The organism is Prauserella sediminis, from assembly GCF_014195435.1.
GTDB classification, from domain to species: domain Bacteria; phylum Actinomycetota; class Actinomycetes; order Mycobacteriales; family Pseudonocardiaceae; genus Prauserella; species Prauserella salsuginis.
The window spans coordinates 1350617-1581302 of sequence record NZ_JACIBS010000001.1 but is presented as its reverse complement, the minus strand read 5'-3'; the positions used below and the strand labels follow the sequence as shown (position 1 = coordinate 1581302).

General features: G+C 69.5%; 214 protein-coding genes, 3 tRNA genes, 2 pseudogenes and 1 riboswitch (2 of these 220 cut by a window edge). Of the genes and pseudogenes, 117 read left to right on the top strand and 102 right to left on the bottom strand.

The genetic code is table 11. The features are described from left to right. Positions 1-74: the end of a hypothetical protein gene (locus tag FB384_RS07125; protein ID WP_183780522.1), read on the top strand. It extends 1603 nt beyond the left edge of the window; only the last 74 of its 1677 coding nucleotides appear in the window; the start codon falls outside the window, past its left edge; its stop codon occupies positions 72-74. Between the two features lie 25 nt (positions 75-99). Here the strand turns inward: FB384_RS07125 and FB384_RS07120 are convergent, their stop codons facing one another. Beyond that, positions 100-915, bottom strand: a complete 816-nt coding sequence (locus tag FB384_RS07120; RefSeq protein ID WP_183780519.1) for an HAD family hydrolase — start codon at positions 913-915, stop codon at positions 100-102. A 398-nt stretch (positions 916-1313) separates the two neighbouring features. Between FB384_RS07120 and FB384_RS07115 the strand changes: the two genes are divergently transcribed. The 6 genes from FB384_RS07115 to FB384_RS07090 all read left to right on the top strand — a co-directional run bounded on the left by FB384_RS07115 (position 1314) and on the right by FB384_RS07090 (position 9199). Beyond that, positions 1314-2207: an LLM class flavin-dependent oxidoreductase gene (locus FB384_RS07115; protein WP_258936489.1), complete on the top strand. Its 894-nt coding sequence runs from the start codon at positions 1314-1316 to the stop codon at positions 2205-2207. A 270-nt stretch (positions 2208-2477) separates the two neighbouring features. After that, complete coding sequence (gene glf, locus FB384_RS07110) at positions 2478-3707, top strand: UDP-galactopyranose mutase (RefSeq protein ID WP_183780516.1); 1230 nt, start codon at positions 2478-2480, stop codon at positions 3705-3707. Beyond that, positions 3700-4320 (top strand): phosphatase PAP2 family protein, encoded by a 621-nt coding sequence (locus tag FB384_RS07105; RefSeq protein ID WP_183780513.1) that lies wholly within the window; start codon positions 3700-3702, stop codon positions 4318-4320. Before glf ends, FB384_RS07105 begins: the two co-directional genes overlap by 8 nt. Further along, positions 4317-5276: a decaprenyl-phosphate phosphoribosyltransferase gene (locus FB384_RS07100; protein WP_183780494.1), complete on the top strand. Its 960-nt coding sequence runs from the start codon at positions 4317-4319 to the stop codon at positions 5274-5276. Before FB384_RS07105 ends, FB384_RS07100 begins: the two co-directional genes overlap by 4 nt. 126 nt (positions 5277-5402) lie before the next feature. After that, positions 5403-7295 carry an arabinofuranosyltransferase gene (locus tag FB384_RS27275; RefSeq protein ID WP_183780490.1) on the top strand — a complete coding sequence of 631 codons (1893 nt, stop codon included), beginning with the start codon at positions 5403-5405 and terminating at the stop codon, positions 7293-7295. 590 nt (positions 7296-7885) lie between these two features. Further along, entirely contained in the window at positions 7886-9199 is a 1314-nt protein-coding gene (locus tag FB384_RS07090) for an HNH endonuclease signature motif containing protein (protein WP_183780486.1), read from the top strand. Here FB384_RS07090 and FB384_RS07085 read toward each other — a convergent pair. Beyond that, entirely contained in the window at positions 9132-11960 is a 2829-nt protein-coding gene (locus FB384_RS07085; RefSeq protein WP_183780483.1) for an arabinosyltransferase domain-containing protein, read from the bottom strand. The two genes, FB384_RS07090 and FB384_RS07085, sit on opposite strands and share 68 nt — an antisense overlap. A gap of 130 nt (positions 11961-12090) precedes the next feature. Here FB384_RS07085 and FB384_RS07080 point away from each other — a divergent pair, with 130 nt between their 5' ends. Continuing rightward, positions 12091-13578: a hypothetical protein gene (locus FB384_RS07080; RefSeq protein ID WP_228725979.1), complete on the top strand. Its 1488-nt coding sequence runs from the start codon at positions 12091-12093 to the stop codon at positions 13576-13578. Positions 13579-13639: 61 nt separating this feature from the next. Beyond that, a complete protein-coding gene (locus FB384_RS07075; RefSeq protein ID WP_228725978.1) occupies positions 13640-15886 on the top strand; it encodes an ArnT family glycosyltransferase in 2247 nt (748 codons plus the stop codon). Positions 15887-15983: 97 nt separating this feature from the next. On the opposite strand, the gene FB384_RS07070 is transcribed toward FB384_RS07075, so the two are convergent. Continuing rightward, positions 15984-16739, bottom strand: coding sequence for a decaprenylphospho-beta-D-erythro-pentofuranosid-2-ulose 2-reductase (locus FB384_RS07070; RefSeq protein WP_183780479.1), 756 nt, complete (start codon positions 16737-16739; stop codon positions 15984-15986). Next, a complete protein-coding gene (locus FB384_RS07065) occupies positions 16736-18133 on the bottom strand; it encodes an FAD-binding oxidoreductase (RefSeq protein ID WP_183780476.1) in 1398 nt (465 codons plus the stop codon). The genes FB384_RS07070 and FB384_RS07065 overlap by 4 nt, the downstream gene beginning before the upstream one ends. 187 nt (positions 18134-18320) lie before the next feature. Between FB384_RS07065 and FB384_RS07060 the strand changes: the two genes are divergently transcribed. Continuing rightward, entirely contained in the window at positions 18321-18758 is a 438-nt protein-coding gene (locus FB384_RS07060; RefSeq protein WP_183785095.1) for a GtrA family protein, read from the top strand. A gap of 145 nt (positions 18759-18903) precedes the next feature. Continuing rightward, complete coding sequence (locus FB384_RS07055) at positions 18904-20808, top strand: glycosyltransferase (RefSeq protein ID WP_183780473.1); 1905 nt, start codon at positions 18904-18906, stop codon at positions 20806-20808. Positions 20809-20983: 175 nt separating this feature from the next. On the opposite strand, the gene FB384_RS07050 is transcribed toward FB384_RS07055, so the two are convergent. Further along, positions 20984-21226, bottom strand: a complete 243-nt coding sequence (locus tag FB384_RS07050; protein ID WP_183780470.1) for a hypothetical protein — start codon at positions 21224-21226, stop codon at positions 20984-20986. Positions 21227-21376: 150 nt separating this feature from the next. On the opposite strand from FB384_RS07050, the gene FB384_RS07045 reads away from it, so the two are divergent. Beyond that, positions 21377-22150 (top strand): ESX secretion-associated protein EspG, encoded by a 774-nt coding sequence (locus FB384_RS07045; RefSeq protein WP_183780467.1) that lies wholly within the window; start codon positions 21377-21379, stop codon positions 22148-22150. A gap of 66 nt (positions 22151-22216) precedes the next feature. On the opposite strand, the gene FB384_RS07040 is transcribed toward FB384_RS07045, so the two are convergent. The 3 genes from FB384_RS07040 to FB384_RS07030 all read right to left on the bottom strand — a co-directional run bounded on the left by FB384_RS07040 (position 22217) and on the right by FB384_RS07030 (position 25434). Continuing rightward, positions 22217-23665 carry a GntP family permease gene (locus FB384_RS07040; protein WP_183780464.1) on the bottom strand — a complete coding sequence of 483 codons (1449 nt, stop codon included), beginning with the start codon at positions 23663-23665 and terminating at the stop codon, positions 22217-22219. A gap of 132 nt (positions 23666-23797) precedes the next feature. Then, complete coding sequence (locus FB384_RS07035; RefSeq protein ID WP_183780461.1) at positions 23798-24736, bottom strand: PfkB family carbohydrate kinase; 939 nt, start codon at positions 24734-24736, stop codon at positions 23798-23800. Beyond that, complete coding sequence (locus FB384_RS07030; RefSeq protein ID WP_183780458.1) at positions 24733-25434, bottom strand: bifunctional 4-hydroxy-2-oxoglutarate aldolase/2-dehydro-3-deoxy-phosphogluconate aldolase; 702 nt, start codon at positions 25432-25434, stop codon at positions 24733-24735. Before FB384_RS07030 ends, FB384_RS07035 begins: the two co-directional genes overlap by 4 nt. Positions 25435-25546: 112 nt before the next feature. On the opposite strand from FB384_RS07030, the gene FB384_RS07025 reads away from it, so the two are divergent. Further along, entirely contained in the window at positions 25547-26287 is a 741-nt protein-coding gene (locus tag FB384_RS07025) for an IclR family transcriptional regulator (protein WP_183780455.1), read from the top strand. Positions 26288-26328: 41 nt separating this feature from the next. Further along, complete coding sequence (dgoD, locus tag FB384_RS07020) at positions 26329-27474, top strand: galactonate dehydratase (RefSeq protein ID WP_183780452.1); 1146 nt, start codon at positions 26329-26331, stop codon at positions 27472-27474. Between the two features lie 150 nt (positions 27475-27624). On the opposite strand, the gene glfT1 is transcribed toward dgoD, so the two are convergent. The 3 genes from glfT1 to wzm are packed head-to-tail and all read right to left on the bottom strand — an operon-like array spanning position 27625 to position 30340. Further along, positions 27625-28524 (bottom strand): galactofuranosyltransferase GlfT1, encoded by a 900-nt coding sequence (gene glfT1, locus FB384_RS07015; RefSeq protein WP_183780449.1) that lies wholly within the window; start codon positions 28522-28524, stop codon positions 27625-27627. A 1-nt stretch (position 28525) separates the two neighbouring features. Beyond that, complete coding sequence (gene wzt, locus FB384_RS07010; RefSeq protein ID WP_183780445.1) at positions 28526-29413, bottom strand: galactan export ABC transporter ATP-binding subunit Wzt/RfbE; 888 nt, start codon at positions 29411-29413, stop codon at positions 28526-28528. Between the two features lie 6 nt (positions 29414-29419). Next, positions 29420-30340, bottom strand: a complete 921-nt coding sequence (wzm, locus tag FB384_RS07005) for a galactan export ABC transporter permease subunit Wzm/RfbD (protein WP_183780442.1) — start codon at positions 30338-30340, stop codon at positions 29420-29422. A 258-nt stretch (positions 30341-30598) separates the two neighbouring features. Between wzm and FB384_RS07000 the strand changes: the two genes are divergently transcribed. Beyond that, complete coding sequence (locus tag FB384_RS07000; RefSeq protein ID WP_183780439.1) at positions 30599-32098, top strand: hypothetical protein; 1500 nt, start codon at positions 30599-30601, stop codon at positions 32096-32098. A gap of 38 nt (positions 32099-32136) precedes the next feature. Here the strand turns inward: FB384_RS07000 and FB384_RS06995 are convergent, their stop codons facing one another. Then, the gene (locus tag FB384_RS06995) at positions 32137-32694 is read right to left on the bottom strand and encodes a bacterial proteasome activator family protein (RefSeq protein WP_183780436.1); all 558 of its coding nucleotides are present in this window, start codon (positions 32692-32694) and stop codon (positions 32137-32139) included. 297 nt (positions 32695-32991) lie between these two features. Here FB384_RS06995 and FB384_RS06990 point away from each other — a divergent pair, with 297 nt between their 5' ends. Next, complete coding sequence (locus FB384_RS06990; protein WP_183780433.1) at positions 32992-34191, top strand: cysteine desulfurase-like protein; 1200 nt, start codon at positions 32992-32994, stop codon at positions 34189-34191. Between the two features lie 151 nt (positions 34192-34342). Here the strand turns inward: FB384_RS06990 and FB384_RS06985 are convergent, their stop codons facing one another. Beyond that, on the bottom strand, positions 34343-35317 hold the full coding sequence (locus FB384_RS06985; RefSeq protein WP_183780430.1) for an NAD(P)H-quinone oxidoreductase: 975 nt from the start codon (positions 35315-35317) through the stop codon (positions 34343-34345). A 173-nt stretch (positions 35318-35490) separates the two neighbouring features. Between FB384_RS06985 and FB384_RS06980 the strand changes: the two genes are divergently transcribed. The 3 genes from FB384_RS06980 (at position 35491) to FB384_RS06970 (ending at position 38305) form a co-directional block, all read left to right on the top strand. Then, on the top strand, positions 35491-37011 hold the full coding sequence (locus FB384_RS06980; protein ID WP_183780427.1) for a M28 family metallopeptidase: 1521 nt from the start codon (positions 35491-35493) through the stop codon (positions 37009-37011). A gap of 516 nt (positions 37012-37527) precedes the next feature. Continuing rightward, positions 37528-38010: a MarR family winged helix-turn-helix transcriptional regulator gene (locus tag FB384_RS06975; RefSeq protein WP_183780423.1), complete on the top strand. Its 483-nt coding sequence runs from the start codon at positions 37528-37530 to the stop codon at positions 38008-38010. Between the two features lie 210 nt (positions 38011-38220). Next, positions 38221-38305 (top strand) — tRNA-Ser (locus tag FB384_RS06970). 181 nt (positions 38306-38486) lie between these two features. Here FB384_RS06970 and FB384_RS06965 read toward each other — a convergent pair. From FB384_RS06965 to FB384_RS06955, 3 genes are read right to left on the bottom strand one after another with little or no spacing between them, the layout of a single operon-like run. Next, on the bottom strand, positions 38487-39020 hold the full coding sequence (locus FB384_RS06965) for a DinB family protein (protein WP_228725977.1): 534 nt from the start codon (positions 39018-39020) through the stop codon (positions 38487-38489). A 13-nt stretch (positions 39021-39033) separates the two neighbouring features. Then, a complete protein-coding gene (locus FB384_RS06960; RefSeq protein ID WP_183780420.1) occupies positions 39034-39666 on the bottom strand; it encodes an ImmA/IrrE family metallo-endopeptidase in 633 nt (210 codons plus the stop codon). A 5-nt stretch (positions 39667-39671) separates the two neighbouring features. Further along, positions 39672-40118, bottom strand: coding sequence for a helix-turn-helix domain-containing protein (locus FB384_RS06955; RefSeq protein ID WP_183780417.1), 447 nt, complete (start codon positions 40116-40118; stop codon positions 39672-39674). 800 nt (positions 40119-40918) lie between these two features. On the opposite strand from FB384_RS06955, the gene FB384_RS06950 reads away from it, so the two are divergent. Beyond that, positions 40919-42079 (top strand): glycoside hydrolase family 3 N-terminal domain-containing protein, encoded by a 1161-nt coding sequence (locus FB384_RS06950; RefSeq protein ID WP_183780414.1) that lies wholly within the window; start codon positions 40919-40921, stop codon positions 42077-42079. 15 nt (positions 42080-42094) lie between these two features. Here FB384_RS06950 and FB384_RS06945 read toward each other — a convergent pair whose 3' ends face one another. Further along, positions 42095-42505 carry an SsgA family sporulation/cell division regulator gene (locus FB384_RS06945; protein WP_183780411.1) on the bottom strand — a complete coding sequence of 137 codons (411 nt, stop codon included), beginning with the start codon at positions 42503-42505 and terminating at the stop codon, positions 42095-42097. A gap of 297 nt (positions 42506-42802) precedes the next feature. Here FB384_RS06945 and FB384_RS06940 point away from each other — a divergent pair, with 297 nt between their 5' ends. The 4 genes from FB384_RS06940 to FB384_RS06925 all read left to right on the top strand — a co-directional run bounded on the left by FB384_RS06940 (position 42803) and on the right by FB384_RS06925 (position 49353). Then, entirely contained in the window at positions 42803-44032 is a 1230-nt protein-coding gene (locus tag FB384_RS06940) for a hypothetical protein (protein WP_183780408.1), read from the top strand. 775 nt (positions 44033-44807) lie between these two features. Further along, positions 44808-47093: a beta-glucosidase family protein gene (locus FB384_RS06935; RefSeq protein WP_323985286.1), complete on the top strand. Its 2286-nt coding sequence runs from the start codon at positions 44808-44810 to the stop codon at positions 47091-47093. 215 nt (positions 47094-47308) lie between these two features. Then, positions 47309-48316: a beta-ketoacyl-ACP synthase III gene (locus FB384_RS06930; protein WP_372497718.1), complete on the top strand. Its 1008-nt coding sequence runs from the start codon at positions 47309-47311 to the stop codon at positions 48314-48316. Between the two features lie 80 nt (positions 48317-48396). Further along, positions 48397-49353, top strand: coding sequence for an erythromycin esterase family protein (locus FB384_RS06925; protein ID WP_183780399.1), 957 nt, complete (start codon positions 48397-48399; stop codon positions 49351-49353). A 101-nt stretch (positions 49354-49454) separates the two neighbouring features. Here the strand turns inward: FB384_RS06925 and FB384_RS06920 are convergent, their stop codons facing one another. The 4 genes from FB384_RS06920 to FB384_RS06905 all read right to left on the bottom strand — a co-directional run bounded on the left by FB384_RS06920 (position 49455) and on the right by FB384_RS06905 (position 53249). After that, positions 49455-49925: an NUDIX hydrolase gene (locus FB384_RS06920; protein WP_183780396.1), complete on the bottom strand. Its 471-nt coding sequence runs from the start codon at positions 49923-49925 to the stop codon at positions 49455-49457. Positions 49926-50225: 300 nt separating this feature from the next. Next, the gene (locus FB384_RS06915; RefSeq protein WP_323985147.1) at positions 50226-51815 is read right to left on the bottom strand and encodes an adenylate/guanylate cyclase domain-containing protein; all 1590 of its coding nucleotides are present in this window, start codon (positions 51813-51815) and stop codon (positions 50226-50228) included. A gap of 145 nt (positions 51816-51960) precedes the next feature. Further along, positions 51961-52755: a SigB/SigF/SigG family RNA polymerase sigma factor gene (locus FB384_RS06910; protein WP_183780393.1), complete on the bottom strand. Its 795-nt coding sequence runs from the start codon at positions 52753-52755 to the stop codon at positions 51961-51963. Next, on the bottom strand, positions 52752-53249 hold the full coding sequence (locus FB384_RS06905; protein WP_258936508.1) for an ATP-binding protein: 498 nt from the start codon (positions 53247-53249) through the stop codon (positions 52752-52754). Before FB384_RS06905 ends, FB384_RS06910 begins: the two co-directional genes overlap by 4 nt. 250 nt (positions 53250-53499) lie before the next feature. On the opposite strand from FB384_RS06905, the gene FB384_RS06900 reads away from it, so the two are divergent. Continuing rightward, positions 53500-54291 carry a sulfite exporter TauE/SafE family protein gene (locus FB384_RS06900; RefSeq protein ID WP_183780387.1) on the top strand — a complete coding sequence of 264 codons (792 nt, stop codon included), beginning with the start codon at positions 53500-53502 and terminating at the stop codon, positions 54289-54291. Continuing rightward, on the top strand, positions 54288-55253 hold the full coding sequence (locus FB384_RS06895; protein ID WP_221212658.1) for a ketopantoate reductase family protein: 966 nt from the start codon (positions 54288-54290) through the stop codon (positions 55251-55253). Before FB384_RS06900 ends, FB384_RS06895 begins: the two co-directional genes overlap by 4 nt. Here the strand turns inward: FB384_RS06895 and hisC are convergent. After that, on the bottom strand, positions 55250-56344 hold the full coding sequence (gene hisC, locus FB384_RS06890; protein ID WP_183780383.1) for a histidinol-phosphate transaminase: 1095 nt from the start codon (positions 56342-56344) through the stop codon (positions 55250-55252). The two genes, FB384_RS06895 and hisC, sit on opposite strands and share 4 nt — an antisense overlap. Before the next feature lie 216 nt (positions 56345-56560). On the opposite strand from hisC, the gene FB384_RS06885 reads away from it, so the two are divergent. The 6 genes from FB384_RS06885 to FB384_RS06860 all read left to right on the top strand — a co-directional run bounded on the left by FB384_RS06885 (position 56561) and on the right by FB384_RS06860 (position 61898). Then, entirely contained in the window at positions 56561-57070 is a 510-nt protein-coding gene (locus FB384_RS06885) for a hypothetical protein (RefSeq protein ID WP_183780380.1), read from the top strand. Beyond that, positions 57067-58422, top strand: a complete 1356-nt coding sequence (locus FB384_RS27070; RefSeq protein WP_183780377.1) for a PPE domain-containing protein — start codon at positions 57067-57069, stop codon at positions 58420-58422. The genes FB384_RS06885 and FB384_RS27070 overlap by 4 nt, the downstream gene beginning before the upstream one ends. A 6-nt stretch (positions 58423-58428) precedes the next feature. Next, the gene (locus tag FB384_RS06875; protein ID WP_183780374.1) at positions 58429-59187 is read left to right on the top strand and encodes an ESX secretion-associated protein EspG; all 759 of its coding nucleotides are present in this window, start codon (positions 58429-58431) and stop codon (positions 59185-59187) included. Positions 59188-59197: 10 nt separating this feature from the next. After that, entirely contained in the window at positions 59198-61249 is a 2052-nt protein-coding gene (locus tag FB384_RS06870; protein WP_183780371.1) for an acetoacetate--CoA ligase, read from the top strand. Between the two features lie 424 nt (positions 61250-61673). Next, positions 61674-61763, top strand: a tRNA-Ser gene (locus tag FB384_RS06865). Between the two features lie 62 nt (positions 61764-61825). Then, positions 61826-61898 (top strand) — tRNA-Arg (locus tag FB384_RS06860). Between the two features lie 92 nt (positions 61899-61990). Here FB384_RS06860 and FB384_RS06855 read toward each other — a convergent pair. The 15 genes from FB384_RS06855 to FB384_RS06790 all read right to left on the bottom strand — a co-directional run bounded on the left by FB384_RS06855 (position 61991) and on the right by FB384_RS06790 (position 70284). Further along, positions 61991-63202 carry a tyrosine-type recombinase/integrase gene (locus tag FB384_RS06855; RefSeq protein ID WP_183780368.1) on the bottom strand — a complete coding sequence of 404 codons (1212 nt, stop codon included), beginning with the start codon at positions 63200-63202 and terminating at the stop codon, positions 61991-61993. Continuing rightward, a complete protein-coding gene (locus tag FB384_RS06850; protein WP_183780366.1) occupies positions 63202-63378 on the bottom strand; it encodes a helix-turn-helix transcriptional regulator in 177 nt (58 codons plus the stop codon). Before FB384_RS06850 ends, FB384_RS06855 begins: the two co-directional genes overlap by 1 nt. Continuing rightward, a complete protein-coding gene (locus FB384_RS06845; protein ID WP_183780364.1) occupies positions 63350-64714 on the bottom strand; it encodes a replication initiator in 1365 nt (454 codons plus the stop codon). Before FB384_RS06845 ends, FB384_RS06850 begins: the two co-directional genes overlap by 29 nt. Before the next feature lie 92 nt (positions 64715-64806). Continuing rightward, a complete protein-coding gene (locus tag FB384_RS06840) occupies positions 64807-65490 on the bottom strand; it encodes a DUF2637 domain-containing protein (RefSeq protein ID WP_323985146.1) in 684 nt (227 codons plus the stop codon). Between the two features lie 59 nt (positions 65491-65549). After that, positions 65550-65807, bottom strand: a complete 258-nt coding sequence (locus FB384_RS26760; RefSeq protein ID WP_228725975.1) for a hypothetical protein — start codon at positions 65805-65807, stop codon at positions 65550-65552. Beyond that, positions 65804-66055 (bottom strand): hypothetical protein, encoded by a 252-nt coding sequence (locus tag FB384_RS06835; protein ID WP_183780362.1) that lies wholly within the window; start codon positions 66053-66055, stop codon positions 65804-65806. Before FB384_RS06835 ends, FB384_RS26760 begins: the two co-directional genes overlap by 4 nt. Beyond that, entirely contained in the window at positions 66052-66474 is a 423-nt protein-coding gene (locus FB384_RS06830; RefSeq protein WP_183780360.1) for a hypothetical protein, read from the bottom strand. Before FB384_RS06830 ends, FB384_RS06835 begins: the two co-directional genes overlap by 4 nt. Next, a complete protein-coding gene (locus FB384_RS06825) occupies positions 66471-66692 on the bottom strand; it encodes a hypothetical protein (RefSeq protein WP_183780358.1) in 222 nt (73 codons plus the stop codon). Before FB384_RS06825 ends, FB384_RS06830 begins: the two co-directional genes overlap by 4 nt. Before the next feature lie 55 nt (positions 66693-66747). Further along, entirely contained in the window at positions 66748-66948 is a 201-nt protein-coding gene (locus tag FB384_RS06820; protein WP_183780356.1) for a hypothetical protein, read from the bottom strand. Further along, positions 66948-68315, bottom strand: coding sequence for an FtsK/SpoIIIE domain-containing protein (locus FB384_RS06815; protein WP_183780354.1), 1368 nt, complete (start codon positions 68313-68315; stop codon positions 66948-66950). The genes FB384_RS06820 and FB384_RS06815 overlap by 1 nt, the downstream gene beginning before the upstream one ends. 144 nt (positions 68316-68459) lie before the next feature. Further along, positions 68460-68642, bottom strand: coding sequence for a hypothetical protein (locus tag FB384_RS06810; protein WP_183780351.1), 183 nt, complete (start codon positions 68640-68642; stop codon positions 68460-68462). Positions 68643-68649: 7 nt separating this feature from the next. After that, positions 68650-68919 carry a hypothetical protein gene (locus FB384_RS06805; RefSeq protein ID WP_228725974.1) on the bottom strand — a complete coding sequence of 90 codons (270 nt, stop codon included), beginning with the start codon at positions 68917-68919 and terminating at the stop codon, positions 68650-68652. Then, positions 68916-69086 carry a hypothetical protein gene (locus FB384_RS06800; protein ID WP_183780348.1) on the bottom strand — a complete coding sequence of 57 codons (171 nt, stop codon included), beginning with the start codon at positions 69084-69086 and terminating at the stop codon, positions 68916-68918. The genes FB384_RS06805 and FB384_RS06800 overlap by 4 nt, the downstream gene beginning before the upstream one ends. Position 69087: 1 nt before the next feature. Then, complete coding sequence (locus tag FB384_RS06795; protein WP_183780345.1) at positions 69088-69255, bottom strand: hypothetical protein; 168 nt, start codon at positions 69253-69255, stop codon at positions 69088-69090. 645 nt (positions 69256-69900) lie between these two features. Continuing rightward, positions 69901-70284 carry a hypothetical protein gene (locus FB384_RS06790; protein ID WP_183780342.1) on the bottom strand — a complete coding sequence of 128 codons (384 nt, stop codon included), beginning with the start codon at positions 70282-70284 and terminating at the stop codon, positions 69901-69903. A gap of 119 nt (positions 70285-70403) precedes the next feature. Between FB384_RS06790 and FB384_RS06785 the strand changes: the two genes are divergently transcribed. The 3 genes from FB384_RS06785 to FB384_RS06775 all read left to right on the top strand — a co-directional run bounded on the left by FB384_RS06785 (position 70404) and on the right by FB384_RS06775 (position 72162). Continuing rightward, positions 70404-71177 carry a GntR family transcriptional regulator gene (locus FB384_RS06785; RefSeq protein WP_183780337.1) on the top strand — a complete coding sequence of 258 codons (774 nt, stop codon included), beginning with the start codon at positions 70404-70406 and terminating at the stop codon, positions 71175-71177. Between the two features lie 8 nt (positions 71178-71185). After that, positions 71186-71368, top strand: coding sequence for a hypothetical protein (locus FB384_RS06780; protein WP_183780334.1), 183 nt, complete (start codon positions 71186-71188; stop codon positions 71366-71368). A gap of 527 nt (positions 71369-71895) precedes the next feature. Beyond that, on the top strand, positions 71896-72162 hold the full coding sequence (locus FB384_RS06775; protein WP_183780331.1) for a hypothetical protein: 267 nt from the start codon (positions 71896-71898) through the stop codon (positions 72160-72162). A 496-nt stretch (positions 72163-72658) separates the two neighbouring features. Here the strand turns inward: FB384_RS06775 and FB384_RS06770 are convergent, their stop codons facing one another. From FB384_RS06770 to glyA, 8 genes are all read right to left on the bottom strand, one after another. After that, a complete protein-coding gene (locus FB384_RS06770) occupies positions 72659-73483 on the bottom strand; it encodes an SAM-dependent methyltransferase (protein WP_183780328.1) in 825 nt (274 codons plus the stop codon). A gap of 692 nt (positions 73484-74175) precedes the next feature. Next, on the bottom strand, positions 74176-75066 hold the full coding sequence (locus tag FB384_RS06765; RefSeq protein WP_183780325.1) for a methylenetetrahydrofolate reductase: 891 nt from the start codon (positions 75064-75066) through the stop codon (positions 74176-74178). A gap of 65 nt (positions 75067-75131) precedes the next feature. Then, on the bottom strand, positions 75132-76214 hold the full coding sequence (locus tag FB384_RS06760; protein ID WP_183780322.1) for an S-(hydroxymethyl)mycothiol dehydrogenase: 1083 nt from the start codon (positions 76212-76214) through the stop codon (positions 75132-75134). Positions 76215-76260: 46 nt separating this feature from the next. After that, positions 76261-76848, bottom strand: coding sequence for a sarcosine oxidase subunit gamma (locus FB384_RS06755; RefSeq protein WP_183780319.1), 588 nt, complete (start codon positions 76846-76848; stop codon positions 76261-76263). After that, on the bottom strand, positions 76841-79681 hold the full coding sequence (locus FB384_RS06750) for a 2Fe-2S iron-sulfur cluster-binding protein (RefSeq protein ID WP_183780316.1): 2841 nt from the start codon (positions 79679-79681) through the stop codon (positions 76841-76843). Before FB384_RS06750 ends, FB384_RS06755 begins: the two co-directional genes overlap by 8 nt. After that, entirely contained in the window at positions 79678-79947 is a 270-nt protein-coding gene (locus FB384_RS06745; RefSeq protein ID WP_183780313.1) for a sarcosine oxidase subunit delta, read from the bottom strand. The genes FB384_RS06750 and FB384_RS06745 overlap by 4 nt, the downstream gene beginning before the upstream one ends. 10 nt (positions 79948-79957) lie before the next feature. Beyond that, positions 79958-81187: a sarcosine oxidase subunit beta family protein gene (locus FB384_RS06740; protein ID WP_221212657.1), complete on the bottom strand. Its 1230-nt coding sequence runs from the start codon at positions 81185-81187 to the stop codon at positions 79958-79960. Beyond that, positions 81187-82485: a serine hydroxymethyltransferase gene (gene glyA / locus FB384_RS06735; RefSeq protein WP_183780310.1), complete on the bottom strand. Its 1299-nt coding sequence runs from the start codon at positions 82483-82485 to the stop codon at positions 81187-81189. Before glyA ends, FB384_RS06740 begins: the two co-directional genes overlap by 1 nt. A gap of 443 nt (positions 82486-82928) precedes the next feature. Between glyA and FB384_RS06730 the strand changes: the two genes are divergently transcribed. From FB384_RS06730 to FB384_RS06700, 7 genes are all read left to right on the top strand, one after another. Next, on the top strand, positions 82929-85394 hold the full coding sequence (locus FB384_RS06730) for a GcvT family protein (RefSeq protein ID WP_183780307.1): 2466 nt from the start codon (positions 82929-82931) through the stop codon (positions 85392-85394). A gap of 41 nt (positions 85395-85435) precedes the next feature. Then, entirely contained in the window at positions 85436-86056 is a 621-nt protein-coding gene (locus tag FB384_RS06725) for a cyclodeaminase/cyclohydrolase family protein (protein WP_183780304.1), read from the top strand. Next, positions 86053-86979, top strand: coding sequence for a bifunctional 5,10-methylenetetrahydrofolate dehydrogenase/5,10-methenyltetrahydrofolate cyclohydrolase (locus FB384_RS06720; RefSeq protein WP_183780301.1), 927 nt, complete (start codon positions 86053-86055; stop codon positions 86977-86979). Before FB384_RS06725 ends, FB384_RS06720 begins: the two co-directional genes overlap by 4 nt. Further along, positions 86979-88352, top strand: a complete 1374-nt coding sequence (locus FB384_RS06715; RefSeq protein ID WP_183780299.1) for an L-serine ammonia-lyase — start codon at positions 86979-86981, stop codon at positions 88350-88352. Before FB384_RS06720 ends, FB384_RS06715 begins: the two co-directional genes overlap by 1 nt. Before the next feature lie 10 nt (positions 88353-88362). Beyond that, positions 88363-89232 (top strand): formyltetrahydrofolate deformylase, encoded by an 870-nt coding sequence (gene purU, locus FB384_RS06710; RefSeq protein WP_258936536.1) that lies wholly within the window; start codon positions 88363-88365, stop codon positions 89230-89232. Between the two features lie 266 nt (positions 89233-89498). Further along, positions 89499-90647, top strand: a complete 1149-nt coding sequence (locus FB384_RS06705; protein ID WP_183780296.1) for an aromatic ring-hydroxylating oxygenase subunit alpha — start codon at positions 89499-89501, stop codon at positions 90645-90647. Positions 90648-91126: 479 nt separating this feature from the next. After that, positions 91127-91534 (top strand): RidA family protein, encoded by a 408-nt coding sequence (locus FB384_RS06700; protein ID WP_183780293.1) that lies wholly within the window; start codon positions 91127-91129, stop codon positions 91532-91534. An 82-nt stretch (positions 91535-91616) separates the two neighbouring features. On the opposite strand, the gene FB384_RS06695 is transcribed toward FB384_RS06700, so the two are convergent. Beyond that, complete coding sequence (locus FB384_RS06695) at positions 91617-93047, bottom strand: MFS transporter (RefSeq protein WP_183780290.1); 1431 nt, start codon at positions 93045-93047, stop codon at positions 91617-91619. Between the two features lie 349 nt (positions 93048-93396). Here FB384_RS06695 and FB384_RS06690 point away from each other — a divergent pair, with 349 nt between their 5' ends. Both FB384_RS06690 and FB384_RS06685 read left to right on the top strand, forming a co-directional pair. Further along, positions 93397-93738 carry a bifunctional 3-phenylpropionate/cinnamic acid dioxygenase ferredoxin subunit gene (locus FB384_RS06690; protein WP_183780287.1) on the top strand — a complete coding sequence of 114 codons (342 nt, stop codon included), beginning with the start codon at positions 93397-93399 and terminating at the stop codon, positions 93736-93738. After that, positions 93738-94901, top strand: coding sequence for an NAD(P)/FAD-dependent oxidoreductase (locus FB384_RS06685; RefSeq protein ID WP_183780284.1), 1164 nt, complete (start codon positions 93738-93740; stop codon positions 94899-94901). The genes FB384_RS06690 and FB384_RS06685 overlap by 1 nt, the downstream gene beginning before the upstream one ends. Positions 94902-94952: 51 nt before the next feature. Here the strand turns inward: FB384_RS06685 and FB384_RS06680 are convergent, their stop codons facing one another. Both FB384_RS06680 and FB384_RS06675 read right to left on the bottom strand, forming a co-directional pair. After that, entirely contained in the window at positions 94953-95576 is a 624-nt protein-coding gene (locus tag FB384_RS06680; RefSeq protein ID WP_228725973.1) for a GntR family transcriptional regulator, read from the bottom strand. Positions 95577-96118: 542 nt separating this feature from the next. Next, positions 96119-97348 carry a PucR family transcriptional regulator gene (locus tag FB384_RS06675; protein ID WP_183780278.1) on the bottom strand — a complete coding sequence of 410 codons (1230 nt, stop codon included), beginning with the start codon at positions 97346-97348 and terminating at the stop codon, positions 96119-96121. Positions 97349-97596: 248 nt separating this feature from the next. On the opposite strand from FB384_RS06675, the gene FB384_RS06670 reads away from it, so the two are divergent. The 6 genes from FB384_RS06670 to FB384_RS06645 all read left to right on the top strand — a co-directional run bounded on the left by FB384_RS06670 (position 97597) and on the right by FB384_RS06645 (position 106583). Next, complete coding sequence (locus FB384_RS06670) at positions 97597-100023, top strand: FdhF/YdeP family oxidoreductase (RefSeq protein WP_221212656.1); 2427 nt, start codon at positions 97597-97599, stop codon at positions 100021-100023. 603 nt (positions 100024-100626) lie between these two features. Next, positions 100627-101577, top strand: coding sequence for an NADPH:quinone oxidoreductase family protein (locus FB384_RS06665; protein WP_183780275.1), 951 nt, complete (start codon positions 100627-100629; stop codon positions 101575-101577). 130 nt (positions 101578-101707) lie between these two features. Further along, on the top strand, positions 101708-102379 hold the full coding sequence (locus tag FB384_RS06660) for a TetR/AcrR family transcriptional regulator (protein WP_183780272.1): 672 nt from the start codon (positions 101708-101710) through the stop codon (positions 102377-102379). 520 nt (positions 102380-102899) lie between these two features. Beyond that, positions 102900-103529, top strand: a complete 630-nt coding sequence (locus tag FB384_RS06655; protein WP_183780269.1) for an HAD family hydrolase — start codon at positions 102900-102902, stop codon at positions 103527-103529. Positions 103530-103696: 167 nt separating this feature from the next. After that, positions 103697-104920 carry an acyl-CoA dehydrogenase family protein gene (locus FB384_RS06650; RefSeq protein ID WP_183780266.1) on the top strand — a complete coding sequence of 408 codons (1224 nt, stop codon included), beginning with the start codon at positions 103697-103699 and terminating at the stop codon, positions 104918-104920. A 139-nt stretch (positions 104921-105059) separates the two neighbouring features. Next, complete coding sequence (locus FB384_RS06645; RefSeq protein ID WP_183780263.1) at positions 105060-106583, top strand: class I adenylate-forming enzyme family protein; 1524 nt, start codon at positions 105060-105062, stop codon at positions 106581-106583. Positions 106584-106784: 201 nt separating this feature from the next. Here the strand turns inward: FB384_RS06645 and FB384_RS06640 are convergent, their stop codons facing one another. The 7 genes from FB384_RS06640 to FB384_RS06610 form a co-directional block, all read right to left on the bottom strand. Beyond that, on the bottom strand, positions 106785-108059 hold the full coding sequence (locus FB384_RS06640) for a benzoate/H(+) symporter BenE family transporter (RefSeq protein WP_183780260.1): 1275 nt from the start codon (positions 108057-108059) through the stop codon (positions 106785-106787). 161 nt (positions 108060-108220) lie between these two features. Next, positions 108221-108733, bottom strand: coding sequence for a flavin reductase family protein (locus tag FB384_RS06635; protein WP_228725972.1), 513 nt, complete (start codon positions 108731-108733; stop codon positions 108221-108223). A gap of 10 nt (positions 108734-108743) precedes the next feature. Further along, the gene (locus FB384_RS06630; RefSeq protein ID WP_183780254.1) at positions 108744-109100 is read right to left on the bottom strand and encodes a cupin domain-containing protein; all 357 of its coding nucleotides are present in this window, start codon (positions 109098-109100) and stop codon (positions 108744-108746) included. Next, complete coding sequence (locus FB384_RS06625; RefSeq protein ID WP_183780251.1) at positions 109097-110569, bottom strand: 4-hydroxyphenylacetate 3-hydroxylase family protein; 1473 nt, start codon at positions 110567-110569, stop codon at positions 109097-109099. Before FB384_RS06625 ends, FB384_RS06630 begins: the two co-directional genes overlap by 4 nt. Next, positions 110569-111246 (bottom strand): DUF2848 family protein, encoded by a 678-nt coding sequence (locus tag FB384_RS06620; RefSeq protein ID WP_183780248.1) that lies wholly within the window; start codon positions 111244-111246, stop codon positions 110569-110571. The genes FB384_RS06625 and FB384_RS06620 overlap by 1 nt, the downstream gene beginning before the upstream one ends. A gap of 57 nt (positions 111247-111303) precedes the next feature. Continuing rightward, complete coding sequence (locus tag FB384_RS06615) at positions 111304-112113, bottom strand: nitrilase-related carbon-nitrogen hydrolase (protein WP_183780245.1); 810 nt, start codon at positions 112111-112113, stop codon at positions 111304-111306. 106 nt (positions 112114-112219) lie between these two features. Then, positions 112220-113203 (bottom strand): AraC family transcriptional regulator, encoded by a 984-nt coding sequence (locus FB384_RS06610; protein ID WP_183780242.1) that lies wholly within the window; start codon positions 113201-113203, stop codon positions 112220-112222. Between the two features lie 289 nt (positions 113204-113492). On the opposite strand from FB384_RS06610, the gene FB384_RS06605 reads away from it, so the two are divergent. Beyond that, the gene (locus FB384_RS06605) at positions 113493-113645 is read left to right on the top strand and encodes a V-type proton ATPase subunit F family protein (protein ID WP_183780239.1); all 153 of its coding nucleotides are present in this window, start codon (positions 113493-113495) and stop codon (positions 113643-113645) included. Between the two features lie 127 nt (positions 113646-113772). Here FB384_RS06605 and FB384_RS06600 read toward each other — a convergent pair whose 3' ends face one another. After that, positions 113773-114834: a LacI family DNA-binding transcriptional regulator gene (locus FB384_RS06600; protein ID WP_183780236.1), complete on the bottom strand. Its 1062-nt coding sequence runs from the start codon at positions 114832-114834 to the stop codon at positions 113773-113775. Positions 114835-114966: 132 nt separating this feature from the next. Here FB384_RS06600 and FB384_RS06595 point away from each other — a divergent pair, with 132 nt between their 5' ends. From FB384_RS06595 to FB384_RS06560, 8 genes are all read left to right on the top strand, one after another. Next, positions 114967-117033: a hydantoinase/oxoprolinase family protein gene (locus FB384_RS06595; RefSeq protein WP_183780234.1), complete on the top strand. Its 2067-nt coding sequence runs from the start codon at positions 114967-114969 to the stop codon at positions 117031-117033. Next, positions 117030-118661, top strand: coding sequence for a hydantoinase B/oxoprolinase family protein (locus FB384_RS06590; RefSeq protein ID WP_258936556.1), 1632 nt, complete (start codon positions 117030-117032; stop codon positions 118659-118661). Before FB384_RS06595 ends, FB384_RS06590 begins: the two co-directional genes overlap by 4 nt. Next, positions 118658-119686, top strand: a complete 1029-nt coding sequence (locus FB384_RS27270; protein ID WP_183780232.1) for a Gfo/Idh/MocA family protein — start codon at positions 118658-118660, stop codon at positions 119684-119686. Before FB384_RS06590 ends, FB384_RS27270 begins: the two co-directional genes overlap by 4 nt. A 33-nt stretch (positions 119687-119719) precedes the next feature. Next, a complete protein-coding gene (locus FB384_RS06580) occupies positions 119720-120841 on the top strand; it encodes an NAD(P)/FAD-dependent oxidoreductase (RefSeq protein WP_183780230.1) in 1122 nt (373 codons plus the stop codon). Positions 120842-120898: 57 nt separating this feature from the next. After that, on the top strand, positions 120899-122242 hold the full coding sequence (locus FB384_RS06575; protein ID WP_258937853.1) for an MFS transporter: 1344 nt from the start codon (positions 120899-120901) through the stop codon (positions 122240-122242). Further along, complete coding sequence (locus FB384_RS06570; protein ID WP_183780228.1) at positions 122242-123789, top strand: gamma-glutamyltransferase; 1548 nt, start codon at positions 122242-122244, stop codon at positions 123787-123789. The genes FB384_RS06575 and FB384_RS06570 overlap by 1 nt, the downstream gene beginning before the upstream one ends. Before the next feature lie 88 nt (positions 123790-123877). Next, positions 123878-124495 (top strand): class I SAM-dependent methyltransferase, encoded by a 618-nt coding sequence (locus FB384_RS06565; RefSeq protein WP_183780226.1) that lies wholly within the window; start codon positions 123878-123880, stop codon positions 124493-124495. A 200-nt stretch (positions 124496-124695) separates the two neighbouring features. Beyond that, a complete protein-coding gene (locus FB384_RS06560; protein WP_323985145.1) occupies positions 124696-125652 on the top strand; it encodes a peptidoglycan-binding protein in 957 nt (318 codons plus the stop codon). A 257-nt stretch (positions 125653-125909) separates the two neighbouring features. Here FB384_RS06560 and FB384_RS06555 read toward each other — a convergent pair whose 3' ends face one another. Beyond that, a complete protein-coding gene (locus FB384_RS06555) occupies positions 125910-127409 on the bottom strand; it encodes an SLC13 family permease (RefSeq protein WP_183780222.1) in 1500 nt (499 codons plus the stop codon). 208 nt (positions 127410-127617) lie between these two features. On the opposite strand from FB384_RS06555, the gene FB384_RS06550 reads away from it, so the two are divergent. After that, a complete protein-coding gene (locus FB384_RS06550) occupies positions 127618-128784 on the top strand; it encodes a GDSL-type esterase/lipase family protein (protein WP_183780220.1) in 1167 nt (388 codons plus the stop codon). A 25-nt stretch (positions 128785-128809) separates the two neighbouring features. Here the strand turns inward: FB384_RS06550 and FB384_RS06545 are convergent, their stop codons facing one another. Next, a complete protein-coding gene (locus tag FB384_RS06545) occupies positions 128810-129289 on the bottom strand; it encodes a GNAT family N-acetyltransferase (RefSeq protein WP_183780217.1) in 480 nt (159 codons plus the stop codon). Between the two features lie 146 nt (positions 129290-129435). Here FB384_RS06545 and FB384_RS27265 point away from each other — a divergent pair, with 146 nt between their 5' ends. Both FB384_RS27265 and FB384_RS06535 read left to right on the top strand, forming a co-directional pair. After that, positions 129436-131178, top strand: coding sequence for an MSCRAMM family protein (locus tag FB384_RS27265; RefSeq protein WP_183780214.1), 1743 nt, complete (start codon positions 129436-129438; stop codon positions 131176-131178). A 99-nt stretch (positions 131179-131277) separates the two neighbouring features. Next, positions 131278-131727 (top strand): SRPBCC family protein, encoded by a 450-nt coding sequence (locus FB384_RS06535; protein ID WP_183780211.1) that lies wholly within the window; start codon positions 131278-131280, stop codon positions 131725-131727. 91 nt (positions 131728-131818) lie between these two features. On the opposite strand, the gene FB384_RS06530 is transcribed toward FB384_RS06535, so the two are convergent. Next, positions 131819-132241, bottom strand: coding sequence for a PPOX class F420-dependent oxidoreductase (locus FB384_RS06530; protein WP_183780208.1), 423 nt, complete (start codon positions 132239-132241; stop codon positions 131819-131821). A 153-nt stretch (positions 132242-132394) separates the two neighbouring features. Here FB384_RS06530 and FB384_RS06525 point away from each other — a divergent pair, with 153 nt between their 5' ends. Further along, complete coding sequence (locus FB384_RS06525) at positions 132395-133303, top strand: NAD(P)-dependent oxidoreductase (protein WP_323985144.1); 909 nt, start codon at positions 132395-132397, stop codon at positions 133301-133303. A 129-nt stretch (positions 133304-133432) separates the two neighbouring features. Here FB384_RS06525 and FB384_RS06520 read toward each other — a convergent pair whose 3' ends face one another. The 8 genes from FB384_RS06520 to FB384_RS06485 all read right to left on the bottom strand — a co-directional run bounded on the left by FB384_RS06520 (position 133433) and on the right by FB384_RS06485 (position 141530). Further along, the gene (locus FB384_RS06520) at positions 133433-133996 is read right to left on the bottom strand and encodes a GrpB family protein (protein WP_228725971.1); all 564 of its coding nucleotides are present in this window, start codon (positions 133994-133996) and stop codon (positions 133433-133435) included. Between the two features lie 139 nt (positions 133997-134135). Beyond that, on the bottom strand, positions 134136-134540 hold the full coding sequence (locus FB384_RS06515; RefSeq protein ID WP_258937863.1) for a GlcG/HbpS family heme-binding protein: 405 nt from the start codon (positions 134538-134540) through the stop codon (positions 134136-134138). Further along, positions 134525-134923 (bottom strand): glycerol dehydratase reactivase beta/small subunit family protein, encoded by a 399-nt coding sequence (locus FB384_RS06510; RefSeq protein ID WP_183780199.1) that lies wholly within the window; start codon positions 134921-134923, stop codon positions 134525-134527. The genes FB384_RS06515 and FB384_RS06510 overlap by 16 nt, the downstream gene beginning before the upstream one ends. Next, a complete protein-coding gene (locus FB384_RS06505) occupies positions 134920-136746 on the bottom strand; it encodes a diol dehydratase reactivase subunit alpha (protein WP_183780196.1) in 1827 nt (608 codons plus the stop codon). The genes FB384_RS06510 and FB384_RS06505 overlap by 4 nt, the downstream gene beginning before the upstream one ends. Before the next feature lie 4 nt (positions 136747-136750). Then, on the bottom strand, positions 136751-137341 hold the full coding sequence (locus FB384_RS06500; RefSeq protein ID WP_183780193.1) for a propanediol/glycerol family dehydratase medium subunit: 591 nt from the start codon (positions 137339-137341) through the stop codon (positions 136751-136753). Positions 137342-137357: 16 nt separating this feature from the next. Further along, on the bottom strand, positions 137358-139064 hold the full coding sequence (locus FB384_RS06495) for a propanediol/glycerol family dehydratase large subunit (protein ID WP_183780190.1): 1707 nt from the start codon (positions 139062-139064) through the stop codon (positions 137358-137360). A gap of 295 nt (positions 139065-139359) precedes the next feature. Next, positions 139360-139788, bottom strand: coding sequence for a diol dehydratase small subunit (locus FB384_RS06490; RefSeq protein WP_258937864.1), 429 nt, complete (start codon positions 139786-139788; stop codon positions 139360-139362). 215 nt (positions 139789-140003) lie between these two features. Further along, positions 140004-141530: a helix-turn-helix domain-containing protein gene (locus FB384_RS06485; protein ID WP_183780184.1), complete on the bottom strand. Its 1527-nt coding sequence runs from the start codon at positions 141528-141530 to the stop codon at positions 140004-140006. A gap of 216 nt (positions 141531-141746) precedes the next feature. Here FB384_RS06485 and exaC point away from each other — a divergent pair, with 216 nt between their 5' ends. Together exaC and FB384_RS06475 are read left to right on the top strand one after the other, a co-directional pair. Beyond that, on the top strand, positions 141747-143270 hold the full coding sequence (gene exaC / locus FB384_RS06480; protein ID WP_183780181.1) for an acetaldehyde dehydrogenase ExaC: 1524 nt from the start codon (positions 141747-141749) through the stop codon (positions 143268-143270). Positions 143271-143275: 5 nt separating this feature from the next. Next, positions 143276-143650 (top strand): DUF779 domain-containing protein, encoded by a 375-nt coding sequence (locus FB384_RS06475; protein ID WP_183780178.1) that lies wholly within the window; start codon positions 143276-143278, stop codon positions 143648-143650. A gap of 305 nt (positions 143651-143955) precedes the next feature. On the opposite strand, the gene FB384_RS06470 is transcribed toward FB384_RS06475, so the two are convergent. Beyond that, positions 143956-145407: an AAA-type ATPase lid domain-containing protein gene (locus FB384_RS06470; RefSeq protein ID WP_183780175.1), complete on the bottom strand. Its 1452-nt coding sequence runs from the start codon at positions 145405-145407 to the stop codon at positions 143956-143958. Between the two features lie 174 nt (positions 145408-145581). Here FB384_RS06470 and FB384_RS06465 point away from each other — a divergent pair, with 174 nt between their 5' ends. From FB384_RS06465 to FB384_RS06450, 4 genes are read left to right on the top strand one after another with little or no spacing between them, the layout of a single operon-like run. Further along, on the top strand, positions 145582-146613 hold the full coding sequence (locus tag FB384_RS06465; RefSeq protein WP_183780172.1) for an amidohydrolase family protein: 1032 nt from the start codon (positions 145582-145584) through the stop codon (positions 146611-146613). Then, positions 146613-147392: an iron-sulfur cluster assembly protein gene (locus tag FB384_RS06460; RefSeq protein WP_183780169.1), complete on the top strand. Its 780-nt coding sequence runs from the start codon at positions 146613-146615 to the stop codon at positions 147390-147392. The genes FB384_RS06465 and FB384_RS06460 overlap by 1 nt, the downstream gene beginning before the upstream one ends. Beyond that, a complete protein-coding gene (locus FB384_RS06455; protein ID WP_183780166.1) occupies positions 147389-148414 on the top strand; it encodes an NAD(P)-dependent alcohol dehydrogenase in 1026 nt (341 codons plus the stop codon). The genes FB384_RS06460 and FB384_RS06455 overlap by 4 nt, the downstream gene beginning before the upstream one ends. Before the next feature lie 24 nt (positions 148415-148438). After that, complete coding sequence (locus FB384_RS06450; protein ID WP_183780163.1) at positions 148439-148762, top strand: putative quinol monooxygenase; 324 nt, start codon at positions 148439-148441, stop codon at positions 148760-148762. 240 nt (positions 148763-149002) lie between these two features. Here FB384_RS06450 and FB384_RS06445 read toward each other — a convergent pair whose 3' ends face one another. Continuing rightward, positions 149003-149845, bottom strand: coding sequence for an LLM class F420-dependent oxidoreductase (locus tag FB384_RS06445; protein WP_183780160.1), 843 nt, complete (start codon positions 149843-149845; stop codon positions 149003-149005). 157 nt (positions 149846-150002) lie between these two features. Here FB384_RS06445 and FB384_RS06440 point away from each other — a divergent pair, with 157 nt between their 5' ends. After that, entirely contained in the window at positions 150003-151598 is a 1596-nt protein-coding gene (locus FB384_RS06440) for a peptide chain release factor 3 (RefSeq protein WP_183780158.1), read from the top strand. A gap of 16 nt (positions 151599-151614) precedes the next feature. Here FB384_RS06440 and FB384_RS06435 read toward each other — a convergent pair whose 3' ends face one another. The 3 genes from FB384_RS06435 to FB384_RS06425 form a co-directional block, all read right to left on the bottom strand. Continuing rightward, a complete protein-coding gene (locus tag FB384_RS06435) occupies positions 151615-152772 on the bottom strand; it encodes a DUF1015 family protein (protein ID WP_183780156.1) in 1158 nt (385 codons plus the stop codon). Continuing rightward, positions 152769-153803, bottom strand: coding sequence for an NAD(P)-dependent oxidoreductase (locus FB384_RS06430; protein ID WP_183780154.1), 1035 nt, complete (start codon positions 153801-153803; stop codon positions 152769-152771). The genes FB384_RS06435 and FB384_RS06430 overlap by 4 nt, the downstream gene beginning before the upstream one ends. A gap of 462 nt (positions 153804-154265) precedes the next feature. Continuing rightward, a complete protein-coding gene (locus FB384_RS06425; protein WP_183780152.1) occupies positions 154266-154481 on the bottom strand; it encodes a hypothetical protein in 216 nt (71 codons plus the stop codon). A gap of 444 nt (positions 154482-154925) precedes the next feature. Here FB384_RS06425 and FB384_RS06420 point away from each other — a divergent pair, with 444 nt between their 5' ends. From FB384_RS06420 to FB384_RS06410, 3 genes are all read left to right on the top strand, one after another. Next, complete coding sequence (locus FB384_RS06420; RefSeq protein WP_323985143.1) at positions 154926-158333, top strand: sensor histidine kinase; 3408 nt, start codon at positions 154926-154928, stop codon at positions 158331-158333. Further along, the gene (locus tag FB384_RS06415) at positions 158330-158719 is read left to right on the top strand and encodes a roadblock/LC7 domain-containing protein (RefSeq protein WP_183780148.1); all 390 of its coding nucleotides are present in this window, start codon (positions 158330-158332) and stop codon (positions 158717-158719) included. The genes FB384_RS06420 and FB384_RS06415 overlap by 4 nt, the downstream gene beginning before the upstream one ends. A gap of 117 nt (positions 158720-158836) precedes the next feature. Further along, positions 158837-159433, top strand: a complete 597-nt coding sequence (locus FB384_RS06410) for a GTP-binding protein (protein ID WP_183780146.1) — start codon at positions 158837-158839, stop codon at positions 159431-159433. Positions 159434-159445: 12 nt separating this feature from the next. Here FB384_RS06410 and FB384_RS06405 read toward each other — a convergent pair whose 3' ends face one another. The 3 genes from FB384_RS06405 to FB384_RS06395 are packed head-to-tail and all read right to left on the bottom strand — an operon-like array spanning position 159446 to position 163499. Then, complete coding sequence (locus FB384_RS06405) at positions 159446-160738, bottom strand: (Fe-S)-binding protein (protein ID WP_183780143.1); 1293 nt, start codon at positions 160736-160738, stop codon at positions 159446-159448. Then, positions 160735-162051 carry an FAD-binding oxidoreductase gene (locus tag FB384_RS06400; RefSeq protein WP_183780140.1) on the bottom strand — a complete coding sequence of 439 codons (1317 nt, stop codon included), beginning with the start codon at positions 162049-162051 and terminating at the stop codon, positions 160735-160737. Before FB384_RS06400 ends, FB384_RS06405 begins: the two co-directional genes overlap by 4 nt. After that, positions 162048-163499, bottom strand: coding sequence for an FAD-binding oxidoreductase (locus FB384_RS06395; protein WP_183780137.1), 1452 nt, complete (start codon positions 163497-163499; stop codon positions 162048-162050). The genes FB384_RS06400 and FB384_RS06395 overlap by 4 nt, the downstream gene beginning before the upstream one ends. Positions 163500-163910: 411 nt before the next feature. Between FB384_RS06395 and FB384_RS06390 the strand changes: the two genes are divergently transcribed. From FB384_RS06390 to FB384_RS06380, 3 genes and pseudogenes are all read left to right on the top strand, one after another. Next, positions 163911-164504 carry an HSP18 transcriptional regulator gene (locus FB384_RS06390; RefSeq protein WP_183780134.1) on the top strand — a complete coding sequence of 198 codons (594 nt, stop codon included), beginning with the start codon at positions 163911-163913 and terminating at the stop codon, positions 164502-164504. 40 nt (positions 164505-164544) lie between these two features. Beyond that, positions 164545-165357 (top strand): annotated as a pseudogene (gene ku, locus FB384_RS26750) (non-homologous end joining protein Ku); the annotation flags it as partial. Positions 165358-166053: 696 nt separating this feature from the next. Further along, a complete protein-coding gene (locus FB384_RS06380) occupies positions 166054-166305 on the top strand; it encodes a hypothetical protein (RefSeq protein WP_183785753.1) in 252 nt (83 codons plus the stop codon). Between the two features lie 464 nt (positions 166306-166769). On the opposite strand, the gene FB384_RS06375 is transcribed toward FB384_RS06380, so the two are convergent. The 3 genes from FB384_RS06375 to FB384_RS06365 form a co-directional block, all read right to left on the bottom strand. Beyond that, the gene (locus FB384_RS06375) at positions 166770-166979 is read right to left on the bottom strand and encodes a hypothetical protein (RefSeq protein ID WP_183780126.1); all 210 of its coding nucleotides are present in this window, start codon (positions 166977-166979) and stop codon (positions 166770-166772) included. A 173-nt stretch (positions 166980-167152) separates the two neighbouring features. Next, the gene (locus tag FB384_RS06370) at positions 167153-168247 is read right to left on the bottom strand and encodes a DUF998 domain-containing protein (protein WP_183780121.1); all 1095 of its coding nucleotides are present in this window, start codon (positions 168245-168247) and stop codon (positions 167153-167155) included. A gap of 54 nt (positions 168248-168301) precedes the next feature. Then, complete coding sequence (locus FB384_RS06365) at positions 168302-169090, bottom strand: protein phosphatase 2C domain-containing protein (RefSeq protein WP_323985142.1); 789 nt, start codon at positions 169088-169090, stop codon at positions 168302-168304. Between the two features lie 62 nt (positions 169091-169152). On the opposite strand from FB384_RS06365, the gene FB384_RS06360 reads away from it, so the two are divergent. Together FB384_RS06360 and FB384_RS06355 are read left to right on the top strand one after the other, a co-directional pair. Beyond that, on the top strand, positions 169153-169362 hold the full coding sequence (locus tag FB384_RS06360; protein ID WP_183780114.1) for a helix-turn-helix domain-containing protein: 210 nt from the start codon (positions 169153-169155) through the stop codon (positions 169360-169362). After that, positions 169359-169943, top strand: a complete 585-nt coding sequence (locus tag FB384_RS06355; protein ID WP_221212655.1) for a Clp protease N-terminal domain-containing protein — start codon at positions 169359-169361, stop codon at positions 169941-169943. Before FB384_RS06360 ends, FB384_RS06355 begins: the two co-directional genes overlap by 4 nt. 4 nt (positions 169944-169947) lie before the next feature. Here the strand turns inward: FB384_RS06355 and yczE are convergent, their stop codons facing one another. The 3 genes from yczE to FB384_RS06340 all read right to left on the bottom strand — a co-directional run bounded on the left by yczE (position 169948) and on the right by FB384_RS06340 (position 173514). Beyond that, entirely contained in the window at positions 169948-170547 is a 600-nt protein-coding gene (yczE, locus tag FB384_RS06350; protein WP_258945841.1) for a membrane protein YczE, read from the bottom strand. 541 nt (positions 170548-171088) lie between these two features. Then, a complete protein-coding gene (locus tag FB384_RS06345) occupies positions 171089-172216 on the bottom strand; it encodes a hypothetical protein (RefSeq protein WP_183780108.1) in 1128 nt (375 codons plus the stop codon). Between the two features lie 131 nt (positions 172217-172347). Beyond that, positions 172348-173514 carry a pyridoxal phosphate-dependent aminotransferase gene (locus tag FB384_RS06340; RefSeq protein WP_183780105.1) on the bottom strand — a complete coding sequence of 389 codons (1167 nt, stop codon included), beginning with the start codon at positions 173512-173514 and terminating at the stop codon, positions 172348-172350. An 83-nt stretch (positions 173515-173597) separates the two neighbouring features. Here FB384_RS06340 and FB384_RS06335 point away from each other — a divergent pair, with 83 nt between their 5' ends. Continuing rightward, the gene (locus tag FB384_RS06335) at positions 173598-174887 is read left to right on the top strand and encodes a DUF445 domain-containing protein (protein ID WP_323985285.1); all 1290 of its coding nucleotides are present in this window, start codon (positions 173598-173600) and stop codon (positions 174885-174887) included. A gap of 328 nt (positions 174888-175215) precedes the next feature. Here FB384_RS06335 and FB384_RS06330 read toward each other — a convergent pair whose 3' ends face one another. After that, positions 175216-175740 carry a CGNR zinc finger domain-containing protein gene (locus FB384_RS06330; RefSeq protein WP_323985141.1) on the bottom strand — a complete coding sequence of 175 codons (525 nt, stop codon included), beginning with the start codon at positions 175738-175740 and terminating at the stop codon, positions 175216-175218. Positions 175741-175933: 193 nt separating this feature from the next. Between FB384_RS06330 and FB384_RS06325 the strand changes: the two genes are divergently transcribed. Then, positions 175934-176299 (top strand): VOC family protein, encoded by a 366-nt coding sequence (locus FB384_RS06325; RefSeq protein WP_183780100.1) that lies wholly within the window; start codon positions 175934-175936, stop codon positions 176297-176299. A 58-nt stretch (positions 176300-176357) separates the two neighbouring features. Here the strand turns inward: FB384_RS06325 and FB384_RS06320 are convergent, their stop codons facing one another. Together FB384_RS06320 and FB384_RS06315 are read right to left on the bottom strand one after the other, a co-directional pair. Then, positions 176358-176840 carry a YbaB/EbfC family nucleoid-associated protein gene (locus FB384_RS06320; RefSeq protein ID WP_183780097.1) on the bottom strand — a complete coding sequence of 161 codons (483 nt, stop codon included), beginning with the start codon at positions 176838-176840 and terminating at the stop codon, positions 176358-176360. Between the two features lie 61 nt (positions 176841-176901). Then, positions 176902-177588, bottom strand: coding sequence for a hypothetical protein (locus tag FB384_RS06315; protein WP_183780094.1), 687 nt, complete (start codon positions 177586-177588; stop codon positions 176902-176904). A gap of 542 nt (positions 177589-178130) precedes the next feature. Here FB384_RS06315 and FB384_RS06310 point away from each other — a divergent pair. The 8 genes from FB384_RS06310 to FB384_RS06275 all read left to right on the top strand — a co-directional run bounded on the left by FB384_RS06310 (position 178131) and on the right by FB384_RS06275 (position 182578). Then, on the top strand, positions 178131-178526 hold the full coding sequence (locus FB384_RS06310) for a helix-turn-helix domain-containing protein (protein ID WP_183785068.1): 396 nt from the start codon (positions 178131-178133) through the stop codon (positions 178524-178526). Positions 178527-178532: 6 nt separating this feature from the next. Further along, complete coding sequence (locus FB384_RS06305) at positions 178533-179279, top strand: hypothetical protein (RefSeq protein WP_183780091.1); 747 nt, start codon at positions 178533-178535, stop codon at positions 179277-179279. An 83-nt stretch (positions 179280-179362) separates the two neighbouring features. After that, entirely contained in the window at positions 179363-179659 is a 297-nt protein-coding gene (locus FB384_RS06300; protein ID WP_183780088.1) for a DUF2516 family protein, read from the top strand. 169 nt (positions 179660-179828) lie between these two features. Continuing rightward, entirely contained in the window at positions 179829-180368 is a 540-nt protein-coding gene (locus FB384_RS06295; protein ID WP_183780085.1) for a YbaK/EbsC family protein, read from the top strand. Positions 180369-180424: 56 nt separating this feature from the next. Continuing rightward, positions 180425-180865: an SRPBCC family protein gene (locus tag FB384_RS06290; protein ID WP_183780082.1), complete on the top strand. Its 441-nt coding sequence runs from the start codon at positions 180425-180427 to the stop codon at positions 180863-180865. Then, positions 180862-181875, top strand: a complete 1014-nt coding sequence (locus FB384_RS06285) for an NADP-dependent oxidoreductase (protein WP_183780079.1) — start codon at positions 180862-180864, stop codon at positions 181873-181875. The genes FB384_RS06290 and FB384_RS06285 overlap by 4 nt, the downstream gene beginning before the upstream one ends. Positions 181876-181937: 62 nt before the next feature. Then, positions 181938-182177, top strand: coding sequence for a FitA-like ribbon-helix-helix domain-containing protein (locus tag FB384_RS06280; protein WP_183780076.1), 240 nt, complete (start codon positions 181938-181940; stop codon positions 182175-182177). Further along, the gene (locus FB384_RS06275) at positions 182174-182578 is read left to right on the top strand and encodes a type II toxin-antitoxin system VapC family toxin (protein ID WP_183780073.1); all 405 of its coding nucleotides are present in this window, start codon (positions 182174-182176) and stop codon (positions 182576-182578) included. Before FB384_RS06280 ends, FB384_RS06275 begins: the two co-directional genes overlap by 4 nt. Before the next feature lie 195 nt (positions 182579-182773). Here the strand turns inward: FB384_RS06275 and FB384_RS06270 are convergent, their stop codons facing one another. Beyond that, positions 182774-183721 carry a methionyl-tRNA formyltransferase gene (locus tag FB384_RS06270; protein ID WP_183780070.1) on the bottom strand — a complete coding sequence of 316 codons (948 nt, stop codon included), beginning with the start codon at positions 183719-183721 and terminating at the stop codon, positions 182774-182776. A gap of 167 nt (positions 183722-183888) precedes the next feature. On the opposite strand from FB384_RS06270, the gene FB384_RS06265 reads away from it, so the two are divergent. Together FB384_RS06265 and FB384_RS06260 are read left to right on the top strand one after the other, a co-directional pair. Beyond that, on the top strand, positions 183889-185205 hold the full coding sequence (locus tag FB384_RS06265) for a lysine N(6)-hydroxylase/L-ornithine N(5)-oxygenase family protein (protein ID WP_183780067.1): 1317 nt from the start codon (positions 183889-183891) through the stop codon (positions 185203-185205). A gap of 88 nt (positions 185206-185293) precedes the next feature. Then, positions 185294-185485, top strand: coding sequence for an MbtH family protein (locus tag FB384_RS06260; RefSeq protein WP_183780064.1), 192 nt, complete (start codon positions 185294-185296; stop codon positions 185483-185485). On the opposite strand, the gene FB384_RS06255 is transcribed toward FB384_RS06260, so the two are convergent. The 3 genes from FB384_RS06255 to FB384_RS06245 all read right to left on the bottom strand — a co-directional run bounded on the left by FB384_RS06255 (position 185482) and on the right by FB384_RS06245 (position 186668). Beyond that, positions 185482-185796 (bottom strand): DMT family transporter, encoded by a 315-nt coding sequence (locus FB384_RS06255; protein ID WP_183780061.1) that lies wholly within the window; start codon positions 185794-185796, stop codon positions 185482-185484. The two genes, FB384_RS06260 and FB384_RS06255, sit on opposite strands and share 4 nt — an antisense overlap. 14 nt (positions 185797-185810) lie before the next feature. Continuing rightward, positions 185811-185875: riboswitch (guanidine-III (ykkC-III) riboswitch) on the bottom strand. A gap of 8 nt (positions 185876-185883) precedes the next feature. Continuing rightward, positions 185884-186534 carry a LysE family transporter gene (locus tag FB384_RS06250; protein WP_183780058.1) on the bottom strand — a complete coding sequence of 217 codons (651 nt, stop codon included), beginning with the start codon at positions 186532-186534 and terminating at the stop codon, positions 185884-185886. Beyond that, positions 186531-186668, bottom strand: coding sequence for a hypothetical protein (locus FB384_RS06245; RefSeq protein ID WP_183780054.1), 138 nt, complete (start codon positions 186666-186668; stop codon positions 186531-186533). The genes FB384_RS06250 and FB384_RS06245 overlap by 4 nt, the downstream gene beginning before the upstream one ends. 304 nt (positions 186669-186972) lie before the next feature. Between FB384_RS06245 and FB384_RS06240 the strand changes: the two genes are divergently transcribed. The 3 genes from FB384_RS06240 to FB384_RS06230 are packed head-to-tail and all read left to right on the top strand — an operon-like array spanning position 186973 to position 190144. Beyond that, positions 186973-188088: a FecCD family ABC transporter permease gene (locus FB384_RS06240; RefSeq protein ID WP_183780051.1), complete on the top strand. Its 1116-nt coding sequence runs from the start codon at positions 186973-186975 to the stop codon at positions 188086-188088. Beyond that, the gene (locus FB384_RS06235; protein WP_183780048.1) at positions 188085-189233 is read left to right on the top strand and encodes a FecCD family ABC transporter permease; all 1149 of its coding nucleotides are present in this window, start codon (positions 188085-188087) and stop codon (positions 189231-189233) included. The genes FB384_RS06240 and FB384_RS06235 overlap by 4 nt, the downstream gene beginning before the upstream one ends. Continuing rightward, on the top strand, positions 189230-190144 hold the full coding sequence (locus tag FB384_RS06230; protein WP_183780045.1) for an ABC transporter ATP-binding protein: 915 nt from the start codon (positions 189230-189232) through the stop codon (positions 190142-190144). Before FB384_RS06235 ends, FB384_RS06230 begins: the two co-directional genes overlap by 4 nt. On the opposite strand, the gene purU (FB384_RS06225) is transcribed toward FB384_RS06230, so the two are convergent. The 8 genes from purU (FB384_RS06225) to FB384_RS06190 form a co-directional block, all read right to left on the bottom strand. After that, on the bottom strand, positions 190097-190972 hold the full coding sequence (gene purU / locus FB384_RS06225) for a formyltetrahydrofolate deformylase (RefSeq protein ID WP_183780042.1): 876 nt from the start codon (positions 190970-190972) through the stop codon (positions 190097-190099). The two genes, FB384_RS06230 and purU (FB384_RS06225), sit on opposite strands and share 48 nt — an antisense overlap. A gap of 29 nt (positions 190973-191001) precedes the next feature. Then, positions 191002-191670: a maleylpyruvate isomerase family mycothiol-dependent enzyme gene (locus FB384_RS06220; RefSeq protein WP_267459311.1), complete on the bottom strand. Its 669-nt coding sequence runs from the start codon at positions 191668-191670 to the stop codon at positions 191002-191004. Further along, a complete protein-coding gene (locus FB384_RS06215; RefSeq protein WP_183780039.1) occupies positions 191591-192418 on the bottom strand; it encodes a DedA family protein in 828 nt (275 codons plus the stop codon). The genes FB384_RS06220 and FB384_RS06215 overlap by 80 nt, the downstream gene beginning before the upstream one ends. Then, positions 192411-193352, bottom strand: a complete 942-nt coding sequence (locus tag FB384_RS06210; RefSeq protein ID WP_323985140.1) for a lysophospholipid acyltransferase family protein — start codon at positions 193350-193352, stop codon at positions 192411-192413. Before FB384_RS06210 ends, FB384_RS06215 begins: the two co-directional genes overlap by 8 nt. An 89-nt stretch (positions 193353-193441) precedes the next feature. Beyond that, on the bottom strand, positions 193442-194284 hold the full coding sequence (locus FB384_RS06205) for a GNAT family N-acetyltransferase (RefSeq protein WP_183780037.1): 843 nt from the start codon (positions 194282-194284) through the stop codon (positions 193442-193444). A gap of 468 nt (positions 194285-194752) precedes the next feature. Then, positions 194753-195388, bottom strand: a complete 636-nt coding sequence (locus tag FB384_RS06200; RefSeq protein ID WP_183780034.1) for a maleylpyruvate isomerase N-terminal domain-containing protein — start codon at positions 195386-195388, stop codon at positions 194753-194755. Between the two features lie 156 nt (positions 195389-195544). Next, positions 195545-196351, bottom strand: coding sequence for a methyltransferase domain-containing protein (locus FB384_RS06195; RefSeq protein ID WP_323985139.1), 807 nt, complete (start codon positions 196349-196351; stop codon positions 195545-195547). Further along, positions 196333-196821 (bottom strand): DUF2505 domain-containing protein, encoded by a 489-nt coding sequence (locus tag FB384_RS06190; RefSeq protein WP_183780031.1) that lies wholly within the window; start codon positions 196819-196821, stop codon positions 196333-196335. Before FB384_RS06190 ends, FB384_RS06195 begins: the two co-directional genes overlap by 19 nt. A gap of 25 nt (positions 196822-196846) precedes the next feature. On the opposite strand from FB384_RS06190, the gene FB384_RS06185 reads away from it, so the two are divergent. Then, entirely contained in the window at positions 196847-197896 is a 1050-nt protein-coding gene (locus FB384_RS06185) for a UDP-N-acetylmuramate dehydrogenase (RefSeq protein ID WP_258937893.1), read from the top strand. Between the two features lie 241 nt (positions 197897-198137). Here the strand turns inward: FB384_RS06185 and FB384_RS06180 are convergent, their stop codons facing one another. Further along, on the bottom strand, positions 198138-198869 hold the full coding sequence (locus FB384_RS06180; protein ID WP_183780024.1) for an SDR family oxidoreductase: 732 nt from the start codon (positions 198867-198869) through the stop codon (positions 198138-198140). A 70-nt stretch (positions 198870-198939) separates the two neighbouring features. Between FB384_RS06180 and FB384_RS06175 the strand changes: the two genes are divergently transcribed. Beyond that, positions 198940-200145, top strand: a complete 1206-nt coding sequence (locus tag FB384_RS06175; RefSeq protein WP_323985138.1) for a L,D-transpeptidase — start codon at positions 198940-198942, stop codon at positions 200143-200145. 363 nt (positions 200146-200508) lie between these two features. Here FB384_RS06175 and FB384_RS06170 read toward each other — a convergent pair whose 3' ends face one another. Continuing rightward, positions 200509-201480, bottom strand: a complete 972-nt coding sequence (locus FB384_RS06170) for a TerC/Alx family metal homeostasis membrane protein (protein WP_183785058.1) — start codon at positions 201478-201480, stop codon at positions 200509-200511. A 372-nt stretch (positions 201481-201852) separates the two neighbouring features. Here FB384_RS06170 and FB384_RS06165 point away from each other — a divergent pair, with 372 nt between their 5' ends. The 15 genes from FB384_RS06165 (at position 201853) to FB384_RS06095 (ending at position 217637) form a co-directional block, all read left to right on the top strand. After that, positions 201853-202707 (top strand): alpha/beta fold hydrolase, encoded by an 855-nt coding sequence (locus FB384_RS06165; protein WP_183780022.1) that lies wholly within the window; start codon positions 201853-201855, stop codon positions 202705-202707. Then, a complete protein-coding gene (gene mshA / locus FB384_RS06160; RefSeq protein WP_407676068.1) occupies positions 202704-204020 on the top strand; it encodes a D-inositol-3-phosphate glycosyltransferase in 1317 nt (438 codons plus the stop codon). The genes FB384_RS06165 and mshA overlap by 4 nt, the downstream gene beginning before the upstream one ends. Before the next feature lie 29 nt (positions 204021-204049). Then, positions 204050-204550 carry a type III secretion system chaperone family protein gene (locus FB384_RS06155; protein WP_407676090.1) on the top strand — a complete coding sequence of 167 codons (501 nt, stop codon included), beginning with the start codon at positions 204050-204052 and terminating at the stop codon, positions 204548-204550. A gap of 906 nt (positions 204551-205456) precedes the next feature. Further along, positions 205457-206206 carry a phosphoglyceromutase gene (locus FB384_RS06150; RefSeq protein WP_183780017.1) on the top strand — a complete coding sequence of 250 codons (750 nt, stop codon included), beginning with the start codon at positions 205457-205459 and terminating at the stop codon, positions 206204-206206. Positions 206207-206600: 394 nt separating this feature from the next. Further along, positions 206601-207887 (top strand): sensor histidine kinase, encoded by a 1287-nt coding sequence (locus FB384_RS06145; protein WP_323985137.1) that lies wholly within the window; start codon positions 206601-206603, stop codon positions 207885-207887. Continuing rightward, on the top strand, positions 207884-208576 hold the full coding sequence (locus FB384_RS06140) for a response regulator (RefSeq protein WP_183780013.1): 693 nt from the start codon (positions 207884-207886) through the stop codon (positions 208574-208576). The genes FB384_RS06145 and FB384_RS06140 overlap by 4 nt, the downstream gene beginning before the upstream one ends. A gap of 27 nt (positions 208577-208603) precedes the next feature. Beyond that, positions 208604-209572 (top strand): Ppx/GppA phosphatase family protein, encoded by a 969-nt coding sequence (locus tag FB384_RS06135; RefSeq protein ID WP_183780011.1) that lies wholly within the window; start codon positions 208604-208606, stop codon positions 209570-209572. A 55-nt stretch (positions 209573-209627) separates the two neighbouring features. Beyond that, a complete protein-coding gene (locus tag FB384_RS06130) occupies positions 209628-211538 on the top strand; it encodes a hypothetical protein (RefSeq protein WP_183780009.1) in 1911 nt (636 codons plus the stop codon). A gap of 12 nt (positions 211539-211550) precedes the next feature. Next, positions 211551-212327 (top strand): sugar phosphate isomerase/epimerase family protein, encoded by a 777-nt coding sequence (locus FB384_RS06125; RefSeq protein ID WP_183785046.1) that lies wholly within the window; start codon positions 211551-211553, stop codon positions 212325-212327. Positions 212328-212846: 519 nt separating this feature from the next. Continuing rightward, positions 212847-213668 (top strand): thioesterase family protein, encoded by an 822-nt coding sequence (locus tag FB384_RS06120; protein ID WP_183780007.1) that lies wholly within the window; start codon positions 212847-212849, stop codon positions 213666-213668. 185 nt (positions 213669-213853) lie between these two features. Continuing rightward, entirely contained in the window at positions 213854-214660 is an 807-nt protein-coding gene (gene proC, locus FB384_RS06115) for a pyrroline-5-carboxylate reductase (protein ID WP_183780005.1), read from the top strand. 145 nt (positions 214661-214805) lie between these two features. After that, complete coding sequence (locus FB384_RS06110; protein ID WP_183646522.1) at positions 214806-215021, top strand: helix-turn-helix domain-containing protein; 216 nt, start codon at positions 214806-214808, stop codon at positions 215019-215021. 203 nt (positions 215022-215224) lie between these two features. Then, positions 215225-215326 carry a 30S ribosomal protein bS22 gene (locus FB384_RS06105; protein ID WP_005453035.1) on the top strand — a complete coding sequence of 34 codons (102 nt, stop codon included), beginning with the start codon at positions 215225-215227 and terminating at the stop codon, positions 215324-215326. Positions 215327-215609: 283 nt separating this feature from the next. After that, a complete protein-coding gene (locus FB384_RS06100) occupies positions 215610-216632 on the top strand; it encodes an NAD-dependent epimerase/dehydratase family protein (protein WP_183780003.1) in 1023 nt (340 codons plus the stop codon). Between the two features lie 12 nt (positions 216633-216644). Continuing rightward, on the top strand, positions 216645-217637 hold the full coding sequence (locus FB384_RS06095; RefSeq protein ID WP_183780001.1) for a lysophospholipid acyltransferase family protein: 993 nt from the start codon (positions 216645-216647) through the stop codon (positions 217635-217637). 140 nt (positions 217638-217777) lie between these two features. Here FB384_RS06095 and FB384_RS06090 read toward each other — a convergent pair whose 3' ends face one another. The 3 genes from FB384_RS06090 to FB384_RS06075 all read right to left on the bottom strand — a co-directional run bounded on the left by FB384_RS06090 (position 217778) and on the right by FB384_RS06075 (position 221181). Next, positions 217778-218872 carry an HAD family hydrolase gene (locus FB384_RS06090; protein WP_407676067.1) on the bottom strand — a complete coding sequence of 365 codons (1095 nt, stop codon included), beginning with the start codon at positions 218870-218872 and terminating at the stop codon, positions 217778-217780. 140 nt (positions 218873-219012) lie between these two features. Next, entirely contained in the window at positions 219013-220347 is a 1335-nt protein-coding gene (locus FB384_RS06080; RefSeq protein ID WP_183779999.1) for a DUF5667 domain-containing protein, read from the bottom strand. A gap of 174 nt (positions 220348-220521) precedes the next feature. Then, positions 220522-221181: a sigma-70 family RNA polymerase sigma factor gene (locus FB384_RS06075; protein ID WP_183779997.1), complete on the bottom strand. Its 660-nt coding sequence runs from the start codon at positions 221179-221181 to the stop codon at positions 220522-220524. A gap of 203 nt (positions 221182-221384) precedes the next feature. Here FB384_RS06075 and FB384_RS06070 point away from each other — a divergent pair, with 203 nt between their 5' ends. Continuing rightward, entirely contained in the window at positions 221385-223010 is a 1626-nt protein-coding gene (locus FB384_RS06070) for an AMP-binding protein (RefSeq protein WP_183779995.1), read from the top strand. A gap of 134 nt (positions 223011-223144) precedes the next feature. On the opposite strand, the gene FB384_RS06065 is transcribed toward FB384_RS06070, so the two are convergent. Then, the gene (locus FB384_RS06065; RefSeq protein ID WP_183779992.1) at positions 223145-223378 is read right to left on the bottom strand and encodes a glutaredoxin family protein; all 234 of its coding nucleotides are present in this window, start codon (positions 223376-223378) and stop codon (positions 223145-223147) included. A gap of 120 nt (positions 223379-223498) precedes the next feature. On the opposite strand from FB384_RS06065, the gene FB384_RS06060 reads away from it, so the two are divergent. The 6 genes and pseudogenes from FB384_RS06060 to hemC all read left to right on the top strand — a co-directional run. Then, a complete protein-coding gene (locus FB384_RS06060) occupies positions 223499-224197 on the top strand; it encodes a YqeB family protein (RefSeq protein ID WP_183779989.1) in 699 nt (232 codons plus the stop codon). A gap of 85 nt (positions 224198-224282) precedes the next feature. After that, the gene (locus FB384_RS06055; RefSeq protein WP_183779986.1) at positions 224283-224654 is read left to right on the top strand and encodes an ArsC/Spx/MgsR family protein; all 372 of its coding nucleotides are present in this window, start codon (positions 224283-224285) and stop codon (positions 224652-224654) included. 297 nt (positions 224655-224951) lie between these two features. Further along, complete coding sequence (locus tag FB384_RS06050) at positions 224952-226697, top strand: molybdopterin-dependent oxidoreductase (RefSeq protein WP_323985135.1); 1746 nt, start codon at positions 224952-224954, stop codon at positions 226695-226697. A gap of 1103 nt (positions 226698-227800) precedes the next feature. After that, positions 227801-228625 (top strand): annotated as a pseudogene (locus tag FB384_RS06045) (redox-sensing transcriptional repressor Rex); the annotation flags it as partial. Then, on the top strand, positions 228622-229962 hold the full coding sequence (locus tag FB384_RS06040; RefSeq protein WP_183779983.1) for a glutamyl-tRNA reductase: 1341 nt from the start codon (positions 228622-228624) through the stop codon (positions 229960-229962). The pseudogene FB384_RS06045 and the gene FB384_RS06040, both read left to right, overlap by 4 nt. Further along, a protein-coding gene (hemC, locus tag FB384_RS06035; RefSeq protein ID WP_183779980.1) for a hydroxymethylbilane synthase crosses the window boundary here: on the top strand, positions 229959-230686 show its 5' portion. 214 nt of this gene lie beyond the right edge of the window; 728 of the gene's 942 nt are visible here — the first part of the coding sequence; its start codon is at positions 229959-229961; its stop codon lies off the right edge, out of view. Before FB384_RS06040 ends, hemC begins: the two co-directional genes overlap by 4 nt.

The window sequence follows — 230686 nt, the reverse complement described above, 5'->3', positions numbered from 1 at the left end:
TGCACCGGCCGCAGGCCGATCTCCTGACCGAACGGCTCACCGCCGACCCGCGGTTCACCGCCAAACCCTGCTGATGCGGGCGTGCGGCCGAGCGCGGGGTCAGAACCAGCGTTCGAGGACCTGAGCGACACCGTCCTCGTAGTGCGGCGCCGTGACCTCGTCGGCGACGTCGAGCACGGCCGGGTGTGCGTTCGCCACCGCGACACCGTGTCCCGCCCACCGCAACATCTCGACGTCGTTGGGCATGTCGCCGAACGCGATCGTGGCGTCCGCGTCGAGTCCGTTGCGTCGGGCGACCGCGGCGATCCCGGTGGCCTTCGTGACGCCGTGTGCGGCCAGCTCGATGAGCCCGGCACCGGACGAGAACGTGACGTCGACGTGCGAATCGAGGACCTCGCGCGCGGCCTTCGCCATGGCGTCCGACGTCATCTTGGGGTGGCTGACCAGCAGCTTCACCGCCGCGTGGCCGAGCACTTCGGCGCGGGAGGCCTGCGAGCCCTCGCCGTCGCCCCACGGATTGTGGTAGCCGGACTCGATCACGAAGTTGCGCATGTCATCGTCCACGGCGTGGGTGCCGATCCGCTCCGCGCCGAGCGTGCATCCGGGCAGCGCGTGCTCGAGGGCGTCGGCGACGGTCGCCAGCTGTGCGGGGTCCATCAGCCCGTGGACGTCGACCACGCGGTCGGCGCCGATGTCGTACAGCACGGCGCCGTTGGCGCACACGGCGTATCCGTCGAGGCCCGCCTGTTCGGCGACCTCCGGGATCCACCGCGGCGGACGTCCAGACACGAGCACCACCGGCACGCCCGCAGCGACTGCGCTGTCGACCACGTCGACCGTGCGAGGGCTCAGGTGCGTGGCCGTCGACAGCAGCGTGCCGTCGACATCGGATGCGATGAGGCTCGGTCTCTCCACGATTCCAGTGTTCCAGAGCCCCGTGACAGGTCCGCCGTGTTCCATACGACATCCCCTCGGACGACGCCGGTCGATCGTGCGCACGTAGCGCACTGCCTCGTAGCACACCGCCCCGTAGCACACCGCCCCGTAGCGCGGTGTCCGTACCGCGCGTTGCGCGAGGCACAGCGCGGCGATCGGGGACGACAGAGCGCCGTGGAGTGGACAGGGTAGAGCGCGGCACGGTAGTGCGCTGCCCGGGAACGGCGTGGGGACGACGGAACGGCGTGGGGGCGACGGAGCGCCGGCGGGCGGCACTGGGCTGTGCGCGGTGCTGTGCGCGGGGACGACACGCCCGGAACGTCGCCCGGAGTGGGCACCCACGACAGCGAGGCCGTTGGCCGATAGCGTGTGGCGCCGTGCGCGTTGGCATTGTGATCCTTCCCGAGGACCGCTGGTGGGCGGCTGAGCCGAAGTGGCGGGCCGCGGAGGAGTACGGCTTCGACCACGCCTGGACCTACGACCACCTCGGGTGGCGAAACCTGGTCGACGGGCCGTGGTTCGGCGCCGTTCCGACGTTGACCGCCGCCGCGACGGTGACGTCGCACATCCGGCTGGGCACGTTCGTGACCTCGCCGAACTTCCGGCACCCGCTGCCACTGATGCGCGAAGTGATCACGCTCGACGACCTGTCGGACGGCCGGTTCGTCCTCGGTGTCGGCGCGGGAGGCCTCGGCTACGACGCGACCGTGTTCGGTGAGCAGGAGCTCACGGCCGGGCAGCGTGCAGACCGGTTCATCGAGTTCACGACCGTGCTCGACGGTCTGCTGCGGGTCGACGGGTTCGACCACTCCGGCGAGTACTACACGGTGCAGGGTGCGCGGAACCTGCCCGGCGCGGTGCAGCATCCGCGTCCGCCGCTCGTGATCGCCGCCAACGGGCCGCGCACGATCCGCTTCGCCGCCGCGACCGGTGACGCCTGGTTGACCACGGGGCGAAACTCCGACGAACTCGAATCGTGGTGGAAGGGCGTGGCCGAGCTGTCCGCGCGCCTGGACGACGAGCTCGCGGCGGCGGAACGCGACCCGGCGACGCTGGAACGGCACCTCAGCCTCGACGCCGCACCGGTGTACTCGCTGACCAGCAAGGAAGCGTTCGTCGACGCCGCAGGACGAGCCGCCGAGCTGGGGTTCACCGACGTCGTGGCGCACTGGCCGCGTAGCTCCAGCCCGTATCAGGGACGCGAGGTCGTGCTCGAGGAGGTCGCCGACGACGTGCTGCCCGGCCTGCAGGAACGTCCCGCTTCCGAGTGAGCCGTCTGGTTCCCACGACTCGTAGCTCGGCCGGGTGAAAGCACGTGGGGAATGTCGAGCCGGTGGAACCGGAAACGACGACGTTCCGTCGGAACTGACGTACGGCGCTGACCACACACGCATCACACGTGGTCATCCCGGGGGTGTTGGAGCGCGGACCCTCGTGCGGCGGGTAGGCGGCCAGGTGAGAGCCGCTAATGGGAAGTCCCGAACGGGGACGGGGGAGCCTCGCCGCACGAGGGTCGTGGCGCGTCGGTAGCCTTTTGCACCGTGAGCGCGTTTACGGAAACTCCCAGCAACGGAAATGCCGGTTTCGACGGGTATGACCTGGTCGTTGTCGGCTCCGGATTCTTCGGCCTCACAGTGGCCGAACGAGTGGCCAGCCAGCTCGGCAAGCGAGTCCTCGTGCTCGAGCGCAGGCACCACATCGGCGGCAACGCCTACTCCGAACCCGAGCCGGAGACCGGTATCGAGGTGCACACCTACGGCGCCCACCTGTTCCACACGTCCAACAAGCGGGTCTGGGACTACGTCAACCAGTTCACCGACTTCACGGATTACCAACACCGGGTCTTCGCGAAGTATCAGGGACAGGTCTACAGCTTCCCGATGAATCTGGGCTTGATCAACCAGTTCTTCGGAAAGTCCCATTCCCCGGACGAGGCGCGCGAACTCATCGCCGAGCAGGCGAGCGAAATCGAAACCTCCGACGCGCAGAACCTCGAAGAGAAGGCCATTTCCCTGATCGGCCGGCCGCTCTACGAGGCATTCGTGCGCGGGTACACCGCTAAGCAGTGGCAGACCGACCCCAAGGAACTGCCCGCCGGCAACATCGCGCGGCTTCCGGTGCGCTACACGTTCAACAACCGGTACTTCAACGACACCTTCGAGGGCCTGCCTGTCGACGGCTACACCGCTTGGCTCGAGAAGATGGCCGAGCACCCGAACATCGAGGTGCGGCTGAACGTCGACTACTTCGACGTGCGCGACCAGATCCCCGCGGACACGCCGACCGTCTACACCGGGCCGCTCGACCTGTACTTCGGCTACTCGGAGGGGCGCCTCGGCTGGCGCACGCTCGACTTCGAGCAGGAGGTCGTGCCGACGGGCGATTACCAGGGCACGCCGGTGATGAACTACAACGACCAGGAAGTGCCCTACACCCGGATCCACGAGTTCCGGCACTTCCACCCCGAGCGCGAGGACCGATACCCGAAGGACAAGACGGTCATCGTGCGGGAGTACTCACGCTTCGCCAACGAGGACGACGAGCCGTACTACCCGATCAACACCCCCGACGACCGGGAGAAGCTCGAGCGCTACCGCGAGCTCGCCAAGGCCGAGGCCAACCAGCGCAACGTGCTCTTCGGCGGCCGTCTCGGTACTTACAAGTACCTCGACATGCACATGGCGATCGGGTCGGCGCTGTCGATGTTCGACAACAAGATCGCTCCGCATCTGACCGACGGCGCCCCTCTGGACGGTTCCATCGATGCTTGAGAAGGACCCCGCTCTAGCAGGCACCACCACCGCCGACACCGATCTTGACACCGGCGCCACCGTCGGCGATGCCGACGCCGTCGGTGCGACGCCCGGGTCGCCGGCTGCCGGTGAGGTCGCCGTCCTCGCCGCCGTACAGGACAGGATCGTCAACCCGACGACGGTGAAGATCGCACGCGGCATGTCCCACTTCGGCGAGCACAGTGCCGGGTGGTTCGCGTTGGCGCTGGTGGGCGCGGGGGTCGACAAGCGGCGCCGGAAGGACTGGGTCACCGCGGCAGCGGGGATCGTCGGTGCTCACGCGGCCTCCATCGCCGTCAAGCGGGTGGTGCGTCGTCCGCGGCCCGATCATCCGAGCGTGCGGGTGGGCGTGGGCACGCCCAGCAAGCTCAGTTTCCCGTCGTCGCATGCCACGTCGACCACGGCCGCGGCTGTCCTCTACTCGGGACTCACCGGGCGCAACGTCGTGCCCGCGCTCGTGCCGCCGATGCTCGCGTCGCGGCTCGTGCTCGGCGTCCATTACCCGACCGACGTTCTCGCCGGCGCTGCGCTCGGTGGCGTCGTCGGCGGGTTCGTGCGTCGCAAGCTGAATCGCAACCGGAGCTCACGATGAGTGAGACGACCCGACAGGCCGAGGCAGGCCAGGCGGAGGCGACCGTGTCGAGCGAACAGACCACCGGCCAGGAAGCCGGCGCTTCCGGGAACATCGTCACCGGGCTGCTGAAGACCGCGCGGCCACGGCAGTGGGTCAAGAACGTGCTCGTTCTGGCCGCGCCGTTCACGGCCGGTGAGATCGCCACCGGTGGCGTCCTGCTGGACGCGCTGATTGCCTTCGTCGCGTTCTCCTTCGTCGCATCGGCGGTGTACCTGGTCAACGACGCGATCGACGTCGAGGCGGACCGGGCACACCCGACGAAATGCAAACGGCCCATTGCTGCCGGCATCGTTCCGGTCCCTGCGGCGTACATCGCCTCGGTGGTGTTCTTCGCTGCCGGGTGCGCGCTGAGCCTGCTCGCCTCGTGGCAGCTGCTCGTGGTGTTGGCCGTCTACATGGCCGTGCAGCTGGGTTACTGCTTTGGACTCAAGCACCAGCCGGTCGTGGACCTCGCGATCGTCGGCTCGGGCTTCCTCATGCGCGTGATCGCGGGCGGCGTTGGCACGGGCATCGCGCTGTCGCAGTGGTTCCTGCTGGTGACGGCGTTCGGTTCGCTGTTCATGGTCGCGGGCAAGCGCTACGCCGAGATCAAACTCTACGAGCGTACCGGGGCCAAGATCCGTTCCTCGCTGAAGAAGTACTCGGCGAGCTATCTGCGGTTCGTGTGGGCGACGTCGGCAGCGATCCTGATCATGTCGTACTCGCTGTGGGCGTTCGAACAGCAGCAGGTCGATCCGGGCTCGATCTGGAGCGTCATCTCGCTGGTGCCGTTCGTCGTCGCCGTGCTGCGCTACGCCGTGGATGTCGACAGCGGCAACGCCGGCGAACCCGAGGAGATCGCACTTCACGACCGCGTGCTTCAGATCCTCGGCGGTACGTGGGTGGTCATGCTCATCCTCTGGTACTACCTGTAATTCCGGGCCACCCCGATTTCCGCGACGGATGACGCCACCGTGACGTACCCAGAGCCCGCCGCTTCGAACGCGGACCCCCAGGTTGCCGGTGACGATTCCGGTCGTCGTTGGAGCCACGTACCGCCGGTGCCACTCCCCGGTCTCGGCCGTGCGGCCGCCGAACTCGTGACCGCCATCGTCGGGGCCACGGCGATCAGCCTGTTCCTGCAGTTCGCCGTGAACAGCGCGCCCAACCTGGTTCCCGACACGTACGTTCCCAACGCTCTGTTGTCGTTGATCGGCGCCGGGCTCATCGTGTGTCTCGTCGGCGGACTCGCCGTGCGGCGGGTGGTCACAGCGCCGTGGTGGGTCAAGTTCGCGGGTGTTACCGGCGGCCTGGCTACGTTGGCGACGTTGACGCTCGCGCTGCCGTTGCTGTCGACCCGCTACTACCTGGGAGGTACGACCGGGGACAACGAGTTCCGTCTCCGGTACATGGAGCGGATGGCCTCCGGGTGGGGGCTCGCCGACTTCAACTACGAGGGGCTTCCGCCGTTCTACCCGGCGGGCTGGTTCTGGCTCGGTGGGCGCTTCGCCAACCTTTTCGATCTGCAGGGTTGGGAGGCGTACAAGCCGTTCTCCATCACGACGATCGCTGTCGTCGCGACCGTGACGTTCGTGCTGTGGCGGTTCGTGGTGCGTCGGCGGATGGCGGTGCTGGCGAGCCTGGGCACATTGCTGATGGGCCTGTACGTGCCGGGCGTCGGCGAACCGTACGCGTGGCCGACCACGGCATGGCTGCTCCCGGTATTGGTCCTGACGTGGAACGCGCTGCGAAACCGGGAGAAACCGCGTTGGCCACTCGTACTGACCGGGATCTATCTGGGTGTGTGCGCGATGACGTACACCCTGCACCTGGCGTTCGGCGCGATGTTGGTAGTTCTGCTCGCGATCATCGCGGGTGTGTTGCGAGTGCGGGCGGGCGCGTCTCGCGGCGAGGTCGTCCGGGGTCTGGTCGTCCGAGTAGCGCTCGTGGCCGTCGTGTCGGTCGCTCTGATGCTCGTCGTGTGGGCGCCCTACCTGTTCGGCGGAGGCTTGGGGGCTGAGAACGTCGCTGCGCGCTATCTCCCGGAGACGAGTGCGTACTTCCCCATGCCGTTCAAACCCAATGGCCCGATTGGCCTGTTGTGCTTGGCAGGGCTGGCATGGTCGGTCGTGCGGGTGCGTGCTCATCGGGTCGCTCTCGTTGCGTTGGTGACGGCCGGTGCGGTCTATCTGTGGTACGTGCTCTCCACATTGGTATTGGCGTTCGACACGACGTTGCTGGCGTTCAGGTTCAACGTGACGCTGAACGTCACGCTGGCAGTTGCGGGTGTGTTCGCGACGACGGACATGCTGGGCTGGGGTCTGCGCCGGTGGCATGAATGGCGAACCCAGATCACGGCCGCCGTCGCCGTCGTGGCGATCGCTTTGAGCGTGGGGGTTCTGCAGGACAGTCTTCGAGGCCCGATGAGCGATGGCTTCGAATCCGCGCTCTCGGATTACTACCCGAACGGCAGGACCCCCGAGAGTCGACACCACATTCCCGGCGAGGAAGAAGACGAGGGAATCTGGAGCGGCAAGTTGCTGGCCGCAGTCGACGAACTCGGTACGGGCACTGCGGAACGCGAGACGGTTCTCTCGGAACAACATCACATGCTTGTGTTCCGGCCGTTCTGGTTGTTCCACGACCATCGGCCGCACTACACGAATCCCTTGTCGCGGCACGACGAACGTGCGGCAGAGATCGACACGTGGGCTGCGTCCGGCAGCCCGCAGGAGCTGTACCGGCGGATGCATGACGGCCCGTTCGGTGCGCCGACCATGGTCGTGCTCAAGAAGGGCGAGGACGACAACTACTTCTATACCGTCAAATACGACACCTTCCCGAGGAAGACGGCTGCTCTCGGCCGCAAGGTCACGTTCGAACCGTCGGTGTTCGAGTCATCGCGGTTCGAGAAGCGCGATGTCGGCCCGTACGTGGTGATCGCCGTACGTTGACCGCCTGGTGCGGGTCCGCGCCCGGTGGTCTTTCCTTCTTGGGGTGACCGGGTAGGCGAACCAACATCGGTCTGCGGATCTTCATGAGACCGGAGGCGAGCTGCTTCGACGACCGAAAGTCGGACGGCTGCCGAGCGGCACTGAGGTGGGTTGCGCTTGGGCCGCCAGTGCCGGCGGCCTTGCCTCCGTTGGAGCACCGCTCCATCCGCTGCGAGGGTTGTCGGCCCGAGTCGGTTCTCAGTGCTTCCATGGTCACTCCTGTTCGTGGCGATTGATCTGCACTGCTGTTGGTGGGTCAGCCGTTGCCGGGTCAGCGCCGTGGACGAGCGGCGTTCGGGTCTTTGTCAGCAGGTCGCCGACATGTCCGGTGCCCGCTGTGGTTCGGTTCTGTCGGTGGCGCGTTGTATACGTGGTCGATCAGCCCGGCGAGCCGGCCTACGAGGCTCGAGTTGCCGAACTCGGCCCTGCTCGCGATTCAACCGGTGTCAGTCTTGCTTGGCCATAGCACGATCGTGTGTATCGAACTTATGTTTGACATATTTCCGGATATCTGAGTACTGTCGCAAACAGCTTTGAACGAAGGGGGACGCATGAATCTCGACAGTGTTGTTCGCGCACGAAGACGGATCGCGCAAGTTCAAGCCGAGTACGTACGCGAGCTCGCGGCCGTCGCCGCCGATTCGGGGGTTGGTGACGGTGAACAGGTCACGGCTGAGTTGGCCGTTGCCGTAGCAGAGTCCGAGCACGTTGTGCGTCGGGAACTCGCATGGGCGCGGCAACTCGCCACACGGTTGCCATATACGTTGCGAGCACTGTCCGGTGGTGACATTGATTTGCCGAAGGCCACGAAGGTCGTCGATCAGACCACCGTGCTGGACGGAGATTCGGCCGGCAGGGTCGACGAGATGATTGCCGGCAAACTCGAAGGTCGTGACGCCGGTTCAATCAGACGCATCGCGTACCGGGCAGTACACAAAGTTGACCCGGATGGCGCAGCCGTACGGGCGGCTCGACGACGTGAGGACCGGAAGGTCCAGATCCTCCACCGCGAGGACGCGATGGCTACCGTTACTGCAAGTCTGCCCGCAGAGGTGGCATCGGCGACGTATGCAAGTCTCGATCGGATGGCCAGGTCGGCGCGGAACCGTGGCGACCCGCGGACCATGGATCAGCTGCGCGCCGACACGCTCGCCGAGTGTGTGATCGGGCGTTCGGGCGATCATGCCGGATCCGGTAGGGCGGAGATCTACGTGCACGTCGACCTGCCGACACTGATGGGGCTAGCCGACAATCCCGCAGAGCTTGCAGGGCACGGCCCGATACCGGCGCCCGTTGCTCGCCAGATCGCCGAAGACCCCACGTCCACGTGGCGTAGGATTGTGACCGATCCTCTCACCGGAACGCCGCTCGACGTCGGGCGGAAGCGATATCGGCCGAGCAAGGCGGTGGCGGACTACGTGAAGGTGCGTGACCGGGAATGCCGTTTCCCCGGTTGTCATCGGCCGGCTGAGTATGTCGATCTGGACCACGTCACTCCGCACGGCTGTGACGGGCCGACGTGCGCGGCGAATCTCATCGGGTTGTGCCGACACCACCACGTCGTCAAACACACGGCTGGTTGGCAGTTCAAGCTCGAGCCTGACGGCACCCTTCACATCACGACACCGCGCGGGGCGCGGCATACCAGTCGCCCTCCCGTAGAGCTGTGCGGCGGCGTTTCGAGTGGAGAACGTCGTCATGCCGTGCTCGACGGGAACGGCCCGAACGGCGGCGTCGGTGGCCGACGTGCACGGAAGCGCAGGCGGCGCGCGAGCCGATGCCGTTCTGAACAGGGTTCTAGCGCGGCGTTCGGAGCATCCGGAGGCTCCGGTTCGAAGCAGGGTAGTCGAGCCGGAACACACTGATCGGTTCGGAAAGCTTGTCACCGCGGAGGTATGTCGGTACGGCTGTCTCCGTCGCCAATTGCATCAGTGGTGCGTACGGCCCACCTTGGCTTGCCATATAGGACACGCTGCCGATGTCGCGGATTGATGGGCCGGATGCGAAACGATAGCGAACCGGATCGACGGTCCCGTCGGCCACGGAGGGCGGGCGTCGGCACGGCATCGTGAATGCGCCCACCCAGTCCAGGATGACGGGTTCCGATGCGGGCACGAGTTCAGTCGAAGGAACGGTTTTTGGTAGACGTGGCGCGCCTGCTGCGATCCAGCCGTTGGCCGAACGTTCGTCGACCAGTTTCAGTCGCACCATCGCGGCGGTTGCCGGGTCGAAACGTTCCTCAGTCCAAATCGGAGTGATAGGAACTTCCTGGGAGGAAAGGATTCGTCCGGCCTCGTCGGCGAACTCCACGGTTGCCGAGACGGCACCAGCGCCGCGAGCGGGTACCACCACCGGAGGTGCAGCGGGACCCTCGCTTCCTGTGGGTAGGTGATACCAGGGCGTCGTGACCTTTCCCCGTCGGCCACCGCTGTGCCATACGGGCGCTTCCGCGCTCCCGTACGGTTCGAGCAGGCCGTTTCGTGGAAAGAAGCCGTTCGTGGTGAATCCGTCCACATCGGCGGAACCGGAAGTGGGCAGCATGCCTGCGGCCACATCCGGTTCGACCTCGAGCCATCTTTCGATGCCGCATGGTGCGCCCGCCAGTGCGGCCATGTTCGCGGCACCCGTGGTGTAAGTCTCCGAACGCGGAACCAGGGCATACGCCATCGTGCCGACCTCGACGATCACCACACCGAAAGCAACGACAGGGACGAACAAAGCCGGCGTTCGGAGCCATCGCCATGCTCCCGCGAGCCCGGCCACCGCCACCACGATCCCGGCTGTCAACGCCAGGTCTGCGGCATCGATTCCTGCTACTCCTGGTGGCACCTCCGACCATTTCACGTTCAGCCCACCGAGAAACCACCACCGCAACGGAGCGTCGATGCCCACCCACACGGCCACCGCCAACGCGACGCACATCAGCGACAACTGCCAGCTGCGCCGCAACGCGCCTCGCGCGATCGCGTGCACCACCACGGCGACCAGCAGCGTCGCCACGCCTGCGAGAGCACCGAAATGATGGGTGTACTTCGTCGGAGTCAGTGCGAGCGCCGCGAAATACAGCAGCGATGCGATCAGGAGACGTCGGGTCGGTGCCTTCGCCAGTTTCGGCGTACGTCTCAGCACGAGCAGCACCGCCAGGACGGCCATGGCGAACCACAACAGCAGTACCGGGAGCCGTCGGTTCAATCCTCCCTGCAGCGGATCGAACAGCCACTCGTAGCGTCGTCCTTCGCCGGTGATGCCGTAACTCGGGCCGATCTCGGTGCGCACCTCAATGGCATGCAGGACCGTGTCGAGCGGCTGGCCGTAGAACATCAGCAGCAATACCGACGTACCTGCGCCGAGCAGGACAGCGATTGCCCGCGGACCGTGCGCGCGCAACGTCGGCCAAGCCGCTGGCAGTGCTACGAGCAGCTGCAGGAAAACGGCGATGCCGGTCGGTGTGAGGGCGGTTGTCGCGCCTGCGGCGATGACGGCACATGCGAGGAGCGACAGCCGGCGGGTCGTCACGCCCCGTTCCACGAGAGCCAACGTGGCCAGCGAACCGAGCATGACCCAGGGCTCCGGCCGCAGGCCGATGCCGAACTGGATGGTCCAGAGCAGGAAAACCGCTGCCGCGGCCCAGCGCGCCAACACCGGTCGTCCCTTGGCGAACCGTGGGAGCAGGACACGATCGATCAGGAGCCACGACACGAGGCACACCACCAGCGATGGCAGGCGCAGCCACAACGTGGTCGTGCTGATCTCCACCCATGGCCGGTACAGCTCGTAGAACCAGCTGAACGGCGCTTCCGGGGCGTTGAACCAGCGCATGTAGTTGCCTACGAAGCCGGTATCGGCCGACGACAAGATCATCGTCACGATGTAGCCGTCGTCGACAGTGGCGGCGCCGATGACAGCCCACACGACGAGCGTTGCCGCAACGATGCCGTCCGCCGGTCGAGGACGCGCCCACCCCGGTGGCAGCAGCCTCGGGCGGCACGGCTCCCGTTTCCGGAGCGCGAGCAGCATCGCGACGAGCGACGTCACCGAGACGACGCCGGCCGCGATCTTCACGGCGCTCGGGTCCGAGGCGTATCGCGTATCCGGGGTGACACTCACTTGCAGCTCGGCTGCCTCCGAGACATCGGTGAACAGGCCGTTGACTGCGGGTCGTTCCGTTGTGCGTCCCTGTTCGCGTCCGTCGGCGAACGCCGTGGTTCCCGACGCATCCGAGACGATTCGCCACCGACAGGTGTCGGTAATGGGCGCGGTCGCCAGCTGTGTCTGCCCGAGGGTGGCCGTGATCCGCCCGTCCGATACCCGCACTGAAAGGCCGTTCGGTGAGGCCTGGTCGCCACCGGGCCCTGTCGTCGACAGGAGAGTGCCGCTACCGAGGGCGAGCGCGTCGGCGCAGGAGAGGGTGACGTCCATCTGCTGCGGGCTGTACGGCAGCAGGGGGAGTGTCGTGTCTTCGGGGGTGTCGGACGGCCACTCGTACGTGGTCGTGACCTGGTCCACGGGCGCCAGAACGAAGACGACCGATGCGAGCGCGGACAGCAGTCCGAGCACCGTCGCGGAGAGACGACGTGCGAAACCCCTCGGGACGGTTCGGCGGGGTGCCGTCGCGGATGCGGTCACAACCCGGCACTGTAAAGAGTCATGTCACTCCGCGGAGTAACGCCCATGACCTGCAAACATGGGACTTGGTTACGGCGAACAGTGGAAGTAAGTCATGGCAGGTCGCAGGCGCACAGCGATGATCGTCGGGATGTCCGCGGTTGGCGGGCTGCTGGTCTTCCTGTTCACGAGGGCGAGTCTGACCGACGACGCGTACATCACGCTCACCTATGCCAGGAACCTCGCTGAACACGGCACATGGGGCATCATCCCGGGCGTCGTGAGCAACTCGGCCACGTCGCCGTTGAACGTCATCCTGTTGGCGCTCGGTACCGCGATCACCGGGCTGTTCGGAGATGCGCAGCCGATCGTGGCGCTCGGACTTGTCACGGTGGGCGCGACGGCGGCGCTCGGGTGGGCGTGGGCACGGTTGGCGGCCCAGTTGCGGTTCCCGGCGCCGGTGGCTCTCCTGGGGGTGGCCGTTGTCGTGGTCAATCCATTCGTGCTGTCGGCGATCGGCCTCGAGGTACTGCTGATCCCGGCGGCGTTGGCGGGCCTCGCGGCAGCCACGGTCGAGCGGCGTGCGGTGTGGTTCGGTGTCTTCGCGGGGCTGGCGGTGCTCGTGCGGCTCGACCTGGCCGTGTTCGTGGTCGTCATGTTCGCGGTCGCGACAGCTCGCGCGGTCGGGCGCCGCTGGTGGCAGGCGTTCGCGACGATGGTCGCGGTAGCGCTGCCCTGGCATGTGCTGAGTTGGGTGGCGTTCGGCTCGGCCGTGCCCGACACGTTGGTGATCAAACAGTCGCAGGACGGTCTGTTCGACCCGTGGACGTACCCCACCGGCATCGGCATGTACCTCGAAGGTGTGGGCGTCCCTGTCCTGCTGGCCGTTGTGCCGGCGGGCCTGGGCGTGGTCGCGCTGCTCGCTGCGGTGATCGTCCGGCTCGTGGCGGCCGACCGCCCCGCACTGGGAGTGGTCGCCGGACTCGGTGCTGGGGGAGTGGCGTACTACGGCGCCTACGTGCTGCTCGGCGTCGGGCCGTACCACTGGTACTACGTGGCGCCGTTGACGGCGTTGGCGATGTGCGGCGTCCTCGCGCTCGGCGCCTGGTGGGGTCATCGGCGTGGAGAACCGGACGGTGACCGTGGCGTCGATGGTCGGCCGCGACCGGTCGTCGCGCTCGGACTGCTGGGCGCGGTCGCCGGGCTCGTCGTCGCCACCGCGATGGTCGAGGTGCAGCGGGGTGTGCCGTGGCGCTCGCCGGTGATATTCGGCAACTGGGCGAGCGCCCAGGACTACGCCCGCGTCGGTACCGAACTGGGCCGTCGGGTGGGAACCGCCGCGGTTCGGTCACCGGGTGAGATCGGCTCACTCGCGTACTTCTGCGAATGCCGAATCGTCGACGCGTTCTCCGACCGCGGCCGTGTCGCAGAACTGCTCGAGGAGCGGTTGTCCGCATCCGGCCCGGTGGGGTCGGCCCTGCTCGAAGTCAACTACCTGTGGTTCGACCGTGACCGCGAACCGCTCTCGCCGGTGTATCGACTGCTGTACGACTCCGGACCGGGCGACGGTCCGGACACCTGGACCGTCCATTCGGACGCGACCGGCATCGGCCACTTCACGCTGGTCCGCATCCGTTGACGCAGACGTTTCGTTTTCGCGCATACCCGGTAGCTTGTTCCTGGCCGAACGGGTAGGAGCGATGACGACACACGAGGCGGACGCATCCATGACCGCGCAGAGTGACGGCGGCCCGACCAGTGACGGCCCGGACTCCGGGGCCGCTGGTTCGACGGACGGGGTCTCCCCGGATACGGCGGCCTCGTCCGACAGGGCGACCTCGTCGGACACGACGCCGTCGGGCGCAGCGGGACGACTCCGGCATGTGCTGTCGGGGCGGGATCCGATCGCCTGGCTGCTCGGTTCCGCCGCGGCGCTCGTCGCGGTCGTGTTCGTCGTCGTCGACATGGTGTGGAACCAGGGCACGTTCATCGCACCGCTCGACGACGTCTACATCCACCTGCAGTACGGCAAGCAGCTCGGCAGTGGTGAGCTGTTCCGATTCAACCCCGGCGACCCGATCAGCACGGGGGCCAGCAGCATCCTGTACTCGTTCGTGCTGGCCGTCGGCTGGTTGCTCGGGTTCAGCGGCAACGGCCTGCTGGGCTACGCCGTAGCGACGGGAATCGTCTGCACCGCGTTCGCGACGGGCCTGACGTACCACTTGGGCCGGTTGCTCGTGGGTCGTGTGGTCGGAATCTGGTCAGGAGTGCTGACGGCGGTGTCGGGCCCGCTGATGTGGGGCGCGGCGAGCGGCATGGAGGTCGGCCTCACCGCCCTGCTCGCCGTCGGGACGGTGTACCTGTTCGTGCGGGAATGCCCCAACGGCCGGTTCCGCTGGACGCCTGTCTTGGGCGTGCTGCTCGCGCTGGTGCGGCCGGAAGGCATGGTGCTGGCGATCGCGTTGATCGGCGCGATGCTGTGGACGACGCTGGGAGGCAGGCGCGCAGGGCACACGCGGCGCCCGCGCGCGGCATCGTGGGCCTTGCTGCCGTTGCTCGCCCCGGTCGGCCAGTACCTGTTCTACTGGATCGCCACCGGCACGTTCTCCGCCAACGGCGTGCAGTCCAAGTCGCTGATGTCGGACCGGCCCACGTTCTACATCGGGGACTTCGTCCAGCGCGCCACGGAGAACCTTCGGGGTGCCGTCGGCTTCTTCAACGGCCTGTCCGGGCAGAACTACGCCTTCCCCGGCATGCTGATCGTCTTCGTGCTCGGTTTGGCGTATCTGCTGGTCAAGCACCGCCGGTGGCGGTCGTTGGCGATCGCCCTGGCCGTGGCGTTCGCCGGCATCGTGCTGTCGGTGTCGACGTTGTCGACGGCGCTGATTCACGAACTGCGGTACTTCCAGCCGTTCCTGCCGCTGTACATCGTCGTCACGGTCATCGGCCTGTACGCCGTGTCGCGGCTCGTTGCGCGCGGCCGGTTCCGCCAAGCGGCGCTGCACCTACTGCCGGCCGTCGCGTTGCTGTTCTCGCTGATGGCGTTGCCGCAGTGGGCGTGGCGGTTCGGCTGGGAGGCGGCGACGATCCGGGACACGAACGTCTCGGTCGCCGCGTGGCTGCGTGGCAACCTGCCGCCGGACGCCGTCGTCGGTGTCAAGGACGTCGGCGCGGTGGCGTACTACAGCGAGCGCAAGGTCGTAGACACGATCGGTCTGACCACGAACGGGTTCGCCGAGGCCAGCAACCACGGCCCGGGCGCGCTGTACGAGAAGCTGCGCGCCATGCCCGAGGGCGAGCGGCCCGACTACTTCGCCGTGTACGAGCAGTGGCCCGGCGCGGCGATGCACTCGTTCGTCGACACCGGCGTGTTCGAACCGCAGCCGGAAATGACGTTCGAACTGAACGTGCCGCGCGACAGCACAGGGTGGAGCATCGTCCCGTTCGACGAGCTGACGGTACGCAAGGCCAACTGGAGCCTCGCCGGCACGGGTGACGCCGCGCCGGTTCCCGGGGATGTACGCGACCACGTGGACGTCGGTTCGCTCGACTCCGAAACCGGCCACGGTTACACACCGCAGATGGAACAGCCCGGGGTGCAGCCCTACACGGACCTGCGCCGGCAGGACGGTGTCATCGACAGCAGCCGGTACATCCTGGGTGGTGAGACGTTCCGCGTCGGCAACCTGAAGCCCGGTCAGGACGCGAAACTGACCAGCAGGGTGATGGTCAACGGCGTCGAACAGTTCGTGCGCGTGCGCGTCGACGGGCGCGAGGTCGGCGTCTGGGACCTCGGCCCGAACCGCGACGCCTGGCGCACGCGCTCGTTCGACATCCCCGGCGAATTCGTGACGTCGAAGGACGCCGAGGTCACCCTCGAACCGGTCCGGCCGCTGCTCAGCCCGTACCCGGAGTACACCAGCTACGGCTACTGGGTCACGCAGTAGCCGCCGCACTCGAAACGGAATCGCCGCGCACGAAACAGCGGCTCCGCCACCGCGGTCGGGTGGCGGAGCCGCTGTCGTCAGCGTCGCGATCGGGTCGTCAGATGGGCAGCTTGCGGAAGATGGGGCGCGGCACGTGCCGCAGTGCCGACATCACCCAGCGGAACGTGCCGGGTGCCCACACGAGGTCCTTGCCGCGGCGTGCGGCGTCGACGGCGATGTCGGCCACCGACTCGGCGGTCTGCTCCAGCGGGGCCTTGTCCATGCCTTCGGTCATCTTCGTCCGCACCTGGCCGGGGCGCACGACCGTGACCCGGACGCCGTACGGCGCGAGTGCCTCGCCGAGGCCGAGGTAGAAGCCGTCGAAGCCGGCCTTCGTGGAACCGTAGACGAAGTTCGACCTGCGTACGCGCTCGCCCGCGACCGACGACAGGGCGATCACCGAGCCGTGGCCCTGCTGCTTGAGCCGTTCGGCCAGCGCCACGCCCACCGACACGGGTGCCGTGTAGTTCACGGTCGCCATTTCGACAGCCTGCGCGTGGTCCTGCCACGCCTCTTCGGCGTCGCCGAGCAGGCCGAACGCCACGACGGTCACGTCGATGTCGCCGCCCGAGAACGCCTTGTCGATCACCAGCGGGTGCGAATCGGTGTCGGTGGCGTCGAAGTCGACCGTTTCCACCTCGGCGCCGGCGGTGCGCAGGCGCTGGGCGGCCTCGTCGAGGCGCGGTGACTGCCGGGCCGCCAGCACGACCCGCAGCGGGCGCTGGGCGAGGTACTTCTCGGCGATCGCCAGCGCGATGTCCGAGGTGCCGCCGAGCAGCAGCAGCGACTGGGGGTTGCCCACCGCGTCGATCACAGTTCCAGCCTCCTGGCCATGTCGGAGATGAAGATGCCGTAGGGGTCGACGGAGTGGCGGATCTTCTTCCACTCGTCGATGCGCGGGTACATGCGGTGGAACGTCTCCGCGGTCGTGCGCGAGTCCTTCGCCGTGTACAGGCGTCCGCCGAGCTCGAGGACCATCGCGTCGAGCTCGTTGCAGAGCTGCGCGAGGCCGGGCTTGATGGGGAAGTCGAGGCAGACCATCCAGCCCGGGTGCGGGAACGACAGCGGCGCCGGATTGCTCTCGCCCATGCGCTTGAACACGTTCAGCGCCGAGTAGTGCCCGGAATGGGCGACCCTCTCTACGATCCGCCGCAGGCCGTCGTTCGCGCCGAGCGGCGTGCTGAACTGGTACTGGAGGAAGCCGTTGCTGCCGTAGCCGCGGTTCCACTCTCCGACCAGGTCGAGCATGTGGTAGAAGGCCGTGATGTTCTGGATCGCGCCGCGGCCCTGCTTCGGGGTGGAGCGGTAGTAGAACTCGCCGATCGCGCTCAGCGACAGCTTGTTCATCAGCCCGTTCGGGAAGACGTCCGGCACGGTCAGCAGCTGCGGCGCCGAGAACTTCAACGGTTCGCTGCGCAGCTTCGGCGGAAGGTCGTCCAGCTTGGCCAGCGATCCGCGGGCGAACGCGCCCCGGCCGAGTTTGCGGCCCTTCGAGATGGTGTCGAACCAGACCGACGAGTAGGTGTAGTTCTCGTCGGAACCGTCGCTGATCAGCTCGAGCGTGCCGTCGAGGTCGTCGGTGCGGTCGTTGTCGACGATGAAGTACGCCGTCTCCGTCCGCGTCATCCTGATCCGGGCCCGCACGATGATGCCGGTCAGGCCGATGCCGGCGACGGTGGCCCAGAACAGGTCGGACTCCGGGCCGTCCGGGCTCAGGGTGCGCACGCGGCCGTCGGCCGTCACCAGGTCGAGCGATACGACGTGGTTGCCGAAGCTGCCCGCGCTGTGGTGGTTCTTGCCGTGGATGTCGTTGGCGATCGCGCCGCCGATCGTCACCTGGCGCGTGCCGGGCAGGACCGGCACCCACAGGCCGTACGGCAGGGCGGCCTTCATCAGCGAGTCGAGGCTGACGCCCGCGTCGACGTCGACGATCGCCTCGTCCGGGTCGATCGAGTGAATGCGGTCGAGCGCGGTCATGTCGACGACGAGGCCGCCGGCGTTCTGCGCCGGGTCGCCGTAGGACCGGCCGAGGCCACGCGCGATGACGCCGCGTTCGCCCGCCTGCGCGACCGCGCGCGCGATCATTTCGACGTCCGGGGTGGCGAGCACGTTCGCCGTGGTCGGGGCCGTCCTGCCCCACCCGGCCAGGGTGCGCCGCTCGATGTGCCGTTCGGGAGTGGGTGTGCTCACTCGAGTCAGGGTAACCATCTCGAGATATGGCCTGTCTCCGGTGCCACAATGTCCGATCCCTACACTCGATAAGCACGGACCCGGAATCGACGCGGCGCCTTCGGGAGCAGTCGGCCGGAAAAACGCAGGTCGGAACCGGGTTCGCGGGAACACGACACGCAGAACACGCACGGTCGGCAGAACATAAGGTGCAGCGGTGACAACGATGGAATCTCCTGCCGGCGAGGCGGCGAGGCCCGCATCGCCCGGTCTGGTGGCACAGATCGCCCGGTTCGTTCTCATCGGTGGGTTCTGCGCACTGGTCGACTCCGGCCTGTACTGGTTGTTGCTGCAGGCCGGTACGTGGGTGCATTTGGCGAAGGCGCTCAGTTTCATCGCCGGCACCACCACCGCCTATTTCCTTAACCGTCGCTTCACATTTACGGCAGCCCAAAAGGGTGGTGCCGGGCAGATCGGCGGGTTCGCGGCGCTTTACACGACGACGTTCTTCGTCAACGTCGGAACGAACGCTCTGATGCTCGCGATGTTGTCCGACGACTTCCGGTGGCGGGTCGCGGCTGCGTGGGTCATCGCGCAGGGAACGGCCACCGTGATCAATTTCGTGATGTTGAAATGGGTTGTGTTCCGGGAATCACGTGGGTGATGAAGCCTGGTGCGAACCGCTGAGGGGCGGCCTGTACCTTACTGGCGTTCGCGCGTTGGAGTGACGCCGACGAGGTGCCGATTCCGCGATGTGAACACGTCGAACCTCAAATCCGGTGCCCTGTACTACTTGGAGGACGCCTCTCATGTCCGGTGAAGCAACAGTGACGACCGAGGCGACGGCCGGCTCGCTGCTGCAGGCCCACACCCCGGCGTCGGGGCGTCTGCTCGCGCAGCGAGGCCTGTTCGAGGGGCCGTCCGCGGTCGTCAGCAAGGACCTGTACCTCGAGGTCGTCGCGGGTGTCGCGTCGCGTGACCGTGAGACGGTGACGCTCGAGCCGTCGGCGAAGGCCACGGGAAACACCTACTTCGGCAGGTTCCCCGCGTCGTACTGGCAGCGCTGGACGGCTGTCCGGTCGGTGACGGTCGAGGCGATCGTGAGCGGTTCCGGCAAGCTGATGGTGCGGGCATCCGACGTCGCGGGTGAGGCACGCACGGTCGCCGCCGAGGCCATGACCGACGTCGTACAGCGCACCGTGACGCTCGAGGCGAAGCTGGACAAGTTCGTCGACGGCGGTGGGCTGTGGCTCGACCTGGAGACCGACGCCATGGAGCGGCTCACGGTCTCCCAGGTGCGCTGGACCGTCGACGCGCCCGAGGAGATCCGTCCGACCGCGGTGACGATCTGCACGATGAACCGCGCCGACGACTGCCTGTCGAACCTGCGCACGCTCGCCGATTCGCTGCCAGCCCTGGAGACGCTGGACGCGATCTACGTCGCGGACCAGGGAAACGACACGGTCGACTCGCGCGACGGATTCGCCGATGTGGCCGCGGCGCTGGGCGACAAGCTCAAGTACATCAAGCAGCCGAACCTCGGCGGCGCGGGCGGCTTCACCCGCGGCCTGTACGAGGTGGCGGGCCAGGCTGCGGCCGAGCACGCCAACGTGCTGTTCATGGACGACGACGTGCTGCTGGAGCCGGACATCGTGATCCGGCTGACCGCGTTCTCCAACAAGGCGGCCAACCCGATGATCGTCGGCGGCCAGATGCTGAACCTGCTGCACCCGAACCAGCTGCACGTCGGCGCCGAGTACGCGCAGCTGAACGCGTTGCAGCCCGGCGTGCCGGTGCCGCACAGCCCGGAGACCGCCGACCTGCTCGGGGTGGACCGGCGCGGCAAGAAGGTCCGCCAGGAGCGCCGGCTCGACGCGGGGTACAACGGCTGGTGGTCGTGCCTGATCCCGTCCGAGGTCGTGCAGAAGGTCGGCTACCCGATGCCGTTCTTCTTCCAGTGGGACGACGCGGAGTACAGCTACCGCGCCCGCGCCGCAGGGTTCCCGACGGTGACGCTGCCCGGCGCCGGCGTGTGGCACGCCGACTTCCACTGGAAGGACTGGGACGAGTGGCACCGCTACTTCAACCTGCGTAACTCGATCATCACCGCGGCGCTGCACAGCCCGTTCGACCTGAACCTGCTCTCGCGGGTGCTGATGGCGCAGGTGGTGCGCTACCTGCTCGGCATGCAGTACGGCCTTACGGCGACGCTGATCAAGGCCGTCGAGGACTTCCTCGAGGGTCCGGAGATCCTGCACGACGGCGGTGTCGCGGCGATGAAGGAGATCCGCGAGATCCGCGGGCAGTACCCGGAGACGAAGCGGCACGACCCGACCAACGTGCCGGGCATCCCGTCGAACAACATCATCATCAACAACACGGCGCCGCGGCCGAGCATGCAGCGCGCCGTGCTGCTCAAGCGCATCGTGAACCGTGCGCTCGGCAAGCACCGGTTCAACCTGGGCGCCGTCCCCGCCGACGAGGCGCACTGGTGGCACATCGCGCTGTTCAAGACGGCCGTCGTCACCGACGCCTCGCAGGAGGGAGTGCGCGTGCGGTCCTACGACAAGGAGCGCATGGTCGACCTCGGCAAGCGTGCGGTCCAGGTGGTCAGCCGTCTCCGCAAGGAGGGGCAGGCGGTGCAGGCGCAGTACAAGCGCGCCATGCCGGAGCTGACCAGCCGCGAGAACTGGAAGCGCCTCTACGAACTCTGATCCGTGCGGGTGTTCGGCCTGCGTCACGCACCACGGCACCGCAGCACGGCGGAGCACTGGAGTCGTAGCGCCGGAGAACCGCGTAGCACCGGAGAACCGCGTAGCACCGGAGTCGTAGCGCCACGGCATTGCGGCTCCGGTGTTGCGGCACCGCGGTGTCTCGGCGGGCTCGCGGTCACGGCATGCCGAACACCTTGCCGGATCGCTGCAGATCGTCGACGTACGCCGCGGCGACGTGCGCGAAGTTGACGTGCACGGTGCGGTCGTCGGCGTCGCGAATGCTCTGCACCGACCCGTGGTCGAGATGCAGGTTCAGCTGGCTGGTCACCTCGTCGACGGCGTCGGCGTGCAGTGGGAACACCAGTGGTTCGCCGCCGCTGACGAGGTGCAGCACGAGCGCGGGCTTGGTTTCGGTCATACCTCAGCCTGGTCACCGCCGACGGGTGTGGGCAAGGCGGTTCGCCGACAGCGGATTGTCGGGAGGCCGCCGCATTTCCGGGAGCGGAACCGTCGGATGAGGCGGGGCTGCTAACGTGCTGCCCGCAGGCGGAGCAGAACCGGGGGAGAGATGGCGCAAACGTTCTCACTGTCGCTGGTGGCAGTGGACATCCTGCTCGAGCAGTACAAGCTCGGGAGGTCGCCGTTTCCGTTCGAGATCCCGCACATGGGCACGACCCACACCCAACGCAACCAGGTGCGCGAGGCCGTGTTCCGCGACCTCGAGACACGCGGCCTGGCTCGCGGCGGCCGGCTCGAGCCGGCCGCCGAAACCGCCTTGGAGACCTTCGTTCGTGCGCCACTGATCGTGGCCCTGGCCGGTCAGCTCGCCGACGAGGAGGAGATCTACGCGCGGTCGGTCTCCGACGGCCAGTTCGCCCTCCTCGTGCGCCAGGACGCCAACATGCTGACGTTCACCGAGGTGCGGCCCACGAACTTCGTCGCAGAGCTGGTGGACCTACTGCCGCTGACGAAACCCGCCCCCGGCCAATCGATCACCGTGCCGGTGCCCGCCGCGCGCAAGTCGCGGCAGGCGGAAGGCGGCTACGACCCGTTCGGCGGCGTCAAAGCCCCGCGGTCGTCACAGACGACGTCGCAGGAACGGGCTGTTGCCCGGCTGTTCGAGAAGAAGATGGAGCGCATCGGATTCATCACCGCGTTCGTGCCCGGCGACGGCGGTAGGCCCGCCAAGTTGGATCCCGTGATGTGGTTCGACAACGAGGACGGCCGGCACCTGGGCACCCAGCGAGCCGCCGAAGACGGCCAGAAGTGGGCCACCTACGCGCCGGCCGACAACGCCCGCATCGTCTCCCAGCTCTACACCCAACTCGAACCGTACTTGTAGCGGCGTGGCCCGGCGGTGCGGGTCGCACCGCCGAGCCACGCGTCGCGATCTGACTACGTGGCGGTGCTAAGCGAAAATGCTCAGCACCAGCACGAGGCCGAATCCGATGACGCCGATCAATGTCTCCAGCACCGTCCACGTCTTGAGTGTGGTCTTGACGTCCATGCCCAGGTAGCGGCCGACAAGCCAGAACCCGGAGTCGTTGACGTGCGAGAGCACGGTGGCGCCACAGGCGAGCGTGATCACCAGCAGGGCGCGGTACAACGGTGTCACGCCTTCGGTCGCGGCGAGGGTCGGCGCGATGAGGCCGGCTGTGGTGGTGAGTGCGACTGTGGCCGAACCCTGGGCCACGCGCAGACCGGTGGAGATCAGGAACGCCGCGAGGATGAGCGGGATGCCGAGGTCCTTGAGCGTTTCGGCCAGGGCCTGGCCGATGCCGCTGACGTAGAGCACCTCACCGAACATGCCGCCCGCGCCGGTGATCAGGATGATCGCGCAGACAGGCGCCAGCGCTCCGTTGACGATGTTCTCCACCGAGGCGCGGGAACGGCCGCGGCCGAGCACCACGAGGCTGACGAGCGCCGTGACGAGCAGTGCGATCGGGGTTGCGCCGAGTACCCGCAGTGCCTGCACCCAGGTTGCGTCGGCGTCGACGACGCCTGCGGTGCCGAGGGTGTTCAGACCGGTGTCGAGGAAGATCAACACCATCGGCAGCAGGAGGATCGCGATGACGGTGCGGAACCTCGGGTAGGGCAAATCCCCGGTTGCCGTGTCTCCACCAGCCGTGTCTCCGTCAGCCGTGTCTCCGTCAGCCGAGTCACCGGTGCCGTGGTTGGTTCCTGACGTACCGGCGAGGGAGAGGGCCGGCACGGCCAGGTCCACGCGGCGTCCGATCATCTTGCCGCCGACGTAGCCTGCGAGGTACCAGGTAGGCACCGCGATCACCAGGCCGACGAGCAGTACGAGGCCCATGTCGGCGTCGAGGAACTCGGCTGCCGAGACCGGGCCGGGATGTGGCGGGACGAAGGCGTGCATCACGGCGAACGCGCCGAGCGGCGGCAGCGCGTAGAACAGCACCGAACCGCCGAAACGGGTGGCGACGCTGAAGATGATCGGGACGAACACCACGAACGCGGCATCGAGGAAGATCGGGAACCCGAAGAACAGGGCGGCGACGCCGAGGGCCAGCGGGGCCCGTTTCGCGCCGAACCGGTTGACCAGCGAATTGGCCAGGACGTCCGCGCCTCCGGTGACTTCCAGTAGGCGGCCGATCATCGCGCCGAGGCCGACGAGCAGGCCGACTTCGGCAAGGGTGGTACCGAAACCGCCCATCAACGTGTCGACGAGCTCGTCGAGTGGGATCCGCGTGGCCACCGCGGTCAGCACGCTGATCAGTACGAGTGCGATGAGCGCGTGCACCCGGAACTTGATGATCAGCAACAGCAGCAGCGCGACGGCACCGGCTGCGATCGCCAGCAGTGGGCCCACTCCGTAGGCCGGCGTTATCTCTTCCATCGGTTTCCTTTTCTCAACACTGAGTGAATTCGTGTGCCCGGGGTTCGGCGATTGCGCTGTTGGTGGCAACGGGTTCGGTCGTTGCGATCGGCTGCGCTGCTCGGACTCGAGCGCTCAGGTCGGCGCGGTCTGTCAGCGGGTGACGTCGCTGGCGCCGGCGGCGAGCTCACTGCGGTCGGGGAGGCCTTCCCAGTCGCCTCTGACCGCGACGGTCAGTGCTCCGGCCGCGGCCGCGTCGTCCAGTTGCTGCCGTACGGGATCGCCGCGGAGTCGGGCGGCCAGGTATGCGGCGGCGAAGGAATCGCCCGCGCCCACCGGGTCGACGACGGTGGTGGGCCGCGGCGGAACCGTGACGATCTCCCCATCGGTCAGGGCCACCGCGCCGTCCCCGCCGAGTTTGATCACGACCTCGCGCGGTCCGAGTGCGGCCAGGGCATGGGCTAGCTGTGCCGGGTCGGAGCCGTCCACGAGCAGTCGCGCCTCGTCCTCGGTGGCGAACACTACGGTGGCTGCCGATGCCAGAGGGTGCAGTGCCGCGGTGGCCTCGTCGGGAGTCCACAGCGCGCGGCGGTAGTTGAGGTCGAGGGAGATCGTCACGCCGGCGGCGCGGGCCGTCTCGGCCGCGGCGAACGCGGCGTCGCGGGCGGACTCGCTCAGTGCGGGTGTGATGCCGGTCAGGTGGAGTGCGCCGGCCCGCCGGACCGCGGTCTCGTCGACGTCGGCCGGTCGCAGCCGGGATCCTGCGGAGCCGGTGCGGTAGTAGGAGACGCGAGTCCGCGTTCCGGTCCGCCGCTCCTTGACCATGAGCGCGGTCGGCGCGTGTTCGTCGGTCAGCACGTGCTCGGCGGGCAGCTGCTGACCGGCGAGGGTCATCCGGATGAGCCTGCCGAACTCGTCGTCGCCGACGCGCCCGATCCAGGTGGCCTGGCCCCCGAGGCGGGCCACGCCGATCGCGACGGTCGCTTCGGCACCGGCGACGCCGAGGGTCAGGTTCGGCGCATGCCGCAGCGGTCCGACGATGGGCGAGGTGAGCACGGCCATCGCCTCGCCGAGGGTGACGAGCCCGCTCATGCGGCGGCCCCGGTTTCGGCCAGGAATGCGTGGGCGCGCCTGCGTAGCTCGCCCAGGTCGCCGCCGTCGAGGGCGTCGCCCAGCAGTGGACTGCCGATGCCGAGTCCGCACGCCCCGGCGTCGAGGTAGGGGCGCACGAGATCCAGCGTCACCCCGCCGGTGGGCAGCAGCTCGATGTCGTCGAGTGGGGCACGGAGTTCGCGGATGTAGCCGGGACCGGTCAGGCTCGCGGGGAAGATCTTGACGGCCGTCGCGCCGAGTTTCGCGGCGGTGGTGACCTCGGTGGCGGTGAGCGCGCCGGGAAAGTAGCCGAGGCCGTGTGTGTGCACGCGGGCCGCCACGTCGGAGTCGGTGTCGGGTGCGACGACGAACTCCGCGCCTGCCTCGGCGGCACGATTCACGTGTTCCGGCGTGCGCACCGTGCCCACGCCCACCTTTGCGGACGTGCCGTGCCGCTCCGCGGCGCCGCGGACGGCGTCGAGTGCGCCGGGGGTGTTCATCGTGATCTCCAGACAGCGCACGCCGGCGTCGACGAGCGTGTCCACGACCGCGTCGACGTGCTCACCGGAGCGTCCGCGCAGGATCGCGACGATCCGCGTACTCCGCAGGGCGTCGCCGAGCAGCGCCCCGCTTTCGGGAGTGGTGCCGGCGGCACTGCTTTCGGAGGCCCCGCTCTGCGGGGGCTTCGTCGAGCTCATCGCCATACCTCCGGTGAGTCCGTGGCGTGTTCGCATAGGTTGCAATATCTGCAAATGACTTGTAAATTCTGCATCAGTCTGTACGCTGCGCGGTCGAAGGTCAAGGAGTGAGATGTCGACAACGGTTGCCAAGGCGGTGCTCGTGCTGCGCCAGCTGGCCGACGGTCCGCGGTCGCTGTCAGTGCTCGCGGAGGCCGTGGGCGTGCACTCCTCCACGGCGTTGCGCATGATTCAGCCGCTGCTCGCCGACGGGCTGATCGCACGCGGCGGTGACGGGAAGTACCGCCTTGGCCTGCGGCTCGCCGAGCTCGGCCAGCAGGCGCTCGACAACGTGGATCTGCACGGCGCGGCGCACGGCCACCTGCTGGAACTGGCCGAGGAAGTCGGCGCGACGGTGCACCTGGCGCAGCTCATCGACGATGCGATCGTCTACGTCGACAAGATCGAACACCCGGCGACGATGCGGATGTGGTCGCGCGTCGGCCGTGCCGTGCCGCTGCACACGTCGTCGGTGAGCAAGGCGATCCTCGCCGGCCTCGAGCCCGAGTCGCGGGACCGGCTGATGGCCCGGTGCGGGTTCGAACAGCACACCGACGAGACCATCACGACCCCCGAGGCGTTCCTCGCCGAGCTGCGTGTGACCGCCGACCGCGGCTACGCCACCGACCTGGGCGAGTTCGAACCGCTCGTGCACTGCATCGGTATCCCCGTGCCCCAGTCGTCCGGCGTCGATGCGGCCGTCTCGATCACCACGATCCAGGCGTCCCCCGACGTCGACGCGCTCCGCGGGCTGGTTCCGCGGCTCGCCACCGCGGCGAAGGCCATCGCCGCTGACCTCGGCCACCGCGGTTGACCCGGCCGCCCCTACCCGGCACCGAACAGGAGACATCGCCCGTGAAGATCACCAGCATCAAGACGTACCTGATCGAGCCTCGCTGGCTGTTCCTGCGAGTGGAGACCGATGACGGCATCGTCGGCTGGGGAGAACCGGTCGTCGAGGGCCGCGCGCATACTGTCGCGGCAGCGGTCGACGAGATGTCGGACTACCTGATCGGCGCCGACCCCACGCGCATCGAGGATCACTGGCAGGTGCTGACGAAGGGCGGCTTCTACCGGGGCGGTCCGATCCTGTCCAGCGCGGTGGCCGGCATCGACCAGGCGTTGTGGGACATCCGCGGCAAGTCGCTCGGTGTGCCGGTGCACGAGCTGCTGGGCGGGGCGGTGCGGGACACGATGCGGATCTACTGCTGGATCGGCGGCGACGAACCCACCGAGGTCGGCGAGGAGGCCGCCAGGCAGGTCGAGGCCGGTCTGACCGCGGTGAAGATGAACGCCACCGGGCGGATGCGGCCGCTGGAGACGACCGCCCAGATCCGGGCAGCCGTCGACCGCGTCGCGGCGGTGCGCGAGGTCATGGGCCCGGACCGCGACGTCGCCGTCGACTTCCACGGCCGGATCTCGCCGGCCGTGGCGCGGGTACTGTGCCGTGAACTGGAACCGTTGCAGCCGATGTTCGTCGAGGAACCGGTGGTGCCGGAGCTGTCGGCGGACATCGGAAAGATCTGCGCGTCGACGACCATCCCCATCGCCACGGGTGAGCGGCTGTTCTCGCGGTGGGACTTCCGTGACGTTCTGCCGCAGGGCGTTGCCGTGGTTCAGCCGGACCTGTCGCACGCGGGCGGTATCTCCGAATGCCGGCGGATCGCCGCGTTCGCCGAGGCCTACGGCGTCGCGCTGGCACCGCATTGCCCGCTCGGCCCGGTGGCACTTGCGGCCAGCCTGCAAGTCGACTTCGCCAGCCCGAACGCGCTCATCCAGGAGACGAGCCTGGGTATCCACTACAACCAAGGCTCGGACCTGTTGGACTACCTGGCCGACCCAGCGGTGTTCGCGTTCGCCGACGGCTACGTCCAGCGACCGACCGCGCCGGGCCTGGGCGTCGAGATCGACGAGGCCGCCGTCGCGAAGGCCGCGGAGACTGGGCATCGGTGGCGCTCCCCGATCTGGCGCCACGAGGACGGCGGCTTCGCCGAGTGGTGACGGAGGGTGCCACGCGCGAGGGGAAGATTGGGGCGCCCGCCCGCCGGCCCGACCACCACCCCTCAACGGCACGCTGGCGCGTGGCTGTGTTCGATGCCACCAAGGTGCCCTTGGGGGCGTTCGATGCCACCAAGGTGTCCCTCGGGGAGCTCAGTAGCGGTAGAAGTGTTCCTTGCGGCCTTGGCGGACGAGCCGCAACCACTCGACGAACGCCTTCGGGTCACGTTTGACGCCCACGAAGTACAGGCCGAACCGGGCGATCTCGAGTGCGCCGATCTTGCGCATCCCCGGCTGTGACAGCAGGAATCCGCGGTTGCGGTACGTGTAGTAGCGCTTGACCTCGTTCTCCGGATCCTGCGCGTGGAACCGGCCGCCGAGCATGGGCTTGAACTCGTCCGAGCCGTTCGGGTGCAGGTATGCGGTGCGCAGCGAGGTGCCGAACGGCAAGCCGGAGCGGGCGAGCCGCCGGTGCAGCTCCACCTCGTCACCGCGGAAGAACAGCCGCAGGTCGGGCACGCCCGTCACTTCGAGGGTCGACGCGCGGAACAGTGCACCGTTCATCAGCGAGGCGATGCCGGGCAGGAAGTCCTCCCCGAGCTCGGAGGAGGTGCGTTTCCACGTCAGACCACGCCGTAGCGGGAACGCCAACTTCTCGGGCTCGTCGATGTTGACGACCATCGGCGACACCTCGGCGAGCCCGCGCCGTTCGGCCTCGGTGAGCAGCGTTTCGAGGACGTGTTCGTCGGCCGGCCTGCCGTCGTCGTCGGCGAGCCACACCCATTCGGCGCCGAGCGCCAGGGCGTGCAGCATGCCCAGTGCGAACCCGCCTGCACCGCCGAGGTTGCGATACGACGGCAGGTACGTGACCGGCCGCGAGTACGCCTCCACGACGTCGCGCGCCGACTCCTCCTCTGGGCCGTTGTCGACGACGATCAGGTGGTCGACGGGCCGGGTCTGCGATTCGACGACCTTCAACGACTCCGCGAGCAGCTCACGGCGGTTGCGGGTGACGACGACGGCGGCGATCGCGCCTTCGGGGAGGGCGCCCATGTCAGCCACCGTTCGCCGGAGCCGTGGCGGCGGACTTGTCCGCGGCCTGCCCGTCGCTGCCGTCCACCTTGCCGTCGGAGGGCTTGGCGACGTCGTCGGGGTTGGCCTGGCCGAGGCGTTCGAGGACCTCGCGGCTGACGTTCTGGAACGGGTCCTTGCCCTTGTACGAGGTGAGGACCTCGCGCAGCCTGCCGTGCTGGCGCACCCGGCCCTCGTCCATCCACATGGCCTGGTCGCACAGCTCGAGCAGCAGCTCGTCGGAGTGGCTGGCGAACACGAGGATTCCCGAGCGTTTGACGAGGTCCTTGAGTCGGTCGCGGGCCTTGTTCATGAAGGACGCGTCGACCGCGCCGAGGCCTTCGTCCAGGATGAGGATCTCGGGGTCGATGGAGGTGACGACGCCCAGGGCGAGGCGCACGCGCATACCGGTGGAGTAGGTGCGCAGCGGCATCGCGAGGTAGTCGCCGAGCTCGGTGAACTCGGCGATGTCGTCGAGGCGCTTCTCCATCTCCTTACGGCTCTTCCCGAGGAAGAGACCGCGGACGATGATGTTCTCGAAACCGGAGGTCTCCGGGTCCATGCCGACGCCGAGGTCGAACACCGGCGCGACCTTGCCCGTGACCTTCGCCGACCCGCGGGTGGGCTCGTAGATGCCCGACAGCAGCCGCAGCAGCGTGGACTTGCCCGCGCCGTTGTGGCCGACGAGGGCGAGCCGGTCGCCGTCGGAGAGCTGCAGGTTCACGTCCTGCAACGCTTCGATGATGGGGACCTTCGAGTCCGAACCGATCTTGCCGCCGACCTTGCCGAGGACCCGCTTCTTCATCGACCGCGTCTTGGCGTCGAAGATCGGGAAGTCCACGTAGGCGTTGCGCACGTCAATGCTGACCATCTGGTGTCACACCCAATACGAGACACGGGCACGGTAGTTGCGCATCACCACGAACGCGAGCGCCCATCCGACGATCGTGATGGCGATGGCGACGATCCAGCTCTTGCCGTCGATGTGCTGGCCGATCAGCGGCGCACGCACGATCTGGACGAAATGGTAGAGCGGGTTGAGCTCGATGATGGGCAGTGCCCAGGACACGCCCTCGCGGCCGTTGCCCGCGTACAGCTGGTCGATCGGCCACACGATCGGCGTCAGGTAGAACAGCAGCTGGATCAGCGAGTTGATGAGCTGCGGGATGTCGCGGTAGCGCGTCGAGATGACGCCGAGCATCAGCGTGACCCAGCCCGCGTTCAGCGCCAGGATCATGAAACCGGGCACGGCCGACAGGATCGACCAGTCGATACCGGGGTGGCACAGGCCGTTGCCGGTGGTGCACGCGTCGTCCTGGACGCCGTACTGCTGCGACAGCGCGGGGAAGAAGATCGCCACGATGATCACGTAGACGATCACGTTGTGCGCTGCCATCAACGTCTGCCGCCACACCGTCCGTAGCGCGTAGATCGTCAGCGGCGCCGGCATCTGTTTGATCAGGCCCTCATTCGAGATGAAGGTCTGCATGCCCTCCGTGATGCAGCCGCTGACGAAGCCCCAGACGATGAAGCCCGTGACGATGTAGGGCAGGAAAGTCTCGATGGGAAGGCCGAACAGCTGGGAGTACAGCAGGCCGAGGCCGAGCGCGATGACACCCTGGGTGATCGTCAGCCAGAACGGGCCGATCACCGAACGGCGGTAGCGCTGCTTGATGTCCTGCCACCCGAGGTGGCCCCACAGTTCCGTCTGCCGCAGGCCCGAACGGATGTCGTCGAAGGCGCGTTTGAAGGACCGGCTGCCGGGAACGGGCGCGGTGTCGGTCGTGTCGGCGTTCATCGGTGACTTCGTCCCTGGGCTGTCGCCTGATTCGCTGCCCGGCGAATCAGTGGCCGTCGAAGTGCTTGTGGCATGCACGAGATACGAGGGTACTGCTGCCGCGAAAGCGCGAACGCGCGCGTCGGGTTCTGCGGTCACCATATCGCCCATGTGGGTGTAAACGGGCCCGAAATGCCAGGTCAACGCCGTTTGTCGGTCCCCATTTCGGAGGAGGCGGGAGGTCTCGGAGGCCGGTGGCGCCGCTGATAGTTTGCGGCCGTGAATCGATTGGCCGTGACCGCGGCGGGCCTGCTGGTGTTGTTCGCATTCGGCACCTGGATGGCGTGGTCGTATGTCACCGACGCGACCTTCGTCGACGCCCGCTATGCCCAGAACCTCGCCGAAGGGCACGGTCTCGTCTACAACGTCGGCGACCACAACCCGGTCGAAGGGTTCACCAGCCTCCTGTGGACGTTGTGGCAGTCGCTCTTCGCGTTGTTCGGTGCCGACCCGGTGCTCGTCGCGCAGGTGACGGGTGTGGCGGCCGGGGTGGCGACCCTGGTGCTGCTGATGCGCGCGGTCGACGGTGCCGCTGCGGTCGTGGCCGGGTGCGCCTACGTGCTGTTCCTTCCGGCGTACTTCCACCTCGCGGGCGGGCTCGAGACCGGCCTGGTGGCGCTGGTCGTACTGCGCATGGCCGTGCTGGGGATGCGTGTCGTCGAGGAGCGTCACGTCGTCGACCTCGAACCCCCGCTGCTGCTGGTGCTCGCCGCGACCCTGCGGCCCGAGGCGCTGATCGCGGTGCTGCCCGGGTTCATCGTCTGGTTCCGGTCGCGCCGGCTGTCCGGCCAGGCGCGCGTGGGCTTGACGATCGCCGCGGTGCTCGCTGCGGGCTGCGTGGTGTGGACGATCGTGCAGTACAGCCACCTCGTGCCGAAGCCGTGGAGCGACGCTGTCGGCTCTATCGGGTTCGACGGGGCGTGGCTGTGGTCGACGGTCGTGGTGTTCGCCCCGTTGCTGCTGCTGACGGTGGCGCTGCTGACGTGGCCGGAGCTGCGCCGCGTCGGCGTGTTCTTCTGCGTGACGGTGCTCGCCGCCGGGGTGCCGCTCGTACTGTTCGGCCCGCCCGAGGCCGACGCACTCCACCGCTACGCCTTCACCGTGTTCCCCGTGCTGTGCCTGGCGTCGGGCGTGGCCGTGGCCGCGATGGCAGGCGTGCGGTTCGTGCAGGCGGGTGTCGGCATCCTCGCGGTCGGCTGGGTGGCGGTCGCGGGCGTCATGTCGCCCGGGCTGCCCGCCGTGGCGAACACCGGCGTCGATCTCGAACGCACGCACGCCGCCATCGGCAGGGCGCTCGCCGACGCGGACGTGCCCGCGGGCGCGCGCACCGTCGCGGTCGCCGATCCGGGCGTCATCCCGTATTACAGCGGCTGGAACGCCGTCGACTACAGCGGCCGCAACGACGGCCTCATCGCCGACGGCGCCAGGCCCGACTCGGTGGTGCGGACCCACGATCCGGCGGTGATCGTCGTGCCGTCGCCCGGCGAGAACATCCCCGACACGGTGCACGACCTCGACATTCCGATCGCGGTGGCGGGATATTCACAGATCGGGCCGTTCCAGGCGCGCAGCGGCAGCTGGCAGTTCGTGTTCGCCAAGCCGGAGTGGGCGCAGCAGGTCGAGGTGAAGGTCCGCGCCGCCGTCGCCCGCGGGGAGCAGCAGTACGGCAACGACTACTCGGTCACCGTCAACCGCTGGCTGAACAGCCTCAAGGACTGACGGCCTTCCGGTCGACGGAACTCGGGGTTCGGCCTCGGTTACAGGTACTGGCCCGGGTTGCCGATGCCGGTGGGAGCGCCCTCGGCGGAGCCCTGCGGCAGGCCGCGGCGCATCTGCTCGAGCTGGGCGCGGGCGGCCATCTGCTGGGCGAACAGGGCCGTCTGGATGCCGTGGAACAGGCCTTCGAGCCAGCCGACGAGCTGTGCCTGCGCGATCCGCAGTTCGGCGTCGGACGGCGTGCTGTCCTCGGTGAACGGTTCGACGAGGCGCTCCAGCTCCTTGCGCAGGTCCGGGGCGAGCGCTTCCTCGAGCTCCTTCATCGACGTCTGGTGGATCTCGCGCAGGCGCTGCCTGCTCGCGTCGTCGAGCGGCGCAGCCTTCACCTCTTCGAGGAGCTGCTTGATCATCGTGCCGATGCGCATGACCTTCGCGGGCTCTTCGACCATGTCGCCGACGGACTCGCCCGGGTTCTCGGCCTCGCCGTCGGCGGCCTCCGGATTGACGCGCGCTGCGCCGACCGGGGAACCGTCCGGCCCGACCACCATGACGTGCTGGTCCTCGGAGGGTGTGGCGTACGGGGTGTTCGGCTCCGTCATAGCTCCATCCTGGCTCGCTGCGGGAGGGTGTCGCAGCTTTCGAGGGTACTCACCCCGGCGGTACTTCCGGTGCGCACCGGCCTGTCGACCCGGGGGCAGGGGGAGGTCGACGCGCCGGCGGCGGGTGGCCGCGTCGGTGGGGCGGCCGCACCGCGTGCCCGGCCGGGCAGTACGGGCAGTACGGGCGGCCAGGCCGGGCAAATCGGCCACCGCCGGATTCAGCCGTCGATCCGGACGGTCGATCCGGAGGTCGGGCCCCGGGTGCGCGGCGAAAACCCGCCTCCGTACCTTGTTCCCATGGCGTTTGACGTCGCTCGGATTCGTGGGTTGTTCCCCGCTCTGGGTGACGGCTGGATTCACTTCGACGGTGGAACCGGAATGCTCGTCCCCGAACAGGTCGCGTCGGCCGTCTCGACGGCGATGCGGGCTCCGGTCTCCGGTCCGGGCGGAGCGTTTCCGGCCTCACAGCGGGCGGAAAGCATCGTGGCCGCGGCCCGGCGCGCCGTGGCGGACCTCGTGGGAGGCGAGCCCGACGGCGTGGTCCTCGGGCCGAGCGCTTCGGTGCTCATCGCCCGCCTCGCGGACACGTTGTCCACGCGGTGGACGATCGGGGACGAAGTCGTGGTGTCGCGGCTCGACGAGGAGGCCAACATCGCGCCGTGGCTGCGCGCGATGAACCGCGTCGGCGGCAAGGCCCGCTGGGGCGAGATCGACATCGAGAACTGCGAACTGCCGGAATGGCAGTACCGCGATCTCGTGGGCGGGCGCACCAAGGCCGTCGCCGTGACCGCGGCTTCCGGCGCCGTCGGCACCCGTCCCGACCTGGAGCCGATCACCTCGGCGGCGCAGCAGGCGGGCGCGCTGATGGTCGTCGACGCGACGTACGCCGCGCCGTTCGTCCCGCTCGACATGTCGACCCTCGGCGCCGACGTCGTCGTGCTGTCGGCGCAGGCATGGGGCGGTCCGGCCATCGGTGCGCTCGTGTTTCGTGACCCCGACCTCCTGTCGCAGCTGCCGCCCGCGGCGCTGTCACCGGAGGCGACCGGTCCCGAGCGGCTCGAGCTGGGCCCGCATCCGTATCCGCTGCTCGCGGGGCTGATCGCCTCGGTCGACTACCTCGCAGGACTCGACGACTCGGCGACCGGCACGCGCCGCGAGCGGCTGCTCACCTCGCTCGGTTCGGCGAAGTCCTATCAGGAAGGGCTGCTCGACCAGCTCTCTGCCGACCTCCGGTCGCTGCCGCACGTGACCGTGCTGGGCGCACCGGTGCGGCGGATCCCGGCGCTGGCGTTCTACGCCGACGGCCGCAAGGCCTCCGACGTCGCCGACTACCTCGCGCGGCAGGGGCTCTGCGCGTTCGCCGACCCCGGCAGCTGTGGTCTGTTCGAGGCGCTCGGCATCGGCGAGGTCGGCGGAGCCGTCCGTATCGGTCTGGCCCACTACTCGAACGGCTTCGAGATCGGCCAGCTGACGCGCGTCCTCGCCGAACTTCCCTGAGTTGACGAACCACGCGCCGGAGTCCGCGACCGTGTGGCCGGGAACCGCCCGGTCGCGGCGGCCACCCAGCACCGCGTGATAGCAGGCGAACCGCACCGCGGGGTGCCCGTCACCCGGGTGCGTACGGGACGCCCCGGGAGACGGGCGGCGGTCACTTCACCGTCAAGACGACCTTGCCGAACACTCCGCCCTCGTCGAGTGCGCGGTGCGCCTCGGCGGCGTTGCCCAGTGGCAGCACCTGGTCGATGACGGGCAGTACCGTGCCCTGGTCCAGCAGCGGCCACAGGTGCGTGCGCACGTCGGCCACGATCGCGGCCTTGCTCTCGAGTGGCCGCGAGCGCAATGCCGTCGCCGACACGGTCCCGCGCTTGCGCAGCAGCTTGCCGATGTTCAGCTCGCCCTTCATGCCGCCCTGCATGCCGATGATCACCAGGTGGCCGCTGTCGCGCAGCACGTCGATGTTGCGGTCGAGGTACTTCGCGCCGATGTTGTCGAACACGACGTCGGCGCCGCCCGTCGCGGTCTTCAGTTCCTCGACGAAGTCCTGCTCGTGGTAGTTGAGGGTGATGTCGGCACCGAGTTGTCTGCACCGCTCGAGGCGGTCGGCCGAACCGGCCGTGACGGCGACCGTCGCGCCGAGTGCCTTCGCCACTTGGATGGCGTGGGTGCCGATGCCGCCCGCGCCGCCGTGCACCAGCAGAACGTCCCCTTCGGACAGACCCGCGTGCATCACGAGGTTGGACCACACGGTGCAGGCCACCTCGGGCAGTCCCGCGGCCGAGTGCAGCTCCACCTCGGTCGGCAGCGGCAGCAGCTGGCCCGCGGGTACGGCGACCTTCTCGGCGTACCCGCCGCCAGCCAGCAGTGCGCACACCTCGTCGCCGACCTCCCAGCCGGTGACGCCCTCGCCGAGCGCCGCGACGGTGCCCGAGCATTCGAGGCCGAGGATCTCACTGGCGCCGGGCGGTGGCGGATAGTTTCCCTGGCGCTGCAGCAGATCGGCGCGGTTCACGGCCGTGGCCGCGACGTCGAGGAGCACCTCGCCGGGTGCGGGCTCGGGGTCGGGCACCTCGGTCAGCTCGAGGTTCTCGGGAGGGCCGGGTTCTCGGAGCATGATCGCGCGCATACCGCGACTGTATGTCACTCCGCGGAGCGTGTCCCAGCGGCGACGGTTCATACCTTCGCGGTGGCGGGCCGTGATTGCCATTCCCTTGTGACCACGTGGTTTTCCTACGAACGGACCTTGACGTTTCGGAGAACTCGCACAAAAGTGACGCCGCAAAGTCAGAAGGGGATCAGATGTCATTCAGTAGAGGGAAGTTGCGGTCTGTCACGGCCGTAGCGGCGTGCGCGGGCCTGGTGCTCACCGGCACCGCAACGGCGCAGGCCGCACCGAAATCGCTGCCGGACGAGCTGCCCGAGAAGGTCGAACTCGGCGCCATGCAGCGGCACCTGATCGCAATGCAGCGCATCGCCGACGCTCACGACGGCCACCGGGCCGCCGGTTCGGCAGGACACGAGACGTCCGCCGAATACATGGCGCAGCGCCTCGCCGGCGCCGGCTTCGACATCACGCGGCAGCAGTTCCCGTTCACCTACACGGAGACACTCGCCGAGAAACTCACGGTCGGCGGCGAGGACGTGCCGGTCGTCGTCATGGAGTACAGCAAGAACACCGACGAGGGTGGGATGACCGCCCCGGTCGCCGCCATCGAGCCGGACGACACCCCGGGCTGCGAGGCCGCCGACTACGGTGACGTCACCGACCAGATCGCGCTCGTGCAGCGCGGTGCCTGCTCGTTCGCCGACAAACAGGCCGCCGCCGCCGAGGCGGGTGCGGCCGCCGCGATCATCTACAACAACGAGCCCGGCCCGCTCAACGGCACGCTCGGTGACGCCGACAGCGCCGTGATCCCGACCGGTGGCATCAGCCAGGAGGACGCGCAGACGCTGATCGACGCCGACGGGCAGGACATCACGCTCGAGCTGCGGCAGCTGCAGGAGGAGCGCACCACCTACAACGTGATCGCCGAGACCACCACCGGCCGCGACGACAACGTCGTGATGGCGGGCGCCCACCTCGACGGTGTCACCGGCGGTCCCGGTATCAACGACAACGGCACCGGTTCGGCGGCCCTGCTCGAGACCGCGCTGCAGCTGGGCGGTTCCCCGGACGTCAACAACAAGGTCCGGTTCGCCTGGTGGAGCGCCGAGGAGTTCGGCCTGGTCGGCTCGACGCACTACGTCAATTCGCTGAGCCAGGAGCAGCAGCTCGACATCGCGATGTACCTCAACTTCGACATGATCGGGTCGCCGAACGCCGCCTACTTCACCCTCGACGGCGACGACTCCGAAGGCGAGGGTGCGGGCGCGGGCCCGTACGGCTCGGCGCAGATCGAGAAGGCGTTCGAGGAGTCGCTCGCCGAGCGCGGCATCGAGGCCGAGGGCAGTGACTTCACCGGCCGCTCCGACTATGGCGAGTTCATCGCCTACGGCATCCCGGCCGGTGGCCTGTTCACCGGTGCCGAGGACGTCAAGACGGAGGAGCAGGCGGCCAAGTGGGGCGGAACCGCCGGTGAGGCGTTCGACCCCTGCTATCACACGCCCTGCGACAACCTGGGCAACGTCGACTACGACGCCCTGGACGTCAACGCCGACGCGATGGCTCAGGTGACCGCGCAATACGCGCTCAGCACCGAGGACGTCAACCACATCGCCCCGGCCGAGAAGAAGAACAAGGCCGAGGTCGCCAAGCAGCGGGCGGCGAACAAGAAGGTCGCCGCCGTGGCCGCGGACCGCGCACACGAGGTCACTTCCTGACCCGTTGCGGCCGACACGCTGACGAACGCAGTGCCCGTTCCCTGCCCATGGGGGACGGGCACTGCTGCATCTCACGGAGGATTCTCTGCTTGCTGTTCGCAGCTTCGGTTACCGGGCCTGACCGGGCATGGCCCGACCCGGGTTGGCCTGGGCGCGGCGCGTGGCCACGCCCAGGCTGTTACCGAGGTTGCGATGGGCGAATCGCCGGCGGCTGAGGTGCATGCGCCCCACTGCCGCGCGACCGGGCCGCCGTCGCTGCCCCGGTCGCGGGGAACGTGGTCTCCGGCGCGGGCGGGCCTTGCGCCCCGGTATCGCGCGCCGGGTCCGGCGCCATGGGCCGCCGGCTATGCCTTGATCTTCTTGCCACGGCACCACCTGACCCTTCCCGGGGCGGAGTCGGCGAGCTGCCCGGTGAGCGGAGGCATTCGGCTCGGCCGGCTCCCTCCGTGACTCCAGCGTGCTCCCGTCGGCGGAGGTGCACAAGCCTGACAGGCGGAGAGGTTCTAGTCTCCGGGCATGGCTGTTGACGCTGACCCGGGCGAGACGCGGTGGCTCACCGAGAAGGAGATGACCGCGTGGCGGCCGTACATCGTCTCGACGTTGCGCCTGCGACAGCGGTTGCACCGTGAACTGGTCGAGGCGCACGACGTCTCGTTGATCGACTACGAGGTGCTGGCAGCGCTGTCGGCGACATCGACCGGCAGCATGCGCATGACCGAGCTCGCGGCCCTCCTCGGCTCCACGAAGAGTCGGCTGTCCCACCAGATCGGCCGGATGGAACGTGCCGGGCACATCCGGCGGGGCAAGGATCCCGACGACAAACGTGGCGTGACGGCCGAACTCACCGACGCCGGCGTAGCGCTGCTGCGCACGGCCGCGCCGAAGCACGTCGCGGGGGTCCGTGCCCACATGATCGACCTGCTCACCGAGGACGAACAGGCCGCGCTGGGATCAGCGTTCACCCGAGTGCTCGGCCACCTGGAGCAGCTCGACGAGTAGGCCCGGGGTCATGGGCGGTCGCCGCGCGGTGCCGGCGCGCTCGTGCTGACGACGGCGGTGCTGGTGCTGGGGCTGGTGCTGGGGCTGCGGCGTAGGTGCGGGTGCCGCGGCGTGGGTGCTCGGTGGGTGCCCGGGTGTGTGCGATGCGGGTGGGCGGAACCTCGCCCGCCGGGCCCGTCGCTGATCGTGGCGCGCTACCCTGAGCGCCGGGGAAGCGTGGCAGAGCGGCCGAATGCACTCGACTTGAAATCGAGCGTGGGGCAACCCACCGGGGGTTCAAATCCCCCCGCTTCCGCAGCTGTGAACAGCGCAAACGCCGGGTCGGACATCACGTCCGGCTCGGCGTTTCGGCTGAGGTGAGCAGTTCGGGTTGCAGTCGTCCGTGTCCGCGGGGCACGTACCCGGACGGGTTCGCCGTGTGGTGGACGGTGTCGGACTGCTGAGCAGCGCGCACCGGACGGTACTCGCGGGCGCGATCACACGCCGGTTTCGCCGTCGATGCGTTCGCGGAGCAGGTCGGCGTGGCCGTCGTGGCGGGCGTACTCGGCGATCATGTGGGTGTAGATCCAGCGCAGGCTGACTTCCTGGTCGTGGAGCGTCGTCGTCGAGTCGGGTACGTGGTTCGCGCAGTTGCGTTTCGCCACAGCGATCTCGTCGCGCCACGTCGTCATCGCCTGCTCGGCGGACACCTCGTCGAGCAGGGTGAAGCCCGCGGAGTGCTGGCCACCCGTCGTCGGGTACACCGACGACACGTTCTCGCCGGTGAGGGTGCGGCGGAACCAGGAGCGTTCCACTTCGGTCATGTGCTGCACGAGCCCGAGCAGTGTCAACTCCGACGGCGGCGCCGACGCGGTGCGCAGTTGCTGCTCGTCGAGTCCTTCGCACTTGAGCGCGAGCGTGTCGCGGTAGAAGTCGAGCCACGCCTCGAGGGTCGTCGCTTCGTCCGCGGTCATCGGCGGTCGCTGTCGTTCGACGGGAGTGGATCCGCCGGGCATGTCTTCGGTGGCCATGACGGCGAGTCTCTCAGCGCGTACCGACATTTCCCGGTGCGGCGCCGGCGCCCCCGGGTGCGTGGTCGGCAGTGAACCGGGGACGTTTCGCACGATGGCGCCAGGCGATCGTCCGCGCACCCGTGGCGTTCAACCGCCAGCGCGCCATCCGCCTGCTGACGCCGAACCGGCGCGCCACGGCCGTGTCGGTCCACCCGCGCAGTGCCGCCGCGCGTGCCGCGTCCCGGGGCAGGAGCAACTCGCCCGCGAGCTCGTCGGCCTCCCGTTCGACGGAGGTGGCCGACGCGCCGCACAGCTGCGCACTGGTCACCAGCAGGCCGAATTCGTGCTCGAGCAGGACGTGCGCCATCTCGTGGGCGATCGTCGCGCGCCTGCGCCGCGTGTCGTGGACGTGGTTCTCGACGATCACGCGCGCGCTGCCGACGGCGACGAGCGCACCCGAGAACGAGTCCGCCGCCGGCCCGGTGAAGTGCCGGACGGCTTCGCGTGGCATCGCCGGATCGCGCAGGTCGAGTACCGGAATGCCGTACAGCTCGGCGAGGGTGTACGGGTCGAGCGGGTCGGAGGTTTGCAGACCCAGCTCTGCCCTGACGGCCAGCGCGAGGCGTCCGGCCTGTGCCTTGAAACCCCGTCGGAGCGGCGTCACGGCGGTCACCTTCCCGAACCCGCGTCGCCGGAACCCGCCGGGTCGGCGGCGTCGTTCGAACCGGCGGATCCGCCTGCGCCGGCGTGGTGCTTGATGCGGCGCATGGTCGCGCCGACGATCTCGAGCAGGTATTCCTTGTCCGCCTCGGGGAGGTCGTCGCGGGCGCGCAGCAACATGGCGAGTTGGGTCTCCAGTTCCGGCGTCGGTCCGTGGGCCGGAGGCGTGGCGCGGTCGTCGCCGGGGTGGCTCATGAACTCCTCCGCGGGCGTGCCGAGCCACTGGACGAGTGCGATGAATCCGTCGAGGTCGGGGCGCTGACCGTTGCCCATGCGGCTGAGCAGGGACGGGCTGACCCCGGCTTCCTCCGCGAGCTGGCGCCAGGACAGATCACGCGCGCGGCGCTGCGCATCGAGGGCGTCGTGCAGGCGGGGCAGGTCCATGCGACCTGACATGTGACCTCCTTCGGCGGGTCGGCGCGGCACAGCTTGGCAGGTGGCCGGTCGGAAGACCAGGACGGAATTGCAGTATAGCAACAGAGTTGCACAAACGATACAATCGAGGGATGCTCGACGCGGCACCGCGATCCGGTACGGAAGACGGCCGGTTGGCCGCGCCGGGTCGCCTCGCGACCGCCGCACACACCGACAGGGGGGCCGGACATGACCATCGATCACTCCGCCGACCACGCATCCGGTCACAGTTGCGAAAGCGGGCCCGTGCAGCACACGGAGTTCGCGATCCGATTCCGGTTGTCACCTGATTCGCTGACCTGGCTCGTCGTCCGTGACGGGGCAGTGCTGTCCCGTCACGTCCGGAAGCGGGACGCCGAACGGCTGGCTGCCGCCCACGCGCGCGGACACCGCCCGAGCACACTGGTGATCGAGCGGATGGACGGCACCGAGCAGGCTAGGCGGTACTACCGACACTCCCGGTCCCGCGGCGACGGTGCCGCCACGGTGGAGGTGGCTGCCACGGTCCCCCGGGGCGGTGAGAATTCGACACTCGTGACAGCGCCGGAAGGCGCTTCGGAGACGGCGACCGGCGCCGCAACGGGCGGTGCGACACGCGCGCTGTACCGGCTCGCCGAGCCTGCCCGGCGACCGGTTTCCGCTCGTGCCGAGGCCCGAACCTGGGTGTGGGGTGGTCGGTACGGCCGCGCTTCACGACCGTGCACCCGGGGCATCCGGGTCGCGAGCACGCGGGTCGCCACCGCGACGCACCTGCCCTGCCGAAGCCGTACTGTGGAGACACGATGAGGAAGCGTTTGTTGTTCGCGGCCATGACAGGGCTGCTCGTCGCCGGTTGCGGTTCGTCCGAGGCTCCGACGACCCAGAGTGCGCCGAGTCCGGGTTCGGCCGCCTCGGAGACACCGTCGGAAGCGTCGTCGGCCCCGGCTTCGTCGCCGTCGGCGAAACCCGACTCCGCGTCCGCCTGCCCTGCGGCGGCCGACATGTCGACCCGCGAGAAGGTCGCGCAGCTCGTGGTCGTCGGTGTCGAATCGGGCGCGCAGCAGACCACGCAGATCGTGCGTGAGCACCAGGTGGGCGGTCTGTTCATCGGGGGCAACGCCACGGATCTGTTCACCGGCGGTGCGCTGAACTCGGTGCAGGAGGCGGCGGACGTGCCGGTGTCCGTCGCGATCGACGACGAGGGTGGCCGGGTCCAGCGGATCGACGAACTCGTCGGCGACATGCCGAGTGCCCGCGAGATGGCGCAGACGATGACGCCGCAGGAAGTGCGGCAGCTGGCCGTCGAACGCGGCAAGGAGATGGCGAAGCGGGGTGTGACGGTCGACTACGCGCCCGATCTCGATCTCACCGACGAACCGGCAAGCGAGGCCATCGGCGACCGTTCGTTCAGTACCGACCCCGCGACGGCCCGCCGGTACGCGAAGGCGTTCGGCAACGGTCTCCGAGAAGCGGGCGTGCAGCCGGTCATCAAGCACTTTCCGGGACACGGCAACGCGAGCGGCGACTCCCATGTGGGCGACGTGACCACGCCGCCGTTGCCCGAACTGCGCAAACACGACCTCAAGACGTACGAACGCGTCGGCGAGTACGGCGACGTCGGTGTCATGGTCGGTCATCTGACGGTGCCGCAGCTGACCGACGGGCAGCCCGCGTCGATCGCCCCCGCGGCGTATCGATTGCTGCGCGAGGACTACAACTTCGACGGCCCCGTCGTCACCGACGACCTCGGTGCGATGAAGGCGATCACCGACCGGCATCCGCTGCCCGAGGCCGTGCTGCTCGCGCTGAAGGCCGGTGCGGACAAGGCACTGTGGTCGTCCGGCGGCAACGTCGGGCCGGTGCTCGACCGGCTGGAGCAGGCCGCGGACAGCGGCGAACTGTCGGCCGAGCGGATCAACGCGTCGTTGAGCCGCGTGCTGCGAGCCAAGGGCGCGTGCGGCTGACAGTTCGCCGCCGTCTCAGGGGCGGGCAGTGGTGAGCTCGTCGATCAGCCGGTCCAGGTCAAGGCGCTCGGCCTCGGTGCCGGGCGGCACGATCGCCGTAGTGGCGTCGGCGAACCGTCGCACATCGGCGATCTCGAGTTCGACCACGGCGTAGCCGTCGGGCGACTCGAGTTCGAGCACGAGGAACTTCTCGTCAGTGGCCAGGTCGGGGCGCAGGCGGATGTCGCCGATGCCCGCAGGCTCGGTCAGGCCGGCGAGCAGCAGTTCGCGGGAGAAGTCCCACGCCACCCAATCGCGCGCATCGATGCGGAACGCGAGCGACACGGTGAACGGGTCGTCCGCGCGGTACATCAGGCGAGCGAGTACCGGCGTGCTGCAGCCGTTGAGATACACGAACTGACTCTGGTGTACGGCGTCGCTTCGCACTGCACACTCCCGTCTCTCCGGTGCCGCCCCCTCGGCGGCTGTCGTGGGTGAGACTCTCGACGCGGCACACTCTGATGCGCCACTACGATGAAAACTTCCCCACTTCGCCCAATTGGGGCAGTTGATGACCGCCCGTATGCGGCCTTTCACCCCATCGAGCCCTTCTGGTTGTGAATTCGGGACGTTGCCGTGACATGGCGGTCTGTCGGCGAGTTAATGGGACACTCCCGCAAGCTGTCTCACCGCGGTGAAGTGTGTACCCGGTGATCGACCGACCGACACGTTCCTGGAGGGCTGATGGCGCCGACGGCCCCACGTCCGACGCCGCACAAGGACGCGCTGCTCGACCGCACCGGAATCATCGGTGCCTCGGGCCACCGTCCGCCGCCGACGCCGGGGATGAATCGCTCCGGTGCCGCCGGTTTCATGGCGTTCGTCGTCATGGTCTTCGCAGCCGTCACCGGCGTGTCGGAGCTGGAGCGCGGAGGTGACGGGTCCCGGCTGATCGCCGGAGACAAGGTGGCAGAAGAAGCGGTGCCTCGGCTGCCCGAAGGCGCCGGCCTTGCCGAGCAGCGCCGGGACAACCTCATCATGGGGGTCGCCGGGGACACATCCGCCGAGCCCGCTGCCGATGCCGAGTCCACTGCCGATGCTGGGCCCACTGCCGAAGAACGGGCCGGCGCCCGGCCTGCCACGGATGTCGAACCTGCGACGCCCGGTACCGACGTCGTACCGGCCGAGACCCCGGACGTCGACGTTCCTGCGAACGGGGCGCAGGCCGACGGTCTGGGAGAACGGGTCCCGGAGGTGGCGCAGGCGGACACGGCGAGGCAGTCACCGCGGATCGCGCGAACGAGGACGAGCGATAGGGAACAGGCGTCGCTGCACCGGCGGATCCAGCTGTTCGGAGAGGAACTTCGCCACAGCGTCCGGAACCACAGCGTCCGGAACCACAGCATCCGGAACCACACCGTCGACCACGGCGCCGACAGCCGTGTCGAGGACGGCGCCGTCGAAGGGCACGGGTTCGAAGGGCACGGGTTCGAAGGGCGCGGGTTCGAAGGGCGCGGGTTCGAGGGGCGCGGGTTCGAGGGGCGCGGGTTCGAGGGGCGCGGGTTCGAGGGGCACGGGTTCGAGGGACACAGTGCCGAAGGACACGGGGCCGGGGAGCGTCGGGGCGACGACAGCCGAGTCAAACCGGGTCTGACCGAGCCGGGCGGTGTCGAGGGGTTGTACGACCGGGTCCTGGGTGGCGTGCCGGTGCACGAATCGGCGCTGCGTGCCCCGGCGGACGCGCGAATCCCGGAGCGGGAGGCGCAGCGCGAGCAGGCGGACGGCGAACGGGACGAGCGTGAGCAGGTCGAGGTCCGGCCCGGTGCCGGCGACCCCGACGGCGGAGAAGCTTCCCCCGCCGCTCCCGACCATGAGGCCCCGGCCCCCGACACGACTGAGCGCGGTGACGCGGATCGTGTGGCCGGTGTGTCGCCTTCCGGCGCAGCTGAATCCTTGACGCACGACGGCAGCTGATCCGGCGACCACGCGTACGAGTACGGGTTCGGCCGGGCAGCTGCCGGCCAAGCCGAGGGTGACCGGACAGACGGCGGCACGGGCAACGGCGGTACGGATGACGGCGGGCTGCGCGACCGGGCCGGTGTCGACGAGTTCGGCACGTACGGGGCCGGCTGGTAGGTCGCCCCACGAGGACTCCTGCCCCACGAGGACCCCTGCCTCACAAGAACCCCGCCTCCCGAGGCTCCGCCGTACAAGACCCCCGCCTCACAAGAACCCCGCGTCGCGAGGACCCCGGGTCCCACGCAGCTCCACTGCGCATGGCCTCCACCGCAGGCCCACCGCGCACGGGGAACCACGCCCGCGTCCAGTGCGCTCCACCCCGCGAGTTTCGGCGAGGCGGCGGCCCCTCGCGCCGTCGGCGCTACAGCACTGGGGCAGCGCCGTCGGTGCTGCAGTGTTGGGACAGCGGCGACGCCGCTACAGCGTTGAGGCGGCGCCGTCGGGCGGCGGTGTGACGGTGTGGCGGTGTCGTGGTGTGGCGGTGTCGTGGTGCGGTGGCGGGACGATTGCGTGACCACGTGGTCGTCCCGCGTGCGGCCGTCGTTCTCGTCTGCGTTGACCCTGGGTGACGGTGGTGGTCCGAGCGGGGGAAGTCTGTCGGACGGCCATGATCGCCTCTGGTTTCACGCGCCGCCATATGTGAAACTGCTTCGCGTTCGTGCGTCGAACGGAAGGCGGCATCTTGCGTCCCCAGCGTCGTGGTCAGCGTGCGTGGTCGGCCTCCGCTCTCGTGTCGTTGATCGCGGCGTCTGTGCTCGTCACCGTTCCGGCGGCACACGCAGCCGAGACGGCCGACGCCGCCGCGGAGGCCGATTCCCAGTGCCCCTGGGTCGGTTCGGACGCGCCGGTCGAACAGCGCATCGACCAGTTGCTGTCGCGGATGCGGCTCGACGAGAAGCTCGACCTCGTGCACGGCTCGGCCATGCCGTTCCAGTTCGTCGGTCCCACGTACGCCGGCATGATCTCGGAGAATCCGCGTCTGTGCATTCCGCAGCTCGGGCTGTCCGACGGTCCCGCGGGGGTGGGCAATGGACACACGGGAGTCACGCAGCTGCCGTCGCCGATGGCGCTCGCCGCGTCGTGGGACGCCGAACTCGCGAGTCGCTACGGGGCGACCATCGCCCGCGAGGCGCGGGGCAAGGGCGCCGACGTGGTGCTCGGGCCGACGATCGATCTGCTGCGTGACCCGAGGGCCGGCCGGTCGTTCGAAACGCTCGGTGAGGATCCGCATCTGACCGGTGAACTCGCCGCCGCGCAGGTCGGCGGCATCCAAGGGGAGGGTGCGCTCGCGCAGTCGAAGCACATCGCCGCTTACAACCAGGAGACGCTGCGCAATCTTCCCGCGAACGATTCCATTGTGGACGAGCGGACGTTGCAGGAGGTGTACCTCTCGCCGGTGCGGGACGTCGTCGATGCGGGTACGGCGTCGGTGATGTGCGGCTACAACCGGCTGAACGGGGTGCACGCCTGCAACAACACGTACCTGCTGAGCCAGGTCCTCAAAGGACAGTTCGGATTCGACGGCTTCGTGACATCTGACTGGTTCGCCACGCAGGCCAGCCATGCCGCGGCCAACGCGGGTATGGACCTGCAGATGCCCGGCGGTTGCCACTACGGACCTCGGCTGCGTCACGGCATCAACAGCGGCGCCGTCACCACCGCGAGGCTGGACGACATGGTGTCGCGAATCCTGCGGCCGATGTTCCGGTTCGGGCTGTTCGAGCGGGACGGCAACGGGTCGCCGGACGACGCCGTGACCGGCCCGGAGCATGCAGCCGTGGCGCGTGAGGTCGCCGAGAAGGGTATGACGTTGCTGAAGAACGGCGACGGGATGTTGCCGTTGGGTGGCGAAACCGGGTCGATCGCCGTGATCGGCGAAGCGGCGGGCGAACGTGTCATCGGTTCCGGCGGCGGCAGTCCGCACGTGATCGCGCCGGAGATCGTCACGCCGTTCGAGGGAATCGCCGAGCGGGCGCGGGAAGCCGGCGCCGAGGTGAGCTTCGACGACGGTTCGCAGGCGGGCGAGGCCGCGGGAGCGGCGGATGTCGCCGTGGTCGTCGCGCGGCAATGGTCTACCGAATCGAAGGACAACAAGGACATCCGATTGTCCGAAAAGGACAACGAGATGATCGCCAAGGCGGCGGCCGCGAACGAGAACACCGTCGTCGTGCTCAACACCGCGGGTCCGGTCGAGATGCCGTGGCTCGACGAGGTGGCCGGTGTCGTGGCCGCGTGGTACCCGGGGCAGGAGTACGGCGACGCGCTCGCCTCGGTGCTGTACGGCGATGCGGATCCCGGTGGCAGGCTGCCCGCGACGTTCCCGGTTTCGCAGGCCGATCTGCCCGCCGCGTCCCCGGATCGTTTCCCCGGTGGCGCCTACGACGAGGGGCTCGCCGTCGGCTACCGGTGGTACGACCGTGAGGACATCGAACCGCTGTTCCCATTCGGTCACGGTCTCTCGTACACGACGTTCGAGTACTCGGGCCTGGAGGTACGCGGCGACGGCGGGCCGGACACGACCGTGACCGCGCGGGTGACCAACACCGGTTCGCGTGCGGGGTCGGAGGTCGCCCAGCTGTACGTCACGCATCCCGAGTCGGCCGGGGAGCCGCCGAAGCGGCTCGAAGGGTTCCAGCGCGTGGAGTTGGAGCCGGGCGAGAGCGCGCGGGTGCGGTTCGCGCTGGACGAGCGGTCGCTGGCCCACTGGGATGCCGACGCCGACCGGTGGGTGCGCGGCGAGGGGGACTACACCCTGTCGGTGGGCGGTTCGTCCCGGGACCTGCCGTTGACGGGTGACGTCGCCGTGGCCGAGACGGCGCCGGTGTCGGAGCCGACGCCGGCACCGCCGCCCGGCGCGCCCGAGGGGGACGACCCGGCGTGGACGAAGATCGGCAACGTGGCGCGGTGTCCGGCCGAGAGCCTGTACGCGGGCATGATCGGCGCGATCTCGCTGTTCGGCCTCCCACCGGGGGAGCAGGCCACGCGGCCGCCGCGCAGCCCTGCCGACGACGGCTGACGCCTTTCCGCTGGTCGGCCGCGGCGTGCCCGGTTCCGGAAGGTCGGGGTGACGGGTCCGTTCGGGGCATCCTTTCGGCGGGCCTTCCGAACAGAACGGAGACATGGGTCACAACCGGTGCCTCTACCGAAAAGTAGGCCATACATAGGTTCCTCGGGGGCGTTTCGCGACGTCCCGGTAAGGGATCTATGGGCGCCTTCATTGGGGGACCGCAAGTGGCCACACGATCAACGGCGGTACTGGCCGGCCTCGGCGGCTGGTTGCCACCGCGCGTGGTCGACAACGTCGAGCTGACGAACCGGCTCGACACCACCGACGAGTGGATCCGTTCGCGCACGGGTATCGCGGAGCGCCGCGTCGTCGACGACGGCATGTCCACAGTGGACATGGCGGTCGAGGCGGGTGCGCGCGCACTGCGGTCGGCGGGAACGGAGCACGTGGACGCTGTCGTGCTCGCCACCGCCACCCCCGATCAGCCCTGCCCGGCCAGTGCGCCGCAGGTCGCGACCCGGCTGGGCCAGCGTGACGTGGCGGCGTTCGACGTCGGTGCGGTGTGCAGCGGTTTCCTCTACGCACTCGCGACGGCGGCAGGTCTCATCGCCGGGCGGGTCGCCAGGGATGTTCTCGTCGTCGGGTCGGACGCCTTCACGACGCTCGTCGACCCCTCCGACCGCGGCACCGTGCCCATCTTCGGAGACGGCGCGGGTGCGGTCGTGCTGCGCGCGGGCGAACCGGACGACGTCGGCGCGCTCGGCCCGTTCGACCTGCACAGTGACGGTTCGGGCACGGATCTGCTCGTCGTCCCCGCCGGCGGTTCGCGGCAGCGGACGCCACAGCAGCCCGGTGACGCGTACCTGCGGATGGAGGGGCCCGCCGTGTTCCGGCACGCCACGGCGCGGATGGCCGAGTCGTCGCGCGCCGTACTCGCCGAGCTCGGCTGGACGGTCGGCGACGTCGACCGGTTCGTCGGCCACCAAGCCAACATCCGCATCCTGAACACCGTGGCCAAGCAGCTGGGCCTGCCCGCCGACAGTCTCGTCGTGAACATCGGCCACACCGGCAACACCAGCGCCGCCTCGATCCCGCTCGCGCTCGCCGACGGTGTCCGCGACGGCAGCCTCCAAACAGGTGACCGAGTGCTGCTCGCAGCCTTCGGCGCGGGCCTCACCTGGGGTGCCACGGCGCTGTGCTGGCCGGACCTGGCGGTCGAACCGGTGGAATGAACCCGGCGTCGACGTAGAGCCGAGCGGCGCGGGGCGATCGATCTTGACCTCGATCGTGGTCGAGGTAGCACTGTCGGGTCATGACCACCGACGCGAACGATCGCGACATGAGCCGGCCGACCGAACGGATCACCGGCGCGGCGCACCCGCTGGACACCACGGACCCCGCCGCGCCCCTCACCGACCTCGAGCCGCTGCGCGAGGTGGTCGGTGACGCCTCGGTGGTCGGCCTCGCGCGGGGCGCCCACGGTGCCCGCGAGTTCGGTCGAATGACCCACCGCGTACTGCGGCTGCTCGTCGAGCGGCTCGGGTTCCGCTCGCTCGCGATCGAAGCCGATGCGCGGACCGCTGCGGCGGTCGACTCGTGGTTACGGACCGGCCGCGGTGACGTCGCGTCCCTGCTGAGCAACGACCACTCGTGGTGGCGAACGTCGGAGTTCCTCGAGGTGCTGCACTGGATGCGCGCCCACAACGGGCACCGTCCCGACGATCCCGTGCGCCTCGTCGGCCTGGTCGGCGTCGATGCGGTCGACATGAGCGTCCACGAACAGGACTTCGCTGCGACCATCCTCCGTTGGCGCGATGAGACCGGCCACCGGATCCTCTACTGGAGCGGGAGTCACAGCGCGGTCGGGCACGCCCGCAGCGTGGCCTGGACGCCGGGCGAGGGCGGGGACGCCGACCGGAACGCCGGCAGTTACCTGCGGGAGCAACTCGGCGCCGAGTACCTGTCGGCGGGCCTGACGTTCCACCACGGGACGGTCGACCTGGACGGGGAGCCGGTGCGCGTGCCCGCGCCTCCGAGCGATTTCACCGACGCCGTCCTCGGGGACGCGGGTCTCGAGCGCTATCTGCTCGACCTCCGAGCCGGCGGGGTCGCCACCGAGCACCTCGCCGACGCTCCGGCGAAGCTGCGGTTGATCGGACCACGGTACGACCCCACACGGCCGGCCAGCATGTCCGGTGGACCACTGTCCGAGTTCTTCGACGTCGTGCTGCACACCCGTGCGGTCACGCCGACAACTCCCGCGCGGTGACCGCGCGCTCCGACTCCGACTCCGGCTCCGGCGCAGTGACATCGGGCTGAACGCCAGTGGCACGGGCTGCACGCCGCTGACATCGGCTGAACGCCGCTGACTTACCCGAGGTGGACGTTCGTCGGCTCGTTGATGCCGTGGTCGACGCGCAGGCGCATCGCGCGGTCCATGGGGAGCCTGTCGATCTCGTCAGGGGACACCCAGTGAACGCGGCGCGATTCCGCACTCGCTCGCAGGCTTCCTCCGGTCGGCCGAGCGTGGAAGCACAGCGAGAACTCCTGGCGCACCTCGCCGTCGTCGTAGGCGATAACGTGCTTCGGGTCCGAGTAGATGCCGCTGATCGCGGTCACGTCGACGGTGATGCCCGTTTCCTCCGCGACCTCGCGGCGGACGGCGTCGGGCACGGACTCGCCGAGGTCCTGCGCGCCACCGGGAAGGGCCCACAGCCCGTTGTCGGTGCGCTCGATCAGCAGCAGCTCGCCCGCCGCGTTGCGCACGACGGCCGTGACGGCGGGGACGATCCTGTTCGGTGCGGGCGCGTCGGGGTCGTCGTAGTGGTCCGTCTTCGGCATACCGCCAGCCTTCCGGACGGCGGGCCTGTCGACCAGGACGCCGCCCGGCCGGCGCCGTCGGGAGTGAAGGCCTGTGCTGTACGCCGATCAGGGCGCTGTCCTGACCTCGGCCGGGGTGGCGGCGGGCATCGATCTGTGTCTGCACCTGATCCGCACCGACCACGGCGCAGGAGCCACGTGCGAGGGCGGTTTGGGAACAGGTACCAACCTGCGCCGCACTTCCAGCGCTGCACAGGTCAGACCCCGCAGGCTTACCGGCGACTCTTCGCGGCGACGTCGAGCAACTGACGTCCCCGGTCACTACGTCCGGCCGTGGTCGGCAGGCGCCACGTGTGGCTCCGCTCCCGCGGCCGGGCGCGGTTCGGTCTCCGACAGGGAGCGCGGAGCGGCCGGTGACGCTGCCTCACCGGGCGGGGTCGACCAGGTCTCCGTCGGTTCGCTGCGGCCGCGCAGTTGGTACGTCTCGTACGTGTGCCACAGGCCGCGTTCGGCGTCGCACGCGGCGTCGAGCGCCGCCCGGCTGGCGAGGATGCGCCCGTCTGCGTGCTTGGCGTGCTCGGTGAGCCGGGCCGCCTCGTTCACGGCGTCGCCGATCACGGTGTATTCGAACCGGGTCGCGGTGCCGAGTTGGCCCGCGAACGCGGGGCCGGTCGCGACGCCGATGCCCAGGTCGAGTTCGCCGGACGCGGTGACGGCGTCGCGGATCGCCCGTGCCGTGCGCAGTGCCGACGTCGCCGGGTCGGCGTGGCGGGTGGGCGCGCCGAAGACGCACATCGCCGCGTCACCCTGGAACTTGTTGACCAGGCCGCCGTGGGTGCTGACCGCTTCGACGACCGCGGCGAACAGGCCGTTCAGCTTGCGTGCCACCTCGTCGGGCGCGAGTTCCGCGGCGAGGCTGGTCGAGTCGACCACGTCGACGAACAGGGCCGTCACCACGCGCACGTCGCCGGACATGGACACGCCGTGTTCGAGGGCGTGCCGCGCCACCTCGTCGCCGACGTGCCTGCCGAACAGGTCGCGCATGCGTTCCTGTTCGCGCAGGCCCGTGGTCAGGTCGTTGACCGACGCCTGCAGCATGCCGATCTCGCTCGCGTCGTCCACGCCGACGGCCACGTCGCGGCGGCCGCGGGCGATCTCGCCGAGCGCGTCGCGCAGCCGGTGCAGCGGCGACGCGACCGAACGCGCCAGCAGGAACGTCGCGGCCGCCCCGAGCAGCAGCCCGAGAATGGACAGCGTGATGAGGCTGTACTGGGGATCACCGCCGAGGTCCGGTGGCAGCACCAGGATCAGCACCCCGATCATGGGCGCGCCGCTCGCGAGCAGCCACGTCACGACGAGCCGTGCGAGCACCGTCGTCGCGAGCGACTCGCCGGGCGGCACCGAGCGCAGCGCCGTCGCCAGCAGCGGCCTGGCCACCCACTCGGTCGCCAGGTAGTTGAGCCCGACGGTCGCGATCCCGCCCAGCCCGATCGCCAACGCGACACCCATCGCGTCGAACCACGTGCCGAACACCGCGGTCAGCGTGCCCAGCACCACGATCCCGCCCAGCCACAGCGTTCCGCTGACCTTGGCCAGGTGAAGCGGCAGTCGCAGCGCACGGCGCGCCTCGTCACGGGTGGGTGTGTTGCCGAGGACGAACCACACCACGGTGCGCCGCTGCAGGAACACCGCCCACGTCGTGCCGACCAGCACCGAGAGCAGTACGTACCCGGCCGCGACGACCGCGATGATCCACTCGGTGCCCTGCGCGCCCTCGGGAACTCCCTGGAGCAGCAGGACGAGGAACACCACGCCCGCGCCGAAGAAGCTCGAGCAGAAGCCGAGCGCGGCGAGGCCGAGGCTGGTGCGCAGTACGGGGCGCAGCCGCTGCGGGAGCCGGGGTCGGGGCACGGGCCGATGGTAAGGCGCAGAGGCGGGCGGCGGGAAAGTGAGCGGCGCGAAAGCGAGCGACGAGAGCGGCGCTAGAACGGGCGGTGGACCGGTGGCAGGCGGGTGGTCGGGGCCGATCACGGCAGCCGGGCCTGCGGATGCGCGGTCAGGTCTCGTCGGCGAGGCCCTGCCGGAGTTTGGCGAGGGTGCGGGCCAGCAGGCGGGAGACGTGCATCTGCGAAATGCCGACCTGCTCGGCGATCTGGGTCTGCGTGAGGTTGTGGACGAAGCGCAGGGCGAGGATCTTGCGTTCCCGTTCGGGAAGCTGCCTCACGAGGGGCTGCAGGGTCTCGTGGTTCTCGACGCCGGTCAGCGCGGCGTCCTCCTCGCCCAGGGTGTCGCCGAGTGCGAGGTTCTCGACCTCGCCGGAGAGCACCTCGTCGAGCGACATCGAGTGGTAGGCGTTACCGGCGTCGAGTCCTTCGAACACGGCGTCCTGCGAGATGCCCAGATGTTCGGCGATCTCGCTCGGCGTCGGTGCCCTGCCGAGCCGCTGCGACAGCTGCGTGCTCGCGCTGTTGATCGACAGGTGCAGCTCTTTGAGCCGGCGCGGCACCCGGATCACCCAGCCGGTGTCGCGGAAGTGGCGGCGCACCTCGCCCATCACGGTCGGCACGGCGAACGACAGGAAGTCCGAGCCGCGACGGGGGTCGAACCGGTCGACCGCGTTGATCAGGCCGACGCGCGCCACCTGCACGAGGTCTTCCTTGGCCACGCCGCGTCCTGAGAATCGCTGGGCGATGTGCTCGGCCAGCGGTAGGTGCCCGCGTACGAGTGCCTCCCGCAGCTCGGCGCGCCGGGGGTCGTTCTCCTCCAGCGTCACCAGCTCGTCGAACAGCGGGATCAGGTGCTCGTAGTCTTCGGAGGAACCACGCGATCCGCGTTTGGTGGATTCGGTCACGTAAGCGTCGGCTTTCGTTTGGTCACTTCGACGTGCACCCGGCCGTGGGTTCCGTCGGGCGCGTCGCCGGGTGCCGCGCCGTCGGGCGAGATGTCGGCTGCCGGTTCGAGCCACGTGGTCGCCGAGTCGGCGAGCGTGGTCAGGACCTTCCAGCCGAACGAGGCCGTGCTGGGCGGTTCCCGGTCCGAGGAGGGGACCGTGCCGTGGAAGCGGAGCTCGTCGGATTCGATCGTGAAGCGGCATTGCATGGCGGAGCCGTTCTCGGCGCTGGTGATCAACGTGGAGCAGGCCTCGTCGACGGCTAGCCGCAGGTCGGAGATGGCATCGATGTCGAAGTCGGCGCGGACGGCGAGGTTGGCCGCGATCGACCGGACGATGGGCAGGTGCGTCAGGCTCGCACCGAGGCGCACCTCGATGTCGTTCTCGGCGGCGAGGACGTCCTGCTGCTCGCCGCCGGCCGGTTGCGCGCGCCCTGTCGACTCTGTCTCTGTCACTTTCACCTCAGTGGGGACGGGCCTCGTTCGGGCCATGGGTGTCTTGCCTCGATGATGACCGGTGACCGTGACCGTCTGTCACCCACTTGTACCTCCTCGTCACTCAGTCCGCACGACGCGTTCACTCCGCCTGCGGCCCGCGGCAGGATTACCCGTGGCCGTGAGTGGGAAACGTCGTAGGCGGTGAGTCCCGCCACGCCTGCGTGCCCGCGGGGGACGGCGGCCCACCGGGGCGGCCTATCGTCGCCGGGTGATCTGGTGGCATGCCGTTCTCATCGCGATAGCCGGCGTCTGGGCCGGGATGATCAACACCGTCGTCGGCTCCGGGACGCTGGTGACGTTCCCGGTGCTCGTGGCGCTCGGCTATCCGCCCGTCACCGCGACGACCTCGAACGCGATCGGGCTCGCGCCCGGGAGTGTCAGCGGCGCGATCGGGTACCGCCACGAACTGCGCGGCCACGGGCGTGTGCTGCTGTCGTTCCTGCCTGCATCGGTGCTCGGCGCCGTGGTCGGGACCATCCTGTTGCTGTCGCTGCCCCCCGATGCCTTCGAGACGATCGTTCCGGTGCTCATCGTGCTGGCGCTGGTGCTGGTGCTGGTGCAGCCGAAGGTGTCGGCGTGGGTGACGCGCAGACGGCAGCGTGCGGGTGTCGACGACGCCGACGGCGGATCGACGTCCGCGAAGGGCGCCGTGGGGCTCGTGACGCTGATCTTCCTGATCGGCATCTACGGCGGGTACTTCACCGCTGCGCAGGGCGTGATGCTGATGGCGGTCATGGGCATCCTCATGACCCTGCCGTTGCAGACGCTCAACGGCATCAAGAACGTGCTGTCCGCGGCCGTCAACATCGTCGCGGGCACGGTGTACGCCTTCGTCGCGCCGATCAGCTGGCCGGTTGTGGCGCTGCTGGCCGTTGGGTCGGTCATCGGCGGGCAGCTGGGCGCGAAGATCGGCAGGAAGTTGCCGCCCCGCGTGCTGCGCGGCGTGATCGTCGTCGTCGGCGCGGCAGCGGCCGTCCAACTGGTGGTGCAGCAGCTGTGAACCCGGGAGTGACCGGCGGCGTGACGGTCGCGGTCGTCGGGATGGGAGCCGTCGGGACGGCCCTCGCCGGGGCGTTGGCCGCGGCCGGGCACGACGTCGTGGCGTGCGGCAGGAGGCCGCTGTCGAGCATCGAGGTCGTCGGCGCCGGCGGCACGGCGACGTATCCCGTGCGCTGGGCGGCCGAGCCCGCCGACGTCGGTCCGGTGGCACTGACGATCCTCGCCACGAAGATCCACGACACCGGCGGTGCCGCGGGCTGGCTCGCGGCGCTCACCTCGACCGGCGGCGACGTCCTCGTGGCGCAGAACGGCGTCGACCAGGCCGAACGGGTCGGCCCGCTCATCGGCGGAGCCGGCGGGAGTCACCGCGGGGCCGGTTCGGTGGGGGTTGGTTCGGTGGGGGTTGTCGTGCCCGCGCTGGTCTACGTCAACGCCGAACGGGTCGCGCCGGGTGTCGTGCGCACGCGCCGCAGCGACTGCGATCTCGTCGTCCCCGGAACCGACGAGGCGGCGCCGGTGGCCGATCTGCTGGCCGGCGCGGGCCTGGTTGTCGAACGGTCGGCGGACTTCGCCACGGCGGCGTGGCGGAAGATGCTCACCAACGTCTCGGCGAACCCGATCACCGCCTTGACGGGGCGGCGGGTCGAGGTGCTCGCGGAGCAGCAGGTCGCGGAGCTGGCGATGCGGGTGCTGACCGAGGCGGTGGCCGTCGCGAACGCCGAGGGTGCCCGCCTGACCGACGCCGACGCCCGGGACGTCCTCACCTGGTTGCAAACGCTTGCGCCCGGCAGCACCACGTCGATGCTGCAGGACCGCGACGCCGGCAGGCCACTCGAACACGACGGGCTGACGGGCACCGTCGTCCGTCTCGGCGATCGGCACGGCATCGACGTCGGCGCCAACCGCACGCTGCTGTCCCTGCTGTCCGCCGTGTCGCCAGCCGCAGGTTCCGCGTCCCGCTAGCCGAGCGGGAACGCGCGGGCGGCGGCCAGCAGCATGTCGTTCTCCTCGGGCTGGCCGATGGTCACGCGCACGCCGTCCGGGGCGTAGCCGCGCACGACGACCTTGTGTTCCAGGGCGTGCTCGGTGAACTCCCCGGTGCGTTCGCGCAGCGGCAGCCACAGGAAGTTGGCCTGCGTCTCCGGCACCTCGAACCCGGTGTCCCGCAAGGCGGCCACGACCCGCGTCCGCTCCGCGATGATCGCCCGGCAGCGCTCCATCAGTTCGCCGGCCGCGTCGAGCGAGGCGATCGCCGCGCGCTGGGCCAGTGCGTTGGTGCTGAACGGCACGTAGACCTTGCGCAGTGCCGTGATCACCTCGGCGGGGCCGACGCCGTATCCGACGCGCAGGCCCGCGAGCCCGTATGCCTTGGAGAACGTCCGCAGCACGAGCACGTTCGGGTAGTGGCGGGCCAGTTCGACGCCGTCGGGCACGTCGTCGTCGGTCACGAACTCGCGGTACGCCTCGTCGAGGACCACCAGCACGTGCGACGGCACGGCGTCGAGGAAACGGGTGAGCGCCTCCCTTCCGACGACCGTGCCCGTCGGGTTGTTCGGGTTGCACACGAACACCAGGCGCGTGGCGGGGGTGATCGCGGCGAGCATGGCGTCGAGGTCGTGGACGTGCCCCTCGTCCAGCGGCACCGGGGCGGCCGCGGCGTTGGCGATCTGCGTGGCGATCGGATAGGCCTCGAACGAGCGCCACGCGTAGACCACTTCCTCACCGGGCGCGCACATCGCCTGCACGAGCTGTTGGCACAGCGCCACGGATCCGCATCCGACGGTGATCCGCTCGGTGGGCACGTCGAGTTCGCGGGAGAGCCGCTCGGTCAGGGCCGTCGACACCATGTCCGGGTAGCGGTTCACCTCGGCGGCGGCGTCGGCGATGGCGCGGGCGACGCTCGGCAGCGGTCCCAGCGGCGTCTCGTTGCTGGCCAGCTTCACCGCTCCCGGCACGGTCCGTCCCGCGACGTAGGCGGGCAGGCTCTCCAGGTCGGGCCTGGTGCGGAGCTGCGGCGCGGACGGGTCCGCCGGGGACTGGGATGCGCTGGACACGGTGAGGGCTCCCTGCTCTCGATCCGGTTGTGCGGGCGGGTCCGGTCTGCGGGATCGCTCCGCAGGCCGGTTCCACGCGGTCGGCCGCGTGGTGTCACCTCAACTTAACGCGGCCCGAGTCCTGCTGGTCGAGGGATGCGAAATCGTGCGAACCGGTCGGCAGCCGAGTGCGTCACAGTTACAGTGACGGACATCTAGTCGACCGGGGGTGTGATCGTGACCGAACCCAGCACGGCGCGCGACGACGGCGCGGCGGGCCAGCCGGTCGGCCTTGGGGACGGCGCCGGCCCTGTCGGCGCGCCGCCGACCGCGCCTGCGTTGGACTTCGCCGGTGGTGCGGCGGACAGGCTCGTCCCGGTGGCCGAGGAGCTGAACCAGGTCCGCGAGCAGATCGACAGCGGCGAGTTGCGCCTCGACGAGGGCGCCGCCCACAACCTGCTCGCGACGCTCATGCAGCTGCAGGGGCACGTCCACCGGCTCATCGCCGACGCGGGCGAGAACATCGCCGCGCCGCTGCGGTTCGGTGACAACTTCGTCGGCGAAACGCTTGCCGAACGGCTCCGGGGAGCCGCGGAGGGCGACGCCAACGCCGCGCTGCCCGTACTCAAGGCCTACGCCGCGCAGTTGGAGAAGCTCGAGGGCATCGTGCGCGCCGCGGCCGGCATGATCACCACGGCCGACGAGGAGGCCGGCGAAGACCTGCAGCGCATCGGGAGGTTCGAGTGATCGCGAAATGCCTGCCGCTGCCGTGGCCGCCGCGGGAGCCGGAGGGTCCGCCGCCCGGCAAGGACGCGTTGGAATCGGAGTTCGACTGGCAGGCCCTGCCGCACCGGGAACTGCACCGCATGGCCACGATGGGGGTCGACGCGGAAACGGCCGAGCAGGTGGCGAACAAGTGGGCCAAGCTCGGCGCCGAACTGCAGGACATCGGCGACAGCCTCCGCACCGCGTTGCGCGATGCCGCGGAAGGCTGGCAGGGCGGCGGCGTCGACCAGGCCCGCCAGCGCGTCGAACAGCTGTCGACGTGGACCGATCAGACCGCGCGGGACAGTCACGGCGTCGGCACGGCGATCCAGGCGCAGGCGCACCTGGCGCAGTGGGCGAAGAACAACATGCCGGAGCCTCCGCTGTTGTCGTATCCGTGGCCGTGGCGGCCGCCGATGCTGCCGGCCGAGCCGATCGCGCCGCACGAGTTCGCGCCCTACGACGACGGGGACGACGTCGTGGCCCTCGGCGGCCCGGATGCGGACACCGGCCGGCGTGCCGGGCTGCCCGGGGAGATCGACGTGCTGGGTGACGGCGATTCCGGCGGTACGGGAGGTACCGCGGGGCGGCGTCCCGGCGACGGCGGATGGGCGCTGGGTGGCGGGCCCTCCGGTTCCGGCGGGTTCGGCGGTTCCGGTGGGCTCGGCGGTTCCGCGGGGTCCGCCGGTGCGGGCTCCGGTGGCGGGGGTGGTGGGTTCGCCGACGCGGCCGAGCTGCCGCTCGACCCGATCTCCACCACCGAGCAGCGCGAGGAACTGCACCGCCAGGCAGCCCAGGTGATGCGGACCTACCAGCTCGAATCGGGCAACGTGTTCCGCGGTGTGCCGCAGTTCGTCATGCCGGGCGAGGACATCATCAAGGACGATCCGCGCGAGCCGGGCGAGCCCGCGCCGTCGCCGGAGGACCCTGGCACCGATCCGTCGCATCAGGTCGGGCCGCAGCCGTCCGGTGGTGGCAGTGGATTCACGCCCGGTGTCGTCGCGGCGCCGCTGGCCGCGGGCGCGGCGTCGGGAATGATGGCGGGAGCCACCGGTGGCGCGCCCGCATCCGGGATGCAGACCGGTGCCGGTGCGGCGGGTGCGCCGACGGGTGCCGGCGGCGGGCAGGCCGCGTCGGCCGCCGGTGCCGCGCGCAGTGCCGGCGGCGCGCCGATGGGCATGATGGGCGGTGCGGGCACACGGCCCAACCAGGACGAGGAGGCCGAGCACAACTCGCCGTCCTACCTGCAGGAGGAGGACGACGTCTGGGGCATGCCGGTGGGTCAGGTCGTGCCGCCGGTCATCGGTGAACGCAACTGGCGCGGGGACGAGTGACAACGGGTGCGTGACGAGGCTTCCGGATGGATCACGCTCCACCCGGGCGAGTTCTACCTGCTGTGGCGGACGCTCGAGCTCGGTGACATGCCGACCGTGCTCGGTGTGCCGCGGGCCGGGGCCACGGAGTCGTACCGCGCGGAACTGATCGCACTGGCCGACGAGTCGCTCGCCGACCGCGGACTGGGCACGGTGCGCTCGCCGGACCGTGACCTCGCGGACCTGCTGCGCACGCTGGCCGCTCCGGACGTGTCGGTGGACCTGAACGCATCGGGAGCCGACACCTCTTTCCGCTCCTACGGCGTCATCCGTGAGCGCGGCGCCGTGGCGGCGCGCACGTCGGGGCAGGAGGTACTCGTCGGGCCGGTGCGGCCGGCCGAGTTGATTCCGACGATGTTCGGGGCGTTGCCGGAGGTCGAAGCAGGTTCGGGAGCGCCGGCGAACGTCGGCTACGCGGATTACCGGCGGGCGTGCCGCGCGGGTGACCACGAGGGCGCGAGCGGATTCCTGGACGCGCTGGCCGAGGCCGGGGTGCGGTCGTCGCAGGCGTCGATGTTCCTGCGCGCGATCGAGGGCAGGCGCGCGGGCGGGTACGTCGGTGCGACCTCGCGCACACGGGGACGCACGCCGGGCACCGTGAACTGGGTCGATACCGAGCACGGCCGCTACGCGCTGCGCAAACTCGGTGACTGGGTGACCGTGACGCCTGCCGATGCGGCGAGATTGCGGGGCATGGCCGAGGAAATGGTCGACGATCTGACCTAAGGTCGCGGGCATGAGCACGCAGGGCAGCGACGCCACGAGCACGGGCGCACCGGAAGGCACCCGCACATCAGGAGGCAGCACGTCTGCCGGCAGCGGCATCCCCGAGGTTCTGTGGACGCCGACGCCGGAGCAGGTCGAGCGGACGCGAGTGGCGGATTTCCGCCGGTGGCTGGCCGACGAGCGCGGCGTGACCACGAAGAACTATGCGCAGCTGCACGAGTTCTCGACGACGTCCCTCGGCGATTTCTGGTCGGCCGTCGCCGAGTATCTGGGTGTGATCTGGCACGACGAACCGGGCCGGGTGCTGGCGGAACCGGAAATGCCGGGCACGACGTGGTTCGCGGACGGCACGCTGAACTACGCCGAGCACGCCCTGACCGGTGGGGTCGCGGGCGCGGCGAAGGCCGACAACGAGATCGCGGTGATCTTCACGCGGGAGGACGACCTCGAGCGGGAGCTGACGTACGGCGAGCTGCGCGGCCAGGTGGCGGCGGCGCGCGCCGGCTTGCGGGAACTGGGCGTCGGCAAGGGTGACCGCGTGGTGGCACTGGCGCCGAACTGCCCGGAGACCCTCGTGGCGTTCCTGGCCACGGCGAGTCTCGGCGCGATCTGGTCGTCGTGTTCGCCGGACTTCGGAGTGCGCGCGGTGGCTGACCGGTTCACGCAGATCGAGCCGAAGGTGCTGATCGCGGTCAACGGCTACCGCTACAACGGGCGCGCCTTCGACATCCGCCCCACTGTCGACGAACTTGTCGGGCAGTTGCCGGACCTCGGCTCGACGGTGCTGATCGACTACGAGGGCGGCGGCACCATGTCCGGCGCCCGCGGCTGGGACGACCTGCTCGCGGCGCATGCCGGTGCCGAGCTCGCGTTCGACGCCGTCGAGTTCGACCACCCGCTGTGGATCCTGTACTCGTCGGGCACGACCGGTCTGCCCAAGGGCATCGTGCAAGGGCATGGCGGCATCACGGTCGAACACCTGAAGGCCCTCGCGCTGCAGCAGGATCTCGGGCCGGGTGAGCGGTTCTTCTGGTTCACCACGACCGGCTGGATGATGTGGAATTTCCTGATCTCCGGGCTGCTCGTCGGTTCGACGGTGGTGCTGTACGACGGCAGCCCCGGACACCCCGATCTGGGTGCGCTGTGGCGGCTGGCCGCCAGGCACCGCGTGACGGTGTTCGGCACGTCGGCGCCGTTCGTGCAGAGTTGCTTGAAGGCGCACCTGAAGCCGGCCGAGGACCTGGACCTGTCGTCGCTCCGGGCGATCGGATCGACGGGGGCTCCGTTGTCGGAGGAGGGCTTCCGGTGGATCGCCGACGCCATCGGGCCACAGGTGCAGATCTGTTCGGTTTCCGGCGGTACGGACCTGTGCACGGCGTTCGTCGGTTCGGCTCCGGACGTGCCGGTGTGGCTGGGTGAACTGTCGTGCCGGAGCCTGGGCGCGGCGGTGCACGCCTACGACGACAGCGGGCGCGCGGTCGTCGACGAGGTGGGCGAGCTGGTGGTCACCAAGCCGATGCCGTCGATGCCGGTGATGTTCTGGAACGACCCGGACGGCAGCAGGCTGCGCGAGGCGTACTTCGAGGACTTCCCCGGTGTGTGGCGGCACGGGGACTGGATCAAGATCACCCGGCGCGGTTCGGCGATCATCTACGGCCGCAGCGATTCGACGCTCAACCGCGGCGGCGTGCGGATGGGCACCGCCGAGTTCTACCGCGTCGTCGAGAGTTACGAGGCGGTGGTGGACTCGCTGGTGATCGACACGTCAGCGGCGGGCGAGGAGGGCGAGCTGGTGTGCTTCCTCGTGCTCGCGGAGGGTGTGACCCTGGAGGACCTGGAGCCGGACCTGCGGAAACAGCTGCGCGCGGCGTTGTCGCCGAGGCACGTGCCGGACCGGTTCGTGGTGGTCGACGCGGTTCCCCGGACGCTGAACGGGAAGAAGTGCGAGGTGCCGGTGAAGAAGATCCTCTCCGGTGCCGATCCGGATCGTGCCGTGTCCCGTGACGCGCTGGCCAACCCGGACGCGCTGACGGCCTTTGTGGAGTACGCCGAACGCTCCTGACCCGCGTGTCCTGCGTTCGGGAGCGCGTGTCCTGCACCCAGACCCGCGTGTCCTGCACTCAGACCCGCGTGTTCTGCGCTTAGACCCGCGTGTTCTGCGCTTAGTCCTGCGTTCGGTCATCGTCCGCGCTGCCGCACGACTGCGTCCTCGCGCGTGTCCTGTAGCGCCGTTGCCGTCCGTGGAGGTGAGGTCTCGCCGTGGTCGCTGCTGCTCGGTGGCCGCGGTGAGGCGGGCCGCGACGGGCGCGGTGAGACCGAGGGGCCGACCCCGCACCCACCTGTGGGTCTGCGCGAGCCGATCTACACAAATCGCGATCACGCAGGTCACGGACATCGCGGTGCGGTCGTGCACGCGAAAGGGGGGTGGCTGGAAGTCTGGCATGGGGCATGCGTAAACTATGACGGCAGTGGTCGCGACCGACCCGGGAGGCTTCGCCTAGTCCGGTCTATGGCGCCGCACTGCTAATGCGGTTGGGAGTAACCCTCCCTCGCGGGTTCAAATCCCGCAGCCTCCGCTGACACTCGGAACACCCCGAGCGTCGGACCCGGCAAGCCGTCGGGTACAATTGAAAACGATGCGCCTGTAGCTCAACGGATAGAGCATCTGACTACGGATCAGAAGGTTTGGGGTTCGAATCCCTACAGGCGCGCAGAAACCCCCAGGTCACAGGCCTGGGGGTCTTTCTTTGCGCGATGCAGATCCGGGTGCGTTGCACATGCAGTGCACATCGGGATCGTCGCCTCAAGCGGCGGACTGCCGTTCGGCAACGACTTCGGCCCGTCGCTTGTCGAGGATGTCGGCGACCTCGTCGAGACGATCAGGGAACAGGTGCCCGTACACGTTGAGCGTCATCGAGGCATCCGCGTGCCCCAACATCTGCTGTACGACCTTCACGTCTGCCCCCGCGGCGATGGCCAGCGACGCCGCGGTGTGCCGCAGCTTGTGTGGAGTCAAACCCTCCACGTCGATCTTCGCCGCAGCTACAGCAGGGAGGAACTCCCGTGTGCGCCAGTTGTTCTTCCTCAGAGCGTTGCCCCGTGTCGTCGTGAACACGCGTGAGTCCGGGTCCCGATGTTCAACCAGCGGGCGAAGCTCGTCGGCTACCGACGCCGGGATGGGCACGGTCCTACGTTTGCCGCCCTTCGGCATGCCCTCCGCGTGCTTGCCGTTGACCTCGTAGAGGGTCGCCGCGACACGCACTCGCCGATTCACCAGGTCCACGTTCCGCACGCGCAGTGCGGCAGCCTCGCCCCAGCGCATGCCGGTGTAGGCCAGTAGCAGAATCAGCGGCCGGTTGATCGACGAGCACGCCGAGGCCTGGTTGTACTTCGTCCGCAGCTCGCTAGCCGCATCGGCCAAGGCTTCCACCTGGTCATACGTCAGGTAGATGTGCTCGGCCTCCGGCAGCACCGGGAGCTTCACACCCTGCGCCGGATTGACTCGAAGCCGGCGAGGCACGCACCAGCCGAGCACCATCGACAGAACCCGGAAAGCCAGACGGGCCTGTGCCGGACCAAGCCCCGAACCGCCTTCGTCCCGCGCCTTGATCAGCTTGCCGACCCACAGCCCGATGTCCTCGCCGTCGATGTCGGCCAGGGCAAGATCACCCCACTGCGGAAGGACGTGAGTGTCGAGCAGCTCGCGGTACTTCCACCACGTCGAGGGCTGTACGTCGTGGCGGGATTCCAGCCATTTCTCAGCCATCTCGGCGAACCGAACCTTTGCCACTGCCGGATCGACGTAGGTGCCAGCCTGCAACGACACTTCGAGGTCCGACCGGCGATCCTGAGCCCTGCTCTTGGTCGTCAGCGTCTCCGCCCGGAGTTTGCCTCGCCGGTCGTAGTAGCGCACCTGCCAGCGCCCAGGAGGCACCCGGCCCGCCGTTTTGGCGCGCGCTACGGCGTCGCGATACGCCTTCTCCCGAGTTCGGTCGTAGAGCCACACGCGTGCCATCAGATCGCCTCCTGGTTGTCGAACCATGCGTCGACGTCGTCGGCGCGGTAGCGGACGTATTTGCCGACGCGGCGTCCTGTGGGGCCGTAACCCTTGCTGCGCCATTGGTAGAGGGTGTTTTTTGGGATGCCGAGGTAGTCGGCGACGTCATCGATGCTGAGCAGCTTGTTGTTCACGGTGGTACTCCTCGCTGTACTTGGTTTTGCGGTCGTGGCGGATGCGTTCGGCGATGCCGGCGGCGAGTTCGCGTTCGGCGTCGTCGCGGTAGCCGGTGCCGTCGAAGCGCCAGTCGTTGACCACGGCGACGGTGTCGGCCTGCTCGGTGAGGCCGAGGCGTTCGAGGGTTTGGGCGTGGCGGTAGGCGCGCCGGTCGCCGCGGATGATCCGGAAGGTGGTCGAGTAGCGCTGGGATTTGGTGAGGAAGTGGCCGCGGAAGCCGAGCATGTGTGCCCAGCGGCGCAGGTTCAGTTCCGCGTATTCGGCCAGTTCGCCGAGGTCCCAGCAGGTTTGCACCATCCGCCGGTGATGCTCGGAGATCCGTAGATGGTCGATATCGCGTTGCGAGCGGATGGGCCGGTCGGCGGCCTCACTCGTGCCGGTGCCCTTGGTGGCGTACTTGGCGATGTATCCGGCGATGCCCTCATCGGTGACACGACCACGGTTGGTGTCGCCGGTGTCGCCGGTTTCGATGTGGCGCACGTCGACCTGATCGCCCCATTCGAGCACCAGCGGCGCCCCATCCGGACGGGCGATGCGCACCGACACCGCCGCGACCGCGGCCAACAGAGCGTCTTCCAACAGGTCCGGGGTCGCCCACGCCGGAGGCGGATCCGTGGCACCCTCGGGGCCGTCAATGCGGACGACGGCGTGAAAGTGGATCAGACCGCGCCGCTGGTATTCGGCGACCTTGCCGTAGGACAGGCGGGCGTGATCACGCAGGTCACGGACCGGGATCCCGGCACGTTTGGCGATCTCGCGGCGCAGGCGCATGGTGAAGCGCTGCCACAGGATGCCGGCGTTGGCCTGCCACAGCACCGCGCCGACGTAGTCGTAGGCGTCGGGGTCGATGGCGGTTCCGGCGCGGGGGTCGGCGTCGGGGTGGACCTCGCCGCAGCCGCACGGGATGCGCTTCCCACTGGAGGTCTTCCGGGCTTGGTGCACCCGGCCGAACGACGGGGCCGTCAGCGTGGCGAACACCCGGGCCCGGTCGGCGACAGTCTCCGGCACGCCCTTGGTGCCGCCGCACAGTCCGGCGCGGACGAGGTGGAAGGCGTCGGCGGCGTAGCGGTCCGAGCAGGACGGGCACACCGACGAACGCCGGTTCCCGCAGGGGGCGAAGATGTGCCCGGCGTGATCGTGCAGCACGTGTCCGGTGCGGGTGTCTTGGAGCTGGTGTGCTCCGTAGAGGCGGACCGGTTGGGCGCAGCCGTTGACCGCGCGCACCTTGGCCCGCCACTGCCCATAGCCGGTCGAGCGCAGCCGGTGCGCCAGCCGGTCGTCCAGTGTCTCCATCGAGCAGAGGCCCCCTTTTCGGTCGTGCACGCGAAAAGGGCGGGGTCACAGCCAACGTGTGGCCATGCCCCGCCCCGTGCGTGCGGTGTTGGTCAGCTCAGGACTGGATGTCCGTTGCGGGTAGTGAGTTGGTCGGCGATGCGCGCGGCCATGTCCCTCGGCAGGCGCATCTGGGTTTGGATCTCGTCGGCGGTGAGCTCGCGGCCCTCAGAACGGGCGGTGTCGACCAGTCCGTCGAGACGGCTTGCCAGCTCGGGCGGCAGCTTTACCCGCGGAATCGATGACGGCCGCTGTGGTTCCGATGCAGGCGCAGGATAAGCACCACGCACCGGTTCAGGATCGGCTTCTGCCGGTTCCGCGGACTCCGGTTCGGGATCGGCCTGTTCTGCCGGTTCCGGTTCGGGCTGTGCTGCCGGTGCCGGTGCCTCCGGTTCCGGGGTGGGTGTTGTCCGCATGAGCAGTTTGACCACCACGAGGAACCCGAGGGCGGGCATGGCGGCCACGATCCACCCGGCCACGCTCGGTTCGGCCAGGGCGACCTGGGCGGCCATCTGGATGCCGAAGGCGGCCACCAGCACCGCCATCGGGAACGTGACCTTGCGGGTTTGCCCACGGGCGTGATCGCGCTGGATCTCGAACCCGGCGACGACGGCCATGCCCTCGATGACCACCGCGGTTGCCCACGCCAGCCACCCGGTTTGCCCATGATGGACGGCCCACTCATGGGTATGGGTGAACCCGGCCGCCGCACCAATGCCGCCGAGGACGCTAGCCACTGCGATCCGGACGGTGTTCACCAGCCGCGGATGTCCCGCGGCTTTGGGGCCTGGCGGGCTCACGTGCTCCGCCAGTTCGGATCGGTGGCTCGGTCCTCCCACATCTGGACCGCGCGGCGTTTGTGTTCGGCCTCGGCTTCCAGTACGGCCGCCGTACGACGGTTCCACTCCGCCATGTCGATGCATGCCCTGCGGTGTGTGAAATCGTCGCTGCGCCCGAAGTAGTAGGCGTGCAACAGATCCGGATATTCGTTGATCACGCCGTCGAGCTGATCTCCGTGCTCGAACGGCCACGCGGGGTGCAGTCCTACAATCATCGATCTCTCCTCGGTAGGTCGGTGCCGTCGTCGAACTGCTGTGCCGTGCGGCGGGCCGCCTCGCCTTCCAGGTCCAGCAGGGAGGCGAACCGCCGGTACCACTCGGCCAGATCGGCGCACACCCTCCGCGCGGCCGCCCGATCTTCGGCGGCGTAGTAGGCGCGGAACAGGTCGCTGCGCTCGTCCAGCAGCCGGTTGATCTCCTGGCCGTACTCGAACTTCCAGGACTCGATCTGCTTCACACTCATCGGCCATCACCGACCGGGGCCAGTGCCGACCAGCGATCGAGCAGGTTGCGGCCGCGTTTGGTCAGCCGTAGCGGGGAGACTGGCCGTGACCAGCGGGCGGTGTGGCCGGTGAACGTGTCGCGCATCGGGCACAGCTCCACGTAGTCCTGCGTGATCAGGTGGTGCACGATGTCCTCTTCGGAGGCTTGCGTGACACCGCAATCGGCGTCGATGCGAGCGACCCGGTCGGTCTGGTCGACGATCCCGAACCGGCGTTCGGCGACTTCGGCCAGAACCTCGCGTGCCACGTGCGGTTTGACCGCCAACATCTGCGCCGGGCGCCGGGTCGGCCGAATATTCCCGCGGCGCTTCGGTGCGGCCGGGGCGGGGGTGTCGACCGCGAACAGCTCCGCCTGCGCGTCGTCGTGCTGTGTGCTCATCGGATTTTGTCCTTTCCGATCTTGCCGAACTCGCGGTCGCGCAGCTCTGCCACGCCGAGCCACAGGCCGAGTCCGACGCAGCCGAAGACCACGGCCGCGCTCCAGAACAGTGGTGAAAAGCCCTGCGCGGTATGGATCACCCAGAGCAGCAGCAGGGCGGGGACGGCGTACTTGCCCACCAGCCACGCCCGCCACACGAAAAATCCCCAACGCCACATGGCGTGTTCCTCTCTCTCTTGTCTTGTCGTAGTCCTGAGTGGACAGGTGCCCCGGCTAGGGGCGGGCCTGCCCGGCAATGTCTTGGGCGTCGGAGATCAGGTTCCACACGCGGATCCGCTGCACCATCCGTTCGTCATCGGTGCCTCCGCTCGCCCGGGATGGGTCGGGGGTCGCGTCGTGCCACGCCGCCGCAGCCGTCAATGCCTCGCGCAAGGTGCGCAACACGTCGTCGTGCAGGTCGTGACGGGTGCTCATCAGGCCACCGCCGTCAGGTGCTGGCCGGTGCCCCATCCGGCGCGGACGAACGAGACCAGCTCGTCGATCTCGTGATCGGCCACGTACGCGGCCCGGACGCGCATGGGGGTGCGGGAGCGTTGCCGGATGACGTATCCGATGCCCGCGGTTTCCTGGGCGTTCGGGATCTCATCGGCCAGCGCGCCGCGGAGGCGGGCGTTCTCGCCGAGGACCATGTCCACCTGCGCCGCCGCGGTGACCCGCAGGCAGATGCGGATGGTGAACAGCTCCCGCACCGGGACGGTGTCCTTGGTCGGTTCCTGCACCAACGCGGTCACGCTGTGCCCGGTAGCCCGTCCCTGCGAGGTGACGATCGCGAGTTTCTTGCGCAGGTTCCGCGCCACTGTGCCGTCGCCGTAGGCGAGTAGGGAGCCGATCTCGTCGATGATCAGCACGTTCAGCGGCGTGACCCGCGAGAGCTCCAACTTGCGCGTGCCGGCTTCGGAGAACTCGCGCTGCACCCGCTGCAGGTCGTCGACGAACTCATCCACCAGTTCCGAGCAGTCGTTCTCGTCGGTGGCGTAGCGGTGCGCGATCCCTTCGAGCTTGGCGAACTCCATCTGCTTGGGATCGCAGATCCACAGCCGCACCAGCCCGTCCCGGATCAACGGAGCCATCGCCCGTAGCTGCGACATGGGGATCGAGTTCTTGCCCGCACCGGTGGCGCCCGCGATGAAGGTGTGCTGGCCCAGCACCGGGAGGCGCCAGTCCGCGCCGAACTCGGTCTCGCCCACGTACACGTTCTTGAGATCGACCGCGTCGGGCTCGTCGGGCATGTCCGGGGCGTCGATGGTCTCGGTGAACGGCTCGTCCCGTTCGATCACCAGCCCGAGGACGCCGGGCTTGACCTTTTCCACCGCCACACGGCGGGCGCGGAGCGCTTCGGTGAGTTCGTCGAGGTTGGCCTCGAACTTGCGGGCCGACATCCCCTGCGGAATGCGCACCCACACCGTGTCCACCGTGGGCGAGTAGGAGCGGGTCTTGATGATCCGCGGGAACTGTTCCTCGCCCGACTTGCGATGCACCACATACAGATCACAGGCCCGCAGGGCGTTGTGCCAGCGCGGCCCGAGATAGGCCGACCAGCGGCGCCGCCACGCCCGCATCCGCGGCGCAGCCCAGTGGTCGAACGTCGCCGGATGGGCCCGGTACCAGCCACACAGCCCAGCCGTAGCGCCACCGGCGATCATGCCGGTGGTGGTCCATCCCAACTGTGTGCCCGCGGTGACCACCGATGCGGGGGTCAGGACTGAGCCGGGGTGCCGGGCGGTCCAGAGCGCGGCCTTCATCTCGCGGCCGGTGCGGCGCTTCGAATCCGGGGTCTTCATGGTGTTGTTCCGTCCCTTCCAAGAGGAAGGACCGGCCCCACCCCGGGGTGCCGCCATGTTTGGCCGGACCCAGATGGAGCCGGTCCAGCCAAACGCTGTTGTTGATGTCGAGTCGTTGTGTTGTTGTCGTGGTCGTTGCCGGGGTTACTTGTCGATCGCTGACCGGGCGTCGATCAGCTCTGTCATCAGTTCGGCGATCGCCCGTGCTGCCTTGTTGTGGTGCTGCCGGAAGCCGTTGGCGCTGACCGGGATGCCCCGCGTCGCCCGCCGGAGCTGCAGCAGCGCGTTGTCGGTGTCGTCGACCACGCGGTCCAGTTGATGCGACATGCCTTGTTCACACCTTCCACGGTTTGGAGACCAGTTCGGCCTCGTACTTCTTCGCCGTCGCCCGCATCTGCTCCAGCTCGCCGAACGCCTTGGCCCGCAGGCCCTTGAGCTCGTCGCGGGAGGGCACAGTGAAGCCGGACTCGGTCGTGCCCTTGCCCACCCGGTCGATCAGCTTGTCGATCTCGTCGAACTGCTCAGCGACCAGATCCAGCGCCGAGACGAACTGGCCGTAACGCTCCATCGCCCGCTTGTTCCCACCAGGCATCTCCATGGTCATCCTCGCCTTTCTGTGTCGTTCTCGGTCTCCCAGCTCAGCTGTGCCAGCAACCCGATCGTCTGGCCGATCGACCTTCCCGCCCGTTGCCGCACCTTCGGATCCGGATCGTCCTCGGAGAACCGCTGAAACGCCGCGTCGATGTCCTGAATCAGTGCACCCAGGCTCATGTCACGCCCCCTTCCGGATCACGTCCTGGGCGTGACGCAGGCCCTCGCAGAACCCGGCCTGCCACGCCCAGTCACTCGCCGGTTCGGACAGTGCGCTCTGCCGGTCGCGCTCCAACAGCGACGCCCACCGGCGCACCATCCGCGCCATCTGAATCGGCCTCGAACTCATCACCCATACCGCCCTTTCTCTTTGCGTCTCGGAACTTTTCACCGGGTCACATTGGCCACTGCGCGCCGCACACATTGCACGTCGCAATACCAGTCGGAGAGAGCCAGAAATTCGCACTACACACATGCTTACCCATCACTCGCCCCTGTCCCTGTGGATGCGTTCGCACTCCAAGCAACGCTCCTCGCCCCACCAGCGAACCCAGACGTACTCCCATTCGCCAGCCTGCGACACAGCGCCGCAGAGGCCGACAATGCGGCCATCCCACCAGGATCGATACGCCTTCCGGTGGATCACACTGACGTCGGCACTCATCGCGACCACCGACCCGGTCCGTTCGGATCAAAGGTGCACACACCGTTTCCACCCGCCATTTCCCATCACACCCTTCCCATTGTTTCCGCGTGGTAGAACCCCAAGACCCCCGGAGAAAAACGCCGGGAGTCAAGGCGCGCCACCACGAATTAGGCGCGTTTTTTGGCATGGATCGGCCCACTCTGGAATTCTCAAAGAACAACTGAGCGCGCTGGCCCGACTCGAAAACGGGCCGCCAGCCGAAATTCTGGGCAGCACTCCAAGGTGATTGTTTTTCCGCGAGCCGGGGGGCACCCGCGGGGCCGGACACCTACCGGCCCAGGCGCCGAGCTACGCGGCGGACGACAGGCCACCCAGCCCGGCAGGCTTCATCCCGGCCGCCTTGAACGACAGGCCCGAGTTCACGTTCCCCTGCTGGTCTTTCATCCCCCAGGGCGAAGCAGTGGCGTCGATCAGCTCCACGTACATGCCCTCGTCGAACTCGTCCCCCGGGTCCGTCGCCAGCGTGACCTTGATTTCCTCGCCCTTACCCACGCGGCCCCCATCCGGCCGAGGCTTGCGCTTCGCGAAGAGCGAGACCACGAACTGCTGCGAACCGTCCTCGTAGTTCGTCACCGGAACGACGTTGCCGTTCTCGTCCTCACGCGTCTTCACGACCGGCGCCTCCGACACCATCAGCTTGAACCCGCCCAGGTCCACCGGGATGTTCCTCATGTCGTCCTCCTCGTTGCGTGATACCTTGGTATCTCGTTACATACCTAGTATGGAACGACAGACTAGGTATGTCAAACGATACCAAGTAGCTCACTCGTATGGAGTAGTGATGAGAGATGATGGCCAGCACTAGCAAGGGCGTTCCGCAGTACATGCAGATCGCGGGCACCATTCGCGAACAGATCAGGGCAGGCACGCTGCAGCCCGGAGAGCAAGTCCCGAGCGCGCCGAGTCTGTGCGAGCAATACGACGTCAGCATGATCACCGCCAAGAACGCGCTGAACCTTCTGAAGAGCGAAGGCGTGGTCTATGCGGTTCCCGGGAAAGCGACGTACGTCGCCGACAACACGCGGCTCATCCGCACGGCTCCACAGCGCTACTTCCAGCGCCGCGAGCGGACGTACGTTCAGGAGACGGAGCGGGCCGGGCTGCGGCCCACGTCGGAACATTCCACGGAGACCGTGACGGCGACGCGATGGATTGCCCAACGGCTAGAGATCCAAGAGGGCGACGCCGTCACCGCAACCACCTACCGAATCTCGGCCGGAGAACACCCGGTCGCCGTCTCAACGTCGTGGGAACCCCAGGCGGTCACGGCGGGGACCCCTATTGCGCACCCCCACGAGGGGCCGCACGGCAACGACGGTCTGAACGCACGGTTCGCCGCCATCGGGTGGACGGTCGAGCAGGTTGAAGAACATCTCCTCGTTCGCCAACCCAGTCCGGAAGAGCGCGACGACCTCCGCCTTGCACCAGAGGTCCCCGTCGTCGAGATCCGCCAGACCGTCCGAGCCACCCAGGACGGCGACGACCTCACGGCGATCGAGGCAGCAGATATCGTGTATGCGTCGGACCGCTACGAGTTCCGGTACATCATGGACAGGCCCCGCTAGGAGGCGCGATGTCAGCCGCCACCCCCGAGGAACCGGACCCGGTCGAGATCATCACCGACTTCGGCGAAGTGGTCCCCGCTCGCCCAGGAGGCTGCCCGCACTGCGGCGAGAAGGCCATCGGGATCGAAGACCTCACCTGCTACCGCTGCCGCCAGCCTCTCCCGCCTATCGATCGCCCGGACTACTCCTAGCCCGCAACCGCCCAGCGCAGAGGCTGTGTTCAGACTTTCTCTTCTTGTTCAAGGCGGCGCCTGCCGGCGCCGCTGGGCCTCGCCATCCATGCCCCGGCCAAGCCTCCGCGCGGGGCGTGCGGCTGGCGCCGGTCCCCGCGCGGATCGGCCGGGGCGCGAGGCAGGCCCAATCGACCGGAAGCGCGCCAAACAAGAAGAAGATGTCCTCGCCGGACAGGCAGGTCTCCGGGATGGCCGGGAAAGCGACGTGCGCTGCGGTCCGTGGGCGGCCCAGGGCGTGTGCCATCCCGACGACCTCCCAGAGGGCTATCACGCAGCGTCAAGGGTGCAAGCCTGGCAACTTCAGCCGCCGGACCCGACGCAGGTTGCACCCTTGACACAGCGTGATCGGGCTACGCCAGGTCGACGGGATGGCACAAGGGCCACCCACTCTGAAGGGGAGACAACGACCTGTAACGCCGGCGCTTGTTCTGCGACTAATCAATTATGGGAACTCCCCATAGTTGACAGACAGGGACAAACAGCGCATGGCGACACGCAAGGTCCTGACGATCAACATCGAGTTCGAACTCGCAGACAGGAAAGCCAGCCCGAAGCGCCTTAACGCTGTGTATGACGCCGCGGTGAAGAGCGCGACGGACGCAGCCACAAGGGAGCTACTCGAGGGCGGCGTGGCCGAGGTAAGACATCGAATGACCTTCGACTACCGCTGGGCCGACCAGACAAGCACCACGCCCATCGGGGATTACGAAGACTGGGCCGACGACGAACCGGCGACCAACGACGCTGATTGAGAACTCGGCTGACATCGCGATAGGCGTTGCAGACTCATTGCACATGAGAGCCGCAGAGGGCGGCGATCAACGACAAGCGACGACAGCCGCATCAGGCCGAATTTGCTGGTCAGGGTCTATTTTCCCAGGTGTCGGCGACCGCGAGTGAACAGCAGAAGGTTTGGGGTTCGAATCCCTACAGGCGCGCACCACAAGAAACCCCCTGTGCGCAGGGGGTTTCTTGCTTTTCGAGATCATATTGTTGATCACTGAAGTAGCCTTCTACGACGGCCAGGCAGTGGTGGCACGCCACGAACGGTTGATGACCAAGGGCGATGTCCAGCTCGACCTGGACTACTGCCTCGAGGTCCTCCTCCGCAAGCCCGGAGTCCGATGTAGCGAGCGAGCACGCCGCGAGCTGCCGGCGAGTACGGCAACGCCGTGTTCGGGTCGTGGCGCTGCGAAACTCACCGGGCCGCCGAGGCCCGGTGAGCGTGTTGCTGACCTGGCGTGTCGTTCACTTCTTGGTTTTGCGTGCGACGCCGCCGACGATGTTCGACTCGGCAGCGTCGGTTGTGTTGGTGGTGTCCGGGCGCCAGTCGGGTAGCCATACGAGGCCGGGTTCGACGAACTCGAAATCGCCGACGAATCCGGCGATCTCGTCCCGGCTGCGCTGGGTCAGTGGCAGAGTGGCGCGGTTGGTGTATTGTCCGGCGATCGTCTTGAAGGCACTCTGCACCTCGTCGTCTTCGACGTTCAGGCTGATGTGGGTCAGCGCCAGCAGGCTGCCGGGCGGTAGCTGGTCGCGGTAGTAGGCCAGCGGCGCTTCCGGCTGGTGCTCGTCGGGCATGAAATGCAGCAGCGCGACGATCAGCAGGCAGATCGGCTCGTCCGGGTCGATGGCGCCCTCGTCGAGTACCCGTTGCCAGAGTTCGGGCCCGTCGAAGTAGTCGCCGAAGAGCGCGTAATGCCGTTCGGGATCGGCGGTGTCTTCGAGCAGGATCTGCGCGTGCGCGTGGGCGATCGGTTCGTTGTCGATATAGACCACGCGGCATTCGCCAGGGGCGACCTCGTCGGCCACTTCGTGGACGTTGCCCTGTGTCGGTAGTCCGCTCCCGACATCGACGAACTGCCGGATGCCCGACTCGACCGCATACCGCACGGCCCTGCGCAGGAACTCGCGGTTGTTCACCATCCCCATGCGCATCTGTGGGAGCTCCCGCAGTTGCTGCTCAGCGAACACTCGATCGACGGCGTAGTTGTGGCGACCTCCCAGGACGTAGTCATAGATGCGGCCGGCGCTCGGCCGGTCGGTGTCGATGGGTGCACGTTCCTCGGGCATGGGCTGAGGGTAGTCGATCTGATCGTGCCCACACACACGTGTGGGCGAAGCGATCCCTCGGCCGCCGTGGTTTGCACCGCCCGTGGGGTAGGCGGCGACAGTCTCGCTCGGATCTGGTGACGTGGTCGGCGGGCCCGATCGATGTCGTCTCCCGGTCAGTGTCGGCGGCCGGACCTGCGATCCTCCTCCGACGGCACGTCGGAGGAGAGAACGATCAGTTCATGTTCGGCCCGAGTGTCGCCCGGAGAGCGGAACAATGCGAACGGACCGGAGGCGTCGGAAGGGGTCGCGGGTGAGGTGGGCGATGCCGATCGTCAGGGCCGTTCCCGGTTCCGGTCCTGGGGCGACAGCTCGGCATTGGTGGCCTGCTATGCCGTGACCGGCCCCCGTAGGATGCCGATCCCTCACGGCCCGACCGCCAGCCGTCCTGTGCAGATGACAATGATGTTCACCTGGACGGGATGGGGACACGATGGGCACGAAGTGCGCACAGTTGTCCATTGTGAACTGTGTCCGTGGGCCTGATTCACGGTCATAGTGGATGCATGGGAAATCGTGCACCACTGCGGTGTCGATGTGACGCGAACGACCGGTTGCTTCGTGACACGTGCCTCGCCTCCCCAGGTGGCCACATGTCCTGATAGGAATCGATCGAGGATCTCGGCGAGCTACCCGGCCACCTGGGTGGGCACTCAGGACAGCCGGTCGAGCCACCGTTGCCGCCAGCGTTCGGTGCTCGCGAGGTCGTTGAAGGTGAACACGTGGATGCCGGCGAGCTCGTTGTCGGGGCGGCCGATCTGGTCGGCCAGCTTGGTGATCAGCTTGTCCGGGCGGTAGCCGTTGGGCAGGAAGAACCGCCAGAGCATGGCGGACTGCTTGGCCAGGAAGCGGGCGGACTGGCCGAGCCCGAGACTTGCCGACACGCGGATCAGCTTCTGGCGGTTGATCGAGCCCGGCACGCCCACCCGGATCGGGGTGCGGATGCCCTCGGCGTGCAGCCCGCGGGCCCAGCCGATCGTGGTGTCCGGGTTGAAGCACAGCTGCGTGATGATCTCGTGCGCGTGGCCGGTCTTGGCGCGCAGCGCCTCGTCGATCACCGCGTCGGACAGCTTGCCGTGCCCCTCGGGGTAGCCCGCGATACCCACGTTGCGGAAGGCGTGCCCGCCTTCGGCGAGGGCGATCAGCAGACTCTCCGCGTCCGCGAACTCCCCGGCGGGTTCGGCGGCGTCCCCGCCGATGGCGAAGATCCGCTCGATCCCGGACTCCAGCAGCTGCGCGGCGATGTCGTCGAGTTCAGCGCGGTCGCGGATCAGCCGGGCGGGCAGGTGCGGGGCGATCCGGTAGCCGTTCTTGCTCAACCGGACGGCGAGCTCGACGGTCGTTTCAATGCCCTTCGCCTCGGTGGCGGTGACCGTCAGCGGCACGTCCAGCGGCACGTGGGCGAGCACCTTGTCCTCGGTGCTGCGGAACGGCAGCACCTCGTAGGAGGCGTTACGCAGCGTCCCCGCCAGCGCTGCCCGGTGACGTGCGGAAGGCTGCGTCGAGGACGACGCTCCGCCGGATGTGGGGATGCGTGCGGACATCGCGTCCACCTTGCCGTCCGGGGAGGTTTTCCCCGGCACGGCGGCGTGATCGGGCCGGAGCGCCATCAGCACGTCACCACCGAACGCAGCACCTCACCGCGGTGCATCTTCTCGAATGCCGCCTCGACCCCGTCCAGCGAGATCTCCTCGGTCACGAACTTCTCCAGCGGCAACCGGCCCTGCAGATAGAGCTCGGTGAGCATCGGAAAGTCCCGCTCCGGCAGGCAGTCGCCGTACCAGCTGGACTTCAGCGTGCCGCCGCGGGCGAACATGTCCAGCAACGGCAGGTCCAGCCGCATCTTCGGATCCGGAACACCGACCAGCACGACGGTCCCGGCCAGGTCCCTGGCGTAGAACGCCTGCTCGTAGGTCTTGGGCACCCCGACCGCGTCGATCACCACGTCCGCGCCGTTGCCGCCGGTGAGCTCACGGATCGCCTCGACGGTGTCGGCCTCGGAAGCGTTGACGGTGTGGGTGGCGCCGAACTGGCACGCCCAGTCGAGCTTCTTGGGGTCGGTGTCCACCGCGATGATCCGCCGCGCCCCTGCCATCGCCGCCCCGACCACGGCTCCGTCACCGACGCCGCCGCAGCCGATGACCGCCACGGAATCGCCGGGCCCGGCCTGACCGGTGTTGACCGCGGCGCCGATACCGGCCATCACGCCGCAACCCAGCAGTCCGGCCACCGCCGGGCGCCCCGACCGCCCAACCTTGGTGCACTGTGCGGAGTGCACCAAGGTCTTCTCGGCGAATCCGCCGATTCCCAGCGCTGGCGACAGCGGGGTGCCGTCGGCCAGGGTCATCGGCTGGTCGGCGTTGTGGGTGTCGAAGCAGTATTGCGGGCGACCGCGTCTGCAGGCCCGGCAGTTGCCGCACACCGCACGCCAGTTGAGCACGACGAAGTCGCCCGGTTCGACGTTGTGCACGCCTTCGCCGACCGCTGCCACCGTGCCGGCAACCTCGTGGCCGAGCAGGAACGGGAACTCGTCGTTGATGCCGCCTTCGCGGTAGTGCAGATCGGTGTGGCAGACACCGCAGGCCCGCACGTCCACCACTGCCTCACCGGGACCGGGATCCGGAACGTGGATCGTGGTGACCTCGACGGGCTTTCCCTCACCCATGGCCACCACTGCGCGCACTTCGGTCACTGGTTGCTCCCATTCGCCTTCGTACGGACTCGTCCTGCTACCGGTGTCAGACCCGGTACTCCGCGGCCGCGTCGGCCAGCCAGTCGGCGAGATAGCGCGCGAAGGACGCGCGGACGAAGATCCAGAAGCTCGGCCGCTCGGTGTCCCGGCACAGCAGCACCACTCCGGCGCGCGCCAGCAGGGTCTGCGCGCACTGGTCGGAGGCGAAGCTGCGCCGGTGCAGGTCGAGTGCGCAGCCCTTGGCCAGCAGCTCACGAGACTTCGGCCCGGTTACCTCGATGATCGTGCGGTTGCCGGAGACGTCGACCACCGAGCCGTGCTCCTCGCCGAGAGCCTCGGTGAGCGTTGCCTGGATCCGTTCCGCACTGCCCTCGGGACCGACCAGCAGCCACTCGTCCGGGCCCATCCAGAGGATCTGCAGCTGTTCGGTGCGGGCGACCTGGCCCGGCTGGTTGGGCAGCATCGTGCCCACGGCCGTGCCGATGCGCTCGGCGGCCGGGCTCTTCGGGTCGACGCGCAGGGCGACCTGAGCGGTGAAGGCCACTTCGGACAGTTGCAACGCACCGGGCACCGAGGAGTCGGCCAGTGTCTCGGTGCGGGCGGCCAGCGGGGACTCGCCGTGGAGCTCAGCCATCGCGACGGTTTCCTTCCTTGTCGTAGAAGACCGGTTCGGTGATCTCGACGGGCACGAGCCGGTCACCGACGTGGCCGTAGATCGTCTGCCCGATGCGGTCGCGGCCGCTCTTCACCAGGGCGAGGGCGAAGGGGCGGTCGAGGGCGGCGCTGCGGTAACTGGAGGTGATGTGCCCGAGCATGGGAACCGGCGGTTCGGGCAGCTCGGCCAGCTCCACCAGCTGGGTGCCTTCCGGCACGACCGCCGAGTCGGCCGGTGGCAGCAGCCCGACGAGGTGCTTGCGGTCCGAGCGGACGGTGTCGGCCCGGCTGAACGAGCGCATGCCGAGGAAGTCGTCCTTCTTCTTCGACACCGCCCAGCTCATCCCGAGGTCGTGCGGGGTGACCGTGCCGTCGGTGTCCTGCCCGACGATGGGGAAGCCCTTCTCGGCCCGCAGCACGTGCATGGTCTCGGTGCCGTAGGGCGTGATGTCCTGATCGGAACCTGCCTGGTACAGCGCTTCCCAGACCTCGCGGCCGTGCCACCAGGGGACGTTGATCTCGAAGGCGAGTTCGCCGGAGAAGCTGATCCGGCACACCCGCGCGGCCTTGCCCGCGACGGTGCCGTCGGTCCAGGACATGAACGGGAAGGCGTCATTGTCGAGATCGATGTCCGAGGTCACCCGGGCGAGCACTTCACGCGAACGGGGGCCGGCAAGAGCGATGGTGGCCCAGTGCTCGGTGACCGAGGTGAGGTGCACCTGCAGGTGCGGCCATTCGGTCTGCAGCCAGTCCTCGAGCCATTCGAGCACGCCGGCCGCACCACCCGAAGTGGTGGAGATGAGGTAGCGGTGCTCGCCGGTGCGCATCACGGTGCCGTCGTCGAAGACCATGCCGTCGGCGTGGCACATGAGGCCGTAGCGGATCCGACCGACCTTGAGCGTGCTCATCTTGTTGGTGTAGACGAGATCGAGGAACTCGGCCGCGTCCGGACCCTGCACGTCGATCTTGCCGAGCGTGGAGACGTCCTGCATGCCCACGCCGGTGCGCACCGCGTGGCATTCGCGCAGGACGGCGGAGTCCATGTCCTCCCCGGGCTGCGGGTAGTACCAGGGCCGTTTCCACTGGCCGACGTTCTCGAACGGGCAGTCCTGTGTCAGGTGCCAGTCGTGCATGGCGGTGACCCGGACGGGGTCGTAGAGGTCGCCGCGGTCGCGCCCGGCCAGTGCGGCGAAGGCCACCGGAGCGTAGGGCGGGCGGAACGTGGTGGCGCCGACCTGCGCGACCTCGACGCCGAGGAGCTCGGCGATCACACCGGAGGACAGCAGACCGGAGGTCTTGCCCTGGTCGTGGGCAGTGCCGATGGTGGTGAATCGCTTGATGTGCTCCACCGAGGACATCCCGGCCCCGACGGCCTTGCGCACGTCGGCGACCGTCGCATCCCGTGCCAGGTCGACGAACTGCTCGTCGCCGGATTCCGCGGGGACACCGGGCAGCAGCCAGGTCGGCTGCGGTGGCGTGACGGGGCCGGAGGGCGCGCCGGGCACCTCGGCGGTGTCGGCGCCGAACCCGGCCTCGCGGGCCGCGTCCCTGCCCGCTTCGGAACCGGTCCGCAGGCATTCGCCGGTGGTGAAGCTCCCTGCGGCAGCACCGACCGAGCGCACGCCGCGGGGAGTGCTGTCGGGGACGAGCGCTCCGATCTCCTCGGAGTAGCGCACGGTTCCGCGTGCCTGGCTGTGCAGGTGCACCGCGGGGTTCCAGCCGCCCGATACCAGCAGCAGGTCGCAGTCCAGTTCGGACGGAACGGTCTGAGCTGAATCGGCGGAGGGAACGGGGGAGATCTGCGCGCCGCTGACCCGGTCGGTGCCCGAGGTGCCGGTGACCGCGCAGCTGGTCAGGATCTGGATACCCCGCTCGACGCACCGTGCGGTCCACAAGGTCGTGGCCACCGGACGTACGTCGACCACCGCCGCGATCTCCACGCCGGCGTCGTGCAGGTCGATGGCCGCGGCGTAGGCGCTGTCGTTGGTGGTGAACACGACGGCGCGGCGGCCGGGCAACACGCCGTAGCGGTGCACGTAAGTGCGCGCGGACGTGGCGAGCATGGTGCCGGGCCGGTCGTTGCCGGGGAAGACCAGGGGCCGTTCGTGGGAGCCGGTGGCCAGCACGACCTCGCGGGCGCGGATGTGCCAGGTGCGCTGCCGAGTGAACGCATCCTCGCCGCGGTGCTCGACGGCCACCAGGTAGTTGTCGTCGTAGCGGCCGAAGACGGTGGTGTGGGGCAGCACCGTCACGTCCGGGGTGTCCCGCAGCTCGGCGGTGACACGGTCGATCCAGCGGCCCGCGGGAGCGTGGTCGAGCTCCTCACCGCTGCCGAGCAGGCTGCCGCCGAACTCGGTGTCGGCGTCGGCGATGATCACTCGGGCGCCGCTGCGGGCCGCGCTCAGCGCGGCGGCCAACCCTGTCGGGCCCGCGCCGACGATCAGTACGTCGCAGTGCGCGTTGATCGCGTCGTAGCGGGCCGGGTCGGGCTCGGTGGCCAGTCGTCCCTGCCCGGGCAGTGAGGAGGCGACCAGCCCGTCGCGCAGCTCGACCGTGGTCGCGGTCAGCATCGGCTCGGGGAAGGGCTCCTCGATCTGCACCAGCGCGTTGGGCTCCTCCGGGCCGGCGGAGGCGATGCCGCGCGGACGTCCGTAGCGGATGCTGGTACCGACCTGGTGCACGCCGTTGGACAGCAGCGCCGAGGCGAGCGTGTCGCCGTCGAATCCTTCGTAGTCGTGGCCGTCGAACCGGAACCGGACCGGGCGGTCGCGATTGATCCGGCCGCCCTCGGCAAGCCTGTACTCGCCAGTCACCTCGTCACCGCCTCGTGGGAGTCGTCCTGGAAGATCTCGTTGGTGGTCGTGTCGCGGCGGATGGTGAACCAGCGGCGGCAGCCCGCCTGGTGGTTCCACCGCTCGGTGAAGATTCCCTTGGGGTTGGCGCGGTAGAACAGAAACCGCGCCCAGTCCGCATCGGACAGTTGTTGTGGTTCGGCCGGGTAGGACACGTCGGCCTGCCCGCCGTAGTGGAACTCGGTCTCGTTGCGCGGCCCGCACCACGGGCACGGAATCAGCATCATGGCGGCTCTCCTAGTGGGCGACGCCGGCGGCGCCGTGTTCGTCGACCAGGGCGCCGGTCGTGAAGCGGTCGAGGTTGAAGGGTGCGTTCAGCGGGTGGGGTTCGTCGTGGGCGATGGTGTGGGCGTAGCACCAGCCGACCCCTGGGGTGGCCTTGAAACCGCCGGTTCCCCAGCCGCAGTTGACGTAGAGGTTCTCGAACGGGGTCAGGCCCATGATCGCCGAGGCGTCCGGGGTGACGTCCACGACGCCGGCCCAGGTGCGCAGCACGTGCGCGCGGGAGAACATCGGGAACAGCTCCACCGCGGCGGTCAGCTCCCGCTCGATGGTGTGGAACGCGCCGCGCTGGCCGTAGGAGTTGTAGGAGTCGATGCCCGCACCGAGCACGAGTTCGCCCTTGTGTGCCTGGGATACGTACACGTGCACCGCGTTGGACATGACCACGGTGGGGTGCACCGGTTCGAGGAGTTCGGAGACCAGCGCCTGCAGCGGGTGACTCTGGATGGGCAGCGCCAAGCCGAGCTCGTCGGTCAGCACCGAGGTGGACCCGGCGGCGGCGAGGGCGACCTTGCCCGCGGCGATGTCACCGCGGGTGGTGCGCACGCCGGTGATGCGGTCGCCGATCCGGTCGAAACCGGTGACCTGGCAGTTCTGGACGAGGTCCACACCCATGCGGTCCAGCGCACGGGCGAAGCCCCAGGCGACGTGGTCGTGCTTGGCGATGCCGGCCCGCGGCTGCCAGGTCGCGCCGAGCACCGGGTAGCGCAGGTCCTCCGAGGTGTTCAGGATCGGGCAGATCTCGGCGACCTGGTCGGCGTCGAGCCACTCGGCGTCGATGCCGTTGAGCCGGTTGGCCCCGACCCGCCGCTTGCTGTCGCGCACGTCCTGCAGGGAGTGGGCGAGGTTGAGCACGCCGCGCTGGGAGAACAGCAGCGGGTAGTCCAGCTCGTCCTCCAGGCCCTCCCAGAGCTTCATGGCGTGCTCGTAGAGACCCGCGCTCTCGTCCCAGAGGTAGTTCGAGCGGATGATCGTGGTGTTGCGGGCCATGTTCCCGCCGGCCAGCCACCCGCTCTCCAGCACCGCCATGTTGGTAATGCCGTGGTTGACCGCCAGGTAGTAGGCGGTGGCCAGGCCGTGACCACCACCGCCCACGATCACCACGTCGTAGGAGCGTTTCGGCTCAGGCGAGTTCCAGAGCCAGTCCGGGTGGTCCGGCAGATCGGCACCGGGCGTACGCGGCATCAGAACCCTCCGATCAGGTTCGGGTAGAGGGGGTGCTTGGTGGCGAGCGCTTCGACGCGGGCGCGGAGTTCGGCGCTGGTGGCCTCGTCGAAGCCGGGTTGGAGCGCTTCGGCGATGACGTCGGCGATCTCGGTGAACTCTCCCGAGCCGAAGCCGCGGGTCGCCAGCGCCGGGGTGCCGATGCGCAGTCCGCTGGTGACCATGGGCGGTCGAGGGTCGTTCGGCACCGCGTTGCGGTTGACGGTGATGCCGATCTCGTGAAGGCGGTCCTCGGCCTGCTGGCCGTTGAGTTCGGCGTCGCGCAGGTCGACCAGCACGAGGTGCACGTCGGTGCCGCCGGAGACCAGCCGCACGCCGACTTCGCGGGCGTCGTCTGCCTGGAGACGTTCGGCCAGGATCCGGGCGCCTTCGACGGTGCGGCGCTGGCGCTCCGCGAACGCCTCGCCCGCAGCGATCTTGAAGGCCACGGCCTTGCCCGCGATGACGTGTTCGAGGGGGCCGCCCTGCTGGCCGGGGAAGACCGCGGAGTTGAGCTTCTTGGCGAACTCGGTGTCGCCTGACAGGATGACGCCGCCGCGCGGGCCGCCGAGGGTCTTGTGGGTGGTGGTGGTGACCACGTGGGCGTGCGGAAGCGGGTTGGGGTGGAGTCCGGCGGCCACGAGCCCGGCGAAGTGGGCCATGTCGACCATGAGGTACGCGCCGACCTCGTCGGCGATGGCGCGGAAGCGGGCGAAGTCGAGCTGGCGGGGATAGGCCGACCAGCCGGCGATGATCAGCTGCGGCTTGTGCTCGCGGGCCAGTCGCGCCACCTCGTCCATGTCGACGCGGTGGGTGTCGTCGCTGACGGTGTAAGCCGCGACGTTGTAGAGCTTGCCGGAGAAGTTGATCCGCATGCCGTGGGTGAGGTGCCCGCCGTGGGCCAGGTCGAGGCCCATGATGGTGTCGCCGGGCTTCAGCAGCGCGAACATGGCCGCGGCGTTGGCCTGGGCGCCGGAGTGGGGCTGGACGTTGGCGTAGTCGGCGCCGAAGAGGTCCTTGACGCGGTCGATGGCCAGCTGTTCGACGACGTCGACGTGTTCGCAGCCGCCGTAGTAGCGCTTGCCGGGGTAGCCCTCGGCGTACTTGTTGGTCAGTACCGAGCCCTGGGCCTGCAATACCGCCTGCGGAGCGAAGTTCTCCGACGCGATCATCTCCAGCGTGTTCTGCTGGCGGCCCAGTTCGGCGCCGACCGCCGTCGCCACCTCCGGGTCCACCGCCGAGAGTGGGTGGTCGAACAGGTCATCGGTGGACGAATTCATGGGACTCCTTCCGCGCTGTCACGCAGCAGGGGATCGAGGGTTGGCTGGCCGAACACCGCGCTGATCTGAAAGCCAACTGACATATCAGATACAGGTCACGGTAGCACCGCGTGCCGCGCGGTCAAGGGATTCCGACGTTCGGCCTGAAACCCGCGCGGCTCGGCTCCCGGCTTCGAAGTGAAACGGGCGAATGCCCCTCCGGAGGCGCCGAAGCGCCTGGTCTACCAGGAATTTTCAGCTACGTGTTGACCGGATCACACCCGTCGTCCTACCGTGCTGTGCAGTTGATATATCAGTCCTCGGTCAGAGGGGTGAGTATCCGCCCTTCCGGCGCGGCCCGGCGGCGCCGCACATCCCGAAGCCCTCCTCCGTAACGAGAACCGCCTGCCGAAGGCGGTATCGCTCCTCAGTTCGAAACCTCGCCGTCCCGTAAGGAGACCTGCATGAGCACGACCCCTCGCGTCGTCATCGTCGGAGCCGGGATCGTCGGTGCGAACCTGGCCGACGAGCTCACCAGCCGCGGGTGGAACGAGGTCACCGTCCTCGACCAGGGGCCGTTGCCGCTGACCGGCGGCTCGACCTCGCACGCGCCCGGCCTCGTGTACCAGACCGGCGCGTCGAAGACGATGACCGAGTTCGCCACCTACACCGTCGAGAAGTTCAAGAGCCTGCACGCCGACGAGGGCTGGTGCTTCAACCAGGTCGGCGGGCTGGAAGTAGCGACCACCCCGGAGCGGCTGGCCGACCTGCACCGCAAGCAGGGCCTTGCCACCTCCTGGGGCGTGCCCGGCGAGGTCATCTCCCCCGAGGAATGCGTCAAGCTGCACCCGCTGCTCGAGGCCGATCGCATCCTCGGCGGGTTCCACACGCCCACCGACGGTCTGGCCAAGGCGCCCCGCGCGGTGCTGGCGCTGACGCGGCGGGCGGCCGCTCGCGGGGCCCGGTTCCGCGGCGAGGTCCGGGTACTGGGGATCAACCAGCAGGGCGGCCGCGTGACCGGGGTGGAAACCGACCAGGGCGAGGTGCCCGCCGACATCGTGGTGTCCTGCGCCGGGTTCTGGGGTCCGCAGCTCGGCGAGATGGCCGGCATGAACGTGCCGCTGCTGCCCATGGCGCACCAGTACGCCAAGACCGACCAGCTGCCCGAACTCGCCGGTCGCAACGACGAGCTCACCGAGGCCAAGCTGCCGATCCTGCGCCACCAGGATCGCGACCTCTACTACCGCGAGCACGTGGATCGGCTGGGCATCGGCACCTACGCGCACCGCCCGATGCCGGTGCGCCTGAGTGACCTGCCCGAAGTGGACGATCCCTCCGAACTGGCCATGCCCTCGGTGCTGCCGTTCACCGACGAGGACTTCGCGCCGTCCTGGGAGTACACCAAGCGACTGCTGCCCGCGCTGGAGTCGGCGACGGTCGAGACCGGCTTCAACGGGGTCATGTCGTTCACGCCCGACGGCGGTCCGCTGGTCGGTGAGTCCCCGGACCTGGCGGGTTTCTGGATCGCCGAGGCGGTGTGGGTGACCCACTCCGCGGGTGTGGCGCGGTCGGTGGCACAGCTGCTGGTGGACGGGCGCAGCGAGATCGAGCTGCACGGCTGCGACGTGCACCGCTTCGACGAGATCGAGACGACGCCGGAGTACGTCGAGGAGACGGCCTCGCGCAACTTCGTGGAGGTCTACGACGTCAAGCACCCGCTGCAGCCCAAGCTCTCGCCGCGCGACCTGCGGGTGAGCCCGTTCCACGCCAGGCAGAAGGAACTGGGCGCGGTGTTCCTCGAGGCCCACGGCTGGGAGCGGCCGCACTGGTACGAGGCGAACGGGTCGCTGGTCAAGGAACTGCCGATGGAGTGGCAGCCACCGGCTCGGGACGCGTGGGCGGCCATGTACCACAGCCCGATCGCCGCGGTCGAGGCGTGGAAGACCCGTACCGACGTCGCCATGTTCGACATGACCTCGCTCAAGCGCCTCGAGGTCAGCGGTCCCGGTGCGCTGGCGTTCCTGGACCGGCTCACCACGAACAAGCTCGACAAGTCCGTCGGTTCGGTGACCTACACGCTGATGCTCGACGAGGCGGGTGGCGTGCGCAGCGACCTCACCGTGGCGCGGCTGGAGGAGCAGCTGTTCCAGGTCGGTGCCAACGGCAACCTCGACTTCGACCGGATGCGCCGCGAGCTGCCCGAGGACGGCAGCGTGCAACTGCGCGACATCACCGGCGGCACCTGCTGCATCGGGGTGTGGGGCCCGCGAGCCCGCGATCTGGTGCAGCCGCTGAGCCGGGAGGACCTCTCGCACGAGGCCCTGAAGTTCTTCCGCTGCAAGGAGATTCACATCGCCGGCATCCCGGTCACCGCGATGCGGGTGTCCTACGTCGGCGAGCTGGGCTGGGAGCTCTACACCAGCGCCCAGTACGGCCAGCGGCTCTGGGACGTGCTCTACGCGGCAGGCCGCGAGCACGGCGTCGTGGCGGCCGGCCGGGCGGCGTTCAACAGCCTGCGGCTGGAGAAGGGCTACCGCGCCTGGGGCGGCGACATGACCACCGAGCACAACCCGTTCGAGGCCGGGCTCGGCTTCGCGGTGCGGATGCAGAAGGGCGACTTCGTCGGCCGCGAGGCCCTCGAAGCGATCGACCCCGAGTCGGTCACCCGGAAACTGCGCTGCTTGACCATCGACGACGAGCGCAGCGTGGTGCTGGGCTCCGAGCCGGTGTTCGTCGACGGCGCGGCTGCCGGCTACATCACCTCGGCGGCCTTCTCGCACACCCTCGGCACCCCGATCGCCTACGCCTGGCTGCCCGCCGAGGCCGTCGAGGGGACGCAGGTGCGCATCCAGTACTTCGACCGCATGGTGGCCGCGACCGTCGCGGCCGAACCCCTTGTCGACCCGGACATGCACCGGATCCGCCGGTGACCAGCACCGCGCCTGCGGGCGCACGACCGCGAAGGACGTCCATGCGCACCGAGACCATCGAACATTACCTGCACGAGCTGGGCGCCAGGGTGCCCGCGCCCGGCGGCGGGGCGGCCGCTGCGCTGCACGCCGCGCAGGCTGCGGCGCTGCTGTCCATGGTCGCCCGCTACAGCGACGGCGAGAAGTACGCCGAGCACGCCGCGACCCTGCAGGAGGTGTGCGAGGCCGCCGATGACCTGCGCGGGCTCTGCCTCGACCTGGCGGAGCAGGACGCGGAGGCCTTCGGCGCGGTCGTCGCGGCCTACAAACTGCCCAAGCAGACCGCCGAGGAGAAGCAGGAGCGCTCCACGGCCATCGCGGCCGCGCTCGCCGAGGCGGGCCGGGTCCCGGCCAGGGTGGTCGCCATGGCCGCCCAGCTCGTCGAGCTCGCCGAACTGCTGCGGCCGATCGGAAATCCCAACGTGATCAGCGACGTGGCGGCCGCCGCGGTCGCGGCGCGGGCGGCCATCTCGACCGCCCGGGTCAACGTCGAGATCAACCTCGCCGGCATCACCGATCCCGACGTCCACGCCGAACTCGACGAGGCGATCGTCAAGACCGACGACACCCTGCTGCGAGCCGACTCCGTCACCTCCGCCGTTCGGGAGCAGATCCTGCGATGACCACGATTCAGCCCACCGAAACCCGATCCGCCGACGCCGGCCGAGAACTCGGTGGCACCGGACTGGCCCGCGAGATCCGCGCGCGGGCCGCGGCCGACGCCGCGGAGCTCACCGAGTCCGGCACCACCCCGGGACTGGCAGTGGTAGTGGCCACCGACGACGAGTCCAGCGCCTGGTACGTGCGCTCGATCGCCCGCGCCGCGGGCAAGGCCGGAATCGACTGCCGGACGGTCGATCTCGGTGCGGGCGCCGACCCCGAGCGGATCCGCGCCACGCTGGAGAACCTCAGCGCCGACGAGTCGGTGCACGGCATCATCCTGCAGACCCCGTTGCCTGCCGGGGCGCACTTCGAGGACCTGGCTTCGGCGATCGATCCCCGCAAGGACGTCGACGGGGCCAACCCGGTCTCGCTCGGCAACCTGGCCGCGGGCATGTCCGCGTACCCGCCGGCGACCGCCGCCGCCGTCCTGGAGCTGCTCGATCACCACGAGATCGAGCTGGCCGGACGCAACTGCGTCGTGGTGGGGCGCTCGAACGTGGTCGGCAAGCCGGTCGCGCAGCTGCTCCTGCAGCGCGACGCGACCGTCACGATCTGCCACCGGCACACCCCGGAACTGACCGCGTTCACCCCGGACGCGGACGTGCTGGTGGTCGCGGTCGGCAAGCCCGACCTGATCACCGACAAGCACGTCCGGGACGGCGCGATCGTCGTCGACGTCGGCACCAACCCGACGGCCGACGGCGGACTCGTCGGCGACGTGGATCCGTCCGTGCAGGTCGCCGGTCTCACCCCGGTGCCAGGGGGTGTGGGCCCGGTGACCACCGCGCTGCTGCTGCAGCACACCGTGCGGTCGGCGATCCACAGCACCCGCCCGGCCCGGCACGCCGCCGGGCCCCAGCTGCGAACCGGTTCGGAGCACTGATGAGCCTTTCCGTATTCGACTTGTTCAAGGTCGGCATCGGGCCGTCGAGTTCCCACACCGTCGGCCCGATGCGAGCCGCCTACCTGTTCGTCGAGCACCTGCGCGAGACCGGACTGCTGCAGCGGGTCGAGCAGGTGCGCTGCGAGCTGTTCGGTTCGCTCGGCGCGACCGGGCACGGGCACGGCAGCGTCAAGGCCGTGGTGCTGGGGCTGGCGGGGGAGCAGCCGCACCTGGTCGACCCGGTTGCCGCCGAACCGCAGGTGCAGGCCGCACGCGAGGAATCCCGGCTGACCCTCGGCGGTGAGCACAAGATCGCCTTCGACGTGGACGGGGACGTGGTGCTGCACCGCAACACCCGGCTCGACTTCCACAGCAACGGCATGGTCTTCGAGGCCTTCGACGAGACCGGAGCTCGGCTCGACCGCCGCGAGTACTACTCGGTCGGTGGCGGCTTCGTCGTCGACGAGGACGAAGCGGGGCGGCCGGTACTGGTCGAGGACGACACCCCGGTGCGCCACCCGTTCGGCACCGGCGAGCAGCTGCTGGCGCACACCACCGCCACCGGGTCGCGGATCAGCGACGTCGTCCTGGCCAACGAGCGCAGCTGGCGCAGCGAGGTCGAGACCCGTGCCGGACTGCTGCACATCTGGTCGGTGATGCAGGAGTGCGTCGAGCAGGGCACCCGCACCGGCGGGACGCTGCCCGGCGGGCTCAAGGTCCGCCGCCGCGCTCGCGAACTGCGTGCCAGCCTCGAGGACAGTGCGGGGGAGGGGGACGCGGCGCAGGCCATGGAGTGGGTGACGCTGTTCGCCCTGGCTGTCAACGAGCAGAACGCGGCGGGCGGCCGGGTGGTGACCGCGCCGACCAACGGCGCGGCCGGGATCGTGCCTGCCGTACTGCACTACGCACAGCGCTACCTGCCGGGCTTCGACGACGACGCCGCGGTGCGCTTCCTGCTCACCGCCGGGGCGATCGGTGCGCTGTTCAAGGAGAACGCCTCCATCTCCGGGGCCGAGGTCGGCTGCCAGGGCGAGGTCGGATCGGCCTGTTCGATGGCCGCGGCCGGGCTCGCCGAGCTGCTCGGCGGCACCCCCGAGCAGGTGGAGAACGCAGCGGAGATCGGTATCGAGCACAACCTCGGACTGACCTGCGACCCGGTGGGCGGACTGGTGCAGATCCCGTGCATCGAGCGCAACGCGGTGGCTTCGATCACGGCGATCACCGCCGCGCGCATGGCGCTGCGCGGCGACGGCCGGCACCACGTGTCCCTGGACAAGGCGATCAAGACGATGCGCGAGACCGGGGCCGACATGAAGGACAAGTACAAGGAGACCGCGCGCGGCGGCCTCGCGCTCAACATCGTGGAATGCTGAGGAGAATCCCGTGACCAGGAGTTCCAGCGTGCAAACCCGGTCGTTCACGCTCACCTTGAGCTGCCCGAACCGCACCGGGATCGTCCAGGCCGTCAGTTCCTATCTCGTGGAGCACGGCTGCGACATCGCCGAGTACCGGCAGTTCGACGATCCGGTGCGCGGGCGCCTGTTCCTGCGGGTGCAGGCGACCGCGAACGTCGAGGTCGACCTGGACGCGATGTCCCACGACTTCGCTCCGGTGGCCACCGACTTCGAGATGGACTTCGAACTCCACCCGGACCGCGACGCCAGGGTCGTGGTGATGGTCTCCAAGCTGGGCCACTGCCTCAACGACCTGATCTACCGGTGGCGGGCCGGGGCCCTGGGCGCCGAGATCGTGGCAGTGGTGTCCAACCACGAGGACCTGCGCCCGATGGCCGAGGCCGCGGGCCTGCCGTTCCACCACATCCCGGTGAGTCCGGAGAACAAGCCGGAGGCCGAGTCGCAGCTGCTGCAGCTGGTCGACGACTACGAGGCCGATCTGGTGGTGCTCGCCCGGTACATGCAGGTGCTCTCCGACCAGACCTGCAAGGCGCTGCACGGCAGGGCGATCAACATCCACCACTCGTTCCTGCCCGGGTTCAAGGGCGCCAAGCCCTACCACCAGGCTTACGACCGGGGTGTGAAGCTCGTCGGCGCCACCGCGCACTTCGTCACCCCCGACCTCGACGAGGGCCCGATCATCGAGCAGGAGGTGATCCGCATCGACCACACCTACGACCCGCGGGCGTTGCAGACCGTGGGCAGGGACGCCGAGGCGCTGGCGCTGTCCCGGGCGGTGCGGTGGTACTGCGAGAACCGCGTGCTGCTCAACGGCAACAGCACCGTGGTGTTCCGCTAGCCGCGAGGCGACAAGTGCGAGTACTTTGGTCGGCGAACCGCGATTCTCCCGGTGCTCCCGGCAGCGCACCGCATCGTCGCCACGCGCGAATCGCACGGTGGTTCTGCGGCCGCGGACCACCGGCCCGCGGCCGAAAACCCCGAATGCCTCCAGCGATCAATCACGGCCCGCTGACCCCATTTGACACACCACCATCGAATCAGAGCCGGCGCCCGCTGTGTTCGCGCCGCAGCGAGACGCCACCTCACTGACGAGGAGCGTTACCCATGACGACCGGTGAGCTTCCCACCGCACAGGAGCAGGCAGGCGACCTCCCCGAAAGCCTGCGCGAGACCTTGTCCGGGCACTACTACACCGACCCCGAGATCTTCCGCCTGGAACAGGAGCACATCTTCGAAGCAGGCTGGTTCTGCGCCGTGCTCAGTGCGGACCTGGCCAAGCCCGGCCAGTTCGAAACCGTCCAGATCGGACGCGAGAGCGTACTGGTAACCCGGGGCCGCAACGGTGCGATCAAGGCGTTCCTCAACGTCTGCCGGCACCGGGGCGCGCGGCTGTGCACCGAGGAGAAGGGCGAGGTCCGCCGGTCCTTCCAGTGCCCGTACCACGCCTGGACCTACTCCTTCGACGGCGCGCTGATCGCCGCGCCGAACCTCGGTGCGATGGAGGACATCGACCGTACCCAGTACGGGCTGCACCAGGTGCACGTACGTGAATGGCTCGGGTACGTGTGGCTGTGCCTGGCCGAGGAGCCACCGTCGTTCGAGGACACGGTCATCGGCGACGTCAGCGCGCGACTGGGCACCCCGGACGCGATCGTCGGCTACCAGGTCGCCGACCTCAAGCTCGGCAGGCGCATCGAGTACGACGTGAAGGCGAACTGGAAGCAGATCGTCGAGAACTTCATGGAGTGCTACCACTGCGCCACGATCCACCCCGAGCTCACCGAGGTGCTCCCGGAGTTCGCCGACGGCCTGGCCGCGCAGTACTTCGTGGGCCACGGCGCCGAGTTCGGCGAGGACGTGCAGGGCTTCACGGTGGACGGTTCGGAAGGCCTGGAGAAGCTCCCCGGGGTGAGCGAGGAGCAGGACCGTCGCTACTACGCCATCACCGTGCGGCCGCAGGTGTTCATCAACCTGGTGCCCGACCACGTGGTCTTCCACCGGATGTTCCCGCTGACCGCCGAGCGCACGCTGGTGCGCTGCGACTGGCTGTACCTGCCGGACGTGGTGGACTCGGGTACGGACATCGACCGCTCGGTGGAGCTGTTCCACCGGGTCAACCAGCAGGACTTCGACGCCTGCGAGCGTTGCCAGCTGGCCATGGACTCCCGCGCGTACGCCGACGGCGGCGTTCTGGTGCCCAGCGAGCACCACATCTCCGAGTTCCACGACTGGGTCCGCGAGCGCATCGGCTGACCCGGTCTCGGAAGGGGCCTCGCGTCGACACGGCGCGAGGCCCCTTCGCATGCCCGCGGTTCGTCTGCCTGAGTTCGCCTGCCCGCGCCGCCCGCTGAGCCGGTGCGGGGTGTGCCGCGGGTCCGTCGGCCCCGAGCGGACCGGTGCCTCCTCAGACGTCTCCTCAGCGGCAGGACGGGCTCTGCTGTGTTGGCGGATGAGCTGCACCGACGTGACTGCGGTCGTCCGCGGCGGCAGGCCTGTCGGATCGGACGTCGATGCCCAGCCCGGCCGGAACCTCATCGAACGCGGCTACCGCGACGTGCGGCAATGACGCGGTGTCGCCGCCGGCTACGACAAGCTCGGTCCGACCTTTCGCGCCGAAGTGGTCGTGCGAACCGTGTCGAACGGCTCGACGGCCTCGTCCAACGAACGTCTCCGGTCTCGGCCCAGGTGAATGTGCGAGGCTGGCCGGACCTGTCCTCGACCTGGAAGAGACCATGCCAAAGGCCGTGACCCTCATTCGCTCCAACTCGCTGTCGGATGTGGCGGAGTATGCCTATGCAGCGACCGCTCCCGCAGAAGCCCGTCTGGTCTTTCTGGCGGGCTCGTGCCCGTTGAACAGCGACGGATCGACCTGCGGCGAAGGCGACTTCGCCGCGCAGGCCGCCAAGTGCATCGAGAACATGAAGGTGGCCCTCAGCGAAGCCGGCGCGACTCTTACGGATGTCATCGCGACTCGTGTGCTCGTCGCTTCGTCCGACCAGGCGGACCTCGTGACGGCTTGGGAGGTCGTCCGTGACGCGTTCGGTGATCACGACGTGCCGAGCACGCTGATCGGCGTCGCCGCCCTCGGCTACGACCATCAGCTCGTAGAAGTCGAAGCCACGGCTGCCGTGATCGACTGACGCTCCCGATTCGCCGCACCTCAGGAGATCCGGGCCTGGAGCCGGAAACCGGATCCAGGCCCGGTTTCCGGGCGTACCGGAACTAGCGGGGCGGTTCCAGGGGAACTCCGTCCTCGGACAGCGGGGGAGGCGGGAGCTCGGCGCTGGAGGTCAGTGGAGCGGCGCCGTCGAGCGGTTTACCGGCGTGCTCGCGCAGATGTCGTGTGGCGATGATGCCTATGACGCCCGCGCCGATGAGGTAGTAGCCCGGCCAGTCGAGGTTGCCGGTGGCGGTGACCGCGGCCTCGATGATCGTCGGCGCGGTTCCGGCGAACAGCGAGACCGACAGGTTGAAGATCACTGCGAGGCTGCTGTACCGGATCATGGTCGGGAACAGTGCGGGCAACGTGGACGGCGAAACCGCCGCGAAGCACATCAGGCACAGCCCGATGATCAGCAGTCCGGTGATCTGGCCGACCATCCCGGTGCGCAGCAGCCACACGGCCGGCAAGCCGAACACCACCAGTGCCACGCTTCCGGTCATCAACACCGGTTTTCGGCCGATGCGGTCGCTGAGCCGTCCGACACTGACGATCGCGCACAGCATCACGAGCATGACGGCCACCTGCATCCCGGTGGCCACCCCGCTGCTCGTCCCGCTCTCGCCGTAGCGGGGGAGCGTGCCGGTCAGGTAGGTCGGGACGTAGTTGGTCAGAACGTAGTTGGTCACGTTCCAGGTCACGACCACGCCCGCGGCCACCAGCGCCGCGGTGGGGTAGTGACGTCGCACGATCTGCACCGCGCGCTTGGTCGACATCGTGGCCAGCGCGGGGGAGCGTTCCATCTGCTGCCGGAACGCCGGGGTGTCCTCCAGCCGCATGCGCAGGTACAGCCCGGCCATGCCCAGCGGCAGCGCGAGCATGAACGGCACGCGCCAGCCCCAGGTGAACAGCTCCTCGTCGGGCAGCAACGCGATCACCGCACCGCAAGTGCTGGCGCCGAGGGTGTAGCCGGTGATCGTGCTGAACTCCAGCCAACTGCCGAAGAATCCGCGTCTGCGGTCCGGGGCGTACTCGGCCATCAGGGTCAGTGCCCCGACGTACTCACCGCCCGCTGAGAAGCCCTGCATCATCCGGATGATCAGCACGAGCACCGGGGCCAGCATCCCGACGGCGCCGTAGCTGGGCACCAGGCCGAGCATCACCGTGGCCACGGCCATCAGGAGGATGGTGGCCGACAGGACCTTGGTGCGGCCGTATCGATCGCCGAGCCTGCCGAAGATCAGCCCGCCCAGCGGCCGCATGACGAACGCGGCGGCGAACGCGCCGAGGGTGTACACCGCCGACCACTCACCGAACTCCGGGAAGAAGACCCGCTCCAGTACGACCGCGGCCAGGTAGGAGTAGATGCCGAAGTCGTACCACTCCGCGACGTTGCCGACCGCGGCCGCCGCAGTGGCGCGGCGGACCGTGCGCTCCTCTTGCACCACGGGGGGCGTCAGGCCCCGGCGCGGTCGCCTGGACTTATCGGTCATGGGGCTCCCCGGAGGTGCGATGTGCGGCGGCGAGCGGCAGTGGCGTGATGCCGCGGCAGCATCGCGGTTGTGACCGCGATCGACTACTGATATATCTGTTTGCGGTAAGGTAGCCGGTCAGCGCTCTTCGAAGCAAGAATCCACCCCTCGCCGCGGCCACCCGCGGAGCCGTCACATCGCTCGGTGCGGCTCCGTGGTTACTGCGCGTCCATGGTCATTTTCGCTGGTCGTGCCGTGTGAAATGCGAGTGTTTCCGATCGAATTTGACCGTTGACTCGGGGGGTGTCGAACCCCATCCTGTGAGTTGCGTAATGCACTACTCGTTCCTCTATGAGCAACAGGGGCCGTAATGATCTTGGTTGGTGAGTTGGCAGGCCTGCCGCCCGGAGAGTCGGTCCGGGTGCAGGGCGAGGTGGCCATCGCGGTGTTCAACGTGGACGGTGAGCTCTACGCGATCGACGACACCTGCTCGCATCAGGACGCTTCACTGTCCGACGGATGGCTCGAAGGCTGCGCGGTGGAGTGCCCGTTGCACGCCGCCTGCTTCGACCTCCGGACCGGTCAGCCCAGTGGTCCGCCCGCGAAGAAACCGGTGCGCACGCACGCGGTCTCGATCGAGGACGGCCTGATCTACGTGCACGAGTCGACCCGGGTCACCGTCGGTGGCGCGGTTGTGGAGGAGGTCGGTTGATGGAGCACATCACCGTCGTCGGTGCCTCTCTGGCAGGGCTGGCGACCGTCCGCGCGCTGCGCGCGCAGGAGTTTGAAGGCCGGATCACTGTGATCGGCGATGAGCGGCACGAGCCCTACGATCGTCCGCCGCTGTCGAAGGAGTACCTCGCGGGAACCGTCACCGAGGAGGACATCGGGCTGACCGACTCCGACGACGCCGACCTCGGCGTGGAGTGGGTCATCGGCCAGACGGCCGCTTCGCTGGACACCGCGGGCAAGGCCGTCGTGCTCGCCGACGGACCCCGGGTCGGCACCGACGCCGTCGTGCTCGCCACCGGCGCCCGGGCGCGCCAGCTCCCCGGCGGCTTCCCGCAGGGCGTGCACACCCTGCGCACCCTCGACGACGCCAGGGCGCTGCGAAGCGAGCTGGTCCCCGGCGCGAGGCTGGTCGTCATCGGGGCCGGCTTCATCGGAGCCGAGATCGCCTCCACTGCGGCGGGCCTCGGCTGCGAGGTCGACATCGTCGAGGCCGCGGACGTCCCGCTGCAACGACCGCTGGGCGCCGAGATGGGCGCGGTGTGCGGCAGGCTGCACGCGCGCAACGGGGCACGACTGCACGCGGGTACCGGTCTCGCCGAACTGGTCGGGGAGACTCGTGTGAAGGCGGTGCGCCTCACCGACGGGCGCGAACTGCCTGCCGACGTCGTCGTGGTCGGTATCGGAGCGCAGCCGAACACCGAGTGGCTCGCCGGATCCGGTCTGGAGATCGACGACGGCGTTCGCACCGACGAGCAGGGACGTACGACCATCCCCGAGGTTCTCGCGGTCGGCGACTGTGCCCACTCCTACCGTGACTACACGGCCGGCTGGCTGCGTCTCGAGCACTGGACCAACGCGTTGCAGCAACCGGCGGCCGCGGTCGCCGCGCTGCTCGGCCGGGAGCACTCCGCCCCCGCGCATCACTCGGTTCCCTACTTCTGGTCCGACCAGTACGGACACAAGATCCAGTTCGCAGGCCACCGTACGGCCGACTGCACGGTGCAGATCGAGGAGGGCGACCCGGACTCGGGTGATTTCCTCGCCCTCTACCTCAATTCCGAGGAGCGCCCCGTGGGCGTCCTGGCGATCAACCGAGCCCGCCCGTTCGGGCAATGGCGGCGAAAACTGGCCAAGCGTCCGTGATCGGCGCATCCCCGAATTCCGGCCTCCCCGGCCGGTCGGATCGGAAAGGATTCAGACCAACGAACGCATAGCCTTGTCGAAGTTCAGCACGTGTTCGCGTGCGAGTCGTTCAGCCTTGTCCGGCTCGCACGAGCTGATCGCCCGCAGTAGCCCCGAGTGCTCCATGACGTGACTGTCGAAATCCGGCATGCGGTCGAGGAAGACGCAGAAGATCCGTGTCGCGAGGTTGTCGTAGCGGATCAGTGTGTCTTCCAGATGCGGATTTCCCGCTGCGTGGTAGATCGCGCGGTGGACGTGCAGGTCCCACCGCATGACCTCGTCGCGGGTGAGGGAGCGGAGGTCCATGTCGTCGAGGAAATCGGCGAGTTCGGCGAACTCCTCGGCCTCCGCGTCGCCGATGGTCTCGGCCGCGCGGCGCGCTGCGAGCGGTTCCAGGTGTACGCGCAGATCGGAGATGTAGGCCAGATCGGTGATGTCCACGGCGGTGGCGAAGGTTCCCCGGCGCGGGTACGACACGACCAAGCGGTCGATCTCGAGGCGCTTGAGTGCTTCCCGTACCGGGGTCCTGCCGATGTCGAGCGACTGGGCCAGTGCCGCGTCGTCGATCGGCTCCATCGGCGGGATGTCCAGCATGATCAGCCGATCGCGGATCGCCTGGTAGGCCTTCTCCGCCATGGAAATCGGTTGATCCTCGGTTGTAGCACTCATTGTAACCCCGACTGCATCGCCGAACCCCAGAACTCCTCGAATTTTGATACAAGACTAGTATAGCAGATTCCCTTTGCGGTGCCGATGAGTGTTGGTCGTCACCGTCGCGTTGTGCCATCGTGACCTGCGAACTCGGCGGAGATTCAGCTCCGGGGTGGCAATCCCGGACCGGGGAGAATTATCGGCGAGCGGTTCGCGGTAGTGGTCGGCGAAGTGCCGGTCGCGGCCCGGGTCGAGCCTGCGAGTTCTTCCGAGTGTCACTGCCGATTCACTCGACTTTCGCGTGGTATTTCGAACTCATATTCGAACCACTGAGGGCTCGGCGGGGCCGCTCCGGTGCTGGCGGTCGAGGTCGTGCACGTCACGCGGTCCACCGAACGCGGCGCGGTTCCCGGTGCGCGGCCTCCCAGGTCGCGAGGCGGGCGGGTGCCGGGCGACCCCGTACGGAACCGACCCCGTACGGAACCGGCCTCGGCAGCGCCGAACGCAACGCAGCCGGAGGGCGCGAATCAGTGCCGGTTCGGGCGGTCGGGGCCGCCCTGCTGGCCCCGGCCCGGTGTCGGGTCCTTGCCGAGGCTGAGTGAGTGAAGCGCGGTGGCGAGTTCGGCGACATCGAACGGCTGGGTCAGCGACCGGCCGGTGAGCTCGTTGATGCGCCGCAGCCTGTAGCGGACGGTGTTCGGATGGCAGTAGAGCTGCTTGGCGGCCTGTTCGGCGGAGCCGCCGTGGTCGAACCAGGCGTGCAGGGTGTCCAACAGGCTGGTGCGGTCGTCGGCGGGAAGCTCGAGCACTGAGCCCAGGACCTGGTACGCGACCCGCTCACTCTCGTCCGGCTCGCAGGCGACCAGCGCGGCGAGCGGGCTCGTGCCGAACGCGCGGACGTCCGGCTGCCCCGTGGGGATCCCCGCGAGTGCGACGCCGGCGAGATGCAGCGCCCTCGGCGTGTCCCGGAGTGCTTGGTACGGAGGGCTGACACCGGTGCGGGTGGTCACGGCCTCGCGCAGGACGGCGAACAGCTCGTCTCGCTGCCCGGGACGCAGCGAGACGACCCCGGTGTGCAGCGTCGGAGTGAGGCGCCAGGCGGAGACGATGCCGCGTTCCGCGAGTCGTCGTTCGACGCGGGGAAGGCCGGCGTCGGCCAGTGCGCCGTTCTCGGCGGCGACCACGACCAGGTCCGCGTTCGGCTGCAGATCGAGGAGTTTGGCGATCTCCCACGGGCTTGCGTCCGGCCCCACCTGCCCGGTGAACAGCGCCTCGAGGAGGGCGGCGCGGCGCTGGTGTTGTTCGTCGAGCAGCTCCGCGGTGGCGGCCCGGTAGGCCTCGGTGAGCTCGATGGCGTGTTCGTCCGCGAGCTGCCAGAGCAGGGTGGCCGCGCCGAGAAGTGTGGTGCGGGTGGGCTCGTGGCGTTCGCCAGCGCGGCGGATGAGCACGTCCCATACCGCGGTGAAGGCCAGCCGGTAGGCGCGCAGCACTTCGGGCAGCGGCGCGCCCTGGTGCGCGCGGCGCCGTCCCGTCTCCCGAGGCGCGCTGAGGTCGCGGGCATCGCCGGGGTCGCGGAGCGCGGCGACGATGTACCGCAGGTTGTGCTCGATCGAACGGCGCAGGTCCTCGCGCGGTACGACCGTGCGGTACACGTCCATCCGGTCGACGCAGTCGGCGACGACGTCGTCGGCCAGCTCAGCCAGCCGGGCGTCTGCCAGGTCGGCCAGCTCCGCGAGCGAGCCCTCACCGTGGTTCATCGATCATCGTTTCGTTCCGGCCCGACGTCAGGGGCGATTGTCGTAGCGGACGGGGCCCGCATCGGACGTCCTGCGTCACAACGAGCTTTGTCTGCGTCGACAACCGCGGCAACAGTACCGTCGACCTCGTTCCCGCGTCCCGTCCGTCCCCGTCACGGCCCGATCCCACCGACGTCAGGCGCCGGCCGTCACGGAGCGGTCGAATACGGACCCGGCACGCTGATGACCTCGACGAAACAGGAGCCGGCATGGGCAGCGACGACACGGCCGAAGGCGTCGACAAGGCCGTCGAACACGGTCCTGCCGAGGCGGCGTCCGCGCAGAGCGACCCGATGTCGGAGCGACCGGCCGTCCCGGGGCTCATGTCGGACACGCCGCGGCAGGGCGGTACGGGCCCGTCGACCGACGGACGCTGGTCGCAGCGGCCGTACGACCACCCCGCTGCCGGGTGGGGCGCGGCGGCTTCGGTCATGCGGGTACTGGCTCGTGAGCGTGTGCCGGTGAAGGGCACCCGCGCCATGTTCGACATGAACCATGCCGAGCGGAGCTACGACTGCCCCGGGTGTGCCTGGCCCGATGACACCAAGGGCCTCAAACTCGACATCTGCGAGAACGGCATCAAGCACGTCACCTGGGAGATGACGCACAAGCGGGTCGACCGGGAGTTCTTCGCCGCCCACTCGGTCTCCGAACTGGCCGAGTGGACCGACTTCGACCTCGAGAATCAGGGCCGGCTCACCGAGCCGATGGTCTACGACGCTGCGACGGACCACTACGTGCCGATCAGCTGGGCCGACGCGTTCGAGCTCGTCGGCGGGCAGCTGCGCGCGCTGGACAACCCTGACCAGGCGACGTTCTACACCTCGGGCAGGCTCGGTAACGAGGCGACCTTCCTCTACCAGCTGATGGTTCGCGAATACGGCACGAACAACCTGCCGGACTGTTCCAACATGTGCCACGAGGCCTCCGGCCGGGCACTGCGGGCCTCGATCGGGACGGGCAAGGGCACCGTCGACCTGCACGACTGGGAGCAGTGCGACGCGCTGTTCGTCCTCGGGGTCAACGCCGCGTCGAACGCACCGCGGATGCTGACGGCGCTGGCCGAGGCGTACGACCGCGGCGCCGAGGTCGTCCACGTCAACCCGCTCGTCGAGGCGGGTGCCACCCGCACGATCGTGCCCCACGAGTTCACCGACATGGCGCGGCTCAAGTCGACCCCGACCAGCACCCTGAACCTGCAGGTCCGCCCCGGCGGCGACCTGGCCCTCATCCGCGGCATCGCCAAGGTCGTGCTCGAACGGGCACGCGAGAACCCCGACGTCCTCGACCGCGAATTCCTCGAATCGTCCACCCGCGGCTTCGAGGAGTACCGCGAGCTGGTCGAGGCCACGAGCTGGGACGAACTCGCGGTCCAGTCCGGGCTCGGCGAGACCGACATCCGGCGCGCCGCCGACATCTACCTGCGCGCCGAACGCGCGTTGATCAGCTGGTGCCTCGGCGTCAGTCAGCACGAACACGGCGTGGACACGGTCAGGGAGATCGTGAACCTCCTGTTGCTCCGCGGAAACATCGGACGTGAGGGCGCAGGGCCGTCACCGGTGCGCGGGCACAGCAACGTGCAGGGCAACCGCACCTGCGGCATCGACCACCGGCCGGGTGCCGAGTTCCTGGACCGGCTGGCCGAGGTGTGCCGGATCGACCCGCCTCGCGCGCACGGCCTCGACACCGTCCGTTCGATCGAAGCGATGCATGCGGGTGAGCTCAAGGTGTTCGTCGGCATGGGCGGGAACTTCGTGCGGGCCGCCCCGGACACCGAACACACCGCCGAAGGGTTGCGACGGTGTGAACTGACCGTGCAGATCAGCACCAAGCTGAACCGCAGCCACCTGGTCCACGGTAAGCAGGCCTTGATCCTGCCGTGCTTGGGCCGTACCGAGCTGGACGAGCAACCCGGCGGCCTGCAGAGCACGAGCGTCGAGGACGCGATGAGCATGGTCCACCTGTCCACCGGCAGGAAGCGGCCGGCCTCGCCCCATCTGCTGTCCGAGCCGGCCATCATCGCCGGCATGGCACGGGCGACGCTGCCCGGCAGCGCAACACCGTGGGAGTGGTACGTCGAGGACTACGACCGCATCCGCGACGTCATGGCGCGCGTCCTGCCCGGATTCGAGGACTTCAACACGCGTGTCCGACAGCCCTCGGGGTTCCGGATTCCGCAGCCGGCCCGTGAGCGCACCTTCCACACCCGCTCCGGCAGGGCCGAGTTCTGCCACGCGGAGTTGCCGGACGTCATCCCGGACTCCGCCGACGTGCTCGTACTGCAGACGATGCGCTCGCACGATCAGTGGAACACCACCATCTACTCGAACAACGACCGATACCGCGGCGTGCGCAACCTGCGCGAGCTGATCTTCATGAACGTCGACGACATGCGTGCGCGGGGCATCGAAGAGGGAACTCCGGTCGACATCGTCGCCACCTCCAAGGACGGATCGCAGCGCTCGCTGCACGAGTACCGCGCCATCTCCTACGACCTGCCGCGCGGCAGCGCCGCGGGTTACATGCCGGAGATGAACGGACTCATCGGTGCGGCCGACTACAGCACCCAGAGCGACCAGCCGCTGATGAAGAGCGTTCGTGTCCGTGTCACACCGTCCACTTCGGTCAGCTCGTAGCTCAGCTGTGGGCAGGCGCGGCACCAGGTAGCCACGGCACCAGTCAGCCACGGCATCGGTTAGGTACGGCGCCGGACTGAGCTGTCCGCGTCAGTCGCGGACGGTGGTCAGCGACGGTCGTCCTCGGGGCTGCGGTCATCCCCACGGTGACCATCCCCACGGTCCGGGCGGTCAGCAGGTCGCGCTGGGGCTCGTCGGTGTCGCAGCGAAGCTCGCCGAGCCGGGCGATCACGCCGTCGTGAGTGGCAGTGCCCGCCTGTGGTCCGTCCGCGGTCAGCGAGACCTGACAGGCGCGCCGGTCGCTGCTGCGGGTCCGGGCGACGAGGCCACGTTTCTCGGCTCGGTCGACAGGTCGTTGAGGCCGGACTTTCACCGGCAGTGGCCGTGCGAGCGTGGTGGCACCCGCCGTGCCAGGGTAAACCTGATGTCGGATTCGACAAATCTTGAATCCTGATTCAAGTTCGCGTAGCGTGCACAACCCACTCCCGGGGTCTGCGATCGTGGACGGAAGAGGCGAGCTCGTATTGAAGATCTGCGCTGCCTGACTCGGGGCGTGAACACGTCGTGGCACACGGAATCATCGTCGAAGGGTATGACCCATCAATGCGCGCCATCCACATCAGCAGTCTCGACGGCCCTTCCGCGGTCGAAGTGGTCGACGTCCCGGCCCCGGCCGATGAGGAGCAGGTCACCGTCGATGTGAGGGCCGCAGGGGTGGCGTTCCCCGAGTTGCTGCAGACGCGGGGCCTCTACCAGGTCAAGCCGGAGCTCCCGTTCGTTCCGGGTGCGGAGGTGGCAGGGGTGGTGGCCGCGGCGCCCGCGTCGTCCGGGCTGGCCGTGGGAGACCGGGTCGCCTCCCTGCCGTTGCTCGGCGGTTTCGCCGACCGGGTGCTGGCCCGCCCGGACCTGACCTTTCGCCTGCCCGACGGCGTGTCCTTCGAGGAGGGCGCCTCCTTCCTGTTCAACTACTGCACGTCCTACTTCGCCCTCCTCGAACGCGGGCATCTCGCCGAGGGGGAGACCGTCCTCGTGCACGGTGGCGCCGGAGGCATCGGCACCAGTGCGATTCAGGTGGCCAAGGCGTTCGGGGCCGGGCGCGTGATCGCGGTGGTCTCGGCCAGCGAAAAGGGCGACGTGGCCATGGCAGCCGGGGCGGACGAGTTCGTCCTCGCCGAGAACTTCAAGGACGAGGTCGGCCGGGCTGTCGACGTCGTCCTCGACCCGGTGGGCGGTGACCGGTTCACCGACTCGCTCCGCACGCTGCGCGAGCACGGCCGCCTCCTCGTGGTCGGCTTCGCCGCGGGCGACATCCCCACGGTCAAGGTCAACCGGCTGCTGCTCAACAACATATCCGTGACCGGCGTGGGCTGGGGTGCCTACTCGATGCCGCGGCCCGGGCACGTCGCCACCCAGTGGGCAGCCATGGAACCGCACCTGCGCAGCGGGGCGCTGAAACCCGTGCTCGGACCGTCCTTCCCGCTCGAGCAGGCCGCGGACGCGCTGCAGTGCCTCGAGCGGCGAGCTGCCACGGGGAAGGTGGTCCTCACGGTGTGAGCGGAGATCGTGCCGCCCGCGTTGGCGGCGGCCCATGTCGGATCGCGCGCCGGCGTGAGCAGCGTTGGCGTGGGTGAGCAGGGTCGGCCGCCGGCGTGTGGCACCATGCATCTGCATCCAAGGAGGGCAGATGAGCAGCAAGAGCAGCGCGCGCGGCGACTCGGCCGTGCCTCCGCTCGCCGACACCTCTGCGTTCCGTGCTCCGCCGGTGACGGCGCGAGGTGCCCGCACTCGTGCCGCTCTCGTTGCGGCCGCACGTGTGGTCTTCGAACGTGACGGCTTCCTCGATGCCAGGCTGACGGACATCACCTCCGAGGCGAAGTGCTCCACGGGGAGCTTCTACACCTACTTCTCCAGCAAGGAAGAGGTCTTCCTTGCGGTCGTGGAGGAAGCTCAGCACGACATGCTGCACCCCGGCGCCCCGCACCTGGACGAGGACGAGGCCTCGCCTGCCGCGGTCATCGAAGCGTCGAACCGTGCCTATCTCGAGGCCTACAAGCGCAACGCCAAGTTGATGCTGATCCTTGAGCAGGTTGCCGTGGTCGACCCGAAGTTCCGAGAGGTGCGCCGCGCCCGCAGCCGGACGTTCGCCGGGCGGAATGCGCGCGCCATCGCGAGGCTTCAGGAACAGGGTCTCGTCGACCCCGGCATCGACCCCAAGATGGCCGCGATGGCCTTGTCCGGCATGGTCTCGCGCCTCGCCTACAACGTCTTCTGTCTCGGTGACAAGGCGAGCATGAAACAGCTGGTCGACACCACGACCCGGCTTTGGGTCAACGCGCTCAAGCTCGACGAGAGCTGAGTGGCCGGCGCCTGAATGACCGGCGCCTGAGGGGTTGGCGCCTGCGCGGCGGCCGCTGCGGAAGTACGACATGGTCTGTCCGGTCGCTTCCGGTATCGAAGGGAACCATGCTTCGCTGACGCGGCCGATGGGCGCTGCGGCCACGATCGGCTCATCCCGCTCAGCCGGGAATCTCGATGAAATTGACGGCGGGTTCAAGTAGGCGGGCCGACGGTTGCCCGTTCGTCCGTTCGGCCGGTTGACGTGCCTGGCCCGAGTCGGCCGAGCACCCTGCTCATTGCCGGCCGGCGGGGTGCCGCCGCCGGGTTCGACCGCGCGATGGCCTGCAGTTTCGGCCGGCACGCCGTTGCGGTCGCCGTGCCGGAGTGCCGGCCCGCGATGCACGTCGCGCGGGCCGGCGAGGACTGTTCGGTGGCGCCGGCGGCAGGCTCGGTGCCCACAGTCGCGCCACCTTCGCAAGCTTGAATACGAATCCGGATTCAAGTAGCGTGCGACACCAGTCGAGACCGAGGAGTCGCGTATGGCGAACCCGTCGCTCCCTGCTCGCCGGGCGGTCTTGTTCGACTTCGGCGGCGTTCTCACCACCGGAGTTCTGGCGGCGTTCGCCGAGTTCGGCCGTGAGCTCGGCGACTCCCGGCTGCCCCTCCGGGTGGTGGCATCGGACGAGCAAGGCAAGAACCTGCTGAAGGCTCATGAGGAGGGCCGCATCGACCAGGCGGTCTTCGAGCGTGGCCTGGCCGATCGGTTCGCCGCACACGGCGCTGAGGTGCCGGCGAGTGGACTCCTCCGGCGGATGCAAGCCGGGCTTCGCCCCGACAGCGCGACGATCGACCTGGTGAGGCGGCTTCGTTCCCAGGGATGGCCCGTGGGGCTCCTCTCGAACTCGTTGGGGGACGACTGCTACGCCGGTTTCGACCTTCCCGAGATGTTCGACGCCGTGACGATCTCCGCCGAGATCGGCGTGCGCAAGCCTTCGCGCGAGGCCTACCGGATCGCGTGCAGGCGGCTGGGCGTACGTCCCGAGGAGACGGTGATGGTCGACGACCTCGAACAGAACATCGCTGCCGCGGGCCGGTTGGGCATGGCGGGAGTCGTCCACACCGACGCGGTCACCACCGAGGCCGAGCTCACGGCGCTGCTCGGCCACTGAGTCCGGACGCGCCGGCGGGCACGAGCCAACCCGGAGACACCTGCCCCCCCCCAAGAACAGACGACAAGCCACGAGACAACTACTCCAGAGACAACAAACTCCAGAGACAACAAACCACGGAGACAATCGACCACAGTGGCCGTTCGGTCACCGATGGAGGAGCGACCATGCTGGAGCTGACCGAGCGGGGCCGCGAGTATCGCGAGAAGCTGCTCGATTTCATGGACGAGCACATCTATCCGGCCGAGGCGACCTACCGGACGCAGATGGAGGAGGCGCGTGACCCGCACTTCCAGCCCCCGATTCTCGAGGAACTCAAGGCAAAGGCGAAGCAGCGCGGCCTGTGGAACCTCTTCCACCCGGACGAGGAGTGGGGATCGGGCCTGACCAACCTCGAGTACGCCCACCTCGCCGAGATCATGGGCCGCAGCCCGGAGCTGGCACCCGAGGCGACGAACTGCAACGCTCCCGATACCGGGAACATGGAGGTGCTGACCCATTTCGGCACCGACGAGCACAAGGAGAAGTGGCTCAAGCCGTTGCTGGACGGCCAGATCGCCTCGGCGTTCGCGATGACCGAGCCGGCCGTGGCGAGCTCCGATGCCACGAACGTCGAGCTGCGCATGGTCCGGGACGGCGACGAGTACGTGCTCAACGGGCGAAAGTGGTGGACGTCGAACGCCCTGCACAAGAACTGCAAGGTGCTCATCGTCATGGGCAAGACCGATCCGGACGCGCCGAAACACCGCCAGCAGAGCATGATGGTGGTCCCGTTGGGCACCCCTGGCGTCACGGTCCTGCGGAACTTGCCGGTCTTCGGTTATGCGGACCGTGAGGGGCACGCCGAGGTCGTATTCGAGAACGTGCGAGTGCCGGCCACGGCTCTGCTCGCCGACGAGGGCGACGGCTTCATGATCAGCCAGGCACGGCTGGGGCCCGGCCGCATCCATCACTGCATGCGTTCGATCGGCATGGCCGAGCGCGCCCTAGACATGATGATCGACCGGGCACAGTCCAGGGTCACCTTCGGTGCTCCGGTCGCCGACCGGGCGAACATCCAGGACTGGATCGCCGAGGCGCGCATCGAGATCGAGATGGCCCGTCTGCTGACGCTCAAGACGGCCTGGCTGATGGACACCGTCGGCAACCAGCGGGCCCGAGTCGAGATCGCCGGCATCAAGATCGCCGCACCCGAGGTCGCGCTGAAAGTCGTGGATCGGGCGATCCAGGTCCACGGCGGCGGTGGCGTCTCGGACGACTTCCCGCTGGCCTGGCTGTACGCCCATCTGCGCACGCTGCGTCTCGCGGACGGGCCGGACGAGGTCCACAAGCGCACCATCGCCATGACCGAGCTGCGTCGTCGGGACCCGGCGTGGAAGAAGAAGGCGTGACCGAGATCGGTCCCCGCCCGCGTCGTGCTCGACCCGACGCGTCTCGGCACGTGGCGCACCGGCCGTACGCCCGACTCCGGCGCGCAGACACCGCTCGTGCCGACCGGCCAACCGCAACACGACCACGAGGAGCGGCCCCGTGACGAACGTTGTAGCGAACATCTGGAAACACGCCGACCAGCGCCCTGACGCCATCGCGTTGCGGGAGGGCGACCGGAGCTGGACCTGGGAGGAGTTGCGGGCGCAGGTGTCCGGCGCTGCCGCCGTCCTCAGGGACCGAGGCGTCGCAGCCGGCGACCGGGTGCTGATGGCGGTGCCGACGAGCGCCGAGTTCGTCTTCGTCTACCACGGGGTACTGGCCCTGGGCGCCACGGCCGTGACCGTCAACCCGGTCTCCGCCCCGCGGGAGCTGGAGTACTTCCTCGCCGACGCCGAGTGCAGCCTGGCCATCGGGTGGGACGGAGCGGCCGAGGCGCTGGTCGAGGCGAGCGACGCGGCCGGTGTACCCCGGTGGCCGCTCGCTCCTGACACGATCGCCCCGGAGCGCGTTCCCTCCGACATCGCCGACGTCGGAGGGAACGGGATCGCCGTCCTGCTCTACACCTCCGGTACCACCGGCAAGCCCAAGGGCGCCGTGCTGACGCACGAGAACCTGTTGTCCTGCGGGCGGATGCTCTCCGAGGCGCTCGACACCACCTTCGACGACCGGATGGGTACGGCGCTGCCACTGTTCCACGTGTTCGGCCAGGCCTCCGTGATGGCCGCTGTCTTCACCGTCGGGGCTTCGCTGTCCTTGCTGCGGCCGTTCAGCGGCCGGGCGATGCTCGAGATGGCTGCGGAGCATCGGCTGACCGGGCTGGCGGGCGTTCCGACGATGTGGAACGAGATGCTGCACGCCGAGACCGAGCTGACGGCCGAGGATTTCACCGACCTCCGGCTGGCCTGTTCGGGCGGCGCGGCGCTGCCCGTCGAGGTGTCCAAGGCGTTCCACCGCCGCTTCGGTGCGTGGGTGCTCGACGGTTACGGGCTGAGTGAGACGACCGGCGCCGCGACGTTCAGTTCCCTGGACATGCCCCGCAAGGAGGGCAGCGTCGGTCGTGCGCTGCCGGGGTGCAGGTTGGCGATCCTCGACGAGTCACGGGAGCCGCTTCCGGTCGGGGAGGTCGGCGAGGTCGCGATCCAGGGCCCGGTCGTCATGCGGGAGTACTGGAACCGGCCCGATGCGACCGCGACGGTCCGTCATGGCTCGTGGTTCCTCACCGGCGACCTCGGCCGAATGGATTCCGACGGCGACCTCTTCATCGTCGACCGCAAGAAGGACCTCGTGATCCGCGGCGGCTACAACGTCTACCCGCGCGAGGTCGAGGAGGTGCTCTACGGTCACCCCGACATCCTCGAGGCTGCGGTGATCGGCATCCCCGACGAACGGCTGGGGGAGGAGATCGGCGCTGTCATCGCACCGCACGAGGGGCGGGCGATCGACGCCGCCGACCTGCGTGAATGGCTGGGGCAGCGGTTGTCGGCCTACAAGGTCCCGCGCATCTACCAGGTCGTCGACGCGCTGCCGAAGGGAACCACCGGAAAGATCCTGAAACGCGAGATCGATCGGGACGACGTTCTCGCCACGGGCACCCGGCCGAGCCGGACCGCGCCCGCGCGCTGACCGGCCGTCGGCGGAAGGCGGCAGGGCCGGCGAGTTCGGCTGCGGCCGGACGGCCCCGGACCTCGGCGCGAAGCTCACCGCCCACACGGGTCGGTCCGGGGCCTCGGCCCACCGGAGCGGAGGACCGGTACCCCGGACCGATCGAGCAGTGAACGCGCCGTGCCGGTGGGCCGTACACGTGATGGGCTGACTGCCCACCGCTCAGCTGTGCGAGCGGGTCTTGAAGTCGTCGAACTCGAGCAGGAGGGAGACACCGAGTCCGGCGAGCAGCGCCCAGAAGGGGCTGGAGATGCCGAGGATGGTGACGTCCCCCATGGCGACGACGAGAGCGACCAGCGCGCCGAGTTTGTAGCGGCCCTCGGTGAAGGCGCCCCGGAAGGCGATGATGAGGACGCCGAACATCGCCAGTCCGGCCACGGTGGAGATCAGTTCGCCGGGGAGCGCGCTGACCAGGCCCACGGCGATGCTGGCGAAGAAGCCGAACGTGACGAAGATGATGCCGTTCACGACGGCCGCGGCGTAGCGGCGGTCGTGGTGCGGACCGGCCTGGTCGGAACCGCAGATGGCGGTCATCGGCCCGGCGATGCTGGCGTTGTGGCCGCCGAACCCGGAGACGAGGAGGCTGGCCGCTCCGCTGACCACGGTTATGTTGTTGACCGGCGGACGGTACTTCTCGGCGATGAGCACACCCATGGACTGGATGTTCTCCGCCTGGATCACCAGTGCGAGCGGGATTCCCACGCCCAACATGGTCAGCGGGTTGAAGTCCACGCCGACCCAGGTCGGCAGAGTGAACTCGGTGCCGACGTTGGCCGAGGCGAACGAGTCGGTGAGGACGGCCGCGACGATGCCGAAGACGAGGGCACCGATCACTCCCGGGACTGCCTTGACGAACCGGCTCAGCAGCAGGAACCCGACGACGGCGGCACCGACCAGGAACGGTCGCGTTTCGGCGGCGCCGACGATGTTGAGGGCGTACTTGAACAGGACACCGCCGATCATGGCCATCAGGATCGGCATGGGTAGCCATCGCACCAGGGTGCGGACGAAGCCGGACAGTCCGAGGAGTAACACCAGGACGCTGGCGGTGAAGTAGGCGCCGATCATCTCCGGGAGGGAATGGTCGGCCAGGCTGGAGACGACCAGCGCCGCCGCGGGAATGCTCCACGCGCCGACGATGGGCTGCTTGTAGTACAGCGCCATGATCAGCGAGATGAACCCGCCGACCAGGTAGACCGTGCTGACCCACGAGACCGTTTGCGCGGTGGTCAGTCCGGCGTCGGTGGCGCCGTTGACGACGATCAGTGCGGGGCCGGTGCAGCCGAAGACCGCGGCGACGACGCCGGCGCCGATTGTCGAGATGTCGAGGGAACGTGGCAGGCCCCGCAACCCGGCACGGTAGCCGGGGCCGGACTCGATGAGCCGGTCGGACTCGTCGGAGCCGCCGATCTCGTGGTCTTCGATGCTCTGGGACATACGTGATCCATTCGTCAGGCTGCATCCCGTGGTGCAGGTCGGCTGATTCGACAGCACCGACGCGCCTGTCCCAGTGGCGTCGGTGCGGCGGATCGGAGAGGGGCGCCGAGTTGGCCCCCTGGGCCCCGAGCCGGGGAGTTCCCGGCTCGGGGCGAGGACGATCAGAAGAACCAGTGCTCGGGTTCGGCGCCGTGGGGCGTGATGTCGCTGAATCGACCCTGATAGAAGCCGAGCGGGTCGCCGTCCCGGGTGCACACGTCGGTGACCCTGCCGAAGACCACCGTGTGGTCACCGGCTTCGACGATCCGGTCGACCTCGCAATCGAGGTGTGCCAAGGCATTCGGCACCACCGGAACATGGTGGTCGCCGTATTCGAGGCCGAGGCCGCCGAAATGGTCCTCGCCGCGCTTCGCGAACCGCATGGCGATCGGTTGTTGCCGTTGCGAGAGCAGGTTGACGACGAAGCGTCCCGAGTCGGTGACCGCGGTGGCACTGCGCGCACCGTGGTTGAAGCACACCAGCAGCAGCGGCGGATCCAGCGACACCGAGGTCAACGAGTTCATGGTCATGCCGTGCGGCACGCCGTCGGACTCGGTGGTGATGACCGCGACACCGGTCGCGAACCGCCCCATGGTTTGCCGCATCGTGGTGGGATCGACCAGTTGCGGGGTCATGGCGGGCATCTCACCGCTCCGCCGGCGCCGGGTACCGGACCTCGTAGGTCGTCACGCCCTCCTCGGAGCGCCACGGCCCGTGCGGCATGCCCGGCGGACGGCAGGCGAACTGGCCGGCGTGGAAGGTCTGACCCAGCGTCAGATCGGTGAAGGACCCTTCGATGATGTAGACCTCCTCCCAGAACTCGTGTTTCTGCACCCCCAACGCAGTCGAGTCGGCACCCGGCTCGTACCGCAGGATCCTGGTGGCGACGCCGGTCGCCGGGTCGGTGGCGAGGACACGCTCCTTGATCAGCGGATCGTCACCGGGACACAGCGTGTACTCGATGTCGGTGATGTCGGTGAACTCGATCGCGGGCTTGCTCATCGTGTTGCCTCCGTGCCGGTGGTGCTGTAGCTCGCGAGGAAGTCGTTGACCTCGGCGAGCGGCTGGTCGTAGCCGTAGTTGCGGTAGGCGTAGCCCTTCACGACGAACGGCGCGCCTGCGTAGAAGAGTTCGTACTGCTGGTGCCGGCCGGCGAACTCCGAACCGATGGCGTCCCAGACCAGCTTGAACAACTTGATCCGCTCCTCGGCCGGGGTGCCGGGGCTGCTGACGTAACGATCCATGTGGGCGCGGGTCGTCTCACCCCGCAGCTCCTCGACACTCGCGGGCAGTTGCAGGACGCCACCGCCTGCGAGGTCACGCAGGATGCCGATCACCCGCGGGTGGATCTCGGACTGCAGTCCCATGGCCCCGTACAGCGCACGGGCTCCGGGACGGCACAGCCCCTGCTCGTCACTGTCGGCGGTGTGTTCGGCGGCGAGCACCCCCGATTCCACGATGGACACCAGGCTGGCCAGCTCGCCCAGCTTCTCCACGACACCGGGGAATTTGTCGACGCCGTTGACCTCGGCGACCTTGCGAGCCAGCCCGGCCAGGAAGCGCAGCTTGGTGGCGAAGCGGATCTGGGCCTGCCAGTTCCCGAGAACATGGGCTCCGGTGTCGAAGAACTGCCGGCGGAGACCGGGCACGTCCTTGTAGACGAAGACGTTCTCCCAGGGGATGAAGACCTCGTCGAACACCAGGAGAGCGTCGGTCTCGTCGTAGCGCGACGTGAGCGGGTAGTCGTACTCGCTGCTGGCTCCGGGAGCATAGGGGCGCCGGCAGTACAGCGTCAGCCCTTCGGCGGCGACCGGCACGGTGAAACTGACCGCGAAGTCCTCGTCCTCGGCCTGCAGGGGTTTGATGCAGGAGACCAGGATCTCGTCGGCCACGGCGCCGCCGGTGGCGAGCATCTGCGCGCCCTGCACGACGATCCCGTCGGGCCGTTCCTCCTTCACACCGACCTGGATGAAGTCGCCTTCCCAGGCATGCGCCGTGGTGGCACGGGAGACCTGCGGCGGGATGATCGCGTAGGAGACGTAGAGGTCGTCGGCGACCACGCGGCGATGGAACGCACGGACGTTCTCGGCCAGGTTCTTGCCGGGACCCCGGTTCTCGGCGAATGCCTCGGGGTGGCTGGAGAACGCTGCCAGGAACGCGCCGACGTGGTCGGGCGAACGTCCCACGAAGCCGTGGGTCTCGGTGGCCCAGACCTGAGCGGCCTCTCGAAAGGCCGTCAGCTCCCCGGCGTCACGCGGCGGGAGGAAGAGCCGATTGACGGCCCGTCCGGTGGCGGGGTCATCGGTCTGCATGTTGTTGACGGGGTCGGCCGCCAGTTCGAAGAGACGTCCGATCGTGTGGGCGATCGGCGCGAAGGCCGGGTGTTCGGCGACGTTCTTGACCGGCTCACCGTCGACGACGACGCGGCGGCCGTCGTCGAGTGCGGCCAGGTAGTCGGTGCTGGTGCGCATCAGTTTTCCCTCACAGAAGTGGTGTAGGTGAATTCGACGGCGGGCTGTCCGGGAACGTGGAGGCGCATCCGCCATTCCCGGCCGAACCGGAACTCGCCGTCGAGGAGCGGCATCGTCCCTCCGAAAAGGACCAGCGGGACGTCGCCGGAGCCGAACGAGTCCCATTCGGCGAGGACCTGGGTGATCGGGAGCAGCTGGGCGAGGGTGCCGTCCTGGTAGAGCTCGCCGTCCAGCCAGCAGGCCGCCGTGATCTCGTCCCACGGCAGCGATTCGGGTTGTGTGCCCAGGTCGATCACGGTGCCGGCCACGGGCTTCGGGCACGCGCCCTTGGAAGCCTTGATGTCGTGACGCTCGAGCGCCCGGTCGGTGTGGTCGCTGCCCACCGTCAGGTAGTAGCGGCCGTCGGTGCGGACGAGGACGGGCTCGACTTCGCCCGAGGTCTGCTGGCCGCCGACCTCGACGGTCTCGTCCACGGTCAGCAGGCCGGTGTCCAGCTCGTAGAAGGCCGGGATGCTGTCCGGCTCGGGGACACCGATGACTGCGAGCTCCTCGATGTGGTGCCGGACTGCGTCCTGGTTCCGGCCGGTGTAGCCGGCGACGACGAGACGGCCGGGCGTCACGTCGACCGGCTGGCCGTCGACGGTTCGCAGCCGGAGCGAGGTGGCGGTGCGGGCCATGACTCTCCTTGACTGTTGGGGATTCCGTGCTGAATGGGGGATGGCGCCGGTGGGGCGCTACGACGTGGGCACCGGGGCCGGCACGGGCCAGCGCCGGTCCGCGAGTGCGGAGAACTCGGCGCGCGCCTGCCGCGGGAGGGCGGGGTCGACGTCGGCGTAGGTGAAGCCTTCCTCCGTGCCTGCCTCCACCAGGACTTCGCCGGTCGGTGTGACCACTCGGCTGTGACCGCCGAGGACGACGCCGTGCTGCTCGCCGACGGCGTTGCAGCCGATCAGGATGGCCTGCTGTTCGACGGCGCGGACGGAGGTGAACAGTCGCCAGTGCGACAGCCGCGCGGCAGGCCAGGCCGCGCAGACGAGCAGCTGCTCGGCGCCCTCGTCGACGAGGCTGCGGAACAACTCGGGGAATCGCAGGTCGTAGCACGTGGTGATGCCGGCGGTGGGGCCGCCGACGTGTCCCACACCGAGCTGATCGCCGGGGGTGAGCAGCTCGGATTCCCGCGATCCGTAGCCGAACAGGTGCACCTTGCGGTAGGCCGTGACGACAGTCCCGTCGGGGGCGACGACGGCCGAGGTGTTGTGGAGCCGCCCGTCGGCGCCGGCCTCCACGAAGCTGCCGAGATGGACCAGCAGGTCGAACGTGCGGGCCCACGTGCGTGCGGCCGCCAGCGTGGGGCCTTCGAACGGCTCGGCGCGGGCCGCGTACTGCTCGAACGAGAAGTATCCGGCGGTCCACATCTCCGGGAGGACGAGCAGGTCGGTGTCGGCCAACTCGTGCTCGGCGTCGACCATGCCGGTCACCCGGGCGATCCGGTCCTCTACGGATTCCTCGCCCGGACTGGCGAGTTGAAGGAGGGCGATTCGCATGGCCTCACCATCGCGTGATGCAAGGCACACCGATATCGGATGGACGCCGGGCCGTGCTCGGAATCGCGCAGGCGGCCGCTCCGTGGGAAGGGACGCCCGCCGCGGGTCAGCGGCGTGTCGCCAGCAGTTTCGAAGGTGTGGTGCCGTAGCGGCGGCGGAACGCGGTGCCGAACTCGCCGAGGTGGAAGAAGCCGCAGCGATAGGCGACGTCGGTGACCGACAGCCCGGGTGCTCCGGTGGTCAACAGCGCGTGTGCGCGTTCCAGGCGCTGCTCGCGGAGCCATTGCAGCGGTGAGGAACCGACCTCGCGCCGGAACGTCTGCTGCAGGGTTCGGACGCTCGTGCCGCAGGCCTCGGCGACGGCGGTGACGGTCAGTGGTTCGCTCAGCCGGTCCAGCATGAACTCCATGGCCTGGTGGACGCGTGGCGAGTTCGGCCGGCCCTGACCGGCGCCGGTCCTGGACGTCCGGTTGTTCGGCTGCGCGGCGAGCAGTGTTTCGAGAATCAGCTGCTCGAACTGCCACATCAGGCGCGGCCGATGGTCGGTGATCTCGGAACCGGCCAGGTTCACGGCCGATTCCAACAGGCCGTCGAGCGTGGCCACTCCCGGTGCGAGGGCGAGGTCGAAGTCGACGGGGCCGACGTCGCCGGTCAACGCGGCCGCGGCCGACTCGACGCGCTCGCGGTCGAGCCGGATGACCAGTTGGTCCCAGGTTGGGCCGAAGTCGAAGGCGAACTCCCGGTGCGGGCCGATGATGACGCCGCGGTCGGGCGAAGCGGTGGCGACCTCGTTGCCGTATCGGAACGTGCCGTGGCCGGACAGGGGAAGCGTGAGCAGGTAGTCGTCGAGTGCGCCGTCGCCGGAACTGACGGTGACCTCGGTGCCGTAGCGAAGCCGGTTGACCGACGTGTCCTGCAGCCGGACATGCACCAACCTGGTGGCGAGGTGCGAGCCCGCGCTTTTCACGGTGAGGGAATGAGGACGCAGCGTGCCGGTGCAGACGTCGACCGTCTGCCCGGCATCGCCGGTGTCGTCCAGGATGGCGTGGCCGCGATGTTCCGCGAGTCGCGCCAGCGATGGGGCACTCATCTCATCACCCCATGACAGGTGAGCCGTCTGAGTTCGGGTGCTTCCCCGATCGGGAGCTTCATCCTGTGCGATGTCGTGCGCTGCGTCAACGGTCGGCGACGACGGATAGGGGGCTTCCGGCCGCGCGACGTCCGGGGCCGTGACCCTCGGTATCGGACCGAGTGCGGTCGGGGTTGATCGCGGTGGGGTTGCAACGGAACGTTCGCCACTGTCCGGGCCGCTCGATCGAGCTTCTGGTGGCCGAGTCGGCGCTGCGCTATCCGGTGGCGCCCGCTGTTACGTTCAGCCAATGAAGATCAAGACGTTTTATTCGAGCAACCCCGAGAAGCTGGACAAGAAGGTCAACGAATTCCTGAATGACCCCGCCGTCGAGGTAGTGGACATCCAGCTTTCCAGCAACGTGTTCCTCGCATGGGTCCTGATCCAGTACAACGCCGCGTGAGGAGAACTCGGCGCCGCCCGGGCCAGGTGTCGCCGCCCCCGACAGCGGAGTTGAGCTGGCACCGGGGACAGCGCCTCACGTCGGCTGAGATCGCGGCGTGGGAGAGACCGCTGCCGTGCCGAGGCGCTCAGCGCGGCGACGCCGTGGAGTCTCGTGCGACGAGCTTGGCCTGCAACTGGGCGTGGCGCGCCCGTCCGGGACCGCCGTCGATCCGGTCGAGCAGTTGCTTGCCTGCGCGTACGCCGAGATCGTAGGTCGGCTGTTCGACGACGGTCAGCCCCGGCCGCACGAGGGTCGTCCACGGCTCGTCGTCGAAGCCGATCAGGGACAGCTCTCGCGGCATGCGCAGCCCGCGGTCCTGGGCAGCCCGGTACGCGCCCGACGCGAGAACGTTGTCGGTGCACAACAGGGCCGTCGGCGGTTCTGCCAGGTCGAGCAGGCCGGTCGCGGCGTCGTAGGCCGACTCGCGGTCGTAGCGCGCGGCGCCGACGAGTGTCTCGTCCGCGGTGATGCCCGCGTCGGCGAGAGCCGAGAAATAGCCCCGCAACCGCACCGCGCTCGGCAGCAGCCCTCGTTTGCGGTTGCCCTTCCTCAGGTGTGCGAGATCGCCGCCGGCCTCGGTGATCACGCCGATGCGCCGGTGTCCCAGCTCGACGAGATGTCCCACGGCCTCGGCGACCGCGTGCTCGTTGTCGATCGTCACGCTGTCGGCATTCGGAACGCCGCTGGCCAGCCGGTCCAGTAAGACGACGGGCACGCCGACGTCGATGGCGCGCGCCAGATGCGCACCCTCGGACGGGAGTGCGGGCGCGACGATGACTCCGTCGACCCGCTTCTCCGACATCACCGCCATGGCACGGCGTTCGGCGTCGACGTCGCCGCCGGTGTTCGACAGCAGGACTTCGAATCCCGCCGGTTGCGTGACGTCCGTGATGCCGCGCAGGGCGGTGGCGAAGAACGGGTTCGACACGTCGCTGACGAGCACGCCCAGGGTCTGTGTGCTCCCGGTGATCATGCTGCGGGCGAGTCCGTTGGTGCGGTACCCGAGCCGCGCGGCGGCGTCGGCGACGCGATCACGGCTGCGCTGGCTCACCTTGCCGTAGCCGCCGAGTGCGCGACCCGCGGTCGCCGTCGACACGCCCGCTTCGCGTGCCACGTCGATCAGCGAGGGCGCACCACGTTCCGTCATCCCGTGGCACCTCCCGTCGTTCACCGCGAATTTCCCCGGGTGTCTTGACGCATCGTACCCGCATTGAGAAGGTTCTCACCCAACACCCACTGAGAAGGTTCTCACTCAATCCCGACACGACAGGCTCAGTAGATGACACTTCGCATCGGCGTCGATACCGGAGGCACGTTCACCGACGTGTGCGCGTTGGACGAACGCACCGGTCGCATCTCCGTACGCAAGGTTCCCAGTACCCCTGACGACCCCGGCCGCGCGATCGTCGACGGGGTGTCCGGCCTGCTCGACGAGCTGGGTGGCCGGCAGCTGGCCGAGGTCGGCTACTTCGCGCACGGTACGACGGTCGGCACCAACGCCCTGCTCACCGAGGGTGGCGCGCGCACCGGGTTGCTGACCACGGAGGGGTTCCGCGACCTGCTCGAACTCGGGCGCGGCCGCAGGCCCGCGATGTACGACCCGCAGGCCGACAAACCCGGCGCACTCGTCGGCAGGGACCGGCGGCTCGAGGTCTCCGAGCGCGTCCGCCACGACGGGCGCATCGAACGTGACCTCGATCCGGAGCAGGTCCGGCAGCTCGCGCGGGAACTCGGCGGGCAGGGAGTCGAGGCCGTCGCCGTCTGCTTCCTCTACAGCTTCGTGCATCCCGAGCACGAACGAGAGGTCGAGCGGGTCCTGGCCGAGGAGCTGCCAGGGGTGTACGTGTCCATCTCATCGGCGGTGCTGCCCGAGTTCCGCGAGTACGAGCGACTGTCCACTGTGGTGATAAACGCCTATATCGGACCGGTCGTGTCCCGATATCTGGCCCGCCTTCGCGGGAAACTGCGCGAGCTCGGCCTCACGGCGACGCCGCACGTCACGCAGTCCAACGGCGGCATCATCCCGTTCGAGACCGCGGAGCGCACGCCGTCGCGCATGGTCCTGTCCGGCCCGAGCACCGGGGTCGTGGGTGCGGCCGAGCTCGCGGGAGCAGCGGGGTATCCGGACATCATCACCTTCGACGTCGGCGGTACGTCCTCCGACGTGTCGCTGGTGCAGGACGGGGTCCCGAAGGTCACCAACGGCACCGAGATCGACGGCAGGCCGGTGCGGGCACCCATGTTGGACATCCACACGGTCGGTGCCGGTGGCGGGTCGATCGCGTGGATCGATGCGGGCGGCGCGCTGAAGGTCGGCCCTGCCAGCGCGGGAGCCGATCCCGGGCCCGCCTGCTACGGAAGCGGCACCGAGCCGACCGTCACAGACGCGAACGTGGTTCTGCGCGTGCTGAATCCGGAGCACCTGCTCGACGGCGGGTTGGACATCGACGCCGACGCCGCCCGGCGGGCCGTCGAGTCCGTGGCCGAGCCGCTCGGGCTCGACGTGCTCGACGCGGCGGCCGGGATCGTACGGGTGATCACGGCGAACATGGCGAGGGCGATCCGCGTCATCTCCGTCCAGCGCGGCTACGACCCGCGCGACTACGCCCTCGTCCCGTTCGGCGGCGCAGGCCCGCTCCACGCGAGCAGGCTCGCCCGCGAACTCGACATGCCCGCGATCGTGATCCCGGAGACGCCGGGTGCGCAGTGCGCGGCCGGCTTGCTGATGACCGATATCCGCGCCGACTTCCTGCGCACGAACATCATGCGGGTCGAGGAAGGTCGCGAGATGGACGCGGCGGAACGGCTGGCCGAGGTGCTGGACGGGCTCGGGGAGCAGGCGTCGGCGTGGCTCGCCGAGGAGAACGTCCCCGAGGGGCGGAGGAACCTCGAACGCTGGGCCGAACTGCGGTACGCGGGGCAGAACTACGAACTGCCCGTCCGCATTCCCGACGGCGACGTCACGGCGGCGACCATCGACCAGCTGGCCAAGCGGTTCGCCGCCGAGCACGAACGGCTCTACGGCTACGCGGCGCCGGACGAACAGCTGCAGATCGTCACGGTGCGGCTGCGTGCGATCGGCGAGGTCGCCAGGGCGGAGCTGCAGCGTGCGGAGCGGGCCGGGACCGACGCGTCGGCGGCGATCCGCACCACCCGCGAGGTCTACGTGCCGGAGGCCGGCGGTTTCGTCGCCTGCCCGGTGTACGACCGGTCGCGGCTCGAGGCGGGAAACCGGTTCGACGGCCCCGCCGTGATCGAACAGATGGACACCACGACGCTGCTGTTGCCCGGCGACGTGGCTGAAGTCGATGCGCTGCGCAACATCGTCGTGGAGGTGGGACAGTGATCAAGGATCCCGTGCTGATCGAGGTGATCGGGTCGGCGCTCTCGTCCGTCGTGGAGGAGATGAGCGAGACGCTGGTGCGTGCCGCCTACTCCACGAACATCAAGGAGCGCCGCGACTGCACGGCGTCGGTGTTCGACGCCCGCGGCCGGATGCTCGCCCAGGACGAGGGCGGATCGCCGCTGCATCTCGGTTCCCTGATGGGCATCGTCGACGAGATCACGCGACGGTACCCGGCCGACACGATCGCCGAGGGCGACACGTTCATCGGCAACGACCCGTTCCACGGCGGCGGCTCGCATCTGCCGGACATCGTGCTGGTCTCACCCGTGTTCGTCGCCGGCGAGATCATCGGGTGGGTCGCGAATCTGGCCCACCACGCCGACTTCGGCGACCGCGGCCACGCGCACATCTTCCAGGAAGGGCTGCGCATCCCGCCGGTGCGGCTGATGCGCGAGGGCACGATGCAGCAGGACCTGTTCGACCTGATCCTGCTCAACTGCCAGGTCCCACACGAACGGAAGGCCGATCTGCGCGCTCAGATCGCGGCCAACCGGCTGGCGGTGACCCGGTTCTCCGAACTGTCCACACGCTACGGACCGGACACGCTCGTGCGGGCGTCGGAAGCGCTGCTCGACTACACCGAGCGGCGCACCAGAACGGCGATCTCCCGGGTTCCCGACGGGGAGTACACGTTCGCCGACGTGTTCGACTGTCCCGAACTGGATGAGGAACTCGACCTCGGTGTTCACGTCACCGTGCGCGGCGACGAGGTGGATTTCGCCTTCACCGCACCGGATCAGGTGCGGGCGAGCGTGAACGTCGTGTGGACCGGCCTGTACGCCGCCGTGTACTACGCCCTGAAGACGCTCGTCGATCCGGACATCGTGCCGAACGCGGGCCTGCACCGGCCCGTGCGCATCGATGCACCGCGTGGGTCGGTGCTGAACTGCGTGGAGCCCGCGGCCGTCAACGGTAGGAGCGAGACGTGCCAGCGGGTCGTCGACCTCATCCACGGCGCGCTGGCCGACGCCGTGCCCGAAGCTGTCACGGCAGCGAGCAACGGAGCCAACACCGGCGTGCACTTCTCGGGCGTCGACACGCGCACCGGGCGCTACTTCGTCTACCTCGAGACGATCGGCGGCGGCTGCGGCGCCCGGCTCGGCAAGGACGGCCTCGACGGGGTTCAGGTCCACATGACGAACACCAGCAACCTGCCCGTCGAGGCGTTGGAGACCGAATACCCGTTGCTGGTGTCGGAGTACGCGCTCATCGACGACTCCGGTGGGGTCGGCCGGACCCGCGGCGGAATGGGGATCCGGCGCACGGTGCGTGTCGAGGCCGACGACGTGCACTTCTGGCTCGACACGTCCCGGCAGACGTCACAACCGTGGGGACTCGCGGGCGGCGGCCCCGGGGCGAGCGCGGAGGTGGAGCTTTCCGAGGGAGCCCGGCCGGTCATCGCCGGATACACCCGCCTGCAAACCGGCGACGTGGTCTCCGTGCGCACCGCGGGTGCGGGCGGGTACGGACCACCGGGGGAACGGGGTCGCGCGGCAGTGGAACGCGATGTCGCGGAGGGCCGCGTCTCGGCCCGGACCGCGCAGGAGAGTTACGGGGTGGAGCAGTGACAGTACGTACGGCCGTCATCGGTTTCGGCACCGCAGGCCGCATCTTTCATGCGCCTTTTCTGCAGTATGACGATGCGTTTTCGTTGGATTTCGTTGTGACCGGGAATGGGGAGCGGGCGCGGGAGGCGCGGGAGTCGTATCCGGGGGTGGCGGTGTTGCCGGATGTGGCTGCGTTGCTGGAGCGGGCTTCGGATGTGGATTTGGTGGTGGTCGGGACGCCGCCTGTGTCGCATGCGGACATCGCTGGGCAGGCGTTGGACGCGGGCTTGCACGTCGTCGTCGACAAGCCGTTCGCGACGACGAGTGAGCAGGGCCGGGCGTTGATCGACCGTGCGCGCCGCGCCGGGCGGATCCTGACGGTGTATCAGAACCGGCGGTGGGACGGGGATTTCCTGACGTTGCGGGAGCTGGTCGCCTCCGGTGAGCTGGGCGAGGTCTACAGCTTCGAGTCGAGGTTCGAGTGGTGGAAGCCCGAGGGCGGCCGTGGGTGGAAGGCGAGCGCGGGTGTCGGCGAGGGCGGCGGGATTCTGTTCGACCTGGGTACGCATTTGATCGATCAGGCGGTGCGGTTGTTCGGGCCGGTCGAGGATCTGTGGGCTGATGTGACCACGCGTGGGCCGGATGCCGCTGATGACGATTCGGTGGTGGTGTTGCGGCACGCGGGTGGCACGCGGTCGCGGTTGATCATGTCGGGGGTTGCGGCGTTGCCGGGGCCGCGGTTTCACGTGGCGGGGTCGCGGGCCGGGTTCACGATCTGGGGGTTGGATCCGCAGGAGGATGCGCTGCGTGGGGGTGCCAGGCCGGGTGATGCCGGGTTGGGGGTTCGCGGCGAGGGGCAGTGGGCCACGGTCGGTACGCGGGACGAGTCGCGGCGGGTCGAGCCGCGGCGGGGGGACTACGGCGAGTTCTACCGTCGGCTCGCCGAGGCCATTGCCGGCACGGGCGAGGTGCCGGTCGACCCGCATGAGGCGGTCGAGGTCCTCGAACTCGTCGAACGCGCCCACAGCCACCCGACCCGGCGCTGAAGCGATCGCAGAGAGAAGAAGGTGGATATCTCCATGCCCACAGGCAACGCACCCGCCGAACGGGTCGTCGTGCTCGGTGGCGGCATCATCGGTGTCTCGACGGCCACGCACCTGCGCCGCCGCGGCGTCCCGACGGTGCTGGTGACCGAGGACGAGCTCGCGAGCGGTGCTTCGGGCCGATCGCTGTCATGGCTGAACTCTGCGGGGAGCCGGTCGGCGCCGTACCACGCGCTGCGCGTCGCCGGGATCGATCGGTACCGCACGCTCTTCGCCGCCGATCCCACCCGTGACTGGTTGCGGTTCGACGGCGGTCTCTGCTGGAAGCCGTCACCGGACGAGGCCCGCGGGCGGCATCAGGCCGAACTGCGCCACGGCTACGAATCGCACCTGCTCACTCCCGACGAGGCCGCGCGCACGGTGCCCGGCGTGGATCCGCAAGCCGTCAGCGGGCCCGCCGTGCACAACCCCGGTGAGGGCTGGGTATCGCTCCCGCACCTGATCGAGAGTCTCGCCACCGAGTTCGTCGACGCGGGCGGTGAGCTCGTCACCGGCGCAGGCCGGTCGAGCGTGCGGACGGCGGGTGGCAGGACCGCCGGCGTCCGCACCGCGGACGGCAGGGACGTCGACGGCGACACGGTCGTCGTGGCGTGCGGCGCGCAGACCCCGGAGGTCGCCGCGGAGCTGGGTGCGACCGTGCCCGGCGCCTCGCCGCCGGCGATGCTCGTGGTGACCGAACCGGCTCCCGTGCCGTTGCCGGCGGTGCTCAACACGCCGCGGGTGGCCGTGCGCCCGAACCCCGGCGGGACGTTCGCGCTCGACCACGACTGGTACACCGACCGCATCGCGATCTCCGCGGCGGGCGAGTACACGGTCGACGAGGCGGTCGTGAAGGAGCTCGTCGCCGAGGCGGCCAACGTGCTCGCGGGCGACACCGGGTTGACCGCGGCCTCGTGGAAGCTCGGTCCCAAACCGATCCCCGGCGACGGGGAGCCCGTGTTCGGACGACTCTCCGAGACGCCGGGCTGCTACGTCGCCTTCACTCATTCCGGAGCCACACTCGGCCTCATCGCGGGCGAACTGATCGCCCACGAGCTCGGCACCGGCTCCGATCACCCGATGCTCGCCCCGTTCCGCCCGGAGCGGTTTCAGCGCTGAACACCGCCGCCCGCACCTGCATTCACGAGTGCGGGCCCGAGCCCGGAGGAGACCACCGTGACCGTCGACGATCCGCAGCGGACCGCCCCCGCACCGCAGCCGAAAGGGGGTGAACGCGCCCGGAAGAAGGTGCTGGTGTCGGCCATGCTCGGCAACGTCGTCGAGTACTACGACTTCAGCCTGTACGGAACACTGGCCGTCATCATCTCCAGACAGTTCTTCCCGGAGAGCGACGCAGCGGTGGGACTGCTGTCGACATATGCGGGTGTCGTGCTCGCCTACGCGCTGCGCCCGCTCGCGGGCATGGTGCTCGGGCCGGTCGGCGACCTGAAGGGACGCCGGTTCGTCCTGATCCTCACCCTCGCAGTGATGAGCATCGGCACCGCGGGCATCGGCCTCATGCCGACCTACGCGGCGATCGGCATCTTCGCGCCGATCCTCATTCTGCTGTGCCGGGTGTTGCAGGCCATCGGTGCGAGCGTGGAGTACACGACGGCGGCCAACTTCATCTTCGAACACGACCGCGGGGATCGACGCAACTTCCTCGCCGGGCTGAGCGTCGCATCCACCTCCGTCGGACCCTTGCTGTCCACATTGGCCTGTTACCTCGCGATCTCCGCGATGCCGGAAGAGGCGTTCAACTCGTGGGGCTGGCGGATCCCGTTCCTGCTGTCGATCCCGATGGCCCTGATCGGCATCTACATCCGCAGGCACGTCGAGGAAACGCCCGAGTTCAAGGAGGTCGCCGAAGCCGCCAAGCGGAGCAAGGTCAAGCAGACACCGTTCCGCACCGCGGTGCGGTACCACTGGCGGGAGATGCTGAAGGCGATCGGCCTCGGTGCGGGCCAGCGGGTCGGCTCGTTCGTCATCCAGGCCTACTTCGTCACCGCGATGGTCAGTGCCGGCTTCGCCGCGTCGAACGCCCTGCTCGCGTCACTGCTCACCTACGCGATCGGGCCGATCCCGGCCATCTGGGGCGGCAAGGTCGCCGACCGCTACGGCGCGAAGCTGCCGCTCGTGGTCGGATACGGCCTGTTCGTGGTGCTGACCGTGCCGACGTTCGTCGCGATCGGTTCGGGTTCCCTCGGGCTCGCGATCGTCGCCGTCGTGGCGTTCACGTTCATCAACAACTTCGTCGGCGCGCCGTTGACGACCGCGTACGTGATGAGCTTCCCGCCGGAAGTGCGTTCGAGTGCCTCGGCGCTGAACTACAACATCGGCACGACGATGCTCGGGTCGACGGCCGGGCTGGTCGCGGTGTGGCTGTTCGACCTCACCGGAACGAACACCGCCTTCGGCTGGTACATGACGGCGATCTGTGTCGTGTCGGTGCTCGTGTCGCTGTTCGCCATGCCGGCGGCCGTCGACGAACAACGACGTACCGAGGTGCGGAGCGCGTGATGGATCGCGCCACCGTGGCCGAACTGGGCCTGCGCGCCCGGTTCGGCAGGAAGGAACCCGTCGAGGGCCGCCGCGGCATCGTCGTCACCTCGCATCCGCTCGCCGTCCGCGCGGGAACGGACGTGCTGAAGGAGGGCGGCAACGCATGCGATGCGGCGTTGGCGGCCGCCGCGGCCCAACTGGTCGTCGAACCGCATATGACCGCGGTGACGGGCGGGTTGTCGGTGCTGTATCACGACGCGGCATCGGCCACGTCGTCGTATCTCAACGGCAACGTCGCGGCGCCGCTGACCCGGCTGGCCGGTTTCGGCGGTGCCGACCTGAGCACCGGCCGCGGCGTCCCCGTGCCCGGCTGGTGGCCCGCGTTCCGCGCCGCTCATGCCCGGTTCGGCACGGGGACCCGGAACCGGCTGCTGGCACCCGCCGTCCAGCTGGCGCACGACGGCTTCCCCGTTCATCCGTACCTGTTCGGCGAGCTGTACGCGCATCGAGCCGAGCTGGGCGCGCATCCGCAGGCGCGGGAGGCTTACCTGCCGGGCGGCAGTCTCGTGGCACCAGGGGACACGCTGCGGCAGGAACGCCTCGGCCGCACGCTGCAGCGGCTGCGCGACGAGGACCTCGACTACTACCTCGGCGACTTCGCCCGCGCCTTCTCCTCCGAATGCGTCCGTGGCGGGGGCGTCATCACCCCGGACGACTTCCACGCCTACGAACCGGGCTGGTACGAACCGGTGCGTGGCAGCTATCGCGGTGTGGAGGTGGTGGCGTCGGCCCCGCCCGACGACGGTGGCGCTCAGCTGGTCGATGCGATGCACCGGCTGGAGACCTGTGACGTGCCGTCGATGGGGCCCGCGACGGAATCGGCCGACACGCTGGAACTGCTCGCCCGCGTGCACAACGACGTCTACTACGCGCCGGCGCGGACCGGGGAGGAACCAGCCCCGGCGGGAGGGCCGCGGCACGGCCGGATGCCCTCACCGGGAACCATCCACGTGACCGTGGTGGACGAGCGGCGCAACATCGCGTCGATCACGCATTCGCACATGGCCTCACCGTGGGTGAACGGCCTGTTCGCCGAGGGAACGCAGCTGTCCGGCGGCGGGTCGTTCTTCCAGCGTGGAATGCCCGAGCCCGGCCGGCGAGCCCGGGTCTACCTCGCGCCGAACCTGCTGCTCTCCGCCGGGCGGCCGGTGCTCGCGTCCGGTTCGCCGTCCGTCTCGCTCGTGGCGTGCCTACTGCAGAACCTCGTGCACCTGGTCGATTTCGGCCTGCCCATCGAGGAGGTCGTCGCGATGCCGCGATTCGGTGCCCGCCCGCACGAGCCCGAGCACGGATGGCTGCCCGGCGTCACGCTCGAACACGGATTCCCCGCCGACGTCGACACCGAGTTCCGCCGCCGATGGGCCGCCAGCGGGGGATGGCTGTCGGACCTCGGGCCGTGGCATTCGCTCACGGGCAACTTCGAGGGCGTCACGCTCGATGCGGGGTCCGGCCTGTTGCGGTCGTGCGCCGACCCGAGGAGGAACGGGGCCGCCGAGGCGTACTGAGCCCGTCGACGGGGGGTCGGCGCCCGCGGATCAGGGCGGCTCGGCAGGGGCGAGGGGCTCCCGGGGCCGGCACCTGGACAATGGCCTCGTGGTGGAAACGAGCCTCTGGATGCAGAAGGTGGCCGAGAACCCGGGCCACTCCGACTGGTACGTCGAGCGGATGCGCGGCCTCGCGCGCGCAGGCGAGGACCTCGCGGGTGAGGCGCGGCTCGTGGACACCATGGCCCCGCGCGGCGCGCGCATCCTCGACGCCGGATGCGGCCCAGGACGCGTCGGCGCTGCGCTCGCAGCGGCGGGTCACGACGTCGTCGGTGTGGACGTCGACCCGACCCTGATCGCCGCAGCCGAGCAGGACCATCCCGGGCCGCAGTGGCTGGTCGGCGACCTGGCGGAACTCGACCTGCCCGCCAGGGGAATCACGACGCCGTTCGACGTGATCGTGTGCGCGGGGAACGTGATGCCGTTCCTCGCACCCAGCACCCGTGCCACCGTCCTGCAGCGGTTCCGCGAGCATGTCGCCTCCGAGGGCAGGGTCGCCGTGGGCTTCGGAACCGACCGCGGATACACGGCCGACGACTTCTTCACCGACTCCGCCGAAGCGGGATTCGACACCGAGCTTGCGCTGTCCACATGGGATCTGAGGCCGTTCTCCCCGGAGTCAGAGTTCCTCGTCGCCGTCCTGAGCCCCCGCTCGACCACCACGTGACCGTTCGCCGCCGTCGGCCGCGAACCGCAGGCCCGCGCCGGCCAGCCGTGGCCGCGTGTCGTTCGACCGGCGGTCCGCCATCGTTCACCGGCCCCCGGATGGTCTCGGATCCTTCGTAGGTGTCGCCCGACTTGTCCGATTTGTAGCGTGACGAGGGTTACCGGCTACGGAAGGGCAGCGACATGTGTGAGCAGTGTGGAGTGCCGGACGACAGACCGGACGGCGAATCCGACGAGCGGCGGGGCGTATCGCGGCGGGCGATGCTGTCCGGCGCGGCGGTGGGAGCCGGGGCACTGGCCTTCGGGTTGATGAGCGCGACCGGTACGGCGTCGGCGGCATCGCTCAAGAACGGCGCCTGGCGCAACCCCGCACAGGGTTACTTCCCGACAGGCGGGCATTTCGGGGCCGACCGCGGCGGCGTGCCCCACGCCGGTCAGGACGTCACCAACTCGACGGGTACGGCCGTGTACGCCGCCGCGGGCGGCAGTGCCTACCGCGTCGGCTGGGGTGTGCTCTCCGGCCGCACCGGCAACGGGATCATTCTCTTCCACGGCAACAGCACCTACACCTACTACGGCCACCTGAGCCGGTTCCGCGTCAGTCAGGGCTCCTCGGTGTCGGCCGGCGAATGGATCGGCGACATGGGCACGACCGGCAACGTGACCGGTCCTCACCTGCACTTCGAAACCCACCGCGGCGGCCTGAACGGCGTCGTCGACCCGGTGTCGTTCATGCGCGCACGTGGCGTGGACCTCGGCGGCGGCTGGCCGGCCATCGATCCCGGCGCGTCCGGCGACGTCGTCAAGGTGATCCAGTACCTGATTCGCCACCGCGGCACCTCCCTGGTGATCGACGGCGACTACGGCCCGGTGTCGGTCTCCGCGGTGAAGTCGTTCCAGTCGTCGAAGGGGCTGTACGTCGACGGGCAGGTCGGCCCGAAGACGTGGGCGAAGCTCGTGGCGACCGCGCGTTCCGGTTCGGACGGCAACCACGTGAAGGCAGCCCAGACGGCGCTCAACATCCGCAGCGCGGGCCTGCGCATCGACGGTGACTACGGCTCGGTGACGGTATCGGCGACCCGTTCGTTCCAGAGCGTCAACCGCCTCTACGTCGACGGCGTGTGCGGGCCGGTGACCTGGCAGGCCCTCGTCGGCTGAACCGCCGGTACGTGCCCTTCGCAGTGGCGGACGGCCGCGGCGACGCCCAGGCGGAGTTCCGTGCCTCGGTGTGGAACTCCGCCCGGGCGTGACGGCGAGGTCCGCATGCGCGGCGGAGCCTGGGCGGGAAAGGGTGCGGACCCGCTGTTGCCGTCGGCAGCAGCCACCCGGAATGCCTCAGGGTGACGAGCTCGCTGCGCCGTGGGTATTGCCCGGGGTCAGTTCGTACTGCACAGGGTGGGCCGGTGCGGACGTCGTCAGAGGCTCACTCCGAAGACGAGCGGCACGAGCGTGACCATCGTGAGCATGATCAGGGCCATGCCTGCGAGGTTGATCAAGACGCCGGCCCGGATCATGTGCTTGATCGGCAGCTCTCCCGTGGCGAACGCGACCGCGTTGGACGGCGTGGCGACCGGCAACATGAACGCGCAGGACACGGCCATCGCCACCGCGATGGTCATCAGCAGCGGGTCCATGCCGACGCCGACGGCGACCGATCCCATGATCGGGAAGAAGGCGGCGGCGGTGGCGGTGTTGCTGGTCAGCTCGGTCAACAGGATGACCGTGACGACGGCGATCAGCAGGAGCACCACCGGGGGCACCGGCACGCCGGCCACCTGCTGGCCGAGCCATTCGCTGAATCCGGTTTCGGAGAACGCCGCCGAAAGGCTGAGACCGCCGCCGAAGAGCAGCAGTACGCCCCACGGGACCTCGCTCGTCGCGCTCCACTCCAGCAACGGTCCGTTGTGCCGCCGCCCGGCGGGGATCAGGAAGAGTGCGATCGCCGCCGCCATGGCGACGACGGTGTCGGAGATGCTGCCCAGCCAGGTCCACGACGCCAGCAGGGGAAGTTCGGCCAAGGTGGGCACCACGACCCAGCAGCAGGCCGCCGCGGCGAACACGAGCAACACACTGCGTTCCGGGCCGCTCAGCGGACCCAGCTTGTCCAATTCGGACCGGATCAGCCCACGCCCGCCCGGGATCTCGTCCAGTTCCGAGCGGAAGACCAGCTTGGTGAGCACCAGCCACGCCACACCGAGCAACACGGCGCCGAACGGCACCCCGACCAGCATCCACTGTCCGAAGCCGAGGTCGAAACCGTGGGTCGCGGCGAGGTAAGCCTTCATAAGCGCCATCGGAGGCTGGCCGATCGGAGTCGCCATCGAACCGATGGTGACGGCGTAGGCGACGCCGAGCAGCATCGCCGAACCGAGTTTCCCGGTTGCGGCGCGCTCGTCGAGGCTCGACACCAGCTGCAAAATGGACAGTCCGATCGGCACCATGATCACGGCCGTCGCGGTGTTGCTGACCCACATCGAGATGAATGCGCTCGCCACCATCAGCCCGAACACCAGCCGTGACGGTCTGGTTCCCATCAGCAGAACGGTGCGCAGTGCTATCCGCCGGTGCAGGTTCCAGCGCTGGGTGGCGAGGCCGAGCAGGACGCCGCCCAGCACCAGGAAGATCACGGGGTTGGCGTACGGAGCGGCCGCTGCGTCCGTTTCCAGGACACCCAGGGTGGGAAACAGCACCAGCGGCAGGAGAGCGGTGACGGGGATCGGCACCGCCTCGGTCATCCACCACGTGGCCATCAGCACGCCGACTCCGGCGGCGGCGCGAGCCGGCGCCGCCAGATCGGCGGGCAACAGCAGATAGCAGGCGATACCCAGTATCGGGCCTGCGGCCAGCGCCACCTTCTTGGTGGTCGAGAGCGTGTGCACCGAACGGTCGTCGGTGCGTTCCTGGCCAACGGTCATGGGCGGTTCCTCGGTCGCGGGCAGGGTCCTCGCCGACCCTGTCGTCCGGGAAACGCTAAGCGTGGTCAAATATCGACACAAATACTAATTCTGTGCTCATTGAGACATTTCGACGATCAATGCCAGAACCGCCTGGCGCAGGCTCCGCCCCGGGCGAGGCGGCGATATCCGCATGCGCGGCGGAGTCCGTGCGTGACAAGGTGTGGACATGACGTCCGGCCCGGTCAGTGTCCCGCTCGCCGACGAGCTCGTCCTCGGGGCTCTCGAACTCGAACGCACCGAACGCGGCGTGCTGCCGCACCGGCTGCCCGCGTGGGCGCGCGGGCAGTGTTTCGACGGCCAGGGTGAGGGTGCTCAGTTGGCCCAGGCTGAGGTTCAGCCCGCCGGGGTGCGCCTCGCGTTGCGCACCTCCGCGACCTCGATCGAGCTCGACGTCCTCCGCACTCGCAAGGTCATCCGCGGGGTCCCGCCCCGGCCCGACGGGGTCTACGACCTGCTCGTCGACGGGGAGCTCACCGAGCAGGCCACCGCGCCCGGCGGCGACGTCATCCAGGTCGACATGACGACCGGCCAGTCGCACGTCGAACGAGGCAACGTCGGCACCCTCGCGTTCACCGGCCTGCCCGCGGGCGTGAAGGACGTCGAGCTGTGGCTGCCGCACAACGAACAGGCCGAGCTCGTCGACCTGCGCACCGACGCGCCCGTCGAACCGGTGCCCCGCGCAGGCCGCCGCGTGTGGTTGCACCACGGCAGCTCGATCAGCCAGGGATCGAACGCCGCGAGCGCGTCCGCCACCTGGGCGGCGCTGGCCGCCGCGTCCGGCGGAGTCGACCTGATCAACCTCGGCTACAGCGGCGCCATGATGCTCGACCCGTTCGCCGCCCGCGTCGTCCGCGACACGCCTGCCGACCTGATCAGCCTCGAGATCGGCATCAATCTCGTCAACGCCGACGCCATGCGCACACGCGCGTTCACCCCGGCCGTCCACGGTTTCCTCGACACCGTCCGCGACGGTCACCCGGCGACGCCGCTGGTGGTCGTCTCGCCGCTGTACTGTCCGATCCACGAGGACACGCCGGGTCCCGGCACGTTCGACGTGGAGGCGTTGCGCGAGGGCTGGATCCGGTTCGCGGCCACCGGCGATCCCAGTGACGTCAAGGCGGGGCGGCTGACGTTGACGGTCGTCCGCGACGCGCTGCGACGGATCGTCGAGCAACGGGCGGCTCACGACCCGAATCTGTTCTATGTGGACGGTCTCGACCTGTACGGGCCGGACGACCACGACGAACTGCCGCTTTCCGACGCGCTCCACCCCGACGGCGAGGCACACCACCGCATCGGACAGCGGTTCGCGAAGCACCTCGCCACGGCGTGACCGGGACGCGGCTACCCGCCGCCGGTCACAGGTCGATGTACATGATGTGCAGGCCCACTCGGCCCTGCACCGGGTGATCGAACCCGCCGGGCACCGTGCCGATGATGCGGAACCCCAGCCGCTCGTACAGCTTCACCGCCGACGTGTTGGTCTCGACGACCGCGTTGAACTGCATCCCCGCGTAACCGTCCGCGCGGGCGCGGTCCAGCGCGTAACGCACGAGCGCCTCGCCGACACCCTTGCCGCGCGCGGCGCTCGACACCATGAAACTCGCGTTCACGATGTGGCTTCCGCGTGCCGGGCGGACCGGGCTCATGTGCGCGGTGCCGAGGATGCCGGTGTCGTCGACCGCCACGACGGTGTGCTGGCCCGCCACCCAGAACTCGTACGCCTGCTCCGATGTCAGATCGGGCTCGACGGCGTAGGTGTCCTCTGCCTTGATGACCTCCTGGACGATCGGCCACACGGTGTCCCAGTCGGCATCGGTGAACTCGCGAATCTGCACGTGGGCAACGCTACCCGGGAACGAGCCGGCGCTGCCTCGTGATGTTCGGAGCCCCACGCGTCACCTGCACGCGAGCCGTGAAAATGCGCCGCGGCGTGACCTGTTCGACACTGAGCGTGCAGGCGGATCTTGGTGGGAGGGCGAGCGTGCGCACGATCCGATCGAAGGGCCCGCGTAGAAGCGCGGCGCTGCTGCTGGCAGCGGCTCTGACGGCGTTGACGATGACCGGTACGGCGCAGGCGGAGACGCTCGGCGGGTTCGAGATCGACGGCAATCTCACCGCGGGCGACGACGGAGCGGACGGCGACGACTGGGCGAACGTCGTCAGTGGGCCGGCAGCCGCTGACCCGTTGGCCAGCCCGGACGACATCCACTTCGGAGGCGGCACCGACGAGGAGGACCCGCAGACGTGGGTACCGGCCCAGGGAGCGGTCGAACCGGCATCCGACGACATCGGGAACGTCTACCTGCACAGCCGGCTCGTGGACGGATCGCAATGGGGTTTCTTCGGGTTCGAACGCTCCGCTTCGCAGGGTTCGACGACGTTCCGGATCGAACTGAACCAGCAACCCAACACGACCAACGCTCAGGGCATGTCGGTGCCGCAACGCACGGCGGGTGACTACCTTCTCGTGTTGGAACAGCATTCGAGCACGCAAGGCGTCGAGGTCGACACCCTGTATCAATGGGACGGCGCGAGCTGGACGGATCTGGGGCCACCACCCGCAGGCTCGATCGTCGGCAGCAGCAACAACGACGCGCCGGTGCAGGACCCGTTCGACGGCAGTACCTATGAACGATTCGCGTTCGCCGAGGTCGCCGTCGATCTGAGTGCGCTGTACGGCGCAGCCGGCGCGTGCCCCGGTATTCCGCTCACCACGATCAGCGTCCGGTCCGCAGCCGGGACGGCGATGACGTCGCACCTGAAGGACTACGTATCCCCACTCCAGGCCGATGTGCCCGACGGTTGCGGCGCGTTGCGGATCGACAAGCACGACACCACCGCCGACGGGCCGCTCCTACCGGGTGCGGAGTTCGTCGTGGAGCCCAATCCCATCGCGGGTGCGGAGGAGCCGGATCTGCAGGTGACCGATGGCGGGCCACAGGACCCGGACGGGACCGCGGACGGCGTCGTCGAGTTCGACGCGGTCGAACCCGGCGTGTACACGGTCACCGAGGTGCAGGCTCCGCCGGGCTACGCCCCGGCTCCCGAGCCCACGGAGGCAACGGTCACGGCCGGTGACACGGCGGTCGTCGACGTCGTCGACCAGCGACTTCCCGGTGAGATCACCCTGAGCAAGCGGGACGAGTCCACCGGCGAACCGCTCGACGGCGGGACGTTCCAGCTCTGGCTGGACGACGGCGACGGTGAGCTCGACCCCGCCACCGACACGGCCGTCGGAGCGCCGACGGGAACGACCGACGGCACGTACACGTGGTCGGATCTGGAATGGGGCGACTATCTCATCGAGGAGACGGCCGCACCGGACGGCTATACGGCCGCCGACCCCGGATCGGTGGAGGTCTCGGCCGACTCGTTGTCGGTCGAGGTCGTCATGGAGAACTCGCCGACCGAGCCCGGCCCGACCCCGGATCCGACTCCGGATCCCACCCCGGATCCCACCCCGGATCCGACGCCCGATCCGATTCCGGACCCGACGACGGGGCCGGACAACGGGGGCGGCGGCTTCGATCACGGTCCCAGCGGAGGCGCCGCACCGCCGGAGCCGCCCCTCGACCAGGGAGCACAGAACGTATCGAGTGACGAATCCGGTCCGTCGTCGTTGGCCGAGACGGGTGGCGCCCATCCGCAACTCGCGGGAGTCGGCCTGGTGTTCGTGGCGCTCGGCGGCCTCCTCGTCGCAGCCGCGCGTCGGCGGCAACCCTGAGGACCTCGGCCGCTGACCCGACGTGGCGACGGCCGCCCTGTAGGAGACACCGCACGTGGCCCCTCGCCCCGGTAGGCCACGGGCGGCACAATCGTGGACATGACCACGCCGAGCCCGTACGTCGTCACCGCGCAGCGGACGGTGGCCGCCGACGCCGAGCGGATCTTCGACCTCATCGCCGACCCGTCGCTCCAGCCTCGCTGGGACGGCAACGACAACCTCGCCGAGGCGCCCGCCGGGCAGCGGGTGCGCGAGGTGGGCGAGGTGTTCATCATGACGCTGACGAACGGTGGCATCCGTGAGAACCGGGTGGTCGAGTTCGCGGAGGGGCGGCTGATCGCGTGGCTGCCGTCCGAACCCGGTGACGCGCCGCCGGGGCACCTGTGGCGGTGGGAACTCGAACCGGTCGACGCCACTTCCACGCTGGTCACCCACACCTACGACTGGTCGCAGCTCACCGACGAGAACCGGCTCGCGCGGGCGAGCGCCACGACCAGCGCCGAGCTGCAGGCCTCCGTCGACCGCCTCGCCCGGCTCGCCGAGTCGTGATGCGGTGCGTCGGGGCCCGATCACGGCCCTGACGACGGGTGTCGTGGCAGGACGCGACAGCGGTGTACCGGACTGTCCCGGGCCGCCGGGTTCAGGCCACGGATTCGTCGGCGGCCCTGCGGACGTGGAGGCCGGGGTTCGCCTCGTCGATTCCCCAGCTGCCGATCCACAGTGGAGTGATACGGATGACCTCGGGGCTCATCACGCCCACCGGCGGTTCCGTGTTCTCGATGGCTTCGGCCGTGCCGCGGATCTCCACGCCTCGCACCCGCCACGGATCCACCGACGCCAGGTCGTCCACCACCAGGCAGACGTACGGATTGCCGCGGACGTTCCGGAACTTGCGGGTCTCGGCCAGGTTGTAGCCGCCGATGTCGATCGTGTTCGCGCTCCGGTCGAGCCAGTAGCCCACCGGGCTGTTCTGCGGCGCGCCGTGGGAGTCGACGGTCGCCAGCCTCCCGATGCGCTGCGAGCGGAGGTAGTCCACTTCGGTCGTGGTCAAGGTGAGTGTCATGGACCGAACGTAGAACCTTCACCAAGGTAGAGGTCAACCGCTGGATCGTCTCGGCAGGCGCGCGTGCCGCAGATGGCCGACCATGGAGCGCAGCAGTACGAACAGCGGCGGCGCCCGACCCGGAGGTGTCGTCGCAGGTGGAAGGACGATCCCGTGGCCGACACGAAGAATACCGGCGCCACGAACGCCGAGGCCGGCGCCGCGACCGTGGCCTTCCTCGGCGCAGGTGGACTGATGGGCCTGCCGATGGCGCGCAACCTCGCCCAGGCGGGCTTCGCGGTGCGCGCATGGAACCGCTCGCGGGAGAAGGCGGAGTCGTTGTCCGCCGACGGTGTGGTCGTGACCGACGACGTGACCACCGCGCTGACCGGTGCCGACGTGGTCGTGACGATGCTCGCCGACACCGGCGCGATCATCGAGTCGCTGGGCGACGAGTTGGACTCCCTGGCAGCCGACGCGGTGTGGCTGCAGACCAGCACGGTCGGCGTCGACGGCACCCAGCGACTCGCCGAGCTGGCCGCGGCGCACGACGTGGCGTTCGTCGACGCCCCCGTGCTCGGGACCAAGGCGCCCGCGGAGAGCGGCGACCTCGTCGTGCTCGCCTCGGGCCCCGAGGACGTCCGCGAACGGGCCGGCGCCGTGTTCGACGCGGTCGGCAAGAAGACGATCTGGGTCGGCGAGGCCGGCGCGGGCAGCAGGCTCAAACTGGTCGCCAACGCGTGGGTGATGTCGCTGGTCGAAGCGACCGCCGAGACGGTCGCGCTCGCCGAAGGCCTCGACGTCGACCCGCAGCAGTTCCTCGACGCCGTCGCAGGCGGCCCGCTCGACCTGCCCTACCTGCAGGCGAAGGGCGCGATGATGATCACCCGCGACTTCGAGCCGTCGATGAAGCTCGCCCTGGCGGCCAAGGACGCCCGGCTCATCGACGCCGCCGCCGACGAGGCCGGACTCGACCTGCCGATGTTGCGCACCATCCGGCACCGCTTCGGCGAGGGCGTCGCCGACCACGGCGACGAGGACATGGCCGCCACCTACCTCACCAGTAGCCCGGCCGACGGCTGACACGGCGGCCCGGCGGCTCGGTGATCACGGCTCGACGGCTACAACACGACGGCTCGGTGATCATGACTCGACGGCCACGACTTGGCGGCTACAACGCGACGGCCATGACTCGGCGGTCACGGCTAGGGGTCACGGCTCGACCCAGCCCGCACGGCCGAGGATGTCCCAGATGACCGGGCCTTTCGCCTCGGCGTAGTAATTCATGTCGTCCCACTCGCGGGTGGCCAGTTCCCGCTTGACGGCGGCGTAGCGGTCGCGGTCGTCCGGGTGGCTGCGCAGGTGGTCGCGCAGCACCAGGTAACGGCGGGTTTCGACGTCGTCGGGCGCATAACAGTGCAGGTTCACCGGCTCCTCCGGGTCGCCGGCCCGTAGGGCGCGGTGTCCCGGCTCGGTGACCCGCAGCTCGTACCCCGCGGCCTCCAGGTCGGGCAGATAGGCGGGTTCGTCGTCCGGGTCGTCGATGCCGACCACGATGTCGACCACCGGCTTGGCCGCGAGCCCGGGCACGGATGTCGACCCGATGTGCTCGACCAGTCGCGCCCGCTCACCCAGGATCTCGCGCACCTCGGCGGCCCTGCGAGCGAACCGCCGCGGCCAGTTCGGGTCGTAGTCGACGATCTCCACGCGGGTCGGCGTCGGCCCGTGGACCAGCATCGCGGCCAGCCTCTCCGCGTCGAGTGATTCGCGCGCCATACGCTCACGCTAGTTCGGTGCCCGGCCGCGGGCCCAGGGGCAGACGGCTACCTCCGTCGAACCCGCCCGCGTGGAGCAACCCCGGACGGGAGCATCCGCGGACGGAGCAGCGGTGGGCCGGCACCGCCGCTCCGGACCGTCAGGGCAGGGCTGCGACGCCGGCCTCGGCGACCTCCGTGTCCTGCTCGACACTGCCCGCGCTCACGCCGATCGCGCCGATGACCTCGCCGTCGCGCTTCAGCGGGATGCCGCCGCCGAAGATCACCAGGCCGCCGTTGGTCACCTCGACGCCGTACAGCGGTGCGCCCGGCTGTGCGGCCTCGCCGAGTTGCGCGGTCGTCATCTTCAGCAGCGCCGACGTGCGCGCCTTGCGGGTCGCGATGTCGATGCTCGCCAGGATCGCGCCGTCCTGCCTGGCGAACGTCACCAGGTGCGCCCCGGCGTCGACGACGGCGACGTTCATCGGTTGGCCGATCTCCTCGGCCTTGGCCAGGGCGGCCTCGAGCACGGCCTTGGCGTCCGCGAGTGTCAGTGGTGCGGCCACGGTTCCTCCATCCGTTCGGGGGCGTCCTTCAACGGCAGCCCGACGACGAGGCGGGCCGCGTTGTGCCCGCACCATCGGGCGCGGGCGGTATCTGTGGTGACGACGGGACGGTCGGCGGGGCGTTTCGCGTGGTGCACGCACACGCGGCCCTCGGCGTCGATGCCGACGCCCACGTCCAGCGGGGACTCCCGGGCTGCGGCGTGCGCCAGCTCGACCGCCGTGGCCGCCGACCCTGGGTCGCCGTCGGTGAGGCGCACCGGCACACCCTCCTCCTCGAGCCCGGCCAGCAGCTCACGCACGCCGCGCTCGCAGGCGCAGTGGGCGACGACGGCCGGTGGTGACCGGCGGTCCCGCTGGCCGCGGCGGTCGACGACGCCGCTCATCGGGCGCGTCCCGCGTGGTCGTCGACCAGGCCGGTCGCGACGGCGTTGCGCGGCCCTTCGCGGCCGCGCACGTTGCCCGTGCCGCACACGATCCCGGCGCCCGCCACCGCCTCGGCGATCATGTCCGGGATCTCGAAGTCCAACGCCGAACCGCCGAGCACCACCACGAACCCGATCTCCCGCAGGTTCCCGCCCGGTGCGACGCGTTCCAGCGCACGCAGAGCGTTGACGACGAACACCTTGTGCTTGGCCGACCTGCGCACCTGACGGACCTTCTCCAGTGAGTGCCGCGTCGGCACGGGCCGCATGCCCTCCTCGCCGAGCACGACCACGCGTGCGAACGCCTCGGAGGGCAGCGGTTCGTCGAAGAAGCGCGCCGTGCCGTCCTCCATGCGCACGTGGAAGAAGCTCTCGGCCTTCGCGAGCGGGTTCTTCTTGATGTCCTCGGCGACCTCGCGGTTGTCGAGTCCGAGCTCGGAGTCGATCAGCTTCGTCACCAGGTCGCCGGCGCCCGCCAGGTGGACCGAGCGGACCTCGCCGTCGCCCGTGGCGAGCGCGGCGTCGGTGGAGCCGCCGCCGAGGTCGAGCACCGCCAGCGGCCGCTCGGTGCCAGGGGTGGTCAGCGCACCCAGCACGGCCATGTCGGCCTCGACCCCGCCGACCAGCACGGCCACGCCGAGCGCCGAGCGCAGCTGCTCGGCGAGCACCTCCATCGGAGCACGGCTCGTGCGCACCATCGCCGCCAGCGCGACCGCGTTCTCCAGCGCGAACTCGCCCGCCAGCGCGCCGGTGACGCGCTGCGGGACGAACGTGTCGACCGCCAGCACGTCCTGGATGCGCACCTCCTGCTCACCGGCCGTGTCCGACAGCGTTTCCGCCATGGCGTCGCGAACCGTGGCCAGCATCCCGCCGACGTGGCTTCCCGCCTCGCCGGTCGCGTCGGCCAACGGGGCCACCCGGCGCAGGGTCGCCATGATCTCCTCGGCGCCGGCGTCGATGCCCACCGACAGCCGCGCGTGCTCGCCGATGAGCGTCAGCGTCCCCGCAGGGATCCGGCGGTCGGCGATGTCGCCGGACGGCGTGCGCACCACGACGGCCGACCGGTTGCCCACCAGCGCCCTGGCCACGGGTGCGACGAGGCGGGTCTGATCGGGGTCGAGGTCGAACAGTGTCGCGATGCCGTACGAGTTGGACAGCGTGCGCACCGTTCTGCCCGGTTCGGCCACCTCCACGGCCGCGGGCATGCCCAGCGGCACCTTCTCGACCAGCGTCACCTCGTCGACCACCGGGATCGGCGCGGGCAGCCGGTTGACGATCAGGTTCGCGTCGTCGGCGCACGCGATCGCACCGGTCACCTCGACACCGCGGTCGCGGGCGGCGGCGATCCCGGCGGCGGCGTCCTCGAAGTCAACGCCCGCGCCGACCACGCAGATGACCTGCTCGCCTGGCGTGCACGCGCCGAGCTCGGCGAACGCGACGGTCGTGCCGGTGCCGAGACCCGCACCCGCAGGGGTGTCCGGGTTGTGCCCGATCATCGTCGACTCGGTGATCACGGTCTCGGTGATCGTCTCCATCGCCAGCCCGCTGATCACCGGTGTCGCCTCGTTGACCAGCACCGCCGACAGCTCGTGCGGACCGCGCCCCGCCGCCGACAGCGCCTCCTGCACCACCTTGACCACGCCGGGCACGTTCTCGGCCGTGCCCTTCACCCCGGACGTCGGCGCGAGCGCCCCGCCCAGGTAGCGCGGGCCGTCGGGGCCGAGCTCGGCCAGACACGCCTCGGTGGTCGAGTTTCCGATGTCGACGCCGGCCAGCAGTGTCACGGCCTCAACCGGCGTCGGCCAGCCGGATCCGGACGTCCAGCTCGACCGGCGGCGCACCGGGCGTCACGAACTCGGTCTCTTTGATGTGCAGCAACGCCGCCTTGGCCTGCCAGCGGGGCCGGGCCATGTAGTCGTTGCGCGCGGGCACGGGTTCCGGCGACTCACCCTTGGCGTACCGCGCGGCGTTGCGGCCGACCTTGCGGAAGGTCTCCGGATCGAGCAGCGGCGCCTGCGGGAACAACTCCAGATTGGACAGTCGGACGAGGTCCTTCTGGTGGATCATCGTCGTGCCGCGTGACAGCACGCCGACACCGATGCCCGAGCCCGACAGCCGCGCCGCAGCGTGGGCGATCACCGCGAGGTCCGAGCCACCGCGGTATCGGACCACCCGTGCGTGCACGCCCTGCTCCTCGACCCCGGCGAGGAGTTCGCGCAGCACCTCGGCGTGCGGGATCTCCACGATCGTCTTGGTGAAGAAGTCCCCGAACGCGGGGGAGAGGCCGATGACGACCTCGTCCGGACGGGTACCCACCGCGGCCTCACCACGCTCGACCGCATCGAGCACCCGCTCGGGTCGCGCTTCCATGCTCGTCATGGCAGGAGGTGTCCTTTCAGCCGATTTCCTCTTCGGGATTGCTGGCACTGACGACATGGCGAAGGCGTTTCATCTCGCGCCAGCGTTCGCCCGCGGGGCGGTAACCACTGCCGGGGCCCGCATAGTCGTTGGCATCGTTGACCGCGGACAGGGTCTCCAGCTCGGGCGTCAGGATCGCCGAGGTGTGCAGCAGATCGCCGGACACCCGGTGCCGCAGCACCGACAGCAACGTCCGGGCCATGTCGCTGTAGCCGGACGCCTCGAGCGCCTTGATCACGTCGAGTCCGGTGATCCCCCGGTCCATGACCGACTGGGCGGCCTTGAGGTCTTCCAGCACGTCCCGCATCGGCAGGTCCTGGCTGCCGTGCGCGTACGTGGCTGCCTCGACCTCCTTGTCGGTGATGGCCGGCAGTCCGAGCTGGGCGAACACGGCCTGCAACGCGCGGGCGGCCCTGCTGCGCGCGGCCAGCAGTTCCTCCTCCGGAACGTGCCGCAGCGCGCCGTCCACCTGCAGATCGCGCTGGATGGTGTTCCAGTCGTCGTAGTCGGTGGAGTCCAGGTTGGAGCCGGCGAACATGTTGTCGTAGTTGGGCACCGCCGAGTAGCCGGAGCACACGAAGTCCGTGCCCGACAGCAGCTGCGGCAGCAGCCGCGCGGTGCGGCGCATGTCCGAGTGCGAGAACGACTGGTCGTTGCCGGAGGCGCATTCGAGGTCGGCCGTGCTGGCGAGCAGGTTCTCCGCCAGCACCGCGCGGATACCCGCCGGTACGGCGCCCGGCACGCCGATACAGCTGATCGAACCGTTCTGCAGCCCCTGCACACCTGCGCCCTTCGCGACGAGGATGCAGCGGATCTCCAGGTACAGCATCGAGCGGCCCTCGGCGTTGCCCATCTGCACCTCGGAGCCGGTGCCCGAGGTGAAGCGCATCTTGATGCCCCGCGAGGCGTACGCCGAAGCCAGGAACGCCTTCGACCACGGCGTGTCGTCGCCGTCGCAGAACACCGGCTCCGTGCCGTAGACGGAGATCGTCTCCGCGTAGGCGGTGATGCCGCGCATGCCGAGCTCCAGCTCCGTGGCCTCTTCGAGAGCGCACTGGGTGAGCGCGCCCGGCGTGCCGGCCAGTGCTCCGACCTGCAGCGCGATCGCCACGAGCGGCGCGTAGCGCACCACACCGAGCGTCGTCTCCAACTCCCGGAACCCGCGCAGCGACGCCTCGGCGGCCTCGGCGGCGACCTGCACCGGGTTGTCGCGCGCGCTCGTGGAATGCGCCTGGTTGGCGGGTGTGCGCCGGGCGCGCATCTTCTGCAGCGCCTGCATCATCTCGACGACGTTCATCGTCTTGACGACCTCGAGCAGCGCGGCGGGCGTCAGACCGCCCGCGACCTCGACGACCTCCGACCGCGTCACCGTGGGGTCGACCAGCATGCGCGCCACCTCGACCGGTTCGAGCGACATGGCGCGTTCGGCCACCGACACGTCGATCGCGTGATCGGCGATGAACTGGTCGAGGAAGTCGAACTCGGCACGCGGCTTGCCGTCCATCTCCACGATGACGCCGTCGGTCACCCGCACGCTCGGCGCCGGGTCGTACGGGCTGTCCATCGCGACCATGCCGACCTCGGGCCACTCCTCGACGAACCCGTCGAGGTTGACCGGACGCTCTTCGAGCGCCTCGGTGCGCTTGGATTTCGGACTCGATACCGGAAGCGGTTCCGCAGTCATCGTCGGATCTCCTTGCTGCGTGCGGAGGTTGAGTTGTTCCGGGGCTGAGCTGTTCTGGGGCTGAGTTGTTCCGGGGCTGGGCTGTTTTGGGGCTGGGCTGCAGTGGGACTGAGCTGAGCCTTTTCGGGGCTGCACTCTCCCGGACTGTGGAGCTGGGCCGGGTTGTGGAGCTGTGCCGGGTTGTGGAGCTGGGCCGGAGGAACACCCTCCCGAAGGAGCCGATTCGCCAGCTGGGCGACGCGTGCCCCTACCCGGTGGCGAGTCGTCCCGACTGCGGCAGCCCTGGCCGGTGGTGTCAGGCCAGGATGTCGCGGCGCTCGTAGACGTCGGCGGCCTCGCGCACCAGTTCGGCGCACAGGGTCGCCGAGTACTCGCGTTCGAGCCGGTCGGCGATGTCGGTCAGCTGCTGTTTCGTCGACGCGTTCGGTCGCAGCGAGTTGTAGATCGACAGGACGAGGTCGTCCGGCAACGCGGTCAGCTCGGCGGCGCGGCGGAAGTTGCGTGCCAGTTGGGTGCGGCCCACCTGCTCGGCGATCTGTGCCTGCAACCGCAGCGTGTCAGGGGAGATGCGCAGGTCTTCGGCGGCGACGTCGCCGGAGAGCACAGCCTGCATTGTCAGCTCGTCGATCGGTTTACCCGTCGGAGTGCGGAGCAGCTCCGGCCGATGGGCCGCGAGCGGATAGTCGCGCCCCGGGTCGAGTTCCACCTGGTCGGGAAGCGTCACCGCCATCACCTGCCTTCGTCTGTGAAGCCGGTATCGGGTGTCGAATCTATGTGCAGCGAATCTAGGATCGGGGACGTTGCACCAACGTTGCACCCGACGTGGCGGGCGCCCCGCGTCGTACGCGGTGTTCGGTTGTGGATCGCCGACGGCGGCCCGTGGGTGGCCACCGTCGACCGTCGGCCTGCGGGGACCGTCAACGGTCACCGCACGCCTCGTCAGTCATCGTCGTCGCTGTCGAGCAGCCAGGCCAGCCGGGCGTCCGCGACCGGGCGACGCGGGTCGCCCGCCGGAAGGACGCGCGTGAGGTGTTCGAACACCTCGACGTCGTCGCGGCCGGGTTCCCCCTCGGACAGCGACCACAGGGCATCAGGGTCGCCGCTGTCGAGGACGGCCGTGCGCAGGGCCACGGTGCGCTGTTCGCGTTCCGCCCTGATCGTCGGCGATTCCGACCGGGGCAGCAGCGGTGCGGTCGCGATCGAGGCCGCGGTCACGACCTCGCCCGCGGCGAGGGCGTCGCGTACTCGCAGGAAGTCGGCGTCGACGTCGGCGGAAAGCCGGTACGGCTTGGCGAGCAGTGCATCGCCGAGCTCGGTACGCAACCGGTGCACCTCGGCGCGCACCGTCGTGGGGTTGCCTGCGTCGCCGTAGAGGTGCAACGCCAGTTGCTCCGCGGTCAGCCCTCCGGGATGTAGCGCCAGCAGCGCGAGAATCTCCGCCCTGCGCAGCGTCAACGGCACGGTGCGACCGCCCAGCTGCGCCTCGGGCGCCGAGCCGAGGAACGATAGCCGTAGGGTCGGCGCAGCCGGGCGCGTGGAGATCGTCTTCCCGCCCTTGCGCGGCAGCCGGAGCAGGTACCCGCCCGACAGCGGTTCGAGCAGCGCCTCGCGGCCGTCCAGGTCGATCCGGTCGCTGTCGGGGTCGACGGCGACGCGGTGGGGGAACGTGCCGAGCGGATTCGCGGCGATGACCCTGCCGGACGTCGTGAGCAGGGCGCCCGGTTCGCCGCCGAGTCGTTCGAGACGGGGCAGGTTCCGCCTGCGCAGGCGTTCGTCGGCGTCCTCCATACGCAGCCGCAGGTGGTTCTCCGCGACCTGCGCGGTGGCGTTGACCAGCGACACCATCGCCGGATGCAGCGTGTCCAGCCTGCCGCTGACGTCGATGGCGCCCAGCACCCTGCCGGTGTCGGGGTCGTGGATCGGGGCCGCGGCGCACGTCCACGAGTGGTAGGTGCGCACGAGGTGCTCGGCAGAGTAGATCTGCACCGGTGTGTTCGTGGCGAGGGCGGTCCCCATGGCGTTAGTGCCGATCGCCGACTCGGCCCAGCGCGTGCCCTCGCGCAGCCCGACGGAGTCGGCCAGCCTGCACACTCCGGAAGGGCCCTCCCGCCACAGGATCGTGCCGTCGGCGTCGGTGACGATCGTGATGTGCTGCGCCTCGTCGGCGATGCTCACCAGCAGTTCCCGCAGCGGTGGCAGCACCGTGTGCAGGGGGTGGGATTCGCGCACGTCGTCGATCTCGTCGTCGTCGTACACCAGCGGTGGCAGATAGTCGTCGGGATCCACGCCGGTCGCCAGTGACCGGCGCCAGGACTCCGAGATGACCGTCCGCGGTGCCGCCCGACCGCTCGCGCCGCCGATCTCCTCGTCACTGAGCGCGGCGTCGCGGATCTGCTGCAGCACTCGCTGCTGAGCGATCGGATCCGACGCGCTGTGCAGTGCGTTCGGGGCGGGTTGGGATCTCATGGACACTCCGCTACGGCGACGGTGACGGGCGGTGCTGTCGTTCGAGCATGCCCCGCTCGCGCTGCCGAGGGCAAGCAAATGACACGAGGTGCCCCTTGGTGCCACCCGCCCGGTGCGCCGCACGTCGCAGGCGTGCTGGTGCAACGCGCCTGCAACGTGGCGCTTCCTACGTTCGGCGTCGAAGGCAGTGAAATCGAGCAGAGAGGCTCTTTTCGGATGACCACTTACGCCGCACCGGGACAGCCAGGCAGCGTCGTCGCGTTCGAACCGCGGTACGACCACTTCATCGGTGGGGAGTACGTGCCGCCGGCCAAGGGTCAGTACTTCGAAAACCCGACACCGGTCACCGGAAAGGTGTTCACCGAGATCGCACGCGGCACGTCCGAGGACGTCGACCGCGCGGTGAAGGCCGCGACCGGTGCCGCCGACGCGTGGGGCCGCACGTCCCCCGCCGAGCGGGCGGTGCTGCTCAACCAGATCGCCGATCGGATGGAGGCCAACCTCGAGGCCATCGCCGTGGCCGAGAGCTGGGAGAACGGCAAGCCCGTCCGCGAGACGCTCGTCGCCGACATCCCGCTCGCCGTCGACCACTTCCGCTACTTCGCCGGTGCGATCCGCGCGCAGGAAGGCTCGATCTCGCAGCTCGACGCCGACACCGTGGCGTATCACTTCCACGAGCCGCTCGGCGTCGTCGGGCAGATCATCCCGTGGAACTTCCCGATCCTCATGGCGACGTGGAAGCTCGCTCCCGCGCTGGCCGCGGGCAACTGCGTGGTACTCAAGCCCGCCGAGCAGACCCCGGCCTCGATCCACGTGCTGCTGTCGCTGATCGCCGACCTGCTGCCCGCGGGCGTGTTGAACATCGTCAACGGCTTCGGCGCCGAAGCGGGCAAGCCGCTCGCCCAGCACCCCGGCATCCGCAAGGTCGCCTTCACCGGTGAGACCACGACGGGCCGGCTGATCATGCAGTACGCCAGCGAGAACATCATTCCCGTGACGCTAGAGCTCGGCGGCAAGAGCCCGAACATCTTCTTCTCCGACGTCGCCGCTGCCGACGACGCCTTCTACAACAAGGCGCAGGAGGGCTTCGCGATGTTCGCCCTCAACCAGGGCGAGGTGTGCACCTGTCCGTCACGTGCGCTGGTGCAGTCGTCGATCTACGACAGCTTCATCACCGACGGTGTCGCCCGCGTCGAGAAGATCCAGCAGGGCAATCCGCTCGACACCGACACGATGATCGGTGCGCAGGCCTCGAACGATCAGTTCGAGAAGATCCTGTCCTACATCGACATCGGCAGGCAGGAGGGCGCGAAGGTCCTCACCGGCGGTGAGAAGGCGGACCTCGGCGGCGAGCTGTCCGGCGGTTACTACATCAAGCCGACGGTGTTCGCCGGCGACAACAAGATGCGCATCTTCCAGGAGGAGATCTTCGGGCCGGTGGTGTCGGTGGCGAAGTTCGACGACTACGACGACGCCATCAAGACCGCCAACGACACGCTGTACGGCCTCGGTGCGGGCGTGTGGTCGCGGGACGGCAACACCGCGTTCCGCGCGGGCCGCGACATCGAGGCCGGTCGCGTGTGGACGAACTGCTACCACGCCTACCCCGCACACGCGGCGTTCGGCGGGTACAAGCAGTCGGGTATCGGCCGCGAGAACCACCGGATGATGCTCGACCACTACCAGCAGACGAAGAACCTGCTGGTGTCGTACTCGCCCGACGCGCAGGGATTCTTCTGACGGCCATGAGCAGAGTGGATCTCACCGACGCCGCGGCGGACCTGCTGCGACAACTGGCCGGCGAGCACGGGCCGCTGATGTTCCACCAGTCCGGCGGCTGCTGTGACGGCAGCGCTCCCATGTGCTATCCGGCCGGTGAGTTCCGCACCGGCGAGGCGGACGTCCACCTCGGCGACCTCGACGTCGCCGGGGTGGTCGATCCCGTTCCGGTGTGGATGTCGCGGGCGCAGTTCGAGTACTGGCAGCACACGCACCTGACCATCGACGTGGTGAGCGGGCGTGGCAGCGGATTCTCGCTCGAGGCGCCGGAGGGCGTGCGGTTCCTGATCCGTTCGCGGTTGCTGACCGACGACGAACTCGCCGAGATCGGACGGTCCTGACCCCGGCTGTCCGGCCGATCCTCGAACCCCGCCCACCCCGACCCGCGAGGCCCGTCCGCCGATGAGTCCACTATGGACGTACCGGCGGGCGGGCCTCGTGCCACGTTTCGCCTGCGGCGCGGCACCGCGACCCGACACCCTGGCCCGACACCGTGATCCGGTGTCGGGACCCGATGCCGTGGGCTGCGCTCCGGCGAGGGGAGGACTTGTCGCTCCCGCCCACCGCCACCCGCACGGACGCGCTCCGCGCGGCAGGATCGCTCTCCACCCCCAAGGTGCGCTCGAGGGCGGGCGTCCCGGATCGCTCACGGGGCGCGGTCGGGGACCGTGATGCGGTACTGGCGGATCTTGCGGTAGATCGTGGCCCTGCCGAGGCCCAGTTGCTCGGCCGCCTCGCTGACGGTCGTGCCCGGTTCGGTCAGGCAGCGAACGATCTCGTCGCGTTCCACCGACTGCAACCTGGTCAGCGGATGGCCCGGTCCGGTGAACACTTCGGTTGCCAGGTGGTGGAGGTCGATGCGGTCGGTCCTGGCCGCGGCCTCGCGGACGACCCGGCGGAGACTGCGGACGTTGCCAGGCCAGTCGAAGCCGGTCAGCGTCCGGGCGGCAGCAGGGGTGAAGTCGATCTCGCGACCCCGGGCCTGGTGGGCGAAATGCCTGGCCAGCGGCATGATGTCGGCGGGGCGGAACCGCAGGGCCGGCACTTCGACGACCACGTCGACCAGCTCGCGGAGCTCGGTCGGCAGCGTGTCCGCCGAGGCGGCGGTGACCACGTAGGGCTGGACGCCGTCGGTGGCCCGCACCCGGGTGAACAACTGCGCGAGCTCGGTCGTCGCCCACGCGGGTAGGCTGTCGACCCCGGACACGATCACACAGGTGCTCTCCTTACCGAGTTCGGGAACCCACAGCTCGAACCACGACTCGACGTCCTCGGGCGTGGGCGGCCGAGCGCTCAGTACCCGTTCGCGGCGCAGTTCGCGGCGCGCCAGGGACGCGAGTGCGGTCTTGCCGGTACCCGGTTCGCCGACCACGGCGACCGCCAGGCCGCGCCGGAACGCCGTGCGCGCCTCGGCGAACGCGCTGCGCCATCCCGCCGTGGGCAGGCCCTCCTCGGGTGCGCGCGAGCGGTCGGCGTAGACGCGGAACACCTCGCCGTGCGGGGTGGGAGGAGCGGCCCTGCCGGTTCCCCTGGCCAGCATCAACGCCGACGTGTTGGCCGCCGCCGACTGCGCCAGCGCCATCAGCAGTTCCGGCGCGGAATCGGACCAGGTCGTGAGGTTGACGCTGCCCGCGACGTCGCCCGTGGGGTCGACCACCGGTGCTGCCGCGCACGTGTATCCGCGCAGGCCGGTGCAGTAGTGCTCGTCGGCGCGCACCAGCGACGGCGCGCGGTCGGCCAGCGCGAGTCCGAGGCCGTTCGTGCCGGCGTTGCGCTCGGCGAAGTAGAAACCCGGGGCGAGGTGCACGCGGTCCAGTGAGCGGTTGATCGTGGCGTCCTCCGACAGCCTGCTCAGCACGAGCCCGTCCGGGTCGGTGATCATCATGCTGACCGGTTCGTTCGCCAGTGTCCGCTGCAGGCCGCGCAGTACCTCGTTGCCGCATTCGTACAGCAGCGATTCGGTGTCGACCGACCCCGTGAACACGGGCCGGATCTCGTCGGCCGCAAGGCCGTAGCGCTCGCTGCGGCGCCAGGATGCGCGGAGCCGTGGTGCTCCGCCCTGCGGGTCCGCGGAGAGCGCGAAGTCGTCGCGGTGCATGTGAGCCTCCCGAGCGCGTCATTGCGCCTTCCCGAGTCAGACAACCACAGCGTGCCCCGAACCTCAGCGGTCCAGGTGTCTCAAAGTGAGACACGCATGGGGTCCCGGGGACTCCCGGGCGCTCGTAGCGTTCCCGCACCACGTGCCACCGGCGCCACGTACGGGAGGAGACCCATGTACACCAAGGACGGCGAGAAGTACTTCATTCTCGACGCGCACGTAGCACTCTGGGACGCCCGTCCCGAGAATCAGCGCAACATCCACGGGAAGCAGTTCATCGACTGCTTCTACGACTATCACCGCAACCTCAGCCCGGAATCCGAGGTGTGGCCGTACGAGGAGTACCTGTACCAGGGCGGGGAGCGGCTGATGCGCGACCTGTTCACCGACGGCTACGTGGACCACGCGATCTTCCAGCCCGCGCTGCTGAGCGCGTTCTACAACAACGGGTTCGGCCAGACGGAGGAGGCGTTCGCGCTCGCGCAGCGGCATCCGGACAAGCTGACCTACAACCACTGCTGGGACCCGCGGTTCGAGCAGGCGGGACTCGACCAGCTCAAGCGCGACGCCGAGCGGTTCGGGCTGAAGGGCGTCAAGCTCTACACGGCCGAGTGGCAGGGGGATTCGCGCGGCTACAAGCTCGACGACCCGTGGTCGTACCGGTATCTGGAGGCCTGCCAGGAACTGGGCATCCGCAACATCCACATCCACAAGGGCCCGACGATCCGCCCGCTCGACCGAGACGCCTTCGACGTGGCCGACATCGACAAGGTCGCCACGGACTTCACTGATCTGAACATCATCGTCGAGCACTGCGGATTGCCGCGGCTCGAGGACTTCTGCTGGATCGCCACGCAGGAACCGAACGTGCACGCGGGCCTGGCGGTGGCCATGCCGTTCATCCACTCGCGGCCGCGCTATTTCGCCCAGATCATCGGCGAGTTGCTGTACTGGCTGGACGAGGACCGCATCCAGTTCTCCAGTGACTACGCGATCTGGACGCCGAAGTGGCTCGTGGAGCAGTTCGTCGACTTCCAGATCCCGGAGGACATGGTCGAGTACGCGCCGCTGACCACGGCGCAGAAGAAGAAGATCCTCGGGCTGAACGCGGCGAAGATGTACGACATCGACGTGCCCGCCGAATGCCGGTTGCCCTCCGGCGAGGACTCCACCGGCAACAAGACCGAAGCCGTGGCGGTGGCCTGATGGGTGCCGCGACGAACGAGCCGGCCGGCGCGGATGCCGCTGCCGTGGTGGGATCCGCGGCTGATGCGCCGCTGCTGGAGCGGGCACGTGCGGCGCTGGGCACCGTCGTCGATCCCGAACTCGACGAGCCGATCACCGACCTCGGATTCGTCCGGTCGATGGACGTCGCCGACGGTGAACTGGTGGTGCACCTGCGGCTGCCGACGTCGTTCTGCGCACCCAACTTCGCCTACCTCATGGCGTCGGACGCGAAGGACGCGCTGCTCGCACTCGGCGTCGCGGCCACGGTGCGGCTCGACGACCACCACGATTCGGAGATCATCAACCGCGGGCTGGCCGCCGACGCCGGTTACCGCGGCACGTTCGGCGACGAGGCCGACGAGGACCTCGACGACCTGCGGCTGACGTTCCGCCGCAAAGCGCACACCGCGGCGATGGAACGGGCGCTCACGCGGTACCTGCGTGCCCATCCCGACCTGCCGGAGGAGGGCCTGCACGCGGTCACGCTCGGCGACCTGCCCGCCGACGACGCCACCCGCGCGCTGCTGCGGCACCGCCGCACGCTCGGGCTGTCCACCGCGGCCGACCGGCCCGCGCTGATCGGCCCGGACGGTGAGTCCTGCTCACCGGAGGACGTGCCGTGGCGATTGCGGGTCGCGCGTTCGCTGCGCGTGTCGATGGACGGCAACGCGCATTTCTGCCGCGGTCTGCTGCGTACCCGTTACCCCGATTCGGCGGCCGACCAGTCGCCCCGAGCATTCCAGGAGAAGGTGTCATGAAAGCGATCCAGGTGGTCGGCTACCACGAGAAGCTGCGGCAGGCCGAGGTGCCGATGCCGGAGCCGACGGGGCCTTACGACGTCGTGGTGAAGATCGGCGGCGCGGGCGTGTGCCGCACCGACGTCCACATCCTCGAAGGCCAGTGGGCCGAGAAGTCCGGCGTCACGCTGCCTTACACGATCGGGCACGAGAACGCGGGCTGGGTGCACGCCGTCGGCAGCGCGGTCACCAACGTGGCCGAGGGCGACAAGGTGATCGTGCACCCGCTGGTGACGTGCGGTCTGTGCCGGGCCTGCCGGTCGGGTGACGACGTGCATTGCGGGCAGAGCCTGTTCCCCGGCATCGACACGCACGGTGGCTACGCCGAGTACCTCAAGACGTCGGCGCGCAGTGTGGTGCGGCTCGACGATTCGCTGGAGCCCGCCGATGTGGCCGCGCTCGCCGATGCGGGGTTGACGGCCTATCACGCGGCGGCCAAGGCGGCCGGGAGGTTGCGGCCCGGCGATCGGTGCGTCGTCATCGGTGCGGGCGGGCTCGGGCACATCGGCATCCAGGTGCTCAAGGCACTCACCGCCGCGGAACTGATCGTCGTCGACCGCAATCCGGACGCCGTGACGTTGGCGGTGTCCATCGGTGCTGATCACGGCGTCGTCGCCGACGGCACGCACGTGTCGCGGGTGCTGGAGCTGACCGGCGGCAACGGTGCGGAGGTCGTCGTCGACTTCGTCGGCGAGGGCGGGGCGACGGCCGAGGGGGTGCGCATGCTGCGTCGCGCCGGTGACTATCACGTGGTGGGATATGGCGAGAACATCGACGTCCCGACGATCGACATCATCTCGACAGAGATCAACTTTATCGGCAACCTGGTGGGCTCCTACAACGACCTGTGCGAGCTGATGGTGCTTGCTGCACAAGGCAAGGTGCGGCTGCACACCAGTAAGTACCCGTTGGAGCGGTTCCAGGATGCCATCGACGACCTGGAGGCGGGCCGGATCCGCGGCCGCGCCGTCCTCACGCCCTGACACCGACGACGAGGAGACGAAGCGATGATCTTCATTACCGCGAAGTTCCGGGTCAAACCCGAGCACGCCGATCGCTGGCCCGAGATCTCGAAGGCCTTCACCCACGCCACGCGCAACGAACCGGGCTGCCTGTGGTTCGAGTGGTCGCGCAGCCTCGACAACCCGAACGAGTACGTGCTCGTGGAGGCGTTCCGCGACGGCGACGCCGGCGCCGCGCACGTCAACTCCCAACACTTCAAGGCCGCACAGCAGACGCTGCCGCCGTACCTCGCCGCGACCCCGCGGGTGGTCAACACGACGGTCGACCAGGACGACTGGTCGGAACTGGGCGAGATGGCGGTCAAGTAGCCGCCTGCGGCCCAGCCGGCGGTGCGCCCCGCCAGCCCCGCCGGCCCTTCCGGCCCGGCAGCGCGGAACCCGTCGCCCCCGACGGCGACGGGTTCCCCGCCGGCTTGTGAGAGCCGGCGCATTCTCGCCACTCCCGAGCGGGCGAGTCTTGAGGAATACCCGGATGCCGGACGTCGAAAACCCAGGTCGGGTCGACGTTCGACGAGGTGCGGGGCGATCGGGTCGCGCTGCCGTCCGGCGTCACCGGTCGGCGAGGGTGCCCGCGAGACGGTGCAGGTACTCGGCGACCTCCGGTTCGGTGCGGTCGGGCAGGCCGAACAGCGTCTCGGTGACGCCTGCGGCGGCCCACTCGTCGAGCTGTTCGAGGTTCGGCTTGCCCGCCAGCGCGACGACCTCGGGCAGTCCGACGCGGCCGGCCTCCCGCCAGGTGCGGTGGAGAGTGGTGATCTTGTCGCGGATGTCGCCCTCGCCGGGTGTGGTCATCCAGCCGTCGCCGGTGCGGGCGATCCAGTCGAACGTCTTCGAGGTGCCCGCGGCGCCGACGACGATCGGCACGTCGCCGACGGGTTTCGGCCAGGCCCAGCTCGGCCCGAACGACACGAAGTCGCCGTCGTAGGTGGCCTCGTCGGCGGTCCACAGCGCGCGCATCGCCTCGATGTACTCGCGAAGCACCGTGCGCCGTTTGCCGGGAGGTACGCCGTGGTCGGCGAGCTCATCGGTGTTCCAGCCGAATCCGACGCCGAGTGTCACGCGCCCGCCCGCGAGGTGGTCGAGCGAGGCGATCGTCTTCGCCAGTGCGAGGGGATCGTGCTCGGCGGGCAGGGCTACGGCGGTGCCCAGCCGGATGCGGCTCGTGACGGCGGCTGCCGTCGACAGTGCGACCCAGGGGTCGAGCGTGCGCACGTAGCGGTCGTCGGGCAGTGAGGAGTCGCCGGTGCGCGGGTGTGCGGCGTCGCGGCGCACCGGGATGTGCGTGTGTTCGGGCACGCAGAACGAGGCGAATCCGGCCTCCTCGGCCAGGCGCGCCGCCGTGGCGGGTGCGATGCTGCGGTCGCTGGTGAACATGACGATCCCGTGGCGCATGCCCGTAAGTAGAACATGTTCTCGATAACTTCGGGAGGGTGTGGACCGGCGAGGCCGTCCGCAGGCAGGCTTCGCGGGCGCACGCGGAGCCGGCGGCCGGCGGGCATGCGACCCGCACATCGGAGGGTGGCTGTTCGCGCGAGTAGCCTGGTGGACTGTGTCCACTCCTCACGACGCCGCTCCCCTCCACGAGGCGCAGCGCAGGCGGTCGTTCGCCGTCATCAGCCATCCCGACGCCGGTAAGTCGACGCTGACGGAGGCGCTCGCGCTGCACGCGCGCGTGATCTCCGAGGCCGGCTCCGTGCACGGCAAGGGTGGCCGACAGGGCGTCGTGTCGGACTGGATGTCGATGGAGCAGGCGCGTGGTATCTCGATCACGTCGGCGGCGTTGCAGTTCGAGTATCGCGACTGTGTGATCAACCTGTTGGACACGCCGGGTCACGCGGATTTCTCCGAGGACACCTATCGGGTGCTGTCGGCGGTCGATTCGGCGGTGATGTTGCTGGATGCGGCCAAGGGGCTCGAGCCGCAGACGTTGAAGTTGTTCGACGTGTGCCGGCATCGGGGGATTCCGGTGCTGACGTTCATCAACAAGTGGGACCGGCCCGGCCGGGAGGCGCTCGAACTGTGCGACGAGCTCCTCGAGCGCATCGAACTGCAGCCCATGCCGCTGACCTGGCCCGTCGGATCGCCGGGGCACTTCCAGGGAGTGCTGGACGTGCCGACGGGGCAGTTCGTCCGCTACGCGCGGACCGCGGGCGGCGCGAAGGCCGCCCCCGAGGAGCACCTGTCGCCCGAGCAGGCCGAGGCGGAGGTCGGTGAGGACTGGACGACCGCGTGTGAAGAGTACGACCTGTTGCTCGAATCCGGCGGCGAGTTCGACGAGGAGCGGTTCCGCGACGCGAGCGCCACGCCGGTGCTGTTCGGCGCCGCGGTGCTCAACTTCGGCGTGCGCCACCTGCTCGACCTCGTCGTGGACCTCGCGCCCCGGCCGGCTCCGCGGGACGATGCCGACGGCGCGCCGCGGCCGCTGGACGGCGAGTTCTCGGCGTTCGTGTTCAAGGTGCAGACCGGGATGGATCGCGCGCACCGCGACCAGGTGGCGTTCGCCCGGGTGTGCTCCGGCGTGTTCGAACGCGGCATGGTCGTCACGAACGCCACGACGAAACGTCCGTTCGCGACGAAATACGTGCAGCAGGTGTTCGGGCAGAAAAGATCCACAGTGGACACCGCGTACCCCGGCGATGTCATCGGCCTCGTCAACGCCACGGCGCTGCGGGTCGGCGACACCCTGTACTCCGGCAAACCCGCGGTGCGCTTCCCCGGACTGCCGCAGTTCGCGCCCGCGCACTTCGCCGTCGCGACACCGTCGGACCTGAGCAAGGCCAAACAGTTCCGAAAGGGCATCGACCAGCTCGCCGCCGAGGGCGTGGTGCAGCTACTGACCTCGGATCTGCGCGGCGAGGGCGCCCCGGTGCTCGCTGCCGTCGGCCCGATGCAGTTCGAGGTGGCGACCCACCGGATGGAGCACGAGTTCAACGCTCCGGTGAAGCTGGACCGGCTGTCCTACAGTGCCGTCCGGAAACTGGGTGACTCGTCGCAGCGCGGCATCGTCGACGCGGGCAGGCGCAGCGAGGTCCTCGACCGCGCCGACGGCACCGAGCTGGCCGTGTTCGAGGACGAGATGTCGATGCGCATCCTCCTGCGCGCCAACCCGGAACTCGAACTCGAACCGCTGCTCGCCGAAGGCTGACGTCCACCGGGGCGGTTCATCGACCGCCCGTCGCGGGGCGCAGGAACAGGCCGTGGCAGACCTTCGGGTCGAACCAGGTGGACTTCGGCGGCATCACGTGACCGGCATCGGAGACGGCCATGACCTGGTCGAACCGCGGCGGACTCGGCAGGAACCCGACGGCGCCGTGCTCGTCGCACCAGTTCGCGATGGTCGCGGTGCCGACGTGACCGGGCAGCGGGGTGTGACCGCCCTCCCCGGCCGGCAATACCGGCGCGATGATCGCTTCGTCGAGCAGCACCGTGTCCACTGTGGATAGCGGGTGGACGGTGGTCGGGGGAGGCGTGGCGCTGCTCGGCCGGCGGAGCCACAGGCGGTACCAGCGGCCGTCCAGGTACATCGACACCGTCCCGTGGTCCGGCCGGATCTCGTCGGAGGGTGCGATCTCCTGGATTCGCGCCACCACGGGTTGCCGAGCCAGTCGATCGAGCAGGACCGGCGCCGGGGTGTCCGCCGGGAGCCGGACACACCGGGGATAGCCGAGGATGCGGAGTTGATCGCTCGGGAACAGCGCGGCGAGCGTGAACGACCCGGTCGGGGCGGCGCTGTGCTCGGCGGCCGCCATCCGGTGATGCCCGTCCGCGATGTAGAGCACCGCGAGCGCGGCCAGCTCGTCGTACACGGCCCGCACGGTCTCCGCGTCCTGCGCGATCCACACCGCGTGCTCCTCGTGTTCGCGGGTGACGCGCACGTGTGGCTCGCCCGCGGCGACGCGCGTGATCAGCTCATGCAGGGCTGGACGCTGGGGATAGGCGAGCGTGACGGGCAGCTTCTCGACGCCGCAGCGTTCGGTCAGCTCAGCCAGTTGCCGTTCCCGGTCGTGGTCGGTGGCCTCGTGCCGGCGGATCCGCCCTGTCCGGTAGTCGTCGACCGCGACCTCGACGACGACGCCGGTCTGCTGATGCGCACCGCTGGTCACCCGATAGACCAGCACGGCGGGGTCGGGGACGTGGTGCAGCACGCCGCGTTCCAGGAGGCCGGGCAGGTGCCCGGCGGTCGCCGGTTCCGGCAGGTACGCGGCGCGCTGCGGGTTCAGCACCAGCACGCGCGGCGGCCGGGTCGTGACACCCGCGTTCCAGTCGTCCCCGTGCAGCGCGGTCAGCTCGTGGGCGGGCAGCGGCTGCGGCGCGGTCATGGCCCGCCACCCGAGGTCGTGGAGGTGGGGGAGGACAGGGCGGCCTGTTCGAGCGCGTCGAGGTTGACGCAGTGTGGCGGGGCGTCCGAGGGCGCTGCGGCGGTGAAGGCGGTGACGATCCGCACCACCTCGGCGGCGACCGCGTGCTGGGCCTGTTCCGTGGAGGCGCCGATGTGGTGCGTGCCGTAGACGTTCGGGTGCTTGGCGAGCCGGGAAGTCACGGTCCCGGTGCTGGAGGTGGGCTCGTCGGCGTAGACGTCGAGACCCGCTCGCACACCGTTGCTCTCCATCGCCTCGATCAGCGCGTCCTCGTCGACGATGTCGCCGCGAGACGTGTTCAGCACGATCGCCCCCGGCGGCAGCTGCGAGAGCAGCTGCCGGTCGACCAGCATGCGGGTGTCGGCGGTGGCGGGCACATGGAACGACAGCACGTCGCAGGTGCGGGCCAGCTCGTCCAGCGAGTCGACGAAGACCGTGTCGATGGCGCGTGCCCGTTCCAGGGTCCGTTCGTCGCGGTCCGGTTTGGCCACCGCGTGGACGTCGGCGCCGAACGCAGCCGCGCGTTCGGCGAACGCCAGCCCGATGCCACCGAGTCCGACGACGCCCACCTTGCGGCCGTGGATACCCCGTGCCCGGGAATAGCGCTTCTTGTCCCAGCGGCCGGCACGCAGATCGGCCACGTTGTCGGGAATGCTGCGGTCCAACGCGAGCAGCAACCCCATGGTCAGCTCGGCGACCGCGATGGCGTTGCGACCCGGCACGTTGCAGACGTAGACGCCTCGACGTGCCGCGGCGTCGCGGTCGATCGTGTTGGTGCCGGAGCCGGCACGGATCACCAGGCGCAGCGAGTCGGCGGCCTCGACTGCGTCGGCGGTCACCGCGGTGCTGCGCACGATCAGCGCGTCGTGGCCGGCGAGTGCCCGGGCCAGCTCTTCGGCCGTGGTTTCGGGTTCGTAGGTGCAGTCATGTCCGTATGCGGCGAGTTCGGCGCGGTATTCGTCCGGGAACGCGTCGGCGACAAGGATCCTCATCGGCCACCTTCTCTCGGCGCGACGAACCTGTGGGGGTATCGGCGTGGGCGTGGGAGACGCGCCCGCGGCGACTCCTTCGACCCGCGGCCGCTTCTTCGGAGCGTTGTTGCGCATAGCACAATCAGTTGCCTATAACGCAATGGTGGAGACGCGGTCGAAGCACGTCAACACCGTGGGCCGACATCAACTGTGCGCGGCCACATGGGGTCGGTGCGGTGAGACTTTCGGTTCCGGTTGGCGGAAACCTCGTAGTCGACGGCGGTCGCCCTTCGCAGCGGCGCTGTCGGGCGTGTGGGGCCTGTAGGGCCTACGAACTTCCGTGGGCCTGCGAACTTCCGTAGGCCTGTGGGTTTCAGTCGCCGCACGTGCTCGCATCGGGGAGTTCGCTGCGGCTCGGGGCGCCGCCGTGGCGGGGGTGTCACAGCGAGTGACGTGTGGGTCCTGACGACGGTCGGTGCTCGGTCAGTCGCCGGTGTCGCGGAACGCGGCGTAGAGGCAGATGATCGCTGCGACGGTGAGCGCCGCCGCCAGCACGATCGGCCACCACACCGACATCGCGTCGGCCAGGAAGAACTGCAGTGCCGCTGTGACGGCGAACGCTACGGAGAGCAACACGAACAGCACTCGCTCGGCAGACGGTTGCTGGAATCGGAGGTCACTCAAGGGGCGCCGGAGCATCGCTCACCTCCTCAAGGGGACAGCTGCGGGCCAGGGACGGTGTCCGGTATGCATATCGCTGGGGCGTCCGAGAGGGTTACTGCCGAGTTGAAAAGCGACCTTCGTCGTCCACCGGATGGGTCATGACCTTGATCACGTCGAGTTACTACTTCGCCGCGTGTCCGAAGGTTGAAAACGCAGCTCGTTCGCTTCGCGTATGCCGAGAATCCTCGAACTGGTCGAGTCACCAGCGTTGACTCTCCAGGTCGTGCTGCATAACCTCCGCGCTGCGTGGTCGGGCCGCCCGCGGCAGTTGGCGACCCGGCCCGACGTGTAATCAGCTCGATGGGGGCGGGGGCCCTGGGCAGTCATCCGGCGTCGATGAAAGGGCCTCGAGGCGTGGTCACCAAGCCTTCCAGGCGTTCACTCCGCGGGCGTGTGCTCGCTGCCGCGCTTATACCCAGCGTGGCATTGTTGGTGGTCGGCGTCGTCGTGTCCGGCTACCTGATCTACGACGCCGTCAAGGGCCGCGACTTCGTCGTCCGGGTGCACGAGGCGGCCGAGCCCGGTGTCGACTTCTTCGGTGCGATCCGTGCCGAACGGAGACTCACCCTGGAAGCCCTCGCCGGATCGCCCTCGCAACGGGAACTCGCCGAACAACGCACCGCGACCGACGCGGCGACCAGAAACCTCATGGACGACGTCGACGGCATGGTCGACGGCGCGTCCGACGAGATCCGCGGCGTCATCGAACGACTGCGAGGTCAGCTCGGCGAACTCCAACGATTCCGCGGCCAGGTCGACGGCGCAGGCGGACCCGACGGCCCCTCACTGCAGGACGCCTATGACCTCTACAACCGGATCATCGACACGGTCGCGGCCGGGCTCACCGGAGTGGCCAGGCTGACCCCCGACGCCGAGACGGCGTACCTGCGCGTCCAGTCCATGCCCCTGTTCACGGCGGCCGACGGCATGGCACGAGCCGATGCGCTCGCCGCCGCCGGGCACGTCGCAGGCGGACTGACCGACGAGGAGTTCCGCACCTACGCGGGCCAGGTGGGCGCCTACCGTGCGCAGCTCGCGCGGTCGTCAATGACTCCCGAGGTGCGCGCCGAGTACGAACGGCTCGTGGGCAGCGACGCGTGGCGGGTCGTGTCCCGGGTCGAGAACGCGTTCCTCGAAGGCGGCACCCAGCAGGTTCCGGTGTCACCCGAGCGGTGGCACGAGGCTGCCAGCGAGGTCGGCGGGGCGTTGATGTCGCTGTACATCGAACAGAGCACCCACGCCACGAACGAAGGCGTCGAGCGTGCCGATCGCACCCTCGTCGGCGCACTCGTCGCAGGCGGTGCCTCGCTCGTCGTCGGATCGCTGCTGATTTTCTTCGCGTGGCGGCTCGCGCAATGGCTGGTGCGGCGGCTCGTGCGGCTTCGCGAGGAAACGCTCGACCTCGCCGACAACCGGCTGCCGGACCTCGTCGGACGCGTGCGGGCAGGCGAGAACGTCGACGTTGTCGAACTCGAATCGGTCGACCACGGCGAGGACGAGATCGGCCAGGTCGCCGATGCGTTCCGGAAAGCGCAGCGCACCGCGGTTGCCGCGGCCATCGAGGAGTCGCGGGTGCGCGAGGGCACCAAGACGGTGTTCCTCAACATCGCCCACCGCAGCCAGGTGCTCGTGCATCGCCAGCTCAAGGCGATCGACGACGCCGAGGAGTACCTGGACGATCCGCAGCAGCTCGAGATGCTGTTCCGCGTCGACCACTTCGCCACTCGTGCCCGCCGCAACGCCGAGAACCTGATCATCCTCGGCGGACAGCAGCCGGGCAGGCGGTGGCGCAATCCCGTGTCGATCGCCGATCTCGTGCGCGGCGCGAACGCCGAGATCGAGCAGTATCGGCGGGTCGACGTGGCGACGCTGCCGGACGTCGCCGTGATCGGTCCGGCCGTCGGTGACGTCGTGCATCTGCTGGCGGAACTGCTGGACAACGCGACGGCGTTCTCCCCGCCCGATTCGCGCGTCGTGGTGCGCGGCGACGCGGCCGAGGCGAAGGGCGTGGTTCTCGAGGTGGAGGACCAGGGGCTCGGCATCGAGGAAGAGGACGCCGAACGGCTGAACACGCTGTTGGCCGAGCCGCCGGACTTCAGCTTCATGGCGCTGTCCGACGAGCCACGGCTGGGCTTGTTCGTGGTCGCGCGGCTGGCCGCGCGGCACGGCATCCAGGTGCGGCTCCGGGAAGCGATTCACGGGGGTACTCGCGCCGTCGTGCGGCTGGACCCCGAGCTGCTCGGCACGCTGCCCGAACACGACCGCCGCGACGGCGGCCGAGGCCCCGACACCGGCTCCAATACGGCCGTCGGCTGGCCGACCGCGGAGCCGTCCGATGCGGCGGGCTCCGCGCGGACGGGTGCCGCACAGGCCGACCCCCGGACCGGTGGCGCGCGCGACGGCCGATCCGGGGGCGACGAGGCCGCAGGCGGCGCCGCTCCGGGCCACGGATTCGCGACCGCGGCATCGGTGAGCGCGATCCTGTCCGGCTCCCAGCCGAAGGTCGAAGCGCCGGGAGCCGGATGGTTCGGTTCGACGAGCACGTCGGCCCAGCAGGAGCCGGCCCGACAGGGCGACGAACGGCAGGCACACCCGCAGCAGGCCGCACATCAGGAACCGGGTGCGGAGCAGGAACACACCGCACCGCAGGAACACGGCGGTGCTGAGCAGGTACCTGGAGCTGCACGAGAGGGGACGCCGGAGCTGCCGGCCGCACCGGACGGCCAGGTGAGGGAATGGCCGGATCCCGGGCGGTCGGCCCAGGGGCAGGTCGCGGAGCCGCAGCAACGGCCCGACCCTCGGTCGCCGCTGGAATCCCGGTCGTCGCAGTCCACCCGGTCGCAGGACTGGTCCGAGTCGAGGCAGTCGGATTCCCAGCAGCCGGATTCCCAGCAGTCGGAGTCACCGCACGAGGAGCCACGGCACGCGGAGTCACCGCAACCGCACGGGCAGTCTGGCCGGCAGCAACCACAGCCGCGTCGTGCCTCGCGTCAGCGGCCGTGGGCCGACCAGCGTTCCGAATCGTGGCCGTCCTCGGGTGTGGAACGTCCCGTTGGCCGGCCGGGGCGCGCCCCTTCGGTACAGGACCGCTTCCTTCGCGACGAACATGCCGGTGATGAGTCCTCGGCAGGCGACCACAGGGCGGCATCACGTGGGCAGCCCGGGCAGGAGCCTTCGCGCCGGCGGCGGTCCCAATCGCCGGCCGACCCAGAGCAGCAGGTGCAGTCACCGGCCGGGCAGTCGCCGACTGAACAGTCCGAGGGGCCGTCGACGGCCGCAGGATGGGCGGAAGCACGGCGCCCGGCACCCGGTTCGGTAGCACCCGGTTCGGCGGCACTTGGTTCGCAGACACTTGGGTCTGCGGCACCGGCCGAGCCGTCGACGTCGGGTTCGGCGGCATCCGGGCAGCCACAGTCGCCGGGGGAGTCGTCAGGTGGCGGTATGCCGCCGCGACCGCGGAACCCACTGCACCATTCCGGCCAGCAGCCCGCAGTGCCGCCGGCGGGGGCCACGGGGGCCGGTGGACGCGGGGGATCGGCCGGACTTGCGGGAGGTACCGGCGCTGGGGGAGCTGCCGGGGTCGGCGGTGCACGCTCGAAACCGCCGTTGCCGCGGAGGCGCAAGCAGGAGAACCTCGCTCCGCAGCTTCGGGAAGCGCCGCAGGACGCGCCGGAGTCGTCGGAGCCGGGGACGGAGGACCGGGGCGCGAACGCCGACGCGGCGAGGAACAGGTTCGCGGGATTCCAGCGTGGCACGCAACGTGCGCGCCAGGATCAGGGGAAGCGAGAAGGCACCGGCCTTTTCGCAAGTGGGGAAGGACCAGGATGACAAGCAGGGGTAGTGAGCTCGGCTGGTTGCTCGACGATCTGGTGCAGCAGGTCGCCGGCGCCGACAGGGCGGTGGTGCTGTCGGCGGATGGCCTGTTGATGGGCAACTCCAGCAACATGGCCGCCGAGGAGGCCGAGCACCTGTCGGCGGTCGCGTCGGCGTTCCAAAGCCTGGCGAAAGGAACCGGCCGCCAGTTCGGTGGTGGTGGCGTGCGGCAGACGCTCGTGGAGATGGACCACGCGTTCCTGTTCGTCACGGCTGCCGGCAGCGGGGCGTGTCTCGCCCTTCTGACGTCGGCCGATGCGGATATGGGCATGGTGGCCTACTCCATGAACATGATGGTGAAGCGAGTCGGTGCGGTATTGAGCGCGGCACCTCGGACGTGACGGACCCTCGCGGTCGGCACGTCGCCGCCCGCGTGGTTGGATCGCCTGCGAACATGTGCCACTACCGCGAGGACGCTCCAGCGGATCCGAACACGAAACGTACGCAGGCGGTTTTCCATGACACCCGGACAGCCCGAACCCGGCAGTGGAGAGACCACGGCCGCGAAACTGCTGATCGCCGGCGGCTTTGGCGTCGGTAAGACGACCCTGGTCGGTTCCGTCAGTGAGGTACCGCCACTACGAACCGAAGAGGCGATCACCGAGGCGTCCGCGGGCACCGACGATCTGACCGGCGTCGAGTCGAAGGTCAGTACCACCGTGGCGTTGGACTTCGGCCGCATCACGATCAGCCCTGAGCTGATTCTGTACCTGTTCGGTACGCCGGGGCAGGACCGGTTCTGGTTCATGTGGAACGAGCTTGCGGAGGGTGCGATCGGTGCCGTCGTACTGGCCGACCCCCGGCGTCTCGAGGCGTGCTTTCCGGCGGTCGACTTCTTCGAGCGGCGCAGCGTGCCGTTCATCGTGGGTGTCAACTGTTTCGACGGCGCCCACCGCTACACGGCCGACGAGGTTCGGGACGCTCTCGACATCGCACCCACCGTGCCGCTCATGCTGTGCGATGCGCGCGACCGCGCGTCGTCGAGGGATGTGCTGATCGCGCTCGTCGAACACGTCATGCACCAGTACGACCTGGCCCATTCGGCACCGTCCTGAGCCGTGTCGTGATCATTCGGTCATCGGCGCCTCCGTCGGCCTGCGGCCCTGGATGGATGCGTCGAGCAGCTGCACCGGATGCAACATCGGCACGTCGTCCAGGAAACGCCGCAACTGGAGCAGACAACCCGGGTTGGCCGTGACCAGCAGTTCGGGGGAGACCGCTCGCACGTTCCGCGCCTTGCGTTCGCCGAGTTCCTCGGCTGGCTCGGGGTTGGTCATGTTGTAGATCCCGGCGGAGCCACAGCACAGTTCGGCCTCGGGCAGGTCGACCAGGTCAACGCCTGGGATGGTCCGCAACACCGACCGGGGCTGTTCCCGGATTCCCTGTGCATGGCCGAGATGACACGCGTCGTGGTATGCCACCTTCGCGTCGATACGGTGCCGTTCTGCCTGTGGCTCGAGCTCGGCGAGCAGCTCCGTGACATCCCGTACCTTCTCGCTGAAAGCCGTTGCCCGCTCCCTCCACTGTGGATCATCTGCGAGTAGGTGGCCGTACTCCTTCAACGAGGATCCGCATCCGGCCACGTTCACGACGATGTTGTCCACCGGAAGCTTCTCGAACGTCGCGATCGTCTGCTTCGCACGTTCGCGGGCATGCGGCTCACGTCCGGCGTGCAGTCCGAGTGCGCCGCAGCATCCCTGCTCGCGTGGAGTGAGGACCTCGCAGCCTTCCGCCGCGAGCACACGCTGGGTCGCAGTGTTCACTTCGTGGAAGAACACGTCCTGCACGCACCCCGACAGCAACGCCACACGTTTGCGCGGTGCGCCGGCCGGGCGCACCCGACGCGGAAGGCTCGCGAACGCCGACCGCAGTCGGACCTGCGGCATCAACGCCTGTGCTGCCCGCAGCCGCGGCGGTAGTATCCGTGCGGCGAGCGCCGGCAGGCGCAGTTTCTGGTAGAGCGCACCGCCGAGGGCCGCTGCACGCAGCCGGCGCCGGTAGGGGAACAGCGCGAAGATTCCGTTCCGGAACCAACGGTCCGATCGGGCACGCGGTACGTTCCGCTCGACCTGCGGCCGCGTCGCCTCGAGGAGACGGTCGTACTGCACGCCGGACGGGCACGACGTCACGCACGCCATACATCCGAGGCAGGCATCGATGTGTTCGGTGAACGCGCCCTCGAGTTCGATCTCACCGCGCTCGGCGAGATCCATCAGGTAGATCCGTCCGCGCGGCGAGTCCATCTCCTCACCCCACAACTGGTAGGTGGGGCAGGTCGGCAGGCAGAACCCGCAGTGGACGCAGTCGTTCAGCAGTTCGCGCGACGGCGGGTTGGTCGCGTCGAAACTCGAGTCCGTCACGAGTCCTCCTGTTCCGTTCCGGCAGGTTCCGTCCCACCGGAGTCGGTTGGTGCCTGGGTCCTGGCCACCGGCCGCAACGCCGCGTCGTCCGGGGTCACCGCTCCGTGCGCCGTCTCGTCGGCGGAATCTCCGGATGCTGTCGGCGACGCGGTCCGAGACGCCGCCCTCGACGGAGTCGTACCGGTGCTCGTGTCCCTGCCGGCGGGTTCGGCTGATGCGGCTGCGGCCGGTTTGAGCCACGTTCCGAAACGTTCGGCATCCAGCCGGAAGGCCGGGTCCAGTTCGCGTTTGATCGCCCGCAGCACGTGCAATGCGGACGGCTGCTGCCCCCACGACCGTGCCTGCCCACCGCTCGCGCTCCGCCGCACGGAGGTCCCTCCTGCTTCCGTGACGGCGTCATGGACGTGGTCGACCTGCGCTGCAGGTACCGAGAGCGTCGCGACACCGGTGGCCAGCCCGGCCACCGCCGGCGAGTCGAACCGGCCGAGGACACCGGGTAGGCGACTCGGCCTGCAGCCGACCCGTACCGTCGCGTCGTCGACCAACCGAGCGTGCCGTTGCCATGATTCCGCTGCCTCGTCATCCGACAGCGCTCGGCCTCCGGTCAGTTCGACGAGCCTTCGCGCCCTGGCTGTGGTGCCGTCGGTCGTGCCCTCGATGCGGACGAGCAGCGTGCCGTCGGCCCACTCGAGTGACACCGGTTCCTGTGCCTCGGCCAGCAATGACCGCGTGTGGTCGGCGGCTTCGGGCAGTGTGCAGTCCAGCGCCACGGTGCGTTGTGCCTCCGGAGCGGGATGCAAGCGCAACACCACCTCGGCCATCAGGCCGTATGCGCCGTACGAGCCGTGCATCAGCTTCGCCAGGTCGTAGCCCGCGACGTTCTTGATGACGTGCCCGCCCGTCCTGGCGGGGGTGCCGTCCGCCAACACCACGGTCGCTCCGATGACAAGGTCACGCATGGATCCGTAGCCGAGTGCCAGTGGGCCCGAATCGGCGGTTGCGATCAGGCCCGCGACGGTCGCGCCCCGACGTACTCGCGCGGCGTCGAATGCCACGCGCTGGCCGTGCTGGGCGACCTCGTCCTGTAACTGGTCCAGCGGTGTGCCTGCGCCGACGGAGACCGTCATGTCGGCCGGGTTGTAGGCGCGGATCCCGGTGAGGCCCGTCGTGTCGACGACGACGTCGGCCGCGCCGATGGTGCCGGCCCAGGAGGCGGCTGTGCCGGCACCCTGAATTCGTACCGTGCCCCCGGTCTCGGCGAACGCCTCGCACGCCGAACGCAGGTCCGTCGGTGTCAGAATCGTGGCGGTCATAGACGCTCGATCACCCCGGCCTCTTCCAGCGGGTGCGGCCGGTACCGGCCCGGCTGTTCTCCGCACAGTCTCGGTGTGGGCAGCAGCTTGCCCGGATTGCACAGATGCTGCGGATCGAATGCCGTCCTCACCCTGTCCATCGTGGAAAGGTCGGCCTCGCCGAACATGCGCGGCATGGAGCAGGCTTTGTCCGTGCCGATTCCGTGTTCGCCGGACAGCGAGCCCCCGAGTTCCACGCACAGTTCCGCGATGTCGGTGGACAGTTCTTCGGCGCGTTCCAGCTCGCCCGCATCCTCGTCGAACAACACCAACGGGTGCAGATTGCCGTCGCCCGCATGGAAGACGTTCGCCACGCGCAGACCGGCATCACGGCCCATGTTCTCGATCCGGTTCAGCACTTCCGCGAGTCGTGTCCGCGGAACGACCCCGTCCTGCACGATGTAATCGGGGCTGATTCGCCCCACCGCGGCGAAAGCAGCTTTGCGGCCCTTCCAGATCCTGGCCCGCTCCGCTGCGGTCTCGGCGATGTGCAGCCGCGTACAGCCGTGCCGGTCACAGATCGCGCGGACTTCGGCGAACTGAGCCTCGCACTCGGACTCGGGCCCGTCGAGTTCGACCACGAGCGCCGCAGGCGTCGACAGGGTGTATCCCGCGCCGACCGCTTTCTCTGCGGCTTGGATCGCCAGATTGTCCATCATCTCGACCGCCGCGGGGATGATGCCGGCGGCGACGAGGTCACTGACGACGTCGCCCGCCGCCGTCACGGAGGGGAAGTCCGCGAGCAGTGTGCGCACGGTCTCCGGAGTGCGGAGAAGGCGCACCGTGATGTCACACGCGATGCCGAGCGTCCCCTCCGAACCTATGACCACACCTCGTAGATCGGGGCCGAGTTGTTCGTCGGTGTCACCGCCGAGTGTCACGATCTCCCCGTCGGGAAGCACGACGGTCATGGACAGCACGTGATTCGTGGTGAAGCCGTACTTGAGGCAGTGCGCACCACCGGAGTTCTCCGCGATGTTGCCGCCGATCGTGCAAACCTGCTGACTCGACGGGTCAGGGGCGTAGTACAGCCCGTGTGCGGCAGCAGCTTTCGTGATGTCGAGGTTCGTGACGCCCGGCTGCAACACCGCTCTTCGGTCGATCGGGTCGATGTCCACGATCTCGCGCATTCGCTGCAGTGAGATCACGACGCCGTCGGCGACCGGCATTGCACCGCCCGACAGTCCGGTGCCCGCGCCGCGTGCGACGAACGGGACGCCGTGCCGATGACAGGCGCGTACGGCGTTTGCGACGTGCTCGGTGGCGCGTGGGAGTACGACGAGTGAAGGTATTTGCCGAAAGCCGGTCAGGCCATCGCATTCGTAGCTGCGTAGCTGTACCGGATCGGAGATGACGTTCTCCGTGCCGACGGCCGCGACCAGTGCGTCGTGGGCTGCGCGGTCGAGCATCGTCGCTCTCCTTCCGCAATCGTGCGGTGGTGTCCGAACCGTCTGCGTTCGAACGTCGGCCCGAGACTGAGGGGCTCGGGCGGGCGGATCAGGTCCGGTCCGCTCTTCTCTCCGGTGTCCGTGGGTTCCGATTCCCGGGTACCACGTCGAGGGATGGAAGTCGACGGACGCCGAACTGATATCTCCTTTTTCGGAATATGAAATTTCAATATCGTCACAAGAAACTTTAGTTCCGGCGAGGCCCCGTGAGTCAACCCCGATCCGGGCGACCTGTCACTGCCGAAGCGTCGCCCACTGTGGCTGCCGGGGATCTGCGGGCGGTGTGGCCGCAGCCCTGATTGCTTGGACTCCATTGATACCACTGTCGTCGATCCGTTGACAAGTGTTCGATGTCGTCGTTACGTTGACGATGTGGATCGCTACGAGGGACTGCGTGAGACGGTCGAACGAGCCGTCGACGACGACGTGGAGAGTGCGGACGACGTGGTGTCCGCACTCGCAGTGTTGCGCGAGCTGCGTGACGAGCTCACCGATTGGGAGCCGCTTCTGATCGGTGCCGCACGTCGGCTGGGTGTGAGCTGGGCCGACCTCGCACCTGCGTTGGGGGTCGCGAGCAGGCAGGCCGCGGAACGGCGGTATCTGCGGCTGCACAAACCCGAACACGAACTCGGGTTGACGGCCGACGGGCGGGTGCAGGCCGAGCGTGATCGCCGAGCCGGGCACCGGGCGGTTCGAGCGTGGGCTCAGGACAACTCCGAGGTGGTCCGCAAGCTCGCGGCATTGGTCGGGTCACTCGACGATGTGGGTGACGAAGCGAGGCCGTACGTGGATGTGGTTTCGCGGACGCTCGGCAAGGACGATCCGGTGCTGTTGATCGGTCCGATGGTCTCGGCAGCGGCCCATCTGCGCGACAGTCATCCGGAACTGGCGGCGCAGGTCGACGGCGTGAATTCGGAGGTCGAGCACGTCCGGAGCGAGGCCATCGACCGAAGGGTCAGGCGGTGATCGGTGTCGATGAACTGCGAAAACGCGTACCGTTCTCGGTATGCGCGTCATGTGGAAGGGTGCGGTGTCCTTCGGGCTCGTGACGATTCCGATCCACTTGTACGCGGCGACGGAAAGCAAGAACGTGTCGCTGCGCCAGGTGCACGAGGCCGACGGTGGACGCATTCAGTACAAACGTGTGTGCACGGTGGACGGCGAGGAAGTGCCGTACGCCGATATCGCCAAGGGCTACGAACTCTCCGACGGCGGCATGGTCGTGCTGACGGACAAGGAACTGTCCGAGTTACCGATCTCGACCTCGCGGTCGATCGATGTGCAGGAGTTCGTTCCGCTCGAAGCGATCGATCCGATCTATTTCGACAAGAGCTACTACCTCGAGCCGCAGAAAGCCGCGATCAAGCCGTACGTGCTGCTGCGCGATGCGCTGCACAAATCCGGACAGGTCGCGATCACGAAGGTGGCCATCCGGCAGCGCGAATCGCTGGCGGTGCTGAGGGTCGTCTCGGACGTCATGGTGCTGACGACGATGTTGTGGCCCGACGAGGTGCGCGAGGTCGATTTTCCGTTCCTGCGGGAGGACGCGCCGGAGGTTCGATCACAGGAAATGTCGATGGCGAGTTCACTCATCGATTCGCTCTCCGACAGTGTCTTCGAACCCGACAAGTACCGGGACAGCTACCGCGAGGCGCTGCTGAACCTGATCCAGTCGAAGATCGACGGCAAAGAGACCGAACACCCACCCGAGACCGCATCCGAACCCGAGGTCACCGACCTCATGTCGGCACTGCAAGCGAGCGTGACGGCTGCGAAGGAGGCGCGGGGTGCGGGGTCGGACGGGGATGCGGCCTCGGCCGATGGCGGAGCCGCATCAACAACCTCGTCGGAGCAGTCGGACGACTCGCGGGCGGACGACGGGGAGGCCGGCGACGCGGGCGAAAGTTCCGACGAGAACGCAGGATCGACAAGCTCAGGCAGGACTGCGCGAGCCCGGTCCGCGGGTTCCAAAGCGGACGGCGGCAAGGGGCGGGGCTCCAAGTCGGCCGAAACGAAAACGACGAGCGCGAGGTCCTCGGGCAGCGGCTCCACGAGCGCGAAGTCGTCGAACGAGAAGTCGTCGGGGGCGAAGAAGTCGGGCGCCAAGGGTTCGGCGACCACTTCGGCAAGCAAAACTTCGGGAAGCAAAACCTCGGAGACCAAGTCCTCAGGAAGCAAAACCTCAGGAAGCAAACCCTCGGAGAGCGAGTCCTCGGGTGGCCGGCCCTCGAGTGGATCCGGGGCGGGTCACAAGGCCACTGCGTCGGATGGCCAAACCTCCGGAACGGAGAAGGCGCCACGTGGCGGTTCGAGCCGGTCCGCCCGCAAGTCCGTCTGAGGTGCCGTGGCCCTCCGAGCGTTCGAGTGATGCGACTGCCGAGTGCGTCGTTCGGCCGTGTCGTTCGGGTTTCGATCGTGCAGTTCGGGCCAACGGCATGGGTGGTTCGGGCGGGCCGTCGTCACATGCGGGCGTGTCTGTCCCGGAGGTGCGGATAGGCGGTGGTACTAAGGAGCCATGACCTGTTCGAGCTGCGAGGCCGGCATCGACCATTGCCACGGAACGCTGGTGGAACACGTGTCCGGGTTCGTCGAGTGCACGGACATGGCCTGTCTCAGCTTCGGGGCTGATCGGCACTCTCTGGTCATTGACTGCGAAGCAGTGGAGGGCGGCTGCGGGTGTGCCGCGCACCTGCACCTGCTCGGGCAGGTGGATCCGTCGGCGATGGGGGCGGACTTTCCACAGGATCAGCTGCTGCAAGCGTCGTAGGGCCTGTGGGGTGACGGCCCCGTTCCGCATCCAGAACTGCCCAGACGCCGACCTCGCTTCAGGTTGCGTGCTCCGGCCTGCGTGCGCTCCAGTCGAGTGTGCTGTGGTCGAGTGTGTTGTGGTCGAGACTCTTCAGTCCTGACGTCGACGACGTTCGCAACCGAACGCTCGGTTCGATGCGGCGCACGGCTCACGTGTCAGCGGCAGCTCGTGTTCGGATTGGTGCAGTACGCGGCGGCCCCGACATCCGGGTCAGCTCAGCTGTACCGGGTCGGATGCAAAGGGGTCGCGGTGCCACGTGGCCGGCTATGCGCGGGTCGGTAGAACGCCCGTCGGCGCGACGTGGTCGGAGCGATGCAGTCGCCGCGACGCGATCGACCGAGCGTGAATCGACCCGAGCGTGAATCGACCGAGCGTGAATCGACTGAGCGTGGTGGGACCGGCGTTCGGTCACTGTCCGCGCGTCACTGATCACGTTGCGACGGCAGGGTGGTCCGTCCCTCCTCGGGATCCAAGCCGAGCGCGTCGAGGAGCAGTGCGCAGTCCTCGGCGTCGCGTGCCGCCGATGCGATAGCGCGCACGGCCCGGCGGCGCTGCGCGGCGTCCGGTTCGTCGACGCGGGGTAGCGACGGCTGCGGGTTCTGGGTCGGAGCGGTCGGGCTGTGTGCGTTCACGGTTTACTCCCCGAAATCGTGTGCCGGCTGCGTCCTGCAGCTACCCGTTAAACGTATGAGCCACACGTTGTGTTTCCCGATCGGCCGGAAAATGTGCCGTGGACAACTAAGGTCCGATGTGGACGGTGTGTGACGGACGTCGTTTCACGAACAGTGTCGTGGGCCGGGTCTGATCAGGTGACGACGTTGGTCCTGTCGCTGCGCTGCCGATCGGTGTTACCGAAGCCGCGCTGGGCGTACCGGCTCGCGTCGTCGTCGACGGTCTCGCGGGTGACGGAGTGGCTGGACTCCCCGCTGGCGCTACCGAAGTCGCCGGCAGGCGAGGACTCGCCGGCCGGGCAGCCTGCGGGCGAGGGTCCCGTGGCCGCAGGCGCTGCCGGCGACACAACGGTGGACGAGGCGACCGTGGGCGACGCAACCGTTGGTGAATGCTGTGCGGCGGCGGAGCTAGCGGACACATGCCCGACGGTGAGCCCCGCGGCCGAAGATGCTGCCGCCGGCGGCCCGGCTATCGGGGAGCCGGCAGGCGAGGCGGTCGCGGGTGCAGGGGTCGACACTGGCATCGAGGTCGGCGCCGTGGCTGATCCGCGGGCGCCCTGCATCGCGCCGACGAGGAGCACCGCGAGCAGGCCGAAGTCCACCATGAAGACGATCCGTTGTGTGAACCCGACGGACACGGTGTCGGCGACCGCGGCGAAGCCGGGTACGCCCGAGAGCGCGTCGGCGACGTAGCTGACGCCGAACAGCGCCAGGCTCACCAGTGCGACCCGCAGCAGCAACGTCAACGCCGAGGCGACACGAGCCAGAACGGGGGTCGCTCGCATGACATCGAGCAGTGACAGGGCGATCGCAGGCAGGCTGGCGAACGCCACGACGCTCGCGTACTGGTGGATGCGGCCGCTCACCGGGTCGATCTCCGAACTGAAGGTCGCCGGGAACAACGCGGCCGTGACCAAGCCCGTCGATGTCGCGTACACGAGCGTCGAGGTCGTCCTGCTCACCGGCAGACCTGCGGACAGCACGGCGCCGCGCACCGCCACGACGCCCACGGCCGCGGACAGCAGGCTCGCCTCGAGCATGCCGGCGCCGCGATCAGTGAAGGCGTATCGGCTCAGCGGGTCGGTCAACGGGTCGAACGAGCTCACCGAATGAAGGATGACCAGCGTGAACACGGCCCAGCCGAGTCCTGCGGCCGCGGCGATCGTCCACGCACGGGTGCGCGCGACGTCCGCGGTGTGGACCTTGGCGTGCGACGGTGGGCTGGACATACGTCCATATAAACGCATCGGACATAGCGGTGTGTTCCGGGTAAACCCCTGAGATCACCCGGATCGGGCGGTGAAGTCGACCACGGCGAGCGCCTGATCGTCGTGGATCTTCGGTCTCGGCCACCGGGTCCGGTCGCGGTCGGAGCGTTCCGCGTCGCGCACGGTGTCCAGTACGGCTTGCGGCCCCTGCTTGTACGCGAGCCGGTGCAGACCGTGCCAGTCGAACAGCCCGTAGTCGGTGACGCCCGCGGCGACGCCGTCGGTCGCGAGAATCAACGTCTCCACCTCGGCACGCGGCCACTGCGCCTGGACGGCGTGCGCCGCAGCCGACGGGTCGGCCTCGGCCACCCAGAATCCGCCGTCGTGGTTGCGCAGTGCGTCCACCGCCGCTCGAGTGCGCAACCGGCCTGCTGTGCGCAGCCGGGACAGTCGTTCGTCCGCAACGACCTCGACGTCGTCGGTCCCGAACTTCACCACCGGACTGTCGGCCAGGACCAGCACGTCGACGACGTCCGGCGACCAGCGGGCGAGCGCGACCGTGCTGGACGGGCTCGCCCCGGCCTGCAGAGCGTGGTCGCGTGCGACGACGTCGATCGCTTCCGCGAGTGCCGCCTCCGGGCCGGATGACCGCAGCAGCGTCTCACGCAGGCGCTCTGCCAGGCGTTCGGAGTACCAGCCGCCGCTCGGCAGTCCCGGACGCTGTTCGGTCGCCCCGTCAAGCACGGCGATCGCGCCCGTCTGCGGTTCACCGCCCGAGTCGACCACGACGACGCGGTCCTCGGTCGGACGTGGATCGCCGCGCAGGTCTGTCCCGGCCTGTTCGGCGATCTCGATCCGTGGCACGCGGACCACCATAGTTGTCAACTCTTGTTGACACGTGCGTTATGTCAACTTAAATTGACACCATGACGAACGCGACCGAACTGGCGACCCAGGCGGGTGACAGCGACCCCCGTACAGGCTTGCGCGCCGTCGCTGCCCTGCGGAGGTTGCTCGAGCGACTCGAAGCGGTGCAGGTGCGCAGCGCGCGCGTGCACGGCTGGTCCTGGCAGGAGATCGCCGACGAGCTCGGTGTCAGCAGGCAGGCGGTCCACAAGAAGCACGGGAGGCGATGACCGTGTTCGAGCGGTTCACGAAGGACGCACGCAGTCTCGTCACGACGGCCGTCGGCTGGGCCGAGGCCGACGATTCCGCACGGGTCGATGCGCTGCACCTGCTCACCGCGGTCGTCGACTCCGGCCGAACCGCCGCCGGGACCGGCGCCCTCGACCTGCTCGCCGCGATCGACGCGCGGCCGGGCGTCATCACCGATCGAGTGAGTGAACTGCGCCGTTACGGCGGGCTGAGCGAAGCCGATCGGCGAGCCCTGCGTGACCTCGGCATCGACGTCGACACAGTCGTCGCCCGGGTCGAAGACCGCCACGGTGAGGGTGCGCTGGCGGCGGGAACGGCCGACGCCGGGGACCCTGGCCGGCGTCGCAACCGCTGGCACCTGCCGTTCGGCGACGATGCGAAACGCGTGCTGGAAGCGAGCCTCCGGGAGGCGCAAGATGTCCGCGACGACGCCATCGGTGGCGAGCACATCCTGTCGGCGCTCGCCACCGTGCCGGGGCCGGCGGCCGACGTCCTCGCAGCCGTAGGCGCATCCCCTGATCGGCTCCGCCGCGCATTGTTGCAGCGCAGGAACACCGTATGACGGTTCACGTGCGCGGACGCCACACGACCCACGGCAGGAACAGCTGAGTCAGCGGGCCGATCGACAGCGCGAACAACACCGTTCCGGCGCCGGCCGTGCCGCCGAGCAGCCAGCCCGCGCCGAGTACGCACACTTCGAGCGCCGTCCGCACCAGGCGCACCGACAGACCGGTGCGTGCCGTCAGCCCCGTGAACAGGCCGTCACGCGGACCCGGGCCCAGTCGGGCTCCGACGTACATCGCCGTCGCCAGACCGTTCAGCACGACCCCGCCGAGCAGCAGCGGAATCTGTACCGCGAGGTGTTCCTGCGGCGGTAGTACCAGCCGCACCAGGTCGACCGATACGGCGATGAGCACGACGTTCGCGATCGTGCCGATCCCCGGACGCTGTCGCAGCGGGATCCACAACAGCAGCACGGTCACCGCCGTCACCACGGTCACGGTGCCGAACGTCAGTCCGGTGCGGTGCATCAGGCCCTCGTGGAGCACGTCCCACGGGTTCAGGCCGAGCAGCGATCGCGACATCATCGCCATGCTCGTGCCGAACAGCACCAGCCCCACGACCAGCTGGATCAACCGCCGCGCCGGGTCATGGCGCACTGTCACCGGATGAAGTTCGAACTGCGCCGTGGCTGCCACACGGACCACTATCGGCTGCCTCGGGCGGCGCGGTCCATCGGGTTCTCCCAGTGGGACGCCGGTCACTCCGGGAGGCGTGCGAAAAGGCGGAGCCGGTGCGCTGGATCCCGGGGGTGCCGTCACTCCAGAAAACGGCGTCAGACCCAGCGCACCGGCTCCATCCGTGTCACGCGGACACGGAGTGCCGCCTGCGGAACCGGCATCGCCCCTCGCTATGCCGGTCCGCCCGGCGGCTAGGTGCGCAGCGGCGACATCGCCCCACCTGGCGCGGTGAGCGAGGCGATGCGGCGCGCACCCGAACACGGCTCCGGCGCCGCGGGGGCAGCGCGGCGCCGGAGCCAGGACCCGTCTCGGCCAGGCGCGGTCGGCCGAGCGGGAAGTCGTCGATACATGCGGATTACCCCGAAACGGACACGTGTACGCACTGCGGCACACGCGATGGGTCACTACGGAAGCGGGCGGAAACCGCCCGATGGGCACAGTTGCCCGAGGGAGATGCCGGTCGGGGTCAGTCCGGCGCGGTGGGAGGAAGGCCCAGGTGGACCGCGTCGACGTCGACGTCGCTCGCATTCGCGGCGCCGAGGACGTGCAGCCGCTCGACTGCGGGCGTGGACGGCAGTACGCCCTGATGGCTGCGGCCGCCGCCGTTGTCGCAGTTCGCGCCGGCGATCGAGCTCGCGGGCGCAGGCTTCGGGACGGTCGGCGCCGGGACTGTCGGCGACGCGTGTGACGTCGGCTCGCCGTGGGCCTGGGGCGCGGGAGCCGTCTGCCCGGTGATCGTGTCGGCCGTGGTGCCCGTGGCACGGGGTGGTGCGGGCTGGGCGGGTGTCGCCGGAGCGGCCGGGCGTGCCGGGGCGGGCGAGTCCGCCTGGACGGGTGCCGTTTCGACCGGCGCCGGATCGCGCGTCGGCTCGGAGTCGGCCGGGTCGGCGGGCGGCTGCGGCTGCGGTGCCGGAACGAGCGGTGCCGCGACGTCGTCGACCGTGCCGGTGACGGTCCGCTCGACCTGCGCCACGCTGTCGCGCACGACACGGTCGACCTGGTCGACCGTGTCGGTCACGCGGTGCAGCACGCCGTCCTCGTCGCGGCCCGTCAGCCCGTCGGCGAGGTCGCCGGTCAGGTCCGCGACCAGACCGCCGCCGGAGTCACCGGATGCCGGTACGGCAGGCTCCGGCTCGGCATCCGGTGCCGGCTCGGCCACGTCCGCTCCGACCTGCGCGGTGTCCGTATCGGTGGTGGCCGCATCGCTGGTGGTGGCCGTATCGGACTCGGCCGTGCCTTCCGGGACGTCCGCGGTCGTGGGCTCGCCGGTTGCGGGCTCGGGTGCGGCGGGAGTGGTGGGTTCGCGCTCGTCCGGGGTGCTGAGCGCTGCGTTCTCGGCCCGATGCGGGAGTGTGCTGTCGGTGTCGCCGGTCGCGATGCCGCCCAGCCCCGCGTCGTCGGCAGGATCCGCCGTGTCGTCGGAGGCGGTGACAGGGCCGGTGTCGACGGCCGATCCCGACGGCGGAGTGGGCCCCGGGGACGTGGTCGAAGCCGACGCCGAACCGGTGACGAGCAGCCAGGCGATCAGCGCGAACGCGGCGACCACGAAAGCGCGCACGACGACGGCGGCGCGTACGCCCACCGTCTTTCCCATCGCACACTCCCGCGGTCTGGCCGTTTCCGGCGGTCGGCCGGTGGCCGGGATCGTCGCAGGTCCGGCCGCGGTCTTTCTAGCACCGAGGCGGGGGGTTCCACCGATCGCGGGTGCGTGACCGGCCGAACGTCTCAGCCCCGATGTAGCTGGTGCAGGCGTTCGACAGCCTCGTCGAGCACCTCGTCACGCTTGCTGAACGCGAACCGCAGCACGTGATTCCACTCGTCCGGGTGGTCGGTGAACACCTTGACGGGGACCGCCGCGACGCCCGCGAGCTCGGGGAGACGCCACGCGAGGTCCTCGGCGTCGGTGAAGCCGAGCGGCCGCACGTCGGCGCACACGAAGTACGTGCCGGCACTCGGCCACACCGCGAAGCCGGCCTCGGTGAGGCCCTTGGACAGTCGGTCGCGCTTGGCCGCCAGCGATGTCCGCAGCTGCTCGACCCAGCCGAGCTCGTGTTCGAGCGCGTACGCGACGGCAGGCTGCAGCGGCCCACCGGAGACGAACGTGAGGAACTGCTTCGTGGTCTTCACCGCCGCGACTAGCTCCGCGGGTGCGCACACCCAGCCGATCTTCCAGCCGGTGCAGTTGAACGTCTTCCCCGCACTCGAGATCGACACGGTGCGTTCGCGCATCCCCGGCAGCGTCGCCAGCGGGGTGTGCTCGATGTCGTCGAACGTCAGGTGTTCGTACACCTCGTCCTGCACGGCGATCAGGTCGTTGTCGACGCACACCTCGGCGATGGCGGTCAGCTCGTCGTGGGTGAACACGGTGCCGGTCGGGTTGTGCGGCGAGTTGACCAGGATCGCGCGGGTGTCTGGGGTGACGGCGGCGCGCAGGGCGTCGACGTCGAGTGCGAATCGCTCGCCGTCGGAGGCCAGCGGGACCGTGCGGCGCTGCGCGCCCGCCATGGCGATCGCGGCGGCGTACGAGTCGTAGTACGGCTCGATGGCGATCACCTCGTCGCCGCGGTCGGCCAGCGCGAGCAGGGATGCGGCGATCGCTTCGGTGGCGCCTGCCGTGACCAGGACCTCCGTGTCGGGGTCGTAGTGGAGGCCGTAACGCGTGCGGTGCTCGGCGACGGCCTTGCGCAGTTCGGGGCGTCCGGGCCCGGGCGGGTACTGGTTCGCACCGCCGTACAGCGCGTCCCTGGCGGCGTCGAGCATTCCGGTGGGCCCGTCGGTGTCGGGAAAGCCCTGGCCGAGGTTGACCGCGCCGGTGCGCGTGGCCAGTGCCGTCATCTCCGCGAAGACGGTCGACGTGAACGGTTGGAGGCGGGAAACGAGAGGTGGGCGCACGGGAATCGATCCTCACGGACAATGCGGGTGTGGAGCAACCGAGTGACGACGTGACTTCCGGCGCCGGGACGTCCGGGCCCCCGGTGTCGAGTGCCGCCGCCCCGGCACCGGCGCCGTCCGGTGGCCTCGCCGGCGACGAGGCCAAACGGCAGAGCCTGCGCCGGATGAAACAGGTGGCGCTCGCGTTCCTGTTCGGCGCGGCGGTGGTGTTCCTGCTGGCCAGGTGGGCCGAGAGCGAGGGTTGGCCCGGATGGGTCGGCTACGTGCGCGCCGCGGCCGAGGCCGGCATGATCGGCGGCCTCGCCGACTGGTTCGCCGTCACCGCGTTGTTCCGGCATCCGCTGGGGATCCGGATCCCGCACACGGCGATCATCCCCAACAAGAAGAACGTGCTGGGGGAGAGCCTCGGCGACTTCGTCGGGGCGAACTTCCTGTCCGAACCCGTCGTGCGGGACAAGCTTCGGCGCCTCGAGGTGTCGCGGCGTACGGGCGAGTGGCTTGCGGCGCCCGACAACGCCGAGCGGGTGACGGCGGAACTTTCGACCGTCGTGCGCGGCGCCGTGACGGTGCTGCGGGACGAGGACGTGCAGGCCGTGATGGAACAGGCCGTCGTCCGCCGCGTCGTCGACCGCGAGTGGGGTCCGCCGCTGGGCAAGCTCCTCGAACAGGTGCTGACCGACGGCGCGCACTACCGGTTCGTCGACCTGATGTGCGACCGCGCGTACGACTGGGTGCGCACCAACCACGCCACGGTGCTGCGGGTCGTGTCGGAACGGGCGCCGTCGTGGTCGCCGCGGTTCGTCGACGAGATGCTGGCCGACAAGGTGTACGGCGAGGTGCTGACGTTCGCCTGGGCCGTGAAGACCGACGTCAACCACCCGATGCGGCTGGCGCTCGACCGGTTCGCGAGCGAGTTCGCCCAGGACCTGCAGAAGGACCCGGAGACGATGGCGCGCGCGGACGCCGTGAAACGTCAGCTCGTCGAACACCCCGAGGTGAAGAAGCTGATCGGCTCGGCGTGGGCGACCGCGAAGGACATGCTGCTCACCGCAGCCGAGGATCCGTCGAGTGAACTGCGAACGCGCGTACGGGAAGGGCTGCAGACGCTGGGCGGCCGGTTGCAGGCGGATGCGGAGCTGGCCAGGAAGGTCGACGGCTGGATCGAGGACGCCGCCGCACACGTCGTGCGGCACTACTCGCGGGAGATCACGACGATCATCACCGACACCGTCGAACGGTGGGACGCCGAGGAGACCTCGCGCAAGGTCGAGCTCCAGGTGGGCCGCGACCTGCAGTTCATCCGCATCAACGGCACGGTCGTCGGCGCGCTGGCGGGCCTGGTCATCTACACGGTCGGTGAGCTGCTGTTCTGATTCCCGTGCTGGTGCTGGTGCTGGTGCTGGTGCTGGTGCTGGTGCGGGGCAGGGCGGGCTACCCCGTCGACCTGGAGCCCCGCGCCGGCCTCGATTCGTCGTGTGGGCGTGGGCGGGCTCCGGTGGACGCTCGGTCGCTCCATGCCCGGTCGGCCCATGCTCGGTCGCCCCGGGGTGCCCTGCCGCCGGTCGCGGTGCGTGACCGTGTGGCTGCAGCCGGGCTTGGTCCGGTCCACTCGTAGTGTGGTCCAGGCCACCCGAGAGGGGGAGGTTATCCACAGTGGGTGGGGTTATCCACGTAGTTATCCACAGGTCCGGTGGGTTGTGGTCAACCGGCTGTGGAGTCCTCGCCGGGTGCTGAGCCGGTGCGCTTGCGGAACGTGCGCGCCTTGACGCGATTGCCGCACACCTGCATCGAACACCACGTGCGCGAACGGTTGCGGGACTCGTCGTAGAACGCCCACAGGCAGTCGTCGGCAGGGCAGATCTTGATGCGGCGCCAGTCGCCGAGTACGGCCAGCCGCATCGCCGCGGTGAACACGGCCGAGACGGCGTCGTCGGCGATCAGCTGCGGGTCGGCAGTGGGGGAGAGCCGGAACGCGACGTCGACGGGTATTCGCAGCTCGCGCGCGGTGTGCGAGGTATCGGTCCCGGCGATGGGATCACTTGCCGGCTCGCCCGCGGCCTCGCGGAGGACCCGGCGGGCGCGGAGCGCGTCGTCGATCGAGCCCGGCGTCAACTCGCGCGCGTGGGTCCACGCGTGCCACTCGGTGACGGAGCGCAGCACGTCGACGTCCTTCTCGACGTCGACGGTGTTGAGGAAGTCCAGCACCAGCCTCACGTCCGCGTCCACGTCACCAGTGTATTGGAAACAGTGGTTGCGTCCGGTTTTCGTAACCGGCATCATGTGTTCATTGGTTATGACGGTGTCGGCCTGGTGGTGGGGGTGGCGTGTTGTGCGGCTGTGACCAAGCTGTGGAGCTGTGACCGGGCTGTGCCGCTGTGACGCCGTTCCGTCGGGTGAATCGAGCGCAAGGAGGCGCTGAATGAGTACATCGGTGACGTTGGGCTGTGTCGCCCTGGACTGCCCGGAGCCGTATCGGCTCGCGGACTTCTACGGGAAGCTCCTCGGCTGGGAGCTCGACCCCGACTCGGACGACGAGTGGGTGACGCTCGTGAACCCTGACGGCGGGGCGGACATCAGTTTCCAGCGCGACCCCGACTATCGGCCGTCGACGTGGCCGTCGAACGAGCGGCCGCAGATGCTGCACCTCGACTTCACGGTCGGCGATCTCGACGCCGAACACCAGCGGACGCTGGATCTCGGTGCGCGGCTGCTCGACGACAAGCCCGAGACCTTCCGCGTCTACGCCGACCCGGACGGCCACCCGTTCTGCCTCTGCGCCTGTTGAGGCCCGTCTGCTGAGGCCCGTCTGCTGAGGCCCGGCTGTGAGGTCCGGCTGTGAGGTCTCAGCCCAGCTTGAGCGGGTCGTGGAACGGATCCGTGTCGTCGTCACGTCGGCCGCGGTGCGTGTCCGAACGCGGTTCGGCGGGAGCGGATCCGCTGCTCGGCGCGAAGGCTGCCTGGGGGCCGAGGATGCGGGCGATGCCGACGTCCTGGCCGACGTGCCGGTGCACGAGGTCGACGTGCTTCTCGGTGGCCTGCCGGATCGCCTGAGCGATCGTCGCGTTGATCGACGACGCCAGGGATGACGCGTTGGTGTTACTCAGCGCGTTGTCCGACAGTTCCACGGACTGCACGATGCCGCCGGCCCCGGCTGTCACGGTCACCGTGCCGTCGGGGGAGGTCGCCGTGGCTCGTAGAGAATGGAGCTGCGTTCTCGCCTCGTCCAGAGTCGACAGCAGCTCGTCGAACTCGGCCTGCTTGTTGCGGTCCTGTCGTACCTGGGCGCGTGCCTGTTCGATGAGCTGTTCACTGGTCGGTTCCGTCATCGAACCCCTCGTCGCTCCTGGTGCGGTGATCAGTGGTGGCGGGTCTTCGGCGGTTGTCGTTCTAACCCGCCTGGTACGGAGCAGGTGCCGGTTCCGCGCTGTCGGCACGGTCGCGGCGTTCGAAGGTCAGCCTGACGAGATTGCGGTCCCCACCCCACAACGCGAAGCTGCGGTAGTAGCTCTTCAGCGTGTAGCCGAGCTCCCAGGCGACCGCGCAGTAGAGATCTCTGCTGGGCAATCGGTACGACAACGCGTAGATCCGCACCCTCTTCCGCCCGTCGAACTCGCGGATCAGCGCGGAGACCAGGTGATCGAGGATCGGCCCGGGGCGGCGGAACTTGAGCACGAACGCGGCCGTCCATGCCGGAAGTAGCAGCGCACCGACTGCAACGAGCCCCAACAGCACACCTGGTTCGCCGGTCGTAGCGCCTAGGCTCAGGGCCAGCATCCCCAGCAACGGCACCATGGGTATGGCGGCTGCTATGCAGCGCCGTCGATGGGACCGGAACGGCTTCTGCAACGGCATGCACGTGTCCCGAATGGACCGGATCGGAACGCGGCTGATCAACATGAGAAACGGCCCGGGCGGCAAGCCGAGTGCGTGGACGACCGACGCACCGAACTGCCGCGCGACGGTGTCGACGTGCTGCGGACTGGGTGTGACCTCTTCGGTCCGCAGCCACGTGAACGGCTTGTCCCGCAGGGCGAACGCGACCGTGTCCTGCAACGAATCGTGTGCCGTGACCATCAACTCGATCCCGTTTCCCGGAGTGTTGTGACGTCGTCGTGGCCGGTTGTGTCATCGCGACCGCTCGGTGGGCGGGTCGAAACGGAGACTGTCGGCGATCCGGCGGGTCTGCGCGGCGACCAACGGCCACGCGGCCTCACTGGCGGTCGCGGACCTGTTCGGCGCCGTCCTCGAGTGTCCTGATCAGTGTGCCCAGCTCGGCGATGTTGACGGCGTAACCGTCACTCATGTCCCCCTCCTCGTATCCCCGCGCGGTGCGCGCTCCCCCGGGATGGCGGTCGGGACCGTAACACCTGACCTGCGGAGGAAGGCGCAGATGAGGCGGGGCCACCCGGATCGGTCACGAGTGTTCGGCGTCACACGCGAAGGGTGCAAGCAGGGTGCTTGCAATAGCTAGCACTCGTGGTTACCGTGGAAAACGTCGTAGGGAGGTGGCAGGCGTGACGGGGAAGTCGGACGGTGCCGAGCATCGTGACGACGATGTCGACGGCGACCGCGACGGCCGACCCGGCGCCGGTACGGATGAGGATGCGACCGGACCGATGGACAAGATGGCCGACCTCGGCCGGGACATCGGGTCGTACATCCGCCAACAACGCAGCAGCGCCAAGATCTCCCTGCGGCAGCTGTCCAAACTGGCCGGTGTTTCCAACCCGTATCTGAGCCAGATCGAACGCGGGGTCCGCAAGCCCAGCGCGGAGATCCTGCAGCAGATCGCCAAAGGGTTGCGAATCTCGGCGGAGGCGCTCTACGTGCAGGCCGGAATTCTCGACGACCTGCCGGAAGGGGGCCCGGTGCTCGACGCGATCCGCGCCGATACCGAGCTGTCCGAGCGCCAGAAGACGGTTCTGCTCGACGTCTACGAGTCGTTCCGCAGGCAGAACCGCGAAGAGAGCACGCCCGGAACCGAACCCGAACAGCCGCACGCCGAGGAGTGAGCCGACATGGCTACCGAGACCGCCAAGACCGAATCCGCCAAGACCGAGAACGACGGCGCCAAGACCCCCGTCGACCAGCTCAAGACCCCGCTGCTCGCCGCCCTGGGCGCAGGCAACCTCGCGAGCCACGCCGTGAACGACGCGCTGGCCAAGGCCAAGGAGCGTTACACCGACGGCGGCGACGTTGTCCGCAAGAGCGTCGAGGACGCCAAGAAGGGCTTCGAGGACGCGAAGAAGAACCTCGAGGAGCTGCCGTCTGAGCTCGAGGGGCTCCGCGACAAGCTCGACCCGGCCGAGCTGCGCAAGCTGCTCGACGAGTACACCGACGCCGCGCTGAAGCTGTACCACCGGCTGGCCGAGTCCGGTGAGGAGGCCTGGGACAAGCTGCTCGCGCAGCCGCAGGTCAGGAAGGCCACCGACCAGCTCGGCGAGACGTTCCAGACCGTGCAGGTGCGTGTCGACGGTGCCACGGCCGACGTGCGCAAGGGCATCGACGGCGTCGTCTCGAAGGTGACGTCCACGGTGCGCGGCGCGGGCGAGGACGCCGGTGAGGTCGTCGAGGCGACCGCGGAGAAGATCTCCGACGCCGCAGAGAAGGCCGAGGCGAGCGTCGATGAGGCCACCACGCCCGCCAAGCCGAAGACCACCACCAAGTCGTCGACCACGTCGAGCGCGAAGTCGACCACCACGCGCCGCACCACGAGCGCCGCGAAGAAGTCGACGGGCTCCACCGGTTCGAAGAGCGACAACTGAGCTGACCGTCCACACCTCGGGCTCCGGTTGTTACCGCAACCGGAGCCCGAAGTGTGTTCGGCGTCTGACGTACGCTGAGTGGCGTGCCGTATCTCGCGTACTGGATCGTGTTCGCCATCGACTGGGCAGGCACTCTCGTCGGCCTGGTCGCCTTCGTACACGCGCTGACCCAGCGCTCCGACGCCTACACCGCAGCCGACCGGCACACGAAGCCGATGTGGCTGGGCATCACGGGTGGTGCGACGCTCGCGATGCTGCTGTTCAACTTCTACGGCGCCGGGCTGATCTTCTGGCTGGCCGGCATCGTGGCTGCGCTCGTCTACATCGTCGACGTGCGCCCCAAGCTGATCGAGGTCCAGCGCGGCGGTTCCTCCTGGTGACGCGCTGATCCTCGGCCCGGCGACACTCCGGGCACGCGTCCTGTCATCCCGAGCGTCGTCCCGTGACCCGGGTGCAGCAGACCCGGTGATGTCCCGGAGCCGACCCGGTGGTGCTCGGCGCGTCGATGCGCCGCGACTCGATGCTGACGGGGTGACCTACGGTGGCGATGTGAACGACTGGAACATCGCGGGGACGCTCACCGTGCAGTCGGCCGTCGAGCGTCCCGACCTCATGGCCGAACCGGTCGCGGGCGCGCTCGACTCCGTCAAGGCGCCGGTCGGCGTCGCCGAGATCGATCCGGAGCTGGCCGACACCGCCGCGTTCTGCGAGGCGTATTCGTCGCCGCTCGAAGCGTCGGCCAACTGCGTCGTCGTCGCAGGTAAACGTGCTGGCGAGGTGCGCTACGCCGCCGCGCTCATACTCGCGACGACCCGCGCCGACGTCAACAACGTCATTCGCAAGCGCATGGACGTGCGCAAGGTGTCGTTCGCCCCGATGGAAGAGGCTGTCGAGCTGACCAACATGGCCTACGGCGGCATCACGCCGATCGGCCTGCCTTCGGACTGGCCGGTCCTCGTCGACGCCGCGGTGGCCCGTGCGCCGGAACTCATCGTGGGCAGCGGCATCCGCGGCAGCAAACTGCTCGTCACCGGGTCGGCACTCGCCGCGTTGCCGGGAGCCGAGGTCATCGAGGAGCTCGCCAAGTAGAACCGGGTCAGCGCCCGGCCGGACGCGACCCGCCACACGATCAACAGGGAGAGCACATGGGACAGGTCACCGCCATAGCCGAGCGGACGATCGACGCGCCCGCCGACACGGTGCGCACGCTCGTCGCCGACTACACCGACACCAGGCCGAAGATCCTCACCGAGGCCTACCGCGACTACGCCGTCAGCGACGGTGGCACCGGCGCGGGCACGGTCGCGACCTGGAAGCTGCAGGCCACGTCGAAGCGCGTGCGCGACGTCGCCGCCACGGTCACCGAACCGAAGCCGGGCACGATCGTGGAGACCGACGCCAACTCGAGCATGGTCACCACGTGGACCGTCGAGGAGGCCGGCGACAAGTCGACCGTGCGCATCGAAACCACCTGGCAGGGAGCAGGCGGCATCGGCGGCTTCTTCGAGAAGACGTTCGCGCCGACCGGCCTCAAGCGTATCTACGACGGTGTGCTCGACAACCTGGAAAAGGTGGCCACGGCATGACGGAGTCCGGTGACAACGCGGTGGAGATCCGGCTCGCCGAACGGCCGCACGGCGCGCCCACGATGGCGAACTTCGAGATCGCCGACGTCGACGCGGGTCGGCCGGGACCCGGTCAGGCACTCGTGCGCAACACGTGGCTGTCGGTCGATCCGTACATGCGCGGGCGGATGAGCTCGGCGAAGTCCTATGCCGCGCCCTACGAGGTCGGCGAGCCGATGACGGGTGGTGCGGTCGGCGAGGTCGTCGCGTCGAACGCCGACGGGCTGGCGGTCGGCGACACGGTGCTGCACCAGCTCGGCTGGCGCACGCACGCGATCGTCGACGCCGACAATGCCGCGAAGATCGACGTCACGTCGGCGCCCGCGCCGGCCTACCTCGGGGTGCTCGGCATGCCGGGGCTGACGGCCTACGCGGGCCTGTTCGACGTGGCCCGGTTCGCCGAGGGCGACGCTGTGTTCGTGTCGGGCGCGGCCGGTGCGGTCGGGTCGATGGTCGGCCAGCTGGCGAAACTGCGCGGCGCGTCCCGGGTGATCGGCAGCGCCGGGTCCGCCGAGAAGGTGCGGTGGCTGACCGAGGAGCTCGGGTTCGACGCGGCGTTCAACTACAAGGACGGGCCCGTCGCCGACCAGCTGAAGGCCGCTGCGCCGGACGGCGTCGACGTCTACTTCGACAACGTCGGCGGCGAGCACCTCGAAGCGGCCATCGGCTCGATGAACCTCGGTGGGCGGATCGCCATCTGCGGGATGATCTCGCAGTACAACGCGACCGAGCCGCAGCCGGGCCCGCGCAACCTGGTGCAGTTCATCGCCAAGCGGATCACGATGCGCGGCTTCCTGGTGGGCGACCACCTCGACGCGCGCCCGCGGTTCGTCGACGAGGTCGCGCCGCTGGTCGGCGACGGATCGATCGTCTACAGCGAGACCGTCGTCGACGGCATTCGCAGTGCGCCACAGGCGTTCCTCGACCTGCTCGCCGGCTCCAACACGGGCAAGATGCTCGTCCGCGTGTGAGACGGTGGTGGATCGGCGCCGAAGTGCATGCATTTCGGCGCCGATCTCGGTATGGTCATGTCATGACCACCATCCAGGTCAAAGACGTGCCCGACGAGGTCGCGGACGTGTTCCGCCGTCGAGCGGCCGAGGCGGGGCAGTCGCTGCAGGCGTACATGCGCCAGTACCTCATCGAGGCTGCGCGTGAACGTGCGAAGGCCGACTACGTACGGGCCGTCGAGGAGAACCTCGCCGCCTGTGCGACGCCGGGGGCGACGGCAGGCTCCATCGACGAGGTGCTTCGCGAGGCGCGTGGCGAGTGACCGCGAGTGAGTACGTCGTCGACGCGTCGGCTCTCGTCGCGGCGCTGACGCGGAAGGACGGCGTCGGCGCGGCGTTGCGGAAGTTGCTCGCCGACAGTCGGGTGCATGCGCCGTATCTGATCGACGCCGAGGTCGGTCAGGCACTGCGGGCCCTCGAGCGGCGCGGCGAGATCACCGGGGACGAGGCGTTGACCGGCCTGCGGGCGTTGCGCGGACTCGTCGACGATCGGTACGACCAGGTGGTCCTATTGGAACAAACCTGGTCACTGCGGCACACGATCACGTTCTACGACGGGCTCTACGTCGTGCTCGCGTCCGCGTTGGACATGCCGCTGCTGACGGGTGACATCAGGTTGAGCAGCGCACCCGGACTGAACTGCAAGGTCGAACTACTCCGCTGACGGCGACCGGCGCTGCCGGTGACATCCGTCGGCCCGGTCGCCGCGTCCGCCGGGTTCGGTCGCCGAGGAGATCCACCGGTGCTGCCTCGGCTCGACAGTGGTCGCCGCCGGTTCGCGCACTTTTCGGGGGCGCGAACCGGCGGCGCGTCTCGGTGTCCTCGGGGTGTGTTCTCGAGGTGTCCTTGGGGCGTCACCTCACGGGTGCGAGGTCAGGTAGCCGCCCATCTTCGTGAAGAATTCCGTGCCCGCGTATTCCGTGCCGTCCTCGGTGCGCACCCGTTCGATGCGCAGTCCGTGGTTCCGGCCGAAGCGCGCGTCGGCACCCGCGACGATCGCCACGCCCTTGCCCTCGGGATAGAAGATGCGTCCCGGGGTGCCGCCGTACTTGCCGTCCGACACGGACGCCTCGATGATGCGGATCCGCTCGCCCTTGTAGTACGTGTAGGCGTTCGGATACGGGTCGGCCAGCGCGCGCACCAGCCGGTCGAGGTCCGCGGCGGGCCACGTCCAGTCGATGCGGCTGTCCTCGAGTGAACGTTTGTGGAAGAAGCTGGCCTTCGACCGGTCCTGCGGAGTCCAGTCGGTGCGCCCGCCGGCGATGAACTCCAGCGCCTCGGCCACCAGTGGTTCGATCTTCTCCACCGTGGCGTGGACCAGGTCGATGGCCGTGTCGCGCGGGCCGACGGTCACGGACTTCTGGCCGACGATCGGGCCAGCGTCGAGCTCCTCGTTCATCATGTGGGCGGTCACGCCGACCTCGGGTTCGCCGTTGATGAGCGCCCAGATGATGGGGGAGAACCCGGCGTAGGCGGGCAGCAGTGAGTCGTGGATGTTGAGCGTGCCGTGGGTGGGCAGGTTGTAGATCTCCGGCGGCAGCCAGGTGCGCCAGTTGTTGGCGACGATCAGATCGGGCGCCACCTCACGGAGCTTGTCGACGAGCGCGTCGTCGGGTCGCTGCGCCAGTACCGCCTCGACACCGTTCTCCCTGGCGAGGTCTTCGACCGAGTCGGCCAGGATCCGTTCGTAGGCGTGTTCGGACCTCGGGTGCGTGACGACCATCGCCACCTCCACGTGCTCCGAATCGAGCAGCGCACGCAGGGTGCGGTGCCCCCACGTCTGGTAGCCGAACATGACGACCCGCATCGGTCCTCCGTAACGTCGTGGGCGAAACGCACCCAGTGAAGCAAGGCTTACCTAAGCTGACAACCCTTGACGTCGGAGTCGAGGATCACCCTCAAAAGGTCTAACTGAGGCAGCCCTTAGTTAGGTTAGGGTAGCCTCTGTCTGGCTGTCTCGGCGATAGGACTGGTATGACTCAGGGGCTCGCAGGCGATGTACCGGTGTACGACCTCGTCGGCGTGGGTTTCGGGCCGTCGAATCTGGCCCTCGCCATCGCGGTCGCCGAGTACAACGAGGACGCGGCCGAGCCCGTCACGGCACAGTTCCTCGAACAGCAGGCCTCGTTCGGCTGGCACCGCGGCATGCTCATCGATGACGCAACCATGCAGGTGTCGTTCCTCAAGGACCTCGCGACGCTACGGAATCCGACGAGCCGCTTCAGCTTTCTGTCCTATCTGCACGACCGCGGGCGGCTGGTCGAATTCGTCAACCACAAGACGCTGTTCCCGCTACGGGCCGAGTTCCACGACTACTTCGAATGGTCGGCCGCGCAGGTCGGCGACATGGTCTCGTACGGCACCCGGGTCGCCGGCATCGAGCCGGTGTTCGACGGCGACGAGATCGGTTGCGTCGATGTGCGCACCTCCTCCGGAACGGTGTACCGAGCGCGGAACGTCGTGCTCGCGACCGGATTGCGGCCGCGGATACCGGACGGCGCCGAGCTGTCCGATCGCGTCTGGCACAACAGCGAACTGCTGCAGCGCGTGCCGTCCGTGCCGGGCGACGCGCGGCGGTTCGTCGTCGTCGGCGCGGGGCAGAGTGCGGCGGAGGTGACGGCGCACCTGCACTCGACGTTCCCGGACGCCGAGGTGTGCGCGGTGTTCTCCCGCTTCGGCTACAGCCCCTCCGACGACAGCCCGCTCGCCAACCGGATCTTCGACCCGGCATCGGTCGACGAGTTCTTCGGCGCGCCCCAGGATGTCAAGGACCGCCTGATGGACTATCACGCCAACACGAACTACTCCGTCGTCGATCTGGAACTCATCGAGGACCTGTACCGGCGGCTGTATCGCGAACGGGTGCTCGGGCAGGAGCGGTTGCGCTTCTTTCACGCCTCCCGCGCGACCGACGTGGTCGAGACCGCCGACGGTGTCCGGACGACGGTCGAATCGCTCAGCAACGGGGAGAAATCGGTACTCGACGCCGACGTGGTCGTGTACGCCACCGGATACCTGCCCGCCGACGTCGACGCCCAGCTGGACGGGCTCGCCTCGCACGTCACGCGTGATCCGGCGGGCAGGCCGCGGATCGAACGCGACTACCGGGTGCACGGCGGTGCCGCCCTGTCGGCCGGCGTGTACCTGCAGGGCGGCGCCACCGAGCACACCCACGGCATCACGTCGTCACTGCTGTCGAACAACGCGATCCGTTCCGGTGAGATCCTCGACTCCGTCCTGCAGCGACGCAGCTCCCGGGTGACGGCCGAGTTCGCCGTCAGCGGGTCGTGACGAACACGGACGTGGCCGAGGACGATCTCCGGAACATCCCCCGGAAAGCGGTCCCTGCACAGTGGACAACGGACATGAGGAGTGAGCGATGAATCCGTTCGAGGACAACGAAGGCCGGTTCTACGTGCTCGTCAACGACGAGGACCAGCACTCGCTGTGGCCGTCGTTCGTGGACGTTCCCGCGGGCTGGCGCGTGGTGTTCGGTGAGGACACCCGCGAGGCCTGCCTGCGCTACGTCGACGCCGAGTGGACCGATCTTCGCCCCTCGAGTATCCGTTAGCTCACGGCCTTCAAGCCGACGACGCAGCCGATGATGCCGACGAGGAACAGCACCTTCAGCGGGGACACCACTTCGTCCCCGGTGGCCATGGCGTAGACCACGGTGCCCACGGCGCCGATCGCCACCCACACGGCGTAGGAGGTTCCGGTCGGCAGGTCGCGCATCGCGTACGCCAGCCCGGCCATGCTCACCACGAGAGCGGCGAGGAACACCATCGACGGCCCCAGCCGCGTGAACCCCGCGGTCTTCCCCAGTGCGGTCGCCCAGACGGCCTCGAACAGCCCCGACACGATCAGGATCAGCCACGACATGACAGGTCCCTTCCGACGGCCGTCTTGTCGCGTTTCCGGGTACGGCTCCCTCGTCCGGGAACCCTGATTCGGGTCCTACGACAGGTTTTACACGCTCAGCGCCGTGATGGCAGCGAGCCCGATCACCATGGTGCTCGACACCACAGCCGTCACCAGCCGTCCCCGCGGGCCCGAGACGACGCGGCCCAGGGCCGAGCCCGCGAACGCCAGCGCCAGCTGCCAGCTCGCGGACGCCGCGAACGCCGCGGCGACGAACACCGCCGACGCCACCGGCCCAGCCGGACCCGCGCGGTCGATACCGGCGCCGTCGCCGAGGACGAGCGCGGCGAAGTAGGTGAGCGTGGTCGGGTTCAGGCACGTGATCGCCAACAACACGGCGTAGGCGCGTCCGGGAGTGGCGGGTGTCCCGCGTACCGGCGACGTGATCCGCCCACGGGTGCGCTGCCGGTGTTCGATGATCGCCGAGCCTGCGATTGTCACGGCGATCGCCACCAGCACCGCCGCGGACGTCCACCGCAGCGGCGTCGCCACGGGTTCGAGGACTGCGGCCACGGCGCGACCGCCCACCACCGCCAGCAGCGCGTATCCACCGTCCGCGGTGGCCACCCCGAGGGCCGCGCCCACGGCGACGCTCCTCCGGGTGCGAGCCGCCAGCGTGACCAGGTACGCGCCGACCGCGCCGACGGGGATCGCGATGCCGTATCCGGCGACGAGCCCTGCCAGCAGCGCCCCGGTCACGGCTGCGCGGTGGTCGACCTCCCGATGCCGCTCGGCTGCTGTCGCTGCACCGTGACGCCGACGACAGCAGGTACGCCGACGACGGGTGCGCGGGTGGCCGAGGTGGCGTCGAGCGCGGTGCGCGGGCAGGTCATGTGCACACCCTGCGGGTGTGCTGCCAACCGGGGCAACGGATTTTCGCGTCCGCGCCGGATGCGCCGAGTGAAGAACAGGGGCCGGAAGGCGCAACACGGCCCCGTCAACAACGTGGCCCCATCAACACAGCCGCGCGGCAGGGCGTCGGTGAGGGGTCGTGGTCGGGCGACGGGAGGGCGCAACACGGCCCCTGGGAAACGCAACACGGCTCCCGGAGAACGCAACACGGGCTCTGGAAGGTGGAACACGGGGCGTGGGGAGGCACACGTCGAGGTGAGTCACTCGATTGGTTAGCCTCACCTTATGCCGTCGACCGCCGGGACCGAAGCCGAGCCCGGACCCCGAGCCCAGTCCGGGCCGTCCGCCACGAGCGGGACCGCCACGGACACCGGGTCCGTCACGGCGACCGGTGTCACCACGCGGGGGACCGTGGCGCGGGGCGCCGGGCTCGTGGTGGCCGCGGGCGCGTTGCTGTTCCTGGCGCTGGCGAGCGTGTGGTTCGGGTCGAAAGGGATTCCGCTGCTGCAGACCTGGGACCTGCTGTGGCACAGCGACGGCTCCGACGCGGCCGTGGTCATCCACGAGTACCGCATCCCGCGCACGATCCTCGCCGTGCTCGTCGGCGCGAGTCTCGGCCTCGCGGGCGCGCTCATGCAGGCGCTCACCCGCAACCCGCTCGCCGATCCCGGGCTGCTCGGCATCACGATGGGCGCCTCGACCGGTGTCGCGCTGGCGCTCACCTACCTGGGCATCACGACCGTGCTCGGCTACGTGTGGCTGGCGTTCGCCGGGGCAGCCGTCGCCAGTGTGGTCGTCTACGCGCTCGGCAGCGCGGGTTCGCGTAGCGCCACCCCCGAACGTCTCGTCGTCGCGGGTGCCGCCGTCACCGCGGTGCTGTTCGCCGTCAACAGCGGCCTCATGCTCACCGCGCCGGATGCGTTCGAAGAGTTCCGGCGTTGGCAGGTCGGCTCGCTGTCCGGCCGCTACTACGACGTGCTGCTGCCGGTCCTGCCGTTCATGGCCGTCGGCATCGTGGCGGCGCTGCTGCTGATGCGCCCGCTCAACGCACTCGCCATGGGTGACGACCTCGGCCGCGCACTGGGCGCCCACCCCGACCGCATCCGCATCGCCGGAGCCGTCGCCATCACGTTGCTGTGCGGCGCGGCGACGGCCGCCGTCGGGCCGATCGGGTTCGTGGGACTGGCCGTCCCGCACGTCGCCCGGTTCCTCGCCGGACCCGACCAGCGCTGGGTGCTGCCGTACTCGCTCGTGCTGGCGCCCACGTTGCTCGTCGGCGCCGACCTCGTGGGCCGAGTCATCGCACCGCCCGCGGAGATCCAGGTCGGCATCGTCACGGCGGTGGTCGGTGTGCCGGTGTTCCTCGCGCTGTGCCGCAAACGAAAGCTGGCAGCCCTGTGACCCCGCCGCCGAACCCCGCCGACACCCGGCCCGCCGACACCGGACCCGCCGACCCACGGGCCGTCGATACGCATGCCGCCGGCACCCGGGCCACCGACGCGCGGGCCGTCACCGGTCGCGTCGTCCGTGCGGGCGGCCTTTCGCTGCGCATCGCACCGCGGACGCTCGTCGTCGGCGCCGTCGTCGCGGCGCTGCTCGCCGCCGTCATGGTCGTGACGCTGACCGCGGGCGAGTACTCGCTGACCCTCGGCCAGGTGCTCGCCTCCCTCGCCGGCCGCGGCGACGAGACGGGCGACTTCGTCGTCTACACGCTGATGCTGCCGCGGCTGCTGGTGGCGGTGCTCGTCGGCGCGATGCTCGCCGTCAGCGGTGCGATCCTGCAGACCGTCACCCGCAACTCGCTCGGCAGCCCCGACGTCATCGGATTCACCAGTGCGGCCGCGACCGGCGCGCTCGTCGTCATCACGGTGCTCGGCGGCACGATGCTGCAGGTCTCGCTCGGTGCGCTGACCGGCGGCGTCGTCGCAGCTCTGCTGATCTACGTTCTCGCGTACCACCGCGGCGTGAGCGGCCTGCGGTTCGTGCTGATGGGCATCGGTATCAACGCGCTCGCCGTCGCCGCGAACTCGATGCTCATCACGCGCGCGAGCCTGCACGACGCGCTCACCGCGCAGGCATGGCTCGTCGGCAGCGTCAACTCTCGCGGCTGGGAACACGTCGTCGCGGCCGCCGTCACGCTGGCCGTGCTGCTGCCGGTGGCGCTGTCGCGCACGCGGTCGCTGTCGATGATGGAACTCGGCGACGACACCGCGGGCGGGCTCGGCGTGCGCACCGGGCGTGACCGGACGTTGTTGATCGGCGTGAGCGTGCTGCTCGCCGCGTTCGCCGTCGCCGCCGCTGGACCCATCACGTTCGTGGCGCTGGCCGCGCCGCAGCTCACGCGCAGGCTCACACGCACGTCGGCGCCGGGTCTGGTGACGACCGCGCTCGTCGGGGCACTGCTGCTGGCCACGGGAGACCTGCTGGTGCAGCAACTGTTCCCCGCGGCACAGCTACCCGTCGGAACCGCCACGGGCTGTGTCGGCGGGCTGTACTTGATCTGGCTGCTGGCGTCCGAATGGCGCGGAAAGGGCAGGTACGCATGACGAGGCTGCGCGCCGAAGACCTCACGCTCGCCTACGACCAGGCGACCGTCGCGCGGGAGCTGTCCGTCGACATCCCCGACGGTTCGTTCACCGCGATCATCGGCCCCAACGCGTGCGGCAAGTCGACGCTGCTCAAAGCGCTCGCGCGGATGCTCAAACCCAAGGCGGGCACGGTGCACCTCGATGGCAAGGCGATCACGTCGCAGCGGTCGAAGGACGTGGCCAAGCGGCTGGGCCTGCTGCCGCAGTCGTCCACCGCGCCCGGCGGCATCACCGTCGGCGACCTCGTCGCCCGCGGCCGGTACCCGCACCAGAGCGTGCTCCGGCAGTGGTCGGCCGAGGACGAGGCCGTCGTGGCCGAGTCGATGCGGCTCACCGGCGTCGCGAACCTGGCGCAGCGGGTCGTCGACGAACTGTCCGGCGGGCAGCGGCAACGCGTGTGGCTGGCGATGGTGCTGGCCCAGCAGACGCCGATCCTGCTGCTCGACGAGCCGACGACGTTCCTCGACATCGCGCACCAGATCGAGGTCCTGGACCTGTGTGCGGACCTGCACGACGACGGCGAGCACACCCTCGTGGCCGTGCTGCACGACCTCAACCAGGCGTGCCGCTACGCCACGCACCTCGTCGTCATGCGCCCCGGCGGGATCGTCGCCGCGCAGGGCGAGCCGTCGCGGATCGTCACCGCCGGCCTCGTCGAGGACGTGTTCGGCCTGTCGTGCCGCGTCATCGACGACCCCGAGACCGGCACGCCGATGATCGTCCCCGCGGCCCGCACCGCCCGCTCGGCGTCCGCGGCCACACCGGCCTCGACGGAGCAGGAGCCGGTGCCTGGATCGACGGGCGGGGACGCGCAGCCCGCGTCACAGCACCATGGTCCGGTTGCCGTGCACGAGGACGCGGCCCTCTAGGTGCCACCGCAGGCCGCGCGAGAGCGTCACCTTCTCGACGTCGCGGCCCTTGCGGATCATGTCGTCGACCGAATCGGTGTGGTCGACCCGCATCACGTCCTGCTCGATGATCGGCCCCGCGTCGAGGTCGGCCGTCACGTAGTGGCACGTCGCGCCGACCAGCTTCACGCCGCGCAGGTGCGCCTGGTGGTACGGGCGCGCGCCGATGAACGACGGCAGGAAGCTGTGGTGGATGTTGATCGCGCGGCCCTGCCACGCCTCGCACAGTTCCGGCGGGAGGATCTGCATGAACCGCGCCAGCACCACCGCGTGCGGGTCGTGGGCGTCGACCAGCTTCGCCACCTGCGCGAACGCCTCGGCCTTCGACTCGGGGCCGGTGCCGAACGGCACGTGGTGGAACGGGATCCCGTGCGCACGCGTGATGTCTGCGAGGTGCTCGTGGTTGCCGATCACCGCGGCGACGTCGACGTCCAACTCCCCGGAGGCGACGCGGCCCAGCAGGTCGTACAGGCAGTGGCCCTCCTTCGACACGAGGATCACCACGCGCCTGCGTTCGGCGCTGTCGAAGACCTTCCAGTCGGCCTCCGCACCGAGCGACCGCGCGATACCGGCGAACCGTGCGCGCAGCTCGTCGATGTCGAACGGGACGGACTCGGCGGTCACCACCTGCCGCGTGAAGAACCAGCCCGTGTCCGGGTCGGTGTGGTAGGCCGAGTCGGTGATCCAGCCGCCGAGTTCGGCGAGGAACGACGAGATGCGGGCGACGATCCCCGTGCGGTCGGGGCAGCCGAACTTGATGACGTACTTGCGCGTATCGGGCACGGCCACCCATTATCCGCCGACGGAGTTCGCGCTGGTCAGGGGGTCTCGAGCGGATCGAGGAGCGTGGCTTCGCCGGTGATCGACACGTCGGCAGGCCTGCGCCAGAGCCGCTTGTAGACGGCGTCCGCACCGCCGCTGAGGGTGACGTCGGGGTCGGCGGGGCCCGTCAGTGCGGGCGGCTGCCCCGGCGCGAGCGTCAGCGACCACAGCCTGCGGGCGTCCTCGGCATGCACCAGCACCGTGCCGCGCGCCTCGACCGCCGACCAGTCCGCCCTCCTGCGGTGGATGATCATCGACAACGCCTCGTCCACGCCGTCGGCCGCGAACATCGTGTCGAACGTCGTGGCGTCCCGTCCTGCGGCGAGTTCGGCGTCGAGCCGGTGGATGGCGGCCTCGTGTGCCTGCCTGCGGGCCCATGCGCGGAGATTCGCCTCGTAGCACGGGAACGGCATGTGGGCCGGTGTTTCCGGGCCGCTGTCGAACGCCCGGCGCAGCTCCGCGCGGGTGCCGTCCCACCACGGGACGATCTCGTCCCACTCCTTCGGCGGGCGCTCGCCGCGCGGTTCACCGCCGTGCGGATCGGCGATGCACGCCAGCACCCACGCCTGCACCGCCGCCACGTGCCTAACGAGGCGCGCGACAGTCCACTCCGGACACGTCGGCACCGTCGCCTCCGGGCCCGCCGCCAGCGCCGCCTCCCGCAACGCGTCGCCCTGCTCGTCGAACGCCGTCAACAGGGTCTCGTAGCTCAGCGGACCGTCGTTGCCCTGCGGACCGTCGTTGCTCCGCGGACGGTCGTTGCTCCGCGGGCTGGGGGTGTGGTTCGGATTTGCCGCGTCGGTGTTCACGGCGCGACAGTAGCCGTCTGCCACCCTCGACGAAACCCAAGGTCAGCAGTCCCAGTGCGAACGCGGCGAGCAGTCCCGCAACCGGATCGTCGGCGAAACTCGCCGCACCCGCCGCCCCGATGAGCACCGAGTAGACCGCCCAGACCGTCGTGCCCGCGAGGTCGAGCAGCGCGAACCGGCCGAACGGATACCTCAGCCCGCCCGTCGCCAGCGCCGACGCGACCCGCCCGCCCGGGAAGTAGCGACCCGCGACGATCAACACCACAGCGTGCCTGTCGAGCCGGTCGGCGGCCCACGCGTAGTTGCGCCTGCCGCGTTCGCTGCGCACCAGCCGCGAGATGCCGAACGGGCCCAGCCCGCGGCCGATCCCGTGGCCCGCGCAGTCACCCGCCCAGGCGCCGAACGCCGCCACCGCGGTCAGACCGGCCAGCGCCGCCACGTCGGAGGTACCCAGCAGCACCGCCATCGTGATCACGGTCGACTCGCTGGGCATGAACGGAAGCAGTGCATCCAGCCCGGCGATCGCGAACACCACCAGCCACAGCCACGGCTCGTCGAGGTGGCTCTGCAGCAGCGTGGTGATGTCGTGCAGCACGTCAAACATGCGCGGCCCCGGCGTCGGTGCCGGTGTGCCCGCGGGAACCCGTCGCGTGGACGGCGCGCGTGAGGCGTTGAGACTCGCCCTGAACGGCGCGCTGCGCGCGGTGGGCGAGCGCGCGGCGGTCGCCTGCCGGTTCGAGGGGGCGGTGGCACTCGGCGTGGATCGTCAGATCGCGGGCACGGATCACGCGGGGCAGCGAGGAGGCGAGGCCGTCGTCGCCGACGAACGCCGCGATCGTGGACGGTTCGCCGCGCTGGCGGTAGGACAGCGTGACGGGACGAATCGGTGCGCCGGCGTCCAGCGCGGCCTGGAACACGGCCCGGCGGAACGGGCCGCCCGGGCCGCTGCACCACGTCGTCGCCTCGGGGAAGGCCATGACGGTCTCGCCTGCGCGGAGACGCTCGGCGACGGCGTCGACCGAGGCCGGCAGCCCGCGCAGCGACCACCGGTCGAGCAGCAACGTCCCCATCCGCCGCGCCTGCCTGCCGATGAAGGGCCAGCTCGCGACCTCACGTTTCGCCAGGAACGTCAACGGTTCGAGAGCCAGCAACGCCGGAATGTCCAGCCACGACACGTGATTCGCGACCACGAGCGTCCCGACGCCGCCGTGTTGCGTTTCCCGGGGGCTGTGTTGCGCTCGCCCGTCACCCGACCGCCGCCTCTCATCGACGCACTGCCGCGCGATTGCAGCCATGCGGTCGTGTTGTGCCCACTCGTGCGCCGCTGTCCCCGGGTGCCACCCGGTCGCCGGGCACTCGTCGGTGCGCCGTGGAGACCCCGCCACGGCGAGCGGGCCCGTCGCCGTGAGCGTGACGCCCAGGGCGTCGAGGGCCGCCGCCGCTCGGCGCCGGATGGTGTCGCCGGTGTCGTGGTCACCGTCGGTGTCGTCGGGGAGAGTGCCGGTCAGGACTTTCGCGAGGGCCACGGTTCGCCGCACGCTCTCCATGGTCGACACCGGCGGCAACCGGTGCGTGACGCAGCGGGGAGTGCACGGTGAACTCGCCTGCCACGGGCCCGCTCCCGCGTTCACCGGACGTCTCCGAGCAGGTAACGCAGGTAGCGGTCGTCGACGTCGGCGAGTCGCAGCAGCACGTAGAAGTCCGCGACGTCGAAATCCGGGTCGTGGGCGGGCGGTCCGCAGACCCAGGCACCGAGGCGCAGATAGCCGCGCAGCAGTGGTGGAAGGTCGGCGTACCGCGGGTGGTCGGCGCGGTGCGGTGGCAGCCAGGGACGGTACGGGCGCACGCGGTACTCGGCCGGTGAAGCGTGCCGGGTGGCCGCGAGATGCCAGGCGGTCGCCGCCGCGTGGCCGCCGTCGGCCAGCGGCACCGACGCGCAACCGCCCAGGTAGCGATGGCCTGCCAGCAGCGTGTACCTGGCGAGTGCGGACCACATCAGCGTGATGACGGAACCGTTGCGGTGAGCGGGAGCGACGCAGGAACGGCCCGCCTCGACGATCTCGCCGGCGAGGGGGTCGAGGGCACCGAGGTCGAACTCGGTGGCGGAGTACGGGACGGGCGAGCGGTGCGGCGGAAGGATGCGGTACGTGCCGACGATCTCGCCGGTCGGTTCGTGCGTGACGATGAGGTGATCGCACAGCTCGTCGAACGCGTCGGCGTCGAGCACCGCGTGTCCTGCATTCGACACCGCGTGTCCTGCGTTCAGACCCGCGTGTTCTGCATTCGTGTCGCCGTGTTGCAGATCGCGGTGCTGATGTTGCGATTCGCCGGCATGAGCGGCTGTCAGGTCGGCGCCGAGTTCGCCGGCGAACACGGCCGTCCGGAGCCGTTGCGCGGCACGGACCTCGTCGCGGGTGTCGGCGATGCGGGCCGTGTAGGTCCGCGTGGCCGCGGTGGACAACACGGGCATGGCGCTCTCCGTTCCTCGGGTGTGCATCGAATGCGTACAAGGAGGAGAAAAACACCGGAGAAACGGCATTGACCAGGGGATGCGGCCGATGTCAGGGACATGTCCGGGCGGACCCCGAGACCCCTGGTGGGGCTACCCCCACCAAGGCCGGCCGACGTCTTGCTCGTCGCGCGTGTTCTGCACCCCGCGTGTTCTGCACTCGGCCACCCGTGTTCTGCATTCGGAACCTCGACTTGCTGCGCTCGCCGGCAAGAGTTCTGCGCTCACCACGTCGAGATCGCCTCCTCCGGGACGAAGAGATCGGTACCCGGGCTCGTCCGAGTGCCGCACCTGCCGGCCGGGGCGACCTGTCGCGGCGCCGTCACATCGGGAATCCCCGCAGCACAAGGCGGGGGCCGCGTAACGAAACGTCCACCGGAGTGCGCAACACGGCCCCTGGGAAACGCAACACGACCCCGCTGGCGTCGATCAGAAGGCGCTGACAGTCGTCGGCATCCGCTCGGTGCGGGCCAACGCGCTGATCAACCGAGCCTGACCGTGACGTTCCGTGGCCAGATCTGCCAGGAGGTGGAGCACCGGCGCGAATGCATCCGCGGGAAAAGTCGGCGTGGCGACGTCGACGCTGCGTGCGAGGTCGTCGGAGTGAACGACGATCTCCACCAGCCGGGTGAGGAGGAAGTCGGTGCGGCGAAGGCTCCACCCCTGCCAAGGAATCGTGACGGTCCGCTGGGCTCGGTTGCTGCGCAGGAGATCGTCCACCTGGTCGAAAGCCTCTCGGCATCTGCGCACCATGGCGTCGAACCCGCTAGCGGCCTCGGATTCGTCCCGGGTCCGGTCGTTCGCCGGGTCGTCGAGTGAATCGGCCAGCACCCACGCGGCACGTCGGTAGTGGTCCGCGGTCTTGTCGATCGGCGGGTCCGTCGCCGGCACGGGCAGGATCTCCGCGGCCCGCACGACCTGCCTGCCGAGGTGGCAGGCGAGCATGCCGACCGTCATCCGCTCGAGGGAGCTGTCGGAATCCCAGTTCCGTTCGACGGCGGGGTCGCCGACGAGGCCGAGCGCGATTCGTCCGGCAGCGAGGAACGCGCGATCACGGTTCTCCATGCGCCGATCGTAGGTGGCGGCCAGGTCCGTGGGCCGCGTGCGGAGGTCGTTGCCCGGAGTGCGCAACACGGTCTCTGGGAAACGCAACACGACCCCTGGAAACCGCAACACGGGCCCCGGAAAGCGCAACACGGGGTGCCGCGCAGGACGTGCGGGTCAGCGTGGGGCGATCGACGTCCACGGGACGGTGAGTTCGCCGAGGCGCCACCGCGCCGGGCGGCTCAGGACCGGCCAACCGGACGCGGCGAGCAGACGCACCGTCTCCGTCCACCGCGCCCGTGGGCCGAACGCCGAGAACGGCGCTGCCGTCGCCCAGCATTGGTCCAATCGGGACAGTAGGTCGTGGATGCGTTCACCCGGAAAGTTCCGGTGGATCAACGCCTTCGGCAGGCGTTCGGCCACAGTGGACGGACGGTCCAGCGACGCGACGCGGCACGAGAGCGTCAGCGACACCGGGCCGCGATGCGACACCGTCGCCCACGTGCACAGCCTGCCGATCTCGTCGCACGTGCCGTCGACGAGCAGCCCACCCGGTGCGATCCGTTCGAGCATCGCCCGCCACGACGGTTCGACGTCCGACTCGTCGTACTGCCGCAGCACGTTGAACGCCCGCACCACCGCCGGCTTGCTGCCCGCCAGTTCGAACCCGCCGCGCCGGAATTCCAGCGCCGGCGGAGCGGCGACCGCCTCGCCCGCCGCCACCCGCTCAGGGTCGAGCTCCAACCCGAGCACACGCACGTCCGGGACCGCCGTGCGCAGCCGCGTCGCCAACTCCACGGTGGTCACGGGCGACGCGCCGTAGCCGAGGTCGACGACCAGTGGCGAGGCCTCGGCACGCAGTGCGCGCCGCACCCCGAGGTCGGTGACCAGCCAGCGGTCGACGCGCCGCAGGCGATTCGGGTTCGTGGTTCCTCTGGTCGGCGAGCCGAGCGGCTCGGCGCGCTTCAGCTGCGCGCGAGCCACGACGTCGTGAAGTCGGCCTCCCGCTCGAGCAGCGTCGTGACCTGCTCCGCGATCAGCCCTTCGAGCTTGCCGCCCACCAGCGGGATCTTCACCGTCACCTCGCCGCGCGTGACCTGCTGCGCGCTCGCGTCGCCGCCAGGCTCCACCGACACGGTCCCGGTGATCTCGCCCGGAATGCCGTCGACCTGCGCGCGGATCGTGCCCTCGGCCCCGTTCCAGGTGTGCTCGCGGCGCACCATCAGGTCACCCGAGACGAACTTCTGAGCCACCGACGGCAGTTTGTCCGCAGGGACGCCCTGCACCAGCGTGTACCGCACCTCGTCACCGTCGACGGCGTGATCCTCGAGCGCGGCACCGACGCCGCCGATCTCGTCCAGCCGCGCGCGCAACGCGGCCTCGTCGGACTGGGCGGCGACGACGTCGGCGACGGAGGCGGGGAACGTCGCCCGATGCTCGATACGGGAAGCCATGACCGGGACAGTACCGTTGCGGGTTGTGAGCACTGTCGAAACGTCCACCTGCCGCGACCTGCGCAACTACACGACACTGCGTCTCGGCGGGCCCGCGCGCCGGTTCGTGACGGCGACCACGTCGGCCGAACTCGCCGGCCTCGTCGGCGACCTCGACGCGGCCGGTGAGCCCGTCCTGCTGGTCGGCGGTGGCTCGAACCTCGTCGTATCCGACGACGGGTTCGACGGCACCGCCGTGCGCATCGCCGACACCGGATGGGACGGGCCGACCGTGCGGGCAGGGCAGGACTGGGACGCCTACGTCGCCGCGACCGTCGCCGAGGGCTACGGCGGGCTGGAGTGCCTGTCCGGCATCCCCGGATCGGCGGGCGCCACGCCCATCCAGAACGTCGGTGCGTACGGCTGTGAGATCAGCGACGTGCTGCATTCGATCGAGCTCTACGACCGCACCACCGGTGAGGTGCGCACCCTCGCCGCCGGCGAACTCGGCTTCGCCTACCGGACGAGCATGCTCAAGGGAACTGACAACGGCGTGGTGTTGTCGGTGCGGTTCCACCTTCGCGAGGACGGTCTGTCCGCGCCGATCCGCTACGCCGAACTGGCCCGCACACTCGGCGTCGAGGTCGGCGACCGGGTGCCCGCCGCGGCGGCGCGCGAGGCGGTGCTGGGGTTGCGCCGCCGCAAGGGCATGGTTCTCGACCCCGATGACCACGACACGTGGAGCGCGGGTTCGTTCTTCACCAACCCGATCGTGCCCGAGGCGCAGGTGGGTGACGTGCTGAGCCGCATCGCCAGCGTCGTGGGCGACGACGTGTCCGTACCGCAGTACCCCGCCGACGACGGGGTGAAGCTCTCCGCGGCGTGGCTCATCGAACGCGCAGGGTTCACCAAGGGACGCGAGGGCCCTGGCGGGCGGGTGTCGCTGTCGACGAAACACACGCTGGCCCTGACCAACCGCGGCGAGGCGCGCACCGAGGACCTGCTCGCGCTGGCCCGCGAGGTGCGTGACGGTGTGTCCGGCACGTTCGGCGTCACGCTCCGCCCGGAACCGCTGCTCATCAACTGCGAGCTGTGAGCGCTCGGGGAGTGTCGGCGGGCGTGTCCCGGCGCCCCTGACGCAGGCCCTCGCCGTGGCCACGGCAAGCGGTACGGCCACGGTAAGCGGCAACATCAAGGGAACATCCGGGGCGTTGAACGCCCCCAAGGGCACCTTCGGGGCGCCCGCCCGCCGGCCCGAGCACCGCCCCTCACGGACACGCTTTACGCGTGGCTGCGTTCAATGCCCAAGGTGCCCTTGGGACCGCCCGCCGAACCCCTCACTCGCGGTGGAACGTCTTGCCGTCGAGCTGGGCGCGCGGCTTCATGACGATCTGGTCGAGGTTGACGTGGGACGGCCGCGTGGCGGCGAACGAGATGACGTCGGCCACGTCCTCGGCCGTCAGCGGCTGGTACCCGTCGTAGACCTTCGCCGCCCGGTCGGCGTCGCCGTCGAACCGGTTGACCGAGAAGTCGGTCTGTACCGCGCCCGGAACGACCTCCGTCAACCGCACCGGGTCGCCCAGATGCTCGGCGCGCAGCGTCTCGTGCAGCGCGGCCTGGGCGTGCTTCGCCGATGTGTAGCCCGAGCCGCCGGGATACACGCTGTGCCCCGCGATCGACGTCACCGTGATGACGTGTCCGTCACCGGAGGACACGAGCTTCGGCAGCATGGCCTTGGTCATGCGCAGGGTGCCGAGCACGTTCGTCTCCCACATCCAGCGCCAGTGGTCCTCGTCGGCCTCGTCGACCCGTTCGAGGCCCCACGCGCCGCCCGCGTTGTTGACCAGCACGTGGCACTCCGAAACCTGTTCGGCGAACGAGGCAACGGAATCGGCGTCCGTGACGTCCAGTGTCAGGGCGGTGCCTGACGTTTCCGCGGCGAGCGCCTCGAGTTTGTCGCGGCGGCGCGCACCGAGGACGACGTGGAATCCGGCCTGGGCGAGAGAACGGGCTGCGGCTGCGCCGATCCCGGCGCTGGCACCTGTGATGACTGCGGTTCGCGTGCTCATGCTTGGCATGCTGCCAGGTAATGTTGTGGTGCTGGCGGGGGTGCTGGCGCGGCCAGGGAGGTAGGCACACGTGAGGTTCGGACAAAGCGGGGGAAGCGAACGCGCCGTCGGCAGGCGGAGAGTGCTGAAGGCCGCCGCCGTGGCAGCACCCGCGGGGGTGCTCGTCGCGTGCACTGGCGGTGACGACACCACGGGCGCAGGTACCGGTGGCGGCAACGGTGACACCCCGGCCAAGCCGCAGGCAAAGATCACCGCGAAGCCGCAGGCAGATGCCACCGACGTCGACGTCACCGCGCCGGTCAAGCTCACGGTCACCGACGGCACGTTCACCGAGGTCACGCTCACCAACGAGGACGGAAAAGCCGTCGAAGGCAGCCTCAACGACGACAAGACCGAGTGGACCGTCGGCGAATCCCTCGGCTACGGCCGCAGCTACACCTACGCCGCGAAGGCCGCCGACAGCGACGGCCGCACCGCCGAGTTCGACGGCTCGTTCAGCACGGTCCAGCCGTCCGCGGTCGTGCGCGCCACGTTGTACCCCGGCGACGACGCGGTCGTGGGTGTCGGCCAGCCGGTCACCGTCAAGTTCGAAGCCCCGGTAAGTGACCGCGCCGCCGCGCAGCGCGCCCTGTCGGTCAAGACGGAACCGCAGGTCGAGGGTGCGTGGGCGTGGCTGAACGACCAGCAGGTCGACTGGCGGCCCCGCGAGTACTGGCCCGCCAACACCGAGGTCGAGGTCGCCGCGAACCTCTACGGCGTGCACTACGGCGGCGGCGCGTACGGCAAGGCCGACGTCACCACGAAGTTCAGCATCGGCCGCAACCAGGTCGTCAAGGTGCACACACCCGAGCACCGCATGCGCGTGTATCGCGACGGTGCCGAGGTCGCCAACTATCCGTGCAGCAACGGTGAGGACGCCAACCCCGACCTCAACACGCCCAACGGCACGGTCATCGTCATGACCAAGGAGCCGACGTCGATCTTCGACAACGAGGAGTACGGCTACACCGACGTCAAGAAGACCTGGTGCTGCCGCATCTCCAACCACGGCGAGTACATCCACGAGAACCAGGAGAACGCCGCCAACATCGGCAAGCGGAACACCTCGCACGGCTGCGTCAACCTGCTGCCCGACGACGCCAAGGCGTACTTCGACTCCGCGATGCTCGGCGACCCCGTCGAGGTCACCGGCTCGAAGGCCGACTTCCCGACGACGTCGGACGTCATGGACTGGCTGCTCGACTGGGAGACGTGGAAGTCCAAGTCGGCGCTGTGACGGCCGGCGCTGTGACGGCCGGCTGAGGACTCCCGGCTCGGGAACTCCCGGGAGCGGCCACGAGAAAAGCCACCGCTGACGAGCCGGCGCCGAAACGCCGGCGCTGACATTCGGGGCTCGAGAGTCGGTCCACAACCGGCCCGTTGGCGACGGGTGCCGCGACAACGGATCCCGCGGGGCGCGGGCGAAGTCTGCGGCCGTCGTCCCGGCGGCCGGGAGGGTGCTCGTCAGTCCTTGTGGACCTCGATGAGCGACCCGGCGGTGATGATGGCCGCCAGGACGACGATCGCGACGATCAGAATATCGAGAACCATGGTCGACTCCTCGTCGTTGAGGTGCCGGTGAGGGCCTGAGCGGCCCAGTCTACGCCTTCGCGTCGGCCGCTTCCCGGTTCTCGTTGCGCTTGGACACCCGCAGGCTGAGCACGGTCACGGCGCCCAGGATGCCGATGATCGCCAGCAGCGAGATCGGCGTCGGGATGGTCGGCACCGCGGGCCACACGGTGTGCGCCCAGTGCAGCACGAGCTTCACGCCGATGAACGCGAGGATGATCGCCAGGCCGTGGTTGAGGTAGATCAGCTTGGCGAGGACCGCCTGCAGCACGAAGTACAGGGCGCGCAGGCCGAGCAGGGCGAACGCGTTGGTCGCGAACACGAGGTACGGGTCCTCGGTGATGCCGTACACCGCGGGCACCGAGTCGACGGCGAACACGATGTCGGTCGCGAACACGGCGACCACGACGATCGCCAACGGCGTGAGCGCGCGTTTGCCCGCCTCGCGGACGACCATCTTCGTGCCGCGGTAGTCGTCGGTGACGTGCGTGAACCGCCGCATCAGTTTCACCGAGCGCATCTCGGACGGGTCCTTCTCGTCCTGGTGACCCTTGAGCGCTTCCACGAGGATCTTCAACGCGGACACGAACAGGATGAGGCCGAACACCAGGAACGCCCAGGTGCCCGCCTGCAGCATGGCCGCGCCGAGTGCGATGAAGATGCCGCGCAGCACGAGCGCGCCGACGATGCCGTAGAGCAGCACGCGCTGCTGCACCGCGGCGGGAACGGCGAACCCGGTGAGGATCAGCATGAACACGAAGAGGTTGTCGACCGATAGCGACTTCTCGACGACGAAACCCGTCACGAACTCGGTCGCCTGGCCGCCGCTGTAGGCCAGCCACACGAACAGCGCGAAGACGAACGGCAGCGCCAGGTAGAACACCGACCAACCGACGGCCTCCTTCATGGAGACCTCGTGCGGCTTGTGTGTGATCACGAAGTCGGCGACGAGCAGGGCGACCAGCACCGCGATGCTGATCGTCCAGAGCATGGGCGAACCCATGGTTTCGGCGGCTCCGGAAGAGCCGGAACCGGCGGCTTGGACGAGCACACAGACCTCCGCGAACGTTGCAGCGTTCGAGGTCTCCTTCACCCGCGGCTCGCGGGCGACCTGCCGAGAACGCAATCCGTGCGTTCGTATTGACCGGCGAGGTCCAGGGCGGAAGTACTCCCCTCTACGGTCAAGTGTCCGGTATGACGCCCGCCGTTGCCAACCCGGGGCGGCTCCGACCGGGTGTGATGTCCGTCGGGGCCGCCCCGGCCCGCCGGTCGCCGGCGGCCGCACCGTGCGCTGCTGCGTTCGGCGACGCCGTCGTGGTGTCCGCCTCCGGCCGGGATTGCTCGACCGGGTGAGAGCGGGTGAGAGACTGCCCGGGTGCGAACCGAGGTCACAGGTGCAGACGGGGTCCGGATCGGCGCGATCGTCGACGGCGCAGCGGCGGACACAGCAGGCGCGGCAGGTGCCGACGGCGGTCCGCCCGTGATCGTCTTCGTGCACGGCTGGGCCCAGTCGGCGGACGCATGGCAGTTGCAGCTGTCCGACCCACGGCTGGCCGGCGAGTTCCGCATGGTCGCGATGGACCTGCGTGGGCACGGCCGCTCCGACGTCCCCGACGACGGCTACGACGACCCGCGGGTGTGGGCCGACGACCTCGCGGCGGTGCTGGACCTGGCCGGCAGGCCGGCGGTGGTGGTCGGCTGGTCGTACGGCGGGCTCGTCATCACCGACTACCTGCGTGTCCACGGCACCGCGGGGCTGGCGGGCATCGTCTACGCCGGCGCGATCACCGAGCTGGGCCGTGGTCACCCGGGTGGCGCCGTCGGGTGGGCGATGCGGGAGGCGCTGCCGGATGCGCTCTCGGCGGACGTCGACCTCGCGCGTCCCGCCGTGCAGCGGCTGTGCGGCGGTATGACGGCGGGATCGGACGGCGAATCGCTCGTCGACGGCATCCTCGCCGTGCCCCCGCACGTGCGCGCGGGCCTGTTCCGCAGGGACATCGGCTCTGCCGACGTGCTCGAAGCCGTCGACGTGCCCGCGCTCGTGCTGCACGGCGAGCGCGACGCCGTTGTCGACATCACCGCCGCCGAGTACGCGGCCGGGAAGATTCCGGGGGCCCGCCGACGTTGGTTGCCTGGGGTGGGCCATCTTCCGTTCGCAGAGGACGCGCAGACGTTCGGCGAGGAGCTGGTGGCCTTCGCCCGCGACGCGTACAGAAAGGTGAACCGGTGAAGATCCCCTGGTACCGGCAGGCGGACGCGTACCGGCAGGCGGCCGCGACGCAGCAGCCGCGCCGGGTGGCGGTGCTGACCGTGCACACGTCTCCGCTGGAGCAGCCGGGCACCGGCGACGCGGGTGGCATGAACGTCTACATCGCCCAGACGGCCCAGGAGATGGCCAGGCGCGGCGTGCAGGTCGAGGTGTTCACGCGCGCCACGTCGTCGGACCAGCCACCGGTCGCCGAACTCGCCCCAGGCGTGCTCGTGCGCCACATCCCCGCCGGCCCGTTCGAACCACTGTCGCGCGGTGAACTGCCCGCGCAGCTGTGCGCCTTCACGAACGGCGTCCTGCGCACGGAGGCGTTCCACGAACCGGGCTACTACGACCTCATCCATTCGCATTACTGGCTGTCCGGCCAGGTCGGCTGGCTCGCACGCGACCGGTGGGGCGTGCCGCTGGTACACACCGCCCACACTCTCGCCAAGGTGAAGAACGCCGCGTTGGCCGAGGGCGACACACCGGAACCCCGCACGCGGGTGATCGGTGAACAGCAGGTCGTCGACGAGGCGGACCAGCTGATCGTCAACACGGGCGTCGAGGCCGAGCAGCTCGTCGACCTCTACGACGCCGACCCGCGCGCGGTGCGGACCGTGTCACCGGGCGTCGACCTGGAGCGGTTCCGGCCGGGATCGCAGGCGCGGTCGCGGCGGATCCTCGGGCTGAGCGACGAGGCGGTGGTGCTGGCGTTCGCGGGCCGCATCCAGCCGTTGAAGGCGCCGGACGTGCTGTTGCGTGCGGCCGCGGAACTGGTCGGGCGTCGCCCCGAACTGCGCGACAGGCTGGTGGTGCTGATCGCGGGCGGACCGTCGGGAACCGGTCTGGAACAGCCGGAGTCGCTCAAGTCACTGGCCGCGGACCTGGGCATCGCCGATCTGATGCGGTTCCTGCCGCCGCAGGCCGGCGAGGGGCTCGTCGACGTGTACCGCGCCGCGGACGTCGTGGCGGTGCCGAGTCACAACGAGTCGTTCGGCCTGGTGGCCCTGGAGGCGCAGGCCTGTGGGACGCCGGTGGTCGCCGCATCCGTGGGCGGGCTGCCCGTTGCGGTCGACCACGGCACGTCGGGGCTGCTCGTGGGATCGCACCGGGCGCCGGACTGGGCCGGTGCGCTGGCCGACGCGGCGTTGCGCCGCCGGGACACGCTCGCCGCGGGTGCGCTGCGGCACGCCCGGCGGTTCTCGTGGCAGCGGACGACGGACGCATTGCTCGACAGTTACGCCGACGCCCGCGGCGCGTTCCGCCGTACAGCCCTGGAGGTGGCGGTGTGAGCGAACGCGACGCGCGGGACGTCGACGCGATCGTGCAGTCGGCGCTCGATGCTTCGGAGGTGCCGTACGACCGGCGGGGCGACGGCGTGTACTTCGTGACCCTGCCGGGCGTGAAGAAGCTGCAGACGAACGCGTGGCTGGTGGTGCGGGAGCATTCGCTGGCGGTGGAGGCGTTCGTCTGCCGGCGTCCGGACGAGGCCTACGAGGACGTCTACCGGTTCCTGCTGCGGCGCAACGCGAAGCTGTACGGCGTGGCCTACACGCTGGACTCGGCCGGCGACATCTACCTGGTGGGCCGCCTGGGACTGGACACCGTCTCGGCCGACGAGGTCGACACCGTGTTGGGGCAGGTGCTGGAAACGGCCGACGGGGATTTCAACACCCTGCTGGAGCTGGGCTTCGCGAGTTCGATCCGACGGGAGTGGGACTGGCGCGTGAGCCGCGGCGAGTCGTTGGCCAATCTGCAGGCGTTCAAGCACCTGGTGGAACCGGCCTCGAACCACGAACCGGGCACGCTGACGGAGGACTGACACCGGCCGCGTCGGTCGCGGTCGGCTCCTGAACACGTCCGGCGGAGCAACACGTCCGGCGGAGCCCTGCGATGACACGCCTGCGTGGGTCACAGGACACGCGTGCCGGCACAGTCGCGCGACAGCGCGGCGTTGAGGGGTGGGGGTCGGGCGACGGGCGGGCGCAGCACACGCGCGTCCGGATGCAGCACATGCGCGTCTGAGCGCAGAACACGCGTACCCGAATGCAGAACACGGGCCCCGCAGGTCGCAACACGGACCCTGGAGGCTGCAACACGGGCGCAGCGTCTCCGTGCTCGCACGGTTCCGACGCTGGTTCGCACGAATCGTGCCCGGCGCTCGCCGGGGTGAGGAGCACGCACCGTGGGGTTCCAGGGGCTCGGCCCCTGGGCTCGGCGAGGAGACCACGCACCGGCGAGCGCATTCCGCGAGCAGGCTGCCCCGAGCGGTCGACGGGGCGGCTCGAGGGAGGGGGGAGTCGCGAACTCGAGCCGCCCCGTGGACCTTCCCGCCTGTTCGGACCCGGTGACGAGGGGGATGCCAACGGGGCCGGCGGGCCGCAGCTCGGCAGGGGGGAGACGAGCTGCGATCTGTTCCCGCGTTGCTCGGCCCGGGGAGTGCGTGGTTCCGGGCCGTGCGGGCTCAAGTGTCAACTTGTCAGACTCGGCACTGTAATCACAAGACTACTGGCTACTCTATTCGAGTGAATTTCGCCGAAAGGTTGAACACACTGCGGCCCCGTTAGCGTCGTTGACCTGTAGAGATACGCCCCGATCGAGAGTCCGTATCGAGTTCTCCGCGCGTTGAAGACACTCTGTGTAGATCACGTGGTAGTGCGGACGAACCCGGTAACGCAGTGGCCGAGGTCGCGCTACTCGAATCGGCGGAGCATGGCACGCTGAAAACATGGCCGAACTTGGGACTCTCGTGCTGCTGCGCCACGGGCAGAGCACATGGAACGCGGAAAACCTGTTCACCGGCTGGGTCGACGTCCCGTTGTCAGACCAGGGCGAGGACGAGGCGACGCGCGGCGGGCAGCTGCTCGCCGAGGCGGGCCTGCTGCCGGACGTGGTGCACACGTCGCTGCTGCGCAGGGCGATTTCGACGGCCAACATCGCGCTCGACGGCGCCGATCGGCACTGGATCGACGTCCGCCGCAGCTGGCGGCTCAACGAGCGGCACTACGGCGCGCTGCAGGGCAAGAACAAGAAGGAGATCGCCGACGAGTTCGGCGAGGAGCAGTTCATGCTGTGGCGCCGGTCCTACGACACGCCGCCGCCGGAGATCGAGCGTGGCAGCGAGTTCAGCCAGGACGCCGACCCGCGTTACCAGGACATCGACGGCGACCTGCCGCTGACCGAGTGCCTCAAGGACGTCGTAGTGCGGCTGCTGCCGTACTGGGAGTCGGCGATCGTGCCCGACCTGCGGGCGGGGAAGAACGTGCTCGTCGCGGCGCACGGCAACTCGCTGCGCGCGCTGGTCAAGCACCTCGACGGCGTTTCCGAGGCCGACATCGCCGGGCTGAACATCCCGACCGGGATTCCGCTGCGGTACGACCTCGACGCCGAGCTCAAGCCCACCAACCCCGGCGGTACCTACCTCGACCCGGAGACGGCCGAGAAGGCGGCGGCCGCGGTCGCCAATCAGGGCCGCTGAGGCCGCACCACCGCGGAAACGTCGTAGGGGCCGCCTTCCCGAACGGGAGGGCGGCCCCTACGCGTGTCGGCGGCAGGGTGTGCCCCGGCGAGTGGCTCCTGGTCGGTCGTCGGCACGTGGCACAGCGCATCGACGAGGGGCGACGGTCGGGGCGATACGACCCCCGGAATCCGCAACACGGGCGGGGCGGAGCGCGGGTACGTGAGGCGGCAGCGGGTGGGTCGAACACCGGGCGCGGCGGGCTGCCGAACGGTGGCGGCAACGGCGTTCGGGGTACGGCAGGTGAACTGGATCTTGCCTGGTGGCGAACACGTGGCCCAGGAGTGTCAGGCCGGTCACCGCTCGGCCTCCAAGACTAGGACAACCACCCGGGCGAATGCTTACGATGCGAAGCGTGACGGCGTCCGGATCGGTCCTGCTGGCCACTGCCGCTCTGGTGGTCGGCATCGCTGTCGGTTTCTTCTTCTTCCGCACCCGCGGCCGGGACGTTCCCGAGCCGGCAGGCCCCACGGCCGCCGAGTTGCTGCTGCGTTCGGTGCGGTCGTCGGAGACCGGCGTGGTGATGCTCAATCGCTTCGGCGACCTGGTGTTGCACAACGCGCGTGCCGAGGAGCTCGGCCTGCTGCGCGGCAATCAGGTCGACGGGCGGGTGCGGGACGCGGCGCAGCGCGTGGTCGAGAGTGACGAGGCGTTCGAGGTCGACATCTCGCCCGACGAGGTCCGCGGGAGGCAGCCGGAGGCGGTCGTGGCGCAGCTGCGGCCGCTGGGCGACGGCTTCACGATCGTGGAGGCCGTCGACCACTCCGACGCGGTCCGGCTGGAGGCGACGCGCCGTGACTTCGTGGCCAACGTCAGTCACGAACTCAAGACCCCGGTCGGGGCGATCGCGCTGCTGGCCGAGGCCGTACTCGACGCCGACAGCGCCGAGGAGGCGCGCCGGTTCAGCGAGAAGATCCTCCGCGAGTCGAACCGGCTCGGCAAGCTCGTCACCGAGCTGATCGCGCTGTCACGCCTGCAGGGGGCGGAGAAGCTGCCGGAGATGACGGTCGTCGACGTCGACGGCGTCGTCACCGAGACGCTGTCGCGCACCAAGCTGGCCGCCGAGACCTCCGACATCACGGTCACGACCGACGGGGCCAGCGGCCTCGAGGTCGAGGGGGACCGCACGTTGCTCGTCACGGCCCTGTCGAACCTGCTCGACAACGCGATCGCCTACTCGCAGCAGTCCAGCCCCGTGTCCATCAGTCGCAGACTGACCGACGGCCACGTCGAGCTGGCCGTCACCGACCGAGGTCTCGGCATCGCGCTCGACGAGCAGCAGCGCGTGTTCGAGCGCTTCTACCGCGCTGACAAGGCCCGCTCCCGTGCGACGGGCGGCACCGGCCTCGGCCTGGCAATCGTCAAGCACGTCGCCGCCAACCACGGCGGCGAGGTGCGGCTGTGGAGCAGGCCGGGCGTCGGGTCGACGTTCACGCTGCGGATCCCCGCGCGGACGAGTGCCGTCGGGGCCGACCCGGTCGATTCGGCCACGGCCTCCGACTCCGACGACACCGGAGGCGTTCCGGCCGTGAGTACGGCCCCCACAACCGAGACCCCCGACCAGCGCAGCGACGACCCGACCGGGCAGCCGCTGGTCACCAGCGTGCGGCAACGCACCGAACCGGGAGGAACAACGCAGTGACCAGGGTTCTGATCGTCGAGGACGAGGAGTCGTTCGCCGACCCGATGGCCTTCATGCTCCGCAAGGAGGGCTTCACCGCCGCCCTCGCGACGACCGGCCAGCAGGCGCTCGAGGAGTTCGACCGCAACGGTGCCGATCTCGTGCTGCTCGACCTCATGCTCCCCGGCATGAGCGGCACGGACGTGTGCAAACAGCTGCGCGCCCGGTCGTCGGTCCCAGTGATCATGGTGACCGCGCGGGACAGCGAGATCGACAAGGTCGTGGGCCTCGAACTCGGCGCGGACGACTACATCACCAAGCCCTACGCAGCCCGCGAACTGATCGCGCGGATCCGCGCCGTGCTGCGGCGGGGCGGCGACACGACGGCCGCCGAGCCGGAGACCGCGCCGCTGGTGCTGTCGGCCGGGCCGGTGCGGATGGACGTCGAACGGCACGTGGTGACGGTCGGCACCGAGGAGATCTCGCTGCCGCTGAAGGAGTTCGACCTGCTCGAATACCTGCTCCGCAACGTGGGCCGCGTGCTCACGCGCAGCCAGCTCATCGACCGGGTGTGGGGTGCCGACTACGTGGGTGACACCAAGACCCTCGACGTCCACGTCAAGCGGCTCCGGTCCAAGCTCGAACCGGACCCCGGCCAGCCGCAGTACCTGGTGACGGTGCGTGGCCTCGGTTACAAGTTCGAGGCCTGAACGCAAGGCCCGGTACCGTGGATACTCGTGCGCCTAGGGGTTCTTGACGTCGGTTCCAACACCGTCCATCTGCTCGTCGTCGACGCGCACCGTGGAGGGCACCCCACACCGATGCATTCGGAGAAGACGGTGCTGCGGCTGGCGGAGCAGCTGAACTCCCGCGGTGAGCTCACGAAGCAGGGCATCGCCAGCCTGGTCGACGCGGTCGAGCAGGCGAAGGTCTCGGCCGAGCGGTGGGGGTGCGAGGACGTCATGGCGTTCGCGACCTCAGCGGTGCGCGAGGCCCACAACACCGACGACGTCCTGGCCACGGTGGCCGACTCCACGGGCGTCGAGCTGCGCGTGCTTACCGGCGAGGACGAGGCGAAGCTGACGTTCCTTGCCGCCCGTCGCTGGTACGGCTGGTCGGCGGGGCAGCTGCTGGTGCTCGACATCGGCGGCGGTTCGCTCGAGGTGGCGATGGGCATCGACGAACGCCCCGAGCTCGCCGAGTCGCTGCCGTTCGGTGCCGGCCGCATCACGCGGACGCGCTTCTCGAACGATCCGCCGAAGCGTTCCGAGCTCGTCGCGACGACGGCGTGGCTCGACGAACAGCTCTCCGGTCTCGCGGAGCGCATCCGGGGCGTGGGGGAACCGGATCGGGTGGTTGCGACATCGAAGACGTTCCGGTCGCTGGCCCGGCTCACCGGCGCGGCGCCGTCGTCGGCGGGACCGCGGGTGGCCCGCGTCCTGACCGACACGGGACTCCGGCAGCTCCTCTCGTTCATCACCCGGATGTCCTCGGAGGACCTGGCCGAGCTGGAGGGCGTCAGCGGGAGCAGGGCTCATCAGCTGGTCGGGGGTGCGCTCGTGGCCGAGGCCACGATGCGGGCACTGTCGCTCGAGCGGTTGGAGATCTGCCCGTGGGCGCTGCGCGAAGGCGTGATCTTGCGCAGGCTGGACCTTTCCAACGGCGAGGACCAGACTGCGCTTGTGACCGGCCGGGGCCGGGGATGAGACGCGTTCGGGCCACACTGGACGTAGACGATTGGCGACGGGCACGGTGGAAGGGATGACTCGAGACAGCGACGGCGATCGGCAGCAGAAGACCGTTGCCGAACTGCTCGCCCAACACGGCGGACAAGCCGGCGGCGCACCGCGCCGGCGGCGGCGTCGCGCTGCCGACGAAACCGGTGAGCAGCCGAGCATCACCGATACGGCCCCGCAGGCCATCATCGAACGGGTGCGTTCGGAGGGCGGGCCGGCCGAGTCGTCCACACCACCGAACGGGGCCCCCGGCGGTGCTCAGCCGAACGTCGGCAGGCCGGGTGCGGTCCCGCCCGGCGGTCCGCAACCGAACGGGGCCCAGCCGAGCGGTACACCCGGTGGTGTGAACCCGAACGGTGCGCCTCCCGGAATGCCGCCCGCGAACGGTGCTCCCGACGCCGTGAGGCCGCCCCAGCCGGGCGCCCGCGGGCCGCAACAGAACTCGGGTGGTTTCGCGGCGCCGCAGGCAGGAGCCTCGCAGGCGCCGCCGCAACCGGGCCAGCCCCCGCAGGCGCCCGCCGCCCAAGCTCCGTCCGCCCCGGCACAGTCCCCACAGCAGGCCTCGCCGGAGGCCCCGACGCGGAACGGCGTGCCGCCAGTTCCGCCGGCGGCCGACGCGCCGCCTGCCTCGCAGCAGTCCTCGGGCGGGTTCTTCTTCTCGCCGCAGCACGAGCCGCCGGACGAGCCAGCTGTGCAGGCCGATGGGCCCGAGGCCGGTTCGGACGGCGCCGACGCCGCCCAGGCCGCTCCGCCACCGCCCGCGCCGCCGCTCCGCAGGCGTAGGCCGTGGCGTGGTGGTGGCAGGCCGGCCGAGCCCGAGTCGAACACCGAACAGTTCCCCGCCGTTGCCGGTGGACAGCGACCCGCGCCCGGTCCGGTGCGGGGTGACGAACCGCCCGCCGGGCTGGCCAACTGGCGCCGCAAGCGCCGGCAGGCGCAGGCCAGGGAACAGCAGCGTGCCGAGCAGGACACCGAAGTCGGCGTGACACCGGTCGTCCCGCCCGAGCCCGCGAACCCGGCCACGCTCGACGCCCAGCAGCAGGGTGGTGCCGACACCGGTGCCGCGGCAGGTGCCGCTGCTCCCGAGGCGGCTGCTCCCGAGGCGGCGGCTCCCGAGGCGGCGGCTCCCGCGGACGACCCGGACGCAGGCCCTTCGACGGGCTATTTCGTCCCGGATTTCGACGACGATGACGACGACCCGCAGGCCGCCCAACCGGGCATCGGCGCCGCCATCGGCAGTGCCGCGCAGGGAAGTCAGGCACAGGCCGCCGCGGCCGACACCCGCGGCGGCTACGACTCCGGCTACGCGGGCTACGAGGACGGCTACGACGAGTCCGGTGCCTACGACCACGGGTACGCGAGCGGCTACGCGGAGGACCCGTACGCCTACGGCGAGCAGGTCTACGACGAGCAGGCCTACGGCGATGCTGCGCCCTACGACGACCCGGCGTACGACGGATACGCCTACGACGAGCGGGCCTACGACGAGCGGGCTTACGACAACGAGTACGCCGAGGACTACGACGACTACGCGGACGATCGCTACGGCGACGATCCGCGGGACGCCGACCTCGCGTACGACGACGACCCGTACGCCTACGACGACGGATACGCCGACGACGACCTCGCCGCGGGCCGCTCACCGGCCGGCGACGAGCCGGCCGACGAACCGTCGCCGGCGAAGCAGTGGCTCGCGCTCGGCGCCCAGCTCGCGGGCGGCGTCGCGGGCGGTGCCGCCGTGTGGCTCGGGTTCAACTGGCTGTGGGGTCAGCTGCCCGCCGCCGCGCTCATCGCCGCGCTGGTCGTCACGGTCGGGTTGGTGCTGGTCGTGCGTAAGGTCCGCCGTGCCGACGACCTGCAGACCACGGTGCTCGCCGTGCTCGTCGGCCTCGTTGTGACGGTCTCGCCCGCGGCGCTGCTTTTGGTGACGAAGTAGCGCGTGACCTCGATCGGACTGTCCACGGCATCGGTGTGGCCGCTCCGTGCCCGCTCCGGGTTCGAGCTGGCCAGCACGCTGGGTTTCGACGGCGTCGAGGTGATGGTCTGGGCCGATCCGGAGAGTCAGGACGTGGCCGCACTGCGGCGGCACAGTGCCTCGACGGGGATGCCGGTGCTGGCCGTGCACTCGCCCTGTCTGCTGATCACTCAGCGCGTGTGGTCGCCGGATCCGGTGGTGCGGCTGCGGCGGTCGGTCGAGGCGGCCGTCGATCTGGAGGCGCCGACCGTGGTGGTGCACCCGCCGTTCCGGTGGCAGCGCCGGTACGCCGAGGCGTTCGCCGACCTGGTCGCCGAGCTCGAATCGTCGAGCGGGGTGCGGATCGCCGTGGAGAACATGTTCCCGGTGCGGACACCGCGCGGACGCGAGGTGTCGGCTTTCCGCCCGTCCGTCGATCCGACAGACGTCGGGCACGCTCACTACACGCTGGACCTCTCGCACACGGCGACCGCGGGCATGGACGCGCTGGCGCTGGCGAAGCGGATGGGTGACCGGCTCACGCACGTCCACATGGGCGACGGCACCGGGGTGGCGAAGGACGAGCACCTGCTGCCCGGCCGCGGCACGCAACCGTGTGCCGAACTGCTCGAAGAGCTCGGCGCGGACGATTTCGGCGCCCGCGGCGGGCAGATCGTCCTCGAGGTGAACACGCGTAGCGCCCGCACCGAGGACCAGCGCGCCAAGATGCTCAGCGAGGCGCTCCTGTTCACTCGCCTGCACCTGGGCTGACGGCTCCCGGCATCGGCTGCCGGAGCGGCGGGCGCGGGTCGCGGCGGTGGTCGTCCGCAGGCACGACGGCGTGTTGTCTGCCACGTCGGCTTCGCATCGCAGCCACCCGTGAGGCGCAATGTAGGTGCGTCACCGGCAGTTTCAAGATCAACTTTTCCGACGGGTGGGGGTGTTGCGCGCAGTGACCATCCGTATCGTTTTCGATGTGATGCTGCGTGCACGTGGTGTGAACACATTGCTCGAATCGGGTGCCCGCAACGCTTTCGGTGGGCACCACCGTCCGACTCTGCCTATCCTGCGCGGGCACGGGAGCCGGTACGGCCGTACCAGGGAGGTCTCGGCCGCCGATTGCCGCACGCCGACCCGGCCAGCGCCGGAGGGGGAAGGGGAGAAGGTGCGCGTCGATATCCGTTCCACGGCGATCCGTACCGGCCTCGCGACGGCCGGGAACGCAGGGGCCCGCACCGTGACGTCCGGTGGCGCGCCGGTATCCGGCGTCGTGTCGGCGGCCGGCCGTCCGTGAGCACCCCCGAGACGGCCGCGGACTTCGGCGCGGCATGTGACGCGCGCTCCCTCGGCGACGGCACCTTCACCGCCGACCTGCGACAGGAATGGTCCATCGGGACGCACCCGCACGGCGGATTCCTCATCGCGCTGCTGGCGAAGGCCGCACTCGCCGCGGTCCGCGAAACGGGCGAACCCGCCATCGACCCGCTCGCCGTCAGCGCGGAATTCCTGCGCCCGCCCGCGATCGGCCCGGTGCTGCTGCGCACCGACGTCCGCAAGGTCGGCAGGCGGGCCACCGTCGTCGCCGTGACGCTCGAACAGCGCGGCCGCAGCTGCGTCGAAGCGCGCGTCACCGCAGGCCGGCTCCCGGTGCGGAAACCGGACTGGCACGACGCCCCGTCCGCGCCCGCCGAACCCCCGGCCGGTTGCGTCACGCTCGACGGCAACGACCCCGAAGGCGTGTTCCACCTCGCACAGGGCTGCGACGTGCGCATCGACCCCAGCACGGCCGGATACCTCGCGGGCCGCACGGGCGATCCACCGCGACTGCGGCTGTGGGTGCGGCCACGCGGCGGCGTCGCCGACCCGTACTTCGCGCTGCTCGCCGGCGACATCAACCCGCCCGTGGTGCTCAACCTCGGACGCATCGGCTGGGCACCGACAGCCCAACTGACCGCACTGGTGCGCACCCGTCCCGCCCCGGGATGGTTGCGGATCCACGTCGAGAGCCGGTCGGTCCACGAAGGCTGGTTCGACTCCGACGCCCTGGTCGTCGATTCCCAGAACCGCATCGTCTGCCAGGCCCGCCAACTGGCACTGGCCCCGCTGGGCTGAGCGACCACCCGACCGCGACGGCTCAGTGCCCCGAAGGTCTCTTCGGGGCACCTTCGGGGTGTGAAGGTGCCCTTCGGGGCACTCAGCATCTCTCACGGACGCGCTTCGCGCCGCTGCGCCCGCCCGCCGGCCCGGCCACCACACCCCCCACGGACGCGCTCCGCGCGACTCTTAGGCTCGGAACCATGACTGTTGCCGTGCTGGGCGCCGGGAAGATCGGCGAGGCGTTGTTGTCCGGACTGCTCGACGCCGGGTACGACGCCGGCGACCTGCTGTTCACCGAGCGTCATCCGGAGCGGGCCGCGGAACTGACCGACCGCTACGGCGTCAAGGGCGTCGAGGTCGCCGAGGCGGCCACACGTGCCGACGTGCTGGTCGTCGCCGTCAAACCGCAGGACATCGAACCGCTGCTGGACGAGCTGGCCGATCTCATCGGCCCCGGCTCGCTGGTCGTGTCGATGTGCGCCGGCCTGCCGACCTCGCTGTTCGAACGCAGGCTGCCCGCGGGCACGCCCGTGATTCGGGTCATGCCGAACACGCCGATGCTCGTCGGCGCGGCCATGAGCGCCGTGTCGCCGGGCAAGCACGCCACCGACGAACAGCTGCAGATCGTCGAGCGGCTGCTGTCGTCGGTCGGCAAGGTCGTCGTGCTGCCGGAGTCACAGCAGGACGCTGTCACGGCGCTGTCCGGCTCCGGGCCCGCCTACTTTTTCTACCTCGTCGAGGCAATGATCGACGCGGGCATCCTGCTCGGCCTGCCCCGCGCCGTGGCGCAGCAGCTGATCGTCCAGGCGGCCGTCGGCGCGGGCAAGATGCTCGACGAAGGCGGCGAGCACCCCGTCATGCTGCGCGAGAACGTCACCTCACCGGGTGGCACCACTATCAATGGCATTCGCGAACTCGAGAAGCACGGTGTGCGCGCAGCCCTGCTCGACGCCATCGAATCGGCCCGTGATCGCTCCGTCGAGTTAGGCAAGGCCCACGAGGAGTAACCACACACTCGTGCCATCGCCTCGACGGCCGTCGCATCCGCCACACCAGTCCCGCTACCCTCGCATTAGCACGTACGTGTCGAAGCCACACGGAGGGGAAGCCGCGTGGCGGGACACGTGCCCGAAAAGGGACACGGTGAGACCTATGCCGGCGAAAGGTAACGACGACCTGCCAGGACCACGGCAGGTCCAGTTCTTGACGGTCGCGGAGGTGGCGTCGCTGATGCGCGTCTCCAAGATGACCGTCTACCGCTTAGTGCATTCGGGGGAGCTACCGGCCGTTCGCGTCGGCAAGTCCTTCCGGGTGCCGGAACAGGCTGTCCACGACTATCTGGACAACGCGTACTTCGACGTCGGATGAGCGTGGAGAGGACCGGCTCGAAAACGCGCGGCGAGCCCCGGGTAACCTGGTAGGCCGTGCGCGCGCCTCGCCCCACGCACGAGTCACGTTCCGCGACACCCGTCGCACCCGGACGTGACTCGGCAGGCCGCCGCGAACTCGTGGTGCCGGCGTTCGTGTGGCGCCCGCGCATCGTCACGATCTATCGGTTGAAGGAGTTCTGAGTGGGCTCGGTCATCAAGAAGCGCCGCAAGCGTATGTCCAAGAAGAAGCACCGGAAGCTTCTGCGTCGCACGCGCGTCCAGCGCCGCAAGCAGGGCAAGTAAGCCCAGGGACTCCGCGCCCGCGCGTCCGCCGGTTCCCCGGACGGACGCGCGGGTTCGCCGGTGGTGCGCCCGAAAGGCACCTCCTGAAGTGATGGCGAGCCCGGTCGGACCGGCCGGGCTCGTGTCTTGCGTGTGATCGGCCCCCGCTTGTGGCGAGTCGGCTGCGTGTGATCAACCCGTGCGCGGGATCAGCTCTGCGGTGCGGCGCCCAGCGCGTACGATCAGTGCCGACGCCGAGTTCTCGAGCGTCAGCCAGCCGTACCCAGGGGGTTCAATGCCGCCTATGCCGCCCAGCAACGTTCTCGTGACCGGTGTCGCCGGAGATCTGGGCAGCAGGCTGCTCGCACGACTGGGTAACAACCCGGAACTCGACCGCGTCATCGGCGTCGACACCTCGCCGCCCCGGCCGGAGCTGCTCCGCAGGGCCGGGCACGCCGAGTTCGTGCGCGCCGACATCCGCAACCCGCTGATCGCGAAGATCATCAGCTCGGCGAAGGTCGACACGGTCGTCCACGCCTCCACGCACGCCCAACCCGCGGGACCGACCCGTCGGGTGGCGGTCAAAGAGGTCAACGTCATCGGCACGATGCGGCTGCTCGCCGCGTGCCAGAAGTCGCCGCTGGTGCGCAAGCTCGTCGTGAAGTCCTCGGCCGCGGTGTACGGGGCGGGTGCGCGTTCGCCCGCGGTGTTCGATGAGGACACCGAACTGGGCCCCACCTCGCCGTCGGGTTACGCCAAGGACGCCGTCGAGATGGAAGGCTATGTCCGCGGGCTGATGCGGCGCAGGCCCGACATCACCGTGACGATGGGCAGGTTCGCCAACATCGTCGGCCCCGACGTCGACACCGTTCTCACGCGCTACTTCGCGCTGCCCGTCGTGCCGACCGTGCTCGGGTTCGACTCACGCCTGCAGATGCTGCACTCGTCCGACGCGCTCGCCGCCCTCGAGATCGCCACGCTGGAAGACCGGCCGGGCGTGTACAACGTCGCCGCGGACGGGGTGCTCACGCTGGGGCAGGCCATCCGCCGCGCGGGCAGGGTCGAACTGCCGTTACCGCGCACCGCGCTGCCGTCGGTGGGCAAGGTCCTGCGCGGCGCCCGCATCGTCGACTTCTCCGCCGACCAGGTCAGCCTGTTGAACTTCGGCCGCGTCGTCGACACCACCCGGCTCAAGAACGACTTCGGTTACACGCCCCGCTGGAACACCCGCGACGCGTTCGACGACTTCCTCACCGGGCGCGGTATCCGGCCCGTCGTCGACGGCGAGCGCCTCGCAGGGGTTCTCACGGCGGTGGGCAGGCGGTAGGAGGGAACGGATATGTCGAGCGGGTCGTCGGCACAGGTCATCCGGTTGCACACCGGCGGGGCGCCCGGCGGCGATCCCGCCCGCGAGGCGGACGCGGGCGACGCCGATCGGGACGCGTCGGTCGTCGAGTTGCCCACCGCGCCCGCGTCGGAGTCGGCCGCCGACGGGGCGGACGATCCGCTGGGCCGGCTGCTGACGTTCCTTGCCCGGCGCCTCACCGGCGACTACGCCGTCGACGAGTTCGGCTTCGACCCCGAGCTGACCGACACGCTCATCCTGCCGCCGCTGAAGCTGCTGTACGACAAGTGGTTCCGGGTTGCCGCCGTCGGCGGCAACAACCTGCCCGTCGACGGCGGCGCACTGCTCGTCGGCAACCACTCCGGCGTGCTGCCGATCGACTCGATCATGACCGCGCTCGCGGTCCGCGAACGGCACCCGCAGCGGCGCCACCTGCGTATGCTCGGCGCCGACCTGGTGTTCAAGGCACCGGTGCTGGGCACGCTCGCTCGCAAAACGGGGCAGACGCTGGCCTGCAACCCCGACGCCGAACGCCTGTTGCGGGCCGGCGAGCTCGTCGGCGTGTGGCCGGAGGGGTTCAAGGGCGTCGGCAAACCGTTCTCGGCGCGCTACAAGCTGCAGCGATTCGGACGCGGCGGGTTCGCGTCGGCGGCCATGCGCGCCGGGGTGCCGATCATCCCGGTCGCCGTGGTCGGGGCCGAGGAGATCTACCCGAAGATCGGTGACATCAAGCCGCTCGCTCGGCTACTGGGCCTGCCGTACTTCCCGGTGACGCCGTTCTTCCCACTACTGGGGCCGCTCGGCGCGGTGCCGCTGCCGACGAAATGGACGATCGAGTTCGGCGAGCCCATCCCGACCGACGGCTACGGCCCCGAGGCCGTCGACGATCCGATGAGCGTGTTCAACCTCAACGACCAGGTGCGCGAGTCGATCCAGCAGATGCTGTACCGGCGCCTCGCCCGCCGCCGCAACATCTTCAGCGGCTGACGACTCTTCGTAACTGCCACGCATTGCGTTGAGCGCCCCCAAGGGCACTTTGGTTGCACTCAATGCAACCAAAGTGCCCTTGGGGGCATTAGCGAAACGAGCCGCGCCGTGGTGGTCACCGGGCATGACGAAGTGGTGGCTCAGCGGCGGCGGTGGGCGACCGCGCCCGCGACCGCACCGGCGACCGCGCCCGCACCGAGGACCGACGGAACGCCGATCTTCGCCGCCTTGCGGCCCGTGCGGAAGTCGCGGATCTCCCAGCCGCGCGCACGCGCCGTGTCGCGCAGTTCGGCGTCCGGGTTGACCGCCACGGCGGTGCCGACGACCGACAGCATCGGCACGTCGTTCTGCGAGTCCGAGTAGGCCGTGCACCGCCGCAGGTTCAGCCCTTCCCTCGCGGCGAGCGCTCGCACCGCGTGTGCCTTCGCCCTGCCGTGCAACAAGTCCCCGACCAGCCGTCCCGTGTACACGCCGTCGATGCTTTCGGCGACCGTGCCCAGCGCACCTGTCAGCCCGAGGCGTCGGGCGATGATCGCCGCCAACTCGACCGGCGTCGCCGTCACGAGCCACACACGCTGGCCCGCGTCCAGGTGCATCTGCGCCAGCGCGCGCGTGCCCGCCCAGATCTTGTCGGCCATGAGCTCGTCGTAGATCTCCTCGCCGACCTCGGTCAGCTGCTCGACCGTGGCCCCGGCGACGAACGACAGGCCCTGCTCGCGGATGCCGTCGACGTTGCCTTCCTTGCCGCCGACACGGAACCGCAGCTGCTGCATCGCGAACCCGGCGAGGTCGGATGCCGTGAAGTACTTCCGCGAGGCCAGGCCGCGGGCGAAGTGGAAGATGGAGGCGCCGACCATCATGGTGTTGTCGACATCGAAGAACGCCGCGGCGGTCAGGTCCGGGGGTGCGGGCGGGGGAGCCTCGTCGACGTCGGTGGCGTCCGCGCTCTCGGCGGTGTCGAGCGTCGGTGTGAGTTCGCCGGCCGGTTCGGTTCTGCCTGCCTCCAGCGGCTCGGCCACTGCCGTACCGGCACCCGGCGCCGTGTCATCGGATTGGAGCGTGCTGTCCGACCGTGTCGTGCCGCCTGCCTGTGCGGCCTCGGCTTCGGCCTGGGCTGCTTCGGCCTCCATCGCCACGGCAGCGTCGGCCGACGCCTCACCTGCCAGGGCAGCGAGCCGTTCGCGTTCCTGTTTCTTACTGCGGGCCCGCCACAGTGCCACGCACACCGCCTCCACGGTCGAGTTCGGCCTTCACCTGGCTGTGCACTGAAGTAGTCAGGATAACGGTTGGTCGCGGAGTGCTTTCCGGTGCTCACCCCGGGCTATGCCGTTACTCCGCTCGGCCGGTCGAGGAGCATCGCATGCGGTCCGGCCCGTCAGTCGTGATCCGCGTCCAGGCCGGTGAGGCCGGACAGGATCGCCGTCACCGAGACCGGCGCAGGCTGCTGCGGCCGTTCGGCAGGCAGGCGCGGTCCGGTGGGCGGTTCGGGCACCGTGCGGACCACGTGCGCCGATGGCACGTCCGCGGGCGGTGACCACGGCGGGGTCGCGCGGACGGCCGTGACCGGCTCTGCCGTCCCGGCCGGGTCCGTCGTCGTGGAACCGGCGAGGGTGGCCGTGTCGTCGTCCGGGGTGGGCCCCGGCCGCGTGTCACCGGAGCCCGGAGTGGCGTCCGGCGCCGCGGAGTGGTCGCCGTCGCCCGGTCGTCCGCCACCGGGTGCCGTGGGATGGCAGTCGCCGGTGGTGGGCAGCGCGCCGAGGTCGTCGGCGCGGCCGGAGGTGATCTGCAGGCACGACATGCGTTCGTCGAGTGCTTCCGCCCGCTGCTGGATGCGCACCAGCAGGTGCGTCCCGTCGGCCGTGCCTGGCAGCGGGGTCAGCCGCGACGTCTCGGCGGTGGCCCAGCCGCGCAGGCGGTCGAGCTGGTCGCCGCCCGAAGTGGTGGCGAGGGACGTCAGCGCGGCGACCGCCGAACGGGCGTGCTCGGTGAAATCGGACATGCCCGTGTGCAGGGCGGAACGGTCGAGCGCGCCGTCGTCGGCCAGCGACCTCAGCTCGGCGATCCGGTCGGAGGCGTAGTCGAGCCGCCGGAACGCGCGGTCCTCGTCGTCGAAGGTCATGGCCAGCGAGGCATCCTCGCGCAGCTGTTTGAGTGCGTAGAACGACTCGCCCGGCCTGGCGTCGCCGGACGCGGTGAGTGCGGCGGCCCCCACCCCGAGGAGAACGGCGACGCCCGCTGCGACGGCCGGCACCCGGCGCCGCGAGTTCCCGTCGGGCCGGTGTTCGCCGCGTGCCGGCTGCGGCTGTGGGCCCGGTCGTGGGTGCTCCGATTCCGGTCGCGGTTCCGGCTGTGGTTGCGGTGGTGGTCCTGCGACGTGGCGTTCGGCGGTCGGGTGCGGCCCGGGCGCGAGCACGCGGTCCGTGATGCGCATGCGCGCCGCGGGGGTCAGCGAGCCGTCGCGTTCGTCGCCGGCCGCGGTGCCGTGGTCGCCGACGCTCCGGTCACCGGTGCTCTGGCCTCCGGTGCCGTGGCCGCCGGGGGTGCGGTTGCCGAGGTTGCGCAGCGCAGCGATGACCGCCAGCTCGTCGGCGAACTCGCCGCTGCGGCCGGCCTCTCCGGTCTCGACGGCGCGCGCGAAGCGTTCGTCCTCGTCACGGGAGGCGCGGGATCGCCGCGCGCGGAATGACCGCAGGATTCGTGGAGGCTCCACGGTGGCAACGCCTCCCGGCTCGCCGGCGCGTGGCCGGTCCTGGACGTCTCGGTGTGTCTGCCGGGGACAACGACGTCGCAGCTGTATCGGTTACGGGGTGTCGACCCTGTGGGTGGCGCACGTTACAGCGCGTGGCCGACGGAGTGACCTGACCAGCGGCAGGACGCGGGGGTATCAGCGCAACGTGTCGGGCAGCAGCTTCGCCAGCCTGCGGATCGCGCGATGCTGCAGCGCCTTCACCGCACCCTCGCCCCGGTCCATGATCCGCGCGGTCTCGGCCACGGAGTAGCCCTGGATGAACCGCAGAATGACGCATTCGCGCTGGTCGTCGCCGAGGTCGCTGATGCAGCGGACGAGTTCGTCGCCCGTGTCGCGGCTGATCACCTGCTGCTCCGGTCCCGGTGCTCCCGCCGCGCCCGCCACCGCGGCACCGGGTGTCGTGGGGTCGGCAACCTCGTCGGTGACGACCTCGAGCCGGAACCGGCTCGACTTCACGTGGTCGAGCACCAGATTGCGGGCGATCGTGGTGAACCAGGCGCCGACGTCCCGGCCCTGGTAGCTGATCGACGTGATCCGCCGCAGGGCGCGCAGGAACGTCTCGCTCGTGACGTCCTCGGCCAGGTGGCGATCACCCACTCGGAGGAGGACGTAGCGGTACACGCCGTCGACGTAGCGGTCGTAGAGCCGGCCGAACGCCGCCCGGTCGCCGCTCTGGGCGGCGTGCACGAGATCCCAGCCCTCGGCCGTCGGATCCGGTGCCTCGGGGGCGGGATCGGGTACGACATGCAGGGGGGTACGTGCTGGACCAGCAGCAACAGCGATTGGCAGGCTCATCGTGTTGCACCTCCTCCGGGGTCGTTCCCGGACGCATTCGTGATCTTGAGTGATCACCGCCACTACGTCGTCACGGGAGCATACGCGTAGCTACCGCCTAGTAGGTAGTGGTGTCCTCGTTGCAATCGGGAGACGGTGATGTCGGGCCGCTATGACGCGCGACCGTGACGGGCACACTGGGCGGGGGATGAGGAGGTTCGCGGATGGCAGCGGGCGCTGAGGAACCGGACAGCGGAGACATAAGCCCCGGGGCTGCCGGGGGTGGGAGCACCGAGGACGTGAACACCGAGGTCGCGGGGGAGAACGTCGCCGACCTCGTCGTGGCTGCGGCGCGGCAGCGCCCCGACGCCGACGGGGTCGTCGACCCCTCCTCGGCGGCCACCTTGACCTGGGCCGACGTCGACAACGCGGTCGATACGTTCGCGCGCCGCCTGTTCGACTCCGACGTGCGCCCCGGCGACCGCGTCGGCCTGCGGCTGCCGACCTGCGGCGAACTCGTCGTCGGCCTGTTCGCCGTGTTCCGTGCGGGCGCGATCGCCGTCCCGGTCTCGCCCGCCGCCCCGGACGCCGAGGCCCGCGAACGGCTCAACGACTGTGGTGCCCGGCTCCTGGTCGCGCACGCCGACCTCGGCGACGTGCCGGCCATCGCCCCGGACCTCGGCCACCCCGCCGATCCCGCGGACGAGCCCACCGCGGAGTCACCGGACGCCGAGCTCCGGCCGTCGCATCCCGTCGAGCCGCGGGCCGGTGGCGAGAACATCGCCGCGATCTTCTACACCTCCGGCACGAGCGGCCCCGCCCGCGGCGTGATGCTGTCGCACCGGGCGCTGCTGGCCAACGTGCGGCAGCTCGCAGCCGTCCTGCCCACCGGCGACCGGCCCGACCGCACCTTGCTCGCCGTGCCGCTGCACCACATCTACGGCCTCGGCCCCGGCCTGCTCCTGCCCACGGCGACCGCCGCCACCGTCGTGCTGGCCCAGCGATTCGACGCACGGGACGCGCTGCACGCCTGCCAGGCCCACGAGATCACCACGGTCGTGGGCGTACCCGCGATGTACACCGACCTCGCGGACCGGCCCGCCGGTGAACTCGCCGACGCGATGGCCACGGTCCGCATCTTCATGTCCGGCGCCGCACCGCTGCATCCCCGCGTGCTGAACGCCATCACCGACGCCACCGGGCAGGCCGTCTACGAGGGATACGGCCTCACCGAAGCCGCACCCGTCGTCACGTCCACCCTCGTCACCGGCCAGGCGAAGGCCGGTTCGGTCGGCAGGCCGTTGCCGGGCGTCGAGCTGCGCCTCGTCGACAGCGACGGCTCCGCGGCGCACGCACCGCTGGACCCCGCCGACCCCGACGACGCGTTCGGCGACGACATCGGCCTCACCGGGCTCGTCGCCATCCGCGGCGCCAACCTGTTCAGCGGCTACTGGCCCGACGGTGCTCACGGCCCGGACGCCGACGGCTGGTACCGCACCGGCGACGTCGGCTACCTCGACGCCGACGGCGATCTGCACCTCGTCGACCGCGCCAACGACCTGATCATCGTCAACGGCTTCAACGTCTACCCGCGTGAGGTCGAGGACGTGATCCTCACGCTGCCGGGGGTCGCCGAGGTCGCGGTCGTCGGCGCGCTCGACGACCGCACCGGCGAATCCGTGCGCGCCGTGGTGCGTCCCGAATCCGGCGCGGCGTTGTCGGAGCAGCAGATCGTCGACGTCTGCACGGAGCGGCTCGCGCGGTACAAGGTGCCCTCGAGGGTGGAGTTCGTCGACGAACTGCCCCACACCGCGGTCGGCAAGCTCCGCAGGGTGCAGCTCCGCACGTAACCCGCCGTGTAACGGATCCCGGTGGGCATTCGCATGTCCTGCACTCAGCCACGCGTGTCCTGCGCTCGGCCACGCGTGTTCTGCACTCGGGCACGAGCGGCCGCTGGGTGCCGCGCGGCGTACCCCGGCGTGCGTCAGCTCAAGGCCGCGCGGAGCCGGCCCTCCTCGACCTGCCAATACCCGTGTTCATCGCCGTCGACCAGCAGCACGGGGACACGATCGCCGTACTCGGCCTGGTGCTCGGGGTCGGCGTCGACGTCGACGGCCGACCACGTCGCGCCGAGCTCCCCGCAGATCCGGGCGACGTCGGCCTCGGCGATCTCGCACGCGTGGCATCCTGCGCGCGTCATGACGGTGACGTGATGCATGCACCCATCATCGCTTCCGTTCGCCGTCCACCATCGCCCAGCCCGCATCGCCCAGCCCGGTGAACGCCAACCCGCCAGCCACGACCTCGCGATGCGGGACGATCTGGCATTCTTCCGCGTGTGACCAGCGACTACGCCGCCGACTCCGTCACCGACGTCCGCATCCCCGCAGCGATTCCGGCCCTCGTGATCGCGGTGCCGGTCGCGATCGGGGTGCTGCTCGGATTCGCCGGCGGGCCGCTGTTCCGCGGCCTGGCGAACGTGCTGGAAGACACGCCGATCGGGGCTCCGGGATGGCTGCACCTGCTCGGTGACCTGCCGCAGGGCTGGTCGGTGACGGTCATGACGGGGCTCGGCGTGGCCGTCGGGGTCGTGCTGATGCTGTTCACCTTCCGTGAGGCGCTGTCCCTGCGGGTGCTTGACGACCACGTGGAGTCCCAGGTCGAGGGGCGTGAAGCATGGACCGAACGGGCCACGACGACGGCCGTATTCCGCGACCGCGCGACGCTCGTGTTCCTCCGCGGGGACGCCGCACCGGTGCGCCTGCCGGGCGCCCAGGACCTGCGGGAACGCGATCTGCGGACCGCGTTCGAGCGGCACTCCTGGCCGTGGCGGGACGGTGATCCGCACGCGGGTGAGTACGAACGCTGGGTCGACGGAAGCCCCGGCTTCACCACCCAGGAACACACCCTGCTGCGCCGCCGTCTCGAAGTGGGCAAGGACGACACGGCGCGGATCGAGGCAGACGACGCCCTGTTCGCCGCCGGGCTCGTCGCCAGGACCGACAAGAAGCAGCTCCACGTACGACGCGTGTCCTGATCCCGGCCGCGTCCGACGTCGCCGTCTCCCGCTGCCACTGGCTAACCTCACTGCAGCACCCGGCCTGCGACCACGAGAGGCAGCGATGGAGATCTGGATCAACCCCGCCTGTTCGAAGTGCAGGACTGCCCTCGGCGTGCTGGACGCCGAAGGCGCCGAGTACACCGTGCGCAAGTACCTCGAGGACGTGCCCACGGCCGACGAGATCCGCGATGTCCTCGACCGGCTCGGCCTCGAACCGTGGGACATCACCCGTACGCAGGAGCAGATCGCGAAGGACCTGGTCCTCAAGGACCGCACCGAGTGGCCGCGGGACGACTCCGGGCGGGAGAAGTGGATCGCCGCGCTGGCCGAGTATCCGAAGTTGATCCAGCGGCCGATCATCACCGCCGACGACGGCACCGCCGTGGTCGCCCGCACCGACGACGCCGTCCGCGACGCCCTCGCCCGCGGCTGAGACTGAGGCTCAGCGCAGGACATACGCGGCGGCGGGCTCGGACACGGACGCTGAGCGCAGCACATGCGCCTGCCTGCGGCCCCCGCACCCACGGGGCCCATGGATGCAGTCGCGCGTCAGTGGGTGGATGAGGGGCGGCGGTCGGGTGACGGGCGGGCGCAACACGGGCCCCGGGGAACGCAACACGGCCCCCGGAACCCGCAACACGGGCGGTAGCGGTTCGCGGCAGGTGAGTGTAAGGGAGTCGTAAGGGTCTGACCTGGTCACACGCGCCGGTTTCGGCGTCACGATGAAGGCATGGCCACGACTGACGATCCGTCGCAGGAATCCGCGCAGCCGGCAACGACGGCACCCCGGCGCGTGCCGCGAGCGCGGCTCGTGATCGCGGCGGTCGTGGCGCTGGCTGCGGCGCTGGCGACCGGTCACTTGGTGGCGGCGTTCGTCGGGCCCCAGGCGTCGCCGCTGTTGGCGGTCGGCAACACGGCGATCGACCTGACCCCGTCGTGGCTGAAGGACTTCGCGATCGCCACCTTCGGCACGGCCGACAAGCTCGCACTCCTGGTCGGCATGGGCGGGGTGCTGCTCGGACTGGCCGTCGCGGCGGCGCTGGCGTCACGACGCGGCCCCGCACCCGGCACGGTGCTGATCGTCGCCGTCGGCGTCCTGGGGCTGGTCGCCGTGGTGACGCGCCCGGACGTCGGCAGGCTCGCCGCGCTCGCCCCGCTCGCGAGTCTCGCCGCAGGGGTGGCGACGTGGCTGCTGCTCCACCGTCGTGCCGCACCCCCGGCCCCCACCACCGCGGCGACGACCGTCACCCCTCACGACACGGCCGACCCCGACACGGCCGACCCCGACGCAGCCGACCCCGACGCAGCCGACCCTGACGCCGGGCGGGCCGACGACGCGGCTGACGCCGAAACCGGGCAGGCCGACGACGCGACGCCGCACGGTCCCCGCGCCTCGGAGGCCCTACCCGGGAGGCGGCGGTTCCTCGTCGCGGCCGGTGGCGCGGCCGCAGTCGCGGGAGTGGCCGGGCTGACGGGCGGGTTCGTGGGCGGGGCCCGTGATGCGACGTCGTCCCGCGCGTCGGCGCCGCCGTTGCGCGGGACCCGGCGGCTGTCCGCACCGCCGCACGACGCGGACTTCGCCAAGCTGGGCACGCCGACGTTCCTCACTCCGAACGACGCCTTCTACCGCATCGACACCGCGCTGTCCGTGCCGCAGGTCCCCGCCGACGACTGGCGGCTGCGCATCCACGGCATGGTCGATCGTGAACTCGAACTCACCTACGACGACGTGCGCCGCCGCGGTCTGATCGAACGCCGGATCACGCTGTGCTGTGTGTCCAACCAGGTCGGCGGGGAGCTGATCTCCACGGCGACGTTCACCGGAGTCGACCTGGGTGAACTGCTCCGCGACGCCGGCGTGCGCGACGGCGCGCAGCAGCTGCTTTCGTCGAGTTCCGACGGCTGGACCTGCGGCACTCCCATCGACGTGCTGCTCGAGCGCGACCGCGGCGCCATGCTCGCGCTCGGCATGAACGGCGAGCCGCTGCCGCTCGAGCACGGGTTTCCTGCGCGGCTCGTGGTGCCCGGTCTGTACGGATACGTGTCGGCGACGAAGTGGGTGACCGACCTCGAGGTGACGACGTGGAACGAGCGCCGCGCGTACTGGCTCGACCGCGGGTGGGCGCGCGAGGCGCCGGTGAAGACGCAGTCGCGCATCGACCGGCCGTCGTCGGGCGCCACGATGCCCACGGGGCGCGTGATCGCCGCGGGGATCGCTTGGGCGCAGCACACGGGGATCGCCAAGGTCGAGGTGCGGCTCGACGGCGGCCGCTGGCAGGAGGCGACCCTCTCGGCCGATGTCTCCGACGACACGTGGCGGATGTGGCACATCGCGCTCGACGTCGACCGGCCCGGGAACCATCGGCTCGCCTGCCGTGCGACCGACAAGTCCGGTTACACACAGACCTCCGAGCGCATGGGCGTGCTGCCCGACGGTGCGACCGGCCACCACACGATCACGTTCACCACGGAGTAGTCCGCGGGCTCACAGGAGAGCGACGGGCGGGATCAGCGCGGAGACGCACGAGTGCAGAACACGCGGTGCCGAGTGCAGGACACGCGCGACACGGCCCCTGGAATCCGCAACACGAGCCCCGGAAACCGCAACACGGTCCCTGGAATCCGCAACACGCGTGCATGGGTCGTGTCGAAGGGTGGGGGCGGTCGGCGGCCGCCTCCGGAAATGACAACGCGTCAGGAAAACGGGGGCTGTGGCGCAGGTCAACGCCCTTACCTGCTGTTTTGTGCACGCGTTCACAAATGAACTACCGTGTTCTCCACGCCGGTGACGCGCCGTGCATCGAACACGGTCGCCGCCTGCTGGTCAAGGGATTCGTCTCGAAAAATCCGAGGGACGGGAGTCGGAGCGTGATGGCACAGCGGAGCCGGCGGAACATCGCCTCCTCCGTCCGCGGCCTGGCCCGGTCGCGCCGCGCGAACAAATCCGGTTCGAAATCCGACGCATCCCCCGAGGCCACGCCCGCCGATGCCGACCCATCCGGCACACCGGCCGATACGGCGCTGCCCGATAACCCGCTGCCCGATACCGCGCAGTCCGACAACGCTCCGGCCGACACCCCGGCCGATGCCGCTCCGGCCGCGGACGCTCAGTCCGGCGGCGCGGTCGATCCCCAGGCCGAAGGCGAGCACCAGGCCGCCGCAAACGAGGCCGCCGAGCACGATGCCGCGGAGCCCGGCTCCGCGCAGGGCGGCGCGAACAAGCGCGCGAAGCCGGGCTCGGGGAGGAAGAGCCCGGCCAAGAAGGTCCTCGCCAGGAAATCGGCCGCGAACGGGAAAACGGCAGCCGACGGCGAATCCGCAACCGATGCGGCGAGCACCGGCGCCAAGGCCGCCACGAACGGCAAGGCCAGGGTCCCGAAGACCACGGCAGACGGCAAGGCCCCGAACGCCAGGGCCAACGGCAGCGCCGCGACCAGCGGTAAAGCCGCAGCCAACGCCAAGGCGGCCACCAACGGCAAGGCGGCCACCAACGCCAAGGCGGCCACCAACGGCAAGGCTGCCACCGGCGACAAGGCCGCCACCAACGGCAAGGCGGCCACCAACGGCAAGGCCGCCACCGGCGGTAAAGCCGCAGCCGGCGGCAAGGCCGGAGCGAATGCCAAACCGGCGACCGGCGCCAGGGCCGCCGCGGCGTTCGACGACAACACCCCGACCACCGAGCTGCCCGCCGTCACCGACGGCGAGGCGCCGGTCAAGGCCATTCCCGAAGCCGCGGTGGGCCGCATGGCGGTGTACCTGCGCGTGCTGTCGAGCATGCAGGAGCATGGCAGCACGAGGGTCTCCAGCGAGGAGCTGTCGGCCGCCGCGGGTGTGAATTCCGCCAAACTCCGCAAGGACCTCTCCTACATCGGTTCCTACGGCACGCGGGGCGTCGGATACGAGGTCGAGGTGCTGATCGGCCAGATCGAACGCACCCTCGGGCTCAACAAGCAGCAGCGCGTCGCGGTCGCGGGAATCGGTAACCTCGGACATGCGTTGGCGAATTACGGCGGCTTTCCCGGTCGCGGTTTCCCGGTCGAGGCGCTGTTCGACATCGACCCGGATCTGATCGGGGTGCCGGTGGGCGGACTGCCCGTCTCGCACCTCGACGACATCCCCGAGGTGTGCGCGGAGCGGGAGATCTCCATCGGGGTCATCGCGACGCCGCCGACCGCAGCACAAACGGTGTGCGACAGGCTCGTCGCAGGCGGAGTGCAGTGCATTCTGAACTTCGCGCCGGTGGTGCTGCAGGTTCCGGAACACATCGAGGTTCGGAAGGTGGATCTTGCCGTGGAGCTGCAGATCCTCTCCTTCCACGTGGCACGAAGGGCGGACGGACAGGTGAACGGCCAAGCGGCTGGGGCTGAAGCGACGGACGCGAGCAGTGCGGTGGTGCCGTCATGAGCATTCTCGCGCTCGGCCTGTCCCACCGGACGGCGAACCTGACCACGCTCGAACGCGTGTCCATCCCGGCGCCCGAGGTGCCGAAGATCCTGCACGAGCTGCAGCAGGCGGAGCACGTCTCCGAGGTCATGGCCGTCTCGACGTGCAACCGCATCGAGGTCTACGCCGTCGTCGAGACGTTCCACGGCGGCCTCGACGACATCGCGTCGGTGCTGGCCCGTCAGGCCGGCATGGTTCCCGACGAGCTCTACGACAGCTTCTACGTCCACTACGCGGGCGCAGCCGTCGAGCACCTGTTCAACGTCACGTCCGGCCTGGACTCGATGGTCGTGGGGGAGACGCAGATCCTCGGCCAGGTGCGGGCCGCGTACGCGACCGCGAGCGAGGCGGGCACCGTCGGGCGGACGTTGCACGAGCTGGTGCAGACGACGTTGCGCGTCGGCAAGCGCGTGCACAGCGAGACGGGCCTGGACCAACTGGGCGCGTCCGTGGTGTCGGCGGCGCTGGCCGAGGCGGAGGACGCGGGCGGTGACCTCGCGGGCAAGCGGGCCCTCGTCGTGGGCGCGGGCTCGATGGGTGCGCTCGCCGCGTCCCACCTGCGCAAGGCGGGTATCGCGAGCATCGTGGTGGCCAACCGCACCCAGGCGAACGCCGAACGGCTCGCCGCGTCGGTCACCGAGCAGGGCGTGCCTGCGACGGCGGTGCCGCTCGCCGAGCTGGCAGGCGCCGTGTCCGACGCCGACGTGGCCGTCGTGTGCACCGGCGCGAAGGGCACCGTGCTGGAGACCCGGCACGTCGGGCCGCGGAGATCCCCGTTGGTCGTGTGCGACCTGGGCCTGCCGCGTGACGTCGACGCCGAGGTTGGCGGCCTCGACGGTGTGCGCCTCGTCGACCTCGACACCGTGCGCCGCCGGATGCACGACTCCGGCAGCGGCACCACGGAGAAGCAGACCGCCAAGGCGTCGGGCATCGTCCTGGACGAGGTCCGCGCCTATCTGGCGGGACAGCGCAGCGCTGCCGTCACACCCACGGTGACGGCGTTGCGCAAGCGGGCGGCCGAGGTCGTCGACGCCGAACTGCTCCGGCTCGACCGGCGGCTGCCCGAGATCGACGCCGACACCCGTGAGGAGGTCGGCCGCACGGTCAAGCGCGTCGTGGACAAGCTCCTGCACGCCCCGACCGTGCGTGTGAAGCAGCTGGCCGCCGAGACCAGCGACACCGACTACGCCACGGCGCTGCGCGAGCTGTTCGAGCTCGACCCGCAGGCGCCGAAGACGGTGTCCAGCCCGTCGGCCCCCATGACCACCACCGACCAGATCGACGGTGACACCCCGTGACTGACAGCCCGATCCGCATCGGCACCCGCGGCAGCAAGCTCGCCGTGGCGCAGACGCAGACGATCGCGAACATGCTGACCGAAGCCGGTCACGAGGTGGAGATCGTCACGGTCTCCACGCCCGGTGACCGCTCCAGCGCGCCCATCGCGGAGATCGGCGTGGGCGTTTTCACGTCGGCGCTGCGCGAGGCACTGCTGGCCGACGAGATCGACGTCGCGATCCACTCGTACAAGGACCTGCCGACGGCGCCGGAGTCCGGCCTCGTGCTGGCCGCCGTGCCGCCGCGGGAGGACCCGCGTGACGCGCTGATCGCCCGCGGCGGCCTGACGCTGGGCGAACTGCCGCCGGGTTCGGTCGTCGGCACGGGTTCGCCGCGCCGGATCGCGCAGCTGAAGGCCCTCGGCCTCGGTTTGACCGTGGTGCCGATTCGCGGCAACATCGACACCCGCATCGGCAAGGTCACGTCCGGGGAACTGGACGCCGTGGTGCTGGCCAGGGCGGGTCTCGCCAGGGTCGGCCGGGTCGACGAGATCACCGAGACGCTCGATCCGCTCCAGATGCTGCCCGCGCCCGCACAGGGAGCGCTGGCGGTGGAGACGCGGGTCGAGGACGTCGAGGCCGAGCGACTGCTTCGGTCCGTTGTGGACGACGAAGCGACCAGGGTCGCCGCGAAGGCGGAGCGGGCGGTGCTGGCCACGCTCGAAGCCGGTTGCAGCGCACCCGT

Bases quoted from the DNA above. Each gene is read 5' to 3' on its own strand.
- FB384_RS07105 (WP_183780513.1), top strand. From the start codon at position 3,700: ATGCTTGAGAAGGACCCCGCTCTAGCAGGCACCACCACCGCCGACACC.
- FB384_RS07100 (WP_183780494.1), top strand. From the start codon at position 4,317: ATGAGTGAGACGACCCGACAGGCCGAGGCAGGCCAGGCGGAGGCGACC.
- FB384_RS07090 (WP_183780486.1), top strand. From the start codon at position 7,886: ATGAATCTCGACAGTGTTGTTCGCGCACGAAGACGGATCGCGCAAGTT.
- FB384_RS07080 (WP_228725979.1), top strand. From the start codon at position 12,091: ATGTCCGCGGTTGGCGGGCTGCTGGTCTTCCTGTTCACGAGGGCGAGT.
- FB384_RS07075 (WP_228725978.1), top strand. From the start codon at position 13,640: ATGACGACACACGAGGCGGACGCATCCATGACCGCGCAGAGTGACGGC.
- FB384_RS07065 (WP_183780476.1), bottom strand. From the start codon at position 18,133: ATGGTTACCCTGACTCGAGTGAGCACACCCACTCCCGAACGGCACATC.
- FB384_RS07060 (WP_183785095.1), top strand. From the start codon at position 18,321: ATGGAATCTCCTGCCGGCGAGGCGGCGAGGCCCGCATCGCCCGGTCTG.
- FB384_RS07055 (WP_183780473.1), top strand. From the start codon at position 18,904: ATGTCCGGTGAAGCAACAGTGACGACCGAGGCGACGGCCGGCTCGCTG.
- FB384_RS07050 (WP_183780470.1), bottom strand. From the start codon at position 21,226: ATGACCGAAACCAAGCCCGCGCTCGTGCTGCACCTCGTCAGCGGCGGC.
- FB384_RS07045 (WP_183780467.1), top strand. From the start codon at position 21,377: ATGGCGCAAACGTTCTCACTGTCGCTGGTGGCAGTGGACATCCTGCTC.
- FB384_RS07040 (WP_183780464.1), bottom strand. From the start codon at position 23,665: ATGGAAGAGATAACGCCGGCCTACGGAGTGGGCCCACTGCTGGCGATC.
- FB384_RS07035 (WP_183780461.1), bottom strand. From the start codon at position 24,736: ATGAGCGGGCTCGTCACCCTCGGCGAGGCGATGGCCGTGCTCACCTCG.
- FB384_RS07030 (WP_183780458.1), bottom strand. From the start codon at position 25,434: ATGAGCTCGACGAAGCCCCCGCAGAGCGGGGCCTCCGAAAGCAGTGCC.
- FB384_RS07025 (WP_183780455.1), top strand. From the start codon at position 25,547: ATGTCGACAACGGTTGCCAAGGCGGTGCTCGTGCTGCGCCAGCTGGCC.
- glfT1 (WP_183780449.1), bottom strand. From the start codon at position 28,524: ATGGGCGCCCTCCCCGAAGGCGCGATCGCCGCCGTCGTCGTCACCCGC.
- wzt (WP_183780445.1), bottom strand. From the start codon at position 29,413: ATGGTCAGCATTGACGTGCGCAACGCCTACGTGGACTTCCCGATCTTC.
- wzm (WP_183780442.1), bottom strand. From the start codon at position 30,340: ATGAACGCCGACACGACCGACACCGCGCCCGTTCCCGGCAGCCGGTCC.
- FB384_RS06995 (WP_183780436.1), bottom strand. From the start codon at position 32,694: ATGACGGAGCCGAACACCCCGTACGCCACACCCTCCGAGGACCAGCAC.
- FB384_RS06990 (WP_183780433.1), top strand. From the start codon at position 32,992: ATGGCGTTTGACGTCGCTCGGATTCGTGGGTTGTTCCCCGCTCTGGGT.
- FB384_RS06985 (WP_183780430.1), bottom strand. From the start codon at position 35,317: ATGCGCGCGATCATGCTCCGAGAACCCGGCCCTCCCGAGAACCTCGAG.
- FB384_RS06980 (WP_183780427.1), top strand. From the start codon at position 35,491: ATGTCATTCAGTAGAGGGAAGTTGCGGTCTGTCACGGCCGTAGCGGCG.
- FB384_RS06975 (WP_183780423.1), top strand. From the start codon at position 37,528: ATGGCTGTTGACGCTGACCCGGGCGAGACGCGGTGGCTCACCGAGAAG.
- FB384_RS06965 (WP_228725977.1), bottom strand. From the start codon at position 39,020: ATGGCCACCGAAGACATGCCCGGCGGATCCACTCCCGTCGAACGACAG.
- FB384_RS06955 (WP_183780417.1), bottom strand. From the start codon at position 40,118: ATGTCAGGTCGCATGGACCTGCCCCGCCTGCACGACGCCCTCGATGCG.
- FB384_RS06950 (WP_183780414.1), top strand. From the start codon at position 40,919: ATGAGGAAGCGTTTGTTGTTCGCGGCCATGACAGGGCTGCTCGTCGCC.
- FB384_RS06940 (WP_183780408.1), top strand. From the start codon at position 42,803: ATGGCGCCGACGGCCCCACGTCCGACGCCGCACAAGGACGCGCTGCTC.
- FB384_RS06925 (WP_183780399.1), top strand. From the start codon at position 48,397: ATGACCACCGACGCGAACGATCGCGACATGAGCCGGCCGACCGAACGG.
- FB384_RS06920 (WP_183780396.1), bottom strand. From the start codon at position 49,925: ATGCCGAAGACGGACCACTACGACGACCCCGACGCGCCCGCACCGAAC.
- FB384_RS06870 (WP_183780371.1), top strand. From the start codon at position 59,198: ATGAGCACGCAGGGCAGCGACGCCACGAGCACGGGCGCACCGGAAGGC.
- FB384_RS06855 (WP_183780368.1), bottom strand. From the start codon at position 63,202: ATGGCACGCGTGTGGCTCTACGACCGAACTCGGGAGAAGGCGTATCGC.
- FB384_RS06845 (WP_183780364.1), bottom strand. From the start codon at position 64,714: ATGGAGACACTGGACGACCGGCTGGCGCACCGGCTGCGCTCGACCGGC.
- FB384_RS26760 (WP_228725975.1), bottom strand. From the start codon at position 65,807: ATGATTGTAGGACTGCACCCCGCGTGGCCGTTCGAGCACGGAGATCAG.
- FB384_RS06835 (WP_183780362.1), bottom strand. From the start codon at position 66,055: ATGAGTGTGAAGCAGATCGAGTCCTGGAAGTTCGAGTACGGCCAGGAG.
- FB384_RS06830 (WP_183780360.1), bottom strand. From the start codon at position 66,474: ATGAGCACACAGCACGACGACGCGCAGGCGGAGCTGTTCGCGGTCGAC.
- FB384_RS06825 (WP_183780358.1), bottom strand. From the start codon at position 66,692: ATGTGGCGTTGGGGATTTTTCGTGTGGCGGGCGTGGCTGGTGGGCAAG.
- FB384_RS06820 (WP_183780356.1), bottom strand. From the start codon at position 66,948: ATGAGCACCCGTCACGACCTGCACGACGACGTGTTGCGCACCTTGCGC.
- FB384_RS06815 (WP_183780354.1), bottom strand. From the start codon at position 68,315: ATGAAGACCCCGGATTCGAAGCGCCGCACCGGCCGCGAGATGAAGGCC.
- FB384_RS06810 (WP_183780351.1), bottom strand. From the start codon at position 68,642: ATGTCGCATCAACTGGACCGCGTGGTCGACGACACCGACAACGCGCTG.
- FB384_RS06805 (WP_228725974.1), bottom strand. From the start codon at position 68,919: ATGACCATGGAGATGCCTGGTGGGAACAAGCGGGCGATGGAGCGTTAC.
- FB384_RS06800 (WP_183780348.1), bottom strand. From the start codon at position 69,086: ATGAGCCTGGGTGCACTGATTCAGGACATCGACGCGGCGTTTCAGCGG.
- FB384_RS06795 (WP_183780345.1), bottom strand. From the start codon at position 69,255: ATGAGTTCGAGGCCGATTCAGATGGCGCGGATGGTGCGCCGGTGGGCG.
- FB384_RS06790 (WP_183780342.1), bottom strand. From the start codon at position 70,284: ATGAGGAACATCCCGGTGGACCTGGGCGGGTTCAAGCTGATGGTGTCG.
- FB384_RS06785 (WP_183780337.1), top strand. From the start codon at position 70,404: ATGGCCAGCACTAGCAAGGGCGTTCCGCAGTACATGCAGATCGCGGGC.
- FB384_RS06780 (WP_183780334.1), top strand. From the start codon at position 71,186: ATGTCAGCCGCCACCCCCGAGGAACCGGACCCGGTCGAGATCATCACC.
- FB384_RS06775 (WP_183780331.1), top strand. From the start codon at position 71,896: ATGGCGACACGCAAGGTCCTGACGATCAACATCGAGTTCGAACTCGCA.
- FB384_RS06770 (WP_183780328.1), bottom strand. From the start codon at position 73,483: ATGCCCGAGGAACGTGCACCCATCGACACCGACCGGCCGAGCGCCGGC.
- FB384_RS06765 (WP_183780325.1), bottom strand. From the start codon at position 75,066: ATGTCCGCACGCATCCCCACATCCGGCGGAGCGTCGTCCTCGACGCAG.
- FB384_RS06755 (WP_183780319.1), bottom strand. From the start codon at position 76,848: ATGGCTGAGCTCCACGGCGAGTCCCCGCTGGCCGCCCGCACCGAGACA.
- FB384_RS06745 (WP_183780313.1), bottom strand. From the start codon at position 79,947: ATGATGCTGATTCCGTGCCCGTGGTGCGGGCCGCGCAACGAGACCGAG.
- FB384_RS06740 (WP_221212657.1), bottom strand. From the start codon at position 81,187: ATGCCGCGTACGCCCGGTGCCGATCTGCCGGACCACCCGGACTGGCTC.
- glyA (WP_183780310.1), bottom strand. From the start codon at position 82,485: ATGAATTCGTCCACCGATGACCTGTTCGACCACCCACTCTCGGCGGTG.
- FB384_RS06730 (WP_183780307.1), top strand. From the start codon at position 82,929: ATGAGCACGACCCCTCGCGTCGTCATCGTCGGAGCCGGGATCGTCGGT.
- FB384_RS06725 (WP_183780304.1), top strand. From the start codon at position 85,436: ATGCGCACCGAGACCATCGAACATTACCTGCACGAGCTGGGCGCCAGG.
- FB384_RS06720 (WP_183780301.1), top strand. From the start codon at position 86,053: ATGACCACGATTCAGCCCACCGAAACCCGATCCGCCGACGCCGGCCGA.
- FB384_RS06715 (WP_183780299.1), top strand. From the start codon at position 86,979: ATGAGCCTTTCCGTATTCGACTTGTTCAAGGTCGGCATCGGGCCGTCG.
- FB384_RS06705 (WP_183780296.1), top strand. From the start codon at position 89,499: ATGACGACCGGTGAGCTTCCCACCGCACAGGAGCAGGCAGGCGACCTC.
- FB384_RS06700 (WP_183780293.1), top strand. From the start codon at position 91,127: ATGCCAAAGGCCGTGACCCTCATTCGCTCCAACTCGCTGTCGGATGTG.
- FB384_RS06695 (WP_183780290.1), bottom strand. From the start codon at position 93,047: ATGACCGATAAGTCCAGGCGACCGCGCCGGGGCCTGACGCCCCCCGTG.
- FB384_RS06690 (WP_183780287.1), top strand. From the start codon at position 93,397: ATGATCTTGGTTGGTGAGTTGGCAGGCCTGCCGCCCGGAGAGTCGGTC.
- FB384_RS06685 (WP_183780284.1), top strand. From the start codon at position 93,738: ATGGAGCACATCACCGTCGTCGGTGCCTCTCTGGCAGGGCTGGCGACC.
- FB384_RS06680 (WP_228725973.1), bottom strand. From the start codon at position 95,576: ATGGCGGAGAAGGCCTACCAGGCGATCCGCGATCGGCTGATCATGCTG.
- FB384_RS06675 (WP_183780278.1), bottom strand. From the start codon at position 97,348: ATGAACCACGGTGAGGGCTCGCTCGCGGAGCTGGCCGACCTGGCAGAC.
- FB384_RS06670 (WP_221212656.1), top strand. From the start codon at position 97,597: ATGGGCAGCGACGACACGGCCGAAGGCGTCGACAAGGCCGTCGAACAC.
- FB384_RS06665 (WP_183780275.1), top strand. From the start codon at position 100,627: ATGCGCGCCATCCACATCAGCAGTCTCGACGGCCCTTCCGCGGTCGAA.
- FB384_RS06660 (WP_183780272.1), top strand. From the start codon at position 101,708: ATGAGCAGCAAGAGCAGCGCGCGCGGCGACTCGGCCGTGCCTCCGCTC.
- FB384_RS06655 (WP_183780269.1), top strand. From the start codon at position 102,900: ATGGCGAACCCGTCGCTCCCTGCTCGCCGGGCGGTCTTGTTCGACTTC.
- FB384_RS06650 (WP_183780266.1), top strand. From the start codon at position 103,697: ATGCTGGAGCTGACCGAGCGGGGCCGCGAGTATCGCGAGAAGCTGCTC.
- FB384_RS06640 (WP_183780260.1), bottom strand. From the start codon at position 108,059: ATGTCCCAGAGCATCGAAGACCACGAGATCGGCGGCTCCGACGAGTCC.
- FB384_RS06635 (WP_228725972.1), bottom strand. From the start codon at position 108,733: ATGACCCCGCAACTGGTCGATCCCACCACGATGCGGCAAACCATGGGG.
- FB384_RS06630 (WP_183780254.1), bottom strand. From the start codon at position 109,100: ATGAGCAAGCCCGCGATCGAGTTCACCGACATCACCGACATCGAGTAC.
- FB384_RS06625 (WP_183780251.1), bottom strand. From the start codon at position 110,569: ATGCGCACCAGCACCGACTACCTGGCCGCACTCGACGACGGCCGCCGC.
- FB384_RS06620 (WP_183780248.1), bottom strand. From the start codon at position 111,246: ATGGCCCGCACCGCCACCTCGCTCCGGCTGCGAACCGTCGACGGCCAG.
- FB384_RS06615 (WP_183780245.1), bottom strand. From the start codon at position 112,113: ATGCGAATCGCCCTCCTTCAACTCGCCAGTCCGGGCGAGGAATCCGTA.
- FB384_RS06610 (WP_183780242.1), bottom strand. From the start codon at position 113,203: ATGAGTGCCCCATCGCTGGCGCGACTCGCGGAACATCGCGGCCACGCC.
- FB384_RS06605 (WP_183780239.1), top strand. From the start codon at position 113,493: ATGAAGATCAAGACGTTTTATTCGAGCAACCCCGAGAAGCTGGACAAG.
- FB384_RS06600 (WP_183780236.1), bottom strand. From the start codon at position 114,834: ATGACGGAACGTGGTGCGCCCTCGCTGATCGACGTGGCACGCGAAGCG.
- FB384_RS06595 (WP_183780234.1), top strand. From the start codon at position 114,967: ATGACACTTCGCATCGGCGTCGATACCGGAGGCACGTTCACCGACGTG.
- FB384_RS06580 (WP_183780230.1), top strand. From the start codon at position 119,720: ATGCCCACAGGCAACGCACCCGCCGAACGGGTCGTCGTGCTCGGTGGC.
- FB384_RS06570 (WP_183780228.1), top strand. From the start codon at position 122,242: ATGGATCGCGCCACCGTGGCCGAACTGGGCCTGCGCGCCCGGTTCGGC.
- FB384_RS06555 (WP_183780222.1), bottom strand. From the start codon at position 127,409: ATGACCGTTGGCCAGGAACGCACCGACGACCGTTCGGTGCACACGCTC.
- FB384_RS06550 (WP_183780220.1), top strand. From the start codon at position 127,618: ATGACGTCCGGCCCGGTCAGTGTCCCGCTCGCCGACGAGCTCGTCCTC.
- FB384_RS06535 (WP_183780211.1), top strand. From the start codon at position 131,278: ATGACCACGCCGAGCCCGTACGTCGTCACCGCGCAGCGGACGGTGGCC.
- FB384_RS06530 (WP_183780208.1), bottom strand. From the start codon at position 132,241: ATGACACTCACCTTGACCACGACCGAAGTGGACTACCTCCGCTCGCAG.
- FB384_RS06520 (WP_228725971.1), bottom strand. From the start codon at position 133,996: ATGGCGCGCGAATCACTCGACGCGGAGAGGCTGGCCGCGATGCTGGTC.
- FB384_RS06510 (WP_183780199.1), bottom strand. From the start codon at position 134,923: ATGAGCGGCGTCGTCGACCGCCGCGGCCAGCGGGACCGCCGGTCACCA.
- FB384_RS06500 (WP_183780193.1), bottom strand. From the start codon at position 137,341: ATGACGAGCATGGAAGCGCGACCCGAGCGGGTGCTCGATGCGGTCGAG.
- FB384_RS06495 (WP_183780190.1), bottom strand. From the start codon at position 139,064: ATGACTGCGGAACCGCTTCCGGTATCGAGTCCGAAATCCAAGCGCACC.
- FB384_RS06485 (WP_183780184.1), bottom strand. From the start codon at position 141,530: ATGAGATCCCAACCCGCCCCGAACGCACTGCACAGCGCGTCGGATCCG.
- exaC (WP_183780181.1), top strand. From the start codon at position 141,747: ATGACCACTTACGCCGCACCGGGACAGCCAGGCAGCGTCGTCGCGTTC.
- FB384_RS06475 (WP_183780178.1), top strand. From the start codon at position 143,276: ATGAGCAGAGTGGATCTCACCGACGCCGCGGCGGACCTGCTGCGACAA.
- FB384_RS06470 (WP_183780175.1), bottom strand. From the start codon at position 145,407: ATGCACCGCGACGACTTCGCGCTCTCCGCGGACCCGCAGGGCGGAGCA.
- FB384_RS06465 (WP_183780172.1), top strand. From the start codon at position 145,582: ATGTACACCAAGGACGGCGAGAAGTACTTCATTCTCGACGCGCACGTA.
- FB384_RS06460 (WP_183780169.1), top strand. From the start codon at position 146,613: ATGGGTGCCGCGACGAACGAGCCGGCCGGCGCGGATGCCGCTGCCGTG.
- FB384_RS06455 (WP_183780166.1), top strand. From the start codon at position 147,389: ATGAAAGCGATCCAGGTGGTCGGCTACCACGAGAAGCTGCGGCAGGCC.
- FB384_RS06450 (WP_183780163.1), top strand. From the start codon at position 148,439: ATGATCTTCATTACCGCGAAGTTCCGGGTCAAACCCGAGCACGCCGAT.
- FB384_RS06445 (WP_183780160.1), bottom strand. From the start codon at position 149,845: ATGCGCCACGGGATCGTCATGTTCACCAGCGACCGCAGCATCGCACCC.
- FB384_RS06435 (WP_183780156.1), bottom strand. From the start codon at position 152,772: ATGACCGCGCCGCAGCCGCTGCCCGCCCACGAGCTGACCGCGCTGCAC.
- FB384_RS06430 (WP_183780154.1), bottom strand. From the start codon at position 153,803: ATGAGGATCCTTGTCGCCGACGCGTTCCCGGACGAATACCGCGCCGAA.
- FB384_RS06425 (WP_183780152.1), bottom strand. From the start codon at position 154,481: ATGCTCCGGCGCCCCTTGAGTGACCTCCGATTCCAGCAACCGTCTGCC.
- FB384_RS06415 (WP_183780148.1), top strand. From the start codon at position 158,330: ATGACAAGCAGGGGTAGTGAGCTCGGCTGGTTGCTCGACGATCTGGTG.
- FB384_RS06410 (WP_183780146.1), top strand. From the start codon at position 158,837: ATGACACCCGGACAGCCCGAACCCGGCAGTGGAGAGACCACGGCCGCG.
- FB384_RS06400 (WP_183780140.1), bottom strand. From the start codon at position 162,051: ATGACCGCCACGATTCTGACACCGACGGACCTGCGTTCGGCGTGCGAG.
- FB384_RS06395 (WP_183780137.1), bottom strand. From the start codon at position 163,499: ATGCTCGACCGCGCAGCCCACGACGCACTGGTCGCGGCCGTCGGCACG.
- FB384_RS06380 (WP_183785753.1), top strand. From the start codon at position 166,054: ATGACCTGTTCGAGCTGCGAGGCCGGCATCGACCATTGCCACGGAACG.
- FB384_RS06370 (WP_183780121.1), bottom strand. From the start codon at position 168,247: ATGTCCAGCCCACCGTCGCACGCCAAGGTCCACACCGCGGACGTCGCG.
- FB384_RS06360 (WP_183780114.1), top strand. From the start codon at position 169,153: ATGACGAACGCGACCGAACTGGCGACCCAGGCGGGTGACAGCGACCCC.
- FB384_RS06355 (WP_221212655.1), top strand. From the start codon at position 169,359: ATGACCGTGTTCGAGCGGTTCACGAAGGACGCACGCAGTCTCGTCACG.
- FB384_RS06345 (WP_183780108.1), bottom strand. From the start codon at position 172,216: ATGGGAAAGACGGTGGGCGTACGCGCCGCCGTCGTCGTGCGCGCTTTC.
- FB384_RS06325 (WP_183780100.1), top strand. From the start codon at position 175,934: ATGAGTACATCGGTGACGTTGGGCTGTGTCGCCCTGGACTGCCCGGAG.
- FB384_RS06320 (WP_183780097.1), bottom strand. From the start codon at position 176,840: ATGACGGAACCGACCAGTGAACAGCTCATCGAACAGGCACGCGCCCAG.
- FB384_RS06315 (WP_183780094.1), bottom strand. From the start codon at position 177,588: ATGGTCACGGCACACGATTCGTTGCAGGACACGGTCGCGTTCGCCCTG.
- FB384_RS06310 (WP_183785068.1), top strand. From the start codon at position 178,131: ATGGACAAGATGGCCGACCTCGGCCGGGACATCGGGTCGTACATCCGC.
- FB384_RS06305 (WP_183780091.1), top strand. From the start codon at position 178,533: ATGGCTACCGAGACCGCCAAGACCGAATCCGCCAAGACCGAGAACGAC.
- FB384_RS06290 (WP_183780082.1), top strand. From the start codon at position 180,425: ATGGGACAGGTCACCGCCATAGCCGAGCGGACGATCGACGCGCCCGCC.
- FB384_RS06285 (WP_183780079.1), top strand. From the start codon at position 180,862: ATGACGGAGTCCGGTGACAACGCGGTGGAGATCCGGCTCGCCGAACGG.
- FB384_RS06280 (WP_183780076.1), top strand. From the start codon at position 181,938: ATGACCACCATCCAGGTCAAAGACGTGCCCGACGAGGTCGCGGACGTG.
- FB384_RS06270 (WP_183780070.1), bottom strand. From the start codon at position 183,721: ATGCGGGTCGTCATGTTCGGCTACCAGACGTGGGGGCACCGCACCCTG.
- FB384_RS06265 (WP_183780067.1), top strand. From the start codon at position 183,889: ATGACTCAGGGGCTCGCAGGCGATGTACCGGTGTACGACCTCGTCGGC.
- FB384_RS06260 (WP_183780064.1), top strand. From the start codon at position 185,294: ATGAATCCGTTCGAGGACAACGAAGGCCGGTTCTACGTGCTCGTCAAC.
- FB384_RS06255 (WP_183780061.1), bottom strand. From the start codon at position 185,796: ATGTCGTGGCTGATCCTGATCGTGTCGGGGCTGTTCGAGGCCGTCTGG.
- FB384_RS06245 (WP_183780054.1), bottom strand. From the start codon at position 186,668: ATGACCTGCCCGCGCACCGCGCTCGACGCCACCTCGGCCACCCGCGCA.
- FB384_RS06240 (WP_183780051.1), top strand. From the start codon at position 186,973: ATGCCGTCGACCGCCGGGACCGAAGCCGAGCCCGGACCCCGAGCCCAG.
- FB384_RS06230 (WP_183780045.1), top strand. From the start codon at position 189,230: ATGACGAGGCTGCGCGCCGAAGACCTCACGCTCGCCTACGACCAGGCG.
- FB384_RS06215 (WP_183780039.1), bottom strand. From the start codon at position 192,418: ATGTTTGACGTGCTGCACGACATCACCACGCTGCTGCAGAGCCACCTC.
- FB384_RS06205 (WP_183780037.1), bottom strand. From the start codon at position 194,284: ATGCCCGTGTTGTCCACCGCGGCCACGCGGACCTACACGGCCCGCATC.
- FB384_RS06200 (WP_183780034.1), bottom strand. From the start codon at position 195,388: ATGGAGAACCGTGATCGCGCGTTCCTCGCTGCCGGACGAATCGCGCTC.
- FB384_RS06190 (WP_183780031.1), bottom strand. From the start codon at position 196,821: ATGGCTTCCCGTATCGAGCATCGGGCGACGTTCCCCGCCTCCGTCGCC.
- FB384_RS06180 (WP_183780024.1), bottom strand. From the start codon at position 198,869: ATGAGCACGCGAACCGCAGTCATCACAGGTGCCAGCGCCGGGATCGGC.
- FB384_RS06170 (WP_183785058.1), bottom strand. From the start codon at position 201,480: ATGGGTTCGCCCATGCTCTGGACGATCAGCATCGCGGTGCTGGTCGCC.
- FB384_RS06150 (WP_183780017.1), top strand. From the start codon at position 205,457: ATGGCCGAACTTGGGACTCTCGTGCTGCTGCGCCACGGGCAGAGCACA.
- FB384_RS06130 (WP_183780009.1), top strand. From the start codon at position 209,628: ATGACTCGAGACAGCGACGGCGATCGGCAGCAGAAGACCGTTGCCGAA.
- proC (WP_183780005.1), top strand. From the start codon at position 213,854: ATGACTGTTGCCGTGCTGGGCGCCGGGAAGATCGGCGAGGCGTTGTTG.
- FB384_RS06110 (WP_183646522.1), top strand. From the start codon at position 214,806: ATGCCGGCGAAAGGTAACGACGACCTGCCAGGACCACGGCAGGTCCAG.
- FB384_RS06100 (WP_183780003.1), top strand. From the start codon at position 215,610: ATGCCGCCCAGCAACGTTCTCGTGACCGGTGTCGCCGGAGATCTGGGC.
- FB384_RS06095 (WP_183780001.1), top strand. From the start codon at position 216,645: ATGTCGAGCGGGTCGTCGGCACAGGTCATCCGGTTGCACACCGGCGGG.
- FB384_RS06075 (WP_183779997.1), bottom strand. From the start codon at position 221,181: ATGAGCCTGCCAATCGCTGTTGCTGCTGGTCCAGCACGTACCCCCCTG.
- FB384_RS06070 (WP_183779995.1), top strand. From the start codon at position 221,385: ATGGCAGCGGGCGCTGAGGAACCGGACAGCGGAGACATAAGCCCCGGG.
- FB384_RS06065 (WP_183779992.1), bottom strand. From the start codon at position 223,378: ATGCATCACGTCACCGTCATGACGCGCGCAGGATGCCACGCGTGCGAG.
- FB384_RS06055 (WP_183779986.1), top strand. From the start codon at position 224,283: ATGGAGATCTGGATCAACCCCGCCTGTTCGAAGTGCAGGACTGCCCTC.
- FB384_RS06050 (WP_323985135.1), top strand. From the start codon at position 224,952: ATGGCCACGACTGACGATCCGTCGCAGGAATCCGCGCAGCCGGCAACG.
- FB384_RS06040 (WP_183779983.1), top strand. From the start codon at position 228,622: ATGAGCATTCTCGCGCTCGGCCTGTCCCACCGGACGGCGAACCTGACC.